At 47.5% G+C, this 230,686-nt stretch carries 227 protein-coding genes, 1 tRNA gene, 1 other RNA gene, 3 pseudogenes, 1 riboswitch and 1 other annotated feature (2 of these 234 running past the window's edge); of the genes and pseudogenes, 69 read left to right on the forward strand and 163 right to left on the reverse strand.

Annotated features, from left to right (window positions below):
- The 3 genes from ACXN9U_RS15205 to ACXN9U_RS15215 all read right to left on the reverse strand — a co-directional run.
- Nucleotides 1-587 carry the 5' portion of an ABC transporter ATP-binding protein gene (locus tag ACXN9U_RS15205; RefSeq protein WP_016937987.1) on the reverse strand. Its footprint begins 238 nt before the window's first position, so the window shows 587 of its 825 coding nt (coding positions 1-587); the start codon lies at nt 585-587; its stop codon lies beyond the left edge, outside the window.
- Nucleotides 588-742: 155 nt separating this feature from the next.
- Nucleotides 743-1,180 (reverse strand): YusW family protein, encoded by a 438-nt coding sequence (locus tag ACXN9U_RS15210; protein WP_489201855.1) that lies wholly within the window; start codon nt 1,178-1,180, stop codon nt 743-745.
- Nucleotides 1,181-1,299: 119 nt separating this feature from the next.
- Nucleotides 1,300-3,081, reverse strand: a complete 1,782-nt coding sequence (locus ACXN9U_RS15215) for a M3 family oligoendopeptidase (protein WP_489202503.1) — start codon at nt 3,079-3,081, stop codon at nt 1,300-1,302.
- A 133-nt stretch (nt 3,082-3,214) separates the two neighbouring features.
- Between ACXN9U_RS15215 and ACXN9U_RS15220 the strand changes: the two genes are divergently transcribed.
- Nucleotides 3,215-4,063, forward strand: a complete 849-nt coding sequence (locus tag ACXN9U_RS15220) for an oxidoreductase (RefSeq protein WP_060964316.1) — start codon at nt 3,215-3,217, stop codon at nt 4,061-4,063.
- Between the two features lie 83 nt (nt 4,064-4,146).
- Nucleotides 4,147-4,611 (forward strand): Dps family protein, encoded by a 465-nt coding sequence (locus ACXN9U_RS15225; protein WP_016937983.1) that lies wholly within the window; start codon nt 4,147-4,149, stop codon nt 4,609-4,611.
- 46 nt (nt 4,612-4,657) lie between these two features.
- On the opposite strand, the gene ACXN9U_RS15230 is transcribed toward ACXN9U_RS15225, so the two are convergent.
- Nucleotides 4,658-6,022: a S1C family serine protease gene (locus ACXN9U_RS15230; RefSeq protein ID WP_060964315.1), complete on the reverse strand. Its 1,365-nt coding sequence runs from the start codon at nt 6,020-6,022 to the stop codon at nt 4,658-4,660.
- A gap of 276 nt (nt 6,023-6,298) precedes the next feature.
- On the opposite strand from ACXN9U_RS15230, the gene cssR reads away from it, so the two are divergent.
- Nucleotides 6,299-6,976 (forward strand): two-component system response regulator CssR, encoded by a 678-nt coding sequence (cssR, locus tag ACXN9U_RS15235; RefSeq protein ID WP_016937981.1) that lies wholly within the window; start codon nt 6,299-6,301, stop codon nt 6,974-6,976.
- A complete protein-coding gene (gene cssS / locus ACXN9U_RS15240) occupies nt 6,973-8,328 on the forward strand; it encodes a two-component system sensor histidine kinase CssS (protein ID WP_060964314.1) in 1,356 nt (451 codons plus the stop codon). Before cssR ends, cssS begins: the two co-directional genes overlap by 4 nt.
- A 27-nt stretch (nt 8,329-8,355) precedes the next feature.
- Here cssS and spxO read toward each other — a convergent pair whose 3' ends face one another.
- The gene (gene spxO / locus ACXN9U_RS15245; protein WP_101605372.1) at nt 8,356-8,520 is read right to left on the reverse strand and encodes an anti-adapter protein SpxO; all 165 of its coding nucleotides are present in this window, start codon (nt 8,518-8,520) and stop codon (nt 8,356-8,358) included.
- A gap of 178 nt (nt 8,521-8,698) precedes the next feature.
- On the opposite strand from spxO, the gene ACXN9U_RS15250 reads away from it, so the two are divergent.
- A complete protein-coding gene (locus ACXN9U_RS15250) occupies nt 8,699-9,574 on the forward strand; it encodes a TetR/AcrR family transcriptional regulator (protein WP_060964313.1) in 876 nt (291 codons plus the stop codon).
- A 36-nt stretch (nt 9,575-9,610) separates the two neighbouring features.
- Here ACXN9U_RS15250 and fumC read toward each other — a convergent pair whose 3' ends face one another.
- Together fumC and ACXN9U_RS15260 are read right to left on the reverse strand one after the other, a co-directional pair.
- A complete protein-coding gene (gene fumC, locus ACXN9U_RS15255; protein ID WP_489201856.1) occupies nt 9,611-10,999 on the reverse strand; it encodes a class II fumarate hydratase in 1,389 nt (462 codons plus the stop codon).
- Nucleotides 11,000-11,066: 67 nt separating this feature from the next.
- Entirely contained in the window at nt 11,067-11,252 is a 186-nt protein-coding gene (locus ACXN9U_RS15260; protein ID WP_003151806.1) for a YvzF family protein, read from the reverse strand.
- 116 nt (nt 11,253-11,368) lie between these two features.
- On the opposite strand from ACXN9U_RS15260, the gene gerAA reads away from it, so the two are divergent.
- From gerAA to ACXN9U_RS15275, 3 genes are read left to right on the forward strand one after another with little or no spacing between them, the layout of a single operon-like run.
- Entirely contained in the window at nt 11,369-12,811 is a 1,443-nt protein-coding gene (gene gerAA, locus ACXN9U_RS15265; protein ID WP_159354720.1) for a spore germination receptor protein GerAA, read from the forward strand.
- A complete protein-coding gene (locus ACXN9U_RS15270; RefSeq protein WP_060964310.1) occupies nt 12,786-13,886 on the forward strand; it encodes a spore germination protein in 1,101 nt (366 codons plus the stop codon). Before gerAA ends, ACXN9U_RS15270 begins: the two co-directional genes overlap by 26 nt.
- Nucleotides 13,883-14,995 (forward strand): Ger(x)C family spore germination protein, encoded by a 1,113-nt coding sequence (locus ACXN9U_RS15275; protein WP_159354563.1) that lies wholly within the window; start codon nt 13,883-13,885, stop codon nt 14,993-14,995. Before ACXN9U_RS15270 ends, ACXN9U_RS15275 begins: the two co-directional genes overlap by 4 nt.
- 43 nt (nt 14,996-15,038) lie before the next feature.
- Here ACXN9U_RS15275 and liaR read toward each other — a convergent pair whose 3' ends face one another.
- From liaR to ACXN9U_RS15330, 11 genes are all read right to left on the reverse strand, one after another.
- A complete protein-coding gene (liaR, locus tag ACXN9U_RS15280) occupies nt 15,039-15,671 on the reverse strand; it encodes a two-component system response regulator LiaR (protein WP_060964308.1) in 633 nt (210 codons plus the stop codon).
- Complete coding sequence (gene liaS / locus ACXN9U_RS15285) at nt 15,649-16,731, reverse strand: two-component system sensor histidine kinase LiaS (RefSeq protein WP_489201857.1); 1,083 nt, start codon at nt 16,729-16,731, stop codon at nt 15,649-15,651. Before liaS ends, liaR begins: the two co-directional genes overlap by 23 nt.
- Entirely contained in the window at nt 16,728-17,459 is a 732-nt protein-coding gene (gene liaF, locus ACXN9U_RS15290; protein WP_016937971.1) for a cell wall-active antibiotics response protein LiaF, read from the reverse strand. Before liaF ends, liaS begins: the two co-directional genes overlap by 4 nt.
- Nucleotides 17,460-17,488: 29 nt before the next feature.
- The gene (liaG, locus tag ACXN9U_RS15295; protein WP_489201858.1) at nt 17,489-18,358 is read right to left on the reverse strand and encodes a LiaG family protein; all 870 of its coding nucleotides are present in this window, start codon (nt 18,356-18,358) and stop codon (nt 17,489-17,491) included.
- 105 nt (nt 18,359-18,463) lie between these two features.
- Complete coding sequence (gene liaH, locus ACXN9U_RS15300; RefSeq protein WP_489201859.1) at nt 18,464-19,141, reverse strand: stress responsive protein LiaH; 678 nt, start codon at nt 19,139-19,141, stop codon at nt 18,464-18,466.
- Between the two features lie 13 nt (nt 19,142-19,154).
- Complete coding sequence (locus ACXN9U_RS15305; protein WP_438420615.1) at nt 19,155-19,535, reverse strand: protein liaI; 381 nt, start codon at nt 19,533-19,535, stop codon at nt 19,155-19,157.
- A gap of 167 nt (nt 19,536-19,702) precedes the next feature.
- Nucleotides 19,703-20,971 (reverse strand): MFS transporter, encoded by a 1,269-nt coding sequence (locus tag ACXN9U_RS15310; protein WP_438420616.1) that lies wholly within the window; start codon nt 20,969-20,971, stop codon nt 19,703-19,705.
- Between the two features lie 163 nt (nt 20,972-21,134).
- Complete coding sequence (locus tag ACXN9U_RS15315) at nt 21,135-21,704, reverse strand: cob(I)yrinic acid a,c-diamide adenosyltransferase (protein ID WP_489201860.1); 570 nt, start codon at nt 21,702-21,704, stop codon at nt 21,135-21,137.
- Nucleotides 21,701-22,927, reverse strand: coding sequence for an ABC transporter ATP-binding protein (locus ACXN9U_RS15320; RefSeq protein WP_489201861.1), 1,227 nt, complete (start codon nt 22,925-22,927; stop codon nt 21,701-21,703). The genes ACXN9U_RS15315 and ACXN9U_RS15320 overlap by 4 nt, the downstream gene beginning before the upstream one ends.
- Nucleotides 22,924-23,970, reverse strand: coding sequence for a FecCD family ABC transporter permease (locus tag ACXN9U_RS15325; RefSeq protein ID WP_489201862.1), 1,047 nt, complete (start codon nt 23,968-23,970; stop codon nt 22,924-22,926). The genes ACXN9U_RS15320 and ACXN9U_RS15325 overlap by 4 nt, the downstream gene beginning before the upstream one ends.
- Nucleotides 23,933-24,877, reverse strand: coding sequence for an ABC transporter substrate-binding protein (locus ACXN9U_RS15330; RefSeq protein ID WP_060964299.1), 945 nt, complete (start codon nt 24,875-24,877; stop codon nt 23,933-23,935). The genes ACXN9U_RS15325 and ACXN9U_RS15330 overlap by 38 nt, the downstream gene beginning before the upstream one ends.
- 188 nt (nt 24,878-25,065) lie before the next feature.
- On the opposite strand from ACXN9U_RS15330, the gene ACXN9U_RS15335 reads away from it, so the two are divergent.
- Entirely contained in the window at nt 25,066-25,857 is a 792-nt protein-coding gene (locus tag ACXN9U_RS15335) for an SDR family NAD(P)-dependent oxidoreductase (RefSeq protein ID WP_016937962.1), read from the forward strand.
- 50 nt (nt 25,858-25,907) lie between these two features.
- Here ACXN9U_RS15335 and ACXN9U_RS15340 read toward each other — a convergent pair whose 3' ends face one another.
- The 5 genes from ACXN9U_RS15340 to ACXN9U_RS15360 form a co-directional block, all read right to left on the reverse strand.
- Nucleotides 25,908-26,786 carry an SMP-30/gluconolactonase/LRE family protein gene (locus tag ACXN9U_RS15340; protein WP_060964298.1) on the reverse strand — a complete coding sequence of 293 codons (879 nt, stop codon included), beginning with the start codon at nt 26,784-26,786 and terminating at the stop codon, nt 25,908-25,910.
- Nucleotides 26,787-26,853: 67 nt separating this feature from the next.
- A complete protein-coding gene (locus tag ACXN9U_RS15345) occupies nt 26,854-28,596 on the reverse strand; it encodes a HAMP domain-containing sensor histidine kinase (RefSeq protein ID WP_060964297.1) in 1,743 nt (580 codons plus the stop codon).
- Nucleotides 28,593-29,312 (reverse strand): response regulator transcription factor, encoded by a 720-nt coding sequence (locus ACXN9U_RS15350; protein WP_060964296.1) that lies wholly within the window; start codon nt 29,310-29,312, stop codon nt 28,593-28,595. Before ACXN9U_RS15350 ends, ACXN9U_RS15345 begins: the two co-directional genes overlap by 4 nt.
- A gap of 172 nt (nt 29,313-29,484) precedes the next feature.
- On the reverse strand, nt 29,485-29,721 hold the full coding sequence (gene rsoA, locus ACXN9U_RS15355) for a sigma-O factor regulator RsoA (RefSeq protein ID WP_016937958.1): 237 nt from the start codon (nt 29,719-29,721) through the stop codon (nt 29,485-29,487).
- A gap of 3 nt (nt 29,722-29,724) precedes the next feature.
- Nucleotides 29,725-30,255: a sigma-70 family RNA polymerase sigma factor gene (locus tag ACXN9U_RS15360; protein ID WP_095241447.1), complete on the reverse strand. Its 531-nt coding sequence runs from the start codon at nt 30,253-30,255 to the stop codon at nt 29,725-29,727.
- A gap of 242 nt (nt 30,256-30,497) precedes the next feature.
- Here ACXN9U_RS15360 and ACXN9U_RS15365 point away from each other — a divergent pair, with 242 nt between their 5' ends.
- From ACXN9U_RS15365 to rsiO, 3 genes are all read left to right on the forward strand, one after another.
- Entirely contained in the window at nt 30,498-30,653 is a 156-nt protein-coding gene (locus tag ACXN9U_RS15365; protein ID WP_016937956.1) for a YvrJ family protein, read from the forward strand.
- 116 nt (nt 30,654-30,769) lie between these two features.
- Entirely contained in the window at nt 30,770-31,930 is a 1,161-nt protein-coding gene (locus tag ACXN9U_RS15370; RefSeq protein ID WP_060964295.1) for an oxalate decarboxylase family bicupin, read from the forward strand.
- A gap of 64 nt (nt 31,931-31,994) precedes the next feature.
- Nucleotides 31,995-32,417 carry an acid stress-sensitive anti sigma factor RsiO gene (gene rsiO / locus ACXN9U_RS15375; RefSeq protein WP_489201863.1) on the forward strand — a complete coding sequence of 141 codons (423 nt, stop codon included), beginning with the start codon at nt 31,995-31,997 and terminating at the stop codon, nt 32,415-32,417.
- A gap of 37 nt (nt 32,418-32,454) precedes the next feature.
- On the opposite strand, the gene ACXN9U_RS15380 is transcribed toward rsiO, so the two are convergent.
- From ACXN9U_RS15380 to ACXN9U_RS15390, 3 genes are read right to left on the reverse strand one after another with little or no spacing between them, the layout of a single operon-like run.
- A complete protein-coding gene (locus tag ACXN9U_RS15380; RefSeq protein WP_489201864.1) occupies nt 32,455-33,258 on the reverse strand; it encodes an ABC transporter ATP-binding protein in 804 nt (267 codons plus the stop codon).
- Between the two features lie 18 nt (nt 33,259-33,276).
- Nucleotides 33,277-34,287, reverse strand: a complete 1,011-nt coding sequence (locus tag ACXN9U_RS15385; protein ID WP_016937953.1) for a FecCD family ABC transporter permease — start codon at nt 34,285-34,287, stop codon at nt 33,277-33,279.
- Nucleotides 34,287-35,324, reverse strand: a complete 1,038-nt coding sequence (locus ACXN9U_RS15390; protein ID WP_201448516.1) for a FecCD family ABC transporter permease — start codon at nt 35,322-35,324, stop codon at nt 34,287-34,289. The genes ACXN9U_RS15385 and ACXN9U_RS15390 overlap by 1 nt, the downstream gene beginning before the upstream one ends.
- Before the next feature lie 249 nt (nt 35,325-35,573).
- Between ACXN9U_RS15390 and ACXN9U_RS15395 the strand changes: the two genes are divergently transcribed.
- Together ACXN9U_RS15395 and ACXN9U_RS15400 are read left to right on the forward strand one after the other, a co-directional pair.
- A complete protein-coding gene (locus ACXN9U_RS15395; protein WP_489201865.1) occupies nt 35,574-36,512 on the forward strand; it encodes an iron-hydroxamate ABC transporter substrate-binding protein in 939 nt (312 codons plus the stop codon).
- Between the two features lie 147 nt (nt 36,513-36,659).
- Nucleotides 36,660-37,574 (forward strand): class I SAM-dependent methyltransferase, encoded by a 915-nt coding sequence (locus tag ACXN9U_RS15400; RefSeq protein WP_489201866.1) that lies wholly within the window; start codon nt 36,660-36,662, stop codon nt 37,572-37,574.
- 48 nt (nt 37,575-37,622) lie between these two features.
- Here the strand turns inward: ACXN9U_RS15400 and ACXN9U_RS15405 are convergent, their stop codons facing one another.
- Nucleotides 37,623-39,035: an amino acid permease gene (locus tag ACXN9U_RS15405; protein ID WP_060964289.1), complete on the reverse strand. Its 1,413-nt coding sequence runs from the start codon at nt 39,033-39,035 to the stop codon at nt 37,623-37,625.
- Between the two features lie 108 nt (nt 39,036-39,143).
- A riboswitch (Lysine riboswitch) is annotated at nt 39,144-39,325 on the reverse strand.
- A 121-nt stretch (nt 39,326-39,446) separates the two neighbouring features.
- On the reverse strand, nt 39,447-39,587 hold the full coding sequence (gene sspJ / locus ACXN9U_RS15410) for a small acid-soluble spore protein SspJ (RefSeq protein WP_007410034.1): 141 nt from the start codon (nt 39,585-39,587) through the stop codon (nt 39,447-39,449).
- 183 nt (nt 39,588-39,770) lie between these two features.
- Here sspJ and ACXN9U_RS15415 point away from each other — a divergent pair, with 183 nt between their 5' ends.
- Both ACXN9U_RS15415 and ACXN9U_RS15420 read left to right on the forward strand, forming a co-directional pair.
- Entirely contained in the window at nt 39,771-40,253 is a 483-nt protein-coding gene (locus ACXN9U_RS15415) for a metal-dependent hydrolase (RefSeq protein WP_489201867.1), read from the forward strand.
- A 42-nt stretch (nt 40,254-40,295) separates the two neighbouring features.
- Nucleotides 40,296-42,152: an LTA synthase family protein gene (locus tag ACXN9U_RS15420; RefSeq protein ID WP_489201868.1), complete on the forward strand. Its 1,857-nt coding sequence runs from the start codon at nt 40,296-40,298 to the stop codon at nt 42,150-42,152.
- Between the two features lie 30 nt (nt 42,153-42,182).
- On the opposite strand, the gene ACXN9U_RS15425 is transcribed toward ACXN9U_RS15420, so the two are convergent.
- On the reverse strand, nt 42,183-43,109 hold the full coding sequence (locus tag ACXN9U_RS15425) for a substrate-binding domain-containing protein (RefSeq protein ID WP_061862558.1): 927 nt from the start codon (nt 43,107-43,109) through the stop codon (nt 42,183-42,185).
- 117 nt (nt 43,110-43,226) lie between these two features.
- On the opposite strand from ACXN9U_RS15425, the gene modA reads away from it, so the two are divergent.
- The 7 genes from modA (at nt 43,227) to ACXN9U_RS15460 (ending at nt 49,858) form a co-directional block, all read left to right on the forward strand.
- Nucleotides 43,227-44,024, forward strand: a complete 798-nt coding sequence (gene modA / locus ACXN9U_RS15430) for a molybdate ABC transporter substrate-binding protein (RefSeq protein ID WP_489201869.1) — start codon at nt 43,227-43,229, stop codon at nt 44,022-44,024.
- On the forward strand, nt 44,005-44,688 hold the full coding sequence (gene modB, locus ACXN9U_RS15435; RefSeq protein WP_489201870.1) for a molybdate ABC transporter permease subunit: 684 nt from the start codon (nt 44,005-44,007) through the stop codon (nt 44,686-44,688). Before modA ends, modB begins: the two co-directional genes overlap by 20 nt.
- Before the next feature lie 93 nt (nt 44,689-44,781).
- Complete coding sequence (locus ACXN9U_RS15440) at nt 44,782-45,429, forward strand: response regulator transcription factor (protein WP_060964283.1); 648 nt, start codon at nt 44,782-44,784, stop codon at nt 45,427-45,429.
- A complete protein-coding gene (locus tag ACXN9U_RS15445; protein ID WP_489201871.1) occupies nt 45,426-46,538 on the forward strand; it encodes a sensor histidine kinase in 1,113 nt (370 codons plus the stop codon). The genes ACXN9U_RS15440 and ACXN9U_RS15445 overlap by 4 nt, the downstream gene beginning before the upstream one ends.
- A gap of 119 nt (nt 46,539-46,657) precedes the next feature.
- Nucleotides 46,658-47,593: an ABC transporter ATP-binding protein gene (locus ACXN9U_RS15450; RefSeq protein WP_489201872.1), complete on the forward strand. Its 936-nt coding sequence runs from the start codon at nt 46,658-46,660 to the stop codon at nt 47,591-47,593.
- 23 nt (nt 47,594-47,616) lie between these two features.
- Complete coding sequence (locus ACXN9U_RS15455) at nt 47,617-48,711, forward strand: ABC transporter permease (protein WP_489201873.1); 1,095 nt, start codon at nt 47,617-47,619, stop codon at nt 48,709-48,711.
- Between the two features lies 1 nt (nt 48,712).
- Nucleotides 48,713-49,858, forward strand: coding sequence for an ABC transporter permease (locus ACXN9U_RS15460; protein ID WP_060964280.1), 1,146 nt, complete (start codon nt 48,713-48,715; stop codon nt 49,856-49,858).
- Between the two features lie 32 nt (nt 49,859-49,890).
- Here ACXN9U_RS15460 and ACXN9U_RS15465 read toward each other — a convergent pair whose 3' ends face one another.
- The gene (locus ACXN9U_RS15465; RefSeq protein WP_007410023.1) at nt 49,891-50,721 is read right to left on the reverse strand and encodes an aldo/keto reductase; all 831 of its coding nucleotides are present in this window, start codon (nt 50,719-50,721) and stop codon (nt 49,891-49,893) included.
- A 221-nt stretch (nt 50,722-50,942) separates the two neighbouring features.
- Between ACXN9U_RS15465 and ACXN9U_RS15470 the strand changes: the two genes are divergently transcribed.
- Nucleotides 50,943-51,428, forward strand: a complete 486-nt coding sequence (locus tag ACXN9U_RS15470; RefSeq protein ID WP_016937938.1) for a hypothetical protein — start codon at nt 50,943-50,945, stop codon at nt 51,426-51,428.
- Nucleotides 51,429-51,469: 41 nt separating this feature from the next.
- Here ACXN9U_RS15470 and ACXN9U_RS15475 read toward each other — a convergent pair whose 3' ends face one another.
- The 5 genes from ACXN9U_RS15475 to ACXN9U_RS15495 form a co-directional block, all read right to left on the reverse strand.
- On the reverse strand, nt 51,470-53,485 hold the full coding sequence (locus tag ACXN9U_RS15475) for a Na+/H+ antiporter (RefSeq protein ID WP_060964279.1): 2,016 nt from the start codon (nt 53,483-53,485) through the stop codon (nt 51,470-51,472).
- A 287-nt stretch (nt 53,486-53,772) separates the two neighbouring features.
- Complete coding sequence (cysI, locus tag ACXN9U_RS15480; RefSeq protein WP_045925965.1) at nt 53,773-55,488, reverse strand: assimilatory sulfite reductase (NADPH) hemoprotein subunit; 1,716 nt, start codon at nt 55,486-55,488, stop codon at nt 53,773-53,775.
- Nucleotides 55,489-55,515: 27 nt separating this feature from the next.
- Complete coding sequence (locus ACXN9U_RS15485; protein ID WP_489201874.1) at nt 55,516-57,324, reverse strand: assimilatory sulfite reductase (NADPH) flavoprotein subunit; 1,809 nt, start codon at nt 57,322-57,324, stop codon at nt 55,516-55,518.
- Nucleotides 57,325-57,499: 175 nt separating this feature from the next.
- Entirely contained in the window at nt 57,500-59,815 is a 2,316-nt protein-coding gene (helD, locus tag ACXN9U_RS15490; protein WP_489201875.1) for an RNA polymerase recycling motor HelD, read from the reverse strand.
- Nucleotides 59,816-59,968: 153 nt separating this feature from the next.
- Entirely contained in the window at nt 59,969-60,577 is a 609-nt protein-coding gene (locus ACXN9U_RS15495; RefSeq protein WP_016937932.1) for a trimeric intracellular cation channel family protein, read from the reverse strand.
- Nucleotides 60,578-60,802: 225 nt separating this feature from the next.
- On the opposite strand from ACXN9U_RS15495, the gene ACXN9U_RS15500 reads away from it, so the two are divergent.
- Nucleotides 60,803-61,603, forward strand: coding sequence for a zinc-dependent metalloprotease (locus ACXN9U_RS15500; RefSeq protein WP_060964275.1), 801 nt, complete (start codon nt 60,803-60,805; stop codon nt 61,601-61,603).
- Between the two features lie 33 nt (nt 61,604-61,636).
- Here ACXN9U_RS15500 and ACXN9U_RS15505 read toward each other — a convergent pair whose 3' ends face one another.
- From ACXN9U_RS15505 to csoR, 6 genes are all read right to left on the reverse strand, one after another.
- Nucleotides 61,637-62,056 carry a disulfide oxidoreductase gene (locus tag ACXN9U_RS15505; protein ID WP_013353605.1) on the reverse strand — a complete coding sequence of 140 codons (420 nt, stop codon included), beginning with the start codon at nt 62,054-62,056 and terminating at the stop codon, nt 61,637-61,639.
- Nucleotides 62,046-62,717 carry a disulfide bond formation protein BdbD gene (bdbD, locus tag ACXN9U_RS15510; RefSeq protein WP_060964274.1) on the reverse strand — a complete coding sequence of 224 codons (672 nt, stop codon included), beginning with the start codon at nt 62,715-62,717 and terminating at the stop codon, nt 62,046-62,048. The genes ACXN9U_RS15505 and bdbD overlap by 11 nt, the downstream gene beginning before the upstream one ends.
- 117 nt (nt 62,718-62,834) lie before the next feature.
- The gene (locus tag ACXN9U_RS15515) at nt 62,835-64,946 is read right to left on the reverse strand and encodes a heavy metal translocating P-type ATPase (protein ID WP_366971160.1); all 2,112 of its coding nucleotides are present in this window, start codon (nt 64,944-64,946) and stop codon (nt 62,835-62,837) included.
- A gap of 149 nt (nt 64,947-65,095) precedes the next feature.
- Nucleotides 65,096-67,525, reverse strand: a complete 2,430-nt coding sequence (locus tag ACXN9U_RS15520) for a heavy metal translocating P-type ATPase (protein WP_489201876.1) — start codon at nt 67,523-67,525, stop codon at nt 65,096-65,098.
- Nucleotides 67,526-67,608: 83 nt separating this feature from the next.
- Nucleotides 67,609-67,815, reverse strand: coding sequence for a copper chaperone CopZ (gene copZ, locus ACXN9U_RS15525; protein WP_015240581.1), 207 nt, complete (start codon nt 67,813-67,815; stop codon nt 67,609-67,611).
- Nucleotides 67,816-67,890: 75 nt separating this feature from the next.
- Nucleotides 67,891-68,196, reverse strand: coding sequence for a copper-sensing transcriptional repressor CsoR (gene csoR / locus ACXN9U_RS15530; RefSeq protein ID WP_013353610.1), 306 nt, complete (start codon nt 68,194-68,196; stop codon nt 67,891-67,893).
- Nucleotides 68,197-68,333: 137 nt separating this feature from the next.
- On the opposite strand from csoR, the gene ACXN9U_RS15535 reads away from it, so the two are divergent.
- Complete coding sequence (locus tag ACXN9U_RS15535) at nt 68,334-69,374, forward strand: oxidoreductase (protein ID WP_489201877.1); 1,041 nt, start codon at nt 68,334-68,336, stop codon at nt 69,372-69,374.
- Between the two features lie 42 nt (nt 69,375-69,416).
- On the opposite strand, the gene azoRB is transcribed toward ACXN9U_RS15535, so the two are convergent.
- Both azoRB and ACXN9U_RS15545 read right to left on the reverse strand, forming a co-directional pair.
- Nucleotides 69,417-70,052, reverse strand: a complete 636-nt coding sequence (gene azoRB / locus ACXN9U_RS15540; RefSeq protein WP_003151719.1) for an FMN-dependent NADH-azoreductase AzoRB — start codon at nt 70,050-70,052, stop codon at nt 69,417-69,419.
- A 359-nt stretch (nt 70,053-70,411) separates the two neighbouring features.
- Complete coding sequence (locus tag ACXN9U_RS15545; RefSeq protein WP_060964270.1) at nt 70,412-71,263, reverse strand: helix-turn-helix transcriptional regulator; 852 nt, start codon at nt 71,261-71,263, stop codon at nt 70,412-70,414.
- Between the two features lie 103 nt (nt 71,264-71,366).
- Between ACXN9U_RS15545 and ACXN9U_RS15550 the strand changes: the two genes are divergently transcribed.
- Genes ACXN9U_RS15550 through ACXN9U_RS15560 form a run of 3 tightly spaced genes read left to right on the forward strand, consistent with a single transcriptional unit; the run spans nt 71,367 to nt 73,792 of the window.
- Nucleotides 71,367-72,623, forward strand: coding sequence for an MFS transporter (locus ACXN9U_RS15550; protein ID WP_060964269.1), 1,257 nt, complete (start codon nt 71,367-71,369; stop codon nt 72,621-72,623).
- On the forward strand, nt 72,587-73,003 hold the full coding sequence (locus ACXN9U_RS15555) for a carboxymuconolactone decarboxylase family protein (protein WP_060964268.1): 417 nt from the start codon (nt 72,587-72,589) through the stop codon (nt 73,001-73,003). Before ACXN9U_RS15550 ends, ACXN9U_RS15555 begins: the two co-directional genes overlap by 37 nt.
- A 3-nt stretch (nt 73,004-73,006) precedes the next feature.
- Nucleotides 73,007-73,792 (forward strand): amidohydrolase family protein, encoded by a 786-nt coding sequence (locus ACXN9U_RS15560; protein ID WP_060964267.1) that lies wholly within the window; start codon nt 73,007-73,009, stop codon nt 73,790-73,792.
- 173 nt (nt 73,793-73,965) lie between these two features.
- Here the strand turns inward: ACXN9U_RS15560 and ACXN9U_RS15565 are convergent, their stop codons facing one another.
- Genes ACXN9U_RS15565 through ACXN9U_RS15605 form a run of 9 tightly spaced genes read right to left on the reverse strand, consistent with a single transcriptional unit; the run spans nt 73,966 to nt 81,023 of the window.
- Nucleotides 73,966-75,294: an LLM class flavin-dependent oxidoreductase gene (locus ACXN9U_RS15565; protein WP_060964266.1), complete on the reverse strand. Its 1,329-nt coding sequence runs from the start codon at nt 75,292-75,294 to the stop codon at nt 73,966-73,968.
- Nucleotides 75,291-75,578 carry a glutaredoxin family protein gene (locus ACXN9U_RS15570; RefSeq protein ID WP_060964265.1) on the reverse strand — a complete coding sequence of 96 codons (288 nt, stop codon included), beginning with the start codon at nt 75,576-75,578 and terminating at the stop codon, nt 75,291-75,293. Before ACXN9U_RS15570 ends, ACXN9U_RS15565 begins: the two co-directional genes overlap by 4 nt.
- A gap of 2 nt (nt 75,579-75,580) precedes the next feature.
- Nucleotides 75,581-76,597 carry an LLM class flavin-dependent oxidoreductase gene (locus ACXN9U_RS15575; RefSeq protein WP_060964264.1) on the reverse strand — a complete coding sequence of 339 codons (1,017 nt, stop codon included), beginning with the start codon at nt 76,595-76,597 and terminating at the stop codon, nt 75,581-75,583.
- Complete coding sequence (locus ACXN9U_RS15580; RefSeq protein WP_016937923.1) at nt 76,594-77,373, reverse strand: amino acid ABC transporter ATP-binding protein; 780 nt, start codon at nt 77,371-77,373, stop codon at nt 76,594-76,596. The genes ACXN9U_RS15575 and ACXN9U_RS15580 overlap by 4 nt, the downstream gene beginning before the upstream one ends.
- Entirely contained in the window at nt 77,370-78,077 is a 708-nt protein-coding gene (locus tag ACXN9U_RS15585; RefSeq protein ID WP_060964263.1) for an amino acid ABC transporter permease, read from the reverse strand. Before ACXN9U_RS15585 ends, ACXN9U_RS15580 begins: the two co-directional genes overlap by 4 nt.
- Nucleotides 78,078-78,091: 14 nt before the next feature.
- The gene (locus ACXN9U_RS15590) at nt 78,092-78,814 is read right to left on the reverse strand and encodes an amino acid ABC transporter permease (protein WP_060964262.1); all 723 of its coding nucleotides are present in this window, start codon (nt 78,812-78,814) and stop codon (nt 78,092-78,094) included.
- A 22-nt stretch (nt 78,815-78,836) separates the two neighbouring features.
- Entirely contained in the window at nt 78,837-79,649 is an 813-nt protein-coding gene (locus ACXN9U_RS15595; protein WP_438420647.1) for an amino acid ABC transporter substrate-binding protein, read from the reverse strand.
- Between the two features lie 25 nt (nt 79,650-79,674).
- Nucleotides 79,675-80,487, reverse strand: a complete 813-nt coding sequence (locus tag ACXN9U_RS15600) for an amino acid ABC transporter substrate-binding protein (protein ID WP_489201878.1) — start codon at nt 80,485-80,487, stop codon at nt 79,675-79,677.
- Nucleotides 80,484-81,023 (reverse strand): GNAT family N-acetyltransferase, encoded by a 540-nt coding sequence (locus ACXN9U_RS15605; protein ID WP_060964259.1) that lies wholly within the window; start codon nt 81,021-81,023, stop codon nt 80,484-80,486. The genes ACXN9U_RS15600 and ACXN9U_RS15605 overlap by 4 nt, the downstream gene beginning before the upstream one ends.
- A gap of 151 nt (nt 81,024-81,174) precedes the next feature.
- Here ACXN9U_RS15605 and ACXN9U_RS15610 point away from each other — a divergent pair, with 151 nt between their 5' ends.
- A complete protein-coding gene (locus tag ACXN9U_RS15610; RefSeq protein WP_489201879.1) occupies nt 81,175-82,065 on the forward strand; it encodes a LysR family transcriptional regulator in 891 nt (296 codons plus the stop codon).
- Nucleotides 82,066-82,105: 40 nt separating this feature from the next.
- On the opposite strand, the gene ACXN9U_RS15615 is transcribed toward ACXN9U_RS15610, so the two are convergent.
- On the reverse strand, nt 82,106-82,900 hold the full coding sequence (locus ACXN9U_RS15615) for an SDR family NAD(P)-dependent oxidoreductase (protein WP_060964257.1): 795 nt from the start codon (nt 82,898-82,900) through the stop codon (nt 82,106-82,108).
- Nucleotides 82,901-83,014: 114 nt separating this feature from the next.
- Nucleotides 83,015-83,320: a barstar family protein gene (locus ACXN9U_RS15620; protein WP_060964256.1), complete on the reverse strand. Its 306-nt coding sequence runs from the start codon at nt 83,318-83,320 to the stop codon at nt 83,015-83,017.
- 164 nt (nt 83,321-83,484) lie between these two features.
- Between ACXN9U_RS15620 and ACXN9U_RS15625 the strand changes: the two genes are divergently transcribed.
- The gene (locus tag ACXN9U_RS15625) at nt 83,485-84,138 is read left to right on the forward strand and encodes a hypothetical protein (RefSeq protein WP_489201880.1); all 654 of its coding nucleotides are present in this window, start codon (nt 83,485-83,487) and stop codon (nt 84,136-84,138) included.
- A 56-nt stretch (nt 84,139-84,194) separates the two neighbouring features.
- Here ACXN9U_RS15625 and ACXN9U_RS15630 read toward each other — a convergent pair.
- The 7 genes and pseudogenes from ACXN9U_RS15630 to ACXN9U_RS15660 all read right to left on the reverse strand — a co-directional run bounded on the left by ACXN9U_RS15630 (nt 84,195) and on the right by ACXN9U_RS15660 (nt 91,285).
- A pseudogene (locus ACXN9U_RS15630) lies at nt 84,195-85,345 on the reverse strand (IS3 family transposase).
- Nucleotides 85,346-86,393: 1,048 nt separating this feature from the next.
- Nucleotides 86,394-86,756, reverse strand: a transfer-messenger RNA (tmRNA) gene (gene ssrA / locus ACXN9U_RS15635).
- Between the two features lie 167 nt (nt 86,757-86,923).
- Entirely contained in the window at nt 86,924-87,394 is a 471-nt protein-coding gene (gene smpB, locus ACXN9U_RS15640; RefSeq protein WP_003151688.1) for an SsrA-binding protein, read from the reverse strand.
- A 139-nt stretch (nt 87,395-87,533) separates the two neighbouring features.
- Complete coding sequence (gene rnr / locus ACXN9U_RS15645) at nt 87,534-89,867, reverse strand: ribonuclease R (protein WP_060964252.1); 2,334 nt, start codon at nt 89,865-89,867, stop codon at nt 87,534-87,536.
- A gap of 18 nt (nt 89,868-89,885) precedes the next feature.
- Nucleotides 89,886-90,626: an alpha/beta hydrolase gene (locus tag ACXN9U_RS15650; protein ID WP_016937913.1), complete on the reverse strand. Its 741-nt coding sequence runs from the start codon at nt 90,624-90,626 to the stop codon at nt 89,886-89,888.
- Between the two features lie 118 nt (nt 90,627-90,744).
- Nucleotides 90,745-90,975, reverse strand: coding sequence for a preprotein translocase subunit SecG (gene secG / locus ACXN9U_RS15655; protein ID WP_013353627.1), 231 nt, complete (start codon nt 90,973-90,975; stop codon nt 90,745-90,747).
- Nucleotides 90,976-91,096: 121 nt separating this feature from the next.
- Complete coding sequence (locus ACXN9U_RS15660) at nt 91,097-91,285, reverse strand: helix-turn-helix domain-containing protein (RefSeq protein ID WP_101605598.1); 189 nt, start codon at nt 91,283-91,285, stop codon at nt 91,097-91,099.
- A gap of 195 nt (nt 91,286-91,480) precedes the next feature.
- Here ACXN9U_RS15660 and rghR point away from each other — a divergent pair, with 195 nt between their 5' ends.
- The 3 genes from rghR to catR all read left to right on the forward strand — a co-directional run bounded on the left by rghR (nt 91,481) and on the right by catR (nt 92,745).
- Nucleotides 91,481-91,891 (forward strand): transcriptional repressor RghR, encoded by a 411-nt coding sequence (gene rghR, locus ACXN9U_RS15665; RefSeq protein WP_016937911.1) that lies wholly within the window; start codon nt 91,481-91,483, stop codon nt 91,889-91,891.
- A gap of 24 nt (nt 91,892-91,915) precedes the next feature.
- A complete protein-coding gene (locus ACXN9U_RS15670) occupies nt 91,916-92,347 on the forward strand; it encodes a helix-turn-helix domain-containing protein (protein ID WP_016937910.1) in 432 nt (143 codons plus the stop codon).
- An 80-nt stretch (nt 92,348-92,427) separates the two neighbouring features.
- On the forward strand, nt 92,428-92,745 hold the full coding sequence (catR, locus tag ACXN9U_RS15675) for a catDE operon transcriptional regulator CatR (protein ID WP_016937909.1): 318 nt from the start codon (nt 92,428-92,430) through the stop codon (nt 92,743-92,745).
- Between the two features lie 84 nt (nt 92,746-92,829).
- On the opposite strand, the gene ACXN9U_RS15680 is transcribed toward catR, so the two are convergent.
- The 9 genes from ACXN9U_RS15680 to ACXN9U_RS15720 all read right to left on the reverse strand — a co-directional run bounded on the left by ACXN9U_RS15680 (nt 92,830) and on the right by ACXN9U_RS15720 (nt 100,679).
- A complete protein-coding gene (locus ACXN9U_RS15680; RefSeq protein ID WP_060964251.1) occupies nt 92,830-94,233 on the reverse strand; it encodes a sensor histidine kinase in 1,404 nt (467 codons plus the stop codon).
- The gene (locus ACXN9U_RS15685; protein WP_016937907.1) at nt 94,224-94,886 is read right to left on the reverse strand and encodes a response regulator transcription factor; all 663 of its coding nucleotides are present in this window, start codon (nt 94,884-94,886) and stop codon (nt 94,224-94,226) included. Before ACXN9U_RS15685 ends, ACXN9U_RS15680 begins: the two co-directional genes overlap by 10 nt.
- 21 nt (nt 94,887-94,907) lie before the next feature.
- Nucleotides 94,908-95,684 carry a lantibiotic immunity ABC transporter MutG family permease subunit gene (locus ACXN9U_RS15690; protein ID WP_489201881.1) on the reverse strand — a complete coding sequence of 259 codons (777 nt, stop codon included), beginning with the start codon at nt 95,682-95,684 and terminating at the stop codon, nt 94,908-94,910.
- Nucleotides 95,681-96,415, reverse strand: a complete 735-nt coding sequence (locus ACXN9U_RS15695; protein WP_172869914.1) for a lantibiotic immunity ABC transporter MutE/EpiE family permease subunit — start codon at nt 96,413-96,415, stop codon at nt 95,681-95,683. Before ACXN9U_RS15695 ends, ACXN9U_RS15690 begins: the two co-directional genes overlap by 4 nt.
- Nucleotides 96,412-97,125, reverse strand: a complete 714-nt coding sequence (locus ACXN9U_RS15700) for a lantibiotic protection ABC transporter ATP-binding protein (RefSeq protein WP_172869912.1) — start codon at nt 97,123-97,125, stop codon at nt 96,412-96,414. The genes ACXN9U_RS15695 and ACXN9U_RS15700 overlap by 4 nt, the downstream gene beginning before the upstream one ends.
- A 110-nt stretch (nt 97,126-97,235) precedes the next feature.
- Nucleotides 97,236-97,913 (reverse strand): ABC transporter permease, encoded by a 678-nt coding sequence (locus tag ACXN9U_RS15705; protein ID WP_045925945.1) that lies wholly within the window; start codon nt 97,911-97,913, stop codon nt 97,236-97,238.
- A gap of 18 nt (nt 97,914-97,931) precedes the next feature.
- On the reverse strand, nt 97,932-98,801 hold the full coding sequence (locus ACXN9U_RS15710; RefSeq protein WP_201025266.1) for an osmoprotectant ABC transporter substrate-binding protein: 870 nt from the start codon (nt 98,799-98,801) through the stop codon (nt 97,932-97,934).
- Between the two features lie 62 nt (nt 98,802-98,863).
- The gene (locus ACXN9U_RS15715) at nt 98,864-99,517 is read right to left on the reverse strand and encodes an ABC transporter permease (protein ID WP_489201882.1); all 654 of its coding nucleotides are present in this window, start codon (nt 99,515-99,517) and stop codon (nt 98,864-98,866) included.
- A gap of 16 nt (nt 99,518-99,533) precedes the next feature.
- Entirely contained in the window at nt 99,534-100,679 is a 1,146-nt protein-coding gene (locus ACXN9U_RS15720) for a betaine/proline/choline family ABC transporter ATP-binding protein (RefSeq protein WP_489201883.1), read from the reverse strand.
- Nucleotides 100,680-100,964: 285 nt separating this feature from the next.
- Here ACXN9U_RS15720 and ACXN9U_RS15725 point away from each other — a divergent pair, with 285 nt between their 5' ends.
- Nucleotides 100,965-101,498 carry a GbsR/MarR family transcriptional regulator gene (locus ACXN9U_RS15725; protein ID WP_045925941.1) on the forward strand — a complete coding sequence of 178 codons (534 nt, stop codon included), beginning with the start codon at nt 100,965-100,967 and terminating at the stop codon, nt 101,496-101,498.
- Nucleotides 101,499-101,530: 32 nt separating this feature from the next.
- Here the strand turns inward: ACXN9U_RS15725 and opuCD are convergent, their stop codons facing one another.
- The 4 genes from opuCD to opuCA are packed head-to-tail and all read right to left on the reverse strand — an operon-like array spanning nt 101,531 to nt 104,967.
- A complete protein-coding gene (gene opuCD, locus ACXN9U_RS15730) occupies nt 101,531-102,205 on the reverse strand; it encodes a glycine betaine/carnitine/choline/choline sulfate ABC transporter permease OpuCD (RefSeq protein WP_060964245.1) in 675 nt (224 codons plus the stop codon).
- 17 nt (nt 102,206-102,222) lie between these two features.
- Nucleotides 102,223-103,116, reverse strand: coding sequence for an osmoprotectant ABC transporter substrate-binding lipoprotein OpuCC (opuCC, locus tag ACXN9U_RS15735; protein WP_060965105.1), 894 nt, complete (start codon nt 103,114-103,116; stop codon nt 102,223-102,225).
- A 37-nt stretch (nt 103,117-103,153) separates the two neighbouring features.
- Nucleotides 103,154-103,807 (reverse strand): ABC transporter permease, encoded by a 654-nt coding sequence (locus ACXN9U_RS15740; RefSeq protein ID WP_060964244.1) that lies wholly within the window; start codon nt 103,805-103,807, stop codon nt 103,154-103,156.
- Nucleotides 103,808-103,827: 20 nt separating this feature from the next.
- Nucleotides 103,828-104,967, reverse strand: coding sequence for an osmoprotectant ABC transporter ATP-binding protein OpuCA (gene opuCA / locus ACXN9U_RS15745; RefSeq protein ID WP_016937896.1), 1,140 nt, complete (start codon nt 104,965-104,967; stop codon nt 103,828-103,830).
- 260 nt (nt 104,968-105,227) lie between these two features.
- On the opposite strand from opuCA, the gene ACXN9U_RS15750 reads away from it, so the two are divergent.
- Nucleotides 105,228-105,785 carry a GbsR/MarR family transcriptional regulator gene (locus tag ACXN9U_RS15750; protein ID WP_188154438.1) on the forward strand — a complete coding sequence of 186 codons (558 nt, stop codon included), beginning with the start codon at nt 105,228-105,230 and terminating at the stop codon, nt 105,783-105,785.
- A 21-nt stretch (nt 105,786-105,806) separates the two neighbouring features.
- Here the strand turns inward: ACXN9U_RS15750 and ACXN9U_RS15755 are convergent, their stop codons facing one another.
- A complete protein-coding gene (locus ACXN9U_RS15755) occupies nt 105,807-106,439 on the reverse strand; it encodes an NAAT family transporter (protein ID WP_489201884.1) in 633 nt (210 codons plus the stop codon).
- 413 nt (nt 106,440-106,852) lie between these two features.
- On the opposite strand from ACXN9U_RS15755, the gene ACXN9U_RS15760 reads away from it, so the two are divergent.
- On the forward strand, nt 106,853-107,548 hold the full coding sequence (locus ACXN9U_RS15760; RefSeq protein WP_489201885.1) for a zinc ribbon domain-containing protein: 696 nt from the start codon (nt 106,853-106,855) through the stop codon (nt 107,546-107,548).
- Nucleotides 107,549-107,588: 40 nt separating this feature from the next.
- On the opposite strand, the gene ACXN9U_RS15765 is transcribed toward ACXN9U_RS15760, so the two are convergent.
- The gene (locus tag ACXN9U_RS15765) at nt 107,589-109,367 is read right to left on the reverse strand and encodes a zinc ribbon domain-containing protein (RefSeq protein WP_489201886.1); all 1,779 of its coding nucleotides are present in this window, start codon (nt 109,365-109,367) and stop codon (nt 107,589-107,591) included.
- A 132-nt stretch (nt 109,368-109,499) separates the two neighbouring features.
- Between ACXN9U_RS15765 and ACXN9U_RS15770 the strand changes: the two genes are divergently transcribed.
- Nucleotides 109,500-109,961, forward strand: a complete 462-nt coding sequence (locus ACXN9U_RS15770; RefSeq protein WP_060964239.1) for a GNAT family N-acetyltransferase — start codon at nt 109,500-109,502, stop codon at nt 109,959-109,961.
- A gap of 30 nt (nt 109,962-109,991) precedes the next feature.
- On the opposite strand, the gene eno is transcribed toward ACXN9U_RS15770, so the two are convergent.
- The 7 genes from eno to araE all read right to left on the reverse strand — a co-directional run bounded on the left by eno (nt 109,992) and on the right by araE (nt 118,867).
- Complete coding sequence (gene eno / locus ACXN9U_RS15775) at nt 109,992-111,284, reverse strand: phosphopyruvate hydratase (RefSeq protein ID WP_007409956.1); 1,293 nt, start codon at nt 111,282-111,284, stop codon at nt 109,992-109,994.
- Nucleotides 111,285-111,312: 28 nt separating this feature from the next.
- Nucleotides 111,313-112,848: a 2,3-bisphosphoglycerate-independent phosphoglycerate mutase gene (gene gpmI / locus ACXN9U_RS15780; protein WP_060964238.1), complete on the reverse strand. Its 1,536-nt coding sequence runs from the start codon at nt 112,846-112,848 to the stop codon at nt 111,313-111,315.
- Entirely contained in the window at nt 112,841-113,602 is a 762-nt protein-coding gene (tpiA, locus tag ACXN9U_RS15785; RefSeq protein WP_003151618.1) for a triose-phosphate isomerase, read from the reverse strand. Before tpiA ends, gpmI begins: the two co-directional genes overlap by 8 nt.
- A 24-nt stretch (nt 113,603-113,626) precedes the next feature.
- Nucleotides 113,627-114,811 carry a phosphoglycerate kinase gene (locus tag ACXN9U_RS15790; protein ID WP_060964237.1) on the reverse strand — a complete coding sequence of 395 codons (1,185 nt, stop codon included), beginning with the start codon at nt 114,809-114,811 and terminating at the stop codon, nt 113,627-113,629.
- Between the two features lie 321 nt (nt 114,812-115,132).
- Entirely contained in the window at nt 115,133-116,140 is a 1,008-nt protein-coding gene (gap, locus tag ACXN9U_RS15795; protein ID WP_016937887.1) for a type I glyceraldehyde-3-phosphate dehydrogenase, read from the reverse strand.
- A gap of 33 nt (nt 116,141-116,173) precedes the next feature.
- Nucleotides 116,174-117,208 carry a gapA transcriptional regulator CggR gene (cggR, locus tag ACXN9U_RS15800; RefSeq protein WP_016937886.1) on the reverse strand — a complete coding sequence of 345 codons (1,035 nt, stop codon included), beginning with the start codon at nt 117,206-117,208 and terminating at the stop codon, nt 116,174-116,176.
- A 264-nt stretch (nt 117,209-117,472) separates the two neighbouring features.
- On the reverse strand, nt 117,473-118,867 hold the full coding sequence (araE, locus tag ACXN9U_RS15805) for an arabinose-proton symporter AraE (RefSeq protein ID WP_489201887.1): 1,395 nt from the start codon (nt 118,865-118,867) through the stop codon (nt 117,473-117,475).
- A gap of 224 nt (nt 118,868-119,091) precedes the next feature.
- On the opposite strand from araE, the gene araR reads away from it, so the two are divergent.
- Complete coding sequence (gene araR, locus ACXN9U_RS15810; protein WP_049627429.1) at nt 119,092-120,180, forward strand: arabinose utilization transcriptional regulator AraR; 1,089 nt, start codon at nt 119,092-119,094, stop codon at nt 120,178-120,180.
- Between the two features lie 35 nt (nt 120,181-120,215).
- Here araR and ACXN9U_RS15815 read toward each other — a convergent pair whose 3' ends face one another.
- Complete coding sequence (locus tag ACXN9U_RS15815) at nt 120,216-121,223, reverse strand: LLM class flavin-dependent oxidoreductase (RefSeq protein WP_489201888.1); 1,008 nt, start codon at nt 121,221-121,223, stop codon at nt 120,216-120,218.
- Between the two features lie 273 nt (nt 121,224-121,496).
- Between ACXN9U_RS15815 and ACXN9U_RS15820 the strand changes: the two genes are divergently transcribed.
- On the forward strand, nt 121,497-121,904 hold the full coding sequence (locus tag ACXN9U_RS15820) for a hypothetical protein (RefSeq protein ID WP_438420673.1): 408 nt from the start codon (nt 121,497-121,499) through the stop codon (nt 121,902-121,904).
- Nucleotides 121,905-121,934: 30 nt separating this feature from the next.
- Here the strand turns inward: ACXN9U_RS15820 and ACXN9U_RS15825 are convergent, their stop codons facing one another.
- On the reverse strand, nt 121,935-122,813 hold the full coding sequence (locus ACXN9U_RS15825) for a LysR family transcriptional regulator (RefSeq protein WP_489201889.1): 879 nt from the start codon (nt 122,811-122,813) through the stop codon (nt 121,935-121,937).
- A gap of 97 nt (nt 122,814-122,910) precedes the next feature.
- On the opposite strand from ACXN9U_RS15825, the gene ACXN9U_RS15830 reads away from it, so the two are divergent.
- Nucleotides 122,911-123,828: a DMT family transporter gene (locus ACXN9U_RS15830; RefSeq protein ID WP_489201890.1), complete on the forward strand. Its 918-nt coding sequence runs from the start codon at nt 122,911-122,913 to the stop codon at nt 123,826-123,828.
- A 57-nt stretch (nt 123,829-123,885) separates the two neighbouring features.
- Here the strand turns inward: ACXN9U_RS15830 and ACXN9U_RS15835 are convergent.
- From ACXN9U_RS15835 to ACXN9U_RS15845, 3 genes are all read right to left on the reverse strand, one after another.
- A protein-coding gene (locus ACXN9U_RS15835) for an IS3 family transposase (RefSeq protein WP_101605368.1) occupies nt 123,886-125,036 on the reverse strand; the annotation gives its coding sequence in 2 pieces (ribosomal slippage) (nt 123,886-124,763 and nt 124,763-125,036; 1,152 coding nt in all).
- A 113-nt stretch (nt 125,037-125,149) separates the two neighbouring features.
- Nucleotides 125,150-126,490, reverse strand: coding sequence for an amino acid permease (locus ACXN9U_RS15840; protein WP_060964230.1), 1,341 nt, complete (start codon nt 126,488-126,490; stop codon nt 125,150-125,152).
- Nucleotides 126,491-126,552: 62 nt separating this feature from the next.
- Nucleotides 126,553-126,792 (reverse strand) — a binding site (T-box leader).
- A gap of 91 nt (nt 126,793-126,883) precedes the next feature.
- Complete coding sequence (locus ACXN9U_RS15845) at nt 126,884-127,042, reverse strand: hypothetical protein (RefSeq protein ID WP_016937878.1); 159 nt, start codon at nt 127,040-127,042, stop codon at nt 126,884-126,886.
- 151 nt (nt 127,043-127,193) lie between these two features.
- On the opposite strand from ACXN9U_RS15845, the gene ACXN9U_RS15850 reads away from it, so the two are divergent.
- The 3 genes from ACXN9U_RS15850 to ACXN9U_RS15860 all read left to right on the forward strand — a co-directional run bounded on the left by ACXN9U_RS15850 (nt 127,194) and on the right by ACXN9U_RS15860 (nt 131,132).
- Nucleotides 127,194-128,051, forward strand: coding sequence for a MurR/RpiR family transcriptional regulator (locus tag ACXN9U_RS15850; protein WP_060964229.1), 858 nt, complete (start codon nt 127,194-127,196; stop codon nt 128,049-128,051).
- Between the two features lie 181 nt (nt 128,052-128,232).
- The gene (gene gntK, locus ACXN9U_RS15855) at nt 128,233-129,777 is read left to right on the forward strand and encodes a gluconokinase (protein ID WP_060964228.1); all 1,545 of its coding nucleotides are present in this window, start codon (nt 128,233-128,235) and stop codon (nt 129,775-129,777) included.
- Between the two features lie 26 nt (nt 129,778-129,803).
- Entirely contained in the window at nt 129,804-131,132 is a 1,329-nt protein-coding gene (locus tag ACXN9U_RS15860; RefSeq protein WP_060964227.1) for a GntP family permease, read from the forward strand.
- Nucleotides 131,133-131,165: 33 nt separating this feature from the next.
- On the opposite strand, the gene ACXN9U_RS15865 is transcribed toward ACXN9U_RS15860, so the two are convergent.
- The 5 genes from ACXN9U_RS15865 to lutR form a co-directional block, all read right to left on the reverse strand.
- On the reverse strand, nt 131,166-131,888 hold the full coding sequence (locus ACXN9U_RS15865) for a LutC/YkgG family protein (protein ID WP_060964226.1): 723 nt from the start codon (nt 131,886-131,888) through the stop codon (nt 131,166-131,168).
- Complete coding sequence (locus tag ACXN9U_RS15870) at nt 131,888-133,318, reverse strand: LutB/LldF family L-lactate oxidation iron-sulfur protein (protein ID WP_060964225.1); 1,431 nt, start codon at nt 133,316-133,318, stop codon at nt 131,888-131,890. The genes ACXN9U_RS15865 and ACXN9U_RS15870 overlap by 1 nt, the downstream gene beginning before the upstream one ends.
- A 27-nt stretch (nt 133,319-133,345) precedes the next feature.
- Entirely contained in the window at nt 133,346-134,062 is a 717-nt protein-coding gene (locus ACXN9U_RS15875; protein WP_060964224.1) for a (Fe-S)-binding protein, read from the reverse strand.
- A gap of 169 nt (nt 134,063-134,231) precedes the next feature.
- Nucleotides 134,232-135,422, reverse strand: coding sequence for an aminotransferase-like domain-containing protein (locus tag ACXN9U_RS15880; protein ID WP_489201891.1), 1,191 nt, complete (start codon nt 135,420-135,422; stop codon nt 134,232-134,234).
- A 30-nt stretch (nt 135,423-135,452) separates the two neighbouring features.
- Nucleotides 135,453-136,172 carry an L-lactate utilization/bacilysin biosynthesis transcriptional regulator LutR gene (gene lutR, locus ACXN9U_RS15885; protein WP_060964222.1) on the reverse strand — a complete coding sequence of 240 codons (720 nt, stop codon included), beginning with the start codon at nt 136,170-136,172 and terminating at the stop codon, nt 135,453-135,455.
- A 204-nt stretch (nt 136,173-136,376) separates the two neighbouring features.
- Here lutR and lutP point away from each other — a divergent pair, with 204 nt between their 5' ends.
- Complete coding sequence (gene lutP / locus ACXN9U_RS15890) at nt 136,377-138,053, forward strand: L-lactate permease LutP (RefSeq protein ID WP_489201892.1); 1,677 nt, start codon at nt 136,377-136,379, stop codon at nt 138,051-138,053.
- A 36-nt stretch (nt 138,054-138,089) separates the two neighbouring features.
- On the opposite strand, the gene rpoN is transcribed toward lutP, so the two are convergent.
- A complete protein-coding gene (gene rpoN / locus ACXN9U_RS15895; protein WP_489202504.1) occupies nt 138,090-139,400 on the reverse strand; it encodes an RNA polymerase factor sigma-54 in 1,311 nt (436 codons plus the stop codon).
- 77 nt (nt 139,401-139,477) lie between these two features.
- Here rpoN and yvfG point away from each other — a divergent pair, with 77 nt between their 5' ends.
- Complete coding sequence (yvfG, locus tag ACXN9U_RS15900; RefSeq protein ID WP_003151570.1) at nt 139,478-139,696, forward strand: protein YvfG; 219 nt, start codon at nt 139,478-139,480, stop codon at nt 139,694-139,696.
- 13 nt (nt 139,697-139,709) lie between these two features.
- Here yvfG and ACXN9U_RS15905 read toward each other — a convergent pair whose 3' ends face one another.
- From ACXN9U_RS15905 to ACXN9U_RS15975, 15 genes are all read right to left on the reverse strand, one after another.
- Nucleotides 139,710-140,675, reverse strand: coding sequence for a polysaccharide pyruvyl transferase family protein (locus ACXN9U_RS15905; protein ID WP_489201893.1), 966 nt, complete (start codon nt 140,673-140,675; stop codon nt 139,710-139,712).
- On the reverse strand, nt 140,654-141,826 hold the full coding sequence (locus ACXN9U_RS15910) for a DegT/DnrJ/EryC1/StrS family aminotransferase (RefSeq protein WP_489201894.1): 1,173 nt from the start codon (nt 141,824-141,826) through the stop codon (nt 140,654-140,656). The genes ACXN9U_RS15905 and ACXN9U_RS15910 overlap by 22 nt, the downstream gene beginning before the upstream one ends.
- 4 nt (nt 141,827-141,830) lie before the next feature.
- Nucleotides 141,831-142,478: an acetyltransferase gene (locus ACXN9U_RS15915; RefSeq protein WP_489201895.1), complete on the reverse strand. Its 648-nt coding sequence runs from the start codon at nt 142,476-142,478 to the stop codon at nt 141,831-141,833.
- A complete protein-coding gene (locus ACXN9U_RS15920) occupies nt 142,475-143,083 on the reverse strand; it encodes a sugar transferase (RefSeq protein ID WP_060964217.1) in 609 nt (202 codons plus the stop codon). The genes ACXN9U_RS15915 and ACXN9U_RS15920 overlap by 4 nt, the downstream gene beginning before the upstream one ends.
- Nucleotides 143,080-144,597, reverse strand: coding sequence for an MATE family efflux transporter (locus ACXN9U_RS15925; RefSeq protein WP_489201896.1), 1,518 nt, complete (start codon nt 144,595-144,597; stop codon nt 143,080-143,082). Before ACXN9U_RS15925 ends, ACXN9U_RS15920 begins: the two co-directional genes overlap by 4 nt.
- Nucleotides 144,594-145,628 (reverse strand): glycosyltransferase, encoded by a 1,035-nt coding sequence (locus ACXN9U_RS15930; RefSeq protein ID WP_489201897.1) that lies wholly within the window; start codon nt 145,626-145,628, stop codon nt 144,594-144,596. Before ACXN9U_RS15930 ends, ACXN9U_RS15925 begins: the two co-directional genes overlap by 4 nt.
- Complete coding sequence (locus ACXN9U_RS15935; protein WP_489201898.1) at nt 145,625-146,701, reverse strand: polysaccharide pyruvyl transferase family protein; 1,077 nt, start codon at nt 146,699-146,701, stop codon at nt 145,625-145,627. Before ACXN9U_RS15935 ends, ACXN9U_RS15930 begins: the two co-directional genes overlap by 4 nt.
- A 4-nt stretch (nt 146,702-146,705) precedes the next feature.
- Entirely contained in the window at nt 146,706-147,743 is a 1,038-nt protein-coding gene (locus tag ACXN9U_RS15940; RefSeq protein ID WP_489201899.1) for a glycosyltransferase family 2 protein, read from the reverse strand.
- 18 nt (nt 147,744-147,761) lie between these two features.
- Complete coding sequence (gene epsG / locus ACXN9U_RS15945) at nt 147,762-148,865, reverse strand: biofilm exopolysaccharide biosynthesis protein EpsG (protein ID WP_016937859.1); 1,104 nt, start codon at nt 148,863-148,865, stop codon at nt 147,762-147,764.
- Nucleotides 148,866-148,868: 3 nt separating this feature from the next.
- Nucleotides 148,869-150,005 (reverse strand): glycosyltransferase family 1 protein, encoded by a 1,137-nt coding sequence (locus ACXN9U_RS15950; RefSeq protein ID WP_489201900.1) that lies wholly within the window; start codon nt 150,003-150,005, stop codon nt 148,869-148,871.
- Nucleotides 149,998-150,840 (reverse strand): glycosyltransferase EpsE, encoded by an 843-nt coding sequence (epsE, locus tag ACXN9U_RS15955; protein ID WP_489201901.1) that lies wholly within the window; start codon nt 150,838-150,840, stop codon nt 149,998-150,000. Before epsE ends, ACXN9U_RS15950 begins: the two co-directional genes overlap by 8 nt.
- Nucleotides 150,837-151,976: a glycosyltransferase family 4 protein gene (locus ACXN9U_RS15960; protein WP_489201902.1), complete on the reverse strand. Its 1,140-nt coding sequence runs from the start codon at nt 151,974-151,976 to the stop codon at nt 150,837-150,839. Before ACXN9U_RS15960 ends, epsE begins: the two co-directional genes overlap by 4 nt.
- Before the next feature lie 15 nt (nt 151,977-151,991).
- Nucleotides 151,992-153,809 (reverse strand): polysaccharide biosynthesis protein, encoded by a 1,818-nt coding sequence (locus tag ACXN9U_RS15965; RefSeq protein WP_489201903.1) that lies wholly within the window; start codon nt 153,807-153,809, stop codon nt 151,992-151,994.
- 222 nt (nt 153,810-154,031) lie between these two features.
- The gene (epsB, locus tag ACXN9U_RS15970) at nt 154,032-154,712 is read right to left on the reverse strand and encodes a protein tyrosine kinase EpsB (RefSeq protein ID WP_060964209.1); all 681 of its coding nucleotides are present in this window, start codon (nt 154,710-154,712) and stop codon (nt 154,032-154,034) included.
- 5 nt (nt 154,713-154,717) lie between these two features.
- Nucleotides 154,718-155,425 carry a YveK family protein gene (locus tag ACXN9U_RS15975; RefSeq protein ID WP_060964208.1) on the reverse strand — a complete coding sequence of 236 codons (708 nt, stop codon included), beginning with the start codon at nt 155,423-155,425 and terminating at the stop codon, nt 154,718-154,720.
- Nucleotides 155,426-155,670: 245 nt separating this feature from the next.
- Here ACXN9U_RS15975 and slrR point away from each other — a divergent pair, with 245 nt between their 5' ends.
- The 3 genes from slrR (at nt 155,671) to ACXN9U_RS15990 (ending at nt 158,027) form a co-directional block, all read left to right on the forward strand.
- Entirely contained in the window at nt 155,671-156,126 is a 456-nt protein-coding gene (gene slrR / locus ACXN9U_RS15980) for an HTH-type transcriptional regulator SlrR (RefSeq protein ID WP_003151541.1), read from the forward strand.
- 80 nt (nt 156,127-156,206) lie between these two features.
- The gene (locus tag ACXN9U_RS15985; protein ID WP_489201904.1) at nt 156,207-157,670 is read left to right on the forward strand and encodes a carboxylesterase/lipase family protein; all 1,464 of its coding nucleotides are present in this window, start codon (nt 156,207-156,209) and stop codon (nt 157,668-157,670) included.
- 156 nt (nt 157,671-157,826) lie between these two features.
- Complete coding sequence (locus ACXN9U_RS15990) at nt 157,827-158,027, forward strand: hypothetical protein (protein ID WP_049627452.1); 201 nt, start codon at nt 157,827-157,829, stop codon at nt 158,025-158,027.
- Nucleotides 158,028-158,056: 29 nt separating this feature from the next.
- On the opposite strand, the gene ACXN9U_RS15995 is transcribed toward ACXN9U_RS15990, so the two are convergent.
- Both ACXN9U_RS15995 and ACXN9U_RS16000 read right to left on the reverse strand, forming a co-directional pair.
- On the reverse strand, nt 158,057-158,587 hold the full coding sequence (locus ACXN9U_RS15995) for a dihydrofolate reductase family protein (RefSeq protein WP_489201905.1): 531 nt from the start codon (nt 158,585-158,587) through the stop codon (nt 158,057-158,059).
- Between the two features lie 37 nt (nt 158,588-158,624).
- Entirely contained in the window at nt 158,625-159,260 is a 636-nt protein-coding gene (locus tag ACXN9U_RS16000; RefSeq protein WP_489201906.1) for a YczE/YyaS/YitT family protein, read from the reverse strand.
- 119 nt (nt 159,261-159,379) lie between these two features.
- On the opposite strand from ACXN9U_RS16000, the gene paiA reads away from it, so the two are divergent.
- Complete coding sequence (gene paiA, locus ACXN9U_RS16005; protein ID WP_489201907.1) at nt 159,380-159,898, forward strand: spermidine/spermine N(1)-acetyltransferase; 519 nt, start codon at nt 159,380-159,382, stop codon at nt 159,896-159,898.
- 62 nt (nt 159,899-159,960) lie between these two features.
- Here paiA and padC read toward each other — a convergent pair whose 3' ends face one another.
- The 5 genes and pseudogenes from padC to ACXN9U_RS16030 form a co-directional block, all read right to left on the reverse strand.
- The gene (padC, locus tag ACXN9U_RS16010; RefSeq protein WP_045925902.1) at nt 159,961-160,449 is read right to left on the reverse strand and encodes a phenolic acid decarboxylase; all 489 of its coding nucleotides are present in this window, start codon (nt 160,447-160,449) and stop codon (nt 159,961-159,963) included.
- Nucleotides 160,450-160,470: 21 nt separating this feature from the next.
- A pseudogene (locus ACXN9U_RS16015) lies at nt 160,471-160,620 on the reverse strand (DUF3237 family protein); the annotation flags it as partial.
- 260 nt (nt 160,621-160,880) lie between these two features.
- Nucleotides 160,881-161,165 (reverse strand): DUF1433 domain-containing protein, encoded by a 285-nt coding sequence (locus ACXN9U_RS16020; protein ID WP_060965103.1) that lies wholly within the window; start codon nt 161,163-161,165, stop codon nt 160,881-160,883.
- Between the two features lie 136 nt (nt 161,166-161,301).
- A complete protein-coding gene (locus tag ACXN9U_RS16025) occupies nt 161,302-161,616 on the reverse strand; it encodes a DUF1433 domain-containing protein (RefSeq protein WP_060964203.1) in 315 nt (104 codons plus the stop codon).
- 444 nt (nt 161,617-162,060) lie between these two features.
- Nucleotides 162,061-162,375: a DUF1433 domain-containing protein gene (locus ACXN9U_RS16030; RefSeq protein ID WP_167388664.1), complete on the reverse strand. Its 315-nt coding sequence runs from the start codon at nt 162,373-162,375 to the stop codon at nt 162,061-162,063.
- A gap of 21 nt (nt 162,376-162,396) precedes the next feature.
- Between ACXN9U_RS16030 and ACXN9U_RS16035 the strand changes: the two are divergent.
- Nucleotides 162,397-162,756, forward strand: a pseudogene (locus ACXN9U_RS16035) (hypothetical protein); the annotation flags it as partial.
- Nucleotides 162,757-163,027: 271 nt separating this feature from the next.
- On the opposite strand, the gene ACXN9U_RS16040 reads toward ACXN9U_RS16035, so the two are convergent.
- Nucleotides 163,028-163,315: a DUF1433 domain-containing protein gene (locus ACXN9U_RS16040; protein WP_029973541.1), complete on the reverse strand. Its 288-nt coding sequence runs from the start codon at nt 163,313-163,315 to the stop codon at nt 163,028-163,030.
- A gap of 110 nt (nt 163,316-163,425) precedes the next feature.
- Here ACXN9U_RS16040 and ACXN9U_RS16045 point away from each other — a divergent pair, with 110 nt between their 5' ends.
- Both ACXN9U_RS16045 and ACXN9U_RS16050 read left to right on the forward strand, forming a co-directional pair.
- Nucleotides 163,426-164,844 (forward strand): lipase, encoded by a 1,419-nt coding sequence (locus ACXN9U_RS16045; protein ID WP_060964199.1) that lies wholly within the window; start codon nt 163,426-163,428, stop codon nt 164,842-164,844.
- 16 nt (nt 164,845-164,860) lie between these two features.
- Nucleotides 164,861-165,172 (forward strand): hypothetical protein, encoded by a 312-nt coding sequence (locus ACXN9U_RS16050; RefSeq protein WP_045925896.1) that lies wholly within the window; start codon nt 164,861-164,863, stop codon nt 165,170-165,172.
- A gap of 705 nt (nt 165,173-165,877) precedes the next feature.
- Here the strand turns inward: ACXN9U_RS16050 and ACXN9U_RS16055 are convergent.
- From ACXN9U_RS16055 to ACXN9U_RS16070, 4 genes are all read right to left on the reverse strand, one after another.
- Nucleotides 165,878-166,477 (reverse strand): hypothetical protein, encoded by a 600-nt coding sequence (locus ACXN9U_RS16055; protein ID WP_223609738.1) that lies wholly within the window; start codon nt 166,475-166,477, stop codon nt 165,878-165,880.
- 464 nt (nt 166,478-166,941) lie between these two features.
- Nucleotides 166,942-167,017 (reverse strand) — tRNA-Arg (locus ACXN9U_RS16060).
- Between the two features lie 251 nt (nt 167,018-167,268).
- A complete protein-coding gene (locus ACXN9U_RS16065) occupies nt 167,269-168,738 on the reverse strand; it encodes a glycoside hydrolase family 32 protein (RefSeq protein ID WP_060964198.1) in 1,470 nt (489 codons plus the stop codon).
- 14 nt (nt 168,739-168,752) lie between these two features.
- Nucleotides 168,753-169,985 (reverse strand): MFS transporter, encoded by a 1,233-nt coding sequence (locus ACXN9U_RS16070; RefSeq protein ID WP_489201908.1) that lies wholly within the window; start codon nt 169,983-169,985, stop codon nt 168,753-168,755.
- A gap of 364 nt (nt 169,986-170,349) precedes the next feature.
- Here ACXN9U_RS16070 and ACXN9U_RS16075 point away from each other — a divergent pair, with 364 nt between their 5' ends.
- Both ACXN9U_RS16075 and clpP read left to right on the forward strand, forming a co-directional pair.
- Nucleotides 170,350-171,324: a LacI family DNA-binding transcriptional regulator gene (locus ACXN9U_RS16075; RefSeq protein WP_060964196.1), complete on the forward strand. Its 975-nt coding sequence runs from the start codon at nt 170,350-170,352 to the stop codon at nt 171,322-171,324.
- A 232-nt stretch (nt 171,325-171,556) separates the two neighbouring features.
- Entirely contained in the window at nt 171,557-172,153 is a 597-nt protein-coding gene (gene clpP / locus ACXN9U_RS16080) for an ATP-dependent Clp endopeptidase proteolytic subunit ClpP (RefSeq protein WP_003151513.1), read from the forward strand.
- Between the two features lie 41 nt (nt 172,154-172,194).
- Here clpP and ACXN9U_RS16085 read toward each other — a convergent pair whose 3' ends face one another.
- A complete protein-coding gene (locus tag ACXN9U_RS16085) occupies nt 172,195-173,055 on the reverse strand; it encodes a LysR family transcriptional regulator (protein WP_060964195.1) in 861 nt (286 codons plus the stop codon).
- A gap of 173 nt (nt 173,056-173,228) precedes the next feature.
- On the opposite strand from ACXN9U_RS16085, the gene ACXN9U_RS16090 reads away from it, so the two are divergent.
- The 3 genes from ACXN9U_RS16090 (at nt 173,229) to ACXN9U_RS16100 (ending at nt 176,798) form a co-directional block, all read left to right on the forward strand.
- On the forward strand, nt 173,229-174,359 hold the full coding sequence (locus ACXN9U_RS16090) for a 2-methylaconitate cis-trans isomerase PrpF family protein (protein WP_060964194.1): 1,131 nt from the start codon (nt 173,229-173,231) through the stop codon (nt 174,357-174,359).
- A 43-nt stretch (nt 174,360-174,402) separates the two neighbouring features.
- On the forward strand, nt 174,403-175,779 hold the full coding sequence (locus ACXN9U_RS16095; RefSeq protein ID WP_060964193.1) for an MFS transporter: 1,377 nt from the start codon (nt 174,403-174,405) through the stop codon (nt 175,777-175,779).
- Between the two features lie 134 nt (nt 175,780-175,913).
- Nucleotides 175,914-176,798 (forward strand): hypothetical protein, encoded by an 885-nt coding sequence (locus tag ACXN9U_RS16100; protein WP_235588372.1) that lies wholly within the window; start codon nt 175,914-175,916, stop codon nt 176,796-176,798.
- 8 nt (nt 176,799-176,806) lie between these two features.
- Here ACXN9U_RS16100 and ACXN9U_RS16105 read toward each other — a convergent pair whose 3' ends face one another.
- Nucleotides 176,807-177,382, reverse strand: a complete 576-nt coding sequence (locus ACXN9U_RS16105; protein WP_047477263.1) for a TIGR00730 family Rossman fold protein — start codon at nt 177,380-177,382, stop codon at nt 176,807-176,809.
- A gap of 115 nt (nt 177,383-177,497) precedes the next feature.
- Here ACXN9U_RS16105 and ACXN9U_RS16110 point away from each other — a divergent pair, with 115 nt between their 5' ends.
- Nucleotides 177,498-177,818, forward strand: coding sequence for a MazG nucleotide pyrophosphohydrolase domain-containing protein (locus tag ACXN9U_RS16110; protein ID WP_060964191.1), 321 nt, complete (start codon nt 177,498-177,500; stop codon nt 177,816-177,818).
- 44 nt (nt 177,819-177,862) lie between these two features.
- Here the strand turns inward: ACXN9U_RS16110 and ACXN9U_RS16115 are convergent, their stop codons facing one another.
- Nucleotides 177,863-179,452, reverse strand: coding sequence for a SulP family inorganic anion transporter (locus ACXN9U_RS16115; RefSeq protein WP_049627467.1), 1,590 nt, complete (start codon nt 179,450-179,452; stop codon nt 177,863-177,865).
- Nucleotides 179,453-179,454: 2 nt separating this feature from the next.
- Nucleotides 179,455-180,045 (reverse strand): beta-class carbonic anhydrase, encoded by a 591-nt coding sequence (locus tag ACXN9U_RS16120; RefSeq protein WP_095241440.1) that lies wholly within the window; start codon nt 180,043-180,045, stop codon nt 179,455-179,457.
- A 365-nt stretch (nt 180,046-180,410) separates the two neighbouring features.
- Between ACXN9U_RS16120 and ACXN9U_RS16125 the strand changes: the two genes are divergently transcribed.
- Nucleotides 180,411-181,403: a 2-hydroxyacid dehydrogenase gene (locus ACXN9U_RS16125; protein ID WP_095241282.1), complete on the forward strand. Its 993-nt coding sequence runs from the start codon at nt 180,411-180,413 to the stop codon at nt 181,401-181,403.
- A gap of 130 nt (nt 181,404-181,533) precedes the next feature.
- On the forward strand, nt 181,534-181,998 hold the full coding sequence (locus ACXN9U_RS16130) for a ribonuclease (protein WP_060964189.1): 465 nt from the start codon (nt 181,534-181,536) through the stop codon (nt 181,996-181,998).
- A gap of 60 nt (nt 181,999-182,058) precedes the next feature.
- Here ACXN9U_RS16130 and ACXN9U_RS16135 read toward each other — a convergent pair whose 3' ends face one another.
- The 21 genes from ACXN9U_RS16135 to ACXN9U_RS16235 form a co-directional block, all read right to left on the reverse strand.
- Entirely contained in the window at nt 182,059-182,805 is a 747-nt protein-coding gene (locus tag ACXN9U_RS16135) for an arylamine N-acetyltransferase family protein (protein ID WP_060964188.1), read from the reverse strand.
- A 24-nt stretch (nt 182,806-182,829) separates the two neighbouring features.
- Nucleotides 182,830-183,087: an HPr family phosphocarrier protein gene (locus ACXN9U_RS16140; RefSeq protein WP_012118534.1), complete on the reverse strand. Its 258-nt coding sequence runs from the start codon at nt 183,085-183,087 to the stop codon at nt 182,830-182,832.
- A gap of 23 nt (nt 183,088-183,110) precedes the next feature.
- Entirely contained in the window at nt 183,111-184,061 is a 951-nt protein-coding gene (whiA, locus tag ACXN9U_RS16145; protein ID WP_007407421.1) for a DNA-binding protein WhiA, read from the reverse strand.
- A gap of 26 nt (nt 184,062-184,087) precedes the next feature.
- On the reverse strand, nt 184,088-185,041 hold the full coding sequence (locus tag ACXN9U_RS16150; protein WP_013353725.1) for a gluconeogenesis factor YvcK family protein: 954 nt from the start codon (nt 185,039-185,041) through the stop codon (nt 184,088-184,090).
- Entirely contained in the window at nt 185,038-185,925 is an 888-nt protein-coding gene (gene rapZ, locus ACXN9U_RS16155; RefSeq protein WP_013353726.1) for an RNase adapter RapZ, read from the reverse strand. The genes ACXN9U_RS16150 and rapZ overlap by 4 nt, the downstream gene beginning before the upstream one ends.
- A 25-nt stretch (nt 185,926-185,950) precedes the next feature.
- Nucleotides 185,951-186,418 (reverse strand): 8-oxo-dGTP diphosphatase, encoded by a 468-nt coding sequence (locus ACXN9U_RS16160; protein ID WP_013353727.1) that lies wholly within the window; start codon nt 186,416-186,418, stop codon nt 185,951-185,953.
- 274 nt (nt 186,419-186,692) lie between these two features.
- Entirely contained in the window at nt 186,693-187,643 is a 951-nt protein-coding gene (gene trxB, locus ACXN9U_RS16165) for a thioredoxin-disulfide reductase (protein ID WP_101605595.1), read from the reverse strand.
- A 206-nt stretch (nt 187,644-187,849) separates the two neighbouring features.
- On the reverse strand, nt 187,850-189,259 hold the full coding sequence (cwlO, locus tag ACXN9U_RS16170; protein ID WP_060964186.1) for a peptidoglycan DL-endopeptidase CwlO: 1,410 nt from the start codon (nt 189,257-189,259) through the stop codon (nt 187,850-187,852).
- A gap of 397 nt (nt 189,260-189,656) precedes the next feature.
- On the reverse strand, nt 189,657-191,111 hold the full coding sequence (locus ACXN9U_RS16175; protein WP_060964184.1) for a tetratricopeptide repeat protein: 1,455 nt from the start codon (nt 191,109-191,111) through the stop codon (nt 189,657-189,659).
- A gap of 115 nt (nt 191,112-191,226) precedes the next feature.
- On the reverse strand, nt 191,227-192,288 hold the full coding sequence (locus ACXN9U_RS16180) for a sensor histidine kinase (RefSeq protein WP_047477278.1): 1,062 nt from the start codon (nt 192,286-192,288) through the stop codon (nt 191,227-191,229).
- A complete protein-coding gene (locus tag ACXN9U_RS16185) occupies nt 192,285-192,962 on the reverse strand; it encodes a response regulator transcription factor (protein WP_060964182.1) in 678 nt (225 codons plus the stop codon). Before ACXN9U_RS16185 ends, ACXN9U_RS16180 begins: the two co-directional genes overlap by 4 nt.
- Before the next feature lie 37 nt (nt 192,963-192,999).
- Nucleotides 193,000-193,605, reverse strand: a complete 606-nt coding sequence (locus ACXN9U_RS16190; protein ID WP_060964181.1) for a hypothetical protein — start codon at nt 193,603-193,605, stop codon at nt 193,000-193,002.
- Nucleotides 193,606-193,693: 88 nt separating this feature from the next.
- Nucleotides 193,694-195,463, reverse strand: a complete 1,770-nt coding sequence (locus tag ACXN9U_RS16195) for an ABC transporter ATP-binding protein (RefSeq protein ID WP_060964180.1) — start codon at nt 195,461-195,463, stop codon at nt 193,694-193,696.
- A gap of 213 nt (nt 195,464-195,676) precedes the next feature.
- Nucleotides 195,677-196,297, reverse strand: coding sequence for a bifunctional phosphoribosyl-AMP cyclohydrolase/phosphoribosyl-ATP diphosphatase HisIE (hisIE, locus tag ACXN9U_RS16200; RefSeq protein ID WP_060964179.1), 621 nt, complete (start codon nt 196,295-196,297; stop codon nt 195,677-195,679).
- Nucleotides 196,294-197,052: an imidazole glycerol phosphate synthase subunit HisF gene (gene hisF, locus ACXN9U_RS16205; RefSeq protein ID WP_060964178.1), complete on the reverse strand. Its 759-nt coding sequence runs from the start codon at nt 197,050-197,052 to the stop codon at nt 196,294-196,296. Before hisF ends, hisIE begins: the two co-directional genes overlap by 4 nt.
- On the reverse strand, nt 197,049-197,786 hold the full coding sequence (gene hisA, locus ACXN9U_RS16210; protein ID WP_060964177.1) for a 1-(5-phosphoribosyl)-5-[(5-phosphoribosylamino)methylideneamino]imidazole-4-carboxamide isomerase: 738 nt from the start codon (nt 197,784-197,786) through the stop codon (nt 197,049-197,051). Before hisA ends, hisF begins: the two co-directional genes overlap by 4 nt.
- The gene (gene hisH / locus ACXN9U_RS16215) at nt 197,783-198,421 is read right to left on the reverse strand and encodes an imidazole glycerol phosphate synthase subunit HisH (RefSeq protein WP_016937815.1); all 639 of its coding nucleotides are present in this window, start codon (nt 198,419-198,421) and stop codon (nt 197,783-197,785) included. The genes hisA and hisH overlap by 4 nt, the downstream gene beginning before the upstream one ends.
- Entirely contained in the window at nt 198,422-199,006 is a 585-nt protein-coding gene (hisB, locus tag ACXN9U_RS16220) for an imidazoleglycerol-phosphate dehydratase HisB (protein WP_060964175.1), read from the reverse strand.
- Complete coding sequence (gene hisD, locus ACXN9U_RS16225) at nt 199,003-200,286, reverse strand: histidinol dehydrogenase (RefSeq protein ID WP_489201909.1); 1,284 nt, start codon at nt 200,284-200,286, stop codon at nt 199,003-199,005. Before hisD ends, hisB begins: the two co-directional genes overlap by 4 nt.
- Nucleotides 200,283-200,924 (reverse strand): ATP phosphoribosyltransferase, encoded by a 642-nt coding sequence (gene hisG / locus ACXN9U_RS16230; RefSeq protein WP_045925879.1) that lies wholly within the window; start codon nt 200,922-200,924, stop codon nt 200,283-200,285. Before hisG ends, hisD begins: the two co-directional genes overlap by 4 nt.
- Nucleotides 200,917-202,089: an ATP phosphoribosyltransferase regulatory subunit gene (locus ACXN9U_RS16235; protein WP_326351430.1), complete on the reverse strand. Its 1,173-nt coding sequence runs from the start codon at nt 202,087-202,089 to the stop codon at nt 200,917-200,919. Before ACXN9U_RS16235 ends, hisG begins: the two co-directional genes overlap by 8 nt.
- A gap of 240 nt (nt 202,090-202,329) precedes the next feature.
- Here ACXN9U_RS16235 and ACXN9U_RS16240 point away from each other — a divergent pair, with 240 nt between their 5' ends.
- Nucleotides 202,330-203,055 carry a C39 family peptidase gene (locus ACXN9U_RS16240; RefSeq protein WP_438420723.1) on the forward strand — a complete coding sequence of 242 codons (726 nt, stop codon included), beginning with the start codon at nt 202,330-202,332 and terminating at the stop codon, nt 203,053-203,055.
- A gap of 16 nt (nt 203,056-203,071) precedes the next feature.
- Here ACXN9U_RS16240 and ACXN9U_RS16245 read toward each other — a convergent pair whose 3' ends face one another.
- From ACXN9U_RS16245 to hprK, 4 genes are read right to left on the reverse strand one after another with little or no spacing between them, the layout of a single operon-like run.
- Nucleotides 203,072-203,590 carry an acyltransferase gene (locus tag ACXN9U_RS16245; RefSeq protein ID WP_016937809.1) on the reverse strand — a complete coding sequence of 173 codons (519 nt, stop codon included), beginning with the start codon at nt 203,588-203,590 and terminating at the stop codon, nt 203,072-203,074.
- A gap of 3 nt (nt 203,591-203,593) precedes the next feature.
- Nucleotides 203,594-204,244: a pyrophosphatase PpaX gene (gene ppaX, locus ACXN9U_RS16250; protein ID WP_060964171.1), complete on the reverse strand. Its 651-nt coding sequence runs from the start codon at nt 204,242-204,244 to the stop codon at nt 203,594-203,596.
- A 25-nt stretch (nt 204,245-204,269) separates the two neighbouring features.
- Entirely contained in the window at nt 204,270-205,085 is an 816-nt protein-coding gene (gene lgt, locus ACXN9U_RS16255) for a prolipoprotein diacylglyceryl transferase (RefSeq protein WP_016937807.1), read from the reverse strand.
- Between the two features lie 14 nt (nt 205,086-205,099).
- Nucleotides 205,100-206,032 carry an HPr(Ser) kinase/phosphatase gene (hprK, locus tag ACXN9U_RS16260; protein ID WP_013353746.1) on the reverse strand — a complete coding sequence of 311 codons (933 nt, stop codon included), beginning with the start codon at nt 206,030-206,032 and terminating at the stop codon, nt 205,100-205,102.
- A gap of 169 nt (nt 206,033-206,201) precedes the next feature.
- Between hprK and nagA the strand changes: the two genes are divergently transcribed.
- Genes nagA through ACXN9U_RS16275 form a run of 3 tightly spaced genes read left to right on the forward strand, consistent with a single transcriptional unit; the run spans nt 206,202 to nt 208,859 of the window.
- Nucleotides 206,202-207,392 (forward strand): N-acetylglucosamine-6-phosphate deacetylase, encoded by a 1,191-nt coding sequence (gene nagA / locus ACXN9U_RS16265; protein ID WP_060964170.1) that lies wholly within the window; start codon nt 206,202-206,204, stop codon nt 207,390-207,392.
- Nucleotides 207,389-208,114 carry a glucosamine-6-phosphate deaminase gene (nagB, locus tag ACXN9U_RS16270; RefSeq protein WP_060965102.1) on the forward strand — a complete coding sequence of 242 codons (726 nt, stop codon included), beginning with the start codon at nt 207,389-207,391 and terminating at the stop codon, nt 208,112-208,114. Before nagA ends, nagB begins: the two co-directional genes overlap by 4 nt.
- Nucleotides 208,115-208,127: 13 nt before the next feature.
- Complete coding sequence (locus ACXN9U_RS16275; RefSeq protein ID WP_060964169.1) at nt 208,128-208,859, forward strand: GntR family transcriptional regulator; 732 nt, start codon at nt 208,128-208,130, stop codon at nt 208,857-208,859.
- Between the two features lie 133 nt (nt 208,860-208,992).
- Here the strand turns inward: ACXN9U_RS16275 and ACXN9U_RS16280 are convergent, their stop codons facing one another.
- From ACXN9U_RS16280 to ACXN9U_RS16305, 6 genes are all read right to left on the reverse strand, one after another.
- The gene (locus ACXN9U_RS16280; protein WP_045925873.1) at nt 208,993-209,568 is read right to left on the reverse strand and encodes a TetR/AcrR family transcriptional regulator; all 576 of its coding nucleotides are present in this window, start codon (nt 209,566-209,568) and stop codon (nt 208,993-208,995) included.
- 165 nt (nt 209,569-209,733) lie between these two features.
- Nucleotides 209,734-213,603: a lamin tail domain-containing metallophosphoesterase family protein gene (locus tag ACXN9U_RS16285; protein ID WP_489201910.1), complete on the reverse strand. Its 3,870-nt coding sequence runs from the start codon at nt 213,601-213,603 to the stop codon at nt 209,734-209,736.
- Between the two features lie 92 nt (nt 213,604-213,695).
- Entirely contained in the window at nt 213,696-214,055 is a 360-nt protein-coding gene (locus ACXN9U_RS16290) for a phage holin family protein (RefSeq protein ID WP_014418984.1), read from the reverse strand.
- The gene (locus ACXN9U_RS16295; RefSeq protein ID WP_003151448.1) at nt 214,056-214,250 is read right to left on the reverse strand and encodes a PspC domain-containing protein; all 195 of its coding nucleotides are present in this window, start codon (nt 214,248-214,250) and stop codon (nt 214,056-214,058) included.
- A gap of 4 nt (nt 214,251-214,254) precedes the next feature.
- Nucleotides 214,255-215,352 (reverse strand): DUF4097 family beta strand repeat-containing protein, encoded by a 1,098-nt coding sequence (locus ACXN9U_RS16300; protein WP_489201911.1) that lies wholly within the window; start codon nt 215,350-215,352, stop codon nt 214,255-214,257.
- A 24-nt stretch (nt 215,353-215,376) separates the two neighbouring features.
- Entirely contained in the window at nt 215,377-215,703 is a 327-nt protein-coding gene (locus ACXN9U_RS16305) for a hypothetical protein (protein WP_016937800.1), read from the reverse strand.
- A 200-nt stretch (nt 215,704-215,903) separates the two neighbouring features.
- On the opposite strand from ACXN9U_RS16305, the gene ACXN9U_RS16310 reads away from it, so the two are divergent.
- Nucleotides 215,904-216,143, forward strand: coding sequence for a hypothetical protein (locus ACXN9U_RS16310; protein WP_016937799.1), 240 nt, complete (start codon nt 215,904-215,906; stop codon nt 216,141-216,143).
- A 45-nt stretch (nt 216,144-216,188) separates the two neighbouring features.
- Here ACXN9U_RS16310 and uvrA read toward each other — a convergent pair whose 3' ends face one another.
- The 3 genes from uvrA to ACXN9U_RS16325 all read right to left on the reverse strand — a co-directional run bounded on the left by uvrA (nt 216,189) and on the right by ACXN9U_RS16325 (nt 221,466).
- Nucleotides 216,189-219,062 (reverse strand): excinuclease ABC subunit UvrA, encoded by a 2,874-nt coding sequence (uvrA, locus tag ACXN9U_RS16315; protein ID WP_049627485.1) that lies wholly within the window; start codon nt 219,060-219,062, stop codon nt 216,189-216,191.
- A gap of 7 nt (nt 219,063-219,069) precedes the next feature.
- On the reverse strand, nt 219,070-221,055 hold the full coding sequence (gene uvrB, locus ACXN9U_RS16320) for an excinuclease ABC subunit UvrB (RefSeq protein ID WP_045926627.1): 1,986 nt from the start codon (nt 221,053-221,055) through the stop codon (nt 219,070-219,072).
- A 174-nt stretch (nt 221,056-221,229) separates the two neighbouring features.
- Entirely contained in the window at nt 221,230-221,466 is a 237-nt protein-coding gene (locus tag ACXN9U_RS16325; protein ID WP_003151438.1) for a CsbA family protein, read from the reverse strand.
- A gap of 298 nt (nt 221,467-221,764) precedes the next feature.
- On the opposite strand from ACXN9U_RS16325, the gene ACXN9U_RS16330 reads away from it, so the two are divergent.
- The 3 genes from ACXN9U_RS16330 (at nt 221,765) to ACXN9U_RS16340 (ending at nt 226,270) form a co-directional block, all read left to right on the forward strand.
- Nucleotides 221,765-224,266, forward strand: a complete 2,502-nt coding sequence (locus ACXN9U_RS16330) for a PEP/pyruvate-binding domain-containing protein (RefSeq protein ID WP_489201912.1) — start codon at nt 221,765-221,767, stop codon at nt 224,264-224,266.
- Between the two features lie 71 nt (nt 224,267-224,337).
- Nucleotides 224,338-224,907, forward strand: coding sequence for a TetR/AcrR family transcriptional regulator (locus ACXN9U_RS16335; protein WP_060964163.1), 570 nt, complete (start codon nt 224,338-224,340; stop codon nt 224,905-224,907).
- A gap of 25 nt (nt 224,908-224,932) precedes the next feature.
- Entirely contained in the window at nt 224,933-226,270 is a 1,338-nt protein-coding gene (locus tag ACXN9U_RS16340; RefSeq protein ID WP_489201913.1) for an MFS transporter, read from the forward strand.
- 97 nt (nt 226,271-226,367) lie between these two features.
- Here ACXN9U_RS16340 and ACXN9U_RS16345 read toward each other — a convergent pair whose 3' ends face one another.
- From ACXN9U_RS16345 to ctpB, 4 genes are all read right to left on the reverse strand, one after another.
- Nucleotides 226,368-227,435: a DUF3810 domain-containing protein gene (locus tag ACXN9U_RS16345; protein ID WP_438420734.1), complete on the reverse strand. Its 1,068-nt coding sequence runs from the start codon at nt 227,433-227,435 to the stop codon at nt 226,368-226,370.
- Between the two features lie 290 nt (nt 227,436-227,725).
- Nucleotides 227,726-228,922 (reverse strand): cell division topological determinant MinJ, encoded by a 1,197-nt coding sequence (gene minJ, locus ACXN9U_RS16350; protein ID WP_489201914.1) that lies wholly within the window; start codon nt 228,920-228,922, stop codon nt 227,726-227,728.
- 74 nt (nt 228,923-228,996) lie between these two features.
- Complete coding sequence (gene swrA / locus ACXN9U_RS16355) at nt 228,997-229,350, reverse strand: swarming motility protein SwrAA (RefSeq protein ID WP_012118562.1); 354 nt, start codon at nt 229,348-229,350, stop codon at nt 228,997-228,999.
- 374 nt (nt 229,351-229,724) lie between these two features.
- Nucleotides 229,725-230,686: the 3' portion of a carboxy-terminal processing protease CtpB gene (gene ctpB / locus ACXN9U_RS16360; protein ID WP_420913150.1), read on the reverse strand. It continues 397 nt past the right edge of the window; only the last 962 of its 1,359 coding nucleotides appear in the window; its start codon lies off the right edge, out of view; its stop codon occupies nt 229,725-229,727.

Here is a 230,686-nt window from a genome sequence, read left to right on the forward strand (position 1 = left end):
ACCATGACGATTGTCCGTTTTTCTTTTTCATTTAATTCAAACAGCAAATCAAGTATTTCAATTTGATGCGTCATGTCGAGATAGGTTGTCGGCTCGTCAAGCAGAATGATATCCGTATCCTGGGCGAGTGTCATCGCAATCCACGCGCGCTGGCGCTGTCCGCCTGACAAAGAATCCACCGTACGGTCGGCCATTTCCTCAAGCTTCGTCGCCTTCAGCGCTTTTGCCACTGCGTCTTCGTCCTCTTTGGACCATTGCTTCAGCCAGCTTTGATAAGGGTATCTCCCCTGCTTTACAAGCTGATGCACGGTCAGGCCTTCGGGAGCTGACGGGCTCTGCGGCAAGATAGCCAGTTCTCTTGCCACTTCCTTCGTCGGAAGCTTAGCGATGGCTTTTCCTTCCAAAAGCACAGAACCGCCCCTCGGTTTCATCAGCCGCGCCAATGAACGTAAAAGCGTGGATTTTCCGCAGCCGTTGCTTCCGATCAATACAGTGATTTCGCCTTTTGGAATCGCTACATCCAACTCGTCAATGATAACAGTCTCTCCGTACCCTAAGCTCAGCGTCTCTGTAGAAATTGCACTCATACCGCTAACCGCTCCTTTTTTGTATTTCCCAACACTATGTATATAAACAAATTGCCTAAACATTCAACGTGAGATCATGATTATATTGTAACAGAAATTAATGACTCTGAATATCATTATCAATTAGTTTTGGGCAAAAAAACAGCGGGCAGCGATTATTTTTTGATTTCCGTCATTTCTCCGTCGCTTTTTTTCAGTTTCAAATAAAAATGGTCATAATGGCTGTCTAAATTAAAAGCAGAGAGCACCTGCCTGACGACTTCGCTTTCTTGCATCCGGCTGTTTACGGCAAGTTCTCCGAGGATCATCTTCATTTCATCAAGCGCTTCCTCGCCCTCTCTGTGAACTCCTGAAAGCTTGTCCTGGATGTCCGCTGTTTCACGACCGCCTTTTCTTTCATACAAACCTTCATAGCGGTTATGCTCTCCGGCTCCGTAGTTGACGCGAAGGGAAAAGCTGCTGTAAGGAACCGGCTTCGCGGATGATACGGGTGTGCTGTCTTGTTCCGCTTCCCGTTTTTCTTCATTCAATCGGCAGCCGGCAATCAGCATCAGCGTCAGACATAAAACGCCCGCCGTCCTGATCCATTTCATGCGATTCACTCCCATTCCATTCCGATCGTTTTTAGGTATTTCCAAAGGAGGCGGCTGTCATTCATCGAACAAAAAAGAACCGGAGCGATAACAGCTCCGGCCGGTTCCTCTCTATATCATCATTCAGTCAGCTCTAAAAACTCTTGCACATCCCGTACCGCAAGGCGGACCGCGTCTTCCCAAAACGATCGTTCCGTCAGATCCGCTCCAAGGTGCTTCATCGCCAAATCCTCAACAGTCATCGAAGCCGTGTCACGCAGAAGCGCGATATATTTTTCTTCAAAATCCGCTTTCTCCCGAAGAGCTCTTGCGTATATTCCAAGCGAAAATAAATAACCGAACGTGTACGGAAAATTGTAGAACGGCACTCCCGTAATATGAAAATGAAGTTTTGACGCCCAGAAATGCGGGTGGTATTCCCCTAATGAATCGCAAAACGCTTCTTTCTGCGCCGTTTCCATCAGTTCATTCAATTTATCAGCCGGAACGACGCCCTGCTTCCGCTCTTCATAAAACCGCGTTTCAAATAAAAATCTCGCATGGATGTTCATAAACATGGCTACGCTTCTTTGAATTTTATCTTCAAGCAAGAACAGCTTTTCTTCTTTTGTCTCCGCTTGTTTCAACGCGGCGTCGGCGACGATCATTTCCGCAAAGGTCGAGGCTGTTTCAGCGACATTCATGGCGTAGGCTCTGTTCAGCTGCCGCACTTGGAGCATGGCCTCCTGATGGAACGCGTGACCAAGCTCATGCGCCAGCGTCGATACATTTGAAGCGCTTCCTGAAAATGTCATGAAAATCCGGGATTCTCCGCTGTCGGGAAAGCTGGTGCAGAAACCGCCGACCCGTTTGCCGCTGCGGTCTTCCGCTTCAATCCACCGATCGCGGAACGCTTTTTCCGTAAATGCGGACAGTTTTTTGCCAAATGTGGAAAATTGGGTAACGATCAGATTGGCCGCTTCATCATATGTGTATTTTTTCGGCGCCTCACTGATCGGCGCGTTCACATCATACCAATTCAGGCGCTCAAGCCCTAAAAGGGACGCCTTTCGATTCAGGTATTCGGCAAAGGGCTTTTTATGATCGGTAATGACCTGCCACATGACATCCAGTGTTTCTTTTTTCATCCGGTTGATCGCAAGCGGCTCTTTCAAGGCGCTTTCCCAGCCCCGCGCTTTATACATTTCCGTTCTGAAGCCGGACAGATGATTCAGCGTACTGCCAAACAGCTCCTCTTCTCTCTTCCAGGCTTCGTTAAGCTCTTTAAATACTTGCCGCCTGGTGCCGCGGTCCGGATGCGCCATCATGTTTTCCGCTTGGCCGACTGACAGCTCTTTATCCTCAAACGGAATCTTCATTCTGCCGACAGCCGCATTATACAGGTCGCCCCATGCGTGATAGCCGTCAACGGCCAGACCCTCAATCAGTCTCTCTTCTGAAGCGCTGAGCTTTTCTCTGATCCGGTCTCTTCTTTCATTTAAAACGTATGTGAGGTCCTGAAGTTCCGGTTTTTGCAGCAGTTCCTCCCACACCCGCTCGTCAATCCGGGCAAGTGTATCATCAAGCGTGACCAGAGCGGATTTAAAATCACTGCTCAGCTGATTGATCCGCCCCCTCCACTCATTCGCTTTCTGATCATCAGTGTTCTGAGCCTGAAGACAGCCGACGAACGCTCCCGCCTGTCTGATCATGATCGCCGACCGCTCATACCGATCAATCAGATGAATCAGCTCTTGGCCTTCATCAGCATGAGACGGAACTGTAAACGCCTCTGCCTCTTTTTGAAAAGCGCTGAGCTGCTGTTTAAGCTTTTGTATGTATTGCTGGAAATCTTCCGACCTGCTCCCGCCCTCAAAAATGGAGTTTAAATCCCATGTTTCCTTCAATCCCTCTAATGCCATCTTTTTCATTACCCCTTTCTGTCCGAAACTGATTCCATTATAAAACAATTCTGACATATTTCCGAACGATTTCTCCTTCTCACTGCTAAATGTTATACACTAACATATAAGAACAAACGGGGAGGAATATGAGTTGAACAGAAAAGTTGCCATTGTAACCGGCGCGACGAGCGGATTCGGTCTGCTGACAGCGCTGAAGCTCGCCCGGTCTTATCATGTCATCGCAACAGCGAGACAGCCGGAGAAAGCTGAAACATTGAAAGAGGCCGCCGCCCAAGCGGGTGTATCCGGTCATATTACGATCGCTTCTTTAGATGTGACAAATGAGCAGTCAGTGTCTGACTTCGGCAACACCATCAGCGGTTTCGGACCGGTTGATGTGCTTGTGAACAACGCCGGCACTGCGTACGGGGGATTTATTGCAGATGTGCCGATGGAACATTACAGACAGCAGTTTGACACGAATGTATTCGGCCTGATTCATGTCACAAAAACCGTCCTCCCTTATATGAGAAAACACGGCGGAGCGAAAATCATCAATATCAGCAGCATCAGCGGACTGACCGCCTTTCCTGCTCTTTCTCCGTACACTTCTTCCAAATTCGCGATTGAAGGGTTTACAGAGTGTCTGCGTCTTGAGCTTCTTCCTTTAGGAATTGATGCCGCTTTAATAGAACCGGGCTCCTATAAAACGTCTATCTGGGAGACGTCTCTCTCCCATCATCTTACGGCACCCGGCAAAGATTCGCCCTATTACCGCTATTATCAGCAAATTGAAGCTTACTTCAAAGCGAGCGCATCCAAAAGCGGCGATCCCAATGACGTGGCGGAGCTGATTTATCAATTGGCACAGACGAAATGCCTGAAGAAACTGCGGTATCCGATCGGCAGGGGCATTAAGCTGACATTGGCTTGCCGCTCACTCTTCTCTTGGCCCGTCTGGGAATCTGTTATAAAGAAAAAGCTGTTCAAAGAAACCTAAATTATAATTATTATAATTTAGTATTGATTTTTATTTGATATGTGATATAATTAAATTAACAGATCACAGGGAGGACGATAAACATGAATACACAAAACGCGAAAAAAACTGAAAATCTAGTTGAGAAATCAATGAACACCCAATTATCAAACTGGTTTATCCTTTACTCTAAACTGCACCGCTTCCATTGGTATGTAAAAGGCCCTCATTTCTTTACGCTGCATGAAAAGTTTGAAGAACTGTATAACGAAGCGGCGGAAACGGCAGATGCCATCGCAGAGCGTCTTCTGGCCATCGGCGGACAGCCCGCGGCGACTTTTCACAGCTACCTTGAACAAGCTTCCATTACGGATGAAGGCCAGGAAAAGACGGCTTCTGAAATGGTGGAATCACTCGTTCAGGACTACAAACAGATCAGCCGCGAATCAAAATTTGTCATCGGCATCGCCGAGGAACAAAATGACCCGTCAACAGCCGATTTGTTTGTCGGATTAGTTGAAGAAGCGGACAAGCATGTGTGGATGCTGTCAGCCTACTTAGGAGAATGACGAAAAAAGCTGAACCTCAGGCGGAGGTTCAGCTTTTTTTATGCGTTCAGCTTGCGCTTTCAGTTTGTTTCGTTAATGTGATGTTCAGCGTCTTGCTGCTGCCGCCTCTGAGAACTTGAACAGTCGTTTTATCGCCGATTTTCAGCTGGTTATACAGAATCTGTCTGATATCGGCGCTGCTGCCGACATCTTTGCCGTTCAATTTTACAATGACGTCATTTGATTTGATGCCCGCTTTCGCAGCCGGTGAGCCGGACTGCACTTCTTTTACGTAAACGCCCTTAGACAGCTGGTCGCCGAACAATCCGAGTGTGTTTTCCTGATAGGTTTCCGGCACTTGCGACATATCAATCATCTGCACGCCTAAAAACGGACGCTCGACTTTTCCTTTTGCAAGCAGCTGGTCGACAATCGGTTCCACATCGTTGCTCGGAATGGCAAAGCCGAGTGATTCCACGCCGTTTTCACTGACTTTCATACTGTTGATTCCGATGACCTGGCCGCTGGAATTGATTAACGGCCCGCCGCTATTACCGGGATTAATTGCCGCATCCGTCTGAATCACGTTCATTTCCACCGTGCCTTGGGATGTGTCGGCGTCTACCGTTCTGTTCAGCCCGCTGATCACACCTTGTGTGACGGTGCCGGAAAACTGCTGGCCGAGCGGGTTGCCGATGGCGATTACCTTATCGGCAATGCGCAGCTGTGAAGAATCGCCGAAGCTGGCCGCTTTTTTGACATTGGACGAGCTGATTTCCAGTACGGCCAGGTCACTGATGGCATCCTTTCCGACAAGCTTTGCCGTTTCGGTTTTCCCGTTATAAAGAGTGACCGACAGCTTGTTTGCTCCTTCTACGACATGGTTGTTTGTGATGATGTACGCTTTTTGGCCGTCTTTTTTGAAAATGACGCCTGACCCCGTGCCGCTCTCCGTTTCAGAGCTTGAACCGCCGTCAAGTCCGAATTGGCTGCTTTGCGAAGCTTGGTAGTTGGACACTCCGACAATCGCAGGCTCCAAATCTTCTACCATATCCGCCACACTTGAGGTATTTTTCAAAGGCGTTGACGTAAAATTCGCAGACTGAACTTGTTTCGCCGTATCAGAAACAGATTCTGCCTTATGCTGCTCACCCGGCAGATTCGGCACAATGCCAAGCACGAGGCCTCCGCCGATAATGCCGCCTAAAATCGGGCTCAGCCAAGCGGCTCTCCGTTTTTTTTCTTTTTTCACGGCAGCCGTTTTTTCAAATTCCGTACCGGCCGCCGTCTCTTTTTCCGTTTCTTTCGAGACGGGGCCTTCGAGCAGCTCAGGCTCCTGATGGCTGATCCGCTGCTGTTCATTGCCGTTTTGCTCCGTATGTGAAAGATCTGACTGATCGCGGCTGATGCCGTCATCTCGCTGATCGTTCATATTCACGCACACTCCTTCAGTGGTTCTCATTCTATTCATTACATATTCATCGCATGTACAAGTTCTATTGTCCCAATAATAAGGAGAAAAGCAAAGCTCCAAAACAAAATGTGTTTGAACATGTTATCTTCCCCGCTTTTTTTTCTTCCTTTCTTCCCTTATACATATCATAAACAAACATTGTGGGATAAAAATGAAAAGAATATGTGAAATTATGAAAATGCGGCCTGAGTGTGTTAAAACTAGTATAATGACGTTGAAAGGATGTGAACTGCCTTGTCATACACCATTTATCTAGTTGAAGATGAGGATAACCTGAATGAACTGCTCACAAAATATTTAGAGAATGAAGGCTGGAACATTACATCTTTCACAAAAGGCGAAGAAGCCAGAAAGCAGATGCAGCCGTCTCCCCACCTGTGGATTCTTGACATCATGCTGCCGGATACGGACGGCTATACATTGATAAAAGAAATAAAAGAAAAAGATCCCGATGTGCCGGTCATTTTCATTTCCGCCCGGGATGCCGATATTGACAGAGTTCTCGGGTTAGAGCTTGGAAGCAATGATTATATCGCCAAGCCTTTTTTGCCGAGAGAGCTCATTATACGGGTTCAGAAACTGCTGGAGCTTGTATATAAAGAACAGCCCGCTCCCAAAAAAACCGGCCTCACCGTTTCCACCTACAATGTGATCGAAGATGCCAGAGAGGTTTATGATGAAACCGGCAGCCTGGTCAATTTGACGTCTAAGGAATTTGATCTGCTGCTTTTATTTCTTCACCATAAAGGACACCCCTTTTCCAGGGAAGATATCCTGCTGAAAATATGGGGCCATGACTATTTCGGCACTGACCGGGTGGTCGATGATCTAGTACGGAGGCTGCGGAAAAAAATGCCCGGCTTAAAGGTTGAAACCATTTACGGATTCGGCTACAGGATGATGACGTCATGAAAAATAAGCCGCTTGCTTTTCAAATTTGGGTGGTCATCTCGGGTATCCTTTTAGCCATCTCGATTCTGCTGCTCGTGCTGTTCTCAAATACGCTGCGGGATTTTTTCACGGATGAAACGTACACGACCATTGAAAATGAACAGCATGTGCTGACGGAGTACCGGCTGCCCGGGTCGATCGAGCGGGGATATTACAGTGAGGACGCGACCGCTCCGACGACTTTCCGATCCGTTCAGCACGTTCTTTTGCCGGAGCGGGAGGAATCGGCAAGCGACAAAGATTTAAACTACTTTTCTTCTTCCTTTATCCATAAGGTGTACAAGCTCGCGGGCCGCCAGCACAGCGTCACGAAACGATACAGCGCGGACATTGGCGGGGAAAAAGTGTTTTTCGTCATTAAAAAAGGCCTCACCATTAACGGTCAGGATGCGATGATGCTGTCATATGCGCTTGATTCTTACCGTGATGATCTGTCATACACCCTGTTCAAGCAGCTGCTCTTTATCATTGCCGGCGTGATTTTGTTAAGCTGGATTCCGGCGATTTGGCTTGCCAAATATCTCTCGCGCCCGCTCGTCTCCTTAGAGAAGCATGTCAAACGGATTTCCGAACAGGACTGGGATGATCCGGTCATCGTCGACAGAAAAGATGAAATCGGAAAATTAGGCCACACCATTGAAGACATGCGGAGCAAGCTGGTGCAAAAGGATGAAACGGAAAGAACGCTCCTGCAAAATATCTCTCATGATTTAAAAACGCCTGTCATGGTGATAAGGGGCTATACTCAATCCATAAAGGACGGGATTTTTCCTAAGGGGGACCTGAAAAACACAATTGATGTCATTGAAGGCGAAGCAGAAAAGCTTGAGAAGAAAATTAAGGATTTATTATATTTAACGAAGCTTGATTATTTAATGAAGCAGCGGGTGCACCATGAGACATTTGACCTTGTGAAAGTCACGGAAGAAGTCATTGAGCGGCTCAAATGGGCCCGGAAGGAATTATCGTGGACCGTTGAAACAGAAGATGTATTGATGATGCCCGGTGATCCGGAACAATGGGGCAAGCTCCTCGAAAACATTCTTGAAAATCAAATCCGCTATGCGGAAACGGCGATTCACATTCAGATCAGCCAAAATCAGCAGCAGATTGTCATGACGGTTAAAAATGACGGGCCTCCGATTGAGGATGAGATGCTATCCAGCTTGTACGAGCCTTTTAATAAAGGGAAGAAAGGCGAGTTCGGCATAGGACTCAGCATCGTAAAACGGATTTTAACCCTGCATAAAGCATCAATTTCAATTGAAAATGACCAATCGGGTGTAATCTATCGGATTATCATACCAAAGTAGACTGTAGTGTTTCATTGCAGTCTTTTTTTATGTGAAGGAGTAGCCGTTAAAATCTCTGTAGTTTGTTTTCAGCGGTTTTCGGCATTGATGAACCCATTTCTTTTCACAAATAGTCTTTTTCGGATATTTCACCTTTTCGACTTTAATTCCTCTGTTTCGCAAGCGGCTGATCATTTCATCTAATTCTTTCATTTTCAGATTCACCCTTTCGCCAGAACTTTGACCATTCGGTCAGCTCACTATATAATATAAATAAAACAAAACAAAAAAACAAGTTACAATCAGGTTAAATTTACAGAATATCAATATGACCATATAGTCACACACGTGAAGCACAAGCCAGCCTCCTGGCTCCGAAAGGGTGGAACCATTGAAGGAAAAAGAAAAGCTGATTATTGAAGCAGCAATTAAACTATTTGCCCGAAAAGGGTACAAATCAACATCGGTTCAGGAAATCGCCGATGAATGCAAAATCTCAAAAGGCGCTTTTTATCTTCACTTTCCTTCCAAAGAAGCACTGCTTCTGTCCATGCTGAATTACTACTATGATAAAACGTTTACCCGAATCACGACGATCCAAACGGAGGGTGACAGCCCGAGAGCCGCTTATCAAAAACAGCTTGCGGTGTTTTATGAATCGATTCTCGCCCATAAAGATTTTATTACCGTGCAGATGAAAGACGGTTCACTTCCTTATACCGAAGAAGTGGCGCAGTGCGGAAAGAGAATCCGCCGGTCGATCCTGCAGTTTCATATCGACAGTCTTCTTGCTATTTACGGAGAAAAAGCCGAACCCTACACCGCCGAGCTTTGTTTTTTAATAGAAGGAATCAGTCAGATGTATCTTGAATATCTCATTCTGACCGGCCGGTCTGTACAGCCTGCGCTTCTCGCAAATACCGTGATTCACAGAATTGATGACATCGTAAACGGAATGGCGGACAGACATGATGAAGCGTTAATTTCTCTTGATGAGGCAAGCTCACTGTTTGGGCCCCTTCATAACGGGAAGCCCGATCCTTTAAGCCAATCAATCTTGCAGACCCTCCGTGCGCATATCAGCACGATGGACAAGCCGCAAGCATCTGAATACACCGAGAGCTTGGATATTCTTGAAGCGGAAATGAAGAAAAAGTCGCCGAAACCGGCAATCATCAAAGGAATGATTCTGAATTTGAAGGAATCCGACCTGCTGGCTGAAGATGCAGAACAGCTCAGATTTTTACTGAAACAACAGTTTATTTAGAAGAACGGCCGCAATGACTGCAGCCGTTCTTTCTGTTTATGCTTTCGGGTGCACCATATCTTCCGGACGCACCATTTCATTAAATTGTTCTTCTGTCAGAAGGTTCAGCTGTAATGCCGCTTCTTTCAGCGTCAGGCCTTCTTTATGGGCAAGCTTGGCGATTTTTGCGGCGTTTTCATAACCGATGTGCGGGTTAAGCGCCGTGACAAGCATTAATGAGTTAGAAAGGTTTTCCTGAATGGTTTCCTGGTTCGGCTCAATACCGACAGCGCATTTGTCATGGAAGGAATTCATTCCGTCACTGAGAAGCTGCACTGTCTGCAGGAAGTTATAAATGATAACCGGCTTGAAGACGTTCAGCTCGAAGTTTCCTTGGCTGGCCGCAAATCCGATTGTCGCGTCATTTCCCATCACTTGCGCGGCGATCATTGTCAGCGCCTCACTTTGCGTCGGGTTGACTTTGCCCGGCATGATAGAGCTTCCCGGCTCATTTTCAGGAATGACGATTTCGCCGATTCCGCAGCGCGGGCCGCTTGCCAGCCATCTGACATCGTTGGCAATCTTCATCAGGTCGGCAGCCAATGCTTTTAACGCGCCGTGAACGTGAGTGATTTCATCATGGCTTGTCAGCGCATGGAATTTGTTAGGCGAGCTTTTAAATGTCTGCCCCGTTACTTTTGTGATTTCTTCCGCGACGAATTCACCGAACTGCGGGTGGGCGTTGATTCCCGTACCGACTGCCGTGCCGCCGATCGCAAGCGCGCGGATTTTTTCCGTTGACTCAAGAATCATTTCTTTCGAACGGTCAAGCATGTATACCCAGCCGCTGATTTCCTGTCCGAGTGTCAGCGGAGTCGCGTCCTGCAAATGCGTGCGTCCGATTTTCACAATGTCTTGATACGCTTTCGCTTTTTCGTCAAGTGTCGCGCGCAGCTGATCAAGGGCCGGAACGAGCTGCTCATATACGGCAAGGACCGCCGCAACGTGCATCGCCGTCGGGAATGTATCGTTTGAGCTTTGGCTGCGGTTGACATCATCATTCGGATGAATCTTCAGATCAGAATTTTTTTCTTTCAATAAAGCAGCCGCGCGGTTGGCCACCACTTCGTTCATATTCATGTTGCTTTGTGTGCCGCTTCCCGTCTGCCAGACAACGAGCGGAAAGTTATCGTCGTATTTGCCGTTTAATACGTCATCACATACAGCGGCAATCGCCTGTGCTTTTTCAGACTCTAAATTGCCGAGGCGTTCGTTAGCGATCGCCGTGCTTCTTTTTAAAATTGCAAACGCCTTCACAACACGCTGAGGCATTTTTTCTGAACCGATTTTGAAGTTCTCTTTGCTGCGCTGTGTCTGAGCGCCCCAAAATTTATCTGCCGGAACTTTAACTTCTCCCATGGTGTCTTTTTCAATTCTGTAGTCCATTTATGTATCCCTCCATAACAGTTGCTTCACCCTGAGTATTATTCGCCAGTAACCGATGAAACCCTTTTTATTTTTCGGCCTTGGCCGTTTTTAATTTCAGCTCAAGATAGACGCGCGAATCCTTAGAGTATTTGTACTTCGGATTTGTTTTTCGGTATTCCTTCGACGTGTAAGCTACTTCGTAATGCGCTTCAAATGATTTGATGAGCTGCTCTATTTCTTCGGCATTTCCTGCCAGTCTGACTTGTGCCACATCTCTCCTCCGCTTTCATAAAAAAACTTGTACCATTAATTACTTTATCATAGTATATCATTTTTTTAACAGGAAAAGATAACCTCAATTAAGGAATGGAAGGCGGGTGACAGTTGATGGCGCAATCGGAATTCAAGGAATACATACACATAAACCTGGCTATGGTGCTGCCCCACCTAGAGCCGAACGATGACCTGGTTCAAAATAAAAAGATGCTTCCGAACGGGCTTGTTTTTTATTATATGTATCTGAGTGAAATGAACGATGAAGACAAAATAAAAGAAGCGATTGAAACGCTGCTGCAGGGAGAAGACACCCTGACGCTGGAGGCAGTGACGAAGCGTCTTGATCAGATTGACGCCCGTCCCGTCACTGCGGCGAAAGAAGCCGTCACTTCCATTCTGCGGGGGAAATGCGCCGTGTTTATTAACGGCCTTGACAACGTATACATTCTTTCCACGGGAAAAAGAGAAAAAAGAAGCGTGACAGAACCTACCTCCGAAAAGGTTGTAAGAGGGCCTAAGGTCGCTTTCATAGAGGATTCTGATACAAACGTCGCCATGATCAGGCAGCGGACGAACCATCCGAAGCTGAAAACGAAAAAGGTTCCGCTCGGAGAAAGCAAGTTAAAATACGCCACTGTCATGTACATAGATGATGAGGCTGACCCGTCTGTCGTCAGCGATGTTTTAAAACGCCTCAGCGAAGTGAAGCTGGACGACATTCAGGATTCGGGGACGCTTGAAGAGCTTATTGAGGATAATAAGTATTCGCCGTTTCCGCAAATACAAAATACGGAACGGCCTGATAAAGTCTCCTCCGCCTTGTTTAACGGCCGCGTCGCCATCCTTGTCGACAACTCACCGTTTGCGCTGGTGGTTCCGGCTACTTTAGGCATTTTAATGCAGTCTCCCGACGATTATTATGAACGGTGGATTTCCGCCTCGCTCATTCGGGCGCTGCGGTTTACGTCTATTTTTATCACGCTGTTTTTTTCAGCCATTTATATCGCCCTCGTCTCGTTTCACCAAGGGCTTCTGCCGACGCCGCTTGCAGTCACTATCTCGGCGAACAGAGAAAACGTTCCCTTCCAGCCCATCATTGAAGCGATGGTGATGGAAATTACGATAGAACTGCTGAGAGAGGCGGGTTTGAGGCTCCCTAACCCGCTCGGCCAGACGATCGGACTGGTGGGCGGAGTCGTCATCGGCCAGGCGGCCGTTGAAGCAAATATTGTCAGTTCCATCATGGTCATCGTGGTCAGCATTGTCGCGCTCGCTTCATTTACGGTGCCGCAGTACGGAATGGGGCTTTCATTCCGTGTGCTTCGTTTCATTTCAATGTTTGCTGCGGCAGCATTCGGGCTGTACGGCATGATTTTATTTATGCTGGCGATATACACTCATTTATCGAGACAGCGAAGCTTCGGTTCTCCGTATTTCTCGCCAAATGGGTTTTTCAGCTTAAAAAACGCAAGACACTCCATTCTCCGTCTCCCTATTAAAAATCAACCAAAAGAGGCGAAAAACGTAAATGAGCCAGAAAACAACTCACAATAAACTTACAAACTATCAAGGGACGGCATTGATTGCCAACACGATGCTCGGTGCGGGGCTCCTCACCATGCCCCGGTCGCTGTCAGCAAGGGCAAATTCGCCGGACGGCTGGATCACATTATGTCTGGAAGGCGTCATCTTTATTTTATTGATTTATCTCAATACGCTCATTATGAAAAAACATCAGTATGGATCGTTTTTTGATTATATGAATGAAGGTCTCGGCAAATGGGCGGGAAATATCGTCAACCTGGCGATCTGTCTCTATTTTATAGGAGTCGCCAGCTTTGAAGCCCGGGCGATGGCGGAAATGGTCAAGTTCTTTTTATTGGAAAGAACGCCCGTGCCGGTCACGCTGTTTATCTTTATCGCCTGTTCCGTTTATTTGATTATCGGCGGCATGAATGATATCGGCAGGCTCTTTCCTTTTTATTTGACGTTTACGATTATTATTTTGCTGGTGCTGTTTTCCTTCAGTTTTAAAATATTTGATATAGACAACCTGCAGCCGGTGCTCGGTCAGGGATTTTCTCCCGTTATGGCTTCTTTGACCGTCATTTCTGTTTCCTTCTTGGGCATTGAAATTATGCTGTTTCTCCCCAAGCACCTTAAAAATAAACAGCATATGTTCCGCATGTCGGCCATGGGCTTTGGCATCCCGATTATTTTATACATCATTACCTACGTGCTCGTCGTCGGCGCCTTAACCACCCAGGATGTCAAAACAATGATCTGGCCTACGATCGCGCTCTTTCAATCATTTGAAATCAAAGGGCTTTTTATCGAACGGTTCGAGTCCTTTTTACTTGCTGTCTGGATTATCCAATTTTTCGCCACCTATGTATCGTACGGATATTTCGCGACATCAGGCCTTCATAAAATTTTCGGGCTGAAGCAGAAAAAAGGCATCATCTTCGTAGGGATTGCGACATTCTTAGGGTCATTGATGCCAAAGGACGCCAACAAGCTGATGATGTTCAGTGATATTCTCGGCTATATCTTCTTAGGTTTCTTTTTGCTGCCTTTACTGATGTTTGCAGTCGTCGCTGTGAAAAGGAAGGTGAAAAAAGCGCAATGAAGAAATACATCGTAATCTTTCTTTGCTCATTGCTTTTGACGGGATGCTGGGACAGCCGTAATATAGAAGACTTGAGCCTCGTTATCGGAGTCGGGCTCGATAAACCTGAGGAAGAAAACGTGGAAGTGACGCAGCAGATTCTGATCCCGCAAAAAGCAAGTTCCCAGCAGTCGACATCAAGCAATCCGACAAAGGTGACTTCCACTTCCGGGGAAACCGTTCACCAAGCCTTAAGGACGGCATCGTTAAAAAACCATCCCTCTTTCTCCCAGCACTTGCGCATCATGCTGTTTTCCGAAGCGCTGTTAAAGGGCAACATCCCGTTTGACGCATTAATGAACCAGTTTGTCAGAGACAGCGGAACGAGAAGAAGCTGCAATGTGATGACGGTGCCGGATAAAACGAAAGATATTTTCAATGTCACCGACCAGGGGGAGCCTGCGTCAAATACCATCTATGACTTAACGGAAAATAATTCCGTCACCATACGGATGATGGAACCTGTGACATTAGGGGATATATCCGAGAAAATCGCCCAGAACGAGACCTTTGTCCTGCCTCAAGTGCGCAAAGTGGGCAGCAGGCTGGAAATCTGGGGCGCAACCATTATAAAAAATAAATTCTGGTATGCAAATTTAACGCCTTTACAAGTCCAGAATATGAACCTGTTCACAGGCACGGTAAAGGGAGGCGTCACGTTTGCAAAGCATGACAATTATTATTTATCCTTCGAGGTATTTTCCAGCAAATATGATGTGAAAACACAATACAAAAACGGGAAATTCAAGTTTATCGTCACCCGGTTTGTTGAAGGCCGCCTGTCTGAGGATTGGAACCCGAAAGAAGATTCCTTCAAGGAGTCCTATATAAATGAAATCAAAAACGCGGTAAAACGAAGCATCCATTCTGATGTCATGACATTTATCGATTATCTGCAGCATGATTTAAAAGTGGATATTACCGGGTTAGGCGATCAGGTCCGTATTCATTACCCCGATAAATGGCAAAAGGTGGCCTCTGACTGGGACCGTCATTTCAGTGAATCAGATATTGAATACAAAGTCAAAGTCGCCGTCAGAGATTTCGGAACAAAAGGAATGTCCCAATGACCTGTCCTGCGGGGAGAGTGTGCATAGCGCCGCTCTCCATTTTTTATTTCACGAGATGATTGCGGTGGGCATATACGGCGGCCTGCGTGCGGTCACTGACATCAAGCTTTGACAATATATTCGTGATGTGGGTTTTCACCGTTTTAATCGTTATGAACAGCTCGTCCCCAATCTCTTTATTCGTCTTGCCTTCCGCGACGAGACAGAGGATTTCCAGTTCTCTCTTTGTCAGCGTTTCATGCGGAAACTGATTCTCTGAATGGCGCAGCCTTGACAGCACTTTTCCCGCCACCTTCGATTCAAGCTTCGGTTCGCCCTTGGCAGCCGCTCTGATGGCTTCGGCTATTTCCGCCGCCTTGGACGTTTTCAGCAAATAGCTGAGCGCTCCCGCTTCGATTACCGGATACACTTTATCGTCATCAATAAAGCTCGTCAGCACGATGATTTTCGGGTCATCGAGTTTGGCGCAGATCTGTTTTGTCGCTTCGATGCCGTCCATGCCGTCCATGACAAGATCCATTAAAATCACATCCGGCAAAAGCGCGGCGGCCAGATCGACACCCTGCTGTCCGTCTGATGCTTCACCGGCGACTTCAATGTCCGGCTGTGCTTCTAAAAACGCGGCCAGACCCATCCTGACCATTTCATGATCATCAATCAGTAACACTCGAATCACTGTCGTTCTCTCCTTTTGTTTTCTGGTAAATCGGGACTTTCACGTCGATCTGCGTGCCTTTTCCCTTCACGGAGATAATTTCCGCTATGCCGCCGATTTCGCTCGCTCTTTCCTTGATGGAATGCAGACCGTAAGAGGACGCTTTGACTTGATCCATTGTAAAACCCGCCCCGTTATCAATGACTTTAAGCTGAAGTTTTTGATGTTTCGCGCCGAGTCTGACAGTGACCTTGGTCGCCTTTGAATGCCTGAAAACGTTGGAAAGCGCCTCTTGTACGATTCGGAACAGATGGTCTTCAACGCCTTTTGACACACCCGTGTCGCTGATATTCCAAACAATATCAAGCGGCTGCTTCGCTTTGAACTCTTTTAACAGCTCAATCAGCCCTTCTTTCAAGCCTTTTCCTTCTAAGGTGACGGGCCGCAGATGCAATAGCAACGCCCGCATTTCGTTTTGCGCTTCCCCCGCCATATGTTCAACCATGCGAATCCGTTTGACGATTTTGTCATCCGCATCTTTCACCTGCTCTAAGACGGCGGATGTCATCATAGAGATGGCAAAGAGCTGCTGGCTGACGGCATCGTGCAGATCGCGCGCCAGCCGCTGGCGTTCTTCAGTGATGACCGATTTTTTCATTTGATCCTGCCATTCCGCCCGCTCGTTGGAAAGCTTTTGCAGCGATGTGACCTGCAGCTCGACCCGCTTGGCCATTTCGTTGAGCTGGTCTGCCGCCAGACCGATTTCATCATCACCGAGCGGCGGCACCCGATAAGCGAAATTGCCGTTTTCAAACTTCAAAACTGCTTCAATCATTGTATCCATTCTTGTTTTCAGACGGCCGCCGTATACATAACCGGAAATCAGTCCGGCTGAAAGGGACGCCAAAAGCAGGATGACCACAAACGGAATACCGAACCAGCCGGAAGAAAACAAAAGCATCGGATCAAGCCCGTAATACAGCAGCATCAGCGCAATAAACACCGCGCATAGGAGCAGACTGAGCCCCGCGGTCATCCGCATGGCGCGCCACTGAATATTGGCGAGTAATTTTTTCCTCATAAATACTTCACATCCACATCGCCGATGAATAGAGAAATTGATATTTTAATCCGCCGCGGCGAGTCGCCGTACTCAGAAGACACTTTATACAGATTCGTGCTCATGCCGCTTTTCTTAGAGCCGAGCAGGTTCATATCGCCGATAAAAGCTGATGAACTGACGGACACTTCGATATCGGACGGGACGTACACATCAACATTGCCGATGACGCCGCTGATTGTCATCGTGCTTTCTCCTTCAGGTATCATCGCCTTTGAGAGATCAATTTTCACATCACCGATAAATCCGGAAACATTTAAATCATTCAGCTCAAACGGGTCCTTCATCATGCGCAGCTCGCCGATAAAAAAGCTCCGGAGATCCGGCTGTCTGCTTTCCGGCTGTACGGCAGGCTTTGGCTGCTCTTCTTTTTCAAGGCTGATTTTCTTTTCTTTATGCTCAAATACGCGCTTTCCTTTCAGGAGCCTGTAGCCCGCGTAAATGAGAAAGGCGGCGAAGGCATAGCCGAACAGGCTGAAGGTGGCGCTGAACAGGTTTCTCAAAAATAAAAAAGCGGCAAAGATATACAGGACGGAGCCGAGCCAGCCGCGGGAGTATTTATTAAAAATATAGCCTGTGATCAGAAAAAAGAGCGGCCAAAACAGGAAGTCGCCGATGCCGATAATACGTAAAAACATGCTGACGCCTAATAAGGCGATGATAAGTCCGAGAATCTGTTTTTTTGCCATGTCAGCTGCTTGCCCCTCCTTTTCCTTGTCTATTGCAGTGCAATATTGCCGCTCGTCACTTTTATATCTATCGGCCTGACGCCGCTGCCTTTCATGCCGGTGAAGGTCCCGCCTTCCTTACTCGTTTTCTCAAAGGAATAGGACGGCTGAATCCTTCCGCTTGCCGTTTCGGCGTTTACTGTAAAATTCCCGTCTTTCGGCAGGCTGATGGCTGCGCTGCCGCTCGCAAGCCTGACGGATACGGGAGCGTTCGCCGTCTCAAGCGAGGCGTCGACACTGCCGGAAGCGACCCTCACGTCAAGGGCTCCCGTCACATGATGAAGCCCGGTATGTCCTGAGGATGAGCGGACTTCCGCCGTTTCAGCCGCAAGATCGGCTGCTTCGAGATCGCCCGACAGCCCTTTCGCTTTAAACACATCCGTCTTCACATGCTTCAGCGATATGTTCCCGCTTACAGAACGGACGCCGAAATGCGCAAGAGACAGCCCCTTGTTTCCGTCAACGGAAATACTTCCGCCTGATGTTTGGACGGTGATGTCCTGATGATACTCATACGGGATGCGGACAATCAGCAGAGGACGCTGAAAGAGATTCAAAAATTGGAATCCTTTCTCCTTCGCTTTGAGATTGAGGGTTTTCCCCCTGCTTTGGACAAACATTTTCCCCGCCGGTCCGGTCATGTTTGCCGCGATGTCATTCCGCTCTTCCGCAATGATTTTCACATCCGTCTGTTCCGACGAAACGGACAGGCTTTTGACGGCATGAGGCGGCACGCTTGCCGATACCGATTCTGTTTCGTACAGCAGAAACAAACGCCCGGCAAACACTTCTTTCACCAAAAACAGACAGCAGATCAGAACGGACGCCGCCATCAGCCCTTTGGCAATCTTACGCTTCATTACGTTCCATCCTTTTTCATTCATTTTATTATAAAGGAAAAGCCGGATAATTGATACGTGCGTATAGGGAAGAGGCGTAAAAACGCCGACCTTCCCTTGTGCACATTATTCATGAGCCGCTTTTTGATGCTCTGCTTTTTCCAGAGAAAGCGAGCGCATTTTTTCAAGCTCAGCTTCGACCTCGTCCGAATATTGCGAGCGGCTGTGTTCTGTATTCGCCTCAGCCGAAGTGCCGTATTTGACGCGGACTTCCATTTCTTCAATGCGGTTTTCCATTCGGAGAAACTCTCTGTAGGCGCTTTCGCTGTCAATCTTGTCAAAAGAAGCGTTCATATGTTCCTTCACTTTTGCCGCGTTGGCGCGGGCGATGAGCGCCTGTTTTTTATCCTTTACGTCGCGAAGACGCGTTTCCAGGGTTTCCAGCTGTTCTTTCAGCTCGGCCAGCTGTGTTTTCGCCTGCTCGTACGCTTTTTCATGTTCGGCCGCTTTTCCCTCAAGGTATTTCATTTCAGTCAGAGCCTTTTTCGCAAGCTCCTCTTCCCCGGCGTCAAAGGCAAGCTGAGCCTGATTTTTCCGCTTTGCCGCCGTTTCGGAAGCGTCCTCCTGTTTTTTCTTAAACTGATGGACGATCGTGTGCTGTTTGACAATCGTTTGTTTCGCCTTGGCGATGTCACTTTCCATATCACGCACATATTGATTCAGCATAACTTTCGGATTTTCTAGTTTATCAAGCCCTTCGTTAACAGATGCGACGAACATATCTCTTATTCTTTTTAAGACCATTTTGTCTTCCTCCTTATTTTTTCTTCAAAAATTCTTCCCATTCAGAGTCAAAGCCTGATTGATAGCCCGGTGATGACGCTTCCGGTTCATACTGGCGGGAAGCGGTGTCTGAGCCGCCCTGCTTCATCATCTTCCAGCCGAAATACACCATAGCGCCAGCCAGCCCGATAGCAACGATAAATGGAAGAGAGCCGACAAGAATCATAGCTCCGATGACGCTTGCGATGATACCGGACACCGCCCGGCCTTTTGAAAAACGTTTGATTCCCCAGTAAAGCATCAGGCCTCCGATCGCCAGCGGGATGATAAACGCGAAGTGGCCTCCTCCGAAAAAGACAGAAAGTCCGAACACAATCAGCAGAAAGCCGCCTGCCGTTTTTATATTTATATTCATGCAGATCCTCCTTTCGATTTCCTTGTCTTTACTATAAACAAATCCCGCGGCCGGCAAAACGAGTCAGAGATTGATTTTCATATCAGACCGGAGTCGTATAAGCCCCCCGACCCTAACATCAAAAAAACGCCGCTGCACCGGACGGCGCAGGGCGTTTTACAAGAATGCTATATTCTGATGCTCGCTTCTTTTTCCTTGATGAGATCAGTGCGTTCCGCTTTGGCAAGCTTCGTAAAGAACAATATCCCGAGACCTGACAGGACTTCAACGAGACCGCCGGCGGCAATGACTTTTCCGGGCCCGAAGGCGTTAGCCGCATATCCGCAAAGAACCGCACCGAGCGGAATGGATATGTTGGAGATCATATGGATGACGGCATAGACCTGCGGCTGATCATCATGATCCACAGACGTTTGAATGATGGTATACTCCGGCACATTTATGGCGCTGACGGCGGAACCGAACGCAAACGCCGCAAGGAAGACGAGCGGCAGAAACGTGTTGATGCCGGTGATGAAAAATGCCGCCCCTTCTATGATTCCCGCTGACACAAACAGGAGACCGTATTTGTTCACCTTCACCTTAGCCAAAATAAAACCCATTAAAAAGGCTCCGCCCGTGCCTGTCGCTTTCAGAAGCGAGTAAATGATCGGCGGCATATGTAAATCTTCAGCGACGTAAACGGCGGAAAGCGCCTCCCACGGAGCGGCCGCAAAGTTCATGAAAATACAATAGATGGCGAGCGGGTATAAAATCTGGTGTTTTCGGACGAGCACAAAACCCCGTTTAAGCCTTCCGAAATACGTCCCGCGCTGTCTGACGGCGGCGGTATCCTGTTTGTCACGCTGAACTTGGTATGACATAAAGAGTACGAGAAAACCTGATAGAAGATAGAATATAAGTGCGATAAACAAAGAATAAGCGGGACTGATAAATGTTAAAAACACTCCGCTCAGCGTAACGGCGGCAAGCCTGACGATCTGGCCTGATGACTGGATGACCGCATTCGCTTTCTGCAGGCTGTTTTCTCCGACAATATTGGGGATTAAAGAGATAGATGCAGGATTATAAGCGGCTCCGGTGGCTGAATGCACAATCATGAGAAGCATCACAAACCATAAAGGAGAAAAACCGTTAAAATAACAGACCGGAATGATTAACACGACCGCCGCGCGCGTGAGGTCTGAAAAATACATCCAGAATTTCAGCGTATGCTGCTTCATAAAAGGCCCGGTAATCGGCGCCAGCATCGCCTCCGGAAGGAACGTAACCGCAATTAACAGCGCCGTGCCGATCGCCCCTTCACCGTCAAAAATCAAAAACCAGAGAATGGAATTAAAGGCAAAACCGTCTCCCGACAATTTAACAAGCCTTGAGATAAACAGAAAGGTGAAATTTTTATTCCAGATGCTCTCGCTCTTATGATTTGTATCCATCTATCAAATCCCCCATTTTTTTACATGTTTCTTATAATATCTCATTTTTAAATTTTTCAGTCAATAATGCATAAGATACATTTTCCTTCTGGCAATAAGGGTTCAATTGATGGATATCGCCGTTAAAAACAGCCGGCTTCCTCTCGCCGGCTGAATCAAAACGTTATTCATCTTCACGGAATACTGCGGCGCTTCTTTCATACTCTATATCTTTCACGCCATGTCTTGCGTTGACTGCTCTTGCCGCCGCGAAAAAATAATCAGACAGGCGGTTCAAGTAACGCATCACCGTGTCATTTATCTCTTCTGTTTTGCCAAGTTTCACGATGAGACGCTCCGCCCGTCTTGTGACAGTCCGCGCGATGTGAAGCTGAGCAGCCGCCTTATGCCCGCCCGGAAGAATAAATTTTTCAAGCGGAGGCGCTTCAGCGGTATAACGATCTATGCAGTCTTCCAGTACGGTAATAGATTTCTCTCTTAATGTATAGCTCTTATTCTCAGTGACAGTCGCCAAGTCGCCGCCGCAGTCAAACAGCTCGTGCTGAATATTTCGAAGTTCGGCTTTCAGATCACCGCAATTCTCACAATCAGCAAGCTCCGCAAGCGCAAGCCCGATAAAGCTGTTCAGCTCATCGATCGTCCCGTAGCTTTCAACCCGCAGACTGTCTTTATCCGTTCTGCCGCCGATCAGGCTTGTCTGTCCTTTATCGCCGGTTTTCGTATACAGCTTCATCGTTTTGTTCCTCCTTCTTCCGCCGCTTTTACACATGCCGCGGTTCCTCTTCTCACAGCTTTTTCCGCATGGCGGACGTCCATTACCTTTCCTGTCTGCAAGGCACAAATGACAATGTCGCCGTTTGCCTGTCTGCCGGAAAGAGCCTGCATTCTCGCTTCCGCCGCTGCCGTTAACAGACGTACAAAGCCTTGTTCAGATAAGCGGCCGCTGATGAGTGCCCAAACGGTGTGCCTGGCGGTCACGGCAATCGTTATCGAATCAAACGTCCGGCAGACAAAACCAGCCGCCGCTGAGCCGGTAAGCCGGCGGCTCCACGAAAAGCCTGAGCCGTCAGATGCGGTTGACAACATTCTGAACGGACGGTCTGTCTGAAGCTTTACGGTATTTCCGCTTTTGTTTATCAAAGAGGCGAACGAAGCGCTGACAGACTCTCTTTCCTCCCGCACTTCCGGCATGAAGGCGATCAGCGGTTTCGGTGACGCTTTTTGGCCGACAGCACTGACGGTGATGCCGTAAATGTCTTCAATCGTTTCTTTTTTCAAAGCCTGATCCGGCGTCTGCTTCGAAAAAGCACGTCCGTCTTTCATCATGAGGAGCTGATCACAGTATTGTCCTGCAGCGTTGAGGTCGTGAAAAATACTGATGACCGTCAGGCCGCTTTCTCTCGTCAGCCGCTTCACCGTATCAAGCAGGTCTTTTTGATATTTGAGATCAAGAAATGTCGTCGGCTCATCCAGACACAGCACCTCAGGCTGCTGAGCCAGCGCCTGCGCCAGAAAGACGCGCTGCCGCTCCCCGCCGCTCAGATTGCGGACGGATTGCTGCGCATATCGGTCGATGCCGGTCATTTCCATCGCTTCCCGGACAATGTCTTCGTCATGTTGATCCATCTGTCTGAAGAGTCCTTTTTGATACGGGTATCTGCCGAAAGACACCGTTTCCTTCACGGTAAATGAAAAGGCTTGCTCCGTATGCTGCGGCAAAACAGCCATGATTTTCGCAAGCTCCCGCGGCTTGTATCTGCTCACTGGCCTGCCTGCGACAAGCACCTCGCCTTTTGACGGAGAAAGCATCCCCGTCAGCAATTTCATCAGCGTTGTTTTTCCTGAGCCGTTCGGACCGAGTATGCCGACAAATTCACCCTTTCCGGCGGTAAAGCTGACATCCTCTACAATCATCCGGCCTCCGTACCCGCCGGACAGGCCGCTCACCCTGATCATAAGCGTTTCCCTCCATGATGCTGGCGAAGCAGAATCAAGGCAAATACAGGCGCTCCCGCCAAAGCCGTCATAATGCCGATCGGCAATTCGACAGGTTCAATGACGGTGCGGGAAAACAAATCAGCCAAAATGAGAAAACCGGCGCCCGTCAATGCTGACAGCGGGAGTAAATGGCGATGATCCGTTCCCCATAAAAGCCGTGTCACATGGGGAATGACAAGGCCGACAAATCCGATTGTCCCCGATACGGCAACCGCTCCCCCCGTCAGCAGAGATCCGGCAGCGATCATCAGCCATTTTCTTTTTTCCGTACTGACGCCTAACAGCCTTGCCTTTTCTTCTCCATAAGTCATAATGTTTAATTCTCTGCCATTGATAAGCAGAAGCGCCGTCCCGGCCAGAAAAAAAGGCAGAAACAGCGCGACATAGCCCCAGCCTCTCATTGACACGCTTCCTAACAGCCAGCGGACAATCGGGAGCAGGTCATTTCCCGTTAAGGCGATCACAAGCGAAATGAGAGCTCCGAGAAAAGAATTCATAATGATGCCTGTCAAAATGAGCGTCGAAACAGACATCGACGCATGAACGAGACGGCTGAAAAACAGAACCGCCGCCATGACCGCAATGGCTGCGGCGATGCTGACAACCGGAAGTGTGAATCGGCCGATGACGGGAATCTGGAGGCCGAAAAACAAGGTGATCACGGCTCCCGCCGAAGCTCCCGAAGACACCCCGAGTGTATAAGGGTCGGCGAGCGGATTTTTCAGAAGTCCCTGAAACGCCGCTCCCGCAATGGATAATGCGGCTCCGACAAGGGCGGCCAGAACGACTCTCGGCAGGCGGATATTCATCATAATATTGACATACATAGGGTCAGCCGAGGATGTCCGGCCGACCCCGATCCAAAAAACGTCGGATAAAGGAATATGCAGACTGCCGATTGAAATGCCAAGCGCCGCACAAACGGCTAAAAACAGCAGGCTGGCCGCGTAAGCCAGCGGCCGGTTACTTTTTAAACGTTTCAGGATAAACGCTTTCCGCAAGCTTCTCGACCCCTTTTACAAGGCGCGGGCCTGAGCGTGTGACAAGGTCAGGATCAACAGAATAGACGTTGTGGTGTTTGACCGCATTGACGGCACCCCAGCCGGCGCGTTTTTCCACTTCAGCGGCCTTTACGCCGTCTGTCGTAATGATGACGTCCGGATTCATTTTGACAATCGCTTCATCCGTCAGCTGCACCCAGCCGGTCTGGCTGCCGGCGGCGTTTTTCGCATGTATATCTTCAAGCATTTCGTTCATAAACGTGCCCTTTCCCGTTGTATAGCCGTCAGGAGAAACCTCGACGAATACTTTCTTTTCATCTTTTTCAGAAATCGCCGCCGCTTTCTTTTCTATGCCGGAAAGGTCGGATTTCATCTTTTTAATCAGCTTGTCCGCCTGCTTTTCTTTGCCGGCTGCTTTTCCGATCATACTGATTGATTTGTACACATCTTGGAACGATTGCGCATCATTGACCGTTAAGACGGTGATGCCCGCATCTTTTAACTGCTTCATCGCATCGGCGGAAGCGGACATTGAGGACGCGTGGGCCAGCACGAGATCCGGCTTCAGCGCGATGACTTTCTCAGCGTTTACATTCATATCTCCGACTTTCGGTTTTTTTACAGCTTCTTTCGGATATGTATCATTTGTCGTGACGCCTGCGATCTTATCTCCCAGTCCGAGCGCGTATGTAATTTCCGTATTGCTCGGCATGAGGGAGACAATTTTTTCCGGCGCCTGCTTCATGGTTACTTTGTCATTTGCGGCATCCTTGATGGTTACCGGGAATGCCTCGGTTGAAACGGCTTTTTGTTTTGCCGGGTTTCCTTCTTCTTGCGCGCCGGAACAGCCGGCGGTCACAACGGCGGTGACAAAGAGCGCCGCCCAGACGGCAGTGATCTTCTTCATTCTTTTAACTCCCCCTGATTATGGTAAACGATTGTCTTCTTGACATTCGTATCCTTTTTTCGCAGTAATTATACTATAAGTCTTGAAGGCTTGTATATCCGGCCTTTTTTGCATGAAAGCAAATGATTCGTAAACACTAAAATTCATCATGTATACTGTTACACAATCGAGTAAAAAGGAGGATCATCATGGAATTACAGCTTGAACGAAAACTCGTGTTAATCACAGGATCAACTTCCGGCATCGGAAAAGCCGCGGCAAAAAGCTTTTTAACTGAAGGCGCTGAGGTGATTGTAAACGGAAGAAAAAAAGAAACCGTTGAACGGACGGTTGAGGAGCTTTCCGCTTACGGAACGGTTCACGGCATCGCCGCAGATTTATCGCGTCAGGAGGAGGCCGATGATTTGATCAAGCGCGCCGCCGGAATCGGGGAAGTCGATATTCTCGTTAATAACCTCGGTTTTTTCGAAGTAAAGGACTTCGCGGATGTATCTGATGACGAATGGACCCGGTATTTTGAAGTGAATGTCATGAGCGCTGTGCGCCTGTGCCGGCGTTTTCTGCCGCAAATGCTTGAAAGAAACAGCGGACGGATTTTGAACATTTCCAGTGAAGCCGGTGTCAAACCGCTTGCGCAAATGATTCCGTATTCAATGACGAAAACGGCGTTAATCAGCTTGTCCCGGGGAATGGCGGAAATGACAAAAGGCACGAATGTCACGGTAAACTCCGTGCTGCCGGGACCGACATGGACCGAAGGCGTCGCTTCTTACATGGAAGGAGCCGCAAAGGCCGCCGGAGAAGATACGGACAGCTTCGTCCGGGATTATTTTAAAGTGAATGAACCGACATCTTTGATCCAACGCTATGCGACCCCGGAAGAAGTCGCCAATACGATTGTATTTCTCGCTTCAGCTGCGGCATCTGCCATTAACGGCACCGCACAGCGGGTTGAAGGCGGCATCATCCGTTCCATTTAACACAAAAAAAGCCCGGCACAATGGGACCATTCCCATATGCCAGGGCTTTTTTACATGAGGCCTGCAAACGGAACCGGCTCCCAGCCGCCTGTCTCAAGCTCTGCGGAAAACAGGCCGCCCGCATGCGGCTGTTCAAGTCTTTCGGCTTCCGTCAATTTTTCCGTCGCGGTCGTAATGTATAATGTGTTGAGCTCCCTTCCTCCGAACGCACAGCAGGTGACGTATTTTGCGGGAACTTCAATAGATGCAATTTCCTTATGCGAAAACGGGTCAATCCGGACGGCACGGCCGCCTCCGAACAGAGCCACCCACAGCATTCCGTCCCGGTCAATGGTCATCCCGTCGGGAGATCCTTGCGACTCCGGAAAGCGGTAGACTGTTTTCGGATCTGATACGGCTCCGGTTTTAGGATCGTATGCATAACAGACGATTTCCTGCGTCGGAGTATCAATATAGTACATCAGGTTTCGGTCCCGATCCCAATCCAAACCGTTCGAAGTGGAGACCTGGTCTTTTATTTTGGCAAGGCTGCCGTCCGTATTCAGACGGTACAGAGAAGCCTCCTCTTCTTTGCCTTCCATGCTCGTCGTCCCCGCCCATAATCTTCCGGACGGATCGCATTTTGCGTCATTGAAACGGATATCTTCCCGCATGTCTTTCGGCTGCTTCATCTTCGTCAATGTGTCTTCCCGGAGATTGTACAGGTAAAATCCGTCTTTCATCGTCATCACCAGCTCTTCCTTTGAATACAAGGCCAGAGCCGTGACAAATGATTTGAATTTAACGGAACGGTTGATTCCGTCAGCCGGAGTAAAAATATGGAGCTGGCTGCCCAGTATATCTACCCAGTACAGGCATTGCTTGTCCTTATCCCACAAAGGGCCTTCTCCTATAACTGCTCTCGTATCTGCTCGTAATGCTGCTTCCATGTGTGAACACCTCTTCTTTTGCTTGTCAGTCTTCTATATGTTATTCCCGACAAAGCGGCGTCCAAACTCAATCTTTTTTAAAAAGAATCGTAATCACCGTTCCGGCGCTGATTCTGCTGTTGACATGAATGGTTCCGTTATGGAGGTGAACCAGCTCCTTGGCAATGGCGAGCCCGAGCCCAGTTCCTTCTGACGGCCCCTTCGTATTCGTTCCCCGGTAATAACGGTTAAACAGCTGGTGAATCGTTTCGTCGTCCATTCCTCTTCCGTTATCTTTCACCTTCAGAATGAGCTGTTCTGCTGATTCCTCAAGCACGACCCGAATGGCGGTCCCTTTCTTATTATGCTTTACCGCGTTTGCCAGCAGATTCTCCAGAATACGGCGGAACCATGCTTCATCAATGGCGAAAAGAATATCTTCCTTTTTGGTTTCAAAGGCGATGTCATAGCCTTCCGAGAACGTGTTTTTCGTGAAATCGTTCGTGACGTTTCTGATAAACGGAACGACGTTGATCAGACGCCGTTCGATCGGGAGGGCGGCGTTTTTCAGACGGTATGTCAAGTTCAAGTCCTCAATCAGCTTCGACATATATTCTGATTTTTCCCGGACGATCTGCCCCATTTCTTTGACTTCTTCCGGGGTCCAATCGTATTGCTTCGATTCAAGCATCATGCTGTAGCCGTAAATCGTGCTCAGCGGGGTTTTCAAGTCATGGCTCAGCCCGGCGATCCACTCTTCCCTTGTCGCCTGGATTTTTTCTCTGTTTTTCTTATCCCGCTTCAGCGTGTCCGTCAGCTGATCCATTGATTCGAAAATCTCGGCGAAAAAGCGGAACGGCTGCTTTGTTTTGCCTTTTTTGTTTTTGCTGACCGGCTGTCCTTTGCGGTTCTTCGGCTCTTCAAGCCGGCCCTTTGATAAATTGACGAGCCATTTGATGGTATGAAACAGCGGCCAGCCGAAACGGAAAGAGTACCAGATGGTCAGGATGCAGATCATCAATACTAAGATTCCGATCAAGAGGAAGAGGGTTTTCATCACATTTCTCAGAAATGACTTGTTAAACTCATGATCGGGAATGTACACGGGATTCGGCACAGACGCGACCATCCATTTCGTTTTATCGAGTCTTTTAAAAGAAATTTCCCGCTTGTAATTCCACGGTTTGGAATTGTATTTCAGCAATTCAAGCTCATTGACGGTGTTCCGCTCTTTTTTGGTGCTGTTGATATCCCCGAGCAGTCTGCCGCTGTCTTCGAGAAGGTAGACCGCCCCTTTTTCCCGTTTAATATAATCAACCGTGCTTTTTTTATATTGAGAAAGAGAAGCGAGGGATGGCTCCTGGGACTCGATGTAAGTGAGAAGCTGCTCACTGGCGGATTTCCAGCCGAACAGAATCAGATAGGTCTCATCATTAATCGTGACCGTCCAGTAGTTCAGCTTATAGTTGTCAAAATTCCGGTACTGATAAATGGATAAGAGATCTTTTCTGCTGTAATGGCTCGGGACGTCTTTCGGCACTCTGTACGCGTAGTCCGTTTTTTCTTTGTCATTAATGATCTGCAGCCAGCCCTTCTGCTTTCTGACCGACATCTTTAAAAATTCATCGACATCCCATGTGCCGTCTTCGTTTTTATCAAGCCACGCTTCAAACGAGTCTGCCGTCGCTTTAGTAAGTCCCGCATTGGCTTCCGCTTCGCTGAAACGCCAATCCAAATAGAAGAAAGAAGCGACGGCCAAAACGGACATCAGCAGGATGACCAGCAGCAGCTGACCGAAAAAGTGAAGCAGAAATTTTCCGCGCATTCTCATGAGCGGGTTCCTTTTTCTCCTTGATCGGGAATAAACCGATAACCGAGGCCGCGCACCGTTACAATATAGGACGGATTGCTGGGGTCTTTTTCAATCTTTTCTCTGAGCTTGCGGATGTGAACCATGACGGTGTTGTTGTCGCCGTAAGACGGATAGCCCCACACTTTTTCATAGATCTGATCTTTCGAGAGCACCACATCAGGATGTTCACAGAAATATTGAAGCAATTGCAGAAGCTGTGCGGAGCAGCTGACGGGCTCGCCCCCGACGATCAGCTCGGCGTTTTGCGGCGAATAGGAAAAATGGCTGTATGAGTACGTTTTTACCGCCGTTTTCTCTTCGCGCTTATAGGTTCTCTTCAATGTCGCCCTGATCCGCGCCGCCAATTCCAGCGGATTAAACGGCTTTGTTATATAATCGTCAGCTCCCAATGCAAATCCTGACAGCTTATCCGCATCAGACGACCGGGCAGTCAGAAAAAAGATCGGAGCGTCGGTATAGTTCCGGATTTCGGCGCATGCCTCAAAACCGGACATGCCTTCCATCATCACATCCAGCACGAGCAGATCCGCTGTCTCATGTTTAACAAACTCAATCGCTTCCTCTGCGCTGCCTGCCGTCTTAATGTTGTGATAGCCTTCTTTGACGAGAACGCGCTTGACCATATCAACGATCGCCTTCTCATCGTCTACAATTAAAATTGACGCATTTTCCACCTTGGACGTTCCTTTCTCTTTGTTTTTTTCATCATATCATTATATGGATAAGATTTGGTACTTTTTTAGTGCGGAGGTCTTGCGGGGAAACAGAAAAGAAAAACGAGACCGGACGTCTCCTCTCGTTTTTCTCGCGGTGTCAGAGCGGAATCCCAATCATCCCGCCGCTTTGTCAGGAGCTTTCATTTATAAGATGAAGAATAAATTCCCAAAATCCCGGCACTTCCTGGCATAACAGCATGTCTGCTTTCTCTACGATTTTAATCTTCAATTCCTGTTCCAGATCTTCTCTTTCCTGGTAAGACGTATTGCTTAGTTTTTTTTTTATCATTGGCGAAAAACGCGAAATCAAGAGTTCCATTTCGTCGATATCTGTTTTCCCCTTGTTGAAGTCAAATGGCCCGTTCACTGCTTATTTTCCCCCTTTTTTCTGCTTGTCCAGCTGCTTTCTGAGATTGTCGAGACCCTTTTTATGAATATTGGAAATGTTCTGCCGCGATTCCCCCAGAGACTCGGCAATCTCCTTCATTGTCGCTCCGTGAAGGTAAATATTCGTCAGCACGCTTTTTTGTTTATCGGTTAACGTCTGGAGCGCTTCGTATAAATCCCGGTTTTGGACATGCTGGCTCAAATCCCCCTGCTGCCGCAGAAACTCTTCATACGCGTCTTTTCCCATTTCATAGGGAAGCGCTTCACCTCCTTCCGGCTGATCCACCGTAAGCGGATAGCGCTTCTGATTTTTGCGGATGCGCTTGTCAAAGTCGATGGAGAAAATCCGGATCATAGAATTCATATATTTGATGATCCGGATTTCCTTATAAAACTGCTTAAAATGTTCGTCCAGTGATTTTGCATCCTTCTCGTCTGAATGTTCGAGCACATTTTTAAATTTCTCGTAATGCTTAGGGTCACTCAAGAAATGTTTGACGATCGGATGTTTCATGATTTCCTTGCATTTTGACCGTAAAAGAACTTGATAGTCCATAAAACCGCCTCCTATTTAAATTAAATGAAAGAAAGCAAAAAAAAGTAAACTACTCCTTTCCGACTAAGGTTCCACACTCCTTATGTCCCGGTTTTTCCGCAACAAAAAAAAGACCCTCCGCCCGGATATCAGGTTTACAAGAGCAGCACCTTCTTTCACTTATATACATGACTGCAGGTCAAGTCAGGAGGTGGCTGGTGATGGATCAGGTTTTTATAGAAGAAGTTGTCAGACAGATCGGCAATCTCGGCTTTCCGGCTCTGATTGCCATGTACCTTCTCACCCGGTTTGAGAAGAAGTTTGACGCCCTGATCGAGCTGATGGCGGAGCTGAAAGACCAGAAAATGAAAAATTAATTTTCACACGAAGTTGACTTTTCATCAGGACGCATCACTTAACAAAGCAGAAGGGAAAACGAAAGGCCTTTCACATTCTCTTTCTGAAAACCAAAGCTTGAGAGGAGACGATTTACATGTCAAAAGAAAACAACTGCAATATCCCGCAGCCGATCAGAGGAGACAAAGGAGCGACCGTCACGATACCGCGCAACCTTGAAAGAGACCGCCAAAATCCCGATATGCTGACGCCGCCGGAAACGGATCACGGCACGGTGGATAATATGAAATTCTCTTTCTCAGATGTGCATAACCGGCTGGAAAAGGGCGGATACGCGCGTGAGGTAACCGTCCGCGAGCTGCCGATTTCTAAAAATCTCGCATCTGTCAACATGCGTTTAAAACCGGGCGCCATCCGTGAGCTGCATTGGCATAAAGAAGCGGAATGGGCATATATGCTGACGGGCAAAGCGCGGGTCACAATTGTTGATGAACAGGGACGCAGTTTTATTGATGACGTGAAAGAAGGAGATCTGTGGTATTTCCCGTCAGGCCTGCCGCACTCCATTCAGGCGCTGAAAGAAGGCTGTGAATTCCTTTTAGTCTTTGATGACGGTTCATTCTCAGAAAACAGCACATTCCAAGTAACGGACTGGCTTGCCCACACGCCGCTTGATGTCATCGCCAGCAACTTCGGGGTTTCAGAAAAAGACCTTGCCGGACTGCCGGGGAAAGAAAAATATATCTTTGAAGAACCTGTTCCCGGCAAGCTGAAAGATGACATTGTGGAAGGACCGAACGGCGAGGTGCCTTACCCGTTCACCTACCGTCTGCTGGATGAAGGTCCGACTGCTGAAACGGACGGCGGCAAAGTATATATTGCGGATTCCACAAATTTCAAAGTGTCCAAAACGATCGCTTCAGCGCTTGTCGTGGTCGAACCGGGCGCAATGAGAGAGCTGCACTGGCATCCGAATACGCATGAATGGCAGTATTATATTTCCGGTAAAGGAAGAATGACGGTGTTTGCTTCGGACGGCCATGCGAGAACTTTCAACTATCAGGCCGGAGATGTCGGCTACGTTCCGTTCGCCATGGGCCATTATGTAGAGAATCTGGGGGATGAGCCGCTCGTCTTCTTGGAAATCTTCAAGGATGACCACTACGCCGATGTGTCTCTGAACCAATGGCTCGCCATGCTTCCTGAGAAATTCGTCCAGCAGCATCTTGATCTGGGCAAAGGCTTTACGGATATTCTTTCGAAAGAGAAACACCCTGTCGTCAAAAAGAAATGCTAAAGACACACACCGACTTGCAGAGTCCGTCTCTGCAAGTCGGTGTGTGTAAAAAGGAGCTGAGCAGATGATCAATCAAAACGGGCCGAAATTGTTTTTTCTCCGGGTGCTCAGGTATGCCCTGGCAGCGGCCGCCGTATTATTCGGGTATTTCATCGTGATGATGACCGTTTTTTCATTAGCCGGGACGAGCTACGGATCAGTGGCGTACGTCCTGCTTTTTTCCGTGCTTTTTATTCTTCTCGGTTTATGTTTTGAACCGCTTGAGCGGCTGATGATACATAGTTTTACTTTTTTTAGGACGGGCAGGCTGCCTTTTCTTCTTTTAGCCAGCACCGTTCAGCTGCTGTTCCTCTGGATGACCGCGTATACGACGGATAAACTGATTGAAAAGATTTGGCTGTCAACGACCGAGGAGCTGATTGTGGCGGGGGTTTTTTTCGTTTTGGATAAATGCGTCTCCGGGCAAAAGCAGCCCCAGGCGCAATAAAAAAAACGCAGACCGAAATGGTTCTGCGTTTTTACCGTCATACCGTGGCATTTTCATGCCGGATTAAATCGTATGTCAAGCAGACGGGTTTGTTCGTGCGCGGATCTTTAACGATCTGTGCGTCAATCTGAAACACGTCTTTCAATATGCCGGGCGTCATGACTTCCTCCGCCGTCCCTTCCTTGATGACGCGCCCTTTTTTCAGCGCAATCATATAATGGGAAAAACGGGCGGCATGGTTCAGATCATGAATAACCATTAAAATCGTGCGCCCCTGCTCTTTGTTTAATTTGTCCAGGAGCTGCAGAATTTCAAGCTGATGGGCGAGATCTAAATAAGTGGTCGGTTCATCAAGAAGCAGCAGCTCCGTTTCCTGAGCGAGCGCCATGGCGATCCACACACGCTGCCGCTGTCCTCCGGAAAGCGCTTCGATCGGCCGGTCGTAAAATTCGGCCATCCCCGTCTCTTCAAGCGCCCATTTGATCACATCACGGTCTTTATCACTCAAGCGGCCCATTCCGGACTGATGCGGAAACCTTCCGTAAGAAACAAGTTCGTATACCGTCAGCCCGCTCGGCGCTTCAGGCGTCTGCGGAAGGATGGCCATTTCCTTGGCGATGTCCTTCGTGGATTTTTGCATGATCGCCTGTCCGTTTAAATAGACGGCGCCGGATTTCGGTTTCATGATTCTTGACATCGTCTTAAGAACCGTCGATTTTCCGCATCCGTTTGGGCCGATCAGCGTTGTAATTTTTCCTTTCGGTATGGCGATGTCCAATTCTTTCGCTATCAGACGATCTCCATAACCGACAGTAAGCTGTTCCGCCGATAATGAGTTCATCGCGGCAGTCTCCTTCCTCTATTTCGTTTTCATCAGCAAATATACAAAATACGGCGCTCCGAGCACGGAAATCACCAAGCCGACCGGAACCTCGGACGGCGCAAGCACATTTCTCGCCAGCGTATCAGCGAGCAGAAATAAAAATGCGCCGATTAAAGCCGAAACCGGAATAAGTGTTTGATGGCGCGGCCCGGTAAGCCTTCTGGCCAAATGCGGGGCAATCAATCCGAGAAAAGCGATTCCGCCGGCTGCCGCAACACATGACGCGGCCAAGGCGGCAGCTGAAAACAGCAGAATGCGCCGCTCCTTTTCGACCCGGGTGCCGAGTCCCGCCGCCAGCTGGTCACCGAGCTGGAGCACGTTTAAATACCTCGCTTTATAGAGGCTGAACGGCAAAAGAACCAGAAGCCACGGCAAAATGGACAGCACCATTTTCCAATTGGCATTCCAAATCGAACCGGAAATCCATACAAGCGCCTGCATGAAGTCCCGCGGGTCCATTTTCAGCTGAAAAATCAAGAGAAGCGCATTAAACCCCGCATTAACGCCGATCCCGACCAAAATGAGCCGGACAGGCGAAACACCTTTTTTCCAAGCGAGCACATAGATGAGCAGCACAGCCAGAAAAGCCCCCGCCAAAGCACTCACCGGAAGCAGCCATGTACTGAACATGCTTAAATCAGCAGCAGACCCTTGGAAAAAGAAGATAAACAGAACGACCGCCAAAGACGCTCCGGCGTTGATACCGAGAATGCCCGGCTCCGCCAAGTCATTTTGAGACACGCTTTGAAAAATCGCGCCTGAAACCGCGATTCCGGCCCCGACCAGCAATGACAGCACCATGCGCGGCAGTCTGAATTCAAATAAAACGAGCTGATCCCGGGCATCCCCCTGTCCGAAAAAGACACGTAACGCATCGAAAGGCGCAATCCGGATTACACCCATATTTAAGCTGATAAAAAAGACGATGCATATGAGCAAAAACGTAACGGCTATAACCGCCAGCGGTTTTTTCGATTTCACATTCATTACAGCCCTCTCCTTTCCCTGCGCGCCAAATAAAAGAAAAAGGGAACGCCGATAAGGGCCGTTAAAGCGCCGACCGGTGTTTCAAACGGCGCATTGACGAGTCTTGCCGCAATGTCACTGAAGACTAACAAAACGGCGCCGAATACCGCAGAACAAGGAATAATCCATCTGTAATCTACACCGACTAAAAAACGGGTGATGTGCGGAATCACCAAGCCGATAAAAGAAATGGCTCCGGCGACTGAGACTGAAGCCCCCGTCAAAAGGACAACGACAACCATTCCGATGACTTTCACAAGCGCCGTGTACTGCCCGAGCCCTTTCGCAAGCTCCTCACCCAAGCTCAGCACCGTCACTGAGCGCGCAATCAGAAATGCGAGCAAAAGTCCGATGACGCCGACTGCCAAAAGCAGCTGGACGCCCTCCCATTTCACGGACGCGACTCCTCCGGCATACCAGAACTTCACATCCTGAGCGACATCAAAACGGATCGCAATCGCGCTTGAAAGCCCCGTTAAGAAATAGCCGACCGCCGTACCGGCCAGCGCGAGCTTCACCGGTGTCAGCCCGCCTTTTGAAAACAGGCCGATGCCAAACACAATGAGCGCCCCGATTCCCGCTCCCATAAAGGACCACAAAACAAGCCCCGCGGCAGAGAGCCCCGGAAAAAAAGCAAATGCCAAAGCGATCGCAAATCCCGACCCCGACGTCACGCCCATAATGGAAGGCTCAGCAAGCGGGTTCCGCGTCAGCCCCTGCATGATCGCCCCGGACACAGCTAAAAAAGCCCCGACGAGCGCGGCGGCCGCAGTTCTCGGCAGCCTCAGATCGCGTATGATTTGATGAGATGTATTTTGCGGCTGAAAGTGAAAGAGAGCATCCCACACCGTCCGCAGATGAATATCGGCAGCTCCTATGGAAACAGACAAGGCCGCGCCGATCAATAAAACCGAAATACCGGCACACAGCAGCACAGCCGCCCGGAATGAACGCGCCGTCCACTGAATTTCGCTCCCTGATGCCCCTTGAGCCGTCATTGTCTGCTTCTTTTTTAATAGACCCAACACTCGTTCTTCCTTTCTCAAAACAAGAATGATAATGATAATGATTATCAATGACTTGTTTCAGTATAGCACTATTATCTTCTCTTTTAATAGACCTAATTTCATATGACAATAGAAAGTTTTTCTTTAAAAAGAGCGTGCTTCTCTATAAAAGCAGTGATATAATCACACTGATAATGATTCTCTTTATCACTATTTTTTTTATGAAAGAAGGAATGTCAGATGTTCCATACATACAAGAAAATCGGCGCTGCGCTGATTGCCGTGCTGCTCATCGCCGCTTTGGCCGCATGCGGAAATTCTTCAAACACGAAAGGCTCTTCTGAAAAAGGAGAAACCGTCACTTATAAAGCCGAAAACGGCAATATTAAAATTCCGAAGCACCCGAAACGTGTCGTCGTCATGGCTGACGGCTACTACGGCGACTTCAAACAGCTAGGCATCAATGTTGTCGGCGCGCCGCAAAACGTATTTAAAAACCCGTATTACAAAGGGAAAACAAACGGTGTGACAAACATCGGCGACGGCACATCCGTTGAGAAAATCATTGATTTAAAGCCTGATTTAATCGTTGTCTGGACGACACAAGGCGCCGATATTGAAAAACTGGAAAAAATCGCGCCGACCATCGCCATTAAATATGACAAGCTCAGCAACATTGATCAATTCAAAGAGTTTGCGAAAATGACGGGCACTGAAGATAAAGCAGACAAATGGCTGGCTGAATGGGATAAGAAAACCGCTGCCGCTAAAACAAAAGTTCAAAAAGCGGTCGGCTCAAAAACCATCTCCATCATGCAGACAAACGGAAAAGACATCTATGTATTCGGTAAAGACTTCGGCCGCGGCGGAAGCATCATTTATGACAAACTCGGGCTGAAAGCCACAAAACTGACGAAGGAAAGAGCCATTCATCAAGGGCCGGGCTACGCCAGCATTTCACTTGAAAAACTGCCTGACTTCGCGGGAGACTATATCTTTATGGGGCCATGGCAGGCCGGCGGTGACGACAAAGGCGTGCTTGACAGTTCAATCTGGAAGAATCTCGATGCCGTCAAGCAAAACCATGTCTACCGCATTGATCCGATCGGCTTCTATTTCTCAGACCCGATCTCACTCGAAGGCCAGCTCGACTACATCACAAAAAGCTTAACAAAGTAACCCGGGAGCCGCTGTCACAGCGGCTTTTTATGACGCCACAAACTTGACAAAAAAATTCATTTATGCTATAATTTACATTTTTGGATTAACATGTATAATAAGATTCTCCCGGCCGGAGATTGACGTAAATAACGGAGGATCTTTAATATGAGAGAAAATAAGGCGAGTATGACTTCCCTGCTGTCCGCTTTCGTAAGGGCGTACCACAGTAAATACGACACACCGGTGATATTTGATGATTTCTTGGCACAAGATCTTTTATCTGAAAAAGAGCTGTCGGACATCAGCGATCATTTGATTCAAGGTATATCATTTTTCAGCAAAGACATGGCCCGGAAGCTTCAAGGCAAACCGGATGACATCTTAAAATGGGTGACTCAAGTTCAGCTGTCTCCTACACCGTTAGCCCGTGCGGCGTATTGCGAAGAAGTGCTCCTGAATGAAGTGAAGCTCGGGGTTAAACAGTATGTCATCCTCGGTGCGGGGCTGGATACTTTCTGTTTCAGGCATCCCGAGGTGACAAACGGCTTAGACATCTTTGAAGCGGATCTCCGCGCTTCACAGGAAGACAAATTAAACAGTTTAAAACGTCTTGAGCGCGATATTCCGAGCCGACTTCATTTTGCGCCGATGGACTTTACGGCTCCGCTTTCTTTCAGCCGTCTGAATCAGGAAGGTTTTTCCCGCCAAAAAACCTTTTTCAGCCTGCTCGGTGTGTCATATTATCTTACGAAAAAGCATCTCGCCCGCCTGCTTACACAATTATTTGCCGAAGTCCCGCCCGGCAGCTCTATCGTGTTTGATTATGCGGATGAATCGCTCTTTGAAGAAAAAGGACTGTCAAACAGAGTGGAGAACATGGTGAAAATGGCTGCGGCAGGCGGAGAACCGATGCTGTCGTGTTTCAGCTATAAAGAAATTGAAAAAATGTTAGAATCATCAGGCCTGCTTATTTATGAACATTTATCTCCAGCGGTTATCAATGACCGTTTTTTCAGCGGGCGCACTGACCATTTAACCGCATTCGAGACCATTCATTATATACACGCCGTCAAAAAGTAATCCGCTGACGCCAAAAAAGACATCCCACAGACGTGAGATGTCTTTTTTTTATACGGATTGTCTGTTGTTTGCAAATTTCTTTGAAACAAAAGGATATAACAGCAGACCGACGAAAAACAGTCCGATACCGAGAATAAAGGTCGTTAAATCGGCCGTTCCGGTAATAATGACGTAAAAAGAATAAATGCAGGCAAGGATGGCGATGAAACCGTCCTTCACTCTTGAACCCTTGATTTCGTCATACGTTTCACCCGTCAGCACGAGCTTCAGGCTGTAAAACGCAGATACGAGATACGGAATCAGATAAGCGAGTGTCGCCGCCGTTGTTAAAAACGTAAACGCGTCACTGATTGTCCGGGAAATAACCGAAAAGATAAAGATCTGTGACATCACATTCGTGACGATTAACGACACAACCGGGCTTCCCTGTTTATTTGTTTTTGCAAAAGCGGCGGGAAAGTCTCCTGATTTCGCGGCTTGATACGGAACTTCAGAGCCGAGAAGAATCCAGCCGAGCATCGTCCCGAACAGACAGAGGATCGCCAAAATCGCCATGATGATGCTTCCCGCATTGCCGACGATCGCGTATAATACGTCAACAAACGGTTTTTCCGAGCCGACAAGCTTACCATGCGGAAGCACGCCCATCGTAATCAATGTCACGATAATATAGATGCTGAGCGCAATCAATAAGCCGGTAATGGTGGCGCGTTTCACGTCGCGCTGCGAACGGGCGCGCCCGGATAAGATGACTGCCGATTCAATTCCGACGAACGCCCATAATGTTGAAATCGCCGCATTGTGGACCTGACCGCCGATTCCCTCAACCGTGTGAGGACCTGTCTGAACCGGAAAATAAAAATGATCGAAAAACGACGTTTGAAATACAAACAAACCTGCAATGATAAAGAAGATAAATCCTAATACCTTTGAAAACGTCGTAACGAAATTTAATTTACTCGCACCGTTCATGCTGGAAACGAGAATCGTGTGAGTGCCCCATAATAAAACCGTACATACGGCAAACGTCAGCAGCTGGCCAAGTGTAACCGCCTGACCGCCGATTGAAAACATTTCACGCTTATCCGTTAAAATCGGGAAAAAAGAAGTTAAATATCCGGCAAGGCTGGTGATGATCGCCACGTTGCTGATCCAGCTCGCCACCCAGTAGCCCCACACCATCGTGAAACCGGCTGCGTTCCCTTTTTTCCGATCGCTGAACAGCGCTCTCGCATAGCTTTGCGGCCCCGCCGTCAGCTCAGGCTTGCGGATGGATAAGTGACCGAAGACAAGCGCGATCATTAACACACCGGCTCCCGTCAAAAGCCATGCCGATGTAGCGCCGAACGGGCTCGCGATTTTTGCGAGCGTGCTCGGAAGGGAAAAGATGCCCGAGCCTACCATATTTCCTACGACAAATGCCGTTAATAACCAAAAACCCCATTTTTTCGTCTGTTCCATTCCTGTACCTCCTGGTTGTTCATTCGTACGGACCAGACCCCGAGACCATATTTACACACAAAAAAAGCCTGAACAAAAGTCCATGCTTAAAGAAACACACACCCTTGATCTCCGGATAGCCCTCCGCGAAAAAGCACGCGGCAGTCCTGCACTTATTCAGATACAGTCCCAGCATAAAGAAGGATCGGCTTTCTTTACACTTCGGCGCTGATGCCTTTAACACATGTTTTGCGGCCCCTTATCAGCCTGGCATGTGCGACTCATCATCAAGCGCAACCTCTACCTCACCGAGAAAGAGTGAGGATTTTTATCATTCAATTCTACTCAGAGGTTATCAGAGATAAAAAGATCTGTCAAAGGGAAAAATTAGACGGAAAACGGATAGAGCATTTGCCCTACCCGTTTTTATAGTCAGCGGTTGTTTTTTTTCTTTTGAACAGCTTCTTGAAGCGGATCGTCTTTCAAAGCTGCACCGGCGTCCTCAAGCGCACCTTGAATGACGTTTTTGTTTTTATCGCTGTTTTTGCCTTTTTCTTTGTTAAAGAAAGCCATCTGTATCACCTCTTTATCAAATATAGGTACACCTATAATGTGTCTTTTTCCGCGGCAGAATATACGGAATCCGATCCTCCTTCCTTTTGGCGGAACAGGTAAAGTTTGTTGATCAAACATGCATTCTCTTGATATATTTGTAATTCAGGGGATTTTGGCAAAAATAAAAAGGAGAAGCGAAAAATGACAGGAAAAACACACATCATGGGAGGCATCGCTTCTTGTTCCGCAATTGCGTATTATTACGGGTATGATCCGGTCCTTATGACCTCAGCGGGTGCCCTCGGGGCGCTGATTCCCGATATTTGCCATACAAAAAGCAAAATCGGCAGAACGCTGCCCGTTCTGTCCAAAATCGTAAGCACGGTTTTCGGCCACAGAACATTTACACACAGTCTGCTGTTTATGCTTATTATGTTTTTCATCACGGCAGCCTATATCCCGAATCCAAGCATCTCCGCCGGACTGATGGTCGGAATGGCAAGCCACCTTGTGCTTGACGCATGGACCGTCAACGGCATTAAACTGCTGTTTCCGTCTGCCATCCGCTTCCGTCTTCCCCTTTATATGAGGACGGGGAGCTTTTCGGAGCAGCTTGTGCTGGCCGGGTTAACGATTGTATCCTGCTATTATTTATACGAATTGGTTCACGGCCGCATCTCTTAAACAAAAAGCGTCTTTTCGCTTTTAGGGTGAGGAGTCATACATATGAAAAAATCCTTTTTCAGCAATCATCGGTTTTTATGCCTGTCCATCCTGTTCATGTGGATAAAAACATACGCCGTTTACAAGCTTGGTTTTGATCTGCAAAACAATTCGGTTCTTGAGGAATGTCTGCTTCTCATTAATCCGCTGAGCTTTATTGTGCCGCTGTTCGGCATCGGCCTGCTGCTGACGGAAAAGAAGCAGCGGATCTTTCTGCTTTCGGCAAATGTGATGCTGACGGGGATTTTAATCGCGAATACGGTGTTTTACGGGTTTTATATTGATTTTATCACCATACCGGTTTTGTTTCAGGCGAGCAATATGGGCGATATGGGAAGCAGCGTCCAAGAGCTGTTTCACCCGCTGTATATCGCTTTATTCGCGGATATTGCGGTTCTGTTTTACCTAGCGGGAAGGCATAAAGCCGGTAACGGAAAAGCGGGCGCCCGGACCGTCAAAGCATATGCGTGGGCATCAGCCGGCCTCATGCTGTGCAACCTGGCGCTGTCTGAGGCCGAGCAGCCGAAGCTGTTCAGGCATCCTTTTGATCGTGAAGCGCTCGTAAAAGGAATCGGCCTGTTCCACTTTCATTTGTATGACACCATTTCGCAGACGCTGAATGCAGGGGCTAAAGCGTTTGCCGACGAAGACAGTCTTGCCGCGGTCGCGAACTACACTCAAGCCGACTACAGCCGCCCGTCCGATGCAAAGTTCGGGCTTGCTAAAGGGCGTAATGTGATTTTTGTCACGCTTGAATCAACACAGCGTTTTGTGATGGATGAACGGGTCAACGGGCGGGAGATTACCCCGTTTTTAAATAAACTGCGGAAAAAAAGTTATGACTTCACTCATTTTTATCAGCAGACTGAACAGGGAAAAACCTCAGATTCAGAATTCATTACTGCGAATTCGCTGTATCCGTCTTCAAGCGGCGCCGTTTTTTTTACAAAAAGCGGCCACCGGTTCAATACGATGTACCATATGTTAAAAGATCATCAATACTATTCAGCCGTTCTGCATGCCAATCATAAGGCCTTTTGGAACCGGGATGAGATGTACGGGACATTCGGAATCGACCGTTTTTTCGACGCGGATGAATTTAAGGTGACACAGGAAAATTCAACAGGCTGGGGCCTGAAGGATAAGGAATTTCTCGAACAGTCAGCGGAAAAATTAAAGAAGCTTCCGCAGCCGTTTTACGCGAGCCTGCTGACTTTGACCAACCATTTTCCTTTTGAAATTGATAAACAGGATCAGCTCATTGAAGAACCGGACACAAGCAGCGATTTATTAAACCGCTATGTGACGACGGTCCGCTATGAAGATGAGGCCCTGAAACACTTTTTCAAGAAGCTGAAAAAAGAAGGACTGTATGACAACGCGATGATCGTCCTGATGGGAGATCATTACGGTATATCCGAAGCCCATAATCAAGGACTTGCCGAATTCTTAGGGAAAGAGGAAATCACTCCGTTTGATACGGTTCAGCTTCAGCGCGTGCCGTTTATCATTCATATTCCCGGGGTGACCGACCGTGCGCCGGAAACGATTGCATCCGCCGCGGGACAGGTTGATGTAAGACCGACGCTGCTTCACCTGCTCGGCATTGAAACGAAAGGCAGCATTCAGTTCGGCAATGATCTGTTTTCCGGAGAGCGGACCCCGTTTGCGGTGCTGAGAAACGGCAGCTTTATCACGGATGATCATATTTATACGAAAAATACGTGTTACAGCCGTAAAACGGGTGAACCGCGTTCTGACATGAGCACGTGCAGCGATGAGAAAGAAAAAGCGGAACAAGAGCTGATGCTTTCCGATAAAATATTAAACGGCGACCTGCTGCGGTTTTACAAGCAATAAAAAAATCCCTCCGTTATATGGAGGGATTTTTCATGTTTCATATATGAGCCGTCCTGTCATTTTCGTATCATATCCGGATAATTGAGAAAGCTGAGACTTGAATTCCTCAGAATTGAGGATGTCCTGCACGCTTTGAACAAGCTCCCGGTTTTGTTTTAAGACGACCACATCGTACTGTTCACTGATCACCGGGATAAAGTCCGTGCCTGCCATATGCGCCGCATGCTGCGACCCGACTCCGATATCCGCCTTTCCGCTTGACACTTGTGAAGCCGCTGACAGATGATCAGTGACAATGTCATGGTAGCCGGCGACATCAGACGGCGTAATACCGAAAGATCTGAGCTGTTCATCCAGCAGCACCCTCGCGCCTGATCCTTTTTCGCGATTGACGATACGGACATCCTTTCGGCTCAAGTCCTGAAAGCCCTGAATGTTTAGCGGATTGCCCTTTTTCACATATAATCCGGCCTGCCGCAGCACGACATGAAAAAGCGCAAACGGCTCCCCTGAAAGAATGCGCTTCACGTACGGGATGTTATACTGCCCCGTCTCCCCATCGTACAAATGCAGACTGACGATGTCACAAGCCCCGCGGTACATCTCGATCAGGCTGTTCAAACTGCCGCTGTACTTGCGGAGCGGAGCCGCCTGTATTGTTTGTTCCAGCTGTTTGCTGAGGAGGTCCATCGACACATCCTGCCCGCTGATGATAACGGACTGCCTTTTTTCCGGCTCCCGCCCGCGGGACGGGTCAGCAGCTTCTGATACGGATGGCTTTTTTGACATTCTCATGTTTGCTTTATATTGTTTTAAGTCCTCTTCATCGACCCTCATCTGTCTTCCGACCCTGTACGCCGGAATGAGTCCTTTTTTTATCAAATCATATACTGTCAGTTTTGAGACCTTCAAAAGGCCCGCAACTTCTTCTATTGTATAGGAAGTGGCTTCTGTCATATTATCACGCTCCGTTTTTATTATAACGGTTCAGATATTGAAAAAAAACCGCACCCTCACGTACAATTACGTTATAATTAGTTTTATCTAATGATATTCAGTTATAAGGGGTGCACAATGTTGAAAAAGAAAGCGACACTATTCACAACTGCGGTTATGGGCGTTTTCCTCGCAACTGCGGGCTGCTCATCCGGACAATCGGCCAAAGGCGGACAAAACGAAAAAGTAACACTGACCGTTTCCGCGGCGGCGAGCGCTCAAGACGCGCTTGAAGAAATCCAAACCAACTACGAAAAATCACATTCAAACGTGGCCATTCAAGACAACTTCGGATCATCAGGCACACTGCAAAAACAAATTTCCCAAGGCGCGGGAGCTGATTTATTCTTCTCGGCAGCCGAAGATAAATTCGAAAAGCTTGTTCATGACGGCGATATCGACAAAAAGGACAGCACAGACCTTTTGAAAAACGATCTGGTCATGATCGTGCCTGAGAAAAACAGCGCACACCTTACACATCTGAATGACCTGAAAAAAGACAGCACGGAAAAAATCGCGCTCGGCACGCCTGAATCCGTTCCGGCCGGACAATACGCCAAACAGTCATTGACTAAATTATCCCTGTGGGACAAGGTAAAAGATAAAGTCGTCTATGCAAAAGACGTCCGCCAGGTGCTTTCTTATGTTGAAACCGGAAATGTCGATGCCGGGCTTGTCTATAAAACAGACGCGCTGATTTCGAAAAAGGTGAAAATCACCGATGAAGCACCGGCGAAAACGCACGATCCGATCGTGTATCCGCTAGGCATCGTCAAGGATACAAAGCACCGTAAAGAAGCAGAAGCGTTTTATCAGTATCTGCAGTCAGATGCAGCGATGAAAGTGTTTAAGAAATATGGATTTACTGCCAAGTAACATTACGGCTTCGGAGTTTTTTACCCCAGTCGTATTGTCTTTTGAGGTGGCTTTGGCTTCGGGCATCGCCGTCATCCTTCTCGGAACGCTTGCAGGCGCCTGGATGGCGAAAGCGCGATTTCCCGGAAAAACGGCTGTGGAGACGCTGTTTATGCTCCCGCTCGTTCTTCCGCCTACCGTTGTCGGCTTCATCCTCATTATCATTTTCGGGAAACACAGCTTTATCGGCCGGGCGATCGAGCGTATTTTTCACCAGCCCGTCATTTTCACGTGGTGGGCCGCGGTGATCGCTTCGGCCATTGTCGCCTTCCCGCTTATGTATCAGTCTGCCAAAACGGGTTTCGCCGCGGTTGATTCTGACATCGAAGGAGCGGCGAAAATAGACGGAGCCGGCAGATGGCAGGTGTTCACCCGTATTTCCGTCCCGCTTGCCTTTCCGTCCCTTTTGACCGGAAGCATTCTCAGTATCGCAAGGGCGCTAGGTGAATTCGGGGCGACTTTAATGTTTGCGGGGAATATCCCGGGCGTCACCCAAACGCTGCCGACAGCGATTTACGTCGCGATGGATTCCGGCAATGAAACACTCGCCTGGGTGTGGGTGATCTGTATAATGATTATTTCTTTTCTGATGCTGTTTTTCATCCAACTGAAAAAACCGGATTGACCGATCCGCCTTCCGACCACATTTCGCCGGGAGGCTTTTTGATTTAAAATCGGATGGTATATAATGAAACAAAAACACACAAAGGGTGCGGCTATGAAAATTAATGTCATTATCGCGGATGATAATTCTTTCATCAGAGAAGGAATGAAAATCATTTTGCATACATATGAGGAATTTACAGTATCGGCAACGCTGGAAAACGGATTAGAGGCGGCAGAGTATTGTAAACACAATCCCGTCGATATCGCCTTGCTGGACGTCCGCATGCCGGTGATGAACGGCGTCGAAGCCGCAAAACGGATCGCGGAGGAAACAGATACGAAGCCGATGATCCTGACGACATTTGACGACGACGAGTATATTTTAGAAGCGATTAAAAACGGCGCAAAAGGATATTTATTAAAAAATACCGAGCCGGAACGGATCCGCGATGCGATCAAAAGCGTCTTCAACGGGCACAGCATCCTTCAGGACACCGTGCTGGATAAAATAAAAGACAGCCTTTCCCGCCCGGCGGAAGCCGCGCATCAGATTGATGAAAGCCAGTTTACTGAAAGAGAGCTCAGCATCATGTCGCTTATTGCGAAAGGCCTGTCGAACAGAGAAATTTCAAAACAGCTTTTCATTTCTGAAGGGACGACGGCCAATTATATTTCATCTATTTTAGGGAAAACCGGTCTTGAGCACAGAACGCAGATCGCAATTTATTATATCACCGGGAAGGTGGATAACGAGCGTTGAACGGTTTGGATTTTTGGATGCTGATGAGCAGACTGATCGTCATTTTTTATACGGCCTTTTTGTTCGTATCGGCCGACCGCCTTTACATGCCGTACGCCGTCTTGTTTCTGCTGCTTTATCTGTGTCTGGGCATTGCGGTCTGCATGATCAGGCCGACCGCTTGGAGGCGCGGGATCACCCTCATGACGCTGGCATTGACCGCCTTGCTTTCCGCCGGAGGCCATCCGGCGTTTCTGTTTCTTTTGCCGCCCGCCATTTTTGCCGTTCTTGCCGAATATCCGGTTCACCGCTATGTGTTCTGCCTGCTCGTGTTTTTGCCGTTTTTATTTATCCCGTACGGCGATCTTCCGACGTATACCGTCACGACATTGTTCTGTCTGGCGATTTTCGTTTTGGCCGCCCGGTCCAGCGACCGGCTGAAAAAATATGAAGAGCAGTCAGACAGCATGCGCTCAAGCATTGAAAAACTGACGAAACAGCTGCACAGCAGCACAGAATATATCAAACAATCGGAGTATACCGGCAAACTCGAAGAAAGAAACAGATTGTCCCAAGCCATCCATGACAAAATCGGCCATTCCATGACAGGCGCGCTCATTCAGATGGAAGCGGCGAAACGGATGCTCGGCTCCCATCCGGACAAAGCGGCTGAACTGCTCCAAAACGCCATTACCATTTCCAAAGAAGGCATAGAGGATATCCGCATAACACTGAAAAATATGAAACCGCCCGCTGAACAAATGGGCATTCACAGATTAAGAACGTTTATTGATGAATTTTCGGCCAAAAACGGGATGCCGGTTCCGTTTACGCATCAAGGCGATTTGGACAGGCTGACGCAAATGCATTGGAGAGTCATTCAGGAAAACGTAACCGAAGCCTTGACCAATGCAATGAAATACGCCGATGCCACGCAGATTTTCATTGATATCCATGTGCTGAACAAAGCCGTGAAAGCGGAAGTCAAAGATAACGGAAACGGCGCCGTCCGCTTTAAAAAAGGCCTCGGCATGCTCGGTATGGAAGAACGGGCGGCCGTCTTGCACGGAACCGTTATTTTTGACGGCACGGCCGGTTTTTCCGTCACGACATTGCTTCCGGTTGAATAAGTGAATATTTTCATGTGAAAAATATGAAGATTCTCACGTCAAAGGAATGAACAGCTGCACTAACGGCCGTTCATTCTTTTTTTTATAATAAGAGCATCACAAGACATAGAGGTGGAAACATGAACATTTTGGAGCTCAAACAGCTGAGTAAGAAATTCGGTGATTATGCCGCCGTTGACCAGATGTCGCTTGCCGTAAAAGAAGGTGAGATTTTCGGGTTTCTCGGCGCAAACGGAGCCGGAAAAAGCACGACGATCAATATGATCTCAGGTCTTTTAAAACCTTCAGGCGGAGACATTCTGTTTCTCGGAAAAGATATTTTCAAATATAGCAAAGCAACGAAAATGAATATCGGCATCGTCCCTCAGGACCTCGCGATTTACGAAGAATTAAACGCCTATGAAAATGTGAAGTTCTTCGCCGGGCTGTACGGCCTGAGAGGGGCGGCTCTGAGAGAACGGGTCGAGGAAGCCCTGACATTCGTCGGCTTGAGCGATAAACACAAATATTTGCCGAAGCATTTTTCCGGCGGAATGAAGCGCAGGCTCAATATCGCCTGCGCGCTTGCCCACCGGCCGAAACTGATCATCATGGATGAACCGACGGTCGGCATTGACCCGCAATCAAGAAATTATATTCTGCAATCAGTGAAAAAGCTGAATGAAATGGGCTGCACGATCATCTACACGAGCCACTACATGGAGGAAGTTGAAGAAATATGCACACGCATCGCCATCATTGACCACGGGAAAGTCATCGCAGAAGGCACAAAGGAACAGCTGACTTCCATCATTACCGACACAAAGGACGTCGTGATTGAGCTGTCATCCGGAAACGGTATCAGCCTCGGCGATATTCAGGATCTTCCCGGCGTCAGAGCCGCCGCACTGGAAGAAAACAGCGTGAAAATCAGCTCTGACACAGGGGTCAACAATTTAAACCGCCTGATCCGGTACTTCATGGACAAAGGAATTGAAATCCGCTCTTTACAGGAACAGGCCCCTGACTTAGAAACGGTATTTCTCACACTGACAGGCAGAAGCCTGCGCGACTGACTCAACTGAAAGGAGGATTGCAAATGAATATTCTGCACATCGCCGGGAAAGAAATCAAAATCAGTTTCCGTGACAGACGGACCTTTATTTTCATGCTTGCTTTTCCGATCGTCTTTATGATGATTCTCTCTGCGGCATTATCAAACGCCTTTGATTCAGAGGTGACGGTCGGACACATCAAGGTCGAATATACGGACCAGTCAAACGGACCGCTTTCTCATGATTTTACTGAGTTTATGAAAGCCGCAAAAAAAGAGCATGTCTATTTTCACAAAGCGGACACGGAGGCAAAAGGCAAAAACGACGTTCGTGAAAATCAGGCGGATGCTTTCGTCACTGTCAAAAACAGCGGTTTTCAAGTTTATACAAATGACCGGAGCGGCATGAACGGCACGATCGTCCAAGGCATGCTGACCGCTTTTACCAACCAATACAAAGCAGGCGCCGCCGCATACAAGGCGCATAAGGCACCGGTCGCCGGACAAATAAAAAGCGATTATATGAAGCAGACGTCTTTAAACAAAGCGAAGGAACCGAAAGCGAAAGATTTTTACGCGGTGTCCATGACGACGATGATCGGGCTGTACGCCTCGATTTTTGCAAGCACCTTGTTCCGCGGGGAAAGAATACGGCACACAGCCGATCGCCTGATTGCCGCTCCGCTCCGAAAAAGCGATATCTTTCTCGGAAAGATGCTCGGCATTTTGGCTGTGAATGTTCTGACGATTCTTGCCGTTGTCGCCTTCAGCAAATTTATCTTAAAAGCGAATTGGGGCAGCCACATGGGCCTTGTGCTTCTGATTCTCGTTTCTGAAATTCTTTTGGCCGTCAGCTTCGGGCTCAGCCTGAGCTATTTGACCAGAAAACCCGAAAGCGCCAGATTAATCACCGTCATCATCGTTCAGGTGATGTCCATTATCGGCGGCGCCTATTACAAATATGAAGGCGGAGGAATTTCCGTCCTGTCGCCCTTATCATGGATCAATAAGGCGATTAACAACATCATTTACGCAAATGATGTATCAGCGGCATGGCCTGCACTCGGTTTAAATACAGCATTGGCGGCACTCTTTTTGCTGATCGCCGCATTTACGTTTCAAAGACGGGAGGGATTGTAATATGAAAAACTTCTGGTGGCTGTTTGCACACACTCTCAAAGGGATTACAAAAAGCAAAAAACAGCTTATTCTTTATATCGGGGCTCCGCTGATCGGCGTCTTCCTCTCCTTCATGACCAATGCCAACGGCGGAGCCGAAACGCTCAATATCGGCATTCTCAATCAGGACGGCGGAGAAGTGGCACAGGATACGGTCACGTTTTTAAAAGGACTGGATCATGTGAAGATTTCGGAGGAAACGGCTGCGTCCGCCACATCCAAGATCGCTTCAGGAAAAATGGAGGCGCTCATTACGTTTGAAAAAGGCTTCTCCCAAAGCGTAAAAGACGGGAAACCGGCTCACATCGGCATGACCTCGCTGAAAGGCGCCCAGGTCACCGGATATGTCAGCTCTTATTTGTACAATTATATGAACAGCGCCGCCTCAATCGGCAAATCTTCCGGCGGGGACGCAAAGGCCTTTCAGGCGATGTACGCCGATTTCAAGCATTCTCCGATTCAAACGGAGTCCGCTGTTTTACAAGATACATCGAACCATAAAGAAATGACTTACTCAGTCATCGGGTATCTCATTATCATTATGCTCTATTCCGCCGGCAACCTGACGGAACTGATGATTAAAGAGCGGGAAAACAGGACGTACTACAGGCTTCTGTCAACGCCGATCACATCAAAGCAATATGTACTGGCAAACGCAGCGGTGAATATCATTATCATGGCCGTCCAAATTCTATTCGCCGTTCTCTTTATGGGCGCCGCTTTTCATATTCATCCGTCATTCCCGCTGTGGCAGCTGTTCATCCTGATGATGCTGTTTGCATTAAGCGCAATCGGTATCGCCTTTATTGCCGTCGGTTTTTCCAACAGCAGCGCTTCGGCATCGGCGCTTTTGAATTTGATCGTTGTGCCGACATGCTTGCTCGCCGGCTGCTTTTTTCCGGGCAATATTATGCCGAAAACAGTGCAGACAATCGCCGAATTTCTGCCTCAGCGCTGGGTGCTTGATACGGTGGATCAATTGCAGCACGGCCGCACGCTCCAAAGCCTGACGCTGAACATCATCATTTTGGGAGCCTTCGCCGCCGCCCTGTTATTAATAGCCGCATACAGGTTCAGCGTAAAACGTCAGACACAGACATTTATGTAAAGAAAAACAGCCCCGTAAAGGGCTGTTTTTTCTTAGAACAGAAGCTCGTCCGGGTTCGGGCCGACACGCTCATCTTTGTTCAATGCGCTGATCTTTTCCATTTCTTCCTGTGACAGTTCGAAATCAAAAATATCGGCATTTTCTATGATGCGGTGCTCTTTAATGGATTTCGGAATGGTAACGACTTCGTTTTGAAGATCCCAGCGCAAAATCACTTGAGCGACCGATTTGTTATGTTTTTCCGCAATTTGTGACAGCACTTCGTTATCTAAGAGCTGTCCCTGCATCAATGGAGACCATGCTTCCACTTGAATGCCCTGCGCTTTGCAGAAATCTCTTACTTCTTTTTGAGTCAGGCGCGGGTGGAATTCTATCTGGTTGACCATCGGCTTGATCTCAGCATCTTTCAGCAGTTCTTCTAAGTGATGCACTTGGAAGTTGCTGACGCCGATCGCGCGGATTTTGCCGTCTTTGTACAGCTTTTCAAGAGCGCGCCATGTGTCTTTATATTTATCCTTGCCCGGCCAATGAATCAGGTATAGGTCAAGGTAATCGAGGCCGAGGCGCTCAAGGCTTTTCTCAAACGCGTCAAGTGTCGTTTCGTATCCTTGATCTTCATTCCACACTTTTGACGTGATGAACAGCTCTTCTCTGGCAACGCCCGCAGCTCTGATGCCTTCGCCGACGCCCTCTTCATTTTTATAAATTGCCGCCGTATCAATGCTGCGGTAGCCATTTCTGATTGCCGCTTCGACAGAGTCCGCCGCTACGCTTCCGTTTTCCACCTTAAATACGCCAAGGCCGAACCACGGCATTTCAACGCCATTATGAAGCTTTACAGTATCTTTTAAGCTTTTTGCCACGTTGAACCATCCTTTCTAGTCATTATGTAAACGGTTATTATTATCTCACATTTACGCCGTATGAAACCAATTATACGCTCATCGTTATAACAGAAACCATCTTTAGTACTCCGGTACCACTAGCGTTATTATTTTCCTATTTTTCAAAAAATCCGGTTAGCCCGGTAACTGACCGGGTAAATCGCTAATGCAGCCACCAAACAATCGAAGGAGGAAATACGATGAAACGTATACGTATCCCAATGTCCGTTGCCCTTGGCGCCGCTTTGTCCCTGACTCCTCTGTCCTTTGTATCCGCAAAAGAAAACCCGGTCCCTCAAAACATGGCACAGCAAAAGTCAGATGTCTCTGCAAAAGATGTCGGTTTAAACATTGATGTTGACCTGCTCGGCATCGGCAATTCGATTGCTGACGCGATTAAGTCGGCGCAAAACCGAGACGGCTTCGTCAAAAACTTAATGGAATCTTCATTCTACGCTTCAGGACAAAAATATAATGTCATGGTGTTTAATTTAAGCCAGGAATATGAAGATCATTTTAACGGCGTTCAGTTTTACGGTTCCGCCGTTTATGACGGCATCACATACGGCATTTGGGTGTTTGAAGACGGAAGCTTCACCAACAAAGGCGATGGCGGCTGGATCAACTGGGCCTTCAGAGGCTGGTTTGACCGCGACGGCGATCACGTCGAATTCCATCGTCCGTAATGTAAAAAAGTCCGGCACACAGATGCCGGACTTTTTTTCATTTATTCATCTCCGTCAAGCATCGCCGCTTCCACATCATTGATGTATTGGCGAAGCTCATGTGACATGTCGCGGGAGATTTCCCGCTCTTCGAATAATGTTTGGATTTCATTGCGGATGGCCTGCACGGCCCGCAGTTTGATCTCAAGTTTTTGATTTTCAAAACGGCGGCTCGGATTCTGTTCGTGATACGAGTGCCCCAGCCTGAAAATCAGGTGATTGTAAAAGGAAATGACGGCAAGCGTCACATCTTTATTTTCTTCGGTCATGTGTTTTTTCAGGCTTTCAATCGCCGCTTTTGCCGTTTTAACCCTTGTGGCGCGAATGAGGCCTTCTTCATTTAAAATCGACATTTCCGGCTTTTTTTGTTCACCGAAAAAGATCCAGTACATCAGGCGTTTCAGCTTTTTCTTAGATAAGCCGACTTTAAACGGATTCGTATACAGCACTTCCAGTTCATCAAACCGTTCCTGGAGGCTGTCAGCCGTTTCTTCCGGGATGTCGCCCCGCTCAATCAGCCGGAGCAGTTCTTCCTGTTCAGCCTGTATCCCTTGGGCGCGGACTTTCCGCTCATCTTTTTTCGTGCGGTTTTTTACGGTAAACTGCTGAAACCTGAGATTTTTCATTTTCTCATTGTATTCGGCAATGACCGCAAAAGAAGCCGTTTTGTTAGTCTCATTCATATTTTCTTTGATGGCCGATAAAGCAGCCTTTATCAGCTTCCGTCTCGCTGTCAGCAATTTGACTTTCTTCTCTTTCGCATTGTCTTCCGGCTTATCTGTCAGAATCGGCAGTACGATTGTCGCCAGCACCAATGTGCACAAAATAACGCCTGCGGCTAAAAAGAGAATCAAATTCCGTTCAGGAAACGGCGAGCCGTCGGAGAGCACGTACGGAATGGAAAAGGAACCCGCAAGCGTGACCGCTCCCCTGACGCCTGAAACTGAAATCAGCAGTGTGGAGCGCAGGCCGGGCTTATAAATGCTCTGATCCTTGTTAAAAAACCACTTGCCGTTCCAAAAAAACAGCACCCACAAAAATCTGAGAATCATTAACGTCAGCGTAATGACGATAATGTACCCGATAACCATCATATTGTTAAACGCGGTATCATTAAAAATAACAGAAACCACATCCGGTATTTGCGTTCCTAATATGACGAAAACAAGACCGTTAAGAATGAACAAAATAATATTCCACGTACTTGAAGAGACGATTTGCAGTTTGACCATCGTTGATTCAAGACGATCCTGCTCCACCGCATGCGTGATGCCGCCGGCCACAACCGCTAAAATGCCGGAAACGCCGATTTCTTCAGCCGCCAGATAAATGACAAACGGCGTCAGAATTTGAATCAGCATATGCATCGTGACATCCTGCATGCCGAGGCGGCGCAAAAACAGCCGGAAACGGATAATCAAAAAAGAAATGACGACACCGCTGAGTAAACCGCCGGCTGAAATCAAAACAAAGCTGAACGCGGCCTGCGCCAGCGAAAATGCGCCCGTCACGGCAGCCGCAATCGCAAATTTAAAAGCGACCAGGCCGGATGCGTCATTCATCAGCCCTTCTCCTTCAAGGAGACGCAGAATGCCTTTTGGCATCTTCACACGCCCTGACAGCGCGCTGACCGCAACAACGTCAGTCGGTGACAGGATCGCCGCCAGCCCGAACGCGGCGGCCAGCGGAATGCTCGGAATCATCCAATGAATGGTGTAACCGCCGACAATGACCGTGGCAAATACGAGCCCGAGCGCGAGAAGCAGAATCGGCGCTCTTAAATTCCAAAGTTCCGCACGCGGCGTCCGTTTTCCATCATTAAAAAGCAGCGGAGCGATAAACAAAACAAAAAACAATTCGGTATTCAGTTCAAAATGAAGCCCCTGCGGAAATGACGCCGCAATGATACCGAGCGCCACCTGAATCAAAGGCACCGGGATAAAGGGGACAAACCGATTTATAATATTGGAGATCGCAATGATGGTTAAAAGTACGAGTACGACTAAAAATATGTGCAAAGCATGACCTCCTTCATCTGCTGCATTGAATCATCATTGCCTGTTCTCATGGCCCCTGTCAAAGGCCGGAGCCAATTACCGGGCTGGCCCGGTATATTTCCCGCACACAACCATTCTTCTTTTATTTTACCCGTTTTTATTTAAAATTTCTCATAACGTGCTCACGGGGAACTTTTTTTGCCTTCGGCTACTTTTTTCCGAAAAAAGAAAAAGCCTGTTTTCTATGAAAACAAGCTTTTCGCACGGCTGCGTTCTTACTGTTTAGTAAATTGTTTCAGCAGCTCATCTTATTCGTGAAAATTCGTTCCGTCTGTTGTCGCTTTAATGATGCCCGCACGGATGACGAAATCTCCAAAGTGTTCGCCTTCCTCACGCTCTTTCGCATAACGCGGCAGAATGGTGCGGAGCTCACTGAGAATCTCCTCTTCACCGATATTTTCCCGGTACATTTTGCTTAAACGGCTGCCGTCAAATGCAGCTCCTAAATACATATTATATTTTCCCGGCGCTTTTCCGATAAATCCGATTTCGCCGAGCGCATGGCGGGCGCAGCCATTCGGGCAGCCAGTCATACGGATGGTGATCTCTTCATCCCGCAGTCCGTTTTCGTCAACAATGGCTTCAATTTTATCAATCAGCTTCGGCAGATACCGCTCCGCTTCGGCCATCGCGAGCCCGCATGTCGGAAGCGCGACGCAAGCCATTGAACTGCGGCGCAGGGCGGAATGCTGCCGGCCGTCTGTCAGACCGTATTGTTCGATTAATGCGCTGATTTGATTCTTTTTCTCGCTCGTCACATTGCCGATAATCAGGTTTTGATTAGAGGTGAGACGGAAATCTCCCGTATGGACTTTGGCGATTTCACGTAATCCCGTCATCAGCTTATAATCCTCATAGTCCGTGACACGGCCGCCTTCGATAAACATCGTAAAATGCCATTTTCCTTTTACGCCTTTCACCCATCCGTAACGGTCGCCGTTATGGTCAAAATGATAAGGTTTCGCCTCATCCAGCTGCCAGCCGAGGCGGTTCTCCAGCTCTGCTTTTACATTTTCCAGACCGAGACGGTCAACAGTATATTTAAATCTGGCATTCTTTCTGACGGAACGATTTCCGTAATCACGCTGAATCGTAATGGTTTTTTCCGCTACATCATACAGCTGCTCCGGTTTGCAGAAGCCGATGACTTTTGAAAGCTGCGGATAAGTGGCCGTATCACCGTGCGTCATTCCCATACCGCCGCCGATTGCCACGTTGAATCCGATCAGTCTGCCTTCTTCTACAATCGCAATGAAGCCGAGATCTTGAGAAAAGACATCAATATCATTGGACGGAGGCACGGCGATTCCAATTTTGAATTTCCGCGGCAAATACAGCGGCCCGTACATCGGTTCCGTTTCCGTATCAGGAGTGCCCGCCACCCGTTCCTCATCAAGCCAGATTTCATGATAGGCTCTCGTGCGCGGAAGAAGGTCGTCACTCAGTTTTTTCGACCATTCGTACACTTCCGCATGGATTTCAGACTGATACGGATTTGAAGCGCACATGACGTTTCGGTTGACATCTCCGCAGGCCGCAATGGTATCAAGCAGCGCCTCATTGATTTTCTGAATCGTTTTTTTCATGTTCCATTTTAAAATTCCGTGCATTTGGAACGTTTCGCGCGTTGTCAGCTTTAATGTATTGTTTCCGTATTTTTGCGCCAGTTCATCCATGACAAGCCATTGTTCCGGAGTTGACACACCGCCTGGCATTCGGACGCGCAGCATGAATTGATAAGCCGGTTCAAGCTTTTGTTTCTGACGTTCATTGCGGAGATCGCGGTCATCCTGCAGGTAGCTGCCGTGATGCTTCATCAGCCGGTTGTCATCGTCCGGGATGCCGGCTGAAATCCGGTCGAGCATGACTTCTTTCAATGTGCCGCGCAAATAATCACTTTTTTCTTTAATTTCCTCAACATCACTTGGAGGGCCTTCCGGCGCTTTTAAAATGTTGTTCACCATGCTGAATAAGCTCCTTTCAAACCAAAATCAATATACGTCACGCTGATAGCGTTTTTTCTGCTGCATGTCTGCCAGGAAGCTTTCCGCTTTTTCACGGCTCATGCCGCCTTCTTCCTGAATGATATCGAGAAGCGCCTGGTGCACGTCATGCGCCATATGCTGTTCATCACCGCAGATGTATACGGCGGCTCCCTGCTGCAGCCATTCATACAGCTCTTTGCTTTGTTCTTTCATACGGTGCTGCACATATACTTTTTCCTCCGAATCCCGGGAAAAAGCGACGTCCATTTTTGTGAGTACACCGTTTTGCAGCCATTTTTGCCATTCCGTCTGATACAGAAAATCAGTGACAAAGTGCTGATCTCCGAAAAACAGCCATGTTTTCCCCTCAGCTCCGGTTTCTTCACGCTCCTGCATAAAGGAACGGAACGGCGCGATGCCTGTCCCCGGTCCGACCATGATGATCGGTGTATCCGGGTTTTCCGGCAGCTTGAAGTTTTGGTTGTGCTGAATGTAAATCGGAAGCGTATCTCCCGGCTGGAGTCTTTCCGCACACAGAATGCTGCAGACGCCTTTTCGTTCTCTGCCGTGCGCGTCATATCTGACCGCTCCGATGGTCAGATGCACTTCTTCCGGATTCGCTTCTAAACTGCTTGCGATCGAATAGAGCCGGGCCGGCATTTTACGCAGGATAGAAAGAAAGTCTTCCGCGGACACTTCCCACGGACCGAAATCCCGGACGAGATCAAGCAGGTCACGGCCGTTGATGTATGCTTTCACCTGCTCTTCATTTCCTTCGGCCAGAAGTTCACTCAGCTTTTTGTCAGTCGTAAACTGCGCGGCCTTTTGCAAGAGCGGTTTTGTTAACACTGTAATTTCAAAATGAGAAGTAAGCGCGTCTTTCAGCGGACGGGTCTCTCCTTGCTTATTCACCGCCACTTCCTGTTGTGGGTCCCATTTCAGCTCATTGATCAGCTCATCCACAAGCGCCGGATCATTTTCCGGATAGATGCCGAGGCTGTCCCCGGGCTGATACGCGAGACCCGATCCTTCAAGCGAAAGCTCCAGATGGCGTGTTTCTTTATTCGAACCGCGCCCGTTCAGATTGATGTTCTCAAGAACCTCCGCCCGAAACGGGTTCGTTCTGGAATAAACGGATTCACCGAAAGCCGGCGTCTCGGCAGGAGCTTCAGCCGTTTGGTTTCCCGCTCCTTCGTTCAGGCCGCCGATAACCGCATCAAGCCATTCTGAGAACGGTTCATCATAATCAAGATCGCAATCAACCCGGGGCGCAAGCTGCGTGCCGCCGAGCTCTTTAAGACGCTCGTCGAACTCTTTGCCGGTCTGGCAGAAAAATTCATACGAGCTGTCCCCGAGCGCCAAAACGGAAAAACGGAGCGCTTCAAGCTTCGGCGCGCGTCTGCCGTGAAGAAATTCATGAAAAGCCAGCGCGTTATCCGGCGGATCGCCTTCTCCGTGCGTGCTCACCACGATCAGTAAATTGTTTATTTTTTTCAGATTATTCGGCTTAAAATCGTTCATCGACGCGACGGTGACTTGGAATCCCCGTTCCTCAAGCGTCTTTACCGTCTGTTTCGCAAGACCCTCCGCATTTCCCGTTTGCGATCCGTATAATACGGTCACTTCTTTCGAGACTGCCGGGCTTTCTGCCGCAGACTGGGGAGCGGGTGCGGCTGCTTCACCGGACTCGGACCGGGCCGCAGCCAAATAACCGCTCAGCCAGATTTTCTGTGATTCTGTCAAGGTCGGCAGAAGGCGGTTAAGGAGCTCTGCCTGCTCCTGATTAAACGGACTGTTCATGACCTGAAGTTGCAACGATATCCACCTCACAAGGAATTAAACGTAACGTACGTTATTTCTATAGGAATTGTCAAAATAATATTCTAATTGAAACTTTACCGAAAGTTTGTGTGTAAGTAAAATATATAATCATGATGATAATGATTAAGATTACTAATGATAAAAAGCCCTTTGCACTTGGGCAAAGGGCTTACACGAATAAGCCGGCGGGCACTTCGTTTATAAAAGGAGAGAGTTCTCCCGGAGACAGCACGGTCAGATGATGCATCGCCCGCGTGCAGGCCGTATATAACAGCTTGCGGTCATGCCCGCTTTTATACTGGGCAGCAGAGGCGTCAGCGACAATGACGGCGTCAAACTCAATGCCTTTTGCCAAATACACGGGAATGACGCATACCCCTTTTTGAAAAGGCTGGTTTTCTTTATTGATCAAACGGACACCGCTCCCGGTGCTGACTGTCTGAAACACTTTTTTCGCTTCCGCAGCCGTTTTGCAGATGACTGCGATCGTCTCCCGGCCTTTTTGCCTGAGCTCCCGTATTGTTTGAGTCAATTGCTCGCGGCGCTCTTTTTCAGTATCCGCCCGCAGAACCCGGGGTTTTTCCCCGTTCCGGTTAAAAGGCTCAATGTCATCACCGTCAGCCAGCAGCGCTTTCGTAAATTCAACAATCTGCCGCGTCGATCTGTAAGTCCTCTTCAGGCTGACATACTTCTCTGCGCCATTGCGGAAGCAGCCGGCGAGTGAAGAAGGACCGGTAATGGTGTGTGCATAAATCGACTGGCTGACATCACCGAGCACCGTCATTTTTGCAGCCGGGAAGATGCTTTGAATATACGTGAGCTGAAAAGAGGAATAATCCTGCGCTTCATCAATGAAGACGTGCTTCATTTGTGTATCTATTCTTTTTCCTTCTATCAGGTCCTGCAAATACAGATACGGAGCGGCATCTTCATACGGGAGCGACCGTTCTGCAAATGCGCTGCGGGTTAAAGCCCCGATGCTCTGCCAATGATCGGGCTTTTCATCAGCTCCCCAGTCTGAAAACAGCCGGAGGTACATCCGTTTTATATCGAGAAAGCCGAGCTGTCTGACGGCCTGCTTAATCGGTTTAAAAGCTTTGCGGACAATAATGGCGCCAAGCAGGGACTGTTCACGCTGGTGGTCGTCAAATACAGGTTCGTCATCCGCCGCTTGCTTCTTAAGTTTTTGATAAACCTCAGCATAATCTTCTTTATCAAGCAGCTCACTCTCCTGCAGCACCCATTCCTTCTTACGCTCCTTTTTTTCGAGTGCGCTGATTTCCGTAAGAAGCCATTCCGCCGTCAGCTCCGCTCTGTTCGGAATCGGCAGCTGCTTATCAAGCGAATAAAAATAGGCTTCAATCCGCTCTTTTGAAATCAGGATGTCTCCCCGGAAGCTGATCTGTTTACATATCAGGCCGGAGACCGAAAGCGACCCGGCATAACGGTCAATCATGGCCTGAAAAGCTGGTGACGCTTTGTAAGCAATGGCTTCGAGCCTTACGGAAAGGGCTTCCTGATTCTGCTCGGTCAAGCAATATTCGAGCTGTTCGTACGGGCTTTCACATTCAAACTTTCGTCCGAGCCGGCGGGCGATATATTCCTGAAACGTGGCCTGCTCCATATTTTCTTCTCCCAGTTCCGGCAATACGGCGGAAACGTAACTGTTGAACAAAATGTTCGGAGAAAACAGCACGATCTGACGGGCGTCAAGCACACCGCGCCCGCGGTACAGCAAGTAAGCGGCCCGCTGAAGCGCCGCGGATGTTTTCCCGCTTCCGGCGGCTCCCTGAACGATGAGATATTTGCTTTTTTCATCACGAATGATTTCATTCTGTTCTTTTTGGATGGTTGACACGATGTTTTTCATCTGCTGGCCGGAATGGCCGCTCAGCACCTCTTGCAGCATTTCGTCACCAATCGTCATATCCGTGTTAAACATCGCTTTAAGCGTCCCGTTTTTAATGATAAACTGCCGCTTCAGTGTGATGTCGCCTTCTATCGTTTCTTCCGGAACTTCATAGCGGGCTTTTCCCGGGGAATATTGATAGTAAAGAGATGAAATGGGCGCACGCCAATCGTAAATGAGAAAATGCTCATTGTTTTCATCCATTAAAGAAGTCAGCCCGATATAAATCTGCTCGGCAATGGACTCCCCTTTTTCCGTAAAATCGACACGGCCGAAGTAAGGAGAGGCTTTCAGCTTTTGGATTTTTTGAAGCTGCCGGTATTGAAGCCGATGCGTCCGTTCACGTTCTGAAAGCATTTCAGCCTGCTGTTTAATGCTTGAAAATGTTTCCGCCGCTTCATGGGCATCATCCAAATTAACCGTGACATCATCCCAAAACGTTTTTCTCAGGCCGACAATATCCTGCTTCAATCCGCCCGATGATGCTTCAAGACGCGTTTGTTTCTGATCCAATTCCTTCATGACAAAATTGATTCTTTCCTGCTCTTCTTTCCATTCTTCATCACGTTTTGCCATCAGCGGCACCTCCGACATCAAGCTGACAAATCCGGCTTTCTTTACACAAACATATTATTCAGCATTATAGTCAAATACCCTTTTTCTTATCATATCGGGCGTCTTTTTTATCCGTTATGCAAAAAAACCGATTTCTTTTATGAAATCGGTTTTTTACTGATCTATATGATAGGAACGAATCGGCAGGCGCCACCTGAAAACATAACTGCAGATGCGGCATGCCACAAGCACTAGGAACAGCACATACAAACCTGCGGCATTCCCGGCCCAGCCGAGGCCCACGATTAATCCTCCGAGTGCGGCCCAGACTGCATAAATTTCCGACTTGAGCACAAGGGGCTTCCTGCCCGCGAGCAGATCCCGTATGATACCGCCCCCGCTTCCGGTCAGCACCGCGGCCGCAACCACCGCGCTGAGCGGATGGCCCATTTTCACGGCATATAAAGCGCCTTGGATGGCAAACGCCGAAAGCCCGATGGCATCGGATAAGTTGCCCCATTTACTCCAATGTCTTAACAGCAGCTTCGGAAACAAAAAGACAATCGTAACTGATGCGAGAGCGATTTGAAAAAACGCGCCTTGCTCCCACAAGGCGGAGACCGGAACACCGATCAGCAGGTTTCGGATGGCTCCGCCGCCGAACGCCGTTACAATCCCCAAGATATACACGCCTAAAATATCATACTCCTCTTCCATCGCAACAATCGCTCCGCTGACCGCAAACGCAATGATGCCGATTACACTAAGCAGCTCCCAGGCCATTCCATATGCTCCTTTTTATTTGTTAAATTTTCTGACGACCATTAGATTTTATAATCGCTTTCTCTTAAAATCAACCTTGTTTTTGAAAGATTCTGATTCCAAAATCGGGACAACTGCATTCAGCATGGCTGGAGGCGAGAATATTTTCCTATTTTATACTATACTAGGAGGTTTAATGGAAGTTTCATTGAATACCTTCTCTTAACAAAAAAGGGGGGTTATAAGATGAAAATCAGTTCACTTGTTTTTCCAGTTTTATTGGCCGCCGGATTAATACCCGGCCTGCCGTCAGCCGAAAACCATACGCATTCGCACACTCATGCGGAGCCGGCCAAAACGGTGTATACGGACCCGCTTCCGAAAGCCGATCATTTTAAAGATCTGAAAGGTCCGGTTCAGATTGAACAGACGGTTGATACAAAAATTCTGGATGAAAACGGTAAGCAGGTCGGAACGAAACGATTCGACGCCAATGTCAATCAGGATAAAGCTTCAACTAAAGCCAGCACGGGCTCTCAGAAGGTCAAAGTGCTGGCGGTGGCGGACGCTGAATACCGCGCCAAATACAGCGACTGGCAAACGCGAATCGTTCAGATCGTGGAGCAGGCTGATGTCGCCTTCAACCGTGATCATAACATTGATTTTGTCGTACAGGCCGTGCAAGCCTGGAATTCCTCCGGCTCAAACAGTTCTCAGATTTTATCAAATCTCCAAAGCAGCTTCAGAAATCAAAATTATCATTTTGTCGTCGGTTTTACCGCAAAATCGAGTTTTGACGCCGGCGGTATCGCGTATGTATATAACGGCAAACCTAGCGGCCCGGCTTTCAGCGTGAACCTTGATCAAGGAACGGCCAACACGGCGAAAGCGGCCCAGCACGAGTTTTCCCATAATTTCGGACTTCAGCATGACGCCCAAGGCAGCGGCATCCGCTGCGTCATGAATTATGATTATGCCTATTCCGTGGATATTTGGGACAGTTCCCATAACAGACAGATTGAGACTAACAAAGCTTGGTACAGATAATAGAAAAAGAGCCGCTCCCATGGAGCAGGCTCTTTATTTTGCCGTGCGTTCTGCTTTGACAAAACACATGCAGACAATAATGAGAATAAATGCCGTCAATGCTAAGAATGGAATGGTAATAAAACCGAACCAGTTAATATATTCAGAGGAGCAAGGCACGCCGTAGACGCACGGCTTGATGCCGCTGAAACCGGGCACCTTCTGCTCAAGGTAATGCATGATCGATATAAACGCGCCGATGACGGCCATCGGCAGCACATATTTTTTCACGCGCGTGTCACCCTGAAAGGTGGCGATTCCTAAAATCAGGACAAGCGGGTACATGAGAATTCTTTGATACCAGCACAGCTCACACGGTATGAATTTTCTGATCTCGCTGAAATATAGGCTGCCGAGCATGGCAACAAGAGCTATCACCCAAGAAGCATATAAAAATACGATTCTATTTTTCATTTTTCAGCTCTTTCTTAATCGTTTTTGAAATCTCCTCATAATTAGCGAATTCTTTAATCACTTTGTCATTTACGTAAATCGTCGGTGTCGCCGTGATGTTTAATTTATCATTCAGGTCAGTGTCAGCTTTCAGCTCTTTTGCGAAGGTTTCTTTATCAAGGTTTTCCTTCAGCTTGGCAGGATCAACCTTTTTCGCGGTGCTTTTGACCGTCTTTTCAAGCAATGCAGGCGTGACCCATTCCTGTTCGCTTGACGGCTGCTCTTCAAACAGCTTCTCATGGAAAGTCCAGAATGATGCCGGGTCTTCCTTCCACACCTCTTCTGAGGCAAGTGCCGCCAGACGCGAGCCGGTTCCGTGGAACATGACGTTCACAAATGAAAATTTCACGTCGCCTTTATCGATAAAATCTTTTTTGATTTTCGGAAAGATATCGCTGTTAAATACTTTGCATGACGGACATTTGTAATCTCCGAATTCAACTACCGTAACAGGCGCGCTGTCTTTGCCGAGCACGGGCTGTCCTTTAATGGAAGGCTGTTCGGCGGCTGTTTCGCCCGCTTTTTCCGTTTGGTTGTTAATAATTACGATGGCCGCAAATAAAACGACAACGATTAACGTCAGAATCACCGCAAATTTCGCAGACGATTGTTTCTTTTTCACTCAGACACCTCATTGTTTTTAAAATAAAAAAGAAGCGGATGCCGGATGGCCCGCTTCTCTATTTTACCAAGACAACCTTGTTTAAGAAAACCCTGAAAAACGAATTATCTTTGACAATTATTCCGCTTTCACTCTCATGACGCGCATCGCGTTGGCAACGGCGATCAGCGTGACGCCTACATCTGAAAAGACGGCTTCCCACATGGTGGCGAATCCGAATGCGCCAAGCAGGAGAAAAATGATTTTCACGCCTAAAGCAAATCCGATGTTCTGCCAGACGATCCGGCGTGTTCGGCGTGCAATCCGGATGGCTTCGGCTGCTTTTGACGGCTGGTCTGTCATCAGGACGACATCGGCCGCTTCGACGGCGGCATCAGAACCGAGAGCCCCCATGGCAGCTCCGATGTCAGCTCTGGCAAGCACAGGCGTATCGTTAATCCCGTCACCGACAAACATCAGTTTTTCATTCGGTGCAAGCGCCGCTTCGAGTTCTTCGACTCGGTCTACTTTGTCACCCGGCAGCAGTTCTGTATACACGTCATCAATACCGAGCTCGCGGCCGACCGCTTCACCGGTCTGCTTTGAATCACCCGTCAGCATCACTGTCCGTTTGACGCCGAGCGCTTTTAAACGGGCAATGGCCTGTTTGGCGTCCTCTTTGATTTCGTCGGCGATCACGATCGCCCCCGCATACTGCTGATCAACGGCAACGTAAACGACGGTTCCGTTGTTTTCAGCTGTGCCGAAAGCGATTTGTTCTTTTGCCATCAGTTTTTGATTTCCGGCCAAAATCGTTGATCCGCCGGTTTTCACCCGAATGCCGTGTCCGGGTATTTCTTCATATTCTTCAATCTCCTCAGCCGCGAGCGGTTGATTGTAAGCCTCGCGGATGGATGAAGCAATCGGATGATTGGAATGGACTTCGGCAAGCGCGGCCGCATGAAGCAGGCTGTCTTGTGTAAATCCTGCCGCCGGTTTGATATCAGTAACCGCGAAATTGCCTTTCGTTAAGGTTCCCGTTTTATCAAACACGGCGTATGCCACCTGATTGAGCGCTTCTAAATAGTTGCTGCCTTTCACGAGCACCCCTGCTTTAGACGCGGCTCCAATACCGCCGAAAAACCCGAGCGGAATGGAGACGACGAGTGCGCACGGACAAGAAATCACAAGGAAAATCAGCGCCCGGTACACCCAGTCGGACAGCGCGGCTGACGGCACGAAAAGCGGCGGTAAAAAGGCGAGAAGCACCGCAACAATGACAACGGCCGGTGTATAGTACTTGGCAAACTTCGTAATAAAGTTTTCCGTTTTCGCTTTGCGTCCGGCCGCATTTTCGACCAGATCCAATATTTTTGATACAGCAGAGTCTTCATATCCTTTAGAGGTTTCAATATGAAGCACGCCGTTCTGGTTCATAAATCCGGCCATCACATCTTGCCCCGGCTCCGCTTTTCTCGGCACGGATTCGCCCGTTAAAGCGGATGTATCAACCATCGATGAGCCGCTCAGCACCTTTCCGTCCAGCGGAATCCGTTCTCCTGGATTCACGACGATGACCTGTCCGACTTTGACGTCCTGCGGCGGAACGGCAGTCATGCCGTTTTCCGTTTTCACATTGGCGTACTCAGGACGGATGTCCAATAACGCGCTAATCGATTTTCTGGATCGGCTGACGGCCGCTCCCTGAAACAATTCACCGATTTGATAGAACAGCATGACCGCGACGCCTTCCGGATACTGATGAATTATAAATGCGCCGATTGTCGCAAGCGCCATCAGAAAATGCTCATCAAATACCTGGCCGCGGACAATATTTTTTCCCGCTCTGGCTACGATATCGCCGCCGATGATCAAATATGAAGCAAAAAAGAGCAGAAACTCAAGGACGGCGCCTGTGTGCGCGAAGTAAGCGATGACGGCCAAAACAGCACCCGCCGCCAATCTCACTAACATCAGCTGCAGCTTTTTGCGGTATTCATCCTCGCCGGGTTTGTCTTCATGCTTCGAACGGACGGTCACATGAGGATCAATGGACTTTACTTTTTTTGCAACTTCATCTTTCATCCATTGCTCATCTTTGCCCCCGGCCGAAACTGTAATGGTGCTTGCCGCAAAATTGACAGCACAGCCGTCGATGCCGTCAATGGCTTTTACGCCGTTTTCTATTTTTTTTGCACAGTTGCTGCAATCAAGTCCGTCTAACACAAATTCACCTTTTGCCGCTTTCATTTTCGACTCACCCTACTTTCCGTAATAGGATTCCCATAATATCAATGCAGCTAAACGAAATTATATATATGAGCATATGTTCATATAGTTGTTTTCTATATTATATGCAAGTTTTGAATAAAGTGTCAATAAAAAAGACAAAACCGGCATCAGCCGATTTTGTCTTTTTTCACCTTCTGTAAACGCAAAGCATTAAGGACGACCGATACCGAGCTGAACGCCATGGCGGCGCCTGCCACCCACGGAGCCAGAAAGCCGGCTGCCGCAATCGGAATGCCTATGGTGTTGTAGCCCAATGCCCATCCTAAATTCTGCTTGATGTTTCTCATAGTCAGCCTGCTCATGCCGATGGCGTCGGCAATGCCGTTCAGATCTCCGCGGATCAGCGTAATGTCCGCTGCTTCCATTGCGATATCGGTGCCGGTGCCGATGGCCATCCCGATATCGGCCACAGCCAGCGCCGGAGCATCATTGATGCCGTCGCCGACCATTGCCACGCGCCGGCCTTCTTTTTGCAGCCGGGAAATCTCCGCTGCCTTTTGTTCGGGAAGCACTTCGGCAATCACGCTGTCGATGCCTGCGGCTTTAGCAATGGCTTCCGCCGTCTTTTGGTTGTCACCGGTCATCATGATGACGTCAAGGCCCATATCCTTCAGGCGTTTCACCGCAGCCGGAGATGTTTCTTTGATCGTATCGGCGACTGCGATAAGCCCCGCCGCTTTGCCGTCTGCCGCAATAAGCATCACCGTTTTTCCTTCCGCCTCCAAGCGGGTCATGTGCGGAAGCAATGCTTCATGTTCAATGTGTTCCGCTTCCATCAGCCGTCTTGATCCGGCAAGAATCGTTTTCCCGTCAGCCTCTGCATAGATTCCGGAACCGATCCGGGCTTGGAAACGGGTTAGTTTCGGAATGGAAATCCCTCGTTTTTCGGCTCCTGAAACGATGGCTTCTCCAAGCGGGTGCTCCGATCCCGCTTCAGCGGCAGCCGCAAGCCGCAGGAGCTCCTCTTCGTTCATTCCCGCTGCCGGTACGGCGTCTGTCAGCACCGGTCTGCCGTTTGTCACCGTTCCGGTTTTATCCAGTACGATTGTCGTCAGACGCTGTGTCTTTTCTAAGTGCTCTCCGCCTTTAAAGAGAATGCCGAATTCAGCGGCGCGGCCGGAGCCCGCCATAATGCTCGTCGGAGTGGCGAGTCCGAGTGCGCACGGACAGGCAATGACAAGCACGGCGATGAATTTGCCGATCGCTTCAGAAAACTGTCCCGGAGACGCCCATACATACCAAATGAGAAAAGTCACCACGGCCAATCCCAGCACAATCGGAACGAAAATGCCTGAAATGTGATCCGCGAGCCGCTGAATGGGCGCTTTTGATCCTTGGGCTTCTTCCACGATTTTAATAATGTGTGCAAGCGCGGTATCTTTCCCGACATTCACCGCTCTGATTTTGAGAAAGCCGTTTGCATTGATCGTCGCCCCGGTGACGGTGCTTCCCGGAGACTTATCTGCAGGCATGCTTTCTCCCGTTATCATCGATTCATCAATCGCGGAATGGCCTTCAATCACTTCGCCATCGACAGGAACGCGTTCTCCCGGTTTCACGTATACGATGTCCCCCGTCCGGACCTCGTCAATCGGAATCACCTGTACCTTCCCTACCCGCTCGACCGCCGCCGTCTTCGCCTGAAGCTTCATTAACTTTTTAATCGCTTCTGATGAGCGGCCTTTTGCTTTCATCTCTAAAAGCTTTCCAAGCAAAATCAAAGTCAGCAAAATGGCGCTCGTTTCATAATAAAGCCCCTCGGCATGGCCGTTTCGCCCGAGAGACGCAATCGTCATGTACAGGCTGTACGCGTAAGCGGCCGTCGTTCCGAGCGCAACGAGAACATCCATATTGGCGCTTTTATTTCTCAGCGCCTTGTACGCTCCCGTATAAAAAGGCCAGCCGATGACGAGCTGCACCGGGGTGGCAAGCGCGAATTGCAGCCACGGATTCATCAGGATATCCGGCATCCAGATAAAAGAAGTAAAAGAAAAATGGCTGACCATCGACCATAGAAGCGGAAAGGAGAGAACGGCAGAAAATATCAGCCTGATCAGCTGTTTACGCTGTTCTTTTTCCTTTTGAGATAATCCGCCGCCTTGGCCGTCCGCTTCCTTATCTTCTAATCGATAGCCGAGTTTTGCCACGGTCTCTTTCAGTTCTTTCGGTGTCACTTCTTTAGGGTTGTATTCAATGGAGACCGTTTCAAGGGCGAAATTCACCGGCGCGTCCACAACGCCCTCTATTTTGTTCAGGCGCTTTTCAATCCGATTGGCACAGGCGGCGCACGTCATGCCTTCAATCTGAAAATCGGCTTTTTCCGTCACGACGTGATAGCCGAGTTTTTCAATTTTATCCTTTATGGCGCCAGCTTCGATTTTGTCAGGCTGATAGGAAATATTTGAGGTCTCAAGCGCAAGATTGACGGAAGCGTCATTGACGCCGTCCATCCGTTTCAGTCCTTTTTCAATTCTTGAAGCGCAGGCGGCGCATGTCATGCCTCCCACTTGAATGGTCATTTCTTTCGGTTCACTCAATGCCCTCACCTCTTCTCACAAACCCCCAGGGGGTATCATTTTCATAAAAGAAAACCGCGCCCGTTCCCGAAGCGCGATATACCTTATACGACGTCATACCCTTGATCTTCAATCGCGTCTTTTATATCTGATACGGAGACTTTGTTCTCATCAAACGTCACATCCACCTGTCCGGCTTCCAATTTCACCTGAACCGCCGTCACTCCGTTCAGTTCTCCTACTCCGGTCTCTACTGCTTTGACGCAGTGCTGACAGGACATGCCTTCGACTTGCAGTGTTTTTTGTTCCATGATAATTCCCTCCACGTCTTGTTTTTTCTTCTTCATGTTACCATACCCCTGTAGGGTATTTCAAAACATTTTATTTCATGATTTCGCGATTTTTTTCACGACATCCAGCAGCTCGGCAATCGCCTGCTCCCCGTTTCCGCTTTCAATGGCGCCGGCTACGCAGTGATGGGCGTGATCTTCCAGCAGATGAAACGCGACTTTCTGCATGGCCGCCTGCACGGCTGAAATCTGCACGAGAATATCCACGCAATATCGTTCGTTTTCCACCATGTTCTGAATGCCCCTGACTTGGCCTTCAATCCGTTTCAGCCGGTTCAGAATCTGGTCTTTTTCCTTGGCGCTTTTATGATTTAACGATTGATGTTCGGTATGTTTGTCCATTTTCCACCTCGTTTTTTTCTTCGTTATCTTCATTATACAGACTTGAAAAACCGGTGTAAAAAATTTTCAACACACAAGTTTTACCAGTACACCCGCGGGGTATATATTGTTATCACATATCAAGAGGGGGAAGTTCATTGAAAACGATACAGGTTGGCATATTGGGATATGGTCTGTCGGGGAAAGTCTTTCATGCGCCGCTTTTGGACGTCCTTGATGAGTATCAGATCAAAAAAGTCATGACCTCCAGAACGGATGAGGTCAAACGTGATCTGCCGGGGGCTGAAGCCGTGCGCACGATTGAAGACATCACCGGTGACCCTGACATTGATCTCGTCATCGTTACGACACCGAGCGGAATGCATTATGAATCAGCGATGAAATGTCTTCTTGCGGGGAAACACACCGTCGTGGAAAAGCCGATGACGGCGACTTCAGCAGAAGCGGAGGAGCTGAGAAGAACGGCTGAAAATAAAGGCGTCTTGCTGAGCGTGTATCACAACCGGCGCTGGGACAATGATTTTTTAACGATTCAAAAGCTGATTCGGGACGGGGCGCTTCAAGACATTCATACATATCAAGTCAACTACGATCTATACAACCCGGTTGTACAAGAAAGATGGCGCGAAAAAAACGGACCCGCCACGGGAACGCTGTATGATCTCGGTTCACATATTATTGACCAGACACTCCTGCTTTTCGGAATGCCGGAATCCGTCACCGCACATGTGATGAAACAGCGGGACAACAGTGAAACGGCCGATTGGTTTCTGGCCGCCCTCCATTACGGCAAGCTTCAGGTTATTCTTCAATCCGGCTCCATGAATGCGGCAAGCGGCCCGCGCTATCAGATTCACGGACGGAATGCAAGCTTTATCAAATACGGAAAGGACGGACAGGAAGCTGCGCTTTCAGCCGGCCAAAAACCGATTGACGAGAACTGGGGCGCCGATGACCCTGACAGCTTCGGTGAGCTGACAACCGCAGCGGATGAGAAAAGACATACAGAAACAATCCCCTCTGAGAACGGCTCTTACCTTACGTACTACAAACTGCTGGCAGACAGCATCTTAAACGGAAAACCGCTTCCCGTTACGGCGGAAGAAGGCGTCGATGTCATACGTGTCATTGAAGCGGTGATGAAAAGCAGCGAACAAAAACGGACGATTGCACTTTAATAAAAAACCCCCCAGCCGTATCAGCTGGGAGGTTTTTTTAGATTAGAATGATTTTCCGGCTTCTTTCGCGCGGGCAATCGCATCTTCTTTAATTTGCTGTGCTTTATTCGGTTCAGCATTATGACCTTCAACGATTAATCCGTCGAAAGAAGGAACGCCGAAGAAGTTCATCATGATGCCGATGTAACGGTGGCCCATTTCCATGTCAGCCGCCGGGCCTTCAGAGTAATAGCCTCCGCGCGCCTGAATGTGGAGTGCTTTTTTGTCTGTCAACAGACCGATCGGGCCTTGTTCTGTATATTTGAATGATTTTCCGGCTACAGCTACAGAATCAAGGTACGCTTTCATAACAGGCGGGAATGAGAAGTTCCAAAGCGGTGTAACGAATACGTATTTGTCAGCTGATGCGAATTGATCGCTCAGCTCGTTCAGACGGCCGACTTTCGCTTTTTCATTTTCAGAAAGCTCTTCAAAACCTGTGCCGGATTGAAGTTTTCCCCAGCCGCTGAATACATCCGCGTCGATATGAGGAATGTTTTCTTTGTAAAGGTCGATATGTACAACCTCATCATTCGGGTTTGATTCTTTATAAGAATCGATAAACGCTTTTCCTGTCGCCATGCTGTAAGATGTCTTTTCATCATGAGGATGAGCAGTGATATAAAGTACTTTTGCCATTGTAAACAGCCCTTTCGTTTTCAAATTACACACATATTTATTATGAAATATGAATGTTTTTTTATACTGATCAGTTCTGTAATAATTATAGTTACAAAAAAATCTTTTAGCAACAATAATATCTCGAAATCAGTATATTTTTTTAAAAAGGCTGCAAGAAGTACCTCCAGCAAATCGAAAAAAACCTACGTTAAGCAAATTTCGACAAATAAAAGACCGATTTTGACCATGTTAAGGCTAAATCGGCTGTTTCATTTCAGACTTAGTTGTGTGGAATTTATCCATGCAAAATGTTCCTGCTTTTATAATATTAGAGACAAACGAATTCCGCTTAATACATTCGTATTTATCACACTCTTTTATTGCAGGTCTGCTTGCCAGTTTAACAAACGCTTCATTTTCTGTTCTGTTTCTCCCTCTTGGCGAGGTTGGTAAATGGTTAACTTTAGTTCAGGAGCATCGTACACCTGAAGAGTAATATGGTCCATAATCATTTCTCCAACTAAAGGATGCAGCAGTGTTTTTTTGCCGCAAGGAGTACCTAGAACTTCATGTTTGGACCACCAATTACGAAACTCAGGGCTCTTATTGGTAAGTTCTTTAATGATATCTTTAAACCACTCATCACCGACAAAACGTGTATAGGCTAAACGAAATTGAGCAATCAAGCGTTGCGCATGATCTTCCCAATTAAGAAAGAGCTCTCGGTATTCTTTAGACGTAAAGCAACGCCAGACTGCATTACGATCTCGTTCATTCATTTTATTAAAGTCACCAAAAACCACGGCAGCAGCTTTATTCCAGCTTACTATGTTCAATTTTTCGTCGGTTACATATGTAGGGCAGTATTCTAATTGACTCAATACATTTTTCAGGACGCTATTTACACTTTCAACGAGAGGTCTTCCCACCTTAGATAGCAATGGCTGATTTGCTAATAAAAATAGATGCTCTTTTTCCTCTTCATTTAACCTGAATACACGCGAAATAGCCTCCAATACGTCTGAAGATACCTGTATATCACGCCCTTGCTCTAACCATGTATACCAGGTTACTCCTATTCCTGCCAGCTGAGCTGCTTCTTCTCGGCGCAGTCCTTCTGTTTTTCTGCGCGGACCAATAGGTAAACCAAAGTCTTGAGGAGATAATCGCGCCCGTCGTGTTTTTAAGAAATCCCCTAGTTCTTTCCTTCTTTCTTTGTCACTTAACATGAACTTCTCCCCTTATAAGTAGTAGTTTTAATAATAGGATAAACACACTCCTATTCCCATTATAAACCTTCATCTATTCTAATAAATGAAGGAGGTGAGTTTTATGGTTTTCAAAAATAGGGCTGAGCCTTTCCCGAAAGGATTAGTTCTCCTCATGGCTGCAGCATGTGGTTTTACAGTAGCTAATGTCTATTTAAATCAAACGCTCTTAGTCAGTATGGCAAATACTTTTCACGTTTCTGAAAACTATATAGGAATTGTAGCAACTTTAACTCAAGTGGGATATGCATTGGGAAATCTTTTATTGGTACCATTAGGTGACATTTTTGAACGGAGAAAATTGATCCTAAGTTTATTATCTATTGTATGTATAATTTTAGCCGCAACTGCTTTATCAATGAATGTAACGTGGCTGATTGCAGCAAACTTAATTCTTGGATTTGTTACCATAGTCCCTCAAATTATTGTTCCTCTTGCTGCTAATTTAGCTTCAGAAGAGAACAGAGGAAAAGTGTTAGGGAATGTTGCCATTGGCTTAGTGTGTGGGATTTTAGGCGCTCGATTTATCAGCGGTTTTGCAGATTCCCATTTTGGATGGAGATCAATGTATTGGGCTTCTTTTGCTGGCACAATGATAATGATCATTTTAATGGCAATGTATCTTCCAAAAAGCAAAGGAAATCATGCAATGCAGTATAAAACATTACTTGCATCTTTAGGCCCGTTATTTAAAAAAGAAAAAGTGTTGCAAAAAGCTTGCCTGAGTCAAGGAATGATGTTTGGTTCCTTTAGTGCCTTCTGGACAACTCTTATTTTTTTATTAAATACTTCTCCTTATTCTTATGGGAGCACCGCGGCAGGTTTAATAGGTTTAGTGGGAATAGCTGGAGCCTTTGCAACTCCCATGATTGGCCGGGTGATCGATAAAAAAGGATCAAAATTTGCTAATACCTTATGTATGTTTATTTCTTTAATCGCTTTTCTGACCTTAATATTCTTAGGATATTGGTTACCGGGATTACTTCTTGGCGCACTATTAGTAACAGTTGGCACGCAAGCAAATCAAGTTGCTTGTCAAGCTGCTATCTTTCAACTATCTCCTGAAAAGAGAAGCAGATTAAATGGATTATACATGGTATCTACATTCTTAGGCGGATCTTTAGGGTCATATCTAGGTGTACTTGCTTGGAGCAAATGGCATTGGTATGGAGTATGTACAGTTGGGATACTCATGATAGGTATTGCTTTTAGTTCCTTATTTAGCTTGCCTAAACAAAAAACAACAGTAAAAAATAGAGAGTTCGAGAAAGGAAGTCATATAAGATGTCTGAAAATAAAGAAAACTACAAAAAGGGATTAGAAGTATTATCAAAAATAGATCCGGACAACTATCTAAATATCGTCAACAGTTTTAAAGATTCAGCAGCACCTGACTTGGGAACTTTGGCTGTGGAATTTAATTACGGTCAAATTTTTTCCAGACCAGGATTAGACTTAAAATCCCGCCTTCTTGCAGCAGTTGCTGGTCTAACCGCTTTAGGAAATACGGAACAATTAAAGTTTTATATTAACGGAGCTTTAAATGTCGGATGGACCGAAGAAGAAATTGTGGAAGCTATGATGCAAATGTTAATTTATGCAGGCTTTCCTGTCGCATTAAATACCATTTTAACAATAGCTACTGAAGTATTTTCTAAAAGACGAAATCAGTTGTCAGCCAATTTATTGGAAGGAGAGTAAAAAATGATTATTGATAGTCATGCCCACGTAGTTCTACCTGTAGAAAAACACATTGAAATGATGGATTCAAGCGGGATAGATAAAACTATTTTATTCTCTACGCTTGTTCATCCAGAAAAAAGTGAAAGCTACGATGAATTTATTCAGGAAATGGATGTACTGAATCAAATTTTAAATAACGAAATAAATCCCCTAGAAGCACGGTCAAAAGCTCTAGAAGAATTAAGGGATACTATCGCAAAATATCCTGACCGTTTTACCGGATTCGGATCAGTTCCCCTTTTAAGTTCCTCCGGGGAACTGCATGATTGGATGGAGAAGATTGTAAAAGATTATAAAATGAAGGGACTGGGAGAATTCACCCTTGGTTCAGGCCAAATTAAAATGCTTGAGCCTGTATTCCAGGCAGCTAGTGATTATAATTCCTTTCCGATTTGGGTGCATACATTCCATCCACTCAATTTAAATGATATTCAGGAACTGTTCGCTTTAACTCGTAAATATCCCACTGTCCCTGTAATCTATGGCCATTTGGGAGGGATTCATTGGCAGCAAGTTATTGCATTAACAAAAGAAACAAAGAACGCCTACCTAGATATCTCTGCATTTTATACAACCTATGCATTATCTTTGGCCATAAAAGAACTCCCAGAGAAAACTTTATTTAGTTCTGATTTTCCATATGGTGATCCATTCCTAAATAAGTTGGCAGTTGAACGCCATGCTTCAAGTGAAGAAGTGGTACAACGAGTACTAGGCGGGAACATTGCTAATCTCTTAAATATTTAACTTATTTTTATAACAATTTCTTAGGGAATATAAGTTTGAAGGATTGCATTCAACAGGTTTTCATTCCTTACGTCTTTTAAATAGTAAAGAGCCGATTTACTCTAAACGGGGTAAATTTCGGCTCTTTTCTTATTAATGACGGGGGTTGTAAGCAGCAGAAAAAGCAGAAACATTTAGTTTCTGCTCAAAATCGGATTTGGTTTGCAGACCGGAATATCCAATCCGAGATTCCCCCGCAGTGTATCCGCCGGATAGCTTTTTCGGTACAGCCCCTTTTCCTGAAGGATCGGTATGACATGATCCACAAAGGCTTCAAGCATGCCCGGAATGTCAGAGTGAATGATAAACCCGTCCGCCGCTTCCCGCTGAAACCATGTTTCAATTAATGATGCCACACGTTCCGGTGTCCCGATAAAGTTGGTTCGCGGAAACGCGGCTTCGCGCGCCACTTCACGCAGCGTAAGATTCCGGGCTTTCGCCTCTCTTTTGATACGGTCTGTCGTGCTTTGAAACGCGTTTTTCCCGACGTCGCCCAAATCAGGAAACGGCTCATCCAATGGAAACCGGCTCAGATCATAATCGTCAAAAAATCTGGCCACATATTTAACGGCGTTCTCTATCGGAATCAGCTCGGCGAATTCTTGGTATTTCGCTTCCGCTTCTTCTTGTGAGCCGGCTATAATCGGACTGATTCCCGGAAAGATCCGCAGTTTGGAAGCGTCCCGGCCGTAATCCGCCGCCCGCTTCTTCACATCATCATAAAAAGCTTTCGTTTCCTCAAGTGAATTGGAATGCGTAAAGACTGCATCGGCATTTCGCGCGGCAAACGACCGGCCGGTTTCTGAAGACCCCGCTTGGAAGACGACCGGCTCTCCCTGTTTGGTCCGGCCGATATTCAGCGGGCCCTCCACTTGAAAATACTCGCCTTTGTGATACAGGCGATGCAGTTTGTCAGGATCAAAAAACTGCCCGGTTTCTTTGTTGCGGACGAAGGCATCTTCTTCCCAAGAATTCCACAGACCGCGCACCACGTCCACATGTTCTTGGGCGATGGCGTAGCGCCGGCTGTGGTCGGGAAGTCTTTCCTTGCTGTGATTGCGCGCAGCCCCCGCCTGCGGAGAAGTGACGAGATTCCAGCCCGCCCGGCCGCCGCTGATATGGTCAAGAGACATGAGCTGTCTTGCGATGGTAAACGGCTCAGTGAACGAGGTGGAAAATGTGCCGATTAAACCAAGATGGGTTGTAGAGGCGGCAAGCGCCGATAAAATAGTGATCGGCTCAAACCGATTTAAGAAATGCGGGATGGACTTTTCAGAAATGAACAAGCCGTCCGCAATAAAAGCAAAGCTGAACAGCCCTCTTTCAGCGGTCTGCGCTTTTTGCCTGTAAAACGCCGCATTCGTGCTTGCTGACGGATCGGCGTCGGGATGACGCCACCCATCCGTTGTACCGCCGACACCGTGAATCATGGCTCCGAATTGAATAAGATCCGTCCGGCTCATTTTCTCTCCCCCTTTTTTCCCTCGTAATCGGCAAGCGCCCGTTCTACGTATTCAATGCCGACTTGAGTAACGGCCTGATACACCCGCCTGTCACCGCTGCCGATTTCAACAACGGGGACATGGCGGATGCCGTACTTAGTGTGAAGCACGTCACGCAATTCATCCCGCTCCGTCACATCAATTGTTTCGTACGCAATGGCCTTTTCCCGCAAATATCCTTTCACTTCATCGCAATACGTACAGCCCTTTTTGCTCCAAACCACTACATTTGCTTCATGACTCATGTTCATCCCTCCTGTAATTGTGCGGCCGGCTGCACCGCTTCGCTTAACAGCCGGTAAGACAATCGTTTTTCTTCAGCGTTTTTGATAGGCGACAAAATCACAAAATCGGTAATGCTGTATTGAACCGATAACCGTCTCAGCTCGGAAGCGGTCTCTTCTTTTGTCCCGGCAATCACACCTGTCTTTTGTGTGATCAGCTTATATGGCTGCGTAACTTGTTCAAGAAACGCATCCGCTTGTTTTCGGGAAGCGACATTCACCTTTTTGCCGTCTTCGAGAATGATTTTGACCGATTCACGCGATACGACGTGTTTTTCCGCTTCCGCTTTTGTATGCGCGGTAAATACCATCGGCGCAAGGTGGAATTCGGCTTTTGCCCCTTTCGGCAGATGTTCGTCAAAAGCTTGGCGCGCTTTTTCTAACGCAGTGTCTTCACCGTTTATGAAATAGGCGAAAACGAAGGAAATGCCGAGTTTGGCCGCTGTGATCGCGCTTTCTGTGCTGCCGCCGAGCAAAAAGATGTCAGGCGCATACTCAGTATGCGGCGCCGGCCGCAATGACGCGTAGCGGTGCGAGTCCGGAAAATCATTGCGGATGAAATGAGTCAGCTCCTCAAGCTTTTCTTCAAATAAACGGGCGGGCTGGATAAGCTCCCGCTGCAGCGCATCGGTTGACAGCTGAAATCCGCCGGGCGCTTTGCCGACACCGAGCGCTACACGGCCGGGGGCAAGGGCGGACAGAACCCGGAACTGCTCCGCCACTTTATAAGGGCTGTAATGCTGCAGCATCACCCCGCCGGATGCGAGGCGGATTTTTTTCGTACTGGCGGCCAGATACCCCAGGACAATTTCCGGTGCTGATCCCGCTATCTCTTCATTGTTATGATGCTCCGCCGCCCAGAAACGGTCATATCCGTATTGTTCGGCCTCTTGAGCCAATCTCACCGTTTGCCGCAAAGCTTCTTCTGCGGTTTGGTTTTCCGCGGTGACACTTTGGTCTAAAATGCTTAAACGAATCATACGACAGGCTCCTTTATGTGTTCTTTTATGTCATAACCGTAATCAGGAAGAACGCGGCGGAGGAACTTCTTCGTTCTTTCTTTTTTCGTCTTGTAAAAGACCTCTTCAGGCGTTCCTTGTTCCACGATTGCTCCTTCATCCATAAACACAATTTGGTCGGACACTCTTCTGGCGAATTCCATTTCATGAGTAACAATGATCATGGTGGCGCCGGTCCGCACAATGTTAAGCATCACCTCAAGCACCTCGCCGACAAGCTCCGGGTCAAGGGCTGCGGTCGGTTCATCAAACAGCATCACATCAGGATGAATGGCAAGCGCCCTGGCAATTCCGACCCGCTGCTTTTGGCCTCCCGACAGCTGATTCGGATAGGCGTGCAATTTATCCTGAAGCCCCACCTTGGCCAGTTCCCGCTCCGCAATGGCGTACGCATCTGTTTTTTTCATTTTCCTTGCGACCGTCAGGCCTTCCATGACATTTTGAATCGCCGTTTTATGCGAAAACAAATGATATTGCTGAAAAACCATCGCCGTCTGTTTCCTCAGTCTGAGAATGTCTTTTTTGGCCGGCTTTTTGCAGTTAATGACTTCACCATGTACGGAAATGGCGCCCTCATCCGGCCGCTCAAGTAAATTAAGGCAGCGCAGAAACGTTGTTTTCCCCGAACCGCTCGGACCGATGATGGTCACGACTTCTCCTTTCCGGACACTTAAATTGATCCCTTTTAGCACGTGATGACTGCCAAAATGTTTCTGAATGTTTCGGATTTCGATCATACTGCGCCTCCTTGATATCTGGCCGCTCTTTTTTCCGCCAAAGTGTTTACGGCCTCGAGAATCAGCGTTAATCCCCAATAGATAATGGCCGCCCCGATAAATGCTTCCAAAAACGCATAGTTATCGGATGCCGCAATCGTCGCCGTTCCTGTAATTTCAGGCACTGCAACGATTGCCGCGATTGAAGTGGTATGCAAAAAACCGATGCCTATGTTGGTGAAGTTCGGCAGTGATATCATGAACGCCTGCGGCAGAACCACGCGCCGAATCATCTGGCCCCGCGTCAAGCCGATTGAATATGCCGCCTCCGCCTGCCCCGTATCGACGGCCATGATCCCGGATCGAAGAATTTCCGTCATATAAGCGCCTGCCGTTAATGACAGTGCCATGATGACAAACACGGCGACCGGAATCTGATTGGCCGACCAGCCGAGATGAAAGGCGCGGCTGAAATGATCGGCAATCAGCGGAACGCCTAAATAAATCAGCATAATATGGAGAATCGCCGGGGTGCTTCGAAAAAAAGACACGTAAAACGCTGAGCAGGCAAGCAGCCATTTGATGCGGAATATACGCACCGTGATATTGCCGAGAGCTATGAAAAATCCGGCAATAATCGGAATGACTGTCATTGCCAGTGTAAGCGGAACGGTTTTCATCATTTGTTTTATCGCAGTGCCGATAAACGGAATATCCAGCTCCACGTTCTCCCTCCTTTTCAGCTGTGCGCGCTCATGTCAAAAACCGTCACAAGCCGCGTCTCATCTTTCTTGATTCGTTTTTCACACCATCTGAAGACACATTCAAATAAAAGGGCGGCCGCGTAATACAGAACAGAAAGCGAGATATACACTTCAAGAGAATGATTGCTCGATGTAATCAATGTCTGCCCTCTGCCCGACATATCCATCACCCCGATTGAAAAAGCGAGTGACGTATCTTTTAAAAAACCGATCACCATATTCCCGATGTTGGGAAAAGCCTGCACGAGCGCCTGCGGCAGAATGATGCGCCGGAATGTCTGCCCCCCGTTCAGCCCGATGCTGAACGCCGCCTCCGCCTGTCCGCGGTCGACACTGTTCACACCTCCCCTGATGATTTCCGCCGCTCTTGCCGCGCTGCTCAGCGCATACGTGGCGATGGCCGCATACAAAGGGTCCATTTTGGAAGTGTCAATTCCGGCGAGCGCCGTGAGCGCCGGAATGCCGTAAAATACAATAAACAGCTGCACCATAATGGGCGTTCCTCTGAAAAAGGAGATATACAGCTTCGCGATCTGATTCAGCACGGGAATGCGATAGATCCGGGGCAGCGCCAAAAGCAGCCCCAATAGAAAGCCGAACAGCAAAGACACCGCCAATATATAGAGCGTGACGGGCAAATACCCGAGCAATGTCGGCACAAAGGATGCGATCATACTGATATCAAACGCTTTTTCCATTGCCGATCCCTCTCTTTTTCATTTAATATTGCTCCTTTGAATAATCCGCGCCGAGCCACTTTTCACTCAGCTTTTTGAGCGTGCCGTCATCAATGATTTCCTTGAGCGCTTTATCAATGTCATCACTCAGCGTTTGCTCATTTTTGTTAAACATAAAGAACACTTTGGCATTTGACAGCACCCCGCCGACCGTTTTTTCTTTGACCGCGCTCGTTTTGTTTTGGAAATCGACGGCAAACGGCGTGGAAATCGTCGCATCGGCGCGGCCGGATTTCAGCTGATTGGCCGCATCGTTGGAGCCTTGGCCAGCATAGGCGATTTCAAACGGACTGCCGTGTTTTTCATTCCATTTCTTCAGCACAAGCGCGCCGTTTGACGTCGGACTCGTAATGACACGCTTCCCTTTCAAATCCTCAATGCCGTGAATGTTCCCGTTCTCTTGGAGCACCGTGATTTTCAGCGGGAAGTTGTTATACGCGACTTGATTGAACAGAAATTTTTTCTCCCGTTCGGCGCTTTTCTCCATTTGATGAGCCACGATATCGACTTTATGCTGTCCGAGGCTGACAAGCAGGTTGGAGAAATCCATCGTTTTAAAAGTGAAACGATAGCCCGGCAGGCGCCTGTCAAGCTCTTTCACCAGCTCAACATCATAGCCCGTCAATTTTCCTTTATCATCAATAAAGCAAATATTCGGAAATTGAGTTCCCGTGCCGACCGTGATGTTCTTCACATTTTTCTGATTGCCTGATGCCGCCTCCCCGCCCGCGCCGCAGGCTGATAACGCCGCCGTTGCGGCAATTGTTAATGACATGACCGCCAGTCTTATTTTCATGTGATCGCCCCGTTTTCTGCTTCAATTATTTCGTGAAACTTGATTTTGAATAATCCGCGCCGAGCCATTTTTCACTCAGCCTTTTCAATGTGCCGTCCTTCTCCAGTTTTTGAATCGCCCGATCCGTGTCGTCCGCCAAGGTTTTGCTGTTTTTGTTGAACATAAAATACACTTCTGTATCCAGCAGCACATCACCGACCGTCTTTTGTTTGAACGCGTGCGTCTTATTTTGAAAATCGACGGCAAACGGCGTAGATACGGTGGCGTCAGCGCGTCCTGTCTCAATTTGGTTCGCTGTATCATTGCTGCCCTGCCCGGCGTATTTCAAATGTATCGGGCTGCCGTGGGCTTTGTTGTATGCCGTCATATAATCCGCCGCGTTTGACGTCGCGCCGACGATGACGGTTTTTCCTTTTAAGTCCCGGAGCGTGTGTATCGCGTCATTATCCGCCTTCACCGTGATGTACATCGGCGAGTAGTTATACGGGATTTTGTGATACAAAAATCGTTTCTCCCGTTCCTTGTTTTTCGCCATATTGTGCGCGATCACGTCAATTTTCCGGTTTCCGAGACTTGTAAGCAGATTCGAAAAATCCATCGTCTTAAAGACAAATTTGTATTGCGGCAGCTGTTTATCAATGGCTTTCATCACTTCAATGTCATAGCCGGTCAGCTCGCCTTTTTCATCCATAAAAGCAATGTTCGGAAAATCAGTTCCCGTGCCGACAATGACGGTCTGCACGCCGCTCCCCGCTTTCGTGCTTTCTCCTTGTCCGCACCCGGCCAGCGCGCCGAGCAGCAGAAGCAGACAGCCGGCTCTGATCCGCTTTTTCATCATTGCGCCCAGCTCGGTGTGCCTAACAGCGACGCGTCAAACCGCTCCGGTATGAGCACCTTTCTCATCATGACCCCGATGTCTCCGTCTTTCTCCTGCTCAAAATACACTTCATAGCCCCTCCGTCTGTACATATCCAATAGCCAGGGATGCTTGCGCGCCGAGGTGCCGAGCGTGATGGCCGGGGCCTTCAGCGTATCCCGCAGCACGTGTTCCTCCACATAAGTCAAAAGTTTGCTGCCGATGCCCTGCCCCTTCAGCTCAGGAAGCGTCGCGAACCACCAGACAAACGGATATTTTGACGGAGGCGTGTCACTCTCCCACGGAAAACGGATTGTAATGGTTGAAAGAAGCCGTCCGTCCCGTTCCAGCACGACGGCTGAATGATTTTCAATATTTTCTGTTACCATATCAATGTCGGCCCGCGCCGACGGCCAGTCAATCTCCAAATTGCGGATCGGCTGAAACGCGCTGTACAGCAGTTCTAAAAACTCGGGCGCATCCTTTTTTTCAGCCAATCGAAATATGTCTTCACTCATTCCGTTCACTCTCCCCGAAAATATATATAATTCCAATTTGTTTACTAAGCTTTAATTGTTTATACTATAAAGCAAACTGATTTATTTGACTAATCAAAAAAAATAAAGGAAAAGTTCAAGAAAATTAATGAACAGCCTGGAGGGGATTTCGTTGGAATTACGCACCATTAAAACGTTTCATACCATCGTACAGTCAGGCAGCTTTTATAAGGCCGCCGAAATTCTGAACTATTCACAGCCGACGATTTCAATGCGGATTAAACAGCTGGAGCAGGATGTAGGCGCACAGCTTTTTGAACGGGGAAAGAAGCTGAAACTGACAAGAGCGGGACGGCTGTTTCATGAGCGGGCCGGGCAGCTTCTCGCACAGTATGAGGTGCTTGACCATACTCTGGCCGACATCAGACAGGGGCAGGCCGCCCTTATTCAGATCGGCATATCCGAACCGACGGCAAGCTTGATCTTTCCTGCCGTGCTGCGGGAGTTTTTAGATGATTATCCTGACATGTCGGTCAATGTCAGCGTGGATGATGCCAATACATGCAGCCGCAAGCTGCTGGAGGGCGCCATTGATTTTGCGGTATGCGGCGAGCCGGAGCTGATTCTGGAAAATTACTTCGATCCGTTTTTCCATGACTCGCTCAATGTCATCGTGTCCGACACACATCCCCTTGCAGCCAAAACAAGTATCAATCTCGAAGACTTAGAAAATGAATGCCTGATTTTCACGCCCGCCAACTGCCCGATCCGGATTCAAATTGAACAGCACCTGCAGCGGGCCATCGGCAGCCGCTATCGAAAAATGGAGCTGACCAGCAGCATGGCTCACCAATACTATGTCAGGGAAAATATCGGCGTCTCGATCTTTACGGCGACGGCGCACTCAGAGCCGATCGAGGGCACGAAGGTCATTCCGATCCATAACTTAACAATTTCACCGCCGGTCGGGCTGTTGACAAACCAAAAAGAAGAGCATTTTGACTCCGCCACAAAAGATTTAATCAGCAGGATCATCAGCCGGTTTCACCGTGATCCGCATTAAAAAACCCCCGCCACTTTGCGGGGGTTTTTGTATATTCATCTTATATAATGCTCCGCACTAAGCCGCCGTCGATCCGCAAAGCAGATCCGTTAATGGCTGACGACAGCGGGCTGCTTAAAAAGGCGACAAAGTGGGCGATCTCTTCCGGACGGATCAATCGCTGAATGATCGACGTCGGACGATTTTCCTTCATAAATCGTCTCTCCGCTTCAGCCGCTGTCAGGTTTTCACCGGGATAAAGCGACTCCAGCATCGTTTCGACGCCCTCTGTTTTCGTGGAGCCCGGCATGACCGTATTCACCGTCACATTCGTCCCTTCCGTGAGCTCGGCCAGACTGCGTGACAGCGACAGCTGCGTCGTTTTCGTGGCGCTGTAATGGGCCATTTCCTGAGAAGGCATGACGGCCGCTTCACTCGCGATAAAAATCACCCGCCCTTCCTTCCGTTCAATCATCCGCTTTGCATACCGGCGTGTCAGCCGCACGCCGCTCATGATATTCACCTCGAAAAACCGGAGCCACTCCTCGTCAGGAATATCAAAGTATTCCGCAGGTTCAAAGATTCCTAAATTGTTCACGAGAATATCCACATCAGGATACTGCTGAAAAATCGCGCCGCATCCTTCCGCCGTGCCTAAATCAAATGCGGCCGGATAGAGCCGGGCACCCGGCGTCTGTTTCTCTAATTCCCGGATCGTTTCGTTCACCTTTTCTTCACGGCGGCCGTTAATGATCACCGCCGCTCCTTCTGCAATCAGCGAAGCCGCAATCGCCTTCCCGATGCCTGACGTAGATCCCGTCACAAGCGCCGTCTTCCCTTTCAACTGCAAATCCATCGTCCATTCCTCCCTATCGCAAGTCTCTTCTTATATATGGACAGAAATCGAAAGCCTGAAACCTTCCGTCCCTATTATCGGATAGAAAAATGGATGAGGGGAAGTACGCACTTTTTAGTGCCTGTCGTTTGACCCGGCTGACGGCTGTTCGATTTGAATGAAAAACTCACCATCTAATTCTGCCTCAGCCTTTTTTAATATCCTTAATACATCATCAGCATCCGAACCCAATGCCTTCTGACTGATCTCAAAATTCTTCCACACCAAAGTCAGCGGATATTCGATCCATCCTGTCAGGCAATCCCATAAGGCATTCAGATTTTCACCATAATAGTCCGGGAAATCTAATTTATCTTTTAAGATTCGGTGTAAAGCTTCTGTGCTTGTAATATCTTTTCCGTCTATGATGACAACTATCATTCAAATGGACTCCTTTATTTTCCGGAACACCTTGCCCCATTACCTGGACCCGTTATTATAACTCATCTCACACTTGTTAAGGAAAAATTAACATTCTAGTTATTTACTGTATTATTTATTATTGTTAGAATTTAATTGAATCTTATAAGGAGGGTTATAGATAGATGAAAAAATCTTTTGTTTTTCTATTATCGCTAGTGCTTTTATTTAGCATTTTTCCTATCAGCACTTTAGCCATCACAAAAACGTCAGAAAATGACACGATAACTGTACCAGGAAAAGATGTACAAAACACCGCAGTATTAGTTGATGCTATCAATGAATTAGATGAGAAATTGGATATGAAAAATCTATCATCTAATTCTCCAGAAGAAATAAGTCAACTAAGTTTAGCGGCAAAAAACCTGTATGATACTATTGTAAATTATGAAAATCAAACATCTGCTTCTTTGACAGGAAATGACGCTTTGATCATATTCAAAGAGTATGTTGACGAATTAAATAGAAGTGAAGTTATTAAACCTGTTGAACATATTCTAACAACAATGGGAGTTATAAACTATAAAGAATATAAAATTAGCAACTCACAAATAAAACAATTGAGTGCTGCTGTTGGAATTAATAGTGGATTTTGGGGTACAGCTGCAGCTATAGCTAAAATTTTTGCTAAAAGCCCAACTGCACTTACATTAATGTTAGGTGCGGTACCGCTTCTAGGTATGGGTACTATAAATGCCTGCAATTCTAAAGGAAAAGGCATAATTATTACAAAAATGGGTTCAGGAGCAACGAATACATATAGTTGTAGATCTCAATAAAAAAGTGTGAGCTTTCGGGACTGACCCCCGTTTTTGAGACAGGGATCAAAACACCTTTAAGCAGCCAGCTGTCGGTATGTGACCGGCGGCTGGTTGTTTAGTTTCGTTTGAATACGAATGTTGTTATAATAGTGTATATAGGTTTCGACAGTTTGTTCTACGATGGTCGTCGTAGTGCTTTCCAACCTGTCGAGGTAGAACGTTTCAGACTTTAGTGAGGAATGAAACGATTCGATGGAGGCATTATCAGCGGGCGTCCCTTTGCGGGACATGCTCATGGTAATGCCTTTTGTTTTAACAGCTTTCTGATACTCATAAGATGTATAAACAGAACCTTGGTCACTATGTAACACGCAGTTCTCTGGCAGTGCAGGCAGCTGATCAAGTGTGTGTAAGACAAAGTCTGTGTCCTGTCTATCGCCAATCGTAAAAGCAATCACTTCTCAATTGTATAAATCCAGTATACTGGAAAGATACAATTGTTTCTGCCCATAAGGCAAATATGTGATATCCGTTACTAGCTTTTCCAGAGGGCGATCAGACTGAAAGTTTCGATCCAATATATTCTCGGCCACGGCATATGGCTGCCCATTCTTCTTACGCTTTTTCACCTTAACCCGGCATTGCCACTGATTCTTCTGCATAATGCGCTGAACCGTTTTATGATTCATACGCATTCCCTTTTTTAATATGGCTGTGATTTTCCGATAGCCATATCGATACTTGTGTTCTCGGCACAACGTGCCGATTTGTTTTTCTAAATGGTATTTAGGGTTATCTTTCATCAACTTCTTCTTCCAACGATAATAAGATGCTCGTGAGATACCTAAATGAATACAGATATCCTTTATGGTCATTGTGCCGCGCAATGCTTCTACAAGCTCGACTGGCGTTTCGCTATCAGCTTCCTTTCCAATTCGTTGTACTTTTTTAACACTTCATTCTGTTGTCTCAGATAACGATTTTCTGCCTGCAGTTTCTCTAATTCGGAAGAATACTCTGGACCTTTTCCATAAGAATATTGCTTTCCGACAGGTTGTTCGAATCGATGTGTATCCCCAGCTTTATACCACCTGACCCATGTCTGCACCTGCGTCTTATTCTTTATATTCAATTCCTGCATGATCTCCTTCACAGGCACGCCCGCCAATCTCATTTCTACAGCCTTCTGTTTGACTTCAACCGGATAACTCACTCTTGCCATCATAGAAAAACACCTCCAAGTCTAATTTCGGATAACAACGATCCGTTTTCAAACTTGAAGGTGTTTTTTGTTTGTCTCATATTATGGGGTCAGTCCCTTTCGCTCACACTTTTTTATTTTTTATTTTTCTGATACTTCTTGATATAAATTCACTAACAAAAAAAACTATTAAGCCTGATATTAATAACAAAAGTGAATTTATCTTTAAACCCTTGTTAAAAAAATCAAGGATACTATTTATCAATAAAAAACCTGACCAATAGATGAATGAAGAATAGAAAGCTATATTAGTGCTCTTTTCATCCGTATTTCTACTAGTTTTAAAAAACAATGATCTGCCCTCCCTATTCTTTAATCTTTTCAATCCTTACTATAAATTTTTTCCGCGCTCATCAAAAATACTTATTGGTAGTTAAGTGCTTAATCTTTCGTTTAGGTTGGTACATTGAGCCTTCTTCATCTTACTCATGTCGTCACCTCCCATAAAACAATGATAACATGAATTAATCCTAGTTTATATTGTATGTAATTCCCGAAATAGCTAATACTCTTCACTAACTTCAAGTATAAACCGAAACATTTTCTATGCGGAAAACAATTTCATTTAAAATCTAAACAGAAGAACCATGTACGAGACTGAAGAAAATACTCCGCAATTCAATACTACCTTTCATCTCATTCTGAAAACAGGCAGACAAAGAGCATAGTCATTCTGTTGGCTTTATCTCTATTCTTTACTGTATTTCCTGGACAACTTAATATTTGTCAAAATATGAAAAAGCGGATAATACAAAATGATAAGATAAAGCAAACATACAGCACAGAAAAATCATCTTTTAGATTATCCTTTAAAGTATTGAATAAGTAGTAAGGGAAATTAAAATGTACCGGCAGGAAATTAGATATGAGGAGGTATGGCATTAAAACGAAAGCCATCTTCCTTTCAGCACAAAGGGAGAAAACGAAGAATTTTAAAAAGTGTTGCCAAAATGTTACCGCAGTGCCATCGAAAGCTTTGAAAGCCTTGATAACACTGCGGTTTCGGCGTTATGTATGGAGACGGTGGGAGTCGAACCCACGTCCAGAAACATCGATTACTTAAGCGTCTACGAGCGTAGCCTGCATATTTCGTGTTTCACTCGTCTTCGTGCCTGCGGGCGGGCCTTCCGAGAGCTAGTCTGTCAGTCTCTTCTTACGTTCTCAGACGGGAACGTAAGCGTAGCCTACTTGGATGTGCTCTTCACGGACACATAGGCAATGTCAGGAAGAGCTCGCTGCGTTTATTAGGCAGCTAGTGCTAAGTTTTGGTTAAAACTTTTAGTTTTGCCAGTTATATTTAGGTGCGTGTTAACGAGATCGCCTCTCGGCTCGCAGCTCAAGCTCGATCCATCCCTGTCGAATCCGTAACGTCCCCTTGTTAAGGGTATACGGGAGATTTATCAAGCTCTTGCTCAACTGGCTGTACTGTTATTATATCATGATCACAGACAAATTCAATTGGAAATATCTTCAATAAACAGCCTGTGAATCTGATGTGTGAACAGTATAGCATAGGGCAGTCATCACATCAAGGCTCAGGCATCAGAAGCCTTTTTGTCTGTCTCTGAACGCTCTTTCGATTTCTCTTTTGGCGTCTTTTCGTTTTAAATCTTCGCGTTTATCGTATGTTTTCTTCCCTTTTCCGAGGCCGATTAACACTTTGGCAAAGCCGTTTTTCAAATACAGCTTCAGCGGCACGAGGGAATAGCCTTTTTCTTTCGTCAGGCCGATCAGCTTATTGATTTCTTTCCTGTGCATCAAAAGCTTTCTCGTCCGGAGCGGGTCGTGGTTATAGCGGTTTCCCTGCTCGTACGGGCTGATGTGCATATTGTGGAGGAACACTTCGCCGCGCTCGATTTTCGCAAAGGAATCCTTCATGTTTACGCGGCCGGCGCGGATGGACTTAATCTCCGTCCCCTGCAGCACGATGCCTGTTTCATAGGTTTCTTCTATAAAGTAATCATGGTTTGCTTTTTTGTTTTGTGATAATACTTTGCCTGATCCTTTTGGCATGCCTTATCCTCCTCTCTCCGCAAAAACCGTTCATGTGTGCGATACGCTTTATTTTAGCAAATGGAGCGTTCCGCGACAATGAAAATGCGGCTTGCGAAAGAAAGCAAACAGAGCATTTTGCCCCATTTGCTTTTCGCATTTACTTCTTCTTTTTGCGTTTTTGTTTCGGCGCGTTTTGGAAACCGCGTTTTTTCTTTTTCTTCTTCGGTTTTGTAAACCATTCCCCTTTTTCCTCCGATTTCGGCGGTGAAGCCGGGGTATTGCTGTTTAACACGCGTTTCCGCGCCGGTCTGCCTCGTTTTCTGCGGTCGCCTGTTGTTTCTCTCGGACGGCGGGTGCCTTTCATGCCGACAATTTCAAAGTCGATGTTTCTCTCGTCTTTATTAACGTCGACGACTTTGACCGTGATTTCGTCTCCGATCCGGTAAACGTTGCCCGTGCGTTCGCCGATCATGGCGAAATGCTGCTCGTCAAAACGGTAATAATCATCCGTCATAAAGCTGACGTGCACAAGCCCTTCAATCGTATTCGGCAGCTCGACGAACATTCCGAAGTTCGTGACGGAACTGATCATGCCGTCAAATTCCTCGCCGATTTTATCAAGCATATATTCCGCTTTTTTCAGATCGTCCGTTTCCCGCTCTGCATCAACGGCGCGCCGTTCCATCGTTGACGTATGGTCAGCGATTTCCGGAAGGCGTTCGGCCCACTTTTCCTGAGTCGCTTCGTCCGATTGTCCGTTGATCAAATACGTTCTGATCAGCCTGTGAACGATTAAGTCAGGATAACGGCGGATCGGCGATGTGAAGTGTGTATAAAATTCAGTCGCCAGCCCGAAATGGCCCAAGCTGTGCGGATCGTATTTCGCCTGCTTCATGGAACGGAGCATGACGGTTGAAATCACCGTTTCTTCCGGACGGTCCCGCACTTCGTCAAGAATGCTTTGCAGCGCGCGCGGATGAATGTCTCCGGCTTTCCCTTTGACGATATAACCGAATGTGGTGACGAACTCTAGGAACTTTTGCAGTTTTTCGGCGTTCGGCTCTTCGTGAATCCGGTAAATAAACGGCACGTTCATCCAATGGAAGTGCTCGGCAACCGTTTCGTTTGCCACAAGCATGAATTCTTCAATCAGCTTTTCCGCTACTGAGCGCTCTCTGATGACGACGTCTTTTACGGCGCCTTCCTCATCGACGAGCACCTTCGCCTCTTTGAAATCAAAATCCACGGCGCCGCGGTCCATCCGTTTCGCCCGGAGAATTTCCGCCAGACGTTCCATGTCTTTGAACATCGGGACGAGCGGCTCATACCTTTCTTTCAGCTCGGCGTCGTCTTCTGTGAGAATCCGGTTGACATCTGAATAGGTCATTCTTTCCGTCGTTTTAATGACGCTTTGGAAGATCTCGTGCTCTGTCACCTGTCCCTGCTGGTTGATTGTCATTTCGCAGGAAAGCGTCAGGCGGTCGACCTTCGGATTTAAAGAACAGATTCCGTTAGACAGTCTGTGCGGGATCATCGGAATGACCCGGTCAACCAAGTACACGCTTGTCCCTCTTTCCAGCGCTTCTTTATCAATCGGGGAATTCTCCGTGACGTAATGGCTGACATCGGCAATATGGACGCCGAGCTTGTAGCTGCCGTTATCAAGCTTTGTTACAGTGACGGCGTCATCCAGATCCTTCGCATCCGCCCCGTCAATGGTGACAATGACCTGATCGCGGAGATCACGGCGGTCTTTGATGTCTTTTTCATCGATGGTATCCGGCGTGCTTGTTGCCTGCTCCATCGCTTCAGCCGGAAAATCTCCCGGCAGGCCGTGCTTATGGATGATGGATAAAATATCGATGCCCGGATCATTTTTATGGCCGAGTATTTCAACGATTTCTCCTTCGGCGTTCATTCTGCCTTCAGGGTAGCTTGTCAATTTGACGACGACTTTATGGCCTTCCGCAGCGCCGTTATTGGCATGTTTCGGAATAAAAATATCACTCGTGATTTTCTTATCATCCGGGATGACAAAGCCGAAGCTTTTCGTTTCTGTGTATGTGCCCACAACGCGGTCGATGCTTCTTTCCAGGATGCGGATGACCGTGCCTTCCTGTCTCGATCCGCTTGACTGGGAATTGAGCCGCACCATGACGATATCGCCGTTCATAGCTGTATTCAGCTCATTCGGCGGAATAAACACATCGCTTAAAGAGGTATCCTCCGGCAAGAGAAACGCGAATCCCTTTGCATGCGCGGAAATTTTTCCTTTTACTAAATTCATTTTTTCCGGAAGCCCGTAGCGGTTGCTTCTGGTGCGGACGATCTGTCCGGTCTCCTCGAGCGCCACCAGCGCTTTTACCAGCTCTTTAAATTCTTCGGCTTCCGTGATGTTCAGCATCTCCTCAAGTTCCTGAACGGTAAGGGGCTTGTACGCCTCTTCCTTCATAAACGCGAGAAGACGGTCCATAAACGCTTCTTTTTCCATTATCCGACCTCCTGTTTGTTACCAATCGAGTTTCTCTAAAAATTCGTACACATCCTGATGAACGAGGTCCCGTTCTTTGTCCAGCGTAATGACATGGCCTGACTCTTCATACCATTTCAGCTGTTTGTCGTCCGTTTCCACCTCGTTGTAAATGATGTCTGCACTGTCTGTGTTAATCATATGGTCATGCCGTGCCTGAACCACAAATGTCGGGGAATAGATCATGTCGACGTTTTTGCGCACATCGGCAATCAGCTCCTGAAGCGATTTGAGCGTATTCATCGGCGTTTTTTCAAACTCCTTCATTTCCTTTTCAATCTGCTCCGGCTGTTTTCCTTCGAATTTTTTATAATTGCGCGCGTAGGAGAGAACTCCTTCGTACATAACCTCTTCACTTTTAATGTGCATCGGCGCACACATAGGAACAATTCCCTTTATGGGTACAGTGTAACCCAATTTCAATGAAAAAACCCCGCCAAGCGACAGTCCGCAGGCCGCAATGTTTTCATAGCCTTCAGATTGTAAATATTCATACCCGTCCATGACGTCTTTCCACCAATCTTCAGGCCCCGTATGTACCAGCTCTTCCGGCGGAACGCCGTGCCCTTTATATTGAGGCGCGTGACAAGTGTAGCCGCGCTCATTCAAGTAGCGGCCGAGCATTCTGACGTCTGCCGTATTTCCCGTAAACCCGTGCAGCAGAAGCACCGCCTTGTCTCCGCCTTTAAATGTAAATGGTTTTGGTGTCACAATTTTCATGCTCATAACCCCTTTTTTGCACATTCAATTTAGTTTTCCACAGTTTTGCGAGAAACAAACGCCGTCTCTCAACAAGAAAAAGGCCTGATATTAAATCAGACCTTATACAAACATTGCCTTATACGATATACGCCAGCGAAATCGTCAACACGAAAAACAAGACTGCCAGCACAACGGTTGTGCGGTGAAGAATCAGATCAAGGCCCCTTGCTTTCTGTTTTCCGAAAAGCTGCTCCGCCCCGCCTGAAATCGCACCCGATAAACCGGCGCTTTTGCTGGATTGAAGCAATACGACAATAATAAGTGCAATACTGACGATAACCAATAAGGTAATCAATAAAGTGTGCATCCCATACACCTCCAGACTGACTGGCCTACATTGCTTCTATTTTACATGAAAAGCAAAGGCATGTCACGCCGTATCGGTGCACATCATGTCAGAAAAACGGAAATGCAATTTGAATCTTTCATCACTGTTGACTTTTGTCAACAAAATCGTAGTAAAAAAGATCTTCAAACTTCATGTCAAAGTAATAGAGCATCTTTCCGATGACCAGCTGGCCCGGCCTCCGCTCTCCATTCAGTACACGGCTCAGTGTGGCGGGAGATATTCCGATCTCCAGGGCGAGCTGGTTTAACGAGTAGTCATTATTGACCATATACTGCAGCACATAATCTCTTCTGATCTGTATCTTTTCGACCACTTTCTTCACCTTCCGTTCTGTCAAATACTTTCTTTCTTATACATAAGATACGGCTTTTGTTAACTTTTGTCAATACTTTTCCAGCCTGACTATTCCCTTTAGTCAATAAACATACTAGAATATAAATAGGCCGCGGGAGGGGGAGAGACTGTGGAAAGCTTCGGGAAACAATTACGGACATTGCGGGAAAAACGGCATCTGACAGTGAACCAGCTGGCAACGTATTCAGGCGTCAGCGCCGCGGGAATCTCGCGGATTGAAAACGGCAAACGCGGGGTGCCGAAACCTGCAACCATTAAAAAGCTCGCAGATGCGTTAAAAATCCCGTATGAGGAACTGATGCAGACGGCGGGATACATAGAGACCGTTCAGGAAACGAGAGCCCCATACGACACAGGGTGCACCTTGCTGGAAAAAGCCGAAACGTATGAGCTGGATGATTTATCACTTTTGGAGCGGGAGAACTGGCGGCACCTGTCGAAAGAAGACTTGGTTCTGCTTGATAAATACTTTGCGTTCTTGTCAGCTGAAGCCAAAAAAAGAAAAAATGAAGACTCATGACTTTGCACATGTGAGGCGATCTTATTGAATACATTCGGAAAGCAATTAAGAGAGCTGCGCCGCGCCCGGAAGCTTACCGTCAATCAGCTTGCCGTCTATTCCGGCGTCAGCTCGGCGACCATTTCCAGAATTGAAAACGGGCACCGCGGCATTCCTAAACCGGCGACCATCAAGAAATTGGCGGACACATTAAAAATTCCGTACGAAGAGTTAATGGCGCGGGCCGGACACATCAAGGCGTTTCAGGAGGAAATCCGCGAAACATCCGAAAGCTATCAATCCATCCGCGCCATCTATCAGACCGCCGTTGACAGAGGCGCGGAGCATCTGCCGCTGTTTGACAGCAAAAAGTGGCAGCACTTCACAAAGGAAGATATTGAAAGCGTCAGCAAATACTTTGATTTTATCGCGGCTGAAGCGAAAAAGCGCTCCCCGGATTCCTCATCCTCTTTTTGATCCTCCCTCAACTTAACAAGCGCCAGACGTACGTTCCCTCCGATTTTGCGGTATAATAGCAGAAGACGAGGTGAAAAAGCATGAACCAATCAGAAATGTGCCCCAGATTCGAAAAAGCGGTCGACATCCTAAGTAAACGCTGGGTGGCTCTAATCGTCTTTCAGTTATTGAACGGACAGCAGCGATTTAGCGAAATTGAAGCGGCGCTTCCGAATTTAAGCGGAAGAGTCTTGTCAGAACGTCTGAAAGAACTTGAAACAGAAGGTGTCATCAAACGGGATGTTATCCCCGAAACGCCTGTCCGTATTGAGTATTCTTTAACGAAAAAAGGCTGTGCATTAGCCCCTATTTTAGAGGAAATTTCCAAGTGGTCTTCAACATGGATTGATCCTTCCTGATAAACGCTTTTCCGCATAAGCGGCTGATCTCTCAAACGGACAGCCGTTTTTCATTTTGCCTTTCTTAAACAGGAAAACAAGCCCTCATGCCTGCAGGGCTTGTTTTTGTCTGATACCTTCCAGCGGAATTCGGATTTCCGCACGGGCTCCTCCAGACTCTTGATTTTCAAGTATTAATTCGCCGTGGTGAAGATGTACGACATGATGGGCGAATGTAAGCCCCATGCCGTGATGCCCCGCCGAATGTCTGCTTTTATCCTCCGTGTAAAAAAGCTGTGTCGCCCTTTTCAGCGCTTCCTGCGAGAACCCGCTTCCGCTGTCGGATACGGCAATACTGAGTGCGGTATCGGTGCATAGGACGTCCACACGGATTTCTCCTCTTTCCGGCGTATAGTCGACGGCATTCGCCGCGATATTCATAACCGCCCTGCGGAGCAGTTCTTGATCAATCGGCGCTTCTTTTCGGTCAATGCCCCGCTCACTGAGGACGAGGTCAATCTGTTTCGGCCCCGCAAGCGCCGCCGCGTCACGATATATGTTTTGAGCCCACTCTTTGAGATCGGTATACTCCAGATGAACGGCAACTGCCTCCTCCGCTTTAGAAAGCTGAATCAGCTGCCCGACATATTGCTCGATTTTGTTTCCGGCATCAAGGATATACTGCGTGTATTCCGTCTGCTCCTCATCTGGTTCTGTTAACTGAAGCAGCTCGGCATTTCCTTTAATGATCGTTGCCGGAATTTTAATATCATGCGCAAGCGCGCCGATCTGTTCCTTCTTTATCCGCTCCGCCTCCCATTGCGCCGCCAGAGATGCCTGAAGCGCGTCTTTCATTTTCAGCAGAGAGTCAATGACATCGTCAAATTCCTTGATGCGCGGCCTTTTTGGATTGATATTTAAATTCTGTTTTTGAATGCTTGCCGTAATGGAGCTGAGTGTGCTGAAATGCCGTCTCAGCTGATTGGCGAATCGCGTCGTCACGATAAACACGGTTAAAAGAAGCAAAGTGATCAGAACCGCAAGACCCGTCCATTCATAATTCGGCAGATAGCGCCTTAGCAGCGGCGACTGAAATTCCGACCTGAGTGAATATTGAAGAACGCCGTATTCATTTTTCCGATCAACCACCATGAAACCTTTTTGAGCATAATTAAAATACGGCTGGTGCTGGATCTTTTTTCTGGCGTTGGCCGCGTCTTTTTCCGTCATCGTTCCTTTCGTCATCCGCTTTGTTTTTTTATCAAAAACGGCGTATGTCATACCGTCGGGGATCATGTCTTCTGTTATCTTTTCCGCCGATTTCAGGCGGGGCTTGATCTGTTCCGCCTCATGCTCGCTGTAATTTGCCGGCAGGATCGCTCCGGCATTCAGGGCAATGGCATTTAAGGCGACGCATAATGCCGCCACCCCCATCGTGCTCAGACACAGCGTGATGGTAAATTTGACAAGCTCTTTGCGGATGCTGGATTTTCCTTTTGCTATTCCCATTTGTATCCGACACCCCACACCGTTTTGATCGGATCAGCCCCGTGTTCTTTACATTTTTTCCGGATGGTTCTGATAAACTCCGTAATGGTTGAATAGAGCGCATCGCCGTCCAAGCCGTACACTTCCTCGTAAATCTGCTCCCGTGAGAATGTTCTGTTTTTATGCTGTGCCAGAAATTCTACGATTTTATATTCGTTTTTCGTAAGAGGCAGCTTCCGGTCATCAAACCATACTTCTTTATTGTCAAAATCAAACATGAAGCCTGATATCAGACGTTTTGTCTGACGCTTTTCCCGCTGTTCCCTTCTGACATGCGCGTTTACCCTTGCCATCAATTCCTGTACGCCGAACGGCTTTGTGATGTAATCATCAGCGCCTGTCATGAGGCCTTTCACAATGGATTCTTCGTCAGATTTTGCCGTTAAAAACAGGATCGGGCTGTCCACCAGCGGCCGAATCCTCCGGCAGAGTTCAATCCCGTCGGTTCCGGGCATCATGACATCAAGAAGAATCAAATCATAGCCTTGAAAAAAATCCAATGACTGATCTTCCGCTTTTTCCAGAATCGTTACTGTATGCTGATCACGCTGTAAAATGTTTCTGATCAGAACGAGAATATCTTTTTCATCATCTACCGCTAAAATGTTTGCCACCGGCCGAATCGCTCCTTGCCTTTATTCATATGAACGCCGCCCTTCCCATCTTCTGCACCAATGGAGGCCGGCCAGACATAATATCACTATAGAAAAATATAACATTATTTCTCCGAATCTCATATCGTATCTCACATATGGGAGGAACTCTTTTTTGACTTTGTCAAAATGCAGCAGTCCTGCAAGGCCCGACAGCCGCACGCTCCATGCCCACGGGAAAAAACGCCAGATGACATCGCCCAATCCTGTATTCATCAGCGCCGCCATTAATAAACCCGCTCCCCCTAAAAGCCCGGACGGTCCCATGCCGTACTTTATACCGACAAAAAAAGACATCATATAAAGCGGAATACTGCCGGCAATCAGCCACGCCCCTCCCTTTAAAAAGAGAAAGTACGGAAGGTCATTGATGTGAAGAATACATTTCATCCCCGCCAAATAAAGACAGATGGCAAGACCTATCGATAACACATTCAACAGCAGCAATAGAAGCAGCTTGCCCGCAAAACTGACGATTTTCGAATGCGGAACCGCCAGCATCATCTGAAAATGACCCTGTTCCTCGACGGAGGCAGACATGCCGCAGACAATACTGATGATTAAAGGGTAGAAAACGGCAATCGCGCTGAAAAAGACGTTGTACAGCACATAAGGTTCCTGAATCCTTCCATACATATACAACAGGTACAACAGGAAAAATCCCGCGCATACGGCCGGCGCCGCCGCATGCATCCATATGAGCGGCGTGCGCTTCATTTTTAATACATCGGCCCACATAGATCTGAAAAGCATGGTCATGACCGGTTTCCCCCTTTTGCAAAAGGCACGGCGGAAATCAAACTTATTGCGATAAAAGAAAGGATAGAAAGAATAATAGCCGGAAAGATCACATTTCCGTTTAATAAGCCGCTGTCTGCGGGAAGCGGAATTCCGTTCGGATGGATCCCGAGAATCGGTGACATCACCCGGACTGACCAGCTCCACGGACTCAGCCACCACAATGAACCGGACGCCGGCACAATACCCAAAACAAAAGCGGCGATCAGATTCGCGAGAATGACTGCCGTAAATCCGAACTGTCTGGCAATCCATAAGCACAATGGGATTTCCCAAAGCGTCGTCAGCCATAAAAGGGAGCCCGCTTCAACGCCTTTCAGCTGCAGCGCAGCAATTCCCGGAAACACAAGGCCTAGTAAAAATATGATGATGAAAAAGACGATTTGCGACAGAAGTGAATACAGCGCGATCAAGCTTATTTTTGAGAGCCATATGCTTTTTAAGTCTGCCGGCAATGAGTACACCGCGCGGTCAATCGCAGATTTTTTCTCTTTTTTAACAGATAAACCGCACATTAGAGCAATCATGAGCGGCATAAAAATAACCGCCCACCAATTGAACGTGCCCGTCATAAAATAGGCCGTATTCAGCAGAAAAGAAAAAGCTGTGTTCAGAAGCGGAATCAGAATGATCAGCTTTCTGATAAATGTTCTTTTAGATGTAAGGTGTTCCGCCTGCATGTACTGAATCATTTTCCTGTCCCCGCTTTCTCCCGTGTTGATTTGACTACCTCCAGAAACAGCTGCTCCAGATCGTCTTCCCGGCTGATTTCTCCTTGATATCCCAAAACACCGTCACTGATGATTCCGATATGGTCTGCGATCTGCTCGACTTCAGATAACAGGTGGCTTGATAAAATCACCGTCATTCCCTGTCCGGGCAGGGAGCGGATAAATTCCCGCAAATCCTGAATCCCCATCGGGTCCAATCCGTTTGTCGGCTCGTCAAGAATTAAGAGCGACGGACGGTTGACTAATGCCAACGCAATGCCGAGACGCTGTTTCATTCCCATGGAAAATTGGCCGGCGCGCTTTTTTCCGGTTCCCGTTAATCCCGTGATTTCCAGCACCTCCGCAATTCTTGAATCAGGAAGCCCGAGCATCACGCAGCGGACTTTCAGATTTTCAGCGGCTGTCAGGTTGCTGTAAAGCGGCGGCGCTTCAATCAGGGAACTGATCTTTTTCAAATCTTCGCGCTTCCATGGATGCCCGTCGAACAAAACCTCGCCGGATGTTTGCTGCAAGATGCCGGTCAATATTTTAAGAGTCGTTGATTTTCCGGCGCCGTTCGGACCGAGCAGGCCGTATATACTGTTGCGCTTAACCGATAGAGACACATCAGCCACTGCCTGGTGTCTGCCGAATGATTTTTGCAGCTGTCTCGTTTCTAAGATGTTGCTCATATGATTACCCCTCTGCTTTGTTATTTGATATGTAAGACTTTACAGCGCAGTTATCAAAATTTAATCAAGAAATCAAAAAAAGCATTCTTCACGCGGAAGAATGCTTTTTTTTATGAGGCTGAGCGTACGATCAGCTTTCTTTTTTGTTTTTTCACAGGGCTGAGGGCTCGTTCCAGCCACGCCATCAGCAGGTCTGCGGCTACCGCCATCAGCGCGGTCGGAATGGCGCCCGAAAGAATAATGGCGGTTCCGTTTGTCGCGTTCGAGCCTCTGACGATCATATCCCCGAGGCCGCCTGCGCCGACGAAGGTGCCGATTGCCGTGATGCCGATCGCAATGACGAGCGCCGTTCGAAGACCCGCCATAATGACGGAAAGCGCAAGCGGCAGCTCCACCATGCGAAGCACTTGATATTTCGTCATGCCCATCGCTTTTCCCGACTCAAGATAAGCGTGCTCAATATTAATAATGCCCGTGTGCGTATTCCTGAGAATCGGCAGCAGTGAATACAGAAACAAAGCCGTGATGACCGTATTGGCGCCAAGTCCCATGACAAGCATCAGGACGGCGAGCATCGCAAGCGCCGGAACGGTTTGAATCACGTTCGCCACAGCAAACACCCAGCTTGAAAGACGCCCGTGCCTCGCTGTCACAATGCCGGCCGGAATGGCGAAAACGGCGGCGAAAACGACGCCGTACGCCGACATGAGAAAATGCCGCCAGCACTCATACAGAACATAGCTGCCGTTTTGAGCGTAATACGTAAACAGCTCTTTCAGCGTGTCCATCCGCATATCTCCTTTCCGTTATTCAAAGTAATGATGCTTTTCTAAAAATTCCTTTGCCACGACGGAAGGCTCTTTTAATTGGCCGTCGACTTCGTAATTCATTTTCTGCATCATCTTTGTATCAATCGCGCCGATCATTTGATTGATCACGCCTTCCAGCTCAGGATGCTCGTTTAATACACGTTTCGGAACGACGGGTGAACAGTCGTACGGAGGAAAGAACCGCTTATCATCCTTCAGTGTTTTCAGTCCGTAAGCAATGATTCTTCCGTCGGTGGAATAAGCGAGCGCGATATCCATCTTTCTGCTTTTCAGCGCGTCGTAAACGAGGCCGATCTGCATCGGATACGTGCCTTCAAATGACATTCCGTATGTGTTCATAAAATCCTGATATCCGTTGCCTCTGAGCTTCATCCAATAGTTATCAACGCCGAATTTCAGATGAGACGCTTCTTTTTTGACATCGGATACCGTTTCTAAATGGTATTTGCGGGCAAGCTGTCCGGAAACGGTAAAGACGTATGTATTATCAAAGCCGTAAGAATCAAACCATTTCATGTCATATCTGTTTTGAAATTCACGCTGAACGAGCCGCAGCGCTTTGTCCGGGTCTTTTTTCGGCTCCATGCGAAGCGTGCCCGTCAGCGCGTCCCCCGTATAGCGCGTCGCGGCGATATCAATATCACCGTTGATCAAGGATTGCTGCTGTACGGCGTTGGAGCCGAGATTTTTAATAACGGTTGTTTTCAAATCGCTGTGATGTTCAATCATCTGTCCGAGCATGCTCGCGATGATTTCTGATTCGGTCATGCTTTGCGCCCCGATTTTGATGGTATCCTCCGACGCGGCGCTCAATCCCGGAAGCGAACAGCCGCCAAGGAGCAGCATGCCGATACAGGCGAATGCGAGCAGCCGTTTTTTGCATCTATTCCCCACGAGAGACTTCCTCCTTATGAAGCATTTTTTATGTCCTTCAGCCCGTCAGGCGTAACTTTCCGTTCTGTCATCCCGAGCATGCAGTCGACGGCGGCCGCTAACATCGTGACCGGAACGGCGCCTGCGATAATATACTCCGGCTGATAAAGGTTCAAGCCGATAAAAATGTAATCTCCCAGCCCGCCTCCGCCGATAAAGGAAGCGAGCGTCGCCCAGCCGATCAAATAAATCGCAGACGTCCGGATACCCGCCATGATGACCGGGGCGGCAAGCGGGAGCTCTACAAGCCCGATCTGCTCCCATGCGGTCATGCCGATTCCTTTTCCCGATTCAAGAAGATGCCGGTTGACACCGAGGATTCCCGTATACGTGTTTCTGAGAATCGGCAGCACGGAATAGAAAAACAGCGCCGCAATGGCCGGGACCTTTCCCACGCCTAAAAGCGGAATAAAAAATGCGAGAATGGCAAGGCTCGGCAAAGTTTGGATGATATTGACGATGCCGATGACTGTGCCGGCGCCTCTTTTCATCCTCGTCAGCAGGACGCCGAGCGGAACGGCGGCGAGAATGCCCGCCATGACGGCGATTAATGAGATGTACAAGTGCTCCCATGTTTTATAAAGCATCTCTCCTCCATTTGCCTGTAAAAATTGCACGGTCTGATTCATATCAATTGAAGCCCCCTCATGACATCACCGCGAGCTCTTTCTCTTCTCCCCAAATGGAGTCATAGACGATGTCAACGAGGCTTGCCCTTGTCACGATTCCCGTTAAACGGCCGGCTTCATCAATGACGGGCACAAATTTCATGCCTCTTTTTAAAATTTTATGGACGGCGTCGCGAAGCAGGGTGCCGCTTCTGACCGTGTATAGATCGCGCTCAAGCACTTCCGCGACGGTTGCCGCCTGTCTTCGTTTGCGGTCAATCATTTCCACATCGACATAACCTTGGAGAATATTCTTCTCATCGATGACGAGCAGCGAATCCACCCGCTCGGCGCGCATCAGCTGAATGGCGGCTGACAGCGTTTTCTCAGGTGTTACCGTCACAGGAGCGGAATTCATGATCTGCTCCACCCGTTCAATATCAGGGCTGGATGATTGAATCAGCCGTTCTTTGCCGATAAACTCCTCGACAAATTCATTCGCCGGAAATCTGAGAATGTCATCAGGCGTTCCGGCTTGGACGATTTCTCCCGCTTTCAGAATGACGATTCTGTCCGCAAGTTTGATGGCTTCGTCCATATCATGGGTAACAAATACGATGGTTTTATGTAAGGTTTTTTGCAGTTTTTTAAATTCTTCCTGAAGGGAATCCCTCGTAATCGGGTCAAGCGCCCCGAACGGTTCATCCATTAAGATAAGCGGCGGCTCTGCGGCAAGTGCCCGTAATACACCTATTCGCTGCTGCTGTCCTCCGCTCAGTTCATGAGGGTAACGGTCTAAATATTCAGGCCCCATATCAACGAGCTTTAAAAGCTCCCGCGCCCGTTCCTTCCGTTCTTTTGCAGGATGTTTTAAAAGTTTCGGAACGAGGGTAATGTTCTGCTGAATGGTCATATGCGGAAACAGCCCGATCTGCTGAATGACATAACCGATGCTTCTTCTGAGTTCCACCGGGTCTTGTTCCATAATGTTTCGGCCCTCTATCAGGATTCTGCCTTCTGTCGGTTCAATTAAGCGGTTGATCATTTTCATCGTCGTCGTTTTCCCGCAGCCGCTCGGTCCGATAAAACAAATAAATTCGCCCTTAGCGATATTCAGGTTGATGCTGTTGACGGCTTTTTTTCCGCCTTTATACGTTTTCGAGACATTTTCTAATGTCAGCAAACACTCACACCTCCATGATTAAGTTTATTCAATTCGTTAAATTTGTATTTAACTTTTCAGGCAATTGAATGTTTCCCATTATAAATTAAACTTTATAAATAAAAAAGTTTACAATTTGTCCATATTATATATAAAGGTTGTGTAAGCACTGATTTACCCGTATTGACCGGCAAAGTTCTTCTTATTGCTCCGAATTACTGCCAAATTCTCTCGGAAGAGCATTTCCGCCGGTTTAAAAATATGGTATATTGACATCGGAATTGCTGACTGAAAGGATTGAAACTGTTGGAGAAAGATCCGTTACACATAATCGAACAAGCCGAAGATCATTTAATAGAACGAATCGCTGAAAATATGCATACATTCGGGATGCCCGCGACGGTGGGACGCATTTTAGGCATTATTTATATGAACCGCAAGCCGATGACCTTAACTGAATTATCAGAAGCGACCGGCATGAGCAAAACGAGAATGAGCCAGGCCGTCCGTGAAATGCTTGACGTCAATCTGGCGGAAAAAGTGTTTGAAAAAGGCGTCCGCAAAGATTTATACGACGTCGAGCAGGATTATTACCAAACCTTTATTACGCTGTTTACGGCCACATGGAGCAAGGTCGTCAGCAAAAATAAGATGATGCATAAAAAGCTGAACCGCGAACTGACGGCCGTTCTTGAAAACGGCGTGCCGGAGGAAGCTGAGGAAAAAATCAATGAACTGCTGAAAGAATTAAAGGATTGGCTTGATTACTACAATTGGATCAGCCGCCTGATCGAGTTTTTCGAAAGCGAAGAAATTTTCAAGCATGTTCCGAAGCCATAAGAAAAAACGCCCTGACCCGCAAGGCGTTTTTTTCATGCCGCATTTGGCGCTTTGGATCGTTTTTTCTTTCTCCCCGGACTCAGCGCCCGCTCCAGCCACGCCATCACAAGATCTGCGATAACGGCCATCAGCGCTGTCGGGATAGCGCCGGCTAAAATAATCGCGGTTCCGTTCGTGGCGTTTGAGCCCCTGACAATAATGTCACCGAGTCCGCCGGCGCCGACAAACGTACCGATTGCCGTAATGCCGATTGCGATGACGAGCGCCGTCCGCAGCCCCGCCATAATGACGGAGAGCGCAAGCGGCAATTCCACCATGCGAAGCACTTGAAATTTGGTCATGCCCATCGCTTTTCCCGATTCAAGATAAGCATGTTCAATGCTGGCGATTCCCGTGTACGTATTCCGGATGATCGGAAGAAGCGAATATAAAAACAGCGACAAAATCACCGTATTGGCGCCGAGCCCCATGACAAGCATCAGCACCGCGAGCATCGCAAGCGCCGGCACGGTCTGAATCACGTTTGTCACCGCGAATACCCAGCCGCTTAATGTTCTGTATCTGGCAATGAAGATGCCGAGCGGAATCCCAACGATCGCCGCAAATAAAACGCCGTATACCGACATGAGAAAATGGCGGTAAAACTCCTGAAGCACATAGGCGCCGTTTTGAGAATAATAAGTGCCGAGCTGCTGCAGCACTTCCATTTGCCCCACCTCATTTCTTATTCAAAATAATGATGTTTCTCCAAAAATTCTTTAGCGACGACGGACGGTTCTTTCAGCTTGCCGTCCACCTCGTAATTCAATTCCTGCATCGTTTGCGTATCAATTTTGCCGATCAGTTTATTCACAATGCCTTTCAGTTCCGGATGCTGTTTCAGCACGCTGTCGGGGATGACCGGTGAACAGTCATACGGCGGGAAAAACTGCTTGTCGTCTTTTAAAATTTTCAGATCGTATGCTTTAATCCGTCCGTCCGTTGAATAAGCGAGGACGGCATCCATTTTCCCGTTTTTCACGGCATCGTATACAAGTCCGATCTGCATCGGATAGGTTGTGCCGAATTCAAAGCCGTACGTATCGGTGAAGCCCTTATAGCCGTCGCCTTTTCGTTTCAGCCACGCATTATCTACACCGAGCTTAAATTGATCCGCATACTTCTTAATATCTGATACTTTGTCTAAATGGTCTTTTTCCGCAAGCTCTTTCGTGACGGTAAAAGCGTATGTGTTTTCAAACCCGTAAGAATCAAACCATTTGTAATGGAAGCGTTTCTCAAATTCTTTCTGCACGATGGATAATGCTTTTTTCGGATCTTTTTCCGCTTCCATGCCGAGGGTGCTCGTTAAGTCAGTTCCCGAGTAGCGCGTCGCGGCGATATCGATTTCACCGCCGAGCATCGCCTGCTGCTGGACATAGTTTGATCCGAGGTTTTTAATTAATGCCGTATTCAAATCTGTATTGTGCTCAATCATCTGTGCGAGCATATTGGCGATAATTTCTGATTCCGTCATGCTTTGCGCCCCGATTTTAATCGTATCATCGGAAGCCCCGCTCAGCCCGGGAAGGGAACAGCCGCCTACAAGCAGAGCAGCCGACAGCGCCAGCGCGCACATCCATCTCTTTAGGTTTCTTTTCAAAACAGCCAACTCCTTATGATACTTCCTTCAGTCCTTTCAGCCCTTTCGGCGTCACCTTCCGTTCCGTCGCCGCTAGCAGATAATCAATGATAATGGCTAAAATGGTGACAGGCACGGCGCCGCCGATAATATATTCAGGCTGATAGAGGTTCAGGCCGATAAAAATATAGTCTCCGAGCCCGCCGCCCCCGATAAAAGAAGCAAGCGTCGCCCAGCCGATCAGATAAATGGTGGATGTGCGGATGCCCGCCATGATCACCGGAACCGCAAGCGGCAGTTCCACAAGCCTGATCTGCTCCCAGACCGTCATCCCGATGCCTTTTCCCGATTCCAGCAGATTTTTGTTTACGCCTTGAATGCCGGTGTACGTGTTCCGGAGAATCGGCAGCACTGAATAGAAAAACAGCGCGACGATCGCCGGCAGCTTTCCCACCCCTAACAGCGGGATAAAGAATGCCAGTATCGCGAGGCTCGGCAAGGTCTGCACAATGTTGACGGCGCCGATGACGGCGCCTGCGCCCTTTTTCATTCTCGCCAGCGCCACTCCGAGCGGAACGGCGACGAGAATGCCTAATATGACGGCGATGATTGAAATATATAAATGCTCCCACGTTTTATATAACAGCTCTCCGCCGTTCGTCTGCAAAAACTTGATCATTTCATTCATTGTAAGCGTTCCTCCCCTTGTCAGCCTGTCACCAGCTGGTCTTCCTCGCCCCAGATTGAATCGTAAACGATGTCGACAAGGCTCGCTCTCGTGACAATCCCGACCAAATGCCTTTGTTCATCAACGACGGGTACGTATTTCATTCCGCGCTTTAAAATTTTGCGTACGGTATCGCGGAGCAGCGTCCCCTGTTCGACCGTATACAGATCAGAGCGGAGCACGTCGCCGACGAGGCTCGCTTTTTTCCGGTTCTGATCAATGATTTCGACATCCACATATCCTTGCAGCACATTCAGGTCATCAACGACAAGCAGGGAATCGACACGGTGCTCCCGCATCACCTGTATCGCCTGCGAAAGCGTTTTGTCCGCCGTAACGGTGACAGGCTTTTTGTTCATCATCTGCTCGACGCGTTCAATGTCAGGTCTTGATTGCAATAACCGTTCTTTGCCGATAAATTCTTCGACAAACTCATTAGCCGGATTTCGGAGGATGTCATCAGGAGTGCCGGCCTGAACGATCTCTCCCGCTTTTAAAATGACGATCCGGTCAGCCAGCTTAATGGCTTCATCCATGTCGTGGGTGACAAACACAATCGTTTTATTCAGTGTTCTTTGCAGTTTTTTGAATTCTTCCTGAAGCGAATCACGTGTAATCGGATCAAGCGCTCCGAACGGTTCATCCATGAGAATAAGGGGGGGTTCCGCTGCCAGGGCGCGCAGCACGCCGATTCTCTGCTGCTGTCCGCCGCTCAGCTCGTGAGGATAGCGGTCTAAATATTCCGGGCCCATATCGACGAGCTTTAAAAGCTCCCGCGCCCGTTCCTTCCGCTTTTGTTCCGGCCATTTCAGCAGTTTCGGCACGAGGGAAATGTTCTGCTGAATGGTCATGTGGGGGAAAAGTCCGATCTGCTGAATGACGTAGCCGATTTTCCGTCTCAGCTCCACGGGGTCCTGCTCCATGATATTTTCGCCATCGATAAAAATCTTTCCTGATGACGGCTCAATCAGTCTGTTAATCATTTTCATCGTCGTTGTTTTTCCGCAGCCGCTCGGCCCGATAAAACAAATAAACTCGCCTTTTTCGATATTTAAATCAATGCTGTTGACGGCTTTTTTTCCGCCTTTATAGATTTTTGATACATTTTCTAATCTCAGCAATCCGTGCACCTCCGAAGGATTCCGTTATTTTTCTGAAAAGTATAATCTTTATTATAAGATGAAGTTTATAAAATAAAAAGTTTACAATGTGTTGAAATTACATATAATATACGTATTATTTGATGTTATCCTGCTGACAACGGGGACGTTCTTACAATCGCTCCGGATAGCTCGCATATCCTGCCGCATCATCTTTTTCAACAACTGTAAAAAATATGATATATTGTCAGCATGAAAAGCCAGTGAAGGGATGATCAGCCGTGGAAAAAAACGCTCTTGATATCATCGGTCAAGCTGAAGAGCATCTCATTGAGAGAATCGCCGAGAATATGCATACATTCGGAATGCCGGCCACACTGGGGCGTGTGCTCGGTATTATTTATATGAACCGAAAGCCGATGACGTTAAATGAGCTGTCAGAGGCGACCGGCATGAGCAAAACGAGGATGAGCCAGGTGGTCCGCGAGATGACCGATGCCAATCTGGCTGAAAAAGTGTTTGAAAAAGGCGTTCGGAAAGACCTTTACGACGTGGAGCGTGATTATTACCAGACGTTCATCTCCCTGTTTACGGCAAATTGGACAAAGGCGGTCAGCAAAAATAAAATGCTGTATAAGAAGCTGAACCGTGAGCTGACTGAGCTTCTGGAATCGGAAAACCTCAGTCCCGAAATTGAAGAAAAAGCCCGTCAGCTTTTGGACGAACTGACGGACTGGCTCCATTATTATGACTGGCTGAGCCGTTTGATAGAATTTTTTGAGAGTGAAGAAGTGTTTCAGCATGTGCCGAAAATAGAAAAAAGCAGCGCCCGCAGATAACCGGGCGCTGCTTTTTTTAAGTCAGGAAACCAATATCGGGAACATGCCTTTCAGACCGGCGCCGATCATGCCGATCGCCACTACCGCCAAAATCAAACCCATCAGCCGGGTAATCACGTTCATTTCGGTTTTCCCGAGCCTATTGCTGATGAAAGAAGAATAGTGAAAGAAGATGAACGTCATCGCGATGACGGCCGCAATACCGATCAGCACGCTGATGTAATGGAAGATGCCGCCGTGTCCGGCCGACAGACTCATTACCGTCGCAATCGTTCCGGGACCGGCGATAATCGGGATCGACAGAGGCGTCACGGAAATATCCGCTTTCTCCTTGCTTTCCCCTTTCTCTTCATGATGAAGGGACTGTACATGTGATTGTTTCGCGTTCAAAAGATTATAAGCGATGCCGAAAATAAAAATGCCGCCCGCGATACGCAAGGCATGAATATTAATGTCAAACAGTTTAAAGATCAGATGGCCGAAGATTAAAAATGCCGCCAAGATGATAAACGACAGCACGGACGCCTTGCGCGCGATCGCTGTCCGTTCTTTCTCCGGGCAGCCCTCTGTCAGTGAAAGAAAAATCGGCACGTTTCCGATGGGGTTGGACACTGCAAACAGGGAAATGAAGACATGAATGATAAATGAAAACATGCGTACCTCCTTATGACTTGCCGTTGTGATTTATGTTTTGTTTTCCGCTGTTTCTTATGCATGATTTTTACCCCGGTGCCTGCTTCTTGTAAAATCAGCCTGCCGATCCGGAAACAGAAAAAAACCGCCCTTACAGGACGGTTTTTTCCGTTTGCTATCTCCATAAGCCTTTTCCGAATTTCAACAGCCGATAAAGCATTTTTAATTTTTTTAGCATCTGTTAATTTCCTCTATCACCCTGAATCAATACTCTCGTTAAAAATTCTACCATAATGGGTACTTTTTCTCTATTATCAAATAATAGAGAAAGTGAATTGTATATCTTTAGAAATCTCCGTTACATCCGTCCTATTTTCTTTTATAATGTAAATATTGAACAAAATCCCTATATTACATGTAAAAGGAGTTTTAGAATGTATTGTCCTCAATGCGGCCATCATACAGATGGCGGAAAGTTTTGTGAAAAATGCGGTGCGCCCCAGCCCAACCAGACCGGTTCAGGCCAAATGCAGGCCGGCGCTGCTGCTAAACAGGCTTCAAAGCAATTTGCCTTATTCGTGCTTAATGTATTAAAGAAACCGTATCAGACATGCAAAACGACAGGCGGTGAACAGCTTGTCAGCAGCATAATCAACATGGTGCTTTTCTGTCTGGTGACGCCGATTATGATGTATATTCTCTTATCAGACGGCTTTCGTGACGTCAGTTTTACCGCGGTTGTGATCAAACCGGCGCTTACCTTTGCCATATGTGTATTCTGCCTGTATCTCTTGATTTTTATCGCGTTGAAGGCCGGCGGCGCGCAGGTGTCATTTAAAGATTCGCTGTCCAGATTCGGGGCGTTTTTGATTCCGTTTACGGCTATTTTGCTTCTTGCACTCATTTTTATGCTGATGCACACAACCGTTTGCTTTACCGTTCTGGCTGTCGGTCTATTAGGAGCGGCGTTTGCCGTGCCTCCGCTCATGCTGGCGAGCTACCAGCATCAGCTCACGGCTAAAGCGGATATCACTTATGCTGTTATCGTCATCTATTTCATCATTTGCATAACGTTTCAATTCACGATCAAGCATTACACAAAAGAACTTATGAATTATTTTTTCTTTTAAAAACGAAAACCCCCGCCGCCTGATTGGCGCGGGGATTTTTTTATTGAATGGATGTTAAATAAATTCTTCCGTCTTTCACAACGCCGCCATACGTCCAATTGTATGTTCTGAGCTTCGGACTGCCGCCGGCTTTCGTAATATAAAACTCCTCATACGTATGAATCGTCAGATGGGAGCCGTTCTGCGAAAAGCTTTTGACATTCACTTCATTAAATACTTCTGTCGTTCCCTCGCCGTATAGTTTTTTAACCAGTTTTTGCTGATCAGCATACAAAGGGCTTCCCTCTTCCAAATTGCCCGCCATGATGGCGAAATTGTTCAGGCTGACGGCGCTTGATTGGTTTGTCAGGTAATCAGCCATAAACGATGTGACTTGTTCATTCGTGAGGCTGCCTGAAGCTGCCTTTCCTTTGGATGACGTCCATGCGGATGTGTAGGTTTTCGGCTGGTCGTTTTTTATTTTTTTCACATTTGCCCCAGAAGAATCTGAGGCTGGATCAGCTTTTTCAAAAACCCATTTTTTATGCTTTGTATCATATGACAGTACATAATGAAAGCTCGGTTCAGCCTCTTCCATATCTGGCTTCGTATTCCTGTCGAAATAAGCAGACTCATGAAGCTCTTTACCTGTAACAGTTACTTGCCAGCGGCCGTTCTCTTGTGAAATCGCAAATGAGTCCAGATCAAAGCTTGTCTCTTTATACTGATCCTTCAAAAAAGTGCCGGAACTCTTCATGCCGGAAACCACTTCTTTCGTCTGCTCCTTCCACGCTGAACCAGCCTCGGTCATCTGATCCGTATTTCCGTCTGCCATGGCTTTTGTATACTGCTTCGTTGTTTTGACAATCGTGTCCATGATTGTTTTTTGTGTATCTTGATCGGGAATTAGCGTTAGTTCCATGTCAGTGCCATTGATCGGAACATCGGCAGTTTTTGTTTCCCCCCAAGGAAAATCAGCCTCCACGGCGGCTGTCATGGAGCCGTCAGTTAAGAGCGGGCCGTATGTAACGGACTTAAAAGGGTCTTTATGGACGGACTTGCCGTTTATCAGCAGATCGCCTTTCGCGTTTTTGAAGCTGTCTGCCGGAGTGAACGTCACATCCTCGGCGTCTAACGGCAGGTCAAACTCAACATTCCGGCTTCCGGCCGCCTCCGCCTCTTGCTTTTTGACAACGTCAACCGTGTCATTTTGAAGCTTGGCTTCCGCCGTATAGACACCGGGTGCATACGGGCCGAATGTTTGGGCTTCATCGGCTTTTTTGACCGTACCGGTTTTCTCGCTGTTGATATAAAGATCGGCGCCTTTATAATTGCTGGTGACGCGGAAATAAACCGGATCGACTTTCAGTTCATAATGGTCGAACAAGAGAAGGGTTTTTCCCTCTTTTTTGACGTATACCGCATCTTTTTCAGATGAATGGCCGCGAAGCGATTCCAGCAGTTCACCGTGTTTCTTTGCGTATGCAAGGAGCGGTTTGACATTGGTCTCATTCAGCTTCAATTTTTTGTCTGAAGGGGTGAGAAGGGCTGCGAGCTTTTTCGTATCCCCGTCATGAACCGCCTGTTCGAATTGATCCGTGAGCCTTTTTTCAGATGTCAGCCAGGCTCCGGTTTTATATGCGGCAATCAATAAGATCAGCGCTGCGGCGATGCCTCCCCATAGGAAGAGCGTTTTTCTAGGGATCGGCTTTCTCGGCTGTGATGCGGATTCAGCCGCCTGCCGCTCCAGCCGGCTTCCTTTCCCAATCGGCTTTCCGCATTCTTTACAGAAATGCGCCTCTTCATTATTCTGTCGGCCGCAATATTTACAAAAAAACATGACTTTCCCCCTATTCAATCTGCAAAACTTGTATAACTTTTCCTATGTTTCATATTTTATAATAAAGTAGAATGATTTTGGAGTTATTTTGAAAAAATAGCTGCTGATCACAATGAAGGAGGAGAAACGGACATGCAAAAACTGAGCATCCGAAAAGCGGCAGAGCGGGATGAAGCGCTGTATGAATTATTGCTGCTGGCCGATCCGTCAAGGGAAATTGTCGATGATTATCTTGCCAGAGGCGAATGCTATACGGCTTGGACGTCAGACGAGCTTGCAGGGGTTTACGTCCTTTTAAAAACAAGACCAAAAACGGTGGAAATCGTCAATATTGCGGTAAACGAATCAATGCAGAATAACGGCATCGGGAGAAGGCTCATAGAAGAAGCCATGAATAAGGCAAAACAAATGGGAGCAGCGACTATTGAAATCGGAACGGGCAACTCCAGTATAGGCCAGCTTGCCCTTTACCAAAAATGCGGCTTCAGACTCCAAGCCATCGACCATGATTTTTTCATCAGGCATTATGAAGAGGAGATTTTCGAAAACGGGATACAGTGCCGCGATATGGTAAGGCTTTATGCAGACATATAAAAAAACCTCCCCTTGGGGAGGTTTTTTCGATTACTTATTCAAGTTATAGAAAGAGTTGATACCGTGGTATTGAGCAGTTTCAGCCAATTGATCTTCGATGCGAAGTAATTGGTTGTATTTCGCCACACGGTCCGTACGAGACGGAGCACCTGTTTTGATTTGTCCAGCGTTTGTTGCAACAGCGATGTCTGCAATAGTGCTGTCTTCAGTTTCACCAGAACGGTGAGAAATAACAGCTGTGTATCCTGCGCGTTTTGCCATTTCGATTGCATCAAATGTTTCAGTTAATGTACCGATTTGGTTTACTTTGATCAGGATTGAGTTGCCTACGCCGTTTTTAATACCTTCAGCAAGTTTTTTCGTGTTTGTAACGAAGAGGTCGTCACCGACAAGCTGAACTTTTTTGCCAAGACGCTCAGTAAGAAGCTTGTGGCCTTCCCAGTCGTTTTCGTCAAGTCCGTCTTCGATAGAGATGATTGGATATTTAGAAACCATTTCTTCATACCAGTCAACCATTTCAGCAGATGTTTTCACAACGCCTTCGCCAGACAGATGGTATTTGCCGTCTTCTTTGTTGTAGAACTCAGAAGATGCAGCATCCATAGCAAGTTTCACTTCTTCGCCAGGTTTGAAGCCGGCTTTTTCGATTGCTTCAACGATTGTTTGAAGCGCTTCTTCGTTAGAACCAAGGTTCGGAGCGAATCCGCCTTCGTCACCTACAGCTGTGTTCATGCCTTTAGCAGAAAGAACTGATTTCAGGCTGTGGAAGATTTGAGCGCCCATGCGAAGCGCTTCACGGAAGTTAGGCGCGCCTACAGGCATAATCATGAATTCTTGAATGTCTACGTTGTTGTCAGCATGCTCTCCGCCGTTTACGATGTTCATCATCGGTACAGGAAGCGTTTTTGAGTTGAAGCCTCCAAGGTACTGATAAAGAGGGATCTGTAAGAAATCAGCAGCTGCGCGCGCACAAGCCATAGATACGCCAAGGATTGCGTTCGCACCGAGTTTGCCTTTGTTTTCAGTTCCGTCAAGCTCGATTAAAAGCTGATCGATTGCGTTTTGTTCTGTTACGTCAAAGCCGAGAAGCTCTGGAGAAATGATTTCGTTTACGTTGTTAACAGCAGTTAACACGCCTTTTCCAAGATAACGGTCTTTGTCGCCGTCACGAAGCTCAACTGCTTCGTATTCGCCTGTAGAAGCTCCGCTTGGCACTAATGCGCGGCCGAAAGCTCCTGTTTCTGTATATACTTCAACTTCAACTGTCGGGTTGCCGCGGGAGTCAAGGACTTCGCGTGCATAAACATCAACAATGTATGGCATGTGTTTTGTCTCTCCTTTTGATTTACGCTTATTTTTGAATTAAAGATGTTCCTGTCATTTCTTTCGGTTTTTCAACACCGAGAAGGTCTAATAACGTTGGTGCGAGGTCGCCTAGGATTCCGCCTTCGCGCAGCGTCACGCCTTCTTTCGTCACAATGACAGGGACTGGGTTTGTCGTATGGGCAGTGTGCGGTTCGCCTGATTCTGTAATCAGAATGTCTGCATTACCGTGATCAGCGGTAATGATGGCATGCCCGCCTTTGGCAATGATGGCGTCAACCACTTCGCCTAAGCACTCGTCCACTGCTTCAATTGCTTTAATCGTCGGTTCGACCATTCCGGAGTGGCCGACCATGTCAGGGTTTGCAAAGTTCAGGATGATCGCGTCATGCTTGTCAGCCGCGATTTCTTTTACAAGAGCATCCTTCACTTCATACGCACTCATTTCAGGCTTCAGGTCATATGTCGCGACCTTCGGCGAGTTAATGAGGATGCGCTCTTCGCCCGGGAATTCTTCTTCGCGGCCGCCGCTCATAAAGAACGTAACGTGCGGATACTTTTCAGTTTCTGCAATGCGAAGCTGTTTTAACCCGTGCTGTGCTAATACTTCACCAACCGTATTGTCAAGGTTTACCGGTTTAAAAGCCACATATCCGTCAACAGATTCACTGAAGTGAGTCAGGCAGACGAAATACAGGTTTTTCGGATGATGTTCACCGCGGTCGAAATCGCGGAAATCTTTGTTGGTAAACGTGTTCGAAATCTGGATGGCGCGGTCAGGTCTGAAATTATAGAAAATCACAGAATCGCCGTCATGAATTTTCGCAACGGGTTCACCGTTTTCTTTTGTGATGACGGACGGAATGACGAATTCATCATGAATGCCGTTCGCATAAGAATCGTCGACGACATCCATCGCGCTGCGGTAAGACGGGCCTTCACCGTAAGCCATTGCGCGGTACGCTTTTTCTACACGATCCCAGCGTTTGTCGCGGTCCATAGAGTAGTAGCGTCCGGAAATGCTGGCGATTTCGCCGACGCCGATTTCTTCGATCTGCTCATTCAGCTGCTGAATGTAAGTTTTCGCCGTTTGCGGACCTACATCGCGGCCGTCGAGGAAACCGTGGATATACACCTTCGTCAGCCCTTCACTTTTCGCAAGCTTGAGCAGCGCGAATAAATGATTGATGTGACTGTGTACGCCCCCGTCAGAAAGAAGACCGAACAGGTGCAGCGCTTTGCCGTTGTCTTTCGCGTTTTTGATGGCGTCAAGGAACGTTTGATTGCGTTCGAATTCGCCTTCGCGGATGGCAACGTTCACGCGTGTTAAGCTTTGGTACACAATACGTCCTGCGCCGATATTCAAATGTCCGACCTCAGAGTTCCCCATCTGTCCTTCAGGCAGTCCGACTGCTTCGCCTGATGCCGTCAGCGTCTGATGAGGGTATTGGTTCCAATAACGGTCGAAATTCGGTTTTTTCGCTTGTGCGACTGCGTTTCCGACTGTTTCATTGCGTAATCCGAACCCATCAAGAATGATGAGTGCAGCTGGTTTTTTACTCATATTGACCTTCCTCCAATAATTGAACGAATGACTGCGGTTCAAGGCTTGCGCCGCCGACCAAAGCACCGTCAATATCGGACTCTGCCATATATTCTTTAATATTTGCAGGTTTTACGCTGCCGCCGTATTGAATGCGGAGCTTGTCAGCAGTTTCCTGGCTGAAGCTTTCAGCAACGACTTTACGGATATGCGCGCAGACGTCGTTAGCGTCTTTCGCTGTAGAAGATTTGCCTGTTCCGATTGCCCAGATTGGCTCGTACGCAATAACGGAAGCAGCAACTTGCTCTTCAGAAAGACCCGCAAGACCTTTTTTCACTTGATCGGCAACAAGATCATTTGTTTTTCCGGCTTCGCGCTCTTCAAGCGTTTCACCTACGCAAATGATCGGCACAATGCCGTGTTTGAAAGCGGCATGCGCTTTTTTGTTAACAGTTTCATCTGTTTCAGCGAACATTTCACGGCGCTCAGAGTGGCCGATGACGCAGTAATCCACGCCAAGGTCTTTCAGAGCGACCGGGCTGATTTCGCCTGTGAACGCACCGTTTTCTTCAAAATGCATGTTTTGGGCGCCGACTTTTAAGTCAGTTCCTTTAACAGCAGAAGTCAGCTTTTCTAAGAAAAGTGCTGGTGCGCAAACAACGGCTTCCGCTTTGTCTGCTGCTGGAATGGAAGATTTCACTTCTTCAACGAAGCTGACAGCCTCGCCGAGTGTTTTGTTCATTTTCCAGTTACCGGCTATAATTGGTTTTCTCATCTGTTCCACTTCCTTATAGCAGTTTTATTTATCGTTCAGTGCAGCTACCCCTGGAAGCTCTTTGCCTTCCATGAATTCAAGGGATGCGCCGCCGCCTGTTGAGATGTGGCTCATTTTGTCAGCAAGACCGAATTTTTCAACGGCTGCCGCAGAGTCTCCTCCGCCGATGACAGAGTATGTATCATTAGCCTCTGCCAATGCTTCTGCAACCGCTTTTGTGCCTTGAGCGAACAAGTCGATTTCGAATACGCCCATCGGTCCGTTCCACACGACAAGTTTGCTGTTTTTGATAACGTCAGCATACGTTTCGCGTGTTTTCGTACCAATGTCGATGGCTTCTAAATCACTTGGAATCTCAGAGATCGGCACGATTTGAACATTTGCATCGTTAGAGAAATCATCAGCAACGAGAACGTCTTCCGGCATATAGAATTTAACGCCTTTTTCTTTCGCGCGGTCCATGAATGATTTTGCAAGCTCGACTTTATCTTCTTCAAGAAGAGATTTACCGACTTCATAGCCAAGTGCTTTAACGAATGTGTAAGCAAGACCTCCGCCGATGATCAAGTTGTCCACTTTATCAAGCAGACTTTCGATGACGCCGATTTTGTCTTTTACTTTCGCTCCGCCGATGATTGCCGTGAACGGGCGGTCAGGGTTAGACACCGCTTTTCCAAGTACATCAAGCTCTTTTTCCATCAGGAATCCTGCAACCGCCGGCAGATGCTCGGCAATTCCGGCTGTAGATGCGTGAGCACGGTGGGCAGCACCGAATGCGTCATTGACATATACATCCGCAAGCTCAGCAAATGCTTTAGCAAGCTCAGGATCATTTTTCTCTTCGCCAGGGTAGAAACGTACGTTTTCCAATACAAGAACGTCTCCGTCCTTCATATCAGAAATTTGTGCTTTTACAGCATCACCGTAAGCTTCATCTGCTTTTTTCACTTCTTTGCCAAGCAGTTCGCCTAAGCGTGCAGCGACAGGAGTTAAACGAAGCTCCTCAACCACTTCGCCTTTCGGGCGGCCTAAGTGGCTCGCAAGAAGGACTTTCGCGCCTTGGTCTGCAAGGTGTTTGATTGTCGGAAGCGCAGCGCGGATACGAGTATCGTCTGTTACTTCCCCGTCTTTCATTGGAACGTTAAAGTCAACGCGGCAGAATACGACTTTGCCTTTTACGTCGATGTCTTTTACTGTTTTTTTATTCATGCCTTAGGAGATCCTCCTTCAAAATGGTTTGCATAGCACGAAAAACGTGAAACGTGAAACCGCCTTATGATGCTTCCGCCGCGGGGCAGATTGCAGCTTCCGGGCACGGGGCAGATCGTCTTCTGAGCCAGGGCAGGCGGCTAGGAAAACGAAAGTGCCGCTGAAACTGCAAAACGCGGACGTTCTGCAGCAATCAGGCGCTTTCTGAAAGCCGGTTCTCATGGAAAAAGGGAAAGGGAGTCCGTCCCCTTCCCTTGTCCGCTTTCATTATAGCGTTTCTGTCCGAAAGAACCAAGTCCGGCCCTTTCCGGGAGCTATGAATTAAAGACCTTGTTTTGCGATGTAAGCTGCAAGGTCAACAACGCGGTTAGAGTAGCCGCTTTCGTTATCGTACCAAGAGATTACTTTTACCATGCTGCCTTCCATAACCATTGTAGAAAGAGCATCGATTGTAGAAGAGTTAGCATTGCCGTTGTAGTCTCCGGATACTAATGGCTCTTCGCTGTAGCCAAGGATTCCTTTAAGATCGCCTTCAGCCGCTTCTTTAAGAGCTGCGTTTACGTCTTCAACTGTTACGTCTTTGTTAAGTTCAGCAACTAAGTCAACAAGAGAAACGTTTGGAGTCGGCACACGCATTGCTCCGCCGTTCAGTTTGCCTTTCAGTTCAGGAAGAACTAGAGAAACTGCTTTAGCAGCACCAGTTGATGTTGGGATGATGTTTTCAGCTGCTGCACGCGCACGACGGTAGTCTTTGTGCGGAAGATCAAGGATTTGCTGATCATTTGTGTAAGAGTGAACAGTTGTCATCATACCGCGTTTGATGCCGAATTTGTCGTTAAGTACTTTTGCAAACGGCGCAAGGCAGTTTGTTGTGCAAGATGCGTTAGAGATAACATCGTGGTTAGCCGCATCGTATTTATCTTCGTTAACACCCATAACGATTGTGATATCTTCTTCGTTAGCAGGTGCAGAGATGATGACTTTTTTCGCGCCGGCTTCTAAATGTTTCGCAGCGTCTGCGCGTTTTGTGAAGAAACCAGTAGATTCAACTACGATTTCAACGCCTTGTTTGCCCCAGCTGAGTTTCGCAGGATCGCGCTCAGCAGAAACTTCGATTGTTTTGCCGTTAACAACAAGGTTGCTGCCGTCAACTTTAACTTCTGCGTCTAATTTTCCGTGTACGGAATCATATTGTAAAAGATGAGCAAGCATGTTAGCGTCTGTTAAATCGTTAACCGCCACTACCTCAACTTCAGGATTGTTTAATGCTGCGCGGAATACGTTACGTCCAATACGACCAAAACCGTTAATACCGACTTTTACTGCCATGATTATTTCCTCCTTTTAATAAGTGAGAGATATTTATATTGAGGGACTGTTATCCCTTAATAACTTCTTTGCGGCTCCTTCGTCCGTGACGAGAACCGTGTTTCGCTGCTTTTTAAAATATGCTTCGATTGCTTCTGCTTTTGATGATCCGCCCGCTACCGCGATAATGTCGGGAATGGCATCGAGGTCATCGAGCTGCATTCCGACTGAATGCACCTTGTGAACGACTTCTCCGTCCGCATTAAAGTAGTAGCCGAATGCCTCTGTCACCGCATGATTGTCATCTATTTTCTTCAAATCTTCCAATGGTGTGTTTCTTCGCTCCGCCATTGTTCTAGCTTCGCCGATTCCGTGAATGAGCATACTCGCTGATTTAATCGTCTGAAGCACCTCTTTTACGGAAGGTTCTTCAATAATAGATGAATAGGCGCCTTGTGACAGCTGTCCGGGAACGAACAAAAGCCGGTAAGTGCCTGAAGCCTTTTCCGCCATATGCGCGCATATGGTGTTCGCCTGGTTTTTCACGTCTTCGCCTAAACCGCCTCTTGCAGGCACAAACAAAAGCTCGCGGTTTTTAGAATCCGGCGTCATCATATCGGCGACAGCTTCAATTGTCGTACCGCCGGTTACAGCGACGATATTTTTGCCTGAAAATCTCTTTTTCATACACGCAACGGCCGCTCTCCCTAATTCTTTTTTGACCCAAGGAGATTGGTCGCTGTCTCCGGAGACGATAATGGCGTCTTTCAGATTAAGCCGCTCTTTTAATGTCTTTTCCAAAAGCGTCAATCCTAAAACATCCTTCATCGTATCTTCCAGAATCGAAAGCAGTGAATAGCCTTCTTCCGTCATTGTCATGCCGTTTGTTTTAATATCAATGAGATTCTGTTCTTTCAAAAACTGAACCTCGCTTCTGAGAACGCGCTCGGTCAATCCGAGACTGGCTGCGAGACTTCTGCGGCCGATCGGTTCGGTAAGCCTGATATACTGCAAGATTTCAAATCTTTTCTGCATGACAAGCAAAAGATCAGGCAATAATTTTTTTTGAGCTTGTATTAACTGGTTCATGACTCAAACGTTCCTTCCTATTCATACTGGACAGAAAATGTCCCGCTATGACAAAAAACGTCCCATCATAGCCAAAAAAAATTATGTCTGCTTTCTTTAATTATTTTAACAGGATGACTTTGTTAATTCAACTGTTAAAGGTCAATTCCTCGACATTCTTCGCAGGATTTACCAGTATCTCCTTGATACAGTCATTATATACAGAAACAGACTGAAGGTGACAGACAAAAGCCCGCCGGAGCGGACTTTTGTCGTAAAACGCTTTCATTTTATCCAGAGTTTTTCTATTTCCTCTAATGATTTATTTTTAGTCTCAGGGCAGATCGTCACGACAAACAAGAAACAGAGAATATTAATGACGGCAAATATCCAGAAAGTGTACGCGAGACCCAGCCCGCTGATCATCATCGGCACGAATTGTCCGATCGCCCAGTTCGCCCCCCACAGGAATATCGTCGCGATACCGGCGGCGCGTGCGCGGAGGTGGTTCGGAAAGATTTCTGAAATCATGATCCACGTAATCGGCCCGACTGAAACGCAGAAAGCGGCGACGAATCCCAATATAATGACGACTAAAGCCGGCCCGCTTGCCAGCTGAAAATAAAAGGATGCCCCGATTAAGATCATGAACAGCGCCATAAAGGCTGATCCGACCCCCATCAGCTTTTTCCGGCCTACTTTATCGACTAAAAGAACCGCAATAATGGTGAAAATCACTTCGACGACACCGACGATGCATGTCGTGACAAACCCCGCATTCTGCCCGAAGCCCATCATTTTGAAGATTTCCGGCCCGTAATACGTAATCGCGTTCATGCCGATGACCTGATTGAACAAAGCCAGCAGAATTCCGATCACAAGCGCTTTTCTCAGCCCCGGTTTAAACAGCTGAGACAATGATCCCATTTTTTCTAATTGTAAAGACGTTTCGATTTGTTTGATTTCTTCTTTCGCGGTCTGCTCGCCGTTAATGCGCGTCAGCACGGCGAGAGCTTCATTCCTGCGCCCCGCTTTTGCAAGCCAGCGAGGACTTTCCGGCACGATAAGCAGCACGATAAAAAAGATGACAAACGGAATCATGCCGTAAGCGAGCATCCACCGCCAGCCGGTGTGCACCCCCCATTCATATGAGCCGGACTGCTGGACGGCGAGGTTAATAAAATAAGTGCCGGAGATCCCTAATATCGTAAACAGCTGATACAGTGAGGAAAGACTGCCGCGTATGGCCGGCGGAGCGGCTTCGGTAATATACGTGACAGAAAGCGAGGAGCCCATTCCGATTCCCAGACCGCCGATGATTCTGGCGATAATTAAGGAAGACACACTTTGAGAAAGCGCAGAGACAACCGCTGACACTGCAAACAAAAGGGCCGCTGCCATCAGAACCTTTCTCCGTCCGAAACGGTCACTCAAAAATCCTGAAATCCCGACGCCGAAAACACCGCCGATCATAATGCTTGAAATCACGAGCCCTTCCATAAAAGGACTTAAACGGTACAAGTCTTTCAGAAAACCGATGGCGCCGGAAATAACCGCCGTGTCATAACCGTACAAAAGCCCTCCCAGTCCGGCCGCGCATGAGATAAGAATGACAAACCACTTCGAATGCTCTCGAGTGACAGGTACATTTGAGCCAATTGGTGCCGGGTGATTCTTCATGAATTTTACCCTCCCGCGAATAATAGAATAAAAACGCTTACAAAACAGAGCACTGTTACATTTGTACGTACTTATAAAGAATTTTATCTAAAAATAAGGAAAATTAGTACGTACAAATAAAGAATAAGCAGTTTTTCAGAATCTGTCAATTGTTTTTGCGACTTGATGAAAGGGCTTACTATGTTATACTGGAATTTGTCCGTATACATTTTGGAGGAATTGATATGCTACCGAAATATGCTCAAGTAAAAGAAGAAATTTGTTCATGGCTGAATCAAGGGAAAATACAGCCTGACCAAAAGCTGCCTACGGAAAATGAGCTGATGCAGCAGTTCGGCGTCAGCCGCCATACCATCAGAAAAGCGATCGGGGATTTAGTCTCGCAGGGGCTGCTGTACAGCGTTCAGGGCGGAGGCACCTTTGTCGCTTCACGCACGGCGAAATCAGCTATGCATTCAAACAAAACGATCGGCGTCATTACAACGTACATATCAGACTATATTTTCCCGAGCATCATCAGGGGAATCGAATCTTATTTAAGCGAACAAGGCTATTCCATGCTGCTGACGAGCACCAACAACAATACAGAAAGTGAACGACGGGGCCTTGAAAACCTGCTGTCTAAAAATATAGACGGGCTGATTGTCGAGCCTACGAAAAGCGCGCTGCAGACGCCCAACATCGGCTATTATCTCAATCTGGAGAAAAACGGCATTCCGTTTGCCATGATTAACGCTTCTTATGCGGAGCTGGCCGCACCGAGCTTTTCCGTCAATGATGTCAAAGGCGGCATGATGGCTTGCGAATACGTCATGTCCCTCGGGCACACGCACATTATGGGAATTTTTAAAGCGGATGACACGCAGGGCGTCAAACGGATGAACGGCTATCTGCAGGCGCATCGGGAGCGCGGAATCTTCCCGTCTCCGGACATGATCGTAACCTACACGACTGAAGAAAAAGAAACCGTGCTTCTCCAAAAGATTAAGGATACCCTTGAGCAAAACAGCGGGTCATACCCGACGGCCATTCTTTGTTATAATGATGAAATTGCGCTGAAGACGATTAATCTTCTCAGAGAATTCGGCTTAAAGGTGCCTGATGACGTGTCAGTCATGGGCTATGATGATTCACATTTCGCCCAGATTTCCGAGGTGAAGCTCACCTCTGTTAAGCACCCGAAATCCATTATGGGGAAAGCGGCGGCAAAATACGTCATCGACTGCTTAGAACATAAAAAACCGAAGCAAGATGACGTCGTGTATGAACCGGAACTCGTCATCCGGAATTCCGTCAGGCGGATCGGCGAATGAAAAAAGCAATGTGCTGTGCACATTGCTTTTTTTGATCAGCTGTTTTTTAATTCGGCGATGATTTCAAACGACCGCATTCTGTCGGCATGCTCAAAGCTTTCTGAATTCACCATGATTTCATCCGCCTGTGTTGTCCGGATGAAGCTTTCCAGCTTTTCCTTCACACGCTCCGGTCCGCCGACGATCGTTGAACTGAGCTGTTCATTGACCATCGCTTTTTCATACGGCGACCAGATTTGATCCATGTCTTCAACAGGGGGCTTCAGCTGGTTCGGCGTGCCGCGGACGAGGTCTAAAAATCTTTGATAATGCGATGTCGCCAGATGCTCCGCCTTTTCATCCGTGTCTGCGGCAATGACGGTGACGCCGACCATCGCGTACGGTTTATCCAGTACGTCTGACGGACGGAAGGAGCTTCGGTATAACTCAAGAGCCGGCACGGTGTTTTTCGGTGAGAAGTGAGCCGCAAAGGCGAACGGAAGCCCGAGCTCTCCGGCAAGGCGTGCGCTGAAGCCGCTTGAGCCCAGAAGCCAGATCGGCACGTCCAGCCCTTCGCCCGGAATGGCGCGGACTTGATTGCGCACATTGCCTGTCGGTTTGAAGTAATTTCTCAATTCTTCAAGCTGCTCCGGGAAATCCTCCCCGCTGTTTATGTTTCTTCTTAAGGCTCTCGCCGTTAATTGGTCGGTTCCCGGCGCACGCCCGATTCCGAGGTCAATCCGCCCCGGATATAACGTTTCAAGGGTTCCGAATTGCTCCGCGATTATAAGTGACGAATGATTCGGCAGCATAATGCCGCCTGAACCGACGCGGATTTTCTTCGTGCCGCCGGCAATGTGGCCGATCAGCACTGACGTTGCCGAGCTGGCGACGCCTTCTATATTATGATGCTCCGCCAGCCAATAGCGGTTATAGCCCCACTCCTCGGCACGGCGCGCTAAATCCATGCTGTTGCGGAACGATTCAGCAACCGTTCCCCCCTGTACGACCGGCGATAAATTCAATACGGAAAACGCAGTATCTTTCAATGTATGTTCAGCCATCGTTTTCTCCTTTATGGTTTAGTGTAAGCAGATCTTAAACAAGGTCTCTACCACACACCTTACCACAGCTTTTCACGTGAGTTAAACAATTTGATTCGATGATTTTCGAACAATCAGTCAGCGGTCATCACTAGTGAACTTTGTATGAATGAATCTATAACATTCAGATATGAAGGGCCTAGAATGATATAAAAATGAAAAGATACCATTGAAACAATAGAACCAATAATGTTAACATATGTCATATATTGAATAGGAAGGAAGTCATTCTATATGCGTAAAAAACTCTTAATGGCACTCACAACAGCTTTACTGGCAGCAATCTTTTTTACAGGAAACACCGATAAGGCATACGCTGCAGACTTTTATGACGGCACTCAGCAGCATTTAAATGTAAGCGGATCTACCGATGCCTCCTACTACACGAAAAAAGCGAAAACTGTCGATTTTACTCTCAGTACAGCGTATCCGTCAAATCGAACCTTTAAAGGAAACCTATACTTACAGCGAAAGTCCGGAAAGAAATGGACGACTTGCAAAAAAACAACCTTCTCTTTCTCAGTAAGGGTGACTAAGTCATTCTCTTTAAAAGGATGCAAGACAGGTTATTATCGTGTCAAAGCCACGTTCAGCGGTTCAAAACTTGTCAATACGACAAACTCTTTTAAAATTAATCGATAAGATTCAGGACCCTAAGATGATTAGGGTCTTTTATTCATTCTTTGTGAGTTCCTGTGCGATTTGAATAAAAAGTTTTGCCGCCAATGAAGCTTCCTTTACGGAAGGAACGGCAAGCAGAACATCGCGGTACACCGCCTGATTCAATTCTCTCGTCACGACATTTTCCGGCAGCGATATTCCCGACATAGACATTTGTGATAGTATCGCGATTCCCAGCCCTTCTTTAATCATGCTGATGGACGTATTGACGTTGTAAACAGTGAATGCGGCAGTCAGCACAGATCCTGCCTCCCTAAACATATCAATAAGCGGTGATTCGTACCCTCCGTCACAGATAATCATCGGCTGGCAGTCAAGGTCTTTCAGAGAGATTGCCTCACAGCTGCAAAGCGGATGATCATTTCTAAGCACGACGGCCATTTTATCTTTTTTCAGCGGCAGATATTCCATGTCTTCCGTAGGAAAAAGAGTAATACCTACGTCTATTACCCGGGAGCGGAGCCATTCCTTTACTTCGTTGACCGTTCCTTCATGAAGCACCAATTCAAGCTTCGGATACCGCTTTTTAAACATGCTGATCAGCTTTGGAATGAAATAAGCGGAAGCGGCCGGGAATGTCCCGACGTGAATCGTTCCCTGTTCAAGCCCTCTTTCCGCGGCCGCCAGCTGCTCGGCTTTTTCTATGCCTTTGAGCACCTCTCTGATATGGACGAGAATTTTTGCGCCCGTGTCCGTGAGCCTTAAGCCGTTGCGGCGCTCGCGGATGATCAGCTTAATGCCGAGCTCTGACTCAAGCGCCGAGATGGCATGGCTGACGGCGGGCTGCGTCATATTCAGCGCCTGCCCCGCTTTCGTAAAACTTCCCGTTTCAGCGATTTGAACAAAAACCCGCAGTTGTGTGATCGTCATAACGTTTTACTTATGCTCCTTATAAAAAAGATTCATTTTATTTATCTTGCTGATTACCGTATCATATGATGGAATTGTTCTACAAGGAGTGAACGACGTGAAACAGCTTTCGAAAATACAGACAGCTCTCATGCTGGCGTTTTTAGTTACAGTATGGGGGATTAACTGGCCGCTGACAAAGGCCGCGCTCGCCTATTCGCCGCCACTTCTGTTTGCCGGAATCCGCACGCTGATCGGCGGACTTCTATTATTAATGGTGGCGCTGCCCCGTTTTAAAAAGCTGCGTTTTAAAGAAACGTGGCCGATCTATCTTATTTCTGCTATTTTAAATATTACTTTATTTTACGGTCTGCAAACGGTCGGCTTGAATTACCTGCCTGCCGGCTTATTTTCAGCCATCGTGTTTTTCCAGCCGGTTTTAATGGGGGTTTTTTCTTGGCTGTGGCTCGGCGAATCGATGTATCCTTTGAAAATCGCCGGGCTTATTCTGGGCTTTGCCGGTGTCGCCGTCATCAGCTCAGCCGGTTTCGGAGGTCATATTTCCATCGCCGGCATTCTTTTGGCCTTAGGCTCCGCAGTCAGCTGGGCGCTCGGCACGGTATATGTGAAAAGAACGGGCGGACGCGCGGACTCGATCTGGATGGTCGCTCTTCAGCTTCTGATCGGCGGCGTGCTGCTTGTCAGCTCCGGCAGTTTTTCAGAAAGCTTTTCAGCGATTCAATGGAAAGCTCCGTTTATTCTGAGCCTTCTGTTCATTTCGGTATTTGTCATCGCGCTCGGCTGGCTCGCCTTTTTTACGCTTGTCGGTTCAGGGGAAGCAAGCAAGGTTGCCTCTTACACCTTCCTGATCCCGCTCATATCCATTGTCGTCAGCTCGATATTCCTGCATGAGCCGCTGACCGTCAGCCTTTTAGCCGGACTGCTTCTGATTGTCACAAGCATCTGTTTGGTGAATATAACACCGAAGAGACTGAAAACACCTGCTTTGGCCGCAGAAAAAAAGGCCGCTCATTAAAAAAACTCTTGCCGCGGGGGACTGACCCCCGTTTTTGAGACAGGGATCAAAACACCTTTAAGCAGCCAGCTGTCGGTATGTGACCGGCGGCTGGTTGTTTAGTTTCGTTTGAATACGAATGTTGTTATAATAGTGTATATAGGTTTCGACAGTTTGTTCTACGATGGTCGTCGTAGTGCTTTCCAACCTGTCGAGGTAGAACGTTTCAGACTTTAGTGAGGAATGAAACGATTCGATGGAGGCATTATCAGCGGGCGTCCCTTTGCGGGACATGCTCATGGTAATGCCTTTTGTTTTAACAGCTTTCTGATACTCATAAGATGTATAAACAGAACCTTGGTCACTATGTAACACGCAGTTCTCTGGCAGTGCGGGCAGCTGATCAAGTGTGTGTAAGACAAAGTCTGTGTCCTGTCTATCGCTAATCGTAAAAGCAATCACTTCTCCATTGTATAAATCCAATATACTGGAAAGATACAATTGTTTCTGCCCATAAGGCAAATATGTGATATCCGTTACTAGCTTTTCCAGAGGGCGATCAGACTGAAAGTTCCGATCCAATATATTCTCGGCCACGGCATATGGCTGCCCATTCTTCTTGCGCTTTTTCACCTTAACCCGGCATTGCCACTGATTCTTCTGCATAATGCGCTGAACCGTTTTATGATTTATACGCATTCCCTTTTTTAATATGGCTGTGATTTTCCGATAGCCATATCGATACTTGTGTTCTCGGCACAACGTGCCGATTTGTTTTTCTAAATGGTATTTAGGGTTATCTTTCATCAGATTCTTCTTCCAACGATAATAAGATGCTCGTGAGATACCTAAATGAATACAGATATCCTTTATGGTCATTGTGCCGCGCAATGCTTCTACAAGCTCGACTGGCGTTTCGCTATCAGCTTCCTTTCCAATTCGTTGTACTTTTTTAACACTTCATTCTGTTGTCTCAGATAACGATTTTCTGCCTGCAGTTTCTCTAATTCGGAAGAATACTCTGGACCTTTTCCATAAGAATATTGCTTTCCGACAGGTTGTTGGAATCGATGTGTATCCCCAGCTTTATACCACCTGACCCATGTCTGAATCTGCGTCTTATTCTTTATATTCAATTCCTGCATGATCTCCTTCACAGGCACGCCCGCGAATCTCATTTCTACAGCCTTCTGTTTGACTTCAACCGGATAACTCACTCTTGCCTTCATAGAAAAACACCTCCAAGTCTAATTTCGGATAACAACGATCCGTTTTCAAACTTGAAGGTGTTTTTTGTTTGTCTCATATTATGGGGTCAGCCCCCGGGGCAAGAGTTTTTTATTTATCGACGTCTCCCTTTCACGAGATACGCAGCCGTAATAAGCAGGTAGATGGCCGCGGTGATGCATGTGATGACCATGGATGTCGTCGCAATTACGCCGATCAGGATGGCCAAAAGCGCAAGAACCGCGAACCATGTCGTGTACGGGAACCATTTGACGTAATAAGCCGGCTGTTCTGTTGAATGTTTTCTTGATTTCAAATGGGCGAATCCGATAATCAGCCAGATGAACAGCACGGTATAGCCGAGTGAACCCATCAAATAATTAAACGTCTGGCTTCCTGCAAATAAAGAAATCAGGACGCCTACATATAAAAATGACGTACAAGTCAGAATCGCATAGACGGGAACCTTTTTCTTCGATAGTTTTGAAAAGATTTTCGGCACCCGGCCGTCAGAAGCCTGCGTAAATAAGACGCGGGATGATCCGTACAATCCCGAGTTCATGGACGAGATAATCGCAAGAAGAATGACGGCATTCATAATATGGTCGGCACCCGGAATTCCGATCATCTTAAATACTATGACAAACGGGCTTTCAGGAACGCTGTTGACTTGATTCCAAGGAATCAGGCTGACGATGATGAAAAACGGCAGCAAGTAAAAAGCGACAATCCGCGTTAACGTGCTTCGGACAGCTTTCGGAATCACCTTTTCGGGATTTTTTGTCTCCGCCAGTGTGACGCCGATGATTTCCGTTCCGCCGTATGAGTAGATCACGACGAGCATCGCCGTGATGACGCCCCCCGCTCCATGCGGGAAAAACCCTCCGTGATCCGTTAAATGAGACAGCCCCGGCGCCGTGTGATTGCCGAATGAGAAAAATAAAAGCAGAATTCCGCATAAAATAAAGATGACAATCACTGTAATTTTAATGAGCGCGAGCCAGTACTCTGTCTCGGCAAACAGCTTCACAGAAAGCATGTTTACGACCGTTACCACGATAGAAATAATCAAAGCGAGTATCCATATCGGACATTCCGGCAGCCAATATTGAATGAAAATGGCGGCTACGACCGCCTCCGCGGCAATATTGAGCACCCACATTTTCCAATAGATCCAGTCTAAAAAGTATGCAGCGTACGATCCGAGAGACTGCTCAACCAAATCACGGAACGTCCTTGCATGTTTGTTTCTGACGGCCATTTCAGCCAGCCCCTGCATAATAAACAGCAGAATGATTCCGCCGAGGAGGTAGGCCAGCAGCACGGAAGGCCCGGCTTCATCAATCGCCGTGCTGCTGCCTTTAAAGAGCCCGGCCCCGATTGCGCCTCCAAGCGCCATCATCATAATGTGTCTGGACGACATCGTCCGTTTTAATGTTTGCTTGTCCTTTTCCATCTATCACACGCCCTCTCGCAAAAAGTGTTCATCACATAAAAAAGCACGCCGCCTCTTTTTAGAAAAGAGACGGCGTGCCTCAGGCAGCCGCGGTACCACTCTTGTTGATCCCGAATATCCGGAATCCAGCTTAAAAACCTTTTAACGAAGGTCAGCCGTTAGGACATAGGGAATATTCCGACAATTCCGTTCCGCCCTGCCACTTCCGGGCGAGTTCAAAGAACAATCAGTCCGCGTTGCACCACCCCGCGGCTCTCTTCTTCTGACTGGATTCTTTTACTGCTCCCGTTCACAGTGTTTTATGTTAAATGAATCTCTTGAGTTTTTATTTTCTGAATATAGTAACATAATATACAGTCTTCTAATTTTAAAGTCAATACTAATTTTTGCCGTCTATTGTCCTTCCCGGTCATTCGAAAATCTCAGCTGAAATCCGGAAACAAGGCTTTGCTTTCCGGGTGCCGCGCTTTCCGCTTTCACCTTAGTGTTTGCGTATAAAAACAGCGCAAGCGCAATGCCGAAGGATATGACAAGAATCCATGCTTTTTTCATCCAGATGCCTCCTCACTTTCTATCATCGGCGGCCTTTCTCTTTTTTTTATACGCCAAATCGAAAAAACAATTTTAAAATTCTGTTTTCCTTATATTGAAACTTGCTTTATCATAAAAGTATGCGTTTACATTCGAATAGGGAGGTTATAGCATGACCCCTGTCAATTCAAGCAGTATCGGGAAGATTCAGGCAGCCAGCAAAGGCTTGTCGCCAAAATTGAGAGCGATTGCAGACCATATCGTGAAGGAACCGAAAGACGTGGTTCATCTCTCTATCATTCAGCTGGCGGAAAAAACGAAAAGCTCTGAAGCGACGATTTTCAGGCTGTGCAAGCGGCTCGGTTTTTCCGGCTATCAGGATTTGAAAATCGCGCTTGCTCAGGAAATCGTTCAGGAGCCTGTGCAGCACATTCATGAAGAAATGAGCCCTGATGACGATACCGAAGTCATCATCCAAAAAGTTTTCCGCGCAAATATTTCCGGCCTGACCGATACGTTTCAGTTGTTAGATCCGGCCGATGTTGAAAAAGCGGCAGAGATGATTCACGGCGCAGACAGAATCGAATTTTACGGAAACGGCGGCTCCGGGCTGATCGCCACAGATGCGTATCATAAGTTTATGCGCACGGGCATAAACTGCATCGCTCACACGGACTCTCACTTCCAGGCGATGTCAGCGGGTCTTCTCGGTCCCGGAAGCGCAGTCATCGGGATTTCTCACTCGGGGAGCAACAAGGATGTGCTCGACGCGGTAAAAACGGCCAAATCGCTCGGCGCGGGCACGATCGGCATTACAAGCTACCAAAAGTCGCCGCTCACCCAGATTTCTGACGTTGTGCTGTATACATCAACAAGGGAGACGGCCTTTCGAACGGAAGCGATGTCCGCAAGACTCGCCCAGCTGACGGTCATTGATACACTTTATTTCGCAACGGCACGTCTGCGGCAGGAGAAAACGCTCGCCAACTTGCAGCAAATCAGAAAAATGATTGCGCACAAACGTTTGTAACCGTTTTCTGAATATTTATTTTTCAAAGAGAAAAGCCGATACAGCGGGAATTGAGGCAATTTTGTGAAAAAAATTTTCTTCTCTATCGTTGATTTATAAAAAAATTATTCCTATAATTGACTTTGTAAGGGCATACATTATCAATCTATCTTATTATTCAATTAGAGTAGGCGGGATATATATGAAGGAAACCCAAGCTGTTATCGGTCTGGATATCGGCACGACCAGCACGAAAGCCGTTCTGTTCGGACCAAGAGGCAAAGTGCTATCCAAACATTCGGTTCACTATGATTTAATACAACAGAAGCCGGCATGGGCCGAGCAGGATCCCGAGCACATTTTGGAAGCTGTTATCGCGAGCATCAGAGGCGCCGTCACAAAGGCCGGACTGAGCCCGGACAACCTGCTGGCAATCGGTATCAGCACCGCCATGCACTCATTGATTGCTGTCGATCAAAACGGCGGCTTGCTGACCAAAAGCATCATTTGGGCGGACAACCGAAGCGCCGAGCAATCAAAACGGATTTTAAAAGAAATGAACGGTTTCGATATTTATAAAAGAACGGGCACACCGATTCACCCGATGTCTCCCCTTTCCAAAATTGTGTGGATGAGAGAACAGGATAAGGAGACTTTCGCGAAAGCCGCCAAATTCATCAGTATTAAGGAATATATTTTGCACGAGTTTTTCGGAACTTATGTCGTTGATTATTCGATTGCTTCGGCAACGGGGCTGTTCCGTTTAGAGACGCTTTCATGGGATGAAGAAGCGCTCCGGATTGCCGGAATCCGGGAAGATCAGCTGTCGGACCTCGTGCCGACCACTCACCAGCTATGCGGCCTTGCACCGGAAATCGCGGCACGGATGGGCATTCATGCGGATACTCCGTTTATTATCGGCGCAAATGACGGCGTGCTCGCCAATCTGGGAGTAGGCGCGATCGGCAAAGGCGAGGTAGCCGTTACGATCGGAACAAGCGGAGCCGTACGTTCGGTGACGGATAAGCCGGTGACGGATGAGAAAGCGCGGACGTTCTGTTATGCGCTTACTGACAAGCATTGGGTCATCGGAGGACCGACGAATAACGGAGGCATTATGCTGCGCTGGCTTCGTGATGAGTTCGCTTCTCCTGAGGTCGAAACGGCGAAGCGGCTTGGCATTGATCCGTACGATTTAATGATTGATATCGCGGATAAAGTGCCCGCAGGCTCTGATGGTCTGCTGTTTCTGCCGTTTTTATCAGGAGAGCGCGCGCCGTTTTGGAATCCGAATGCCCGCGGAACGTTTTTCGGCATCAGCCTCCGCCATAAACGGGAGCATTTTATCAGAGCGGTGCTGGAAGGCGTCATCATGAGCGTCTTTTCGATCGGTGTCGCACTGAGAGATTTGGCGGGCCCCGCAAAAGATGTGCGGGCATCCGGAGGGTTTGCGAGATCGCCGCTGTGGAGGCAGATTTTGTCCGATACGATGGGACGGGAAGTCCTCGTTCCGGAAAGTTATGAGGCATCGGCGCTCGGAGCTGCCGTCCTCGCTTTACACAGCATTGGCGAAATGGAACAGATTGAGGATGTTCAGGACTGGATCAGAATTTCTCACCGTCATGAACCGAATGTCAAAAACAGCGAAACATATATTGAGCTGTTTTACTTATACGAGCGGCTGTATGACAAGCTCAAAGATGAATTTGACGTCATCAGTGAATTTCAGCTCAAACAAAGCCGATAATTCTTCTTTGAAAGGGTGAAAAGGTCATGTTACTGTTTATAGTCATTGCCGCTATTATCGTTTTACTCTTATTGATTACGGTCGCTAAGTTAAATCCTTTTATCAGTCTTTTGATTACATCCATTCTTGTCGGTTTTGCAGCGGGCATGAAGCTGCCGGACATTGTCACTTCGATGAAAACCGGGCTCGGCAATACACTGTCTCTGCTTGCGATCGTGCTGGCCCTCGGTACGATGCTCGGAAAAATGATGGCTGAATCAGGCGGTGCGGAGCGGATCGCCCACACCCTGATCGGCCGTTTCGGCAAAAAGAAAGTGCATTGGGCGATGGTGGCCGTCGCTTTTATCGTCGGCATCCCGGTCTTTTTCCAGGTCGGCTTCGTCCTGCTCGTCCCGCTTCTGTTTACGATTGCGATTGAAACCGGTGTTTCATTAGTGACGATCGGAATTCCGCTCCTTGCGGGACTTTCCGTCGTGCACGGATTGGTTCCGCCCCACCCGGCGGCGATGGCAGCTGTCGGCATTTATCACGCCAATGTCGGAAAAACGATTGTGTATTCTTTAATCGTCGGCATTCCGACTGCTATCATCGCAGGGCCGCTTTACGGAAAATGGATCGGTAAGCGCATTCACAAACCCGTCCCCGAACTGTTGAAAAAACAATTTATTGAACGGAATGAAAAACGCAAGCTTCCGGGATTCGCAAATACATTGTTTACGATATTAGTACCGGTGATTCTGATGCTTATGGCAACGCTTGCCGAAATTGCGCTTCCGGAAAAAAGCACGCTCTATGACACTTTTAAATTTATCGGCGACCCTGTCACAGCGCTTTTGATCGCCACGGTTTACTCCTTTTTCAGCCTTGGATTTTATCAGGGCTTTAACAGAGAAAGCATTTTAAAATTCAGCAATGACTGTCTGGGACCGATCGCCTCCATTCTGCTCGTGATCGGAGCCGGCGGCGCTTTTAACAACGTTCTGATTGATTCAGGCGTCGGCACGTATATCGCTGACATGGCGAAGCATTCGAGCTTCTCTCCCGTTCTTTTAAGTTGGACGATCGCGGCGGTCATCCGTGTCGCGACAGGTTCAGCGACTGTCGCCATGATGACGGCGGCCGGTATTGTTGCACCGATTGCATCTGTCATGCCGGGGGTCAGCAGCGAGCTTCTTGTTTTGGCAACGGGAGCGGGCTCTTTGATTCTTTCTCACGTCAACGACTCCGGTTTCTGGCTCATTAAAGAGTATTTCGGAATGACCGTGAAAGAAACGTTCCTGACATGGACGGCGATGGAAACGATTATTTCTGTCAGTGCGATTTGTTTTATTATGATCATTAACGCGTTTATATAAAAACAACCCCCGGCCAAAACCGGGGGTTGTTTTTTATCGGTCATTAACAAGGATATAAGCGGCTTTCACGGGTCCGTGGACGCCGACAACCAAGTCCATTTCGATATCGGCCGAGTTGCTCGGTCCGGTAATATAGTTGATGCAGGAAGGAACGGTGACGCCGTCTCTGATCTGCTGTTTCAATATATCGCTGGCCTGCGTCATTCTCGGCACAATGGAAGATTTCGGGATGATTGCGATATAGGTTTTCGGAAGCAGGCTGACTGATCGGCCGGCATGCTCTGAGGCATACAAAACGACGGTGGCTGATTCAGCGAGCGTGATCTCGCTGAATGTAATGCCTACATTCGCTTGTTCCGCTTTTTCAATATTTTTCGCTCCTTGCTCCGCATCCCATTCCCAAACCGGAATGCCTTCATCCGGCCACTCTTCCGACATAAGAGTCTGCAGGCCGTACGTTTCAAACCGGCTGTCGTTCGGAATGATGACAGGCCCTCCTTCAAAACGGTCCACCTGCGTGCGCAAAGCGGCGTACAGCCCGGCGGCATCCGTTTCGATCAGCTCGGTATGAATGTTGACGCAGTGGTCTTTCAGCATCGTGACAAGATCATCTTCCGTACAGCCCGCATGCGTTTCATATTGAGGCTGGTACTTCCATTCAGGCAGGGACACGCCTGCTTTTCTGCGCTCTCTGCCCAGACGTCCGGCGATCCGGTTTAAAAAGGATTCCTGATGTTTAACCGTCCCTTTCATCATCATTCTTCCCCCTTTTGTTTTTCCCGGTCAAAAAACCAATCTCTGAATCTCGATTTATGCGGCGCCGGGAAGTCCCGGACTGCGGTCCATCCCTTTAACGGCCCCGGCCCTTTTGATATTTTGTCATCTTCCGTAAACGGCGTCATGGCTGCAGGCGCCCATTTTGATCCCATTTTATAAAGGGACGGGGATGACGAGCCGATCCCGAAGGCTTTCATGGCCAGTTTTTCGCCAAACGGCGCTTTGCCCTCTTTTTCAACGATGTTCTGCCGATGCTTGAGCAGCAGCTCGTGCAGCGGAATTTTAACAGGACACGCTTCCGTACAGGCCGCGCATAAGGAAGATGCGTACGGGAGCTCCTTATACTCATCGTATCCGCCGAGAAGGGGCGATAAGACAGCGCCGATCGGACCCGAATAGATGGAACCGTACGAGTGTCCGCCGACATGCCGGTATACGGGACAGACATTGATGCAGGCGGCGCAGCGGATACATTGCAGCACTGATTGAAATTCCGTGCCGAGTATGCGGGAACGACCGTTGTCCACGACCACGAGGTGGAATTCCTCCGGCCCGTCTGCTTCTCCCTCCTGCCGGGGGCCCGTCAGCGCCGTAATGTAACTTGTAAGCCGCTGGCCGACCGCACTTCTCGTCAGCATGCTGACAAGCACTTCAAACTCAGAAAATGAAGGAACGATCCGCTCCATTCCCATCACGGTGATCTGCGTCTTCGGCAGCGCGGACACAAGGCGGCCGTTTCCTTCATTTGTCACGAGACTGACCGATCCCGTATCTGCGATTGCAAAGTTGCAGCCCGTGATGCCGACATCCGCTTCGAGAAATTTTTTCCGGAGGACGCTGCGCGCGTGCATGACGAGCTCTTCCGGTTTTTCGGTCTGTTTGTATTCGAGTCTCTCTTTAAACACGTCACGAATCTGCTCTTTGTTTTTGTGAAGAGCGGGAGCAACGATATGTGACGGCGGATCGTGATCGTCAATCTGGAGAATATATTCGCCGAGATCCGTTTCTGTGACTTCACAGCCCTCTTCTTCAAGCACTTCGTTCATATTGATTTCTTCTGTCACCATGGATTTGGATTTTACGATTTTTTTGGCATTTTTCTGCCGGATGACATCGCGGATATAGGAGGACGCTTCTTCCGCCGTTTCGGCGAAAAATACGTGTCCCCCTCTTTTGGCGACGTTTTCGGCGAGCTGTTCTAAATAGAAATCAAGATTGTCCAGCACATGCTGCCTGATTTCCTCCGCATGGGAACGCCAATCCTCCCAGTTTCCCAATTCCTCTGCCGCCTGAAGCCTTCTCGTCCTGAGCCGTTCCTGCGCTCCGGAGACGGCTCCTCTCATAAACTCATTATCTATTCCTTCTGATACCCGCTCTTTAAAAGCCGCGGTACCGATTTTCATCGCCATGATTTTACCCCCTTGTGGTTTCTCGTGTTATCTGCTGTTCAGCACTTCGGCGATGTGCATGACTCTGACGTTTTTATCCTTACGATCAAGACGCCCGCCGATATTCATCAGACAGCCGCAATCCGCCCCGATCAGCACCTCGGCTTCCGTGTCTTCCACGCAGGCGACCTTTTCATCCACCATTTGCTCAGAGATTTGCGCCATTTTCACTGAAAACGTTCCTCCGAATCCGCAGCATTGATGTTTTCCGGGAAGCGGAGTAAAATCAAGCCCCTTTACATGGCGCAAAAGCTTCATCGGCTCCTCCGACACGCCGAGCAGCCTTGTCATGTGGCACGACGTATGTAATGTCGCTTTTTTATGCAGCACCGCCCCGACATCCTCCACCCCGAGAACATTGACGATAAAATCTGTTAACTCATACGTTTTATCCGCAAGCTGCTGCGCTTTTTCCGCCCACTTCGGATCGTCCTGAAACAGATGCGGATATTCACGGAACATCGTCGTACAGGAACCTGACGGACTGACGACGTACTCCGCTTCCTCAAACGCGGCAATCATCTGCTTCATCGCTTTTTTTGCGTCCGTCACATACCCGCTGTTGTATGCGGGCTGCCCGCAGCAAATCTGACCCTCGGGAAAATCCACCTCACACCCGAGCCGTTCCAGCACCTCAACCGTCGCCTTTCCGACATTGGTCTGGAACATATCCACAAGGCACGTGACAAATAATGAGACTTTCATGATGAACCCCTCTTTCATCCTCAATATGTGATCCGGTCATCTGATGACCTGTTTTTGGAAAGCTCTATAAATATCCTACACTATTCTGAATATGGTTTGGAAGGTTTTTCTGAAAAATCCTTTTGTCCGATGCGCTAAGAGCAAAAAAAAGAGAAGCCCGCAAGCTTCTTTACATCTTATTTTTCAGCAGGCGTCCCAGCCGTTGGACCCCCTCTTTTAGCGCGGCTTTCCCTGCGTAACTGAACGACAGGCGAAGATATTCTGCGCCGTCTTCCTGATTCTGAAAAAAATATTTACCGGGTACATAGGAAACACCGTGAGAAAGAGCCCGCTCCAGAAGTGCGGACGTATCCGCCCCCGGCACTTTCACCCAGACAAAATAACCGCCGTCCGGCACGTGCCAGGATGCGGACTCCGGCAGATATTGCTTTAATGCGGCAAGCAAAACGTCACGTTTGCTCCGGTATGCTTTACACAAGGCGGCGAGCCGTTCTTCAACATTCGTTTGTTCCAAATAGACGGCGGTCACCGCTTGAGAAAATGGATGATCCAAGTCTTTTTTAAACCAAGACAATGCCTTGATGAATGCAGCGTCCCCTGCAATCCAGCCGATTCTCAGACCCGGGGCAATGACTTTTGAAAATGAACCGGCGTACAGCACCCGGCCGTTCTGATCCATGGCTTTCAATGACGGCGGGATATCCGTGAATCCGAGCTCGCCGTATGCGTCATCCTCCAAGATGAGAAAATTATATGTGTCGGCAAGCTGAAGCAGGCGGGTTCTCCGCTTCGCTGACATCACGGTTCCCGCAGGATTCTGAAAAGCGGGTATCGTGTAAAGAAGACGCGGAAGCACAAGCCCTTTTCGTTTTCTTTCCTCAAGCATGAAGGCTAATGTTTCTGTTTGCAGACCGTCTTGATCTGCCGGAATGCTCATCATATGCGGTGTGTAATTTTTAAAAATCTCGAGCGCTTCCATGTAAGCCGGAGCTTCTGCGGCAACGGCGGTTTGTTCATCGAGGAAAACCCGGGCTGCCAGATCTATCGCCTGACAGGCGCCGGAGGTCACGAGCAGCTCATCGTCACGGCAGCGAATGCCGCGGAAGGATAACCGTTCTTGAATCTGCTTTTTTAAAACGGCCGGCCTCGGGCTTCCCATATAATGCAGCGGCAGATCGCGCTCCTCATCCAGAAGGCGGGATGCGGCTTCTTTCAGCTCCTTAGCAGGAACGAGCGCGGGATCGGGATAGCCGGAATGCAGAGGGATGCACGCTTTTGGAACAGCCGGCATCCACTCCCCGGGAGGATCGTTTGTCAAAGCTTTCTTTACATGGTCAGAAAAAAAAGATTTGGCCTGCATGTGATCATATCCCCTTTCACAAGTCAGCTTCTATACATTTTCTTCAAAATAAGCCCCCAGCACTTCTTCCACATTCGTCAGATGCGCGGTCATCGCAGCTTCCGCTTCATCCGCGTCTCCGGCGGCGACGGCGCTGTATATGCGTTCATGCTCTTCATACAATCGCTGCACGCTCGTTCGTTTAGAAAACAGCCAGATTCTTCTCGTTTCTCTCATTGTTTCCAAAAGAAGCGCAGAGACATGATTCATGAGATGCTTGAGCAGGCCGTTTTGTGATGCTTCCGCCAGCGCCATGTGAAAGGAGAAATCTGCTTTTTCGCCCAATTCTTCGTCTCCGTCGATGTCTTTCATCTCCATGAGGGCCTGGCGGATTTTTTGCAAATCCTCTTCGGTGCGTTTTTCAGCGGCCATGGCGGCGACGCCGAGTTCAAGCAGCTTTCTGACTTCGAGCAGCTGTTTGACATCCTCTTTTTTCATTAAGAGAGCGGAAGAAAGCGGCTGGGAAATATGGGACGGCTCAAATTCTCTTATGTATGTGCCTTCTCCCTGCTTCATGTCGACAAGCCCCATCGCTTTTAAAGCTGACAGCGCTTCTCTGACCGCCGAGCGGCTGACCTGAAAGCTCTCGGAAAGCGCCTGAACGGAATCAAGCTTTTCACCCGGCTTAAGCTCGCCCGCTTTTATCTTCTCCAGCAATGCATCAGCGATTTCTTCGTAGATTTTTTTCGTTTTAATTTGTTTATATTTCAACGCGATCACCCCGTCACTTGTGAATCTTGATGTTTATCGTCTATTATACTTCTTTTTTCGCACCGCCGACAGGTTCAGACAATTTGTTCAAGAAAAGGATTGTATTTTCAAAACTTTCAAAATATAATGCTAATTAACCCGGTCATCAGATGACCTTATCATAAAAGTAATCGCTTGCATGACATAAGGAGGGGTTTTTTAGGGATGCAATGGACACAGGGGTATGCTCCATTAGGGGGAAATTTGCTTTTATCGGCAGCTTGCGCGCTCGTGCCGATGATCTTCTTTTTTTGGGCGCTTGCGGTGAAACGGATGAAGGGGTACATAGCGGGGCTTTTGACGTTAGCCATTTCGCTTTTAATCGCTGTATTTGTGTACGGCATGCCGGCGGAAAAAGCGGTGCTGTCGGCTTCGCAGGGAGCGGTGTACGGTCTGCTTCCGATCGGCTGGATTATCGTCACATCGGTCTTTTTGTATAAAATCACCGTGAAAACGGGACAATTTGAGATTATCCGGAGTTCAGTGCTGTCCATTACAGATGACCGGCGTTTGCAGGCGCTGCTCATCGCCTTTTCTTTCGGGGCGTTTTTAGAGGGCGCCGCCGGTTTCGGCGCTCCCGTCGCAATCTCGGCCGCTTTGCTTGTCGGACTTGGTTTTCAGCCGCTTTATGCGGCGGGGATTTGCCTGATTGCCAATACGGCGCCTGTTGCCTTTGGGGCGATCGGCATTCCGATTACCGCCGTCGAAGGTCCGACCGGGATACCGGCTATGGACATTTCCCAAATGGTCGGCCGGCAGCTGCCGTTTTTATCCGTGTTTATACCGCTTTATTTAATCATTTTGATGAGCGGGTTTAAAAAGGCTTTTGAAGTATGGCCGGCCATTCTTGTTTCCGGCGTCTCCTTTGCGGCCGTGCAGTACGCAAGCTCGAACTTTTTAGGGCCTGAACTGCCGGATGTGCTGTCAGCGCTGGTTTCCATGGCCGCGCTCGCTGTGTTTTTAAAGTTTTGGAAACCGAAAACGGCCTTTCATTTCGCGGCAGAACGGGAATCAGCAGCGTCCATCGACGGGGTGCCGGCCGTGTACGGAGGCGCTCAAATATTTAAAGCGTGGTCTCCTTTTCTTCTTCTGACAGCCATGATATCCGTTTGGGGGATTCCCGGCGTGAAGGCCGCCCTGACCGGCCATTATGAAGGAACGTCCATTTGGCTTTCCTGGCTGAATGCAGCCGGGCGAGCATTGACTTTCACGCCTCCCGTCCCATTTGTAAATCAGCAAATTCTTCAGGCGGACGGCACGCCGATTGAAGCGGTGTACAAGCTTGAGCTTCTCGGTTCAGCGGGCACGGCGATTCTGATTGCCGCCGTCATCTCCAAGTTCGCACTCGGCATGTCGTGGAAGACATGGGGCGGGGCGTTTATAGAAACGGTGAAAGAATTGACGCTTCCGATCGTCACCATCGTTTCTGTTGTCGGCTTTGCTTATGTGACGAATGCTTCCGGCATGAGCACGACACTCGGTCTTGCGCTTGCCATGACGGGCGCGATGTTTACCTTTTTTTCACCGGTGCTCGGCTGGCTCGGCGTGTTTATTACCGGCTCTGATACGTCGGCCAATCTGTTATTCGGCGGATTGCAAAAGGTGACGGCGCTCTCCGTCGGGATGGAACCGGTTCTCTCCGTCGCCGCCAATTCATCAGGCGGTGTCACCGGAAAAATGATTTCTCCGCAATCCATTGCGGTTGCCTGTGCCGCTGTCGGTCTGGCGGGCAAGGAATCAGACCTTTTCCGCTTTACGATTAAGCACAGTCTGTTTTTGCTTTTTCTCGTCTGTCTCATGACATTTTTACAGCATCATCTGTTTTCATGGATGATCCCGTAACACGGAGAACCTCCCCGGGTATGGTTCGGGGAGGTTTCAGCTGTACCGTTTTCGCGCAGATGACGGCGGGATATTTAATTGGTCACGGTATTTGGCGACGGTGCGTCTGGAGATTCGGATGTCATGTTGTTCGTGCAGCAGATCGGCAAGCTTTTGGTCTGAAAAAGGTTTCTTTTTATCTTCTTTACGGACCAATGCTTCCAGATGGGCTTTTACGGCATAATTGGAGGCGCCGCCGTCTCCCGATGATTCAGCTTTCGCCGAGAAAAATGTTTTCATTTCATACAGTCCGTACGGCGTCTGAACGTACTTCCCTTTGATGGCCCGGCTGATCGTTGATTCGTGGAGCTCCAGCGTTTCCGCCACCTCTCTTAAGGTCAGCGGCTGCATTCCGCTTTTTCCTGTGAGAAAAAAGGATGCCTGCCGTTCAGTCAGGACGCCGATGATTCTCGTGATGGTTTGTTTTCTTTGCGACAACGCCCGGTTCAGCCAGCGCCATTCCTGATATTTCGCCGACAGATAATTTTTCGTATCACGGCATCCGGCGGCTGACAATAGCGGCTGGTAATGGGCATGAAGCTGGATGTCAGGGAACGAACGGCTGTTGAGCCGCGCTTGAATGGTGCCGTTTTTCACCGTGATGAAAATATCCGGTTCCACGTAAAAACCCGGCTCCTCATGCGCATAACGGAGCCCCGGCCTCGGATCAAGCGCGCTGATCATGTCAAAGATGTCCTGAATGTCTTTCAGCGGAATGCCCGTCTTCATTGTAAGCGCTTTCCAGTTCTTTCTTGCAAATAGCTCAAAATAGGCGCCGGCAATCCATTCCGCCTGTTCGTTCCGCTCAGGCAGACGGCGGAGCTGAAGAAGGATGCATTCCTGCAAAGACCTAGCGCCGATTCCCGCGGGCTCAAGCGATTGAAGCTTTGCGAGAACCGCTTCCGTCTCCTCCAATGATGCGGATACATGGTCGGCAGCAGCTTGTATGTCCTCATTTAAATATCCGTTTGAATCCAAAGAATATATCAGATAATTAAAAATTTTCTTCTCATCATCGGACAGCTTCATGTCTAAGGCCTGCTGTTTGAGCGAATCCTGCAGCGTTTTGCGCGTAAGTCTGATCTGCTGGCTTCCGTCCCGTTCTTTCATCCTGTTTTTACTTGTTTTATGGTAAGATAGTGGCGGCGTGTCTGTTTCCTTTCGTTCAATCAGAGGGTTTTCCAGTGAGAGCTCATCAATATATCCGGCCAGTTCCGCGGAATTGTATCCGAGTAATGCGATGGCCTGTTTAAGCTCTTGCGTTAATTGAGGCTTTAACATTTGTGTTTGCTGAAGTTTCATATCCATCATGCTCACTCCCCTTTTTTCATTGTACATGATTGGTTTCATACCGTATATACTTATTAAAAGGAGTTGCTTTATAGATGTCAGAACTTTTTTCTGTTCCGTATTTTATTGAAAACTTTACACAGCATATTGAAATGAATCCGAATGAAGACCGAATTCATGCGATGAACAGCTATTACCGCTCCGTCGTCTCAACCCTTGTCCAGGATCAGCTGACAAAGAACTCGGTTGTGCTCAAAAGAATTCAGCATTTGGATGAGGCATATAACAAAGTAAAACGTGGAGAAACAAAATAAACCTTCCGCTCATTCAAAGCGGAAGGTTTTCCTTCGTGCCGGCGGTTTCCCCGATCAGACGGACGTCCGGCGCTTCGTGCATCCAAGTGTGATAATAGTTGGCGTTTTTCCCGTATGAATTATCAATGACGGTATTTGGTTTCCCGAGAAGCGAGGACAGAATGTGGCCGTGAAGCCTTGACGTTTCCACCGATTCGTACCTGCTGAAAAACAGGACCGCTTTTTTCGTTAAGAAATCGGAATAGAGTTTCCAAAACCGCGCAATCGGCAGCGGGTTTCCCGCTTTTTTATTCAAAACATTCAGCGTTTGGAAAAAAGCGATCCCCCGGCGGTCGCTTGCTGACAGCACATGCTGCCAGTCGCAGCTTTCAACGGAAGAATCGGTTTGCAGATTCGGATTGATTTCCCCGTCCGTGCGGATAAAATGAAGCTTGCCGCGTGACGGAGCAGCTGCCGTCCGAATCGGATACAGCTGATGGGCCATATCCGGCATAAGCCCGATATGATTTGCCGAAAAAAAGCGTTTCGCGGTTTCGTATGACACATGATCTCTCGTAAACAGGTGCAGATCCTTGTGCTCCGCAAAAAGCGCCGCTGTCTTTCGCAGCCGTGTTTTATCCTGATAATAGATGGTTTGCGGCAGAATGACGATCCTGTTTTCCGGAAAGGCTTTGACGATTCTTTCTCTGAACGTCTGATAGTACGGGTAGAGATCCCCGAAATTCCCGCCTCCCTGGCAGACGATGATCGTTTCTTTGCCCGCCCGGCGCCCAAATGGAAAATTATCTGGATTCCAGCGCTGTTTCACGCGGATGCCGTGCGCTTTAAAAAACGCCTCCGTCCCTTTCATAATTAATAAATCCCCTACATTTCCGTAGAGGGGATAGTCGGCATACATGATGTCAGACTTGGGCGGTATGACGCTGAGCAGACCTGCCAGCGTCTCTTTTAATCGGCTCATGACATGGCGGCTGTCCATGTTTTCTCCCCTTTCGTTTCAAACAGGTGCGCAAGTGCGTCAATGACACGCTGCTGCTCATCAATAGACAAGTCAGATCCGGACGGCAGACAAATCCCTCGGCTGAAAAGATTCTCAGAGACCCGCTCATCTTCACTATGAGGATAAAAGACAGAAGACGAGAAAAGCGGCTGCGTATGCAGCGGTTTCCACAACGGACGGGCCTCAATATTGTGTTTTGCAAGACAAGCGACGGCTTCTTCCGGCGTCACGCCGTTATCAAGCGTCAGAGCCGTGAGCCAGCGGTTTGAAACCGTTCCTTCAAGCTCCGGCATCATGCGGATTCCCGGATACGTTTCCAGCGCTTCCCGATACCTGTGAAAAATGTCTCTCCTCGCCCGGACACGATCTTCGAGCACTTCCAGCTGTGATATACCCACACCTGCGAGAATGTTGCTGAGTCTGTAGTTATAACCGAGCTCGCTGTGCTGGTAATGAACGGCGGCATCTCTCGCCTGTGACGCAAGAAACCTCGCTTTTTCAATCGCAGCTTCATCGTCAGACACGAGCATGCCGCCTCCCGATGTTGTAATGATTTTGTTTCCGTTAAAGGAATAAATGCTGAAACGGCCGAATGTGCCGCTCTGCCTGCCTTTATATGTTGATCCTAAAGACTCGGCAGCATCTTCAATCAGACAGACGCCATATGCGTCGCAAAGACTCATGAGTTCATCCATTTTTGCGCTTTGGCCGTAAAGATTGACGGCGATCACCGCTTTCGGGAGCCTGCCGCGCCGTTTTGCATCCCGGAGCGCCCGCTCAAGCGCATCGGGCGACATGTTCCACGTCTCCCATTCCGAATCAATAAAAATGGGCTCTGCCTGCTCGTACACAATCGGATTCGCCGTGGCGACAAATGTAAAGGAGGGGCAAAATACAGCGTCTCCTTTTTTCACACCCGCAAGCCGCAGGGCAAGATGGATGGCCGCCGTTCCCGAGCTTACGGCCGCCGCGCTTTTCACTCCCGCATATTCCGCCAGCCGCGCTTCAAACGAATTGACGAGCGGACCGAGCGGCGCAATCCAATTGGAACGGAAGGCTTCCGCGATGTATTCCTGTTCTTTTCCGCTCATATGCGGCGGAGACAAATAAATCCGTTTGTTTGTATGCATGAAATCATCCTTTTTCATTATGAATAGAGGAGATGACGCGGGCCGGAACGCCGACCGCCGTCACATGGCCGGGAATCCGGCTGATGACAGCAGCCCCCGCACCGATCACGGACCAAGGGCCGATGTCCATCTGCGGTATGACGGACGCGCCGATTCCGACGTGCGCTCCTTCCCCGACTTTCACTCCGCCGGCAAGCGCCGCGCGCGGTGAAAGATGGACGTAATCTCCGATTGCATTGTCATGATCGGCAACCGCACCCGTATTGATGATGCAATGGGCGCCGATGTCAGCGCCCGTCTGAATGACGGCGCCCGCCATCACAACCGTTCCGTGTCCGACGGAGGCCGTTTCACTGACGATTGCCCTTGGGTGAATGAGTGCGGCATAATCGTCTTGTTCAATCCCAAGCCTTTCAGCAAGCTGCTTTCTGACACCGTTATGTCCGATGCATAACGTGAACACGGCTTCGGGGACGAGTTGCAGAAGCATGTGCACGTCTTTCGTCCGGCCCGTATATAAACCGTTCCGAACGGCAAAACCGCTGAATCCGTCGTCCAATACGCCCGCAAGCTCCATATCGGAACGGGCCTGCACGATTTCCTTCACCACTTTTCCGTGTCCGCCGTTTCCGATCAGCACGATCTTTTTCACGATGACATATCTCCGCTGCCTGTGAAGCGCTTTGCCGTCACTTGGCCGTCTTGGTGTATGCCTTCTGACACGAGAACTTTTTTCACCGTTAAAAGCAGAATCTTTAAGTCGAGAAGGAATGAGCGGTTGTCGACATACCACACGTCAAGCTTGAATTTCTCTTCCCAGGAAATCGCGTTTCTCCCGTTAATCTGCGCCCAGCCCGTAATTCCCGGTTTCACCTCGTGCCGCCGCGCCTGCTCCGCCGTGTAAAGCGGCAGATAATCCATCAGCAAAGGGCGGGGGCCGACCAGACTGATATCGCCTTTGATCACATTAAAAAGCTGGGGAAGCTCGTCGATGCTTAGTTTTCTGATCAGCTTCCCCGTTTTGGTCAGACGGAGATGATCCGGAAGCAGCACACCGTTTTCATCACGCGCATCCGTCATCGTCCTGAGTTTATACAACGTAAACGGACGCCCGTTATGCCCCGGTCTCGTCTGTTTGAATAATACGGGAGACCCGATGGCGCATCTGACGGCTGCCATGGCGAAGAAAAGAATGACACTTGCGCCGCACAATAACAACATCGCGGCTGCTATATCAAATACACGTTTCGCCTTCAAATCTGAACAGCTCCTTTCACTTTTCGGCATTTCTGTAAAGCAAGCCGCCTTTCTTCTTTCGTACAAATGAAGAAAAAAGCGAATGCGGCATAGCTCATGCATACGGCAAGTCCCGCGGCGATCAGACCGGCCCAGCTGTCAAGCGGTGAAAACAGCCGGATACCCCGGCAGACAGCCCAGGCAAATGCGGCCGCCGCCAACGGACCGAACATGCCTTTGTAAAACGCGGTTTTCTGAAAGCCGGTAATATGCGAAACATACAGCGGCGTGAAGACGGCGTTTTTCAACATGAGGGAGACAGCCCCGGCAATGGTGATGCCGTACAGGCCGAGATGAGCCGGTCCGCTGAGAACCACGGCCAATATGACATTCAGTCCGCCTAAGCATAAAGTAACGACGGCGGGCGTTTTTTGTTTATTAAAAGCCGTCCATACGTAAAAAAGCGGCATGACAGAGAGACTGACCGCCAAGTACCCGGCGTGAATGTATAAAAGCGGCGCCGTCTGTACAAATGACGGGCCCAGCCAAATCGCCAGAAACGGTTCCGCAAGCCCTCCCAATAATGCCGCGGGAAGCGCGAGCAGAAGCCCGTTCAGCCGCACGGCCTTATTGGCGTAAGACAGGAGGCCTTCCATATCGCCTTTTGAATAGCAGGAAGTCAAAACCGGCGCAAACAGCGAAGCAAGCGTCCCGGCAAGACTTCTGAGCAGGAGCGGAAATTGAATAATCGCGGCATAGACACCCGCTTCAGACGGCCCCAGCACGAGGTTGGCCGTCATGAGGTCAATCTGCAGAAACAGCAGCACGCCGATCTGGTTGACAGAGCTCCAGGCACCGGCCGAAAACAGCACTTTGCCCGTCTGTAATGACAAGGTTTTACGGCTGAAAGAAAACCACGGAATCAATTTCTTAAAAAAGAAAAACGTCAGCACCGCAGCACAGACGGCTCCCGCTAAAGCCGAAAGCTGGATCTGCCAGATCTTCGGCGGCAGGCACGTAAACAGAGCGAGCACACACAGCACCCTGACCAGCATTTGCACGGCCTGAATAGAACTTGTGATATAAAGCTTGTTGGCAAAAAACGGCCCCGTCGCGAATCCCGCCGTCAAAAACGTCAGCATAAACAGCACACTGCCGATGACGATAGAGAGCCTCACATCCGTAACCAGCCCGGCCGGCACATTCATGATCTTGTCAATATAAAAAGCCGTCCCAGCGAGCGGCACAGCGAGCAAAAGCGATATCACGGCAGACGCGGCTAAATAATTGCTTACATACGCATTGGCCTCATCCCTGTTGCCCCTGTGGGCGGCGACGGTGAAAAACCTCACAACGACAGAGCTCAGCGCAACGGTAATAATTGAGAAATAGTTAATGATATTCTGTGTCAGATGGACAAATCCAAAAGCCTCCACACCTAATGTTTTCACAATAAAGGGCGTCATCCACACTGATAAAAACACCGATAGTAAAAACGCCGTCACATTAGCGCCGAAATTAATGGCAAATTTCATGCTCCTTCCGCACTGCCTTTCTCTTTCGTTTTCCGTTCGAAAAACGCATGCAGAAGAAGCGGAAGGCGCATTTTGCACAGACCGAGCACCACACGCTCTCCCGCCAGCAGCTGTTTATGCCGGCACGGCGTGCTGCGCACCGCCGTTTTTACCATGTCATACGTCAAAATTCTGCCGATGTGCGCCGTAATCTGATGTGACGGCTGCGGGGCGGCGCATGCGTTGGCGATCAGCATCGGGATCTGATGCTTGCACAAATACGTATCGATATCGCCCCGGCAGGCGTCCGTCAGCCCGTTCGCCTCATAAAAAGCCATTTTCGCTTCATATTGCTTCTGAAGTTCGTCATCTAAGTGAGGCTTAAACGGTGTTTCTGTAAGGCTTTGCGGGTTTTCCCGGTACACGTACAGCCCTTCATCTATCACTTTGACACGCGAGGCTTGGCGGAACGCTGCCAAGTTAAACGGAGAATCTTCGGCAAACCGGATATCTTCATGGAACAACAGCCCTTGCAGCGCTTCTCTCCGGTATATATAGCGCCACACATACCAAATAAACCGATGTTCGTGCGCGCGGGTCAGCAATGCAGTCATCTCAGCCGCCGTGAAGACGCGGCCCGGCGGAAGGGACGGCGGCATATACGTTCTTTCTTTAGACGGCGTTTCTTTGTAATAACCGCAGCCGGCGATATCAAGCCGGTTCTTCTCCGCTTCTTCATAAAGCCGCTCGAACATCGTTTCCGCCACATAGTCATCGCCGTCCGCAAAGCCGATATAACGGCCGCGGGCGGCTTTTATTCCGGCATTGCGGGCCGAGCTGAGGCCGCCGTTTTCTTTATGAATCACCCGGATTCTCGTATCTTCTGCGGCGAATTGTTCGGCAATCCGGCCGGACTGATCCGGTGAGCCGTCATTGACGAAAATGATTTCGATGTCTCTCAGCGTCTGTTTTGTTAAAGATACCGCGCATTCTTCAATAAAAGGCTCTGTCTTATACATCGGGACGATCACGCTCACAAGCGGCGCGTTCATTGGGCATCACCGCTGATCTTCGAGCGCAGCCCGGCAAAATAAACACTGCGCAAAGAATCGCCTGCCTCATGCTTGCCGCTCAGCAGCCCGTTTACAGCGGCCGTCACGGCTTCAGGCTCCGGACGTTCAAGCAGTGTCATGTTCGGTATATGTTTCAGCCATTGAAAGCCTTCCATCACTTTATGATCAAACGAACGAATGACGACACAAGGCGTTTTCGTCAGCGCGCAAAAAATCATCCCGTGAAGCCTGTCAGTGACTACCGCCTCCGCGCCTTTCAGCGTATTCCACAGCGCCTCCAGCTCCCCTTCGCGTGTATGGCGGCTGACCCTCCGGCCGACCGTCGTGGTAAAAGTATGCAGCTCTCCGTACTCTTTTTTCAAAGCTTCTTTTACCATCGTTCTTTCCTCAGCTGTCAGCGCACTCTCCTTATCCTCCCGTAAACAAAGGTAGATCCCTTCCCGCGGGATGCGCCGCTCGCTTTTATCCAAATATAAGACCATATCAGGCTGTTTGAGCACAGTTTTTCCCGGAAAATGCCGCTTCATCCATTGATACGTCGTCTCATCTCTCGCCATCAGCAGAAGATCGGGATGCGCATTGTACACTTTTTGGGCGCGTTTCAGTTCCTTCCGCCCCTTTTTTGAATCAGAAAAGTGAGCCGTCGCCGGAAGCTGAACGATCCGATACTGCCGGAATGTTTTTATAATAAAACGGCGCGTCCATTCCTCATACCGGTACAAATCCCCTATGTTCCCGCCGCCGATGATGAATACCATATCATCGGGATGGCGCTTTTTGATCAGCGCTTTTGCGGACCTGTAAATATCCTTCATATCGACCTCAATCAGGTCAAAATCGGGATATTCCCGTTCAAGAAACGTTTTGCTTGCGTAGGCGATGGCATGATCACCGAGATTATCGTGGGACGGAAGCAGCGTCAGAATGATCTTTTTTCTTGCCGCTGTATGCTCCGCCCTGTCCGCTGCCGTTCCGAAATGAAATTGGGACGGGTATTTGACCTTTAGCAAAAGCCATTCCGCGAGATTGATTTTTAAAGATTGTATCGACATGTCTTCACCCTCTGATTTTCATTTTGTACTCGATTGCCCGCTGATACGCGGCTGATGCCAGCGATACGAACGGAATCAGCTTCAGCCTCGCCAAAAGCAGAAGGCATGAGCGTTTAGCATCAAACGGCGCCGTTCCGGTTTTGGAAAGACTCAGCCGAAACACGGGATCAGCGCATATCCGGCTGATATTCCGCCATTTTTCGGAGAACCGGCCGCCGTTGTTCCGCTTCCATTCATTCAGCAGGCAGACCGTTCCATGCTGGACGATAAAATAATCAAGCTCCTGCCGGTATTCCTGTAAGCAGCCGTTTTCACGCAAAAAAGCCTCGTTCAGCCGGTAGAGAACGAGACCTGAGTCAAACAGCTTTTTCTGATAGCTTTGCACAATGGAAGTCAAGTGAATCCGATAATGATAGAGCGGCTGATCCACGTACGAGACCGCATCGGCGAAAACATGCGCCCGGAGGCTGAAGTACTGATCCTCCACGTGCTCAAGCTCATCCCGAAGCGGAAAGCGCAGCCGATGCTGTTCGATCATGGCCCTTTTGTACAGCTTGTTCCATGAAAATCCGCTGACTCTTCCTTCAAATAAATCTTTCAGGTACAGCTGTTTCGGGCGGCCATCGTAGGCTGAAGCGATCGTTGAAACGGCGGTTTTCCCCGTATCCGCAAATTCGGCCGCATATTCGCAAATCACGAGATCAGCCTGAGACCCCTTCGCTTTTTCATACATACGCAGGCAATAGTCGGGTTCAACCCAGTCGTCCGCATCAATAAAAGCGATAAACTCGCCGCGCGCCGCCTCAATCCCCTTGTTGCGGACCGCGCCCAGTCCCCGGTTTTGCTGATGAATGACCCGGATTCTCTCATCCCGCTTCTGATAGGTTTCAAGAATGTCCGGGCTTTGATCTGTTGACCCGTCATTGACGGCGATGATTTCGATATTGGCGAGCGACTGATTGAGCAATGAATCTAAGCATCTTTCTAAATAAGATTCCGTATTATACACAGCAATTAATAAACTGACCGCGGGTGTTTCCATATAAACCTCCAGTATTCATTACCGGGAAAAAATCGTTCTGTACGGAAGCACAGACGAATCGACCGGCATAAGCAAATAGCTGTAAAGAAAATAACAGACAATAATGGCGATATAGATCAGCGCATTCGATTTTTCATCAAAAATCCTCACAAAATAAGGGATCAGGATCATTTGGTAAAGGCCGAAATATATATTAAACCGGGCAAAAATAACATCCTTTGTCGCCAGCAGACCGAAAAGCAGACCCAGCAGACAGAAATTCACGATGACATCAATGTCAGGCCAGAGCTTCCGCAGCCGCTCCCGATAGCAAAAAGCCAAGAACAGCGGCAGAAGCAGCACCGCGATTTTTACGACGTTCATCCCGTTCGTGTTGGTCATCAGCCATTTCTCATAATGACCGTACGAACTGTTTTCCAGCACGACGACAAACAGCGAAATGAACTTCTGATACAGAAACGTCATGAGAAGAAACAAGGCCGACAGCCCGAAAATCGCGGGCGACCAGGCTCTTCTTCTGACAATGAAATAAACCGGAATCATGATTAAGGCCGAGGAATGAAAGAGCGAACACAACAGCACGATGGACATATAACGCTTCCAGCTTCCATTTATCACATAGCGGACGGCCCAAAACAAAACAGCCGCCACCATATACTGCCTGATTCCGTTAAAGGAAGCGTAATAATGATACGTGCCCAAAAACAAAAATACACTCAGTTCAAATGGACGTCCGAACTCAACGAGCCCCTTTAAAATAAAGCTGCACGTCACGACCGCCACGGTGAAATACATGATTTGCGGATCTTTCGTGATAAAATTCATGAGCCAGATAAGAGCGGTAAATCCCGGATCAACGGCTGCTTTTTTCGCTCCGAACCCGAAGATCTCCCATATGCTCCCGTAATTTCCCGCCAGTTTGTACATCAGCGCGTACGTCTGAAAGTCTGTCCCGACTCTGTAGCGCAAACCGGAAACCAATACAAGCGATGCCAGCGGAACGAGCATGACGAGCTGATTCGGCCGGTATCCGGTTGAAAGCGATTGATCACGCCCGCCGCACATTTTTGCGAACCATGACCAAATATAAACAATTCCCATATTGACTACATATACAATCATTCGTTACTGTTCCTTTTCACAGTTCATATTGTAAAGCTTCATCACAGCCCCCGCATTCTCTCCCGCGTCATATCCCAGCCGTCCGAGGGTTTCTTTAATGCGCGCCCTGCCAGGCTTTGGCGCCTCAGCTGCCCGCAAAATCGCGGATGCCCATTGTTCAGGCGGTTCTTTGAGGCTGAGCCTTTTGACCAGCCCGAGCCCGGCATCGGCTTCTTCTGTAATGCCGTCTGATATGACGCACGGCACCCCGGAGGCCTGCGCTTCAACGAGCGTGACGGGCAGCCCCTCATAAAGAGACGGCATGACAAATACATCCAGTGTTTTCAGCAGATCATGAACGCGATCTTCCACACCGATAAAACGCACAGCATCATTAAGCCCCAGCTTCTCCGCCAGCTTTTCCATATCGGTGCGAAGCGGACCGTCTCCGGCGAGAATCAGCTGCAAACCGATGCCCCGCTCTTTCATATCAGCGGCCAGCCGGAGCAGAAATTCGTGGTTTTTCTCCTCTGTAAAGCGGCCGATATGACCGATCACCAATCGGCCGGCGGCAATGCCCCGCTTCCTTTTTTCAGATTCTATGTGCGCGCGTCCGCCGGCAAATAAGTCAAGATCAATGCCGTTCGGCAAAAGCCGCACGTCTTTTTGTTTTCCGAATAAGAAACGGCCCGCCTCTTCTCCGCAGGCGCACAGCGCGGTGGCATTTGCCGTAATCAGCCGCCTGAACACAAACATCTGCACCTTGCCAAGCCCGGACGACCGCCCCCTCCACGATGTACTGTGCGAATGACAGATCCGCACGGGGACGCCTGCTAAACGAGCGGCCAATGCGATAAATCCCGACTGAAAATCGGTATGGGCATGCACGGCGGCAAACGGTCCTTTTTCCTGAATCACCCGTTTGACCTGTTTCACAAAAGTAATCGGGTTTGTGCTGCCGATGCTCGGCACATAAAAAAGCCGTCCGCCGAGAGCAAGAATTTCCTCATCATAAGCGCACGGATCGTTCCTATGGGTTAAAAAGTCAAACTGCACCTTCGTTCTGTCCATCTTCCGGTACAAATTCATCATCATCGTTTCTGCGCCGCCTCTGTTCATCCCGCTGAAAATGTGCAGCACCCGCGCCGGTTTGTCAGTCATGTTCGGCAAGCCCTTCTTTTTGGCGGACGTCCCTGTTTTTATGATAACGGTTCATGACCGCGGGCGGCGTTATGGCGCGGATGAGCGGTTTTGCGATATACACGTAATGGGAAAGCGGCAGCTTCAGCCGTCTGCACGCCTGAAAAACGAGCACCGCGTTATCAATGGAATACGTAAATGATCTCCGTTTAAACGCATCGCTGTCCTCTCTGACTTTGTACAGCGTTTCCTGAAGGTTGTACCCCCGGAAACCCGCTTCAAAAAAGCGCAGCCACAAATCGATATCCTCCATCCGCCGCGTCCGCCTGACTGACCGGTAGCCGCCGAGCGCTTTGTACGCTTCGGCCCGCATCATAATGGTGCCGTGGCAGAACGGTGTGCCTTTCGCCATAATTCCCGGTTTCGGCACGGGCGGCAAAAGCCGGGCGCCCCTTACGCCGAATTCGTCAAATACGAGCATACCCGTGCCGACGACTTGATAGTGGGCGTGCTTGTTTAAGAAAGCGGCCTGTTTTTCCAGTCTTCTCGGGACGGATATGTCATCACCGTCCTGTCTGGCGATATAATCCCCCGTTGCGTATGTCAGACAGCGGTTCAGCGAAGCGGCAAGCCGCTTGTTTGTCTTATTTTGAATCAGCGTGATCCGGTCGCTGTAATGGTCCGCGTAGCGGCGCGCAATCTGATACGTTCCGTCAGTTGACGCGTCATCACACATAATCAGTTCCCAATTCTTATAAGATTGGCTCAGGATGGATTCAATACTCTCCGCTAAAGTCTGTTCGCAATTATAAATCCCCATGATAACGGAAATTTTCGGTTGTGCTCCTGCATTCATACGCTTTTCTCCTTTTTGTCCATATAACCGGCGTAAATATGCGCCATTTCCTTTACCGTGCGTGTTTCTGAAAAACATTCCGCCGTCCTGCGCCCTTTTTGCCCCATTGCTTTTCGCAGGCCAGGGGAGCGGTACAGCTTTTCAATCCGATCGGCAAACGCCGCGCTGTCTCCGGCCGGCACGAGAAAACCATTCACACCGTCTTCAATGATCTCGCGGTGCCCCCTGTTGTCCGCGGCAACGACGGGCTTTTCGGCAGCCATCCCTTCAAGCAGATTCATACCGAGCCCTTCGCGGAGACTTGAGGCGACAGACAGATCGGCAAGCTGAATCAGCTCATGAATGTCGCGGCAAAAACCGTAAAATCGCACAATGTCGGATACCCCGAGTGATTCAGCCTTTTTTCTGTACGGCTCTTCCATCGCGCCTTCTCCGGCAAATACGAGTTTCAGCTCCGGGATGCTGCGCTTCAGCAAGGCCGCAGACTCAATGAGGATACCCTGATTTTTGTTGCCGTTTAATTCGGCGGGATATACGAGGATAAATTCCCCGGCGCTGAAGCCGTGTTTTTCTCTCAGCCGTTCACTTTCTCCCGGGCTCACAGGGCGGAACCTGTCTGTATTCACACCGATGCCGTGTATTTTTTTCGCGTCGCAATCCGTTTTTTTCATTTGCTTGGCCCGTTCGAAATCTTCTTCATTAATGGTAATGAGACAATCCGTATAAGAAGAGAGAAATTTTTCGATCGGGTAATAAAGAAGCCAGTTTTTCAGAGGCGCTCCGTCGCAGAAGTGAAAGCCGTGCGCGGTGTACAGCACCTTTGTCCCTTTTTGGCGCGCTTGTCTCGCAGCAAGGCGGGTGAGTACGCCGCCGACCGGCGTATGACAGTGAATCATGTCATAGCCGTTGTCTTGAATGAGCTGCTTCAGCCGCCTGTAAACAGAAAGATTTTCGGGATGAAACGGGGAGCGCCGGATCGGAATGGAAAACTTTTTATCAACGAACGGAAGGTTCATATGACCGCCTGCCGCGACGTGCACCTCCCAGCCCATATCCTGAAACCATTGAAAATACGGAAGGTGAAAGGCTTTAAAATGATAATCGACAGTGGCGCAAAATAATACTTTTTTCGTCATCTTTCTGTCCTCCCATCACACGCCTGCGGCCGCTTCTTCATGTACTGATTCAATCGCCTCAAACAGCCGTTTTCTCAGCTCATCTTCAGGCAGACGGCTGAATTCCTCCATAAAACGGATGAGCACGGCCCAATCCCCGTCGATCGCTTTCCCGATATGGATTTTCGGAAAAATCTGTTCCGTATGTACTTCATTATGATTCAGCAGTTCTTCATACAACTTTTCTCCCGGGCGGATGCCGGAGAATTCAATGGGAATCTGTTCTGTCGTATAGCCTGATAAATGAATCAGGTTTTTTGCCAAGTCGACGATTTTGACGGGCTCTCCCATGTCCAGAACGAAAATCTGCCGCCCTTTTGCAAGCGCCCCCGCCTGAATGACGAGTCTTGACGCTTCGGGAATCGTCATAAAATATCTTGTCATCGCCGGATGCGTGACGGTGACGGGTCCGCCTTTTTCAATCTGCTTTTTGAAAATCGGAATGACGCTGCCGCGGCTTCCGAGCACATTTCCGAAACGGACGGCGGCGAATTTGGTGCGGCTGACCTTTCCGAGGTTCATGATGACCATTTCCGCAAACCGCTTCGTCGCGCCCATGACATTGGCCGGATTGACCGCTTTGTCAGAAGAAATCAGCACGAATGTTTCCGTTCCGCACATATCGGCGGCTTCGGCGACATTTTTCGTGCCGATAATATTGTTTTTAACGGCTTCTTCCGGATTATGTTCCATTAACGGCACATGTTTATGAGCGGCCGCATGATAGACGACGTGCGGCTCGTATTTCTTCATCAACGTAAAGATTTTATCTCTGTCCTGAATATCGGCAATCTCCGCGTGAAAAAGCACCTCTTTGCCGAAGCGTGCGGACAGTTCGTTATGCACCGAATAAATGCTGTTCTCCCCGTGGCCGAGAAGGACGATTTCATGCGGAAGAAACGCGCTGATCTGGCGGCAGATTTCAGAACCGATAGAGCCGCCGGCGCCCGTGACCAGAATCGTTTTCCCCTTTATGCTGTCAGAAATTTTGCTCGTATCAAGGGTGACCGGCTTTCTGCCGAGGAGATCTTCGGCTTTTACATCCCTGATGTGTCCGGCAGCCTGCGTTCCGAGCAGGATCTCATCAAATTGCGGCATGATTTTAATATGGGCGCCCGTCTGCACACATTCTTTGTACAGCGTCTGGAGCTCATGGGGGCAAAGAGACGGAATGGCGATGATGATATGATGAATTCTCAGCCTCTGCACCGCCGGCATAATGCTTTCTTTTCCGCCGATGACGGGCAGGCCCATAATTTTGAGCTTGTGCTTCGTCTGATCATCATCAATAAAAGCCACCGGCATGATGCCGAGATCATTTTTCTGGGTAAGCTGACGGGCGAGCAGCGTTCCCCCTGCGCCCGCGCCGATGATCAGCGCCCGGGAAGAGTCATTTTGCTTCCTGCCGATCGTTTCTTTCAGCACGCGCGAAATCATCCGGCTTCCTCCGATAAACAATAGCTGAATCATCCAGCTGACGGCTAAAAGCCGGAACAAAATCGTGTGGAACACCCCGTATTGGACGGCGGCTGTCACGGCTGCGGACAGAGTGATCCCCTTCAGCAGATCAAGCAGCTCACCTATTCCCGTATACGTCCATACCTGCTTATACTGATGAAACATAAAAGCGCATACATGGTGGCTGATCAGCATGCTCACGGCGGTCAGCAATAACGCTCCGGAGTCATAAAAGTGATAAGAATCCTCAAAAAATTGATATCCTATAACAACGGAAAGTAAAACGAGATACGTATCCAATGCAAAAATCATTGAAAGTCTTCTCCGGTAAGTCAATCTTTCCCCTCCTCATTTATCGGTTTAGCTGATACGGTTTTCGTAAAAAAACTGGCATAACAGCTAAGCCGATAACAATGCATCATCTTAAGATAAATTGGGCATTTAACCCGTCCTCACACCCCGCCACCGACGACCAGCATCTAAGGCAGCAGAAACCGCTGCCCACAGCAGAGCCGAGTGCCTCCGTTGATAAAGGTAAGGAGACATCACCTGCACCGCTCAATACGAGTAGTGCTCTGTTTTTTTGATCTTCTTTTTATTCAGCAGCGCGCCCAGAAGCTTCGCCTTTGACTGCTGGAGCGCGTCTTTCGCCTTTTGGACGGTATCCATTTTCGTTTTTCCGCTCAAGACGACGAGAACGCTTCCATCCGTCTGGTTCGCTAAAATCTGTCCGTCAGCCACCGCTAAAAGCGGAGGTGAGTCGAAAATAACAAGACTGTACCGGCTGTACATCTCCTGAATCAGCTCTCCCATCGCCTTTGAGGACAAAAGCTCTGCCGGATTCGGCGGCGTCGGCCCGCTCGTTAGGACATAGAGGTTGTCAATCAGCGTTTTTTGCACCGTTTCATCGAGGGAAGCGTTTCCGACTAACACATTCGTAAGGCCTTGTACATTTTCAAGCTGATAAGTCTCGTGTATCGTCGGTTTTCGTAAATCCGCATCGACGAGCAGCACCTTTTTCTCCTGCTGCGCAAATACCGCGGCAAGATTGGCGGCGCTGAATGATTTTCCTTCTCCCGGAACGGAAGAAGTGACGAGAATGGAGCGCAGATGGGTCTGGACAGAGGAAAACTCAATATTTGTCCGAATGGTGCGGTATTGTTCAGCCACCAATGATTTGTGATGTAAAACAGATATTTGAGCCAATCCCCGTCTTGACTTCTTTTTTCTGAATCCCAAACGCCTCACTCCCCGAAATGTTTTTCATCAGACCGTGTCTGCTGATTTTTGATATCATACACAACCCCTAAAACGGGCAAGTCCGTTTTTTCGCTGAGCTGCCGCTCGCTCTTAACGGTTTCATCAAGAAAGTGGAGAAAAAACGCAAGCGTCACACCGGCCATAAGAGCCGCACCGAATGCCATCATGATATTCCGGATGCGCGAAGGCTTGACCATCGGGCTTTCCGATGCTTTCGCCTCTGACAAAACGACGACGCCTTTTATATTCATCCTGTCACGGACTTCTTTTTTAAATGTCTTCATCAGCGTGTTCGCTATAGCGGCGGCCTTTTTCGGATTCTCATCCTGCACCGCTGCGGTGATGATTTCTGAATCGGTTTCGCTGCTTGTCGTGATCTTCGCTTTTAAAGCGGATGCCGTCTCAGAAAGATGCAGCGTCTGTTTCACTTTCTCAAGCACAACCGGGCTTTTCATTATCGTTTGAAACGTGGTGCTGTAATGAAGATTCAGCTGAACGTCGCTGAGATTCGAATTTTTTTCACCGCTTGTTTCATGAATGAGCACTTGTGTCGACGCCTGATAAACGGGCGAAATCACCCGGAATTGGATGTATCCTGTTATCAGCGTCACCGCTGCTGTCATGATAAAAATCAGTAAAAATCTGTGCTTAATAATGTCAAATAATTCTTTAAAACTCATATTCTCATTCATGTAATATACAGCCTCATCCTTATTGCATCAGGCTTAAACGCCCCCTTCTGTTAATGATTGGATTATAAAAGAAAAGCTCGAAATTTGAAAATTTCAAATTAAGCCATTTGGTTCTTTTTAGAGAACATTATCGTGATTTTCCTCTTATTTACTGCACTTACCTTTCAATTTTAAATTTTATAAAGAACGGAAAATTTCTTATAATGAACGAAAAAATGTCAGTATGCAGGGGAGAATTCAGCACAATGATTGGAAGAATAATACGTTTATACCGCAGAAGAAAAGGCTACTCTATTAATCAGCTAGCAGTCGAAGCGGGAGTCTCTAAATCTTATTTAAGCAAGATAGAACGGGGGGTTCACTCAAATCCGTCCATCCAATTTCTTAAAAAAGTGTCCGCCACCCTTCAAGTCGATCTGACGGAGCTTTTTGATGCCGAAACGATGCTGCATCATATGGGAGGCACGGAAGATGAGTGGCGCATTCATCTCGTGCAGGCTGTGCAGTCAGGCATGCCGAAAGAAGAACTGTTCACCTTTACGAACAAACTGACTGAAAAACGGCCGGAGCCCGCACCCTACCGCAACAGAAAACTGACTGAATCTAACATTGAGGAATGGAAAGCGCTGATGCAGGAAGCAAAAGAACTCGGCTTGTCCGTTCAGGAAGTCAGGTCATTTTTAGAACGAAAGCGTTACTGATCATATGCAGGTGAAAGGGATTTCATTCGCTTCATGTCTTCATCTCTGTATATAATGAAAAGAAAAAAGGGGATGAAGTCATGACTGTACTTACCGTTCAAACCCGCTGCGGCGCATTAAAAGGAACTGCCGGCCGCGGTGTCCGCACATGGAAGGGCATCCCTTACGCCAAGCCGCCCGTCGAAGAGCTGAGATTTAAAGCGCCGGAGCCGCCCGCACCTTGGGACGGCGTAAAACATGCCGACGCGTTCGGACCGGTTTGTCCGCAGCCGGCTGATTTGCTGTCCATGTCGTTTTCCGGAGATGTTCCGCCTCAATCTGAAGATTGCCTTTACCTGAATGTGTTCGCCCCAGAATCAGAGGGTGTGAAACGGCCTGTCATGGTATGGATTCACGGCGGCGCATTTTTTTTAGGCGCCGGAAGCGAACCGATTTACGACGGGTCTGCTCTTGCCGCTAAAGGAGATGTCATTGTGGTGACACTTAATTACAGGCTCGGGCCGTTCGGTTTTTTACATTTGTCTTCTATTCATGACGCATATCCCGGCAATATCGGCCTGCTCGATCAGATCGCCGCGCTGCGCTGGGTGAAGGACAATATTTCCGCTTTTGGAGGGGACCCTGATAACGTCACGGTATTTGGTGAATCGGCAGGCGGCATGAGCATCGCCTCCCTTATGGCAATGCCTGGCGCAAAAGGCCTGTTTCATAAAGCCATTTTAGAAAGCGGGGCCTCTCAGACGATGACTGCTGATATGGCAAAAGACATTGCCGAGACTTTTATCAGCGAGGCCGGTATTCAGACAGATGACATGAGCAAACTGCATACCCTCCCGACAGATGACATTCTCACAGCTGCCGGAAAAGTGAACAGTATAAAGGGACAGAATATTTTTCATCTTTTTTATCAGCCGGCCATAGATCCGGCCACATTGCCGAAGGAACCTGAAAAAGCGATTCACGGCGGTGCGGCAGAAGGCATACCGATACTTATCGGCACCAATCGGGATGAAGGATATTTATTTTTCACCCCTGATTCACCTGTTCATTCCGAGCGGGAGCACGCCGATTATTTGCGCCATCACCTTGGAGAAGAGGGCTATTTGCAAGCGGCATCCTTATATCCTCATTCCTTAACGGGACAAATTGATATGATGACGGATCTGATATTCTGGCGGCCGGCTGTCGCTTTCGCACAAGGACAGTCGCGATTCGCACCGGTCTGGATGTACCGCTTTGACTGGCACGGCGAAACATCGCCGTTTCATAAAGCGGTTCACGCTCTGGAATTGCCGTTTGTGTTCGGAAACTTTGATTCTTTGAAAAAGACGCTGCAGAAACCGCCCGGTGAAGATGTAAAAGAGCTCTCCAGACTGATGCAATCCGCATGGCTGGCCTTTGCAAAAAAAGGAAACCCGGACACCGATCAGCTCCAGTGGCCTCAGTATGAAACAGGCTCGCGTGAGACGCTCATTTTCAACACAGCCGTCTCGACGGAAAGTGATCCCGATTCTGCCAAACGCCGCATCCTGTTTCAAGCATAAAAAAACCCCAAGGGATCAGGTTCCCTTGGGGTTTCGTTTTCATCCCAGTTCAGACCTCAGTCATTCGACTTCGCAGAATACCATTTTCCATATTAACCCTTATATGTTATATTCCTTTATAACTGATCTTCTCACCATTCATAAAGGAGTTTTTATATGGAGAAATCTAGTATTATCGGCACAGCTGCCGTTATCATCGGGGCGCTGATGATCTTAGTTTCAGTTGTCTTCCTGCGCGACACTGATTTCTATGCCGTGAGATGGATAGGGGCTGTCATCATGGCTGCAGGATTTTCATACGGGCCGGCCCACACAATTTCAAAACATAAAAACAAACATGAAAAAGAAACCCGGTAACCTTACTGGGTTTCTTTCTTTTATTTCATTTATCTCACTTCATAATGCAATTCCGCAAATTGTTTATAGCGCCGGACATCCGTCAGCTTCAGCCCGGTCTCCCGGTCTCCGGGTTTGAATAACGGAATTCCCCGGCCGAGCAGAACAGGGGCGACCTGAATGATAAACTCATCGACAAGTTTTTCCTCCAAAACCGGGTGCAACAAATCACTCCCGCCGACAATCCAAATCCGCTTGCCTTCTTGGCGTTTCAACGCTTGTATAAAACCGGCAGGCTCTTCATGAATAAACCGCACATCTTCAGTACGCCCGGTCAATGTCCGCGAAAACACATAGCACTCTTTTCCCTTATACAGAAACTCCTCGGGAAATAACGTCATAATTTCATCATATGTTTTTCTACCCATCATGATCGTATCGACAGATTCATAGAAAGATGCATAATCGGTGTCTTCTTCACCTTCAGTCCCGATTAACCAATCCAAAGAATGATTTTCCCGCGCAAGATAGCCATCTGCGCTGACAGCACCGTAAAAAACGAGCTTTCTTTGACCGCCCATGAAAAATCCCTCCCCCTTTTTTACAAGTTCATACAAACTAATTATACCATTTTTTCTTATCTTTCTGCTTTTGAGATGCTGTTAAGATACCGTCTATCCATCTTCCTGTAATCGGCATAAAGAAATGAAGGATGAGCCCTCCTAAACAAACGGTGAATAACGTCCCGATGCCGACCGGACCTTTTAAGATCAATGCCAATATGAAAAACACGAAGTAAATGACCGTTCTTGAAAAAAAGATGCTTCTTCCTGTTAATTCGCGGATAATCAACGTTAACCGATCAACCGGGATTGGTGCGAAATTTGTGTGCAGATAAGCCGCGGTTCCAATCCCGATCACAACCAAACCGATGGCAAAACAACCCGCTTTTTCGTACCATGGTTCAGGCACTATGAAACGATGCAGGAAAAACAGCCACATATCAATCCCGATTCCCGTTATAAACGCCGTAATCATCCCTGAAAATTCCGGTCTTTGTCTTTTTAACATTGAATTGCAGCATATTAACAGGAAAGCTATGATGATTTCCCAGCTTCCCACAGTCAGCCCGGCATGTACAGACAGCCCCACGATTAGCGCATCGAAAGGCGACGTTCCAAGATCAGATTGAATCGTGACAGAAATACCAAAAGTCAATATAATGATTCCCAAAACATAAAAACCATATTTCATTTTACCGGCCTCATTTTCATATTTTATGTTGCAAATACAATAAAATCACGTTATGTTTAATATACGGTATTTTTATTGCAATTACAATATTTCATAAATAAGAAAGGAGCTGTATGAACATGAGCATCAAATTAAAAAAATGCAGCCTCGACGATATAACAGCACTCCGTGAGATAAGCATTGAAACATTCAATGATACATTTACAGATCAAAATTCACTTGAAAATATGAAGGCTTATTTGGAAAATGCATTCCGCTCCGAACAGCTGAAAACGGAATTAGCCAATCGGTCTTCACAATTCTATTTTGTCTATTATGATGATGATCTTGCGGGATATGTAAAAATCAACATGGATGAAGCTCAATCAGAAAAAATGGGTGATGATTTTCTGGAAATTGAGAGAATTTATATAAGAAAAAACCACCAGAAACACGGGCTTGGCAAATATCTGCTGAATGAAGCTGTGAAAATCGCTGCCGAACACAACAAAAAGAAAATCTGGCTTGGCGTATGGGAAAAAAACGAAAACGCAATCGCCTTTTATAAAAAAATGGGGTTTATCCAAACGGGAGAACACTCTTTTTATATGGGGGATGACGAACAAGTCGACTTTATTATGACAAAGACCCTGTTGTAAAAACCGCAGGATTTCCTGATTTCATATACAAAAAACCCGGCAGCTGAGCCGGGTTTTTTCTATTATTTTAATTTTCCTGCGCGAATATCATCTGTCATTCCTTCGTACGGCGCTTCTGAAATCAATGATTCGTTATTGATTCCCGCATTGTTGAGATACGTAATATCCGCAAACTCGGGAACGACATATTTAGGATACGTCTCATATTTCTCACGTGACTCTTTCATCACATCAATGTAATCATTTTGATAGCATACCGTGATTTCCGGATGCTCATGCACCCATTTCGGGAAGAAAATAATCCCGTGCATCCGTTTTTCATTCGGCATAAAGTTTAATGAAACGTCTGTGCCTGTCGGTTCAGTCCATGACACTTTATATACGCCTTCTGTCAGCTTTACGATATTCACTTCTTGGTCGCGCACCCAGCGTCCGCCTACCATACCGCTATGAATCCGATAGTCGATCGTATGATCATTTTTAATATAAATTTCATACTCCCAGCCGTTTTCATACGTGTAAATCATATGGCTTCCGATAAAGTTTTCCATGTCGACTCACTCTCCATATCATTATTGAACTTCATAAATATCCAACCGAATGTCATCCGGCAATCTGACCGCAGCCCCGATAAACAGCCGGTCCTGCAGAAACTGATATGCCTCACTGCTTGTTTCAAACATAGGCACAGTGCGAAAATAAACATGCTCGGGATCTATGATGCCGTTCACTGACTCATAAATGACTTTTTTAAAGAAGGTTCGTTCAAGAACGTATCACCTCCCGAGATATTATGTTTATTTAAACATGTAACTATTTACACGTTTAATTGTAACGCTGTTAAAATGGACTGTCAAATAATGAGCTGCCTCTGATAAAGTTTACCCGAAAAAAGAGGTGTTCAACAAAAAGACAAGGGCGGCACATGCCGAACCCTTGTCTTTTTCGTTTAGTGTATGCTCATACAAGACGAGCGTCTTTATTAATAATCGCAATCTTTATCTCTACATTCTTTCTTTCTCACAGCATCTATAGTGTGTCCCATAATCTTGTCATTTGCCTTATCATAAATACCGTCAAATTTATTTGATGTATCATCGTTGTAATAGCCAAATACCTCTATCCCGCCCATTGGATCTGTTTCATATTTATCTTTAAATGTAACGTTATGTATTCCTTCATAATTCGCTTTGATAAATTTCTCCATTCGTTTCTGAGCAATCTTTATCTCTTCAGCCTGAACATTTTTATCATTCATACTCTTCATTATAAAACCTCCGGCTGCTATAAAGATAACCATGAAGATAATCATGTATGTTTTCACAGAATCATCCTCCCATGAGTTATGATGGAGCTCTCGGACTAGAAAAAATGGCCGGTGACATCCGGGGCATTTAGGCGTCTTAAGATTTTTCTTCAGTGTCCACAGAGGAGCTCCCTATTTTGTCACCTACAGGATCATATAAGCCATCAAATTCTTTACTTTTATCGCCGTTTAGATACCCCTCAACTGTGATTCCGCCAGTTGGATCAATAAAATAATCATCATAAGAAATTTTCTCTATTCCCTTATACTCGCGGTGCAAGTATTCGGTCATTTTACTTTGGGCTTTTTCAAAAAGAGCCTTTTCTTCCTTTTTCACATCATATTGATGCTTCATAATCAATCCTCCAACAGCTATAATTAACATTAATACAATAATAAGGTTCTTTTTCAAAAAAAATCATCCCTTTCCCTACCCTATTTTACATGACAAGAAAGGTGCTATATATCTTGAGCAAGAAAATCAGGACTTCAAGCCTGACAAATGAAACATATTACAGGATGAGTCAACGTGCTTATAATTATGACTATCTTAAAAGGAAATTAGAGAACAATGAGTACATACGACTGCTGGAATATTGTTTTCGGAAAAATTCAGAATTCATCGCGATTGTTGCTGACAAGTTAAGATTGGAACTTAAAGCGAGTAAAATGCTGATCTGACGTTTTTCCTATCGTTGAGTTGTCATGATATTTGTACGCGGTTACCGTTAATCGACAAATGAGACGGTAGAGTCGATTGATCTCAGGAATAGGTTTGAACCGTATGAGAAACATATCACGAATTTTGTAAGATAATTAAACAAAATAAATACCCACTCATCCTGAGGTGGGTATTTTACCTTTCTTCGGCATTGACCACTGAAATCCCTATCTCCTTGTTCGTTGGATCATATATACCGGAAAATTCTTTTTCTTTATTATTATTTATGTAGCCTGAAACTTCAACTCCGCCTGTCGGATTGATATTGTAGTCTTTTGAAAAATGAACTTCCTGTACATTTTTATAGTCTTTTTTCAAGTAATTCTTCATGTGCTCTTGCGCCTCAATCACAAGTTTTTCTTCGTTTTTATGTTTATCATATTGATGCTTCACGAAAAAACCTCCCACTGCTATAATTATAACAATTAGGATAATAATGTATTTTCTCATGCGTATCATCCTTTCGGAACTATTTTACAATATAAGAAACGTGATGTATATTTCACAAAAGGAAAAGAAATAACCGTCTCTAATGTCACAGATAAAGTATATTATCGTTTGAGTCCCCAGCATCTTACAATTATAAAATGTTAGCCTCATATTGGTATGTTGAGGAAGTGAAGCAGGATTCTGATAACGGATCTTGATGACTTTATATTCTCAAAAGGCATCAAGACAAAAAGCGGAAAATGGGTGAAATCAAAAAATCACGAAAACGGGGTCGTCGCCTTTGCGGGAACCGATATCGGAAAAGACCCGATCAATGACGGCGTAAAAGCGGACGGCGGGAATATTGTTTTCGGAAATGATCCCCAAAAAGAAGTGTATTACAAGGAGAAGAATGGCTACTCTTTAAGGAAAGGGATTTATCCGTTAGAGTTTTTGGGCCAGCCAATAATACAAAAATAAAGACGCCAGTTAGGCGTCTTAAGATTTTTCCTCAGTGTCCACAGAAGAGCTCCCTATTTTGTCATCTGGAGGATCATATAAACCGGCAAATTCGTTTGGAATTACACTATTCAAAAATCACTAAACTGTATTTTCGCCAGCTAAAGATCAATAAAATAATCATAAAGAATTCTTCTCAAATCCAGCGTCTTTTTTAGTATTCACATTCTTTTTCCTGACATTCGGGTTTCTCTTCCGCATCGACTGACGAAACTCCTATTTCATCATTCGTTTTGTCATAAAGTCCAAAAAATTCTTTTTCCTTATTACCATTCAAGTACCCCTTCACGGAAATACCACCCATAGGATTTATTTTATAATCGTTAATGTATGTAATTTGCTTTATATTTTTGTAATTAGCTTTTATATAGCTTTCCATTTTATTTTTCGCTTGGATAAAAAGTTCTTGTTCTGCTTCTTTTTTATCATGTTGGTACTTCATGTAAATACCTCCTAATGCTATAATTATTACAAAGATTAGGATAATTATGTATTTCTTCATAAACTCATCCTTTCTTAGATTAATCTTACATCAACTCCGGGGTGTTGTACATGTCTAAAAACATCAATGTAACAAATATCAGTGACCAAGAATACTTTTATATAAGCCAAATATCTTATGATTATGAAACTCTTAAAAATCACTTAGAAACACAAAAGCCATTAAAATTTAAATCTCCCACCAGATGGTACGTCGATCAAATAAAATCGGACAACGATACCGGACTTGACGCGGTTGTTCTGTCACAAGCTGAAAAGAAAAACGGAAAATGGGTAAAATCAAAAAATCCAGAAAACGTGGTCGTCGCCTTTGCCGGAACCGATATCGGAAAAGACCCGATCAATGACGGCGCAAAAGCGGACGGCGGGAATATTGTTTTCGGAAATGATCCGCAAAAAGAAGTGTATTATATTGTAAAAAAAGACGCGGAGGATACCTCGAAAACACTCGGAAAATACAATGGAACGCCCTCTCAAGACGCCATGCTCACAACCGGAAAGTATAAGCTGATAACGAAAACATCACAAATCGATCAAGCCGATCAGCTGGTACGCAGCGTAAAGAAAAAGTATGCCGGAACGTCAACGATTATTTCAACAACCGGCCATTCACTCGGCGGCGCTGAGGCCGAATACAGCGCGGTGAATAATGATATTTATGCCGTTGCGTTTAACAGTCCTTCCGTCGTGAAACTGCACGATGAAGAAACACAGAAAGACATCAACAGCGGCATATACGATCCTTACATCCGGTCAATTATCAATCCGGACGACATGGTCGGGGCGGGTTATTGGAACGAATATGACCGCCATAACGGGACAACGATTTATACGAAAAACCCCTCACTCTCACAGTTCAGCCGAAAGCAGCGGCTTGATGGGAACTTAAACGAGCAGATCAGCAAGAATCTCGCTTATTTCTTTACTACCGTCATTCTGAGAAATCCGGATACACACGGCTTAAACGAAGCGAATTTCATATTTGACCGAAACGGAAACATCACAAATCCGAACGGAGATGAGTTAGTCTTCGATAAAAATCTCGGCGCTCTTCTGCCGGCCGGTGCGATCGGAAGCGGAGACGCGATAAAAGTTACGCCGAAAAACGCAAAGAAGCTGGCTGAAAAGGTGCAGGCCATGACTGAGGATTTGCGGACGATGAAAAAAGAAGCGCAGAACGCCTATCAGGAGCACGATGAAAAAATCGCCGAGCTGAAAACAGAATTTTACGGCCAAGTCGGACACGGCTTGTTTGATCAGCTTCAAGCACAGGACGTGACCAATACAATTGAAGATATTGCGCAATCCTACGACAAAGGCCCGATTTTTTACGACACTCAGGCTGAGCAGGCGTTTATTGATTCCTTGCAGGCGGCGATCACGGACCTTGAAGAAATCGGCGGATTCTTACATAAAATAGCGGACAAATTTCAGGAAAAAGACCAGATGCTCGCAAACTGGTTAAGATGATAGAGGTGGATACATAATGCCGACATTAGACGAACTTTTAGAACACAAGGACGACCCGATGAAGAAAAGGCTGCAGCGGCAAATGCTGAAAACCGTCATGACGCAGGCAGCGGGAACAAAACTGGAAACAGTGCGCCAAACGCTGAAACCGACATTCGAAATGGACACATTGAAAGATGAATTATATGAAGTTTACTCAGCTTTATTGAACAGCTTCGAAGGCAAGGCGCAAAAAGCTCTCGCACAGCGGATCAGTGAAAGTGCGCGGCTGATTGCCGGCACCGAAAATAACAGGGACACATTCATTAACAGTTTCAAAACAAGGTAAAATAAAAAACCTCGCAGATTTATTATTTGCGAGGTTTTTCCTATCGTCTTAACTGAAACGCTCGGAGAATGTATCATATACCTCTATGAACGTTGATATATAAGGTTTTTTGATAATCCTTTTGCAAAAGAACATGTTGAATCTAAAATGTGATCCATCAGTCGGAATGAGTATCCGGCGGGAAGTGAGAGCGGGAGAATAAAAGAAGCTTATCATGAACATTAACAAAACAAGGGGTTTATTGTATAAGATCGCGCGTATTCTTGACGATGTTCAAGCTGCTAAAAACGGCATGCTTGGAAAAAAGGATAGACCGCCACGCTGCAGGAAAAGCCATCGGGAAACTAAACGAGTAGTTTTTTTACGGATAGGCTATATCCTCTTTTAAACAAAACCCTTATTTGGTAAAATAATGGGTATTGTAAGGAAGGAGTGATTGAAGAGTGTTATTCTTCATAGGAAAGTTCATATTGCTCTTTTTGTTCTGTACGTTAGTGTATTATTTATTTAAAGTGGTTTATTATAATGTTGGTAAGAAGGTAGCCCTCAATGCGTCAGAAGGAACAAAAGCCAATTGGGTAGCGAATGTCTTAATTAAAAATGGTACTAAGCTTACTGACGGAGATTACTTTATGGTTGCTGTCGTTACGACATTATGGCTTGTGCTGAGGTAATATAAAAGCCTCCCTTACAGGAGGCTTTTTCTTATTTGGTTGGATAACCGTTTGCCTTACAGAAACTCTTTATATATTTGTTTTTCTTCGCAAATTTTCTGCACGCTTTATTCATTCCAGCATTATAGACTTCTTTCAAAAACTGTTGAGCTAATCCAGCAAGCCCGATTGCTGTCAAAAGGGCAAGCAACTCTTGCAAAGCAATATAAACTACCCAAGGGATAGCTGGTACAAATGTCGCTGAGGCATCCCCGTTGATTTCAACTTTTTCACCTTTGTTTTCCTCTAACCATTTTACTTGTTTGCTCGGAATACTTTCATAAAACATCGACATATTAAATAATTCTTCGCTTGAATAGCCAATTTGTTTAGCTTTTTCAACATCTATGGTGTATGTAAAATCATCGTTGAGTTTTAATGCACTTTGAACAAATTTCTCTGCTTTTTCGTAATCAGCCTCAGTAACTTGTTTTAATGCTTCGCTGATCTTCTCTTCCGAAGTTAAATTCTTCATGATTGATTTTGCTTCTACGGTGTTGGCAGGAGTGCTTAACAGGACAGTGACCAAAAGAGCGACCGACGACAAAATGATAATCGCACTACTCTTCAACTTCCTCATTCCTTTAATCATTCCTTTCTACCAATTTTATTACATGTTAAATGTTATCATATTTACCAATTAAATTGAAACCCCGTTTTACATTTTAAAGTTCTATTAATATATTAGTTAAGCCTCTCTAAAATAAGAAGGAGCTTTTTTCTATTAATCAACGACGCTTTCATTTTAAGACATTGGTAACAATCATTATCATACAATCTTTTCAACGATCGGCTTTATAGTTGGATTGATATTTTTAGTTTTTCACCAAACAAGATAAAATCCATTTATGATGTAGCAAAACGATTAGGACTTGCTAGTATTGATACGACTCAAAGCCATGTGCAAAGATTGCGTAAAACGAAATGAAATAATAACGTTTTTTAACGCTTTCTCGGGTTCCCAATAAGTCCATCGAAACAAAGAAAAACCCTTGCGCGGCAAGGGTTTTCGACTTCTTTAAGCTTTATTCATTTAAAGCTATCTCATGCTTATGACGCGCTCGGAGGGATTCGAACCCCCGACAGACGTGGTACCGGAAACCACCGCTCTATCCAACTGAGCTACGAGCGCACGTTTTTTCAATCAGATACCTTTATATTATAATAAAGACACGCGCAGAAAGCAACACTTTTTCAATAATAGTAAACTTTACGGCGCTTATGCTGCAGTGATGTATGTATAGTAACGGGATTATGCAGCGTCCCCATGCAGCATAATCCCGCCCCGCATAACGGCTTGGTTTTCAAAAGGTTCACACGCCTGATGCGATCAGTCATTTCAGCTGCTCAGTACTTTTCCAGTCACTTCAGAAAAAGCACGTTTCAGCTTTTTTTCCAAATGTCTTTTAACGTCCAATAGGTGAATTCCTCAACCTTTACAGCGCCTTTCTCAGAAAATAGCTCAAGCCCCAATCTGCCCTCTTTCGGATAGATACGGCTTGTCATCGTTGCTTCTCCATGATTGGCGAATACTTCAATCGAAGATCTGTCAATAAATATCCGCAGCGCCAGCTTGCCGCTTGCATCCAGCCGCACTCTTCTCACACCGTCTTTTACTTTCCCCATTTTGGTGCAATCAAGTGTCAATTTTTTATCCGTTAGATTGTACTTAAGTACAAGTTCTTCTTCACCAAGGCCGCGAATCTTAAAACCTGCCGTTTCGGCATCACAATCGTTGATATCAAACACGACTCGGGCTTCAAGCAGGTCTTCGGACGTCTTTGCCACGTAACTCCCTGATACCTGCCGGCCGGCACATTCCCGGTATTCCTTTGTTCGCAGCTGTTTGGTTTCTTCCGCGGGATTCATCAAAAGTTTATGATCGTCACGCAATGTCAGTTCTCGCGGCAGCGTCAATGCACCGCACCATCCGTCCGCTTTTGTCGGCATCTCGGATTCCCACATATCCATCCAGCCGATAGCAATTCTGCGTCCCTTATCATCCAGTAATGTTTGCACGGCGTAAAAGTCATGGCCGTAATCCAGCTCTGTAAAAGCGCCATGTGCAAATGTATTTGTTTCATCATTATAGTCACCGATTAAATAACCGGTTTGATGTAAATTGTTATATGAATCGCCGTTCGCTTCAATACCCTGTGGCGAAATCAGCAGGACATGTTTGCCGCCTAATTCAAAGAAATCCGGACATTCCCACATATAGCCGAGATGACCGTCGCTTTGGGCGAGAACACCTGCGTATTCCCAATCACGCAAATCAGATGAACGGTATAAAACGACCCGTCCGACGTTTTCTTTTGTGGAGTTGCCGATGACCATATACCAATCATCGCGATGCTTCCATACTTTCGGATCGCGGAAATGACGGGCGCTGTCTTCCGGCGGTGCCGCAATAACCGGGTTTTCCTGAAGCTTTTCAAACACAACCCCATCTTGGCTGACCGCAATATTTTGAGTTTGATAGAAAAGGTCTTTCTCTTGATCAATCATATTATGACCTGTATAGATTAAAGTAAGGCGTCCGTTATCATCGGCCGCGCTTCCCGAAAAACAGCCGCTTTGATCAAATGCATCACCCGGAGCCAAGGCAACCGGCAGGTGCTCCCAATGAATGAGATCTTTACTCTTTACATGTCCCCAATGCATCGGCCCCCAATGCTCATCATACGGATGATGCTGAAAAAAGACGTGGTATTCTCCTTTAAACTGAATAAGCCCGTTCGGATCATTGATCCAATTCGCCCGGGGCATAATATGGTACCCCAATCGATATCTTTGTTTCACTTTACCCTCGGCTTCCTTCAAAGCTTCTTCCGCCTGCTGAATTCTATCCATTTGTAACATCCTCTCTATCCGATTTTTTGCAGATGCTGGACACGCCTGCTGTTTTGTTTCGGGCCCAATAAAGTAAATATGGAGATGACGGTAAAAACAAAGACGACCATTCCCATGATGAGATAGGTTTGCCGGAACCCCGCACTGTCATATAATCCTCCCGCCAGCGGCGACAGAATCGACGCGCCTGCCTGAGATGCAAATTGAAAACCGACGAGATAAAGGACGGACGAAAGACGCGTATCGAAATTGGCCGCCAAATATTTAAAAACGGCGATCAGCATAATCGGCAGTTCCAGTGCGTGGATGAGTTTCATTGATGAAATTCCTACAGGCTCAACTGCAATTCCGGACCCGACGATGCGGAAAGCCATTAAAAACCCCGCTAAAATCAAACTCTTTTTCGCTCCGAACTTATTGACGATAAAAGGCGCAAGAAACATCATGCCGGCCTCTAAAAATACCTGGACTGAATTAAGATAGCCGAATACTTGGTTGCCTATCGACACTGAAGGAAACAAAGACGCATAGTAGATCGGGAACTGCTGATCATATACGCCGTAAATGCAGGTCACGCCGATAATGTACATCATAAAAAACCAAAAATCCTTTAATAAAAAGAGCCGCCCCACATCTTTTAACCGGACCGAATCCGCTCTGTTTTTCTCGTGGTCGGTCATTTCGATTTTTACAGACATGATAATAACCGTTAAAATGACGGCTGAAACAGACGCGATCCAGAAGTTGATATTGGGGTTGATATTGAAAAGCTGTCCTGCAAAAAATGCAGCCGCCGCCCAGCCCAGTGAGCCCCACATTCTTGATTTTCCATATTCGAAATGATATTTTCGGCTGACCTTTTCAATGTACGTTTCAATCGCGCCTATCCCCGCCAAAAAGCCGGCTCCCAAATACAGGCCTCCGACAATGGCGCCAAGAAAGACATTGTACTGTAAAAGCGGTCCATAGATGAAAATATAAAACGGACCTGTAAATAAGAGAAGAAAGCTGATCATAAATAAGATCTTTTTCTTCAGCCCCAATCTGTCAGAAATAAAACCGTAAAGAGGCTGCATGCACAAGGCGAATACGGCGTTTACAGAAAAAATAATGCCTGTCGCTGACCCGTTTAAATTGATTTCCTGCCCCAGCCAAATCGCAAATAAAGAATAGCTGGAAGACCAAGTAAAAAAGAAAAAGAAAAAATAAGCACTCAGTTTCCAATACAGACTTTTTGCGTTTTTCATTTTCACCGCTCCTTTAATAGGACCTTTTCATCCACGTTCCCGAACCGCTGAGCCACGTCATTCCCTCTCGCTATAAAGTAAGCGCTTTCTTTTTTAGCGCTGTCCGGTAATTCACTTTAGCTGCATTACGCGAACAGCCGCCGTCACTTCCCTTCACCCTCTTTGTAAAGCGCTTTCAAAAAGAATTGTATGTCAACCGGTTTCATATGTCAATCGGTTGACATAAAATTTCTGATTATTCAAATCAAACAAAACGCACCCCTAGCAGAAATATGGAATTTCCTTGCGCATGTCAGCCCGATTCTCTAAAATAAGTGCGTGACGAGAATTGTAAGCCATTTCAGTAAAGCAGGAGGGCAAGGGAATGAAGCCTAACATTCACGATGTTGCAAAAATAGCGGGAGTTTCCTCTACAACCGTTTCGCGGGTATTAAATAACCGCGGCTATATCAGCGAAAAAACAAAAGAAAAAGTGTACAAGGCAATGGAAGAAATCAATTACTTTCCAAACGATCTCGCCCGCTCTTTATTCCGTAAAAGAACCAATTTAATAGGGCTTATCATCCCGAACTCCGGCAACCCGTTTTTCGGCGAACTCGCTTTTCATATTGAAAGCATTTGTACGTCCATGGGCTACAAACTGCTGCTTTGCAACAGTTTACATCGAAAGGATAAAGAAGAAAAATATGTGGAGATGCTGATAAGAAACCAAGTGGACGGCGTGATCGCCGTGACTTACAACCGGGGAATTCTCAATTATCATAAGCAAAATCTGCCGATTGTCGCCATTGATCATTTCTTATCGGATTCAATTCCCGTCGTCGGCTCAGACAACTATGACGGCGGAAAAAAAGCGGCGGAACTGCTGATCGAAAAAGGGTGCCGGCACATCGTCCATATCAACGGCCCGCTTGAACTCGAAACACCGGCAAACCTCAGAAGAAAAGCATACGAAGATGTCATGCGTAAACACGGAAGGCAGCCCATTACATATGAAGTACCCTTTTATCAACATGACCGTGACATCATTTCATCGTTATTCGATGAACAGCCTGACACCGACGGCATTTTTGCCAGTGATGATCTGATGGCGGCAGCAGTCATGACCGAGGCCAAAAAACGGGGAAAAGACATCCCGACTCAATTAAAAGTGATCGGTTATGACGGCACCGAAACCATTCAATCGATTCTTCCGGAATTGACAACCATCCAGCAGCCGATCGAATTGATTTCCAAAACAGCCATCGAGATTTTAGTAAAAGAAATTGAAGGCGAATTTGATGATTTGCCGCTGGAAACGTATTTGCCGGTGAGGTTTCTGGAAGGTCAGACAACTTAATCAGCCGTACGGCACGCCAGCGTTCTATTTCGGCTGCTCAGGCCATATCATTTTCTCAAGCGCCGGCGTTGTTAATACCCATTTCCACTTTGCTGTTTGAACTTTTTGTTTTATGGGAAAAATGGTGTTAGAAGAAAAGGTTCGCATTTTGGTCAGCGTTTTGTTTGACCTTTATTGACCAAAAATGTATCATGTAAATACATACTTACCTAAAAGGTGAAGGAGGAGCATTATGAATTTAATACCTACAGTCATTGAACAAACGAACCGCGGAGAAAGAGCTTATGACATTTACTCCCGTCTTTTGAAGGACCGTATTATCATGCTTGGATCTGCGATTGATGACAACGTTGCGAACTCCATCGTGTCACAGCTTTTATTCCTTGAAGCGGAAGACCCTGAAAAAGATATTTCCATTTACATTAACAGCCCTGGCGGATCAATCACTGCCGGTATGGCAATCTACGATACAATGCAGTTCATTAAACCGAAAGTATCTACAATCTGCATCGGGATGGCCGCTTCTATGGGAGCATTTTTACTTGCAGCCGGTGAAAAAGGCAAACGTTACGCGCTTCCTAACAGTGAAGTCATGATTCACCAGCCGCTTGGCGGAGCGCAAGGACAGGCGACAGAAATTGAAATCGCGGCAAAACGCATTCTCTTGCTTCGCGATAAATTAAACAAAGTGCTTGCTGAACGTACCGGCCAGCCGCTTGAAGTGATCGAGCGCGATACAGACCGCGACAACTTCAAATCAGCTGATGAAGCTTTAGAATACGGCTTAATCGATAAAGTGCTGACACGCAATACGGAAGACCAGAAGTAATATCCTGCCTGCAAGAGAGTCTCAAACTCTTGCAGGTTTTTTTATGCTTTATCTTCATTCAAAAAAGTAATGAATGCTTTGACGACAGACAATTCTAACGCTGAAGAATCATACATAAGCCACGTATCACGTATCACAGGCTCGTTATTTTTATAAGACAGCGCCAATGTGTATAATTCATCAGAAGGCTGAAGACAGATTTCCGGCACAACAGAATAACCGAGACCGTTTTTCACCATCTCTTTACAGGTTTCCTGTCTGTCTACCTCCATTGCAATGAAAGGCGGTTCAGTAAATTGATTATTCCACCATTTTTGAATCAGACTTTTCAAAGAGGCATCAGTTTGATAATAAATCATCGGCAATGTGGGCAGGTCCTCACTGTTGATTTCAGTTTTTGAAATAAGGTACAGCCTCTCTTCATTTAACAGTTGTTTTTCCCCTTGCCAATCATAATTTCCCCTCATAATCCCAAGGTGTACCCCCGAATGATGAAGCAGATCCATCACCTTCGCACTCCATCCCGTATTGACGTGGAATTGAACAGACGGATACTGATCAGAAAACCGTTTTAGAATCGCCGGGAGCTTATACTGAGCAAAATTGCTTGAGACTCCTAATCTGAGAACCCCGCTGACTTCACGACTCATATTGAGCATATCATCCTTCATTTTTCTGAATTCCTGCAGCATCTCTTTCGAATATTCAACCAGATATTCACCTTCTGAAGTGAATTCCATCCCTTTTTTTCTTTTATAAAAAAGGCGCACTCCGAATTGCGATTCCAGGTTTTTGAGCCGATAACTTAATGCCGGCTGTGTCATATATAACCGCTCCGCCGCCTTCGTCATATTTTTTTCCTCGAATAATGTAATGAGTACAGCCCAATCCTTTTCATCCATATAAAATCCCCCAAAATATTTTTCTGCTATAAAATTTTCTCCTATTATAAAAGTTTTTTATTCAACTTTATAAAAATTATATGTTTTACTTATAATCCTTATTTATCATACGATATTTTCCAAAGGGACCGGTACCTTTTTATCCACACAAAATGATGTAAGGATGAGACAGCATGGAAAAAGTTCCTGTAACCGTCATGAGAGGCGGCACCAGCAAAGGCGTTTTTATTCTTCAAAAAGACATGCCAGACGATACAAACCTATGGAGCGATTTTCTTTTAGACATCATGGGAAGTCCTGACGAGAGACAAATTGACGGCCTCGGCGGCGGCCATTCTCTCACAAGCAAGGCAGCCATTATTAAGAAATCTGCCAGAAAGGACGCAGATGTTGAGTATACATTTGCGCAGGTCAGTCTCACTGACAAATTTACCGACTTCAAAGGCAATTGCGGAAATATTTCTTCTGCCGTAGGCCCTTATGCTATTGAGAAGGGGCTCGTTCAAGCTGAAGAGCCGGTGACAACAGTCAGAATTTTAAACACGAACACTCAAAAAGTGATCGCAGCAGAAGTTGAAGTCAAAAACGGAACATTTCATTATCAGGGAGACTGCTCGATTCCGGGGGTTCCAGGTACAGCTTCTCCTATTTATCTTTCATTTCACCAGGCTGAAGGGGCGGTGACCGGAAAACTGTTTCCGACCGGTCAGCCTATTGATGTTCTCGATACACCGTATGGGAATATCTCCGTATCGATTATTGATTACGCCAATCCGCTTGTCTTTGTAAAAGCAGAGGACGCGGGGCTTACCGGCATAGAACTTCCGGACGAATATACTCCGGATATATTGGAAAAGCTCGAAATAATCCGATCAATTGCAGCCGAGAAATGCAGATTCGCTCCGAGACATGAGGCTTCGGCAAAATCACCGGCCGTACCAAAACTGACTTTAATCTCATCTCCAGCGGATTATATTGATACAAAAGGGATAAAGAGACACGCTCATGAGATGGACCTTGTCATTCGTATGATGTCCATGCAAAAACCGCATCAAGCTTTAGCCATTACAGGGGCGGTATGCACGACCGCCGGCATGTTATTGCAGGATACAATATTATCTGAATTTTCATTCTCCGGAAAAACGATCCGATTAGGGCATCCAAGCGGCATTTTAAAAACCGAAGCAGATGCTGATCCAGACGGAACAACGATTAAAGTAGTACGCACAGCAAGAAAAATCTCTGAAGGCTATGTGTTTACTAAACAAAGTTACAACATGAATACGCTGAATCACATTGGTTAATACAAGCCCCCAGACAAGTCAAAGATAAACGGAGGAATACGAGATGATCAATGTAAACGTGTCTAATCGACTGAACAGACTGCCTTTTTCAAGGGCTCATCAAGCGGTGCTCGTTATCCTTTCATTCGCTTACTTTTTTGATTTTATTGATTTAAATACGTTTTCATATGCGGCGCCTTCACTTTTAAAGGAATGGAACATATCCACTCATACCATCGCTTTTATTACGTCTGTCTCCTATTTCGGAATGTTTATCGGCGCCTCTGCCGGAGGATGGTTTTCAGACCGTTTCGGAAGGAAAAAAGGTTTAATTCTGGTTGTCACCTTTTTCTCTTTCTTCTCCCTCCTCTCTTCTCTGTCTTGGAATCCAGAAATACTCGGTGTTTTTAGATTTCTTACGAGTTTGGGTATCGGCGCCACGACGATTGTGGCCAGTACGTATATCAGCGAATTTTTCCCATCAGCAGCCAAGGGGAAATACCAGGCAATCTGTATTACGATAGGCATATGCGGAATTCCTGCAGCCGGCTGGGTGGCTAAATTGGTTGTGCCGTCCGCCTCTTACGGCTGGCGGTTTATCTTTCTATTCGGCGCGGTCGGTATTTTTTTTCCGCTGATCGCCAGAAAACTGGAAGAATCACCGAAATGGCTGGATACGAAGGGAAAAAGCGAACAGGCACACCGCATTCTGCTTGAGCTTGAAGCAAAAATAGAAAAAGAAAAGGGTGAACTGCCTGAACCGGCTCCGGCTCTAAAAAGCAGAAAAACCGCTGTAAAATCCGTTCCTTATCGGACGCTATTTCAAAAGCCATTAGCAGGAAGAACTGTTGTTTTAATGACGATGTGGGCAGCTTCCACGATTGCCATTCAAGGCTTTGGCACGTGGGTTCCCACCCTTTTGGTGAAAGAAGGCGTATCAATGGATGAGTCTATCGTATACGTCACTCTGGGAACGATCGGTGCCCCGCTCGGCGCTCTCATTGCGTCGCAAATCTCTGACCGTGTGGATCGTAAGTGGGCCATTTCTGTTTTATCGTTCATTATTATGGCGCTTGGATTCATTTACGGCATCAATCCTTTGCCGATGGTCATTGTCATATGCGGATTTCTCATGCATATGTTTGAGCGTACGTTCAGTTCGATCGCATATGCTTATACGCCGGAATTATATCCGGTTGAAGCCAGGGCGTCTGGAAATGGTCTCACTTACGGTGTGGGACGTCTTGCGAATGTAGCCGGTCCCTTTGTCGTCAGTTTCCTGTATTCAGGCTACGGATTTTTAAGTGTTTTCTTGTTCTTTACAGGCTGCTGGCTCCTTTGTGCACTGACAGTCGGTATTTTTGGAATCGGGTCAAAAAAACAAAAGATGCAGCAGGATGATTTCATATCAGAAGACACATTCGCGCAGCAAAAGTTGTAAACGCATACACCTCAAACCGCAAAACATCCATCTCCTCAGAGGAAATGGATGTTCTTCTTTCAATCTCAACCGCAGTCTCTTTCTCACCTTATTCTCATACATATGTCTTATCTTTAAGAAAGGGCGTGATACGCATGAGATGGAGAAAACGGTTTTTCCCCAGAAAGAAAAGGTATTTTATGGGCGGAGAACTTTCCGATCAGAATGGTTTAGATGCAACCGCCGAACCATCTTCCTACAGAGCAGTTGATGCCGAAACATATTTCAGACCCTCTTGTCTGCCTGTCCTGAACACAGCAATTGAAAGTTCCTTTTTTAATCCTTATATTGATAGGCCTTGGAAAAACATTCATCTGCCCCAATCCCTCACTTTGGCTCCGGAAAAAACGATCTTACATTATTTCAGTATTTTACGTGAAGCCGAAAATCTTACGGACGAAAAAGCCGGGGGGTGCGGTACAGTCGGCCAGGCCCGCATTCCTTTTCCGCTTGCCTATGCCTTTTTCTCTCCGGCCTGCCGTAAGAAACATTCCTACAAAGCTTTTCTTGCCTCATTTGAAGGTATCGGTCAGACCCATTTGATCAAATTGAATCAGCTTGAAGGCTTGCGCTATTTCGTTGAGATCGAAACCATTCAAGGTTCAAATCAAAACGTCACATTTTTCGCTTATTATCACGGTATTGTCCAGTTGGAAAAACACAATGGCCGGTTTCTGATCGGACGAATAACTTGGTATGGTGAAGATTTTTTGTGTGTCGCTTACCATTTGTGGCAGCACAATGCAGAAACCAGCCTTGATATCAAATTTGGCAGCTGGTGCAAGCTTATTAAAAAAAGGTGGCCCGTCCGGCAGAATGGTTATGTCAAAACAATTGATTTTGACGGGACAGACGGCGGTCATTACCGTTTTGTCTATTTTCAGCTCACGAATGGTACAGACGTGTTAGTCAAACAGCTGAGAAAAAACAGCTCCGGACAATGGGAGCTGATTCATCTTGATGCTGACGGCTGCTTATAGAATCTTCCTTACAATTCCCGCCATTTCTTATCTAAAATCGGGTATGTATACCGATTCATCTGCTCAATCAGCTCATCCGGGCGGGAGGAGCTGTGGATCAGCTTCAAATGAGATTCATTCGAAAATCCTTCCTGAATGCTGTACTTGACCATCTTCATCATCGGCTCAAAATACCCGTTCACATTGTAAAGTCCGATTGGTTTTTGATGAATGCCGATTTGCGCCCAGCACAGCACTTCAAATAACTCTTCATATGTTCCGAAACCCCCGGGCATGGCAATGTACCCGTCGGCAAGTTCACTCATTTTCGCTTTCCGTTCATGCATGCCGCTGACTTCAATCAGCTCCGTCAGATTTTGGTGAACAATCTCTCCGCTGAACAGTCCGCTCGGCATGACGCCGACAGCTTTTCCGCCGCCTGCCATTAACGCGTCGGCAACGGTTCCCATCAGACCGACCCGTGAACCGCCGTAAACAAGGGCGATTCCCTGCTCCGCCATATATTCACCGAGTTCGGCCGCTTTGCGTTTGTATTCTTCATTTACCCCCGGATTTGATCCCGCAAATACACAAATCGTTTTCATTTTTTCATCTCCGCATCTATATATGTACATCAATAAATCAAAATACACTATATATTGTCCCATCTCTATATGATAATATCAATAAGAATCATACAGGACATAAGGAGTGTTTCACATGCAGATCGCAGAAACAGAACAATGGCTGAAAGACTTTTACGAAAAACGGGGATGGACGGCGTACGGACCATTTATCAGAATCGGCTTTTTAATGGAAGAAGCGGGTGAGCTCGCCCGGGCGGTAAGGGCATATGAAATCGGCAGGGACCGGCCGGATGAAAAGGACGCGACCCAGTCAGAACGCAGGCAGGAGCTGATTGAAGAAATGGGTGACGTCCTCGGAAACCTCGCCATCCTCGCCGATAAGTACGGAATCACCTTAGAAGATGCGATGAGAGCCCATCAGGAAAAACTGATTAAACGTTTTGAAACCGAATAAAAACACGGCCTGTCCGCTTTTTCATGGACAGGCCGCACCTGAATTTACCCCGTTATCTCGTCCTGATGCTCAAAGAAGTGCTGTTTTCCGATTTTATGAAACAGCCCCGTCTTTCGGATCAGCTCCCTCGGCTGAGACTGCAATCCGACGATCATCAATCTGCCGTTATGGCGTTTGATCCGGTTCATGACATTCCCCAGCACCGCTTCTGCGGAAGTATCCATGTAATGCACATTATTCATCAGCAGAATAAGCGTTTTCGGCTTTTCCTGAAGCCTCTCCAGCAATGATGATTCCAATGAATCAATCGAACCGAAAAACAGCGGCCCTTCAATGGAATATGTGCTGACGGACGAATCGTTTTTAACCGATTTGACGGCGGCATGCGGTGTTTTGACGCTTGTCGATTCGCTCATTTTTCTGATAAAGAAAACAAAGGCGAGCACGAGACCGGCAGACACGCCGATGATTAAATCAAACAGAACCGTCAGTAAAAAGGTTGCCGCCAGTACGAATGAATCAGTGTTTTTCAGCCGCATCATATTGGCGACTTCCCTCCGTTCACTCATGTTCCAAGCCACAACCATCAATACCGGCGCCATGCTTGCCAGCGGTACGTGAACGGCAAGCGGGGCGAAGACGAGCAGGACGAGGAGGACGGTGACTCCGTGGACAACACCGGAAATCGGAGAAACTGCGCCGTTTTTAATATTTGTTGCGGTCCGCGCAATCGCTCCCGTTGCCGGTATGCCGCCGAAAAGCGGCGCGGCCATATTGGCGATGCCCTGCCCGACAAGCTCCCTATTGCTGTCATGCCGTGATCCCTTCATATTATCCGCGACCATCGCCGATAATATGGATTCAAGCCCGCCGAGAAGCGCAATGATCAGAGCCGACGGAAACATCATGATCATGTTATCAATTGAGAAATCCGGAAGCTGAAAAGCCGGAAGCTGCCGCGGAATCTCTCCGTAAGCAGAACCGATTGTCGCCATCTTGTCAGGGAAAAACACGACCGCCGCGGCTGTAGATACAAGCAGCGCCACAAGCGCGCCCGGAATCTTCGGCATCAGTCTCGCTGATAACAGCAAAATGGCCAAAGCAATTCCCGCGATCAAAATGCTGTACAAATTAAAGGTTCCGATCTTTTTGCCGATCTCCGCAATGTTAAGGATAAAGCTTTCATGCTTTTGAATATCGCGCAGACCGAGAAAATGGGCGATCTGCTCTGAGAAAATCAGCACTGCGATTCCGGCCGTAAATCCGACAATCACCGGCTTCGGCACGAATTTCATAATCTTCCCGAGCTTAAATACGCCGAACAGGACGAGCATCACGCCTGCCATGAAACCGGCTACAAGTAAATTCTCAAAACCATACTGCATCACAATGGCAAATAAAATGGGAACAAACGCCCCCGTAGGCCCTCCGATCTGATATTTAGAGCCGCCCAACAGCGAAATCAGAATTCCGGCCACAATAACGGTATAAAGCCCGTATTCCGGACCGACCCCGGAGGCGATGGCAAAGGCCATGCCCAGAGGAATTGCTACAATTCCGACGACAATTCCTGCGACCAAGTCTTTCTGAAATTTCTGCAAATTGTATCCATGATATCTGCCGGAAAATTGCATGGTCAGCTGCATCCCCCTTTGACTGTTTCATAGCCGTCAACAACAACATCCAGCGTCCCCGTCCCCGGATCAATCACCAGCCCGTGCACCGGCACCTCTTCAGGCAGGAGCGGATGGTGCCTGACCATATTCACGCTGTGAGCCACGCTTTCCTCGACGCTGTGAAAACCGGACAGCCATGTCTCCAAATCGACTCCCGCATGCTGCAAAAGGCTGAGGCATTTCTCCTCCACGCCGCGCTCTTTTGCTTTATTTAATATGGAAGCCGCATTCAATCCCGACATCCCGCACTCGCGGTGACCTACGATGCAGACTTCCTCAGCCTGCAGTTCATAAACGGCAACCAAAATACTCCGCATGACACTTCCAAATGGGTGAGAAACAATGGCTCCCGCGTTTTTTATGATTTTGGCATCGCCGTTTCTGAGTCCCATCGCCTGCGGCAGAAGCTCCGTCAGCCTTGTATCCATACAGGATACGATGACAAGCTTTTTTTTAGGGAATTTTGTCGTTTGGTAAGGTTCATATTTCCTTTCTTGGACAAACTGCTGGTTGTGCTCCAAAATGCTTGATAAAGAAACCATTTTTCTAATCATCTCCCATCCGATTGTATTGCAAGCCTTCTTACCCAGCTTACAGTAAGGAATTATAGCACAGAAAAAGGCCTCAAAAGCGCTTTCAAAAAAAGACACGATAATTTAACTGTAAATTCAGATTATATTCATTTATATCTTTCAAAAATAATAAAATTTATCTTTATACAAACCTATAAAGCTTTTGAAAACAACGGTCCCGCGCTTTTTGCCTTCAGAAATATAGGCGGATTCTGTTACGGATTGGAGAAATCACACATGTATATCTCTTCTCCTTTTCATTTTGGGTTCAAAAGAACCAGAAATTCATCGAATGCGTTTGAAAATTTCTCACTTTACCGCTTCTCTTATATAATAAAATAGAGATGAAAGACAAAGGAGGAGAAGCCCCGTTGAAACCATATGTATTCATCGCAAAACCGATACCGCCGGAAGTCGAACAAATGATAGGCGAGCATTGCCGCTATGACATCTGGAAAGAAGATACCATTTCAAAAGAAGAATTGTACGAGAAAATGAAGGATGCTGAAGGGCTGCTGACATCCGGAACGGCGATTGACAGTGATTTGCTGGATCACGCGCCGAAACTGAAAGTCGTCAGCAACAATTCAGTCGGCTACGATAATTTTAATATAGAAGAAATGAAAAGACGCGGAGTCGTCGGCACACATACGCCGTACACCTTGGATGACACGGTCGCTGATCTGGCTTTTTCATTAATCCTGTCTTCCGCCAGACGGGTTGCCGAATTGGATCGATTCGTCCGGGCCGGCAAATGGGGAACTGTTGAGGAAGAATCCCTTTTCGGTATGGATGTGCACCATCAGACATTAGGCATTATCGGCATGGGCAGAATCGGTGAACAAGCAGCCAAACGGGCAAAATTCGGCTTCGATATGGACGTGCTGTACTATAACCGCAGCAGAAAACCGGATGCTGAGAAAGAGCTCGGCGTTACATATGCCGACTTAGATACACTGCTGAAAACGTCAGACTTTGTGCTTTTAATTACGCCTCTTACTGACGAAACGTATCATATGATAGGAGAACGGGAATTTAAAATGATGAAAGATACGGCATTTTTCGTCAATATTTCCCGGGGAAAGACGGTTGATGAAAAAGCGCTCATCCGCGCATTGCAGGAGGGATGGATAAAAGGCGCCGGTTTAGATGTATTTGAAAAAGAGCCGATCGGCGAAGACAATCCGCTCCTCCAGCTGGAAAACGTCACATTGCTTCCGCATATCGGGTCAGCAACAGCGAAAATCCGTTTGAATATGTTCAAGCAAGCCGCCCAAAACATGATTGACGCCGTATACGGAAAAACACCGAAAAACCTCACGAAAGAATTTCAATGAGAGGAAAAATCCCGGTTGGTTCAGCCGGGGTTTATTTTTCGATAGATCAAAAGTACTATTTTTAAATTCTTTCTATTCCTTTCTCTCGATGCTGATACAATGAAAAGGAATCAGCTTCACATGATGAAAAATGGGAGGTATTGCTTTGAAAAAACGTTTATCATGGATTTCCGTATGTTTACTGGTGCTTTTCTCGGCGGCCGGGATACTGTTTTCAACGAATGCCAAGACGGAAACACCGTCTCACAAGGCACACACAGAAGCACAGGTTATCAACACATTTGACGGGGTTGCGGATTATCTTCAGACCTATCATAAACTTCCTGATAATTACATTACAAAATCAGAGGCACAAGCCCTCGGCTGGGTAGCATCAAAAGGGAACCTTGCAGACGTCGCTCCGGGGAAAAGCATCGGCGGAGACATCTTCTCAAACAGGGAAGGCAAACTCCCGGCCAAAAGCGGGCGGACGTGGCGTGAAGCGGATATTAACTATACATCAGGCTTCAGAAATTCAGACCGGATCCTTTACTCAAGCGACTGGCTGATTTATAAGACGACAGATCATTATAAAACCTTTACGAAAATGAGATAAACACATACAAAAAACGGCTTCCCTGCGGGAGGCCGTTTTTTTGCAGAGAACCTGCGAGCTTCATATAAAATGAGCAGTAAATTTTTCTTCAAACTCTGATCGGTCTATTCTGCTGTTTTCCGCCGTGCCATCGTGTTTTTTTATTGTTATATTGCGTTCAGACAGAACCATGTGCCCTTCCGGTGTCCGCTTAGAAGCAAGCAGGCGTTTGTTGAAAGGAGAGCGTTCATGTTCAAAGATTGTTTGTTTCATAGACTTGAGGTCCTTTTCATCGATTTCTTCAAGCGAAAATGCGTAACCTGTCTGCCAGCCGTCCCCTTTGTTCATTTCAAGCATGTATGTCCCGAATTCCGTCTCTTCTATCCTCACGCGGAACGCGCCGGCCGCTGATACCGTCTCATCTCCCGACATCGGCACAGGCTGCATGGCGAGATTGAGGCCGAAGCCTGCATCAGCGATGTACTCATTCCCCCCGGCGGAAAGAAGGACGGCCGCATGTGTGCCGGGCAGCGCCCAGCCGTTTTTCCAGACCGTTCCGCGGATCAATTTGACATCAAATCCGGCATCTTTCAGGATGAAATAAAGCAGTCCGTTCAAGTCATAACAAAGGCCGCCATGAGGCTCCTTCACCATGTGCCGCCACAGTCCTTCTTTCGTGAGGTCATATTCTTTTTTGGACAAAACCGCGCGATTTTCAAACGGAAACCGATACGCGAGCGCCTTTAAAAACTCCGGCAGGTTGCTGAAATCGAGGGAATCCTTTTCCCAGCCTATCGTTTGATAACAATCTTTCAGAAACTCATTCATCGTTCCGTCCCCCTTACAAAGTGTTTACACTTCCTCCTGCACATAAGCGGACAGCTTTTCCAGCGCTTCCTTTTCATCGTCGCCTTCAGCGATCAGAGTGACTTCCGTCCCCGTGCTGACCGCCAGACTCATTAATCCCATAATGCTTTTGGCGTTCACTTTCTTGCCGTTTTTCTCAAGAAACACATCTGATGCAAAGCGATTTGCCTCCTGTACAAACAATGCAGCGGGACGCGCCTGCAATCCCGTCTTTAAACGCACTTCCACTTTCTCCTGAACCATAAGATCTCCCCTTTTCGTTACGGTTATTTCAAAGTGATGCTTTGTCCTGTACGCAGCTGTTCTGCAATTTCATCGAGCTTTCTCAGCCTGTGATTGATGCCAGATTTGCTGATTTTCCCGCTTGCAACCATTTCCCCAAGTTCTTTCAGCGTGACTTCCTGATAATCAATCCGCAGCTGCGCAATTTCGCGAAGCTTTTCCGGCAGCGCTTCAAGACCGATCCGTTCATCAATGTATTTAATATTTTCCACTTGTCTGAGCGAAGCCCCGATGGTTTTGTTTAAGTTTGCTGTTTCACAATTGACGAGGCGGTTCACCGAATTTCTCATATCTCTGACAATCCGCACATCTTCAAAGCGCAGCAGTGAATTGTGGGCGCCGATGACATTCAGAAATTCAGTGATTTTTTCCGCCTCTTTTAAATACGTAATATAGCCTTTTTTCCGTTCAAGCGTTTTGCTGTTCAGATGGAACTCATTCAGCAGGGCGCATAATGAATCGTTATGTTCCTTATAAAGCGAGAAGATTTCCAAGTGGTATGACGATGTTTCGGGATTATTCACGGATCCCCCCGCCAAAAACGCCCCTCTCATATAAGAACGTTTGCAGCAGCGTTTCGCCACCAGTTCCTCAGAAATATTCCGTTCAAATACAAAGTTCTCTCCGAGGATTTTCAATTCCTCTAAAATCAGCTTTGCATTTTCAGAAAAGCGTACAATATAAACATTGTTTTTTTTCAGCCGCATTTTTTTTCTGACTAACAGTTCGACCGATACATCATATTGTTTCTTCAGCAATGTATAAATGCGGCGCGCAATCGCCGCATTTTCGGTTTGAACGTCAAGCACGAGATGGCGGTTTGAAAATGACAATGAACCGTTCATCCGAATCAGCGCGGACAGCTCCGCCTTGGCGCAGCAGTCCTTCACTTCCAGATTCGTCAGTTCTTTTTTGGTTTCCGATGCAAATGACATATTAGCCACCTCATTTCAAAAGACCTCTAGTCCCTTAATAAATCGACGAGAAGAGAAGCCACTTTATGTGTATCGTGACGGATTACGCCATTTTTATACGTGATAATCTGGTCTCTGATCACTTCAAGCCCCATGGCTTTCAGCTTTTCAACGTTAAATTCAACGGGCCGGGCCAGCTCTTTCGCATATTTGCTTTTGATTTCGTCAGGGATATCTTCATTATTGATTAAAATCGTATCGATAAACGGCTGCTCCATATGATCGTTCAGCGCCTTGACATGGTCGGCTGCGCTGTATTGAAGCGTTTCGCCGGGCTGCGTCATGACATTACAGATATATACTTTTTTGGCCGCAGCCTTGACGACTTCCTCTCCGATTTTCGGCACGAGCAGGTTCGGGAGAATGCTTGTATACAGGCTTCCCGGGCCGATAATGATTAAGTCGGCCTGGCGGATCACGTCAATCGTCTCCGGCAGCGGATCAATTTTTTCAGGCGTCAGAAACACCCGTTTAATGCGCTGGCCGTAAGAAGGAATGGTCGATTCTCCGGAGACGACCTGCCCGTCCTCCATTTCGGCATGAAGAACGACGCTGGTGTTGGCAGCCGGCAATACTCTGCCGCGGACATTCAGCACTTTGCTCATTTCGGTGACAGCGTGAAAGAAATCACCGGTTATATTCGTCATCGCTGCCAAAATCAAATTGCCGAGCGAATGTCCGGTTAAGTCGCTTCCTTTATTGAAACGGTGCTGAAACAGGTTTTCAACGAGCGGCTCAACATCTGACAAAGCAGCCAGTACGTTACGGATGTCACCCGGCGGCGGAATTTGAAGTTCATCCCGCAGACGGCCTGAACTTCCGCCGTCATCGGCAACGGTCACAATCGCCGTAATATCAACGGGCTTATGCTTTAATCCGCGGAGCAGCACGGACAAACCCGTTCCGCCTCCGAAGATTGCGATTTTCGGCTTCTTATTCATTTCCTGCTTCTCTTTTCAATGTCCCGGTGAGTAACATGAGTATAAAAATCCTTTTTAAAGTAATCAGCCAGATACTCAGCGAGTGTAACAGAGCGGTGCTGGCCTCCCGTACAGCCGATCGCGATGACAAGCTGGCTTTTTCCTTCCCGCTTATAAGACGGAAGCATAAAGCCGAGCAGATCAACAAGCTTTTCGATAAACTTTTGTGTTTCATTCCACTTCATCACATAAGATGAGACTTCCTCATCTTTCCCCGTAAGCGGCCTCATGCTTTCAATGTAGAACGGATTCGGCAGAAACCTTACATCAAACACGAGATCGGCATCTATCGGAAGGCCGTATTTGAAACCGAATGACATCACGTTCACTGTAAAGGTCTCACCTTGGTTCGTGGCGAAATGCGCCACGATTTTTTCACGCAGATCACGCGGTTTCATATCCGACGTGTCATAGATCAGCTGAGAGCGCCCTTTCAATTCTTCAAGCAGCTGGCGCTCCAGTGCGATTCCTTCGAGAGGAAGCCCGGTAGCGGCCAGCGGATGAGAACGTCTCGTTTCTTTGTATCTCGTCACAAGGATGGAATCCTTCGCATCTAAAAAGAGAATGCGCGGTGTAATCCACGGATTTTCCGCCATTTCATCCAGCGCCTCAATCAGCCTGTCAAAAAATTCACGTCCCCGCAGATCCATGACAAGTGCGACCTTGCTCATTTTTGAACTTGATTCTTTCATCAGTTCCAAAAATTTCGGCAGCAAGGAAGGCGGCAGATTGTCGACGCAAAAATAGCCGAGATCCTCAAAGCTTTGAATGGCGACGGTTTTCCCCGCTCCAGACATTCCCGTTATGATGACGAGCTGAATATCATGATTTTCATTCACACTCATCTTTCTCCCCCCTGAGGTCTTTCTTTTATTTGATAAGCTGCGGATCTAAACGATAGCTGAGCAGCTCGAAGTCCGGCGTATACGTAAAGGTGCCGTGCAAAAGCCCTTGGCCCTTGATCATAAAATCAAGGATATGTCCGTCTCCGGGCGCCATCGGAAGGCTGTGGATATCTTTCACGTCATGCCACTTCAGAATGCCTTCCTCTGATTCAGCGACATTCCGCCCCGTGTAGGAATCGGCGACAAAAGTAAACATCATCCACTCTGACACGATTTGTTCCTGTTCCTTAATAATAAAGGTAAACACGCCTTTTAACTGCGGATTTAAGATATAAATACCCGTCTCTTCTCTGTACTCTCTGATGACGGAATCTCTGACTGATTCACCGCTCTCCATCTTCCCGCCGGGCGCGACCCACCAGCCCCGTCTCGGCTTTTGGAGAAGGAGAACCTGATCATCTGTCTGCAGCACACAATTTGTCACTCTTTGCACAAGTACGTCACCTAACCTTCTCAACAAATCATCGTCTCTTCATTATACCGTTTCGGCATGTCTCTCACAATGCAGAGACACCGACATCCTTTTCTTTTATTTGACAGAAAACAAAAATTTACAAAAAAAGGGCACGGATACTGGAATCCGTGCCAAGGTGTATTCATATAAAAAGGGGGTCAATTACTACATTTATCTTAAAACATCAGTATTTCACCCGTGTTACAGCGGAATTAAAAGCCAGTAACGATTCAAAAACTGAACATTACAGCGATTATTTAACGGTTTTGAGCGTTTCCTGAAGCTCTTCCACATAATGCTGAACGCTTTGGGCCGCAATACTTCCGTCACCTGTCGCCGTAACGATCTGGCGGAGTGATTTTTCACGGATGTCTCCCGCAGCGAAAATGCCGGGAACTTTCGTTTCCATTTGATCATTTGTTTCAATGTAGCCTTCTTCATTTGTGATGCCCAAGTTTTCGAACGGTTTAGAAAGCGGAAGCATGCCGATATAAATAAAGACGCCGTCAGCTTTGAATTCTTCCTCTTCTCCCGTCACAGTATCCACAAGTGTCAGTCTGCCGACTTTTCCGTTTTCCTCGTGGATTTCTTTTACGGTTTTATTCCATTCGAAATCAATTTTCTCATTGTCAAAGGCACGCGCCTGAAGAATGCTTTGCGCACGCAATTTATCACGTCTGTGAACGATGGTGACTTTTGAAGCGAAGCGTGTCAGATAGACGCCTTCTTCCACAGCCGAGTCTCCGCCGCCGACTACGACAAGCTCTTTATTTTTGAAGAATGCGCCGTCACATACCGCACAGTACGATACGCCGCGGCCGCCAAGTTCTTTTTCCCCGGGAACGCCGATCTTTTTATATTCCGCTCCGGCAGAAATGACGATGGCGCGCGCTTTATATTCTTTTGAACCGGCTTTGACCGTTTTATATTCTTTGCCGTCGACGATTTCTTTAATATCGCCGTACGCATATTCCGCACCGAATTTTTTCGCATGTTCAAACATTTTATTAGAAAGTTCAGGGCCGAGAATGCTTTCAAAACCCGGATAGTTTTCAACATCCTCTGTGTTAGCCATCTGGCCGCCCGGAATTCCTCTTTCGATCATTAATGTGGATAAGTTCGCTCGCGATGTGTAAACGGCAGCGGTCATCCCCGCCGGACCCGCGCCGATAATGATCACATCATAAATTTTTTCTTCTGACACCATGATTCACTCCTTTTCGAAATGGGGCGCACCCTATATGAATAAGAATCCCCATCAATCGTATTCCTTACCCATATCCTATAAAATCTGAGGGCAATACGCTATTTTTTTGCTCATTTTTCTGAGAAAACGTGATTAGGCATCTCCTGAGCGGGTATACAAATAAAGAAAGAGCCTTCCGGGATGGAAGGCCCTTGTCTTATTCATTATTGCACGACACGTCTTACATTGCCGTTGAATACTTTTTTCCAGTAAGGGTTGCTCATAGAATCAATGGATACACCATGAGATGTATTATCGTTCAGGAACGTTCCGTTACCTAAGTAGATGCCGACGTGGCCGTTTGTTTTATACGTATCGAAGAATACTAAGTCTCCGCGTTTCATGTCAGACGCGCTGACCGCTTTACCTCTTCCGATTAGCGTATCTGTGCTTGTGCCGCTTACAGGTCCGAGGTTAACGCCTGCGTTAGCATAAGCCCAGCGTACAAATGAAGAGCAGTCAAAGATACGGTTATTAATATCAGATTGTGTGCGTCCGCCGCCGAATTTGTACGGAGATTGACCCACAAGGCTTGATCCTACGCTGATCGCGCCTTCAATACCGCCTGAGTTTGAAATAACAGATCCTCCGTCAGAATCATCTGAACCGCCGCTGTTATGAGAAGATCCGCCTGAAGTGCCCGATTGGCTTGAGCTGTCAGATGAATCGGATGTTTCAGTTGAAACAGCTGCTTTTTTCACAGTTTTAACCGCTGCCGGCTGGCTGTCATCTGTTTGGTTTTGGTCTTCAGAGGCTTTTTGCGCTTCTTCCTGCTTTTTGATCAGGGCAGCCGCTGCAGCCTGCTCAGCTTTAATGCGCTTCTGTTCTTTTTCAGTCTCAGCTTTTGCGTTTGCAAGCTGTGACGCTTCTTTTTTCAGATCAGAGATAGCGGCAGCCGCTTTTTTCTGACCGTTTTTCGCTTCGTCGAAAAGCTTGTCTTTCTGATCAAGCTGTTTGTTCAGGTCTTTTTGCATAGACTCTAGCTTCGCAAGGTCATCCTGGACTTTTTTCAGCTTCACGTTAAGCTCAGCTTCCGCATCTTCGAGTTTCGCTTTATCCTGCTCCTGCTGTTTGATCAGGTCTTTATCCGCATCAACGATAGAAGATACCGCAGTCGCACGTGAAATGAAGTCCCCGAAGCTTGTCGCCCCTAAAAGAACATTTATGTATCCTTGAGAACCGCCGTTTTCCTGTAAAGAACGAACGCGTTTTTTCAGGATTTCATTGCGTTTTTCAATACGCGCTTCTGTTTCTTTGATTTCTTTTTTCAAATCAGCGATGCGCTTTTTCGTTTTTTCGTTTTCAGCTTTTTTATCTTCAATTTTATTGCTTGTATCCAACGCTTTTGCGTTAATGTCTTTCAGTTCTTTTTCAATCTTAGCCTGCTTGTCCTGAAGTTTAGACAATTCCTTTTCTTTTGCATCAAGGCTTGAAGCCACCTCAGATTGCTTGCTTTCGATTTTTGCTTTTTTGCTGTCTAATGTTTCCGCCGATGCAGTTTTTGTAAATGGGATCAAAAAACTGCTTGTCCCGATGACGGAAGCCAAACCAAGTGTTAATAAACTCTTTTTCACTTTTTCTTTCCTCCCTTTTACTTTAAACCTGTTCTCATTTGGAATTCTATTATGAACATCAAAGTTACGCTTCCTCACAAACCCGTGAGGCTGATGATTTTTATGTATGAATCTTTTAATCTTTTAAATTGGTATAGATTATACAGCACATGTAAAATAAACTAATCTCTTATGTACGAGAATCATTATACCATCATGTTTCGACAATTTTTATTACAGTTATATTTCAATGTGATTGCAAATCTCATATTTTGCAAAATAAACGGTGCTGGCGGCCTGATTTCGGTTCAAAAAGCAAAAAAAAGACGTATAAAAATCTCTTTTTTCGGCAGTAAAGTTCTGTTTTACCCCTTTCTGATAAAAAAAGAACCGACTCTTTATATAGAAAGAATCGGTTTTATTCCAATATATCATCTATTTGTCTGATGTATTTTGACAGTGTTGCCGGAGATACACCGTAAACGGCGGCCGTATCTTTTTTCGTCGTTTTTTCGCCGTTCGCTTCTTTCCATACGTATGCGATGGCTGCGGCCCATGCCCGCTCATTCTGTACGGCAGCGGCGGCGCGGATGTGCTGAATGACGTGAAAAACCCAGCAGCTCATGACGTCAGTCTTTAAACTGCCGGCTTCCGCTTTCTCCAGCAGCTTGACCGTCCGATACGTAAACAAAGCATCATGAGAAACGCCTGAAGCGCCTTCTTCACCGGAAAGCAGCAGTCTGACGAAGTCCTGTTCAAACGGTGAAGCAGCGCGTTTTGCCGTCAGAACTTTTTCAAGCTGGTTCCGCTCTCCTTCAGCGCTGCTGATATAATAGGCGGCGAGCCGCTGTTCAAGTGCAGCAGGCAGCGGTTCCTGCCGTTCCGCCCAAGGCGCGGACCGGTCTGATTCGGGAAATTCGGTTTCGGCCTTTCTCCAAATGGTTTCGGCAAATGCTGTGCGGCCTGTCCCGTAGGCTGAGGCGGCCAGCCAGTAATAAAACGTGTCGTCGCCTTCAAACCCGCTTTTGTAGAGAGACCGGAGCCATTTATAGCCGAGATCATGTCTGCCGACAAGCGCCAGCGTCGCCCCCAGCTTGTAGCGCTGTTCGAATAAAATCGGATATACATTGGAGAGCCTTTCGCTCAATTCCCCGACTTTTTCATCTTCTCTCTCGTAATAGCAGAATACCAGGTAGTTGCACAAGGCATGGAGATTGCCTTCATTTTTCTCAAGCACTTCGAATACCGTCTGTTTCGCTTTTGTGACATTGCCTGAGTAAAAGTAAGCGAGCGCAAGGTTGTTGTATGCGGACCAAAGCTCGGGATAATCGGCTGTAATCTCTTCAAGCATGACAACCGCTTCATGAAGCTGGCCGCTCTCAAGAAGCGTTTTTGCCCGGTCCTGCCTGATCAGCAATTCATCCTGGTCATAGAGCGATTCGTTTTCACCCGCTTCACCGAAATCCAAAAGCTCCATCAGATTTTCTATCTCTTCGCTGAATTCTCCGTCCGGATCGGCATCTGAATAAGCCGCGGCTTCTTTGTATGCTTCCTGAAAGAGCCCCAAATGCGCGAAATTGTTCGCTTTAAAGTAATGACACTCGGGCATTTCTTCTTTCAGGTTCACCATAATAAAGTCGAACAGCTCATTTGACTGCTGGTAGTGGCCCATTTCAGAATAAATGACGGCCAGCCGGGACAGCATTTCGGAATCATTCGGCTCGAGGTGAACGGCCCTCTGAATCAGTTTGCTGGCCCGTTTTAAATTCCGCTCTTTATATGCTTTTAAGCCTTTATGAAAAAAATATTGTCCATCCTGAAGCAGCTGGACAATTTGTGCGTGCTTTTTATGTTCAGAAGTGTGTTTTCCCACAAATATCCTCCGTTTTATACGTATTACCGTCAGTAGTATACCATAAAACGGTTTCGCCTCAATAGTTCAAAAGACAGAATCAGCTTCGTTTTTTACTGGCTGGTTCGACCAGATTTTAGCTGTTTTTTTCATGAGGATCGGCAGGAAGGGTGACGCGGAAAAGGGTTCCTTCGCCGCGCTTGCTTTCAACCTCTATCGAACCGCCGTGCAGCTCGGCGATTTTTTTGGCGATGGACAGGCCGAGGCCGCTGCCCCCTGCGTTTCTCGCCTTGTCCGCTTTATAAAACCGTTCAAATACGCGCTCCGCCTGCTCAGGCTCCATTCCGATTCCGTTGTCGGCGATTTCGACAGCCGCCGCCTCCGGCAAATCAACAATTTTAACAGATATGCGGCCTCCCTCACCGGTAAACTTCACGGCATTGTGAATCAGATTCATCCATACTTGGCTGAGCAGCGCCTCATCTCCGTACACATACGATTCCTGTAAATCAATGAGAAATTCAATCTGTTTGGCGGACCACTCAGGCTCACAGGTCAATATGGTGCGCCGCAGCTGTTTGTCAATGCGGAACGGTTTTTTTTGAATCGGTTCGGTTTGGCGTTCGAGTGCAGTGAGCTTCAGCAGATTTTCACTGATTTTTGATAATCGTTCTGTTTCTGTCTCGATGATGTGTAAGTAGCGCCCCCGCTCCTCATATGACAAATCCGGTTTTTTCAGGAGGTGCGCGTACCCCTTTAATGAAGTAAGCGGGGTTTGGATTTCATGGGAAACGTTCGAAATAAATTCTTGTTTCAGTTTTTCCATTTCACTCAGTTCCGCGGCAAGTGTCGACAGTTCATCAGCCAATTTCGTCACGGGGTGGTCCCGTTCAATCTTCTCCATTTTTCTGGAGGCGGCCGCAGTGAAGTTGCCGCTCGACATTTGCTTGATCGTGGCGGTCAGCGAATCCCAGATCGCATGATGTCTTTCACGTGCTGACTTTGAAAAAATAAACATCGTGACAAACAGCAGGCCGAAAACAAGCCAAAGCGTGAGAATCTGCTGGACGTAGGGCACAAGCAAAATCGGCCATATGAGACCGAATCCCTGAACGATCAGGTGGGCCGCGAGCCATAAGAATGCGGTGACAGTGAGAAGGATGATGATTTTTCCAGCCGTTCTGAAGATCCGTTTCATCCTGTCACCACAAACCGATAGCCGAGCCCCCGCACCGTATGAATGGCAAAGGGATAGTCTTTTTCCGGAAACCGTTCTCTCAGCCTTTTAATATGCACGTCAACCGTCCGCTCATCACCTTCATAATCAAAGCCCCAAATATCTTCTATTAAATGTTCTCTGGAAAACGTCTTATTCGGGTAACTGGCGAGCTTGAATAAAAGCTCAAATTCGCGCCGGGGCAGCGTCATTCCCGCCCCGCCGCCGCGCGTTACGGTGCGGGATTGCTTATCTAATGTGACCGTTCCGACGGTCAGCAGTTTTTCAGCGGTGATCCGGTACCGTTTCAGCAATGCTTTGACCCTCGCTTCAAGCTCAAGCGGCTCAAACGGTTTGACGAGATAATCGTCCGCTCCGGAAGTAAAACCTTGCACTTTGTCCAGTGTTTCGCCTTTTGCCGTCAGCATCAAAATCGGAATGTCCGTAAAGCTGCGGACGGCTTCACTGACTTCAAACCCGTCCATTTTCGGCATCATCACATCCAGTATGGCAAGATCAACAGGTGTTGATTCTATCAGCCGCACCGCCGCTTCTCCGTCTTCAGCTTCTGCGACGTCAAAGCCGCTCTGCTCCATCATAAGGCGGACAAGCTCACGGATATGACGGTCATCATCCGCAACCAATATGACAGCCATAAAAATCCCTCCTTCTGATTTTTTCACTCATCATCTTTTAATGAATCGACATGATCTTTATAAGCCGTCTGATCTTCTCATTGTCTCCTGTATCGACATACACTTTTTTTGTATGGCGGATCATCTCCTCCGTCACTTCTTTCATTACACCTTTTTCAGTAAACTCCCAGCGCAAAGGAACATTGTATACCTGAGTGGTGCCGTCGCCGTTGCTGCTGTAAGTGACCGACCCATCAACTAAACGGGAACCGGCTAACTGAGTAACATCTTCCGGATAGCGGGCGCTCGTATGATCGTCAGGATTGACGAGTGCTCCGGCCGGAATGCGGCGAACGTTCAATTCATCTATCTTCTGATTTTCCCCAAGCTGCAGCCAGACGCGGGCATATTCAATTTGCAGAGGCGAATAATCTGCCGCGATGCTGTCTGGTTCGCTTTTGTCCGCAGAGATGTGATGTGAATCTTTGTTTACGGCTTCGTTTTTTTCTGCCGCTGATGCTGTTTCATCCTTGTTTATGCTGCTTCCCCCGGCCGGACTTGAAGAATGGCCCGGCTCTTCATCGTTACCGCCCGTACACCCGGCAGTCATGATTACGAGCAGCACGGCAGCGTGACAATAAAAAATCGTTGTGCGTTTTTTCATGATTTGACCCCCGCTTCCAATGAATAGGACTCCGGCTGCAAAATAAAAAGCAGCTTTTTCAGCTGCTTTCTATTCCTAAAGTCTTGCTTTACACAGCTTTGTTTTCTAAATCGGCATTCAGCTTCAGCTGCTGTTCCGCAAAATCGCGGTACAGCGAATGGGATGCCATTAATTCATGATGTGTGCCCCGGCCGGTGATTTCCCCCTGTTCGACAAAGAGAAGCTGATCTGCATCCACAACCGTGGATAAACGGTGGGCGATCACAATCGTGGTGCGCCCTTCCATTAAGACTTCGAGCGCCTGCTGCACCCATTTTTCAGATTGGCTGTCCAGACTGGATGTCGCTTCATCAAGCATGAGAATGCTCGGATTACGGAGAAGTGCTCTGGCAATGGCGATGCGCTGGCGCTGTCCGCCTGACAGCATAATCCCCCGTTCACCGACCTCGGTTTCAAATTTCTTCGGTAAGTCTTCAATAAATTGCAGGGCGTAGGCCATGTCGGCTGCTCGTCTTAATTCATCGTCAGTCACCTCGCGTTTTAATCCGTAGCAGATATTGTCGCGGATGGTGCCTGACATTAACGGGCTTTCCTGCGACACGTAGCCGATATGCTCCCGCCATGATTCAAGGGAATACGCATCAATCGGTTCGCTTCCGAGCAGGATGCTGCCGGCCGTCGGATTGTAGAATCGTTCCAGCAGCTTAAATAACGTTGTTTTCCCGCCGCCGCTCGGTCCGACAATCGCGGTGACTTTGCCGGCCTCAATCGTTGCCGTAATGTCTTTTAAGATGGTTTGATCTTTTTTGTAGCCGAATGAGACTTGTTCAAGCTTAATCGGCTGATCTGCGTTTTCAATGATCTTTCCGGTTTGGATATCTTCTTCTTTTTCTGCAAGAATGTGAATCATCCGTTCCGTTGCGCCGACGGATTTTTGAAGCTGTGTAAAAAATGAAGTGATTTGGCCCATCGGCATAATGATCTGAAACAAATACAGAATAAAGGCAACGAGCGCGCCGGCTGTCAGTTCACCCGATGACACCTGCATTCCGCCGTACCCGATGACAGCGACCAGCGCCGCCATTAATACAAGTGTAATAAGCGGGCCTACGAGCGACTGCACCTTCGCTTCACGAAGACCGAGTTTAAAGAGCGCCATGATGCCTGCTTTTCCGCGGCCGTATTCCGCTTCTTCAGCGTTTGAGGCTTTCACAAGTCTGATTTCCGGGAGGATGTGGTTTAATAATCCGGTGAATCTCGCCGTCTCATCCTGTGTTTCCCGAGAAATTTTAAACATTTTCCGGCCGATCGGCACTAAAATCACCGCAGCCAGCGGCACGACGATCAGCACGAGCAATGTGAGCTTCCAGTTCATGAAAAATAAGATCGTCAGTGACCCGATAACGGAAATGATTCCGGTAATAAATCCGCTGATATTGTTTGTGATCAGCTCTTTTACCACCATCGTGTCATTGGTGACACGGCTGATCGTTTCTCCCGTGGCGTTTTTGTCAAAATAAGAGACAGGCAGTTTAATTAACTTCTGCCACAACAAATCACGCAGCCCCGAGATGATTTTCTGGCCGCTGTAGTTCAGGGCGTAGGTGGCGTAGGCGCTTAATGCAGCCTGTACGATAAACACGGCTGCGATGATTCCGATCTGCACGCCTGACAGCGACGACATGGAAAAGCCGTCGACGAGCTGCTTTGTCAACAGCGGAATCAACAGGCTGACGAGCGTTGTCACAATACTGAGAGACAGTGCGAAGGCCAGCATTCCGTAGGATGGTTTTGTTTTTTTGACTAATGAAAAGAATGAGCTGAATTTCCCTTTAGGTTTTGGTTGTTTATTCGGCATATGTTTTCCTCCTATATCACTGTTTATACTATAACGGATGTGCATGAACGGAATATGAACAAAACGTACATTTTTGATAAAAACCAAAATAAACTCTATTAGTCAATATTATCAAATTCGTCTGCCTCCGGTTGCAGAAATAAGGAATATTTTATTGAATGTTTAAGTTCGGGCATATTTAAAAACCTCACGGAGTCCTCCGTGAGGTTTTTGTTACTCAGATGCTGAATGGCGTTTCGCAAGAACGTCAAGCACGTCGTCTAAAGGAAGCGACTGTTCACGCAGAAGAACGAGCAAATGATACAGCAAATCTGCCGCTTCCCATTTTAATTCTTCATGGTCGCGGTTTTTCGCGGCGATGATCACCTCTGCGGCTTCTTCGCCGACTTTTTTGAGAATTTTATCGACACCTTCCCGAAACAGATACGTTGTGTAGGCTCCCTCAGGCATCTCCGCCTGCCGTTTGGCGATTACGCTTTCCAGTTCGTTTAAGATGCCGAAACGATCCTGCGCGTCCGCTTTTTCCGGAGAAAAGCAGCTGTAGCTTCCCTTATGGCATGCAGGTCCTGAAGGCTCCGCAAGCACGACAAGGGCATCTTGATCGCAATCATAGCGGATGGCTTTCACCTTTTGGGTATTCCCCGACGTCGCTCCTTTATGCCACAGCTCCCCGCGTGAACGGCTGTAAAACCAGGTTTCTTTCGTTTCTATCGTTTTTTCGTAGGATTCACGATTCATATAAGCCAGTGTCAGCACTTCTTTGCTTGCCGCATCCTGCACGATGGCGGGAATCAGTCCGGCCTCGTCAAACCGCAGTTCATCTGCCTGTTTCATCTCACATTCACCCCGTGTTTCTTCATATAATCTTTCACTTCTTTTATAGATGTCTCTTTGTAATGGAAAATGGAAGCTGCAAGTGCGGCGTCCGCTTCACCGATCGTGAAGGCTTCAAGCATATGGCGCGCGCTGCCGGCTCCCCCTGACGCAATGACAGGCACCGGGACGGCACGTGAGACAAGTTTTGTAAGCTTATGGTTAAAGCCTGTTTTCTCACCGTCAGCGTCCATGCTTGTCAGCAGGATTTCACCCGCTCCCCGTTTGACGGCTTCTTTTGCCCAAGCCGTGACTTCCCACTCGGTTTTCTTTCTGCCCCCGTGTGTGTACACTTTATAGCAATCCGAATCTTCGTCATACTTTGCGTCGATCGCCGCTACGATGCATTGCGAGCCGAAAAAATCCGCTCCTTCCGTAATCAGCTCGGGACGGAGGACGGCCGCTGTATTAACGGATACTTTATCAGCGCCTGCGCGAAGCATTCGTTTCATATCGCTTAATTGATTGATTCCGCCGCCGACCGTAAACGGAATCGCCAGTTTTGCCGCAACCTGCTCCACGACGTCAGTCATCGTCTTCCGGCCTTCATGAGAGGCGGAAATGTCGAGAAAAACAAGCTCGTCAGCGCCCTCCCTGTCATAGGCTTCGGCCAGTTCGACAGGATCGCCCGCATCCTTCAGACCGAGAAATTGAATGCCCTTGACGACGCGTCCTTCTTTCACATCGAGACACGGAATGATTCGTTTCGTGATCATGCGTCCTTCACCCCGCTGAGCGCTTCAGCCAATGAAAATTGTTTTGTATACAGCGCTTTTCCGATAATGGCTCCCGATACGCCGGCGTCTTTGCAGCGGGCCAGTGCTTTGAGGTCGGCGACTGAGCTGACACCGCCTGAGGCGATGACGTTTTTCCCCGTTGCTTTTGCGAGCTGAACGGTGCTTTCAATGTTCGGGCCTGACAGCATGCCGTCAGTCGCAATATCCGTGAAAATGAAGGTTTCCGCTCCTTCCTCCGCCAATTCACGGCCCAGATCGGACGCTCTTACCGAGGATGTTTCCAGCCACCCTTCCGTCGAGACATACCCGTTTCTCGCATCAAGGCCGATGGCGATTTTGCCGCCGTATTGTTTCAGCATGCTTTTCACAAACGCCGGATCGGAAACGGCCGAGCTGCCGAGAATGACGCGATCAGCGCCTTGTGATAAGTAGCCGTATACATCCGCTTCAGAACGAATCCCGCCGCCGATCTCAACTTTGACATCAAGCTGCCGGACGATGTCCAGAACATGCCTGTCGTTTACTTTCCTGCCCTCTTTCGCACCGTCAAGATCCACGAGATGAATCCATTCAGCACCTTCTTGTGCAAATTGCGCCGCCATGTCTAAAGGTGAGTCTCCGTAGATCGTTTCCTTGCCGTAATCACCTTGAATGAGGCGGACGCATTTGCCGTTTCTCATATCGATTGCCGGATATAATGTAAAAGCATTCATTTCTTCACCTTCTGTTCCGCTGCCATTTTTGTAAATTGCGTTAAGATCGCCATTCCGGCCGTGCCGCTTTTTTCCGGGTGAAACTGCGCTCCGAAGACATTGCGTTTCCCGACGACCGCAGGAACTCGAACGCCGTACTCAGCGCTTGCCAGCAGATCGCCTTCTTCCATCCCGTCTATATAATAGGAATGGACAAAGTAAACAAAGCCTTCTCCCGCTTCCGAAAGCAAAGGAGATGTTTGGTGAACCGTCAGCCGGTTCCAGCCCATATGCGGCACCTTCAGCTTATTTCCTTCGGCATCCCTGTCTTTGAGTCTCACTGCTTTTCCGGCTAATAAACCAAGTCCTTTTGCAGAGCCGTTTTCGCTGCTTTCTTCGAAAATGAGCTGCATGCCGAGGCAGATGCCGAGAAGCAGCTTCCCTTCGTCAACCATACGGTGTATGAATTGATCAAGCTTCGTGCTGCGTAAATTGTCCATGGCGTCACTGAATGATCCGACACCGGGGAGAATAAAAGCATCCGCTTTTTCGAGCTCTTCCGGCCGGTCTGAAACGACATACGGGACGCCGACGCGTTCCAGCGCCTTCGACACGCTGAATAAATTGCCCATTCCGTAATCAATTACACCGATCATTTACAGCATCCCTTTCGTAGACGGTACACCTTTGACGCGCGGGTCAATGGATGACGCTTCGTCCAGCGCTCTGCCAAGCGCCTTAAACACGGCTTCTATCATATGATGGGTATTCGTGCCGTAATGAACGATGACGTGCAGATTCATTCTCGCTTCGAGCGCCAGTTTCCATAAGAATTCATGTACCAGCTCGGTATCAAACGTTCCGACTTTCGCTTGCGGAAATACAGCGCGCATCTCAAGGTGCGGCCGGTTGCTCAGGTCTACGGCGACTTGGGCGAGCGCTTCGTCCATCGGCACAAGCGCTGATCCGTACCGTTTGATTCCTTTTTTATCACCGAGCGCCTCCAAAAAAGCCTGCCCTAAGCAGATGCCGATATCTTCAGTCGTGTGGTGATCATCTATCTCCGTATCGCCCTTTGCGTCAACGGTTAAATCGAATTGTCCGTGCTTTGTAAACAAATTAAGCATATGAGTCATAAACGGCACATCCGTGCTGATATCGGCTTTTCCTTCTCCGTCAATACCGAAAGCCAGCTTAATATCCGTCTCATTTGTTTTTCTGGCGCGTTCCGCTTTTCTCATCGGTCATTTCCTCCGTTTCTCGCTTCAATCGATCTCGCGTGCGCTTCAAGCCCTTCCAGTCTCGCAAAGGCGGCAATGCTGTCCGCGTGGGTTTCAAATGCCTTCCGGCTGTATGAGATGATGCTCGATTTCTTTTGAAAATCCGTGACATTCAGCGGGCTTGAAAACCGCGCCGTCCCGTTTGTCGGCAGAACATGATTCGGTCCCGCAAAATAATCGCCGACCGGTTCAGCGCTGTATCGCCCTAAGAAAATCGCTCCCGCGTGCCTGATGCTTCCAAGCAAAGCCTCCGGCGAATGCGTCATGATTTCTAAATGCTCAGGCGCCAGCGCGTTCACCGTGTCCACCGCATCCTCCATCGTTTCCGCGATGTAAATATGGCCGTGATCCCTGATCGACGCTTCGGCAATTTCTTTACGCGGCAGCGTCTGAAGCTGTTTATCCACTTCATCAGCTACCGCTTCTGCAAGCTTCCGTGAGTCGGTGACAAGCACGCTTGAGCTGAGCATATCGTGTTCGGCCTGAGAAAGCAGGTCAGCGGCAACTTCTTCGGGCGCCGCCGTATCGTCTGCCAGGACTGCGATTTCGCTTGGCCCGGCTATCATGTCAATATCCACATCACCGAAGACTTCGCGCTTCGCCAGCGCCACAAAAATATTGCCGGGACCTGTAATCTTATCAACAGGCTGTATCGTTTCGGTTCCGTAAGCGAGCGCGGCAATCGCCTGCGCGCCTCCCGCTTTGTAAATTTCCTTTATGCCGAGCTCAGACGCCGCCGCCAGAACGCCCGGCGAAAGGCTGCCGTCTTTTCCCGGCGGACTGACGAGAACGATCCGCCCCACTCCCGCAGCGAGAGCGGGGATGACATTCATCAAAACGGACGACGGATAAGCGGCCGTCCCGCCCGGCACATATACGCCCGCGGAATCAAGCGCCGTTATTTTCTGTCCGAGCATTGTGCCGTCTTTACGATGGTAAAACCAAGAGGATTGCAGCTGGCGCTCGTGATATTCTTTAATATTGGCGATTGCCTGCTTGATCACTTCCAGCAGCTGATCATCAAGCAGACGGTACGCCTCTGCGATTTCTTCTGCGCTCACCGCCAACCGGTCCAGGCTGATGCCGTCAAATGTTTTTGTATAGGCCAAAACGGCTTTGTCGCCGTTTTTTCTGACGTCTTCAATAATCGCCCTGACGGTTTTCCGCTGCTCTTCGGTTCCGCTGTCAATGGAACGCTTCAGTGAAAACCGCTCGCTTTTTTTTATTGCGGTTATTTTCATTTTGCCGTTTCTCCTTCCACAACCCTGGCCAGCCTGGCAGCCATTTCGTCGATGACGTCATCCTTCATGCGATAGCTGACCGGATTGACGATAAAACGCGATGTGATGTCACAAATGTGTTCTGATTCAACGAGTCCGTTTTCCTTTAATGTCCGCCCTGTTGATACGATATCCACGATTCTGTCAGCAAGCCCGATTAAAGGCGCCAGCTCAATGGAGCCGTTCAGCTTAATGATTTCCACCTGCTCGCCCTGCTCTCTGAAATAACTTGACGCAACATTCGGATATTTCGTCGCGATCCTCGGGGCGACACCGTTCCAATCCGCTCCCGGAAGCCCCGCAACGGCGAGATGGCATTTGCTGATATTCAGATCGAGCACCTCATACACGTCACGCTCTTCTTCAAGCATGACATCCTTTCCGGCAATACCGGCATCAGCGACGCCATGTTCGACATAAGTCGTGACGTCCATCGGCTTCGCTAAAATAAAGCGGAGATTTTCTTCAGGAACGTCGATGATCAGCTTTCTTGATTCCTCAAACTCCTCGGGCAGCCTGTATCCGGCCTGCCGCAGCAATCCGGCCGCTTCTTCGAATATCCGCCCTTTTGGCATTGCCATTGTGAGTACCTTACCCATTTTGCTCTTCCTTTCTGGCACCGATAAAGTATGTGACGTTTGTGAATGATTTTGTCATATGATCGATATTTTCAATGCCCGCCAAATCCTGCAGGACAACCTTTCTGCCTCTTGCCCTTTCTTCCTCCGCGAATAAAATGGCCTGCGCCCGCTGCTCCTTGCTGAAAATAACGGCGTCCGCCTCGCTTGTTTCTTCCTGGATGCCGAGCGCTTCAATCAGCCTGTCGATACGGAGTCCGAAGCCCGTGGCGGGAGCAGGGCTGCCGAAATGGCCGAGAAGATTGTTATAGCGGCCGCCGCTTCCGATGACAAACCCGACATTTGCCGCATACACTTCGAATAAAATTCCCGTGTAATAACTCATATGGCTGACCATGTTCAGATCAAGCCGGATATGCTCGGCACACCCGTAATCTTCAAGAATGTCCCATAGGTCTTCCAGCTCCTGAATCACGCTTTGCCCGGAGATGCCGATGATCTCCTCCGCTTTGGCGCAGATCTCTTTTCCGCCCCGCAATTCCAAAAGTCCGAGCAGCCGGCTTTTGTCTATTGAAGAAAGCGGAAGCGATTTGACATGTTCTCTGTACCCCACATAATTCTTTTCAAAGAGAAAGCGCCGCAGAACATCCGCCCGCTCGGCATTGCCCAGCACCTCGACAAACAGCTCATCTGCGAGCCCTGCATGGCCGATCGCGATTTTAAATCGGTGCAATCCCGCGTTTTTCAGAGCGCCGGCCGCGAGTGCAATCACCTCAGCGTCCGCGCTTGTTGATCCGTCGCCGATCAGCTCCGCGCCGACCTGTTCGAATTCAGCCGGACGTCCGCCTTCCCGTTCTTGAGCGCGGTAGACGCTTGCCGCATATCCCGCTCTGAGCGGATGATTATTTTTGTGCAGCTTAGACGCCGCCACCCGGGCAATCGGTCCGGTCATGTCAGGCCGAAGCACAAGCGTTTTTCCGTCCTGGTCGAGAAGCTTAAACAGCTGCTGTTCTTCAATTGCTGACTGGACACCCACTGTTTCATAGAATTCTAGGGTCGGAGTCTCCATAAACTGATAACCCCATTTATCAATTAAATCCGTCAGTGTGGAACGGACTTTCTTCTTTGCTTCGTATAAACCGGGAAGCGTATCTCTCATGCCATGCGGTTTTTCAAACATAAACATTCCCTTTTGCACCTCCGCTTTGTCTGAAGGAAAATTCCGAATCCTTTAGTTCGCTAATATGATAATATGTTAGCAGATAAAAGAATAGATTGCAATGCCCAATGTCCGCCTATTCTTTCCCATATTGATGACTAAATCATGAACAAATCTGTAAACATAACACAACCATCTAATCATATTGAGCAGAAGTGCTATAATACATAGAATAGCTTCAACAGAAACAAGGGAGAATAATTGATAATGAAGACGCTTGGAACATTATGTGTGCTGATTCTGACAGCCGTCCTTGTCTATCTGGGATATAACATCTATACAAACGATATTCATTTGAATCTTTTCAATCAGCAGTCCGACGAGCCTGATGAGAAAACACCGTTAAAAGGGAGCGCGTCACCGCTCAATGTCGTTCTGTACAGACAGATGGATTCACCCAGACTGTACAATGGCTGTGAGGTGACAAGCCTTGCTATGATTTTGAACAATGCCGGATATCATGTATCAAAAAATACATTGGCGGATCGAATCAATAAAGTTCCGCTCACATACAGCAGCGGGCTGAAAGGAGATCCGAATGAAGGATTTGCCGGAGACATGGAAAACGGCCCGGGTTTAGGCGTTTATCATGAGCCGATTGTTAAACTGGCCAAAGAGTATGCAGGAAACAAAGTATACGACCTGACGGGAAAAGACATTTCTGCTGTGTACCGCCAGCTTGAAAAGGGACGGCCGGTCTGGGTGATTATCACCACTTCCTTTAAACCGGTTGATCAAATGCAGACTTGGAATACGCCGAACGGAAAGGTCGACATCACGTACAGCATGCACAGCGTAGCCGTCACCGGTTATGATCACGATTATGTATACGTCAATGACCCTTACGGCTATAAAAACAGAAAAACGGACCGGACTGAATTCGAAAAAGCCTGGAAGCAGATGGGCAGCCAGGCCATTGTAATCAAGTCATAAAAAAACCCCGCTGACGTTAATCAGCGGGGTTTTCCATTCGTTTTTTCATTTCTTCGTGCGTATAGATCAGCTTCATCGGATTTCCTCCGACAAACGCCCCGGCCGGGACATCTTTATGCACCAGCGTACCGGCTGATACAACGGCTCCGCTCCCGATGGTGACGCCGGGCAGAATCGTTGTGTTTGCCCCGATCATTACCTCGTCACCGATTGTGACATCACCGGTCCGGTACTCATGTATTAAATATTCATGAGCCAAAATCGTCGTATTGTAGCCGATGATGCTGTTTTCTCCGACAGTGATTTTTTCAGGAAACATAATATCCGGCATCACCATCAGCGCGAAAGAGGTTTGTTTTCCGACATTCATTTTCAAAAAGGTTCGGTACAGCCAGTTCTTCACGCTTAGAAACGGCGTATACCTTGCAATCTGGATGATGATGAAGTTTTTTATCACCTTCAGAAAGGGAACCGTCTGATATACATGCCACAATGAATTTGCACCTGCAACCGGATGGCGGTCTGTTTTTCTCACGGATCACTTCACTCCGGTGATGTGCAATAAATCACTCATTTTCTCAAGCATATAATCGGGTTCATACGCGGAAAGCGCCTGTGCGCCTTTAATCGTCCACGCCACGCCGGCTGTTTTTGTGCCGGCGTTTTTGCCCGCCATGACATCGTGATAATTGTCACCGACCATCATGGCCTCCGACGGATCGCACCCAAGCCGGCTGAGCGCAAGCCGCACAGGTTCGGGATCAGGCTTCGGATGCTTTACATCATCAAGCGTGACGACAGTATCGAAAAACCGCCCGATGCCTGTCAGCTTCAATCCCATATTGACTGTATCCCTCAGCTTTGTGGTGACAATACCGAGCTGATAGCCCGCTTTTTTCAATTCATCGAGCGTTTCATAAACCGTTTCGTACTCCTTGACAAGCTCATCGTGCTTCTCATGATTGAATGCTCTGTACATGCTGATCATGTCATCGCACTTTTCGGCATCAATGCCTGAAAATGTTTCGTACAGAGGCGGGCCGATAAACGGAAGCACATCTTCCCGTTTATACTGTCCCGGGCAATAATGATCAAGCGTATGAAGATAAGAAGCGATAATCAGTTCATTCGTGTCAATCAGCGTGCCGTCGAGATCGAATAAAATGGCGGTTAAACGTTTATCAGTCATCTTATGTCCTTTCCGATTTCAGACGTCAGTCCGTATCTGCATACCGCTTATCGGCATACCCTTTAACGCGTCTGAAAACCATTAAAATAATCGCAAGAACAATCAGCACAATGGAAATGACCTGCGCGATTCGAAGCTGGCTCGTGAGCATCAGGCTGTCCGTGCGCATTCCTTCAATAAAGTATCTGCCGATCGAATACCAGATGATATACGTTAAGAACAGATTGCCCCTGCGCAGGTTCACGCGGCGGAGCAGAAGCAGAATCACGACACCCGCAAAGCTCCACAGCGATTCATATAGAAACGTCGGGTGATAATAATGTCCGTCTATGTACATCTGATTAATGATGAAATCCGGAAGGTGAAGACTTTCCAAAAATGAACGGCTGACCGCTTCGCCGTGAGCCTCCTGGTTGATAAAGTTTCCCCAGCGCCCGATGGCCTGACCGAGCAGAATACTCGGCGCGGCAATATCCGCCAGCTTCCAGAATGAGATCCCTCTTACTTTTGAAAAAACAACGCCTGTTGCGATCGCACCGATTAATCCGCCGTGAATCGCGATACCGCCTTTCCAAATTTTAATGATTTCCCCGGGGTGTTCCGAGTAATAGCTCCACTCGAAAAGCACATAGTATGCCCGGGCGCAAATGATTGCGATCGGGATGGCGAAAAGAACAAGATCAATAAAAATGTCCTTTTTCAGCCCTCGCTTTTCGCTCTCCCTCATGGCCATCCAAAGCCCTAATAATGCACCCGCGCCGATAATGATCCCGTACCAGTGCACGGATAAAGGTCCGAGCTGCAAGGCAATCGGATTGATCGGTGTTCCTGCTTCGTTCATATTATTGCCAACTCCTATTCGTCTTGTTCGCCGTCTTCAATGACATCCGCCAGCTTATTCGTAAATTGCTCGGCGGCATTTAAACCCATCCGCTTCAATCTGAAGTTCATCGCCGCAACTTCGATAATAACGGCGAGATTTCGCCCAGGGCGGACTGGAATGGTCAGTTTTGTAATTTCCGTATCAATGATTTTCATTTTTTCCTCTTCAAGTCCGAGACGGTCGTATTGCTTCCCTTGCTCCCAAAGCTCAAGGTCCATGACGATTGTAATTCTTTTATTGCTTCTGACGGCGCCCGCTCCGAACAGCGTCATGACATTTATAATGCCGAGACCCCTGATTTCAAGCAGATGCTCAATCAGATCAGGCGCATTCCCGACGAGCGTATCCTGATCCTCCTGCCGGATTTCGACGCAGTCATCCGCGACAAGACGATGGCCGCGTTTGACGAGCTCCAGGGCCGTTTCACTTTTACCGACGCCGCTTTTTCCCGTTATGAGCACACCGACGCCGTATATATCCACAAGCACGCCGTGAATGGCGGTTGTCGGCGCGAGACGGCTCTCAAGAAAATTCGTCAGCCGGCTTGACAGCCTGGTTGTTTTCAGAGGGGATCTTAGCACCGGCACGCCGTTTTTCTCGGATGCTTCTACAAGCTCCGGCGGGATCGGCATATCTCTGGAAAGGATGATAGCCGGCGTCACATCGGTGCACAGCGATTCCATCCGCTGTTTTTTATCCTCCTCAGGAAGCTGATCGAAAAATGACAGCTCCGTTTTTCCTAAAAGCTGCACCCGTTCTCTCGGGTAATATGTAAAATAACCGGCGATTTCAATACCGGGCCGTGATAAATCACTCATCGTAATCGGGCGGTTAATCCCTTCTTCTCCGCTGATCAATTCTAAATGGAACTGCTCCATTACGTCTTTGGTCCGAACCTTTGCCAAGATATGTTCCTCCTGTTCTGGGATGTTCCGAGCTTTGAACAGTTATATTTTATCACTTTACCGTCTGAACCAAAACAGATTTATACAATTCCGGCATAACTGGTCTAGATAACTAGTCTGAAAAAGAGTAAAATAAAACTAACAACTAACCAGAAAGGCGTGTTTTAAAGTGGCTGAAAGCTTGTTAATCAGCGGTGCGGACATCGTAACAGAAGAGGAAATCATCCGAAACGGATTTCTCGGCATAAAAGACGGCATCATTTCTTACGCGGGTCAAACAAGACCGCAAGAAACGTATGAGAAGGAATGGAAGGCGCCCGCGGGTTCGTATGCGCTTCCCGGAATGATAGATATCCATATTCACGGCGGTTACGGCGCGGATACAATGGATGCCGATCTCGCGGCTCTTGATACAATGTCCGCCCGGCTGCCCGAAGAAGGAACAACCGCTTTTCTAGCGACCACGATCACACAGCAGCACGAAAACATTGAAAAAGCGCTTAAAAACGCCAAGGAATGGACGGACTCCTCACCGCAGGCTCATAAAGGCGCTGAGTTGATCGGCATTCATTTAGAAGGACCGTTTGTCTCTCCGAAAAAAGCGGGAGCACAGCCGAAACAATGGATTACGCCGGCCGATGCCGGGCTCTTTCAGAAATGGGAGCGTCTCTCCGGAGGTCTGATTAAAATCGTGACGCTTGCACCGGAAGAAGATCCTGATTTCAGCCTGATCCGTTATTTAAAAGACCGGAACATCATCCCGTCAATGGGACACACAGACGCGGGAGCCGATCTTTTAGAAAAAGCGGCGGATGCCGGAGCACTGCATATGACACACCTCTTCAACGCCATGAGCTCCTTTCATCACCGTGAGCCGGGGGGCATCGGTACGGCGCTCGCCTGCGGCCGCATCACGGCGGAGCTGATCACTGACGGCATTCATTCTCATCCTTTGGCTGTAAAGCTTGCCTATTTGGCGAAAGGAAGCCAAAACCTGATCATGATTACAGACTCCATGCGGGCAAAAGGGCTTAAGGACGGAGAATACGAATTCGGCGGACAAAGAGTCACCGTTTGCGGAGACAAAGCGCTTCTTTCTGACGGGACGCTGGCCGGTTCCATTTTAAAAATGAATGAAGGCGCGGCGCTCATGCGCAGGTTTACGAACTGCTCATGGCTGGATATAGCTAATATGACAGCGGCAAATGCAGCCCGCCGGCTCGGCATTTTTGACCGTAAAGGAAGCCTTGCGGAAGGAAAAGACGCCGACATTGTTTTGACGGACGGACAGTGCGCCGTGCTGGCAACGATCTGCCGAGGAAACACCGCATATATCTCAGGAGGAGCTGATTGGACATGAACGTCATCACATGCAGACATTATGAAGAATTAAGTGAAAAAGCCGCAGAGATGATTGCTGAAACAGTTAAACAAAAGCCGGATGCCGTTCTCGGGCTTGCGACGGGAGGCACCCCTGAAGGCGTATACAAAGAGCTTGTGCGGATGCACCGCTCCGAGGGCCTGTCATTCCGGGATGTCACGACGATCAACCTTGATGAATACGCCGGGCTTTCTCCCGAGGACAAAAACAGCTATCATTATTATATGAATACACATTTTTTTGCACATATCGACAGCCGAAAGGACCGCCGCTTTCTCCCTGACGGACGGGCAGACGATCTTGAGGCTGAATGCGAACGCTATGACCGATTGATTCAAACACTCGGCGGAGCGGATATTCAGCTTTTAGGCATCGGACACAACGGCCATATCGGCTTTAATGAGCCCGGAACGCCATTTGAATCCCGAACCCATGTCGTTGAGCTGAATGAAGAGACAAGACGGGCGAATGCGCGGTACTTTCCGTCAATCGACCAAGTTCCTGAAAAAGCCGTGACAATGGGGATCAGGACGATCTTGTCCGGCAAACGGATTTTGATCATTGCATCTGGAAAAAGCAAGGCCCAAGCGGTGAAGCAGCTTCTGGACGGGCGCGTCACTGAAGCATTCCCCGCCTCCGCCCTGCACGAACACCCGGATGTGACGGTCTTGATTGATGAAGAGGCTGCGGGCGGCGATTGAAAGGATTTGACCTATGCAGATTGATAAACAATCTCCGATTCCGATTTACTTTCAGATTATGGAACAATTGAAAACCCAAATCAAAAACGGCGAGCTGAAAGCGGATGCGCTGCTTCCGTCTGAGCGGGAATACGCCGAACAATTCGGCATCAGCCGCATGACGGTGCGCCAGGCGCTTTCCAATTTGGTGAATGAAGGATTTTTATACAGACAGAAAGGCCGGGGAACGTTCGTCAGCAAACTGAAGATGGAGCAGCCGCTTCAAGGGCTGACAAGCTTCACTGAAGATATGAGAAGCCGGGGCATGAAGCCGGGGAGCAGACTTGCCGAATACCAGCTGATTCAGGCGACGGAAGAGTTATCTTCTATCCTTGGATGCGGCTGTCAGGCAACGCTTCATAAAATCATCCGCGTCCGGCTGGCGAATGATATCCCGATGGCGATCGAAGCCTCGTACATCCCGTTTGACAAGGCGGGGAAATTGGATGCCTCCCATTTTCAATCATCCATGTATGAGCACATCGAAGCGTACAATCAGATGCCGATCTCACGCGCCAAACAAGAGCTTGAACCGGGAACAGCTTCCGAGGAAGAAGCCGAACTGCTCGGGATCCAGCCCGGCGCGCCCGTCCTCTATATCAAGCGGACCACTTATCTGCAGGACGGCACTGCCTTTGAGCATGTCAAATCCGCCTACAGAGGCGACCGCTACACATTCGTGCATTATATGGACAGGGTGAAATGAAACATCTCCAACCGTTACGGGTTGGAGATGTTTTTTTGATCTGCCATTTTCAAATCAATTCTCTATGACTCTGTCAAAACGGAGAGGCTGGGGTTTAGGTATCTATTTTTATAAAGAAAAGAGTACTAAAATGCTACCCTCTGTTTTGGACAATATACGGAACCTGCTTTGAAATCAGCAGCAGCGGTTCTTTGTTTTTGTGAGCCAGTGAAAACATGATTGCGCCTTCAATCATCGAGTTGATTGTCATCCCAAGCTTCTCCGCTTCCTCTTGTTCAAACCCATGCTCAAGAAATTTTGCCGCAAACACATCCGTCCACTTCTTGAACACCTCAACACATGTGCATCTTAACGTTTCATTGATCAGAGCGGTCTCACCCGCCAGCAATCCAACCGGCACGCCCTCAATATTCTGAGGATCATTAAACTGTTCAGCCGTTACATGAATAAAGTGCTGAATGGCTTCTACAGGGTCCCCGAATTCAGACATACTATTCTGTATTTGCTTTTCAACGCATCTTCCCGTATGTCTGATTGCCGCAATGGCGAGTTCTTCTTTTCCGTTTGGAAAGTGATGATACACAGACCCTCTGGGTGCTCCGCTCTCTTTTATAATTTGATTCAAACCTGTCGCATGGTATCCCTGAATCTGAAAAAGATATGCAGAGGTTTGAATAATTCTTTCTTTTGTCCCGGTTTTACTGTTCATTATGTTTCCTCCTGCATTTAAGAAAACCAATCGATTTTAGTATAGAAAAGGGACATAAAAAAGTCAAAAGCACTTATCACAGCAGGGCGCCGCCATTTCCGTACAGAAAAAATCCTGCTGACCGTCAGATTCCGTTCTGAGCGATCAGCAGGCGGTATTTCACTGTTATGGGTTGGAGACATGCCTGAAATCAAGCTGATCCGGAGCTGGAGCATACGGCGTATTTCCCGTTTTGAACATCCAGATCGGTGATATTGTTTTGCCGTTGTACGGATCTTTGACGACGGTGTACCAGTAATAAACTGATTCCGGCTGCAGGCCGTCCCAGACCCATTCTGCGGTTTTTCCGCTTTTTACGTGTTTTTGATGACCGAGCAGTTCGTTCGTATAAACGTTGCATTCAAAATAATCGGTCGCTACCTTTTTCATTTTCGGCTGTAAATCCATTTCAGCTGAAAATTCGTCTTTATCAGCGAACAGATCGGTGTCATAGTAATTGATGTCATCCGTATACGGCGAGTAGGAGAACATGTGAACCTGATTGGCGGCCTGATCGAATTGCATGATGCGCATATAGCCTTGTCCCCCTTCAGGACCATCCTGATAGTCAGTCAGAATTTGATGAACGAGGCGGTCCGGTTTTCCGTCGCCGTCATCGTCAAGGGCATCGGTTTTTTTCACAGCATTATGGTAATGGCCGCTTAATACCATCGCCACATTGCGATTCGGCTTAACGACTTTTTGATAGATCGTCTCCCCGATCGGGCTTCGGTTTCCGCTCACAAGCAAATACTCATGAAAACATAATATGGCGGTTCGGTCCGGATATTGCTTAAGCACTTGATTGATCCAGTCAATCTCTTGATCCGCAATGCCCCAGCCCATATAAATCATAATAAAATCGTTCCCGCTTGCCGACAGCAGATCATAATGCCCGCGGTTATTTTTGTATGACCCGCCGTAATGCATGTTCTTTTCAAAACGGCGGCTTCCGAAGAAATCCCCGAAGGTTCGGTATGTGCCGTCTTTATGGCCGACGTCATGATTGCCGGCAAGCACTCCGTACGGAATCCCCGCCTTATCAAGTGTCCGCATGGAGTGATCGGCGTTTTTCCACTGTTTCATCACCATTGAATCATCGACGATATCGCCGGTATGAAAGACATATTTGATATTGTGCTTTTCCTTATTTTCTTTGATCCACTCCGTCATTTTGTCAAAAATGTTCGGGTGCCCTTGTGCGTAATACTGTGTATCGGACATCCAGACAAATGAGTAATTGCCTTTTGCCGGGATTTGATCCTGAACGATGACATTCATCTTTGAGTTTTTCACCGCATCCGCTGCGGACACGGCGGCTTTTAACGTAAACGGCTTTTTATTTTTGGCAAGGACGCTGTCCGCCTCCTGCCAGCGGCTTGTCCGGTAATTCCAAATATACATGGTTACCTTTCGGCCGGGCAGAGAGCTTCCTTTCCAGACCGCTTCGGCCAGGTCCGTTTCGTCAATAGACGGGTCAACGGTTACTTCAAATCGGTGATAAGGGAAACGTTCCTTGCTTTCTGACGAGACTGTTTTTCCGTCATTTGCCGAGATACGGTTCATTTCCGGCAGTGTAAACGGCATTTCATTTTCTTTTATGCCTTGCGGCGGTTCTGTTAATGAGGCGTGTTTATACACTTTCACGCTGCCCGGATTCCGCGCGGTGTAACGGAATCCCCGGTAAAATGATACATTCATTTCATCCTTCGTCGGATCCTTTACCCGGACGGACAGCTTCGCTTTATGGGCGCTAATGTTTTGATCGGCAAGCTCCGGCTGATCCGGCTCCTCCCGTTTGATATGGAAGGTGCGGACGGACGTTGTTTCATTTCCGGCAAGGTCTGCCGCAGTGATGGTAAGCGTATGCTTTCCGGGCTTAAGATCGGCTGATGACGTATGATGCGGGAGCGTGATGCTTTCTCCGTCCAAAAACGCTTTGACTTCTTCCACCTTGCTCCATTTATCACGGATGTCCGCTTTCAGCTCAAAGTTACCTTTCAATGTCGCGCCTTCTTTGATACCCGGAACAATTTTCGGGCCTGTATTGTCCACCCGCACAGACTGACTGAGCTGCTCCTCACCGTCGCTTACAAAAATCTGGTGATAGCCTTCAGAAAGCTTCGCCGTATTCCATGGCAAAAGCCGCGACGTAAATAAATGATCCGGCAGGCTGAATGAGAAGGTCATGCTCTGATTCGCCCGCTTGCCGTCACCGATAAACAGCTGCTCATCAGGATCCCGCTTCCCGTCTTTGATCAACGTTCCGTCTGAAAGCACCAGGCGGGCATTTTTCACGATAAAATCATCCCGATTCTCCCCCGTGTCATACGGAGAAACCTTTGATCCCGCGCGGATGGATACTTTCTGCGTTTTGCCCCCTTTTTGCAGCAGACGTTCCGGAAGCAGAACCGAGTACGTTCTGTAGCGATGAGCCGGATCGTCAAAAATGTGCAGCACCTCGTTTTCCATCATGACGGTGTTTTTGAAATAAAGATTGGTTTTCCGGGCATCGAAGGCGAAATAGACCTCTTTTTCCAGCGCCGGCCGGGTCTCCTGCCGCTTGCCGTCAATCCACAGTTTGATCTTATCCGCGCCGGCGTCAGATGTGGCTTTGAGCAGATAGGTGCCCGATATCGTATCTTCCGGTTCAATGTTCATTCTGAGTCCGTGTGATTTACTCGTCTGTTCAATGTCAATCATCTTGACGGGTGTTTTTGCTTCATTTTCCCCGTCACCGGCTGCGATATAATACTCAAGCTGATCCTGGCCGAGCAGTTCCGGGGAATAAATAATGTGACGGTATAAGCTGTCGTTGCGGTCTTTTTCAGCCAGAATTCGTTTGAATGGTTTGTTCTCATTGGTTCTGTAATAAAACGCCGCTGTTTTGACAAGGTTTTTGTCCCGGATGTCCGCTTTTAATTCAATGCTTTCTGCCGGCCGGACCGGCTTTTTGTCTGTAAGGTCTTCAATGACCGGTTTTTCCTTATCCGGTTTGATCACTCTTTTCTGCTGAGGGATCTGCGCCTGAAAAACGGAGCCCGGTGACGGCTTATGTTCGCTTGTGGAGATCTTGAGCAATTCTCCCGTTCCGTTCAGCGGATATTTGTACAGCAAAGAAGTCAGCCGGCGGAATGCGTGTTTTCGGTAGTGCGCTGAGGCGATGGTTTTTCCGGTGTTTGCTGACAGCACCACCGTCCGCGGGCGGGCGTTGGACATTCCGTCCGTCCCTTCGATGACGGCGAGATGTTTTCCCTCCTTCAGGCGGGTTCCGTAATAGCGGTTGAAATCATCTGCCGTCAGTTCTGATGCGGCATGTCTCAGCCAAAACACATAAGCGCCGCCTGACGGAATGACAATATCTTCTTTCGGCCTCCATATCACATCTGATTCCGGCCCTTCCTTCGGGTAGCGGTAGCGGATATGATAATCCTTAAAGTGAATGGGTCTGTCCGTCGTGTTATACACCTCGATAAATTCATAGGCATCAGCGCCGTCTTCATTTTTCGTATCAACGGCAAGCTCCGTAATCATCAGCTCGGGAATATGATTCAAATCGGCTTGATAGCCGTCCAGCTTCAGCCGCTTTTTCTCCGATTCCGCCCGCTGTCTGCCGTTGGTGAAAACGAGGTAATATTCCAATTCTCCATTCCAGATATCCCGTTTTGAAACCTGGGCCGTAAACAGCCGGATTGCGCCTGGAGCGGGCTCCATCGGCACCATCTTATATCCCAGCTCATTGCTTTGTTTATAAAAAAGAAACGCCGAAAACGCTTGATAATCGGCATTCTGTACATGAGCCTGTATGAACAGGTTTCTTTTCATTTCCGCCTTTACTTCGATTTGGGGAGGATTCTCCAGAAGCGGTATGTAATGAGGCGGCTGTCCGAATTCCTGCTGATTCACCGGGATTTCCGATTCTTTGCGCGCCGCACCCGCAGAAGGACTCACACAAAGCAAACCAATCAGAAAAAAGAGCGTCATCACAAGTTTCATCTCATTACCTCCCTATGCATTATGTTGCGTCAGGAGGCCTCCGCTTATGTAACCGCACATAAAAAAGCTGCCCTCTCGGGGACAGCTCTTTTTTATCCTTTTCTAAGCGGCTCCAATATGCCTTTTTGAATCAGCAAGTGGAAAACGGAAAGCACGACGGATGCCCAAATGGCGGTGCCGAACCCGTCAATCTGAAAGCTGTCTCCCATTAAGGCAGCGGTCATCATTAACGTAATGGCGTTGATGACAAACAGAAAAAGGCCGAGGGTCACAACCGTGACAGGCAATGTCAATATGACGATGATCGGTTTGATCAGCACATTTAACACAGAAAGAATCACACTGGCGATGACAGCCGCTCCGATACTGCTGATATGGACGGAATCAAAATATCCCGCGATAACGATTAATAATAAAGCATTTACTAAAATGCTGACTGCCCATTTGATCATTTATTTCAAATCTCCTTCTAAAGGTACAACAAAACACCAGATAATATATACAATCGGCACGATTCCGCTCGTGACAAGCGCTAATACAACGGTTATGATGCGCAAAAGCGACGCATCCATATTGATATACTCCGCCAAACCGCCGACGACACCGGCGATTTTACGGTTTTTTTCTGAACGGTAAAGTCTTTTCATCCAATCACCTCTGAGTATGCTTGAGCTTAATGGCTCCTGTTAACGATTCTGAGAAAATCGAGAGATGCTGATCATGGCCTTGATTTGATTCCAGCATCAGTTCTTTTTGAATGGTATCATTCTTTTCCTTTAAAATCTCCGCATCAATCAGCTCGTGGCTGAGAGAACCGAGATTGCTTTTGAGCTCCGCTTTCACCGCCGAGTCATCAGGCAGGGCGATCTCCACATTTCCGGTCGTCGTTTTTGTGTAGATGGAGCGGCAGTGCGGCGCTGTCACGGTAAGGATGATATTGCCGTTAAAGCTTTGGACGTCAATAGATTCACTCGATCCGCGCAAATCAATCAAGCCGTTGATCGTTTCCGCTTCGATCGCGCCGCATTGATGGCCGGCCAGCTTGATTTGTCCGTTAGCCGTTTCCGCCGACGCTTTCTCAGCCGTCAGATGAGAGAATGACAGGACGCCGTTTGTCGTTTTCGCCGAGAATTCTTTTACATGTAAATGTTCCCCTCTGATCGGTCCGTTAAACAGCTTCACTCTTATCTTATCGTACTCTTTCTGAGGAACATAAAGCGTGACATTGGTTTTCATCGTTTTCATTTCCGTGCGGACAAAAAACTTATTGCCCTTCATTTCGCACTCAATATGCTGGAGAAATGCGGTGCGCGCCGCCTCCTGACTGTCCGCCCGGTACACTTTCGCCTGGCACTCCGCTCTGACATCTTCATCCGCCCACGGTACGATATTGACGCTGCCGTTTGCAATCTGCATATCAATGGCTGAGAATTCACTGTCTTTAAATTGAAAAATATGCTGCACGTCGTGTGCGTGGCCGAAATTCAGATCCAGATCCGCTTCCTTCACTTTTTTGACAGCCGAATCAATCCAATCGAACAGCTTAGCACCGATCGACGGCTTTTGGCTTTCTTTTGTCCCGCTTTTGAAATCTTCCGCAGGTTCCTGGACCTCCGTTGATAATGCGGTGATCTGCTCTTCTTTTTCTTTATATTCATGATCCAGTTTTTCAATGAGCGTCAAAGCTTCCTGCGCCGTCAGCCTGCCTTCTTCCACAAGCTTTAAAATCCGTTCTTTCTCCTGTTTCATATAAAACTCCTCCCCCGACTTTTCTTACACCTGGCGTAATACCTTTATTCCCTGCACGATATTCCAAATGACCATTCCGATGAGGATCAGAAAATAAACAGCTGCTCCTGCTATCATAACAAAAACCGGAACCATACTCTCCCCCTGAGCCGTAATCGCTCCTCCGACAACACCGGCGATCACAATCAGCAATCCCGCAAACGGAATGATGTGAGAAATCAGGGCGCGCATGGCATGCCGCTTCGTCTCTTTTTCATCGACGACGAAGTAAGCCACAATCGGAAGAATAAGAGGCGCGAAAAACACGCTGAAATAACAGATGGATGCGATGATCGCTTGGTTTCGATTCAATAAAAACACTCCCTGTGCGGTAATGTAAAAGGCCCTTCATTATACATACGTATGACGAATGGGCGGGTTTCATTTTCATGCTAAAGGACATGCTTCGTTATACGTAATTTTTCATTTCAGAGATTTCACTATAGAATCTTTTCCCCTAACCGATTACAATATGTAACAAAGCCTGACCGTATGCAAGGAGGACATACCAAATGGAGAAAGATCCCGGAAACGACCAAGTAACGGAAGAAAGTCTGCGAAAATTGATTCGCGAACAGAAAAGAATGAACAGCGAAATGCTGGCTGAACTGGAACAGATCAAAGCGGCGCCTCTTCCCATTTCTCATGATATTCAATATATAAAAGTGCTGCTGGACAGCAGCAGCACTCATATTCTGCAGGATTTAATGCATTTAAGCAGACAGCTTCCCCAACAGAAGAAAAGCCTGTAGCACAACAGCCCAAAACCGATCGGTTTTGGGCTGTTGTTTTATCTGTTAAGTGGCTGCCGTTTCTTTTTCGGCCAGCAATGCTTTCATCCGTTTTTTATCACGTTCCATTACCGGTTTCAGATAGCGGCCCGTATATGATTCTTTCACTTCGACAATTTCTTCAGGCGTCCCGGAGGCTACGATCGTGCCGCCGCCCGCGCCGCCTTCAGGTCCGAGATCGACAATGTAGTCCGCCGTTTTAATGATATCGAGATTGTGTTCAATAACCAAAACGGTATCTCCGTTATCGACGAGTCTTTGAAGCACAACTAAAAGCCTTGCGATATCATCAACGTGGAGGCCTGTCGTCGGTTCGTCCAGAATATACAGTGTCCGGCCGGTGGAGCGCTTATGCAGTTCGGAAGCGAGCTTGACGCGCTGCGCTTCTCCGCCTGAGAGCGTCGTCGCAGGCTGGCCGAGCGTCACATACCCGAGCCCGACATCGGCAAGCGTTTGAAGCTTGCGTTTGATTTTCGGGATATTTTCAAAGAAAGACAGAGCATCTTCCACCGTCATATCCAGAACATCAGAAATGCTTTTTCCTTTGTATGTGACCTCAAGCGTTTCCCGGTTGTAACGTTTGCCGTGACACACTTCGCACGGGACGTACACGTCAGGAAGGAAATGCATCTCAATTTTGATGATGCCGTCGCCGCGGCAGGCTTCACAGCGCCCGCCTTTCACATTAAAGCTGAATCGGCCTTTTTTGTAGCCGCGCACCTTTGCTTCATTTGTCTGCGCGAACACATCGCGGATGTCATCAAACACACCCGTGTAAGTTGCCGGATTTGATCTCGGCGTCCTGCCGATCGGCGCCTGGTCGATATCGATCACTTTATCAAGATGGTCGAGGCCTTTGATCTCTTTATGGCTTCCCGGTTTCGCTTTGGCTTTATGGAGCTTTTGCGCAAGCGCCTTATGCAGAATTTCATTCACAAGCGTGCTTTTTCCGGAACCGGATACCCCTGTCACCGCCGTAAAAGTGCCGAGCGGGAATTTGGCATTCGCTTTTTTCAGGTTGTTTTCCGTGGCGCCTTTGATTTCAATGTATCGGCCGTCAGGTTTTCTTCTCTCCGGAGGCATCGGGATGAATTGAGCCCCTGACAAATAACGTCCGGTCAGAGAATCCGCATCATTCATCACTTCTTCAGGCGTGCCCGCCGATATGACACGGCCGCCGTGAATGCCGGCGCCCGGTCCGATATCTATCAGATAATCGGCAGCCATCATCGTATCTTCATCATGCTCGACGACAATCAGTGTGTTGCCGAGATCTCTCATGTTTTTCAGCGCGCTGATCAGACGGTCATTGTCACGCTGATGAAGACCGATGGACGGCTCATCAAGAATGTACAGGACGCCTGACAAACGGGAGCCGATCTGCGTCGCAAGCCTGATACGCTGGGCTTCGCCGCCTGACAGCGTACCCGCCGCCCGGCTCAGCGTCAGATAATCAAGACCGACTTTATCTAAGAAACTGAGCCGTTCTACAATTTCTCTTAAAATTAAATCTGCAATCTGCATATCTTTCTCAGACAGCGTCAGGTTTTTGAAAAATTCCAGCGCATCGCCGACGGAAAGTTCGGTAATGGTTCCGATGTGGCGTCCGTTGACCAAAACGGCCAGCGCTTCTTTCTTCAGCCGGTAGCCTTTGCAGGTCGGGCACGGCTTCTGTGACATATATTGCTCCATCTGTTCACGGATATAATCGGAGCTTGTCTCTTTATACCGTCTCTCAATATTGCGCAGCACGCCTTCAAATTCAATTTCATTCTCCCGCACTTGTCCGAAATCATTCTCGTATTTAAAGTAGATCCGTTCATTGCCGCTGCCGTACAGCACTTTATCAAGCTGATGCTTCGGCAGGTCTTTGACCGGAGTCTCCATATCGATCCCGTAATGGCGGCAGACCGCCTGAAGCAGCTGCGGATAATATTGGGAACTGATCGGCGTCCACGGAGCGATGGCGTGTTCTTTTAATGAGAGCTCAGGATTTGGAATGACGAGCTCCGGGTCCACTTCCAGCTTCAAACCGAGACCGTCACAAGTCGGACAGGCGCCGAACGGGCTGTTAAACGAAAACAGCCGGGGCTCAAGCTCTCCGATGGAAAAACCGCAAATCGGGCAGGCGTGATGCTCGCTGAACATCAGCTCTTCCTGGCCGATGACATCTATCATGACACGGCCTTCCCCTAAGCGGAGGGCGGTTTCCAGTGAGTCGGAAAGCCGGGCGGCAACGCCTTCCTTGACGACAATCCGGTCAATGACTACTTCAATGGAATGCTTTTTGTTTTTTTCAAGTTCAATATCGTCGGAAAGCTCGGCCATTTCTCCGTCAATCCGCACCCTTACATACCCTTGCTTTCTGATTTGGTCAAGGACCTTAACATGGGCGCCTTTTCTGCCTGAGACCATCGGCGCAAGCACTTGAAGCTTCGTCCGCTCAGGATATTCAAGAATCCGGTCAACCATCTGTTCAATCGTTTGCGACGTAATTTCGATGCCGTGCTCCGGACAGTGCGGCTTACCGACTCTCGCGTATAAGAGCCGGAGATAATCATAAATCTCCGTTACCGTTCCGACGGTTGACCGCGGATTGCGGCTTGTCGTTTTCTGGTCAATGCTGATGGCCGGAGAAAGCCCTTCGATCGCATCAACGTCCGGCTTATCCATCTGCCCTAAAAATTGGCGTGCATAGGCAGAAAGCGATTCGACATACCGCCTCTGTCCTTCCGCGTAAATGGTGTCAAAAGCAAGGGATGATTTTCCCGATCCGGACAGGCCCGTCACGACGACGAGCTGATCCCGCGGAATCGTTACATCAATGTTTTTTAAATTGTGCGCCCTTGCCCCTTTCACCTCGATCCGGTCAATTGCCATGTGTTCATCATCCTTCCGCTTTTAGCTCTAACAGTAAATCACGAAGCTCTGCCGCCCGCTCGAAATCAAGCGCTCTGGCCGCTTCTTTCATTTCATGCTCCATTTGCTCAACGACTTTCTGGCGTTCTTTCTTCGTCAGCTTCGTCAGCTTAGGCGCGGCTTTTGTTTTGTATTCTTCTTTATCCTCAGCGGCCTGCGTCGCGCGGATCACATCGCGGATTTCCTTATTGATCGTTTGCGGCGTAATGCCGTGGATTTCGTTAAAATGCTCCTGCTGTTCCCGGCGGCGCTTCGTTTCATTCATCGCGATTTCCATCGAATGCGTGATTTTATCGGCATACATGATGACCCGGCCTTCTGCGTTTCTCGCTGCCCGTCCGATCGTCTGAATAAGCGAACGCTCAGAACGGAGGAAGCCTTCTTTATCCGCATCCAGAATGGCGACAAGCGACACTTCCGGAATATCAAGACCTTCTCTCAGCAGGTTGATGCCGACCAGCACATCATATTTTCCGAGCCGGAGGTCACGGATGATTTCAATCCGTTCAAGCGTCTTAATCTCGGAATGCAGATAGTTGACCTTGATGCCGATTTCTTTCAGATAATCGGTCAGATCCTCTGACATTTTTTTCGTTAATGTCGTTACGAGCACGCGCTCATTCCGTTCTATCCTCGCCTGAATCTCGCCGATCAGATCATCAATCTGTCCTTCAATCGGCCGGACGTCAATGAGAGGGTCGAGCAGTCCCGTCGGCCTGATGATCTGTTCGATCATTTCCGGCGTATGCTCAATCTCATACGGTCCCGGAGTAGCCGACACGTACACGATATTGTGCATATGTTTCTCAAATTCCTCGAATCGGAGCGGACGGTTGTCAAGCGCTGACGGCAGGCGGAAGCCATGATCGACAAGCACCTGTTTTCTTGCCTGGTCACCGTTGAACATGCCGCGCACCTGCGGAATCGTCACGTGTGATTCATCAACGACGATCATAAAATCGTCCGGAAAATAATCAAGCAGCGTATACGGCGTAGAACCCGGAGGACGGAGCGTCAAGTGTCTTGAATAGTTCTCAATGCCCGAACAGAAACCCATTTCCCGCATCATTTCAAGATCATATCTCGTCCGCTGCTCAAGCCGCTGCGCTTCAAGGAGCTTGCCGTTTTCACGCATGACTTTCAAGCGCTCCTCAAGCTCCTGTTCAATGTTCAGAATCGCTTTTTCCATCTTTTCCGCCCGGGTGACGAAGTGGGAAGCCGGGAAAATCGCGACATGATCGCGGTCGCCGAGAATCTCTCCGGTCAAAGCGTCAACTTCTCTGATCCGCTCAATTTCGTCTCCGAAAAATTCTACTCTGATACAATGTTCGTCACGGGAAGCCGGGAAGATTTCCACAACGTCGCCGCGCACGCGGAATGTCCCCCGCTTAAAGTCGATATCATTGCGGGCATACTGGATATCCACTAGCTTTCTCAGCAGCTCGTTCCGCTCAATCTCCATTTCCGGTCTGAGCGACACGACCATCTCCCGGTATTCTTCAGGCGAACCGAGACCGTATATGCATGACACACTCGCAATGATAATGACATCTCTCCGTTCAAACAGAGAGGATGTCGCGGAGTGCCGCAGTTTATCAATTTCATCGTTAATGCTTGCGTCTTTCTCTATAAATGTATCCGTTTGAGGCACATACGCCTCCGGCTGATAGTAATCGTAGTAGCTGACAAAATATTCGACAGCGTTGTTCGGAAAAAACTCCTTAAACTCGCTGTACAGCTGTCCGGCAAGGGTTTTGTTATGGGCAATGACCAGTGTCGGCTTATTGACTTCTTTAATCAGATTGGACACGGTAAAGGTTTTGCCCGTCCCTGTCGCACCCAGGAGAGTCTGGTGTTTTCTGCCTTCCTGTATGCCTTTGACAAGCTTTTCAATCGCTTGCGGCTGATCTCCCTGGGGCTGATATTTCGAGACTAACTCAAAACGATCTTTCACAAAAAAGCCTCCGTTTCTTTACGAAATCTTCCTATTGATATAGTAACACAATGACGGGCAAAATCACTAAAAATACGAACTAAAGTTCGATGGTTTATTTTTACCAAGTCAATTTTTGTATAAAAAACCTGCTTTTATGGCGTAAAAGCAGGCTTCCATTTCATATTCACCATGTCAGGCATTGTCTTTCTTTTTGTCTGCTTCTTTTTTGGCCATGTACAGCCCGCCGGCTACCAGTGATACGACATCCAATCCAACGATGAAATACGTTTCGGTGTAACCTTTTAAATAGGATGCGAAAAGCAGTGCGGCTGTGAGAGCGATCGCCACATAATGGTTAAAAGTGACCCGCGTAAAAAGGACGACCAGCATAAAAGGGAAACATAATGCAAAAACGGCTTTTGTAATCACAAAAACCCTCCTCGGGAATTCTTCATCTCATCTGATTATAGTAAAAAATGAAGAATCGGACAATCGTTCCCCTGCTATCACAATACCCTTTTTCAGCAGTCTTCAATCATCTGTCAAAAAAAATGCGAATGTAAATCTATTGAACCATTAATGAAATGAACCAAATTGCCTTTCTTCAGCCGAAAGGAGGAGAAGGATTAGGTCTTTGTGTCTTTGACAGTTTCTTCCTCCCTCTTTACAATGTAATGATAGTGTTTACTATCATTTTCTTGGATGAAGAAAAAGGGGGTTATACCGCATGTATTCAGTACGATTTCAAAAAGCGGAAGAATCGAGCCGCTCAGCAGGCGCAAAAGGAATGAACCTGATTAAACTGACGAAAAACGGCCTGCCCGTTCCCGATGGATTTGTCATTCAGACAAATGCGCTGACGCGTTTTATGGAAGATAACCGGCTTCAGGCAGATGAGGAAGAGATGGAGCGCGCCATTATAAACGGCACGTTTTCAAAAGAGCTCCGCGATGAGCTGATTGCCTCTTTTTATGAATTGAGAGAATCATATGCCTCTGTTGCCGTACGTTCCTCGTCTGCGTCCGAAGATCTTGAAGGCGCTTCTTTCGCGGGCCAGTACGAAACCTATTTAAATATCAAAACAGAAGAAGAGTTTCTCGGAAAAGTGAAAGAATGCTGGGCTTCCTTCTTTTCGGCGCGGGTCAGCGGTTATAAGGAGAGAATGAAAAATGACACTGCAGAACCGTTAATGGGTGTTGTCGTCCAAGGGCTGATCAATTCTGAGGTATCAGGGGTCATTTTCAGCCGAAACCCCGTCACACATGATGACGGAGAACTGATGATCAGCGCGAGCTACGGTCTCGGAGAAGCAATCGTGTCCGGAAGCGTGACGCCCGACACATTTATCGTCAATAAAGACACATTCCGGATTGACAAAGAAATCGGCTTCAAAGAAATGTATATCGTTTCCCAAAAGGAAGGCGTAACCGAAAAAGAAACGTCCGCTGACATGAGAAACCGCTTCTGCCTTGATGACGAGAGCATCAAAGAGCTTGCCATGCTGACGATTAAGACGGAAGAACTGTACGGTTATCCCGTGGATCTCGAATTCGGATTTGCCGAAAATAAGCTGTATCTGCTTCAGGCCAGACCGATTACAACGATCGCGCAGGATCAGAAAGCGGCAGACGAAGAACGGGAATTTATCATGACGCCTCGGGACCAGAAAGATTTTTGGCTCAATATGGAGTCCAATATAGAAGGCCCCATCAGCCCGTTATTCGCCTCTCTCATTGTGCCTGCTTTAGAATACGGCCTCAAAGAAGGCACGAAGACATTCCCTGTGATGGGCATCGAGATTGAGCGTGTCAAGCTCCACCAGGGCCATGTTTTTTCCAGACAGCATAAGACCGACGACAACCTGCCCGCAGAACAGTTAGAAGCGCTTTTTCCCGTTTTGGCTGACCGCATGTATGATATTATTCATGAAACCTTTCTGCCTTTTTATCAAAAGCTGGACGGACTGGCGCATAAAAATCATACACCGGAGACTGCCCTTGAGGCGTTCCGAAACCTGCAAGAATTCTATTTAAAAGGATATGAAGAACATTTCAACATTGTCTTTCCGCAGATTGCGTTAAATATGACACTGGAGTCCATGTACGGACAGGTTGAGAAAGACAACGCCTCCCTTCTGTATGAAATGCTGGCCGGCGTCATGAATAAATCACTGGAAACCGACAGACAGCTCTGGCTGCTTTCCGGACAAGTAAAAGACAATCCTGAACTGCTGCGCGTCTTTACAGCTTCCCAGGCCGGCGAGCTTCATCAGACGCTTCTGCAATCAGATGAAGGAAAACGCTTTCTTGAACAAGTTGGCGAATTTTTACAAGAATACGGCTGGAGATCAGTAAAAAGCCATGATCTGATCGAAGAAACGTGGGCGGAAAATCCTTATTTCGCTTTGGCTAACATTCAAAACTATGTCCGGAACGGCTACGATTTTGACAGTGAGTTTCATAAAACGATAGAAAAACGCAAACAGCTTTACGCCGCCTTCATGAATCGAATTGAAGATGACGGCTTCCGGGAGACGTTTGACCGTTATTATCAGTGGGCGTTATCTGCATCCGTCATCATAGATGATCACCATTTTTATATCGATGCGATGCTGGACGCCAAAGCGCGCCTTTGTCTCTTGAAAATCGGCGAGCTGCTGCAAAAACAAGGCGTGATCGATGACCGGGAGGATATGTGGTACTTATACAGCGATGAAGTCGAGAAAGCGCTGGTGACGCCTGTTCCGCTGAAGGAAAAAACCGCTGAACGGAAACAGCTTTTCCAGCAATATCAGCTGCTTGAAGCGCCCGCTTATCTCGGCACACCGACGCCCGAACAGCTGAAAGCCGCTGAGCAGGTTACAGGCTCCATCACAGAAGATGAAAAAAACACTGAACATCATATTTACGGACTTGCAGCGTCAAGCGGAATCGCAAGCGGCCCGGTGAAAGTCATTCGTGACGCAAGTGATTTTTCCCGTTTTTCATCAGGAGATGTGCTTGTCTGCAAAATGACGACACCGCTTTGGACCAGTCTGTTTCAGGATGCAAAGGCCGTCATTACGGATACGGGCGGCATCCTCTCACATGCGGCGATCATCGCAAGAGAATACGGGCTTCCCGCTGTTCTCGGCACACGTGTCGCGACTGACAGGCTCAATGACGGAGATATCGTCTCGGTAGACGGCACAAACGGACAGATTACGATAGTCAAACGCGCTTCATGCTAGGTTTCCCTCTTTATTGACGGGCAGGGCGGGTGTATACTTGTCCTGCCAGTATTTACGCGAGGTGAAACAAGTTGAGAACGACGAACAAGAGAATTCTTGACGCTGCGATGAATCTTATCATTCAAAAAGGATACCGCGCCGCGACAACAAAAGAAATCGCAGAAAAAGCGAATGTAAGCGAAGCTACGATTTTTCGTAATTTTAAAAACAAACAAGGACTAATGAAAGCCATGATTGAGCAGCACACGCCGGTTCCGGAAAGCGTGATCACCAAGGCGGAAGGCAATCTGTATGAGGATCTTCTTCATTTCGCCACGACCCTTTTGCAGCGATTGGAACAAAAAAAAGAGGTGTTCCGCATCTGCCTGCGCGAACCGGAATTATTCGAAGACGTCCTGCAGGATATTGTCGTATATCCGCAATCCGTAAAAAAGGATTTAATCGTTTACTTTAAGGAACTGACAAAGAAAAACAGGATAAGCCCCGGCAGCGAAGAAGCTAATGCAGACGTCTTTATGACGATGATTTTCGGTTATTTTATGCACCGGCTGCAGCTGGGGAAAAGAGTCATCACTCTTTCTGAAGAAACGATGCTGAAACATAGCACTGAGATTTTTATTAAAGGAATTATCAGCCGGTAATGTCCGGCTCCTAGGAGGATGAAGGATGAGTTCAAAGAAAGAATGGGCGCTGATCGTTTCGCTTTTGCTGGGAGCCATACTCGTTCCCATCAATTCGACGATGATCGCAGTCGCTCTTTCATCCATTTCCCGCTCATTCAGCGAATCAATTGCCAGCATCACATGGGTCGTGACGGTGTATTTAATTGTGATGGCCGTGACACAGCCCATTGCCGGCAAGCTCGGTGATATGTACGGAAATAAAAAAATGTATTTATGGGGTGTCGGCCTTTTTCTGATCGCTTCATTGGGGTGCGCCCTCTCGCCAAGTCTTTTCTTATTGATTTTCTTCCGGGCGCTTCAGGCTGCCGGCGGCGCTTTGCTTACGCCAAACAGCATCGCCATCATCCGCCATGTCGTGTCCGAAAAACGGCTTCCGAAAGTATTTGGTTTTTTCGGCCTCGGTGCCGGGCTGGGCGCGGCTCTCGGTCCGTTTATCGGGTCACTTTTAATCGAGAGTTTCAGCTGGCATTCGATCTTTTGGGTCAACATTCCGTTTCTGGCGATCGCACTCGGGACCGCATTTATCATGTTTCCTAAATATAAAGAAGAAACCTCTGACGCGCCGCTTGATATCATCGGATCCGTTTTGCTTGCCGGGAGCATTGTATCTATTATTCTTCTGACGAAAAATGAAAGCTCTTTGGGCTATTGGGTGTACGCGCTGCTCATTCTATTATTTGTTCCGTTATTTTTCAGGCGGGAGCTGCGCACGAAACATCCGATTATTGATTTTGACCTGTTTAAAAACACAACCTTTACAAGCGCCAATCTGTCGGTTCTGTTAAGCAATTTAATGATGTATGCCGTGTTATTGATGATGCCGCTCTTTATGACCGGCCACTTCAGCATGAATACGTCGCACAGCGGTATGGCTCTTTCAGTCTTTTCTATTTTTATGTCCGCCAGCAACTGGGGCGGAGCTCAGCTCCATCACAAATGGGGCGCGCGAAGAATGATTTTTCTGTCCTTCGGGCTGATGGCCGGAGCCAATCTCTTATTTCTGCTTTTGGTTTATTCCCATTCCGTCCCGTTCCTTATGGCATCGCTTATTGTAGGGGGCATCGCGTCCGGTGCGGGGCTGACGAGCATGCAGGTGTCTTCTCTTGCGACGGTAGAACCGGGCATGTCCGGTATCGCATCCGGGATTTTTTCCACCTTCCGTTATTTCGGAAGCATTATTTCTTCAGCACTGATCGGTTTAATCTCCGGATTTCACATTCTGTTTATCATATTGATCGGCGTATCTGTGATCGGCTTGTTCGTATCGCTTGGAATTAAGTCCGGCGAAACCGTTGATACGAAAAAAAGCCATTCGGCGTAAACAAAAAAGGTTCCGTGAGCACCCGCTTTCCGGAACCTTTTTTCGTTTCTTCTTATTTTTCTCTCTCGAAGTGTCACCGCACTCCCCCGCTGTACATTTAATTGTACTTCTCTATCTCTCGCTGCTCTGCCAGCAACAAATTCACCATATCACTATAGCTATTCAAACCGTCTGTCTGATTATTTGCCTTCAGATATACATCATTTACATTTCTTGAAATACTTGAAATAACACCCTCATACTTATCCCGGTACTGCTCATTTTGTTCTATATCATGCTGCACCGCCTTGGACAGACTGGACATTATATCAGACGCCTGATCTGGATCCACTTTCTTTAGCTCAGATATAGAATAATCAAATGCTAGAAAAAAACCACTGTAAAGTATCATTGGATCATCCTGCTGCTTACATGCCAGATATGCTATAAAATTTGCCTCATCCTCATGCATGAAACCACTCTGATGTGCCAATTCATGCGCCATAGTAGCAGGCACCAAAAAAACTGGCACATTAACATTGATATTGGATTCATAAGTAAAAGGGACAAAAATACCATGTATCCCTGCATGCGACATTAGTTTTGACATCACCACTGGTTTTGGTGTTGAATATGAATGCTCCAAAACAGGATATTTCTTTGATAACATTTGCATCGAGAACACTGCGTGTTGTGCATAATAATCAAAAACCTCTGGTACATGAGCCAAAAGATCAGTATCCGCTAACTTTTCCCTTGCCAATTCCATTTCAACGGCAAGTGACTTACTCAATTTAACCAGTTCTTCCTTGCTGTAGTTCTCTTCTTTATATTCGGTATGAGACAAAAAAGAATATCTGTAATAGTTTATTCCACCCAAAATAGTATAACAAAAATATATCACGCTACAGATCGTAACGATTCCTAGAGCACCACGATAAACTACCATCCTACGTACACCTTTACTCATGATAACCTTGCGCACATAATAAACGATATAAAATAGAAAAAGTAACACAACCAACACGACGAGCCATTCACTAACAGAAAACTTGACCCAAGAAGGTACAAATCCTACTATTTTTGACAATAACGGATATACAGACCTACTGTATTTTTCCGCCCAATCCTGATGGTTCTGCGCGTATTTTGTCAGTATGTAAGCTATAACTCCAAGTGAAATCAACGGTAATCTCTTAAGTAAAAGCTTTTTTACAATGTACTCCCCCTATCCAACATAACCATTATAATCAGTTATTCTTAATATATATCCTGCTAAAGATTCATCTTCTAAAGGTTTTGGAGTTAGCAATAACCTTTCCAATAAGCCATACCTCTCCTTCATTTATTTTTTTATTATTTCAAAATAAAACAGCTAAGAAAATATAATTTTCTTAGCTGTTTTACTTTCTAGCTGATTTTGAAATCTAGTTTAGGAGTTCTTGAAACTATTCCGAATAATTATGAAAAATCACATTATAATGCTGTCATTTCTTCTTGCTCATGTTCATGTTCATCCTGAACGAATAAAATACCTAATTCATGATGTTCGCCTTCATAGGACGCGCGCTGATCAAACCGGATCTCACCATTCAGGCCGATGATCTCCATTTTTACAAATGCGCGGTTTTTTTGAAGTGCTTCGTAAAAATCCGATACATGCTTCACGGGAATGCCGTTTACTTTCGTTATAATCTCACCGATCTTCAGCTCAAGATCTTCCGCGGGCGTATTCGGAATGATGCCGAGCACCATTAAGCCCTGATCCCGCTTAGAGAAATAAAACGGAGCCGCGTTATCGTTCAGCCGCTGTCTCAATGATAAGAACAGGCGTCCGAGCACCGCAATACAAGCGGCAGCACCGGCAAGCGGACTCCACCAAAGGGCCGCTGCCCCGAATGCGGTGACGATAATCCCGAGAATCATGACACGTTTCGCCGTTATCCGTATGCTGACTTCCGGAAGGGATCCCTGCACACGCTGTCCGAAGCCGGCGATATAAGGAATCCAGATCAAATGGAAAGAGCCGCCCGGCACGGTAAAGACAGGCCACCAAGAAAGGTGTGACTCAAGCCCGCTGCCCGGCACCAATAAGAAAAGCGGAAGCAGCCATGCGCGATTCGCCAATTGACGGCCGATGGGCAGACCTCTGCTGCTGACGACAAGCGCCGGAGATGTTTTCAGGTACGCTGAACGGTAAGCAGCCGCTCCCTCCGTGATGATCAAAAGGCCCATAAACACGGCCGCTGATGCCCAATTCACGCCGAATGCCTGCGGAAACCGATCCGCAAACGGCACTGTGTGGGTATACTGAAGGATAAACGCAATCAACATGCCGGCGCTGACAATATAAGCTGATGACAGCCAGTTCATACGGAACGTCAGCGATGCCAAAGCCGTCACAGCCGCAATTATGCCGAGAAGACCGAATGGAATCGAAATTCCCAGTCCAAAAAATAATATGGAGAGAAGAATACCCGGTATAAGCCCTTTTATGTATGTAAAGATAAGCTCGTCATACATATCTGCGATTTTTGTATGAAACGTATGGCGTTCACGTTTAATCCGCAAATATCCGCAGGCGAGACTTATGATGATAAAAAACCAAAACATCGGGTGCAAAAAAAACAGACCGATACTTTTCAGAAGTTCAATTCCCCATTGAACAGACATTGCTTTCACCGCCTCAAGCCAAACATTTTAATTCTATTCTACCAAATAATCATTGGCTTGAATATCTCAAACGTCTATCTCTCTTCCGTCATCCACAACGTCACATTTGAGAGAGAGAAATCTTTCAGATAGTGGTCGACTTCCACCTCGATTACACCGCTGATCAAAAGCATGGACCGTTTAATATCCGTCAGATTGATTCCTAAACGTTTATGGTTTTTCATTAAGTAGGTGAAATAATGCTTTGCACACTCCTCATTGATATCGTGAACACATTCAACATTTGTGTAATTGACCAGGTATCTGCTGAACAGCATAAGAAGACTTAGTGCTTTTGTTGATGAAAATGTAACGTCTTTTGTTCGGTCTTTTAGTTGTTCCACTAATTCATAATATTTTTTTTCACGCACAATACTTGCCCTCTTCAATTGTGAACCCCCATTTTTTTATCCAGATAAGCACGGGTGATTACAGCTGCCGTGCCGAAGCGCCGCAAACACTTCTGCTTTCAATACTGAAATGCAGCTGTCAAACTAAAAAACTGTTCTCTATTAGAACCTTCTTTTATTGTAAGAACTAAAACTGACTGAGGCAACTTTCAAAAGTTTCATTTTGAATACATATTAACTCGGCATAAAGTCTCTCTTCCCTATAAATATCGGGTAATGTTTGTCCTTTATAAATGTTTAAATGTGAAAATTTTTTTAATATCTTGTCAAAATCGTCATAATTATATGTCTTTTGGTTCATTTATGAGACATGATAAAAGAAACAGGAGGCCTTAAAAAAGCCTCCTTTTCATTTATTTAACAAATAATGATTTTAACGCCATTTGCAGCTGTATATCGTTTTTTTCGTCAGATTTCTTCTCATTCATCAGCTGATTCATTTTTTCCGCTGTTTGTTTGTCAATGACAGCTGTTTTATCAAGTTTGTACCGATCTTGGAACGCCATGACGGCTTTTTTCATTGTGCCGCTGAAATAGCCGTCCGCCCTGCCCGGGTCGAAACCCAAGCCTTTCAGCAGGATTTGTGCGTGTTTGACATCCGCGCTGTTCATATCAGGCTGAAGCGGCTGTTTCAGCTGAAGCGGTCCCGCCGCAAAATAATCCGGCTGGCTTACGGCGATTGTCGGAGTAATGCCTTTTTTGTGAATCCAATTGCCTTTCGGCGTCAGCCATTTGTAAAGCGTCAATTTAATGTTGCTGCCGTCTCCCATCGGCACGGCCTGCTGTACCGTTCCTTTACCGAAGGAGGTATCACCGACAACGTCATAATGCCCCGCTTCTTTCAGCGCGCCCGCAAGAATTTCTGAAGCGGAAGCGCTCCCTTTATCCGTAATGACATTAACGGGATACGGCTTCTTATGTTTTAAAGTTGAGAAATATTGTTTTTTATCTCCGTTGCGTTCCGCGATTTGGATATACGGCATGTCTTTTGTGACGAAATGCTTTAAAATCTGTTCGACGCTTTGAAGGTAGCCGCCGGGATTCCCTCTTACGTCAAGAACGAGTCCGTCAATCCCTTGTTTCTCAAGCTTTTTCAGCGCCGCGGCGAAGTCCTGAGCAGTATGCTCGGAAAATGTCGATATAGCGATGTAGCCGACATGATGCCCGCCTGATTCCTTACGTGAAGCAAATACGGTTTCCAGCGGGATTTCCGCTCTTTTAATCCGGAATGACAGCTGTTTTTCAGTGCCCGGACGATGTATTTTAATAGAAACCTTCGATCCTTTTTTCCCTCTGATTTTCAGCACAGCTTCAT

It is taken from the genome of Bacillus sp. BACIII, assembly GCF_057836745.1.

Coding starts and splice junctions, on each gene's coding strand:
- ACXN9U_RS15210 (WP_489201855.1), bottom strand. CDS start 1,180: ATGAAATGGATCAGGACGGCGGGCGTTTTATGTCTGACGCTGATGCTG.
- ACXN9U_RS15215 (WP_489202503.1), bottom strand. CDS start 3,081: ATGGCATTAGAGGGATTGAAGGAAACATGGGATTTAAACTCCATTTTT.
- ACXN9U_RS15225 (WP_016937983.1), top strand. CDS start 4,147: ATGAATACACAAAACGCGAAAAAAACTGAAAATCTAGTTGAGAAATCA.
- ACXN9U_RS15230 (WP_060964315.1), bottom strand. CDS start 6,022: ATGAACGATCAGCGAGATGACGGCATCAGCCGCGATCAGTCAGATCTT.
- cssS (WP_060964314.1), top strand. CDS start 6,973: ATGAAAAATAAGCCGCTTGCTTTTCAAATTTGGGTGGTCATCTCGGGT.
- spxO (WP_101605372.1), bottom strand. CDS start 8,520: ATGAAAGAATTAGATGAAATGATCAGCCGCTTGCGAAACAGAGGAATT.
- fumC (WP_489201856.1), bottom strand. CDS start 10,999: ATGGACTACAGAATTGAAAAAGACACCATGGGAGAAGTTAAAGTTCCG.
- gerAA (WP_159354720.1), top strand. CDS start 11,369: ATGGCGCAATCGGAATTCAAGGAATACATACACATAAACCTGGCTATG.
- ACXN9U_RS15270 (WP_060964310.1), top strand. CDS start 12,786: ATGAGCCAGAAAACAACTCACAATAAACTTACAAACTATCAAGGGACG.
- ACXN9U_RS15275 (WP_159354563.1), top strand. CDS start 13,883: ATGAAGAAATACATCGTAATCTTTCTTTGCTCATTGCTTTTGACGGGA.
- liaS (WP_489201857.1), bottom strand. CDS start 16,731: ATGAGGAAAAAATTACTCGCCAATATTCAGTGGCGCGCCATGCGGATG.
- liaF (WP_016937971.1), bottom strand. CDS start 17,459: ATGGCAAAAAAACAGATTCTCGGACTTATCATCGCCTTATTAGGCGTC.
- liaG (WP_489201858.1), bottom strand. CDS start 18,358: ATGAAGCGTAAGATTGCCAAAGGGCTGATGGCGGCGTCCGTTCTGATC.
- liaH (WP_489201859.1), bottom strand. CDS start 19,141: ATGGTCTTAAAAAGAATAAGAGATATGTTCGTCGCATCTGTTAACGAA.
- ACXN9U_RS15305 (WP_438420615.1), bottom strand. CDS start 19,535: ATGAATATAAATATAAAAACGGCAGGCGGCTTTCTGCTGATTGTGTTC.
- ACXN9U_RS15310 (WP_438420616.1), bottom strand. CDS start 20,971: ATGGATACAAATCATAAGAGCGAGAGCATCTGGAATAAAAATTTCACC.
- ACXN9U_RS15315 (WP_489201860.1), bottom strand. CDS start 21,704: ATGAAGCTGTATACGAAAACCGGCGATAAAGGACAGACAAGCCTGATC.
- ACXN9U_RS15320 (WP_489201861.1), bottom strand. CDS start 22,927: ATGATCAGGGTGAGCGGCCTGTCCGGCGGGTACGGAGGCCGGATGATT.
- ACXN9U_RS15330 (WP_060964299.1), bottom strand. CDS start 24,877: ATGAAGAAGATCACTGCCGTCTGGGCGGCGCTCTTTGTCACCGCCGTT.
- ACXN9U_RS15335 (WP_016937962.1), top strand. CDS start 25,066: ATGGAATTACAGCTTGAACGAAAACTCGTGTTAATCACAGGATCAACT.
- ACXN9U_RS15340 (WP_060964298.1), bottom strand. CDS start 26,786: ATGGAAGCAGCATTACGAGCAGATACGAGAGCAGTTATAGGAGAAGGC.
- ACXN9U_RS15345 (WP_060964297.1), bottom strand. CDS start 28,596: ATGAGAATGCGCGGAAAATTTCTGCTTCACTTTTTCGGTCAGCTGCTG.
- ACXN9U_RS15360 (WP_095241447.1), bottom strand. CDS start 30,255: ATGAAACATCCGATCGTCAAACATTTCTTGAGTGACCCTAAGCATTAC.
- ACXN9U_RS15365 (WP_016937956.1), top strand. CDS start 30,498: ATGGATCAGGTTTTTATAGAAGAAGTTGTCAGACAGATCGGCAATCTC.
- ACXN9U_RS15370 (WP_060964295.1), top strand. CDS start 30,770: ATGTCAAAAGAAAACAACTGCAATATCCCGCAGCCGATCAGAGGAGAC.
- rsiO (WP_489201863.1), top strand. CDS start 31,995: ATGATCAATCAAAACGGGCCGAAATTGTTTTTTCTCCGGGTGCTCAGG.
- ACXN9U_RS15380 (WP_489201864.1), bottom strand. CDS start 33,258: ATGAACTCATTATCGGCGGAACAGCTTACTGTCGGTTATGGAGATCGT.
- ACXN9U_RS15385 (WP_016937953.1), bottom strand. CDS start 34,287: ATGAATGTGAAATCGAAAAAACCGCTGGCGGTTATAGCCGTTACGTTT.
- ACXN9U_RS15390 (WP_201448516.1), bottom strand. CDS start 35,324: ATGACGGCTCAAGGGGCATCAGGGAGCGAAATTCAGTGGACGGCGCGT.
- ACXN9U_RS15395 (WP_489201865.1), top strand. CDS start 35,574: ATGTTCCATACATACAAGAAAATCGGCGCTGCGCTGATTGCCGTGCTG.
- ACXN9U_RS15400 (WP_489201866.1), top strand. CDS start 36,660: ATGAGAGAAAATAAGGCGAGTATGACTTCCCTGCTGTCCGCTTTCGTA.
- ACXN9U_RS15405 (WP_060964289.1), bottom strand. CDS start 39,035: ATGGAACAGACGAAAAAATGGGGTTTTTGGTTATTAACGGCATTTGTC.
- sspJ (WP_007410034.1), bottom strand. CDS start 39,587: ATGGCTTTCTTTAACAAAGAAAAAGGCAAAAACAGCGATAAAAACAAA.
- ACXN9U_RS15415 (WP_489201867.1), top strand. CDS start 39,771: ATGACAGGAAAAACACACATCATGGGAGGCATCGCTTCTTGTTCCGCA.
- ACXN9U_RS15420 (WP_489201868.1), top strand. CDS start 40,296: ATGAAAAAATCCTTTTTCAGCAATCATCGGTTTTTATGCCTGTCCATC.
- ACXN9U_RS15425 (WP_061862558.1), bottom strand. CDS start 43,109: ATGACAGAAGCCACTTCCTATACAATAGAAGAAGTTGCGGGCCTTTTG.
- modA (WP_489201869.1), top strand. CDS start 43,227: ATGTTGAAAAAGAAAGCGACACTATTCACAACTGCGGTTATGGGCGTT.
- modB (WP_489201870.1), top strand. CDS start 44,005: ATGGATTTACTGCCAAGTAACATTACGGCTTCGGAGTTTTTTACCCCA.
- ACXN9U_RS15440 (WP_060964283.1), top strand. CDS start 44,782: ATGAAAATTAATGTCATTATCGCGGATGATAATTCTTTCATCAGAGAA.
- ACXN9U_RS15450 (WP_489201872.1), top strand. CDS start 46,658: ATGAACATTTTGGAGCTCAAACAGCTGAGTAAGAAATTCGGTGATTAT.
- ACXN9U_RS15455 (WP_489201873.1), top strand. CDS start 47,617: ATGAATATTCTGCACATCGCCGGGAAAGAAATCAAAATCAGTTTCCGT.
- ACXN9U_RS15460 (WP_060964280.1), top strand. CDS start 48,713: ATGAAAAACTTCTGGTGGCTGTTTGCACACACTCTCAAAGGGATTACA.
- ACXN9U_RS15470 (WP_016937938.1), top strand. CDS start 50,943: ATGAAACGTATACGTATCCCAATGTCCGTTGCCCTTGGCGCCGCTTTG.
- cysI (WP_045925965.1), bottom strand. CDS start 55,488: ATGGTGAACAACATTTTAAAAGCGCCGGAAGGCCCTCCAAGTGATGTT.
- helD (WP_489201875.1), bottom strand. CDS start 59,815: ATGGCAAAACGTGATGAAGAATGGAAAGAAGAGCAGGAAAGAATCAAT.
- ACXN9U_RS15495 (WP_016937932.1), bottom strand. CDS start 60,577: ATGGCCTGGGAGCTGCTTAGTGTAATCGGCATCATTGCGTTTGCGGTC.
- ACXN9U_RS15500 (WP_060964275.1), top strand. CDS start 60,803: ATGAAAATCAGTTCACTTGTTTTTCCAGTTTTATTGGCCGCCGGATTA.
- ACXN9U_RS15505 (WP_013353605.1), bottom strand. CDS start 62,056: ATGAAAAATAGAATCGTATTTTTATATGCTTCTTGGGTGATAGCTCTT.
- ACXN9U_RS15515 (WP_366971160.1), bottom strand. CDS start 64,946: ATGAAAGCGGCAAAAGGTGAATTTGTGTTAGACGGACTTGATTGCAGC.
- copZ (WP_015240581.1), bottom strand. CDS start 67,815: ATGGAACAAAAAACACTGCAAGTCGAAGGCATGTCCTGTCAGCACTGC.
- csoR (WP_013353610.1), bottom strand. CDS start 68,196: ATGGACAAACATACCGAACATCAATCGTTAAATCATAAAAGCGCCAAG.
- azoRB (WP_003151719.1), bottom strand. CDS start 70,052: ATGGCAAAAGTACTTTATATCACTGCTCATCCTCATGATGAAAAGACA.
- ACXN9U_RS15545 (WP_060964270.1), bottom strand. CDS start 71,263: ATGTTAAGTGACAAAGAAAGAAGGAAAGAACTAGGGGATTTCTTAAAA.
- ACXN9U_RS15550 (WP_060964269.1), top strand. CDS start 71,367: ATGGTTTTCAAAAATAGGGCTGAGCCTTTCCCGAAAGGATTAGTTCTC.
- ACXN9U_RS15555 (WP_060964268.1), top strand. CDS start 72,587: ATGTCTGAAAATAAAGAAAACTACAAAAAGGGATTAGAAGTATTATCA.
- ACXN9U_RS15560 (WP_060964267.1), top strand. CDS start 73,007: ATGATTATTGATAGTCATGCCCACGTAGTTCTACCTGTAGAAAAACAC.
- ACXN9U_RS15565 (WP_060964266.1), bottom strand. CDS start 75,294: ATGAGCCGGACGGATCTTATTCAATTCGGAGCCATGATTCACGGTGTC.
- ACXN9U_RS15570 (WP_060964265.1), bottom strand. CDS start 75,578: ATGAGTCATGAAGCAAATGTAGTGGTTTGGAGCAAAAAGGGCTGTACG.
- ACXN9U_RS15575 (WP_060964264.1), bottom strand. CDS start 76,597: ATGATTCGTTTAAGCATTTTAGACCAAAGTGTCACCGCGGAAAACCAA.
- ACXN9U_RS15580 (WP_016937923.1), bottom strand. CDS start 77,373: ATGATCGAAATCCGAAACATTCAGAAACATTTTGGCAGTCATCACGTG.
- ACXN9U_RS15590 (WP_060964262.1), bottom strand. CDS start 78,814: ATGGAAAAAGCGTTTGATATCAGTATGATCGCATCCTTTGTGCCGACA.
- ACXN9U_RS15595 (WP_438420647.1), bottom strand. CDS start 79,649: ATGAAAATAAGACTGGCGGTCATGTCATTAACAATTGCCGCAACGGCG.
- ACXN9U_RS15600 (WP_489201878.1), bottom strand. CDS start 80,487: ATGATGAAAAAGCGGATCAGAGCCGGCTGTCTGCTTCTGCTGCTCGGC.
- ACXN9U_RS15605 (WP_060964259.1), bottom strand. CDS start 81,023: ATGAGTGAAGACATATTTCGATTGGCTGAAAAAAAGGATGCGCCCGAG.
- ACXN9U_RS15615 (WP_060964257.1), bottom strand. CDS start 82,900: ATGGATTTGCAGTTGAAAGGGAAGACGGCGCTTGTGACGGGATCTACG.
- ACXN9U_RS15620 (WP_060964256.1), bottom strand. CDS start 83,320: ATGATAGTTGTCATCATAGACGGAAAAGATATTACAAGCACAGAAGCT.
- ACXN9U_RS15625 (WP_489201880.1), top strand. CDS start 83,485: ATGAAAAAATCTTTTGTTTTTCTATTATCGCTAGTGCTTTTATTTAGC.
- smpB (WP_003151688.1), bottom strand. CDS start 87,394: ATGCCAAAAGGATCAGGCAAAGTATTATCACAAAACAAAAAAGCAAAC.
- rnr (WP_060964252.1), bottom strand. CDS start 89,867: ATGGAAAAAGAAGCGTTTATGGACCGTCTTCTCGCGTTTATGAAGGAA.
- ACXN9U_RS15650 (WP_016937913.1), bottom strand. CDS start 90,626: ATGAAAATTGTGACACCAAAACCATTTACATTTAAAGGCGGAGACAAG.
- secG (WP_013353627.1), bottom strand. CDS start 90,975: ATGCACACTTTATTGATTACCTTATTGGTTATCGTCAGTATTGCACTT.
- ACXN9U_RS15660 (WP_101605598.1), bottom strand. CDS start 91,285: ATGGTCAATAATGACTACTCGTTAAACCAGCTCGCCCTGGAGATCGGA.
- catR (WP_016937909.1), top strand. CDS start 92,428: ATGAACCAATCAGAAATGTGCCCCAGATTCGAAAAAGCGGTCGACATC.
- ACXN9U_RS15680 (WP_060964251.1), bottom strand. CDS start 94,233: ATGGGAATAGCAAAAGGAAAATCCAGCATCCGCAAAGAGCTTGTCAAA.
- ACXN9U_RS15690 (WP_489201881.1), bottom strand. CDS start 95,684: ATGACCATGCTTTTCAGATCTATGTGGGCCGATGTATTAAAAATGAAG.
- ACXN9U_RS15695 (WP_172869914.1), bottom strand. CDS start 96,415: ATGATTCAGTACATGCAGGCGGAACACCTTACATCTAAAAGAACATTT.
- ACXN9U_RS15700 (WP_172869912.1), bottom strand. CDS start 97,125: ATGAGCAACATCTTAGAAACGAGACAGCTGCAAAAATCATTCGGCAGA.
- ACXN9U_RS15705 (WP_045925945.1), bottom strand. CDS start 97,913: ATGGACACGCTGAAAGAGCTGTTTACGTATTACGCTCAAAACGGCAGC.
- ACXN9U_RS15710 (WP_201025266.1), bottom strand. CDS start 98,801: ATGCTGCTCCTTGGCGGCTGTTCGCTTCCGGGATTGAGCGCCGCGTCG.
- ACXN9U_RS15715 (WP_489201882.1), bottom strand. CDS start 99,517: ATGAATCAGACCGTGCAATTTTTACAGGCAAATGGAGGAGAGATGCTT.
- opuCD (WP_060964245.1), bottom strand. CDS start 102,205: ATGGAAGTGCTGCAGCAGCTCGGCACTTATTATTCTCAAAACGGCGCC.
- opuCC (WP_060965105.1), bottom strand. CDS start 103,116: ATGTGCGCGCTGGCGCTGTCGGCTGCTCTGCTTGTAGGCGGCTGTTCC.
- ACXN9U_RS15740 (WP_060964244.1), bottom strand. CDS start 103,807: ATGAATGAAATGATCAAGTTTTTGCAGACGAACGGCGGAGAGCTGTTA.
- ACXN9U_RS15755 (WP_489201884.1), bottom strand. CDS start 106,439: ATGTTTTCATTTATCATTCATGTCTTCATTTCCCTGTTTGCAGTGTCC.
- ACXN9U_RS15760 (WP_489201885.1), top strand. CDS start 106,853: ATGTATTGTCCTCAATGCGGCCATCATACAGATGGCGGAAAGTTTTGT.
- ACXN9U_RS15765 (WP_489201886.1), bottom strand. CDS start 109,367: ATGTTTTTTTGTAAATATTGCGGCCGACAGAATAATGAAGAGGCGCAT.
- ACXN9U_RS15770 (WP_060964239.1), top strand. CDS start 109,500: ATGCAAAAACTGAGCATCCGAAAAGCGGCAGAGCGGGATGAAGCGCTG.
- eno (WP_007409956.1), bottom strand. CDS start 111,284: ATGCCATACATTGTTGATGTTTATGCACGCGAAGTCCTTGACTCCCGC.
- gpmI (WP_060964238.1), bottom strand. CDS start 112,848: ATGAGTAAAAAACCAGCTGCACTCATCATTCTTGATGGGTTCGGATTA.
- tpiA (WP_003151618.1), bottom strand. CDS start 113,602: ATGAGAAAACCAATTATAGCCGGTAACTGGAAAATGAACAAAACACTC.
- ACXN9U_RS15790 (WP_060964237.1), bottom strand. CDS start 114,811: ATGAATAAAAAAACAGTAAAAGACATCGACGTAAAAGGCAAAGTCGTA.
- gap (WP_016937887.1), bottom strand. CDS start 116,140: ATGGCAGTAAAAGTCGGTATTAACGGTTTTGGTCGTATTGGACGTAAC.
- cggR (WP_016937886.1), bottom strand. CDS start 117,208: ATGAACCAGTTAATACAAGCTCAAAAAAAATTATTGCCTGATCTTTTG.
- araE (WP_489201887.1), bottom strand. CDS start 118,867: ATGAAGAATCACCCGGCACCAATTGGCTCAAATGTACCTGTCACTCGA.
- araR (WP_049627429.1), top strand. CDS start 119,092: ATGCTACCGAAATATGCTCAAGTAAAAGAAGAAATTTGTTCATGGCTG.
- ACXN9U_RS15815 (WP_489201888.1), bottom strand. CDS start 121,223: ATGGCTGAACATACATTGAAAGATACTGCGTTTTCCGTATTGAATTTA.
- ACXN9U_RS15820 (WP_438420673.1), top strand. CDS start 121,497: ATGCGTAAAAAACTCTTAATGGCACTCACAACAGCTTTACTGGCAGCA.
- ACXN9U_RS15825 (WP_489201889.1), bottom strand. CDS start 122,813: ATGACGATCACACAACTGCGGGTTTTTGTTCAAATCGCTGAAACGGGA.
- ACXN9U_RS15840 (WP_060964230.1), bottom strand. CDS start 126,490: ATGGAAAAGGACAAGCAAACATTAAAACGGACGATGTCGTCCAGACAC.
- ACXN9U_RS15845 (WP_016937878.1), bottom strand. CDS start 127,042: ATGAAAAAAGCATGGATTCTTGTCATATCCTTCGGCATTGCGCTTGCG.
- ACXN9U_RS15850 (WP_060964229.1), top strand. CDS start 127,194: ATGACCCCTGTCAATTCAAGCAGTATCGGGAAGATTCAGGCAGCCAGC.
- gntK (WP_060964228.1), top strand. CDS start 128,233: ATGAAGGAAACCCAAGCTGTTATCGGTCTGGATATCGGCACGACCAGC.
- ACXN9U_RS15860 (WP_060964227.1), top strand. CDS start 129,804: ATGTTACTGTTTATAGTCATTGCCGCTATTATCGTTTTACTCTTATTG.
- ACXN9U_RS15865 (WP_060964226.1), bottom strand. CDS start 131,888: ATGATGAAAGGGACGGTTAAACATCAGGAATCCTTTTTAAACCGGATC.
- ACXN9U_RS15870 (WP_060964225.1), bottom strand. CDS start 133,318: ATGGCGATGAAAATCGGTACCGCGGCTTTTAAAGAGCGGGTATCAGAA.
- ACXN9U_RS15875 (WP_060964224.1), bottom strand. CDS start 134,062: ATGAAAGTCTCATTATTTGTCACGTGCCTTGTGGATATGTTCCAGACC.
- ACXN9U_RS15880 (WP_489201891.1), bottom strand. CDS start 135,422: ATGCAGGCCAAATCTTTTTTTTCTGACCATGTAAAGAAAGCTTTGACA.
- lutP (WP_489201892.1), top strand. CDS start 136,377: ATGCAATGGACACAGGGGTATGCTCCATTAGGGGGAAATTTGCTTTTA.
- rpoN (WP_489202504.1), bottom strand. CDS start 139,400: ATGGATATGAAACTTCAGCAAACACAAATGTTAAAGCCTCAATTAACG.
- yvfG (WP_003151570.1), top strand. CDS start 139,478: ATGTCAGAACTTTTTTCTGTTCCGTATTTTATTGAAAACTTTACACAG.
- ACXN9U_RS15905 (WP_489201893.1), bottom strand. CDS start 140,675: ATGGACAGCCGCCATGTCATGAGCCGATTAAAAGAGACGCTGGCAGGT.
- ACXN9U_RS15910 (WP_489201894.1), bottom strand. CDS start 141,826: ATGCATACAAACAAACGGATTTATTTGTCTCCGCCGCATATGAGCGGA.
- ACXN9U_RS15925 (WP_489201896.1), bottom strand. CDS start 144,597: ATGAAATTTGCCATTAATTTCGGCGCTAATGTGACGGCGTTTTTACTA.
- ACXN9U_RS15930 (WP_489201897.1), bottom strand. CDS start 145,628: ATGAACGCGCCGCTTGTGAGCGTGATCGTCCCGATGTATAAGACAGAG.
- ACXN9U_RS15935 (WP_489201898.1), bottom strand. CDS start 146,701: ATGTCGATACAATCTTTAAAAATCAATCTCGCGGAATGGCTTTTGCTA.
- ACXN9U_RS15940 (WP_489201899.1), bottom strand. CDS start 147,743: ATGGAAACACCCGCGGTCAGTTTATTAATTGCTGTGTATAATACGGAA.
- epsG (WP_016937859.1), bottom strand. CDS start 148,865: ATGATTGTATATGTAGTCAATATGGGAATTGTTTATATTTGGTCATGG.
- ACXN9U_RS15950 (WP_489201900.1), bottom strand. CDS start 150,005: ATGACTGACAAACCGGCGCGGGTGCTGCACATTTTCAGCGGGATGAAC.
- epsE (WP_489201901.1), bottom strand. CDS start 150,840: ATGAATGCAGGAGCACAACCGAAAATTTCCGTTATCATGGGGATTTAT.
- ACXN9U_RS15960 (WP_489201902.1), bottom strand. CDS start 151,976: ATGACGAAAAAAGTATTATTTTGCGCCACTGTCGATTATCATTTTAAA.
- ACXN9U_RS15975 (WP_060964208.1), bottom strand. CDS start 155,425: ATGAATGAGAATATGAGTTTTAAAGAATTATTTGACATTATTAAGCAC.
- slrR (WP_003151541.1), top strand. CDS start 155,671: ATGATTGGAAGAATAATACGTTTATACCGCAGAAGAAAAGGCTACTCT.
- ACXN9U_RS15985 (WP_489201904.1), top strand. CDS start 156,207: ATGACTGTACTTACCGTTCAAACCCGCTGCGGCGCATTAAAAGGAACT.
- ACXN9U_RS15990 (WP_049627452.1), top strand. CDS start 157,827: ATGGAGAAATCTAGTATTATCGGCACAGCTGCCGTTATCATCGGGGCG.
- ACXN9U_RS15995 (WP_489201905.1), bottom strand. CDS start 158,587: ATGGGCGGTCAAAGAAAGCTCGTTTTTTACGGTGCTGTCAGCGCAGAT.
- ACXN9U_RS16000 (WP_489201906.1), bottom strand. CDS start 159,260: ATGAAATATGGTTTTTATGTTTTGGGAATCATTATATTGACTTTTGGT.
- paiA (WP_489201907.1), top strand. CDS start 159,380: ATGAGCATCAAATTAAAAAAATGCAGCCTCGACGATATAACAGCACTC.
- padC (WP_045925902.1), bottom strand. CDS start 160,449: ATGGAAAACTTTATCGGAAGCCATATGATTTACACGTATGAAAACGGC.
- ACXN9U_RS16020 (WP_060965103.1), bottom strand. CDS start 161,165: ATGAAGAGTATGAATGATAAAAATGTTCAGGCTGAAGAGATAAAGATT.
- ACXN9U_RS16030 (WP_167388664.1), bottom strand. CDS start 162,375: ATGAGAAAATACATTATTATCCTAATTGTTATAATTATAGCAGTGGGA.
- ACXN9U_RS16040 (WP_029973541.1), bottom strand. CDS start 163,315: ATGAAGTACCAACATGATAAAAAAGAAGCAGAACAAGAACTTTTTATC.
- ACXN9U_RS16045 (WP_060964199.1), top strand. CDS start 163,426: ATGTCTAAAAACATCAATGTAACAAATATCAGTGACCAAGAATACTTT.
- ACXN9U_RS16050 (WP_045925896.1), top strand. CDS start 164,861: ATGCCGACATTAGACGAACTTTTAGAACACAAGGACGACCCGATGAAG.
- ACXN9U_RS16055 (WP_223609738.1), bottom strand. CDS start 166,477: ATGATTAAAGGAATGAGGAAGTTGAAGAGTAGTGCGATTATCATTTTG.
- ACXN9U_RS16065 (WP_060964198.1), bottom strand. CDS start 168,738: ATGGATAGAATTCAGCAGGCGGAAGAAGCTTTGAAGGAAGCCGAGGGT.
- ACXN9U_RS16070 (WP_489201908.1), bottom strand. CDS start 169,985: ATGAAAAACGCAAAAAGTCTGTATTGGAAACTGAGTGCTTATTTTTTC.
- ACXN9U_RS16075 (WP_060964196.1), top strand. CDS start 170,350: ATGAAGCCTAACATTCACGATGTTGCAAAAATAGCGGGAGTTTCCTCT.
- clpP (WP_003151513.1), top strand. CDS start 171,557: ATGAATTTAATACCTACAGTCATTGAACAAACGAACCGCGGAGAAAGA.
- ACXN9U_RS16085 (WP_060964195.1), bottom strand. CDS start 173,055: ATGGATGAAAAGGATTGGGCTGTACTCATTACATTATTCGAGGAAAAA.
- ACXN9U_RS16090 (WP_060964194.1), top strand. CDS start 173,229: ATGGAAAAAGTTCCTGTAACCGTCATGAGAGGCGGCACCAGCAAAGGC.
- ACXN9U_RS16095 (WP_060964193.1), top strand. CDS start 174,403: ATGATCAATGTAAACGTGTCTAATCGACTGAACAGACTGCCTTTTTCA.
- ACXN9U_RS16100 (WP_235588372.1), top strand. CDS start 175,914: ATGAGATGGAGAAAACGGTTTTTCCCCAGAAAGAAAAGGTATTTTATG.
- ACXN9U_RS16105 (WP_047477263.1), bottom strand. CDS start 177,382: ATGAAAACGATTTGTGTATTTGCGGGATCAAATCCGGGGGTAAATGAA.
- ACXN9U_RS16110 (WP_060964191.1), top strand. CDS start 177,498: ATGCAGATCGCAGAAACAGAACAATGGCTGAAAGACTTTTACGAAAAA.
- ACXN9U_RS16115 (WP_049627467.1), bottom strand. CDS start 179,452: ATGCAATTTTCCGGCAGATATCATGGATACAATTTGCAGAAATTTCAG.
- ACXN9U_RS16125 (WP_095241282.1), top strand. CDS start 180,411: ATGAAAGACAAAGGAGGAGAAGCCCCGTTGAAACCATATGTATTCATC.
- ACXN9U_RS16130 (WP_060964189.1), top strand. CDS start 181,534: ATGGGAGGTATTGCTTTGAAAAAACGTTTATCATGGATTTCCGTATGT.
- ACXN9U_RS16135 (WP_060964188.1), bottom strand. CDS start 182,805: ATGAATGAGTTTCTGAAAGATTGTTATCAAACGATAGGCTGGGAAAAG.
- ACXN9U_RS16140 (WP_012118534.1), bottom strand. CDS start 183,087: ATGGTTCAGGAGAAAGTGGAAGTGCGTTTAAAGACGGGATTGCAGGCG.
- whiA (WP_007407421.1), bottom strand. CDS start 184,061: ATGTCATTTGCATCGGAAACCAAAAAAGAACTGACGAATCTGGAAGTG.
- ACXN9U_RS16150 (WP_013353725.1), bottom strand. CDS start 185,041: ATGAATAAGAAGCCGAAAATCGCAATCTTCGGAGGCGGAACGGGTTTG.
- rapZ (WP_013353726.1), bottom strand. CDS start 185,925: ATGAGTGTGAATGAAAATCATGATATTCAGCTCGTCATCATAACGGGA.
- ACXN9U_RS16180 (WP_047477278.1), bottom strand. CDS start 192,288: ATGAAACGGATCTTCAGAACGGCTGGAAAAATCATCATCCTTCTCACT.
- ACXN9U_RS16185 (WP_060964182.1), bottom strand. CDS start 192,962: ATGGCTGTCATATTGGTTGCGGATGATGACCGTCATATCCGTGAGCTT.
- ACXN9U_RS16190 (WP_060964181.1), bottom strand. CDS start 193,605: ATGAAAAAACGCACAACGATTTTTTATTGTCACGCTGCCGTGCTGCTC.
- ACXN9U_RS16195 (WP_060964180.1), bottom strand. CDS start 195,463: ATGCCGAATAAACAACCAAAACCTAAAGGGAAATTCAGCTCATTCTTT.
- hisIE (WP_060964179.1), bottom strand. CDS start 196,297: ATGAAACAGGCAGATGAACTGCGGTTTGACGAGGCCGGACTGATTCCC.
- hisF (WP_060964178.1), bottom strand. CDS start 197,052: ATGATCACGAAACGAATCATTCCGTGTCTCGATGTGAAAGAAGGACGC.
- hisA (WP_060964177.1), bottom strand. CDS start 197,786: ATGAATGCTTTTACATTATATCCGGCAATCGATATGAGAAACGGCAAA.
- hisH (WP_016937815.1), bottom strand. CDS start 198,421: ATGATCGGTGTAATTGATTACGGAATGGGCAATTTATTCAGCGTGTCG.
- hisB (WP_060964175.1), bottom strand. CDS start 199,006: ATGAGAAAAGCGGAACGCGCCAGAAAAACAAATGAGACGGATATTAAG.
- hisD (WP_489201909.1), bottom strand. CDS start 200,286: ATGAAAATAACCGCAATAAAAAAAAGCGAGCGGTTTTCACTGAAGCGT.
- hisG (WP_045925879.1), bottom strand. CDS start 200,924: ATGGGTAAGGTACTCACAATGGCAATGCCAAAAGGGCGGATATTCGAA.
- ACXN9U_RS16235 (WP_326351430.1), bottom strand. CDS start 202,089: ATGTTTATGTTTGAAAAACCGCATGGCATGAGAGATACGCTTCCCGGT.
- ACXN9U_RS16240 (WP_438420723.1), top strand. CDS start 202,330: ATGAAGACGCTTGGAACATTATGTGTGCTGATTCTGACAGCCGTCCTT.
- ppaX (WP_060964171.1), bottom strand. CDS start 204,244: ATGACTGATAAACGTTTAACCGCCATTTTATTCGATCTCGACGGCACG.
- lgt (WP_016937807.1), bottom strand. CDS start 205,085: ATGAACGAAGCAGGAACACCGATCAATCCGATTGCCTTGCAGCTCGGA.
- nagB (WP_060965102.1), top strand. CDS start 207,389: ATGAACGTCATCACATGCAGACATTATGAAGAATTAAGTGAAAAAGCC.
- ACXN9U_RS16275 (WP_060964169.1), top strand. CDS start 208,128: ATGCAGATTGATAAACAATCTCCGATTCCGATTTACTTTCAGATTATG.
- ACXN9U_RS16280 (WP_045925873.1), bottom strand. CDS start 209,568: ATGAACAGTAAAACCGGGACAAAAGAAAGAATTATTCAAACCTCTGCA.
- ACXN9U_RS16285 (WP_489201910.1), bottom strand. CDS start 213,603: ATGAAACTTGTGATGACGCTCTTTTTTCTGATTGGTTTGCTTTGTGTG.
- ACXN9U_RS16290 (WP_014418984.1), bottom strand. CDS start 214,055: ATGATCAAATGGGCAGTCAGCATTTTAGTAAATGCTTTATTATTAATC.
- ACXN9U_RS16295 (WP_003151448.1), bottom strand. CDS start 214,250: ATGAAAAGACTTTACCGTTCAGAAAAAAACCGTAAAATCGCCGGTGTC.
- ACXN9U_RS16300 (WP_489201911.1), bottom strand. CDS start 215,352: ATGAAACAGGAGAAAGAACGGATTTTAAAGCTTGTGGAAGAAGGCAGG.
- ACXN9U_RS16310 (WP_016937799.1), top strand. CDS start 215,904: ATGGAGAAAGATCCCGGAAACGACCAAGTAACGGAAGAAAGTCTGCGA.
- uvrA (WP_049627485.1), bottom strand. CDS start 219,062: ATGGCAATTGACCGGATCGAGGTGAAAGGGGCAAGGGCGCACAATTTA.
- ACXN9U_RS16330 (WP_489201912.1), top strand. CDS start 221,765: ATGTATTCAGTACGATTTCAAAAAGCGGAAGAATCGAGCCGCTCAGCA.
- ACXN9U_RS16340 (WP_489201913.1), top strand. CDS start 224,933: ATGAGTTCAAAGAAAGAATGGGCGCTGATCGTTTCGCTTTTGCTGGGA.
- minJ (WP_489201914.1), bottom strand. CDS start 228,922: ATGTCTGTTCAATGGGGAATTGAACTTCTGAAAAGTATCGGTCTGTTT.